181 protein-coding genes and 1 tRNA gene (2 of these 182 only partly in view) are annotated in these 230686 nt (G+C 65.8%); 119 read left to right on the top strand and 63 right to left on the bottom strand.

What is annotated here, in order from left to right:
* From CH249_RS22390 to aroB, 11 genes are all read left to right on the top strand, one after another.
* Positions 1-592, top strand: partial view of a transglutaminase family protein gene (locus CH249_RS22390; protein ID WP_045199773.1) — the 3' portion only. 308 nt of this gene lie to the left of the window's left edge; 592 of the gene's 900 nt are visible here — the last part of the coding sequence; its start codon lies beyond the left edge, outside the window; it ends in the stop codon at positions 590-592.
* 155 nt (positions 593-747) lie between these two features.
* On the top strand, positions 748-1917 hold the full coding sequence (locus tag CH249_RS22385; protein ID WP_094630038.1) for a kinase: 1170 nt from the start codon (positions 748-750) through the stop codon (positions 1915-1917).
* Between the two features lie 49 nt (positions 1918-1966).
* On the top strand, positions 1967-3376 hold the full coding sequence (locus CH249_RS22380; RefSeq protein WP_254924105.1) for a replication-associated recombination protein A: 1410 nt from the start codon (positions 1967-1969) through the stop codon (positions 3374-3376).
* 42 nt (positions 3377-3418) lie between these two features.
* Positions 3419-6088, top strand: coding sequence for an alanine--tRNA ligase (gene alaS / locus CH249_RS22375; RefSeq protein WP_094647956.1), 2670 nt, complete (start codon positions 3419-3421; stop codon positions 6086-6088).
* Positions 6089-6093: 5 nt separating this feature from the next.
* On the top strand, positions 6094-6624 hold the full coding sequence (ruvX, locus tag CH249_RS22370; RefSeq protein ID WP_373453523.1) for a Holliday junction resolvase RuvX: 531 nt from the start codon (positions 6094-6096) through the stop codon (positions 6622-6624).
* The gene (mltG, locus tag CH249_RS22365) at positions 6621-8033 is read left to right on the top strand and encodes an endolytic transglycosylase MltG (protein ID WP_094647954.1); all 1413 of its coding nucleotides are present in this window, start codon (positions 6621-6623) and stop codon (positions 8031-8033) included. The genes ruvX and mltG overlap by 4 nt, the downstream gene beginning before the upstream one ends.
* A complete protein-coding gene (locus tag CH249_RS22360; RefSeq protein ID WP_373453522.1) occupies positions 8008-8847 on the top strand; it encodes a shikimate dehydrogenase in 840 nt (279 codons plus the stop codon). Before mltG ends, CH249_RS22360 begins: the two co-directional genes overlap by 26 nt.
* 121 nt (positions 8848-8968) lie before the next feature.
* Positions 8969-9541 (top strand): A24 family peptidase, encoded by a 573-nt coding sequence (locus tag CH249_RS22355; RefSeq protein ID WP_045195316.1) that lies wholly within the window; start codon positions 8969-8971, stop codon positions 9539-9541.
* A gap of 12 nt (positions 9542-9553) precedes the next feature.
* Complete coding sequence (gene aroC, locus CH249_RS22350) at positions 9554-10741, top strand: chorismate synthase (RefSeq protein ID WP_032397981.1); 1188 nt, start codon at positions 9554-9556, stop codon at positions 10739-10741.
* Positions 10738-11289: a shikimate kinase gene (locus tag CH249_RS22345; protein WP_032397982.1), complete on the top strand. Its 552-nt coding sequence runs from the start codon at positions 10738-10740 to the stop codon at positions 11287-11289. The genes aroC and CH249_RS22345 overlap by 4 nt, the downstream gene beginning before the upstream one ends.
* A 14-nt stretch (positions 11290-11303) precedes the next feature.
* Positions 11304-12416: a 3-dehydroquinate synthase gene (aroB, locus tag CH249_RS22340; protein WP_032397983.1), complete on the top strand. Its 1113-nt coding sequence runs from the start codon at positions 11304-11306 to the stop codon at positions 12414-12416.
* A gap of 90 nt (positions 12417-12506) precedes the next feature.
* Here aroB and CH249_RS22335 read toward each other — a convergent pair whose 3' ends face one another.
* The gene (locus CH249_RS22335; RefSeq protein WP_094647952.1) at positions 12507-13181 is read right to left on the bottom strand and encodes a B-4DMT family transporter; all 675 of its coding nucleotides are present in this window, start codon (positions 13179-13181) and stop codon (positions 12507-12509) included.
* Positions 13182-13287: 106 nt separating this feature from the next.
* Here CH249_RS22335 and CH249_RS22330 point away from each other — a divergent pair, with 106 nt between their 5' ends.
* The 17 genes from CH249_RS22330 to CH249_RS22250 all read left to right on the top strand — a co-directional run bounded on the left by CH249_RS22330 (position 13288) and on the right by CH249_RS22250 (position 31660).
* Positions 13288-14391: a Xaa-Pro peptidase family protein gene (locus CH249_RS22330; RefSeq protein ID WP_094648021.1), complete on the top strand. Its 1104-nt coding sequence runs from the start codon at positions 13288-13290 to the stop codon at positions 14389-14391.
* A 77-nt stretch (positions 14392-14468) separates the two neighbouring features.
* A complete protein-coding gene (gene efp, locus CH249_RS22325; protein WP_027496978.1) occupies positions 14469-15032 on the top strand; it encodes an elongation factor P in 564 nt (187 codons plus the stop codon).
* Position 15033: 1 nt separating this feature from the next.
* Positions 15034-15588, top strand: a complete 555-nt coding sequence (nusB, locus tag CH249_RS22320) for a transcription antitermination factor NusB (RefSeq protein ID WP_045195309.1) — start codon at positions 15034-15036, stop codon at positions 15586-15588.
* A gap of 139 nt (positions 15589-15727) precedes the next feature.
* Complete coding sequence (gene pyrR, locus CH249_RS22315; RefSeq protein ID WP_032397985.1) at positions 15728-16315, top strand: bifunctional pyr operon transcriptional regulator/uracil phosphoribosyltransferase PyrR; 588 nt, start codon at positions 15728-15730, stop codon at positions 16313-16315.
* Positions 16312-17298, top strand: coding sequence for an aspartate carbamoyltransferase catalytic subunit (locus CH249_RS22310; RefSeq protein WP_094682803.1), 987 nt, complete (start codon positions 16312-16314; stop codon positions 17296-17298). Before pyrR ends, CH249_RS22310 begins: the two co-directional genes overlap by 4 nt.
* Positions 17295-18611, top strand: a complete 1317-nt coding sequence (locus tag CH249_RS22305; protein ID WP_094647950.1) for a dihydroorotase — start codon at positions 17295-17297, stop codon at positions 18609-18611. The genes CH249_RS22310 and CH249_RS22305 overlap by 4 nt, the downstream gene beginning before the upstream one ends.
* Before the next feature lie 4 nt (positions 18612-18615).
* The gene (locus CH249_RS22300; RefSeq protein WP_045195300.1) at positions 18616-19122 is read left to right on the top strand and encodes a hypothetical protein; all 507 of its coding nucleotides are present in this window, start codon (positions 18616-18618) and stop codon (positions 19120-19122) included.
* Entirely contained in the window at positions 19119-20249 is a 1131-nt protein-coding gene (carA, locus tag CH249_RS22295) for a glutamine-hydrolyzing carbamoyl-phosphate synthase small subunit (RefSeq protein WP_032397989.1), read from the top strand. Before CH249_RS22300 ends, carA begins: the two co-directional genes overlap by 4 nt.
* Positions 20249-23590, top strand: a complete 3342-nt coding sequence (gene carB / locus CH249_RS22290; protein WP_094647949.1) for a carbamoyl-phosphate synthase large subunit — start codon at positions 20249-20251, stop codon at positions 23588-23590. Before carA ends, carB begins: the two co-directional genes overlap by 1 nt.
* Entirely contained in the window at positions 23587-24417 is an 831-nt protein-coding gene (gene pyrF / locus CH249_RS22285; protein WP_179272739.1) for an orotidine-5'-phosphate decarboxylase, read from the top strand. Before carB ends, pyrF begins: the two co-directional genes overlap by 4 nt.
* A gap of 210 nt (positions 24418-24627) precedes the next feature.
* Positions 24628-24948 carry an integration host factor, actinobacterial type gene (mihF, locus tag CH249_RS22280; protein ID WP_045199768.1) on the top strand — a complete coding sequence of 107 codons (321 nt, stop codon included), beginning with the start codon at positions 24628-24630 and terminating at the stop codon, positions 24946-24948.
* Between the two features lie 5 nt (positions 24949-24953).
* A complete protein-coding gene (gmk, locus tag CH249_RS22275) occupies positions 24954-25565 on the top strand; it encodes a guanylate kinase (RefSeq protein ID WP_094630027.1) in 612 nt (203 codons plus the stop codon).
* 72 nt (positions 25566-25637) lie between these two features.
* Entirely contained in the window at positions 25638-25943 is a 306-nt protein-coding gene (rpoZ, locus tag CH249_RS22270) for a DNA-directed RNA polymerase subunit omega (RefSeq protein ID WP_032377808.1), read from the top strand.
* Positions 25944-25966: 23 nt separating this feature from the next.
* Complete coding sequence (gene coaBC / locus CH249_RS22265) at positions 25967-27217, top strand: bifunctional phosphopantothenoylcysteine decarboxylase/phosphopantothenate--cysteine ligase CoaBC (RefSeq protein ID WP_094638045.1); 1251 nt, start codon at positions 25967-25969, stop codon at positions 27215-27217.
* A gap of 182 nt (positions 27218-27399) precedes the next feature.
* A complete protein-coding gene (metK, locus tag CH249_RS22260; RefSeq protein WP_032397994.1) occupies positions 27400-28614 on the top strand; it encodes a methionine adenosyltransferase in 1215 nt (404 codons plus the stop codon).
* 147 nt (positions 28615-28761) lie between these two features.
* The gene (locus tag CH249_RS22255) at positions 28762-30729 is read left to right on the top strand and encodes a primosomal protein N' (protein WP_179273213.1); all 1968 of its coding nucleotides are present in this window, start codon (positions 28762-28764) and stop codon (positions 30727-30729) included.
* A 79-nt stretch (positions 30730-30808) separates the two neighbouring features.
* Positions 30809-31660, top strand: coding sequence for a cyclase family protein (locus CH249_RS22250; protein ID WP_094682802.1), 852 nt, complete (start codon positions 30809-30811; stop codon positions 31658-31660).
* Here CH249_RS22250 and CH249_RS28645 read toward each other — a convergent pair.
* A complete protein-coding gene (locus CH249_RS28645; protein ID WP_306436633.1) occupies positions 31576-33285 on the bottom strand; it encodes a GGDEF domain-containing protein in 1710 nt (569 codons plus the stop codon). The genes CH249_RS22250 and CH249_RS28645 overlap by 85 nt on opposite strands.
* Before the next feature lie 298 nt (positions 33286-33583).
* On the opposite strand from CH249_RS28645, the gene CH249_RS22240 reads away from it, so the two are divergent.
* The 3 genes from CH249_RS22240 to CH249_RS22230 all read left to right on the top strand — a co-directional run bounded on the left by CH249_RS22240 (position 33584) and on the right by CH249_RS22230 (position 36782).
* Positions 33584-34306 (top strand): PadR family transcriptional regulator, encoded by a 723-nt coding sequence (locus CH249_RS22240; RefSeq protein ID WP_256980573.1) that lies wholly within the window; start codon positions 33584-33586, stop codon positions 34304-34306.
* An 86-nt stretch (positions 34307-34392) separates the two neighbouring features.
* Positions 34393-35316 (top strand): methionyl-tRNA formyltransferase, encoded by a 924-nt coding sequence (gene fmt / locus CH249_RS22235; RefSeq protein WP_094682800.1) that lies wholly within the window; start codon positions 34393-34395, stop codon positions 35314-35316.
* Positions 35313-36782 carry an RsmB/NOP family class I SAM-dependent RNA methyltransferase gene (locus CH249_RS22230; RefSeq protein WP_179273201.1) on the top strand — a complete coding sequence of 490 codons (1470 nt, stop codon included), beginning with the start codon at positions 35313-35315 and terminating at the stop codon, positions 36780-36782. The genes fmt and CH249_RS22230 overlap by 4 nt, the downstream gene beginning before the upstream one ends.
* A gap of 33 nt (positions 36783-36815) precedes the next feature.
* Here the strand turns inward: CH249_RS22230 and CH249_RS22225 are convergent, their stop codons facing one another.
* A complete protein-coding gene (locus CH249_RS22225; RefSeq protein ID WP_094682798.1) occupies positions 36816-37205 on the bottom strand; it encodes an MmcQ/YjbR family DNA-binding protein in 390 nt (129 codons plus the stop codon).
* A 36-nt stretch (positions 37206-37241) separates the two neighbouring features.
* On the opposite strand from CH249_RS22225, the gene rpe reads away from it, so the two are divergent.
* From rpe to ppc, 15 genes are all read left to right on the top strand, one after another.
* Complete coding sequence (gene rpe / locus CH249_RS22220; RefSeq protein ID WP_032398000.1) at positions 37242-37916, top strand: ribulose-phosphate 3-epimerase; 675 nt, start codon at positions 37242-37244, stop codon at positions 37914-37916.
* A complete protein-coding gene (ribD, locus tag CH249_RS22215; protein WP_094682797.1) occupies positions 37916-38947 on the top strand; it encodes a bifunctional diaminohydroxyphosphoribosylaminopyrimidine deaminase/5-amino-6-(5-phosphoribosylamino)uracil reductase RibD in 1032 nt (343 codons plus the stop codon). Before rpe ends, ribD begins: the two co-directional genes overlap by 1 nt.
* The gene (locus CH249_RS22210) at positions 38948-39559 is read left to right on the top strand and encodes a riboflavin synthase (RefSeq protein ID WP_094630020.1); all 612 of its coding nucleotides are present in this window, start codon (positions 38948-38950) and stop codon (positions 39557-39559) included.
* An 86-nt stretch (positions 39560-39645) separates the two neighbouring features.
* On the top strand, positions 39646-40935 hold the full coding sequence (locus tag CH249_RS22205; RefSeq protein WP_052050500.1) for a bifunctional 3,4-dihydroxy-2-butanone-4-phosphate synthase/GTP cyclohydrolase II: 1290 nt from the start codon (positions 39646-39648) through the stop codon (positions 40933-40935).
* Entirely contained in the window at positions 40932-41429 is a 498-nt protein-coding gene (gene ribH, locus CH249_RS22200) for a 6,7-dimethyl-8-ribityllumazine synthase (protein WP_094647943.1), read from the top strand. The genes CH249_RS22205 and ribH overlap by 4 nt, the downstream gene beginning before the upstream one ends.
* A 29-nt stretch (positions 41430-41458) precedes the next feature.
* Positions 41459-41917 carry a PH domain-containing protein gene (locus tag CH249_RS22195; protein ID WP_094648018.1) on the top strand — a complete coding sequence of 153 codons (459 nt, stop codon included), beginning with the start codon at positions 41459-41461 and terminating at the stop codon, positions 41915-41917.
* 71 nt (positions 41918-41988) lie between these two features.
* Complete coding sequence (gene uvrC, locus CH249_RS22190) at positions 41989-44079, top strand: excinuclease ABC subunit UvrC (protein WP_094648017.1); 2091 nt, start codon at positions 41989-41991, stop codon at positions 44077-44079.
* Entirely contained in the window at positions 44079-45029 is a 951-nt protein-coding gene (gene rapZ, locus CH249_RS22185) for an RNase adapter RapZ (protein WP_371828397.1), read from the top strand. Before uvrC ends, rapZ begins: the two co-directional genes overlap by 1 nt.
* Positions 45026-46051, top strand: coding sequence for a uridine diphosphate-N-acetylglucosamine-binding protein YvcK (gene yvcK, locus CH249_RS22180; protein ID WP_032398004.1), 1026 nt, complete (start codon positions 45026-45028; stop codon positions 46049-46051). The genes rapZ and yvcK overlap by 4 nt, the downstream gene beginning before the upstream one ends.
* Positions 46042-47025, top strand: coding sequence for a DNA-binding protein WhiA (gene whiA / locus CH249_RS22175; RefSeq protein WP_032398005.1), 984 nt, complete (start codon positions 46042-46044; stop codon positions 47023-47025). The genes yvcK and whiA overlap by 10 nt, the downstream gene beginning before the upstream one ends.
* A gap of 120 nt (positions 47026-47145) precedes the next feature.
* On the top strand, positions 47146-48165 hold the full coding sequence (gene gap, locus CH249_RS22170) for a type I glyceraldehyde-3-phosphate dehydrogenase (protein ID WP_032398006.1): 1020 nt from the start codon (positions 47146-47148) through the stop codon (positions 48163-48165).
* A gap of 5 nt (positions 48166-48170) precedes the next feature.
* Positions 48171-49382 (top strand): phosphoglycerate kinase, encoded by a 1212-nt coding sequence (gene pgk, locus CH249_RS22165; protein ID WP_094630019.1) that lies wholly within the window; start codon positions 48171-48173, stop codon positions 49380-49382.
* 3 nt (positions 49383-49385) lie between these two features.
* Positions 49386-50171: a triose-phosphate isomerase gene (tpiA, locus tag CH249_RS22160; RefSeq protein ID WP_032398008.1), complete on the top strand. Its 786-nt coding sequence runs from the start codon at positions 49386-49388 to the stop codon at positions 50169-50171.
* A gap of 112 nt (positions 50172-50283) precedes the next feature.
* Positions 50284-50517 carry a preprotein translocase subunit SecG gene (gene secG / locus CH249_RS22155; protein WP_032398009.1) on the top strand — a complete coding sequence of 78 codons (234 nt, stop codon included), beginning with the start codon at positions 50284-50286 and terminating at the stop codon, positions 50515-50517.
* Between the two features lie 51 nt (positions 50518-50568).
* Entirely contained in the window at positions 50569-53400 is a 2832-nt protein-coding gene (ppc, locus tag CH249_RS22150; protein ID WP_094682796.1) for a phosphoenolpyruvate carboxylase, read from the top strand.
* A gap of 223 nt (positions 53401-53623) precedes the next feature.
* Here the strand turns inward: ppc and pgl are convergent, their stop codons facing one another.
* From pgl to tkt, 5 genes are read right to left on the bottom strand one after another with little or no spacing between them, the layout of a single operon-like run.
* On the bottom strand, positions 53624-54370 hold the full coding sequence (pgl, locus tag CH249_RS22145) for a 6-phosphogluconolactonase (RefSeq protein WP_032398011.1): 747 nt from the start codon (positions 54368-54370) through the stop codon (positions 53624-53626).
* The gene (gene opcA / locus CH249_RS22140) at positions 54363-55271 is read right to left on the bottom strand and encodes a glucose-6-phosphate dehydrogenase assembly protein OpcA (RefSeq protein WP_176459282.1); all 909 of its coding nucleotides are present in this window, start codon (positions 55269-55271) and stop codon (positions 54363-54365) included. Before opcA ends, pgl begins: the two co-directional genes overlap by 8 nt.
* The gene (zwf, locus tag CH249_RS22135) at positions 55268-56824 is read right to left on the bottom strand and encodes a glucose-6-phosphate dehydrogenase (protein ID WP_032398013.1); all 1557 of its coding nucleotides are present in this window, start codon (positions 56822-56824) and stop codon (positions 55268-55270) included. The genes opcA and zwf overlap by 4 nt, the downstream gene beginning before the upstream one ends.
* Before the next feature lie 6 nt (positions 56825-56830).
* On the bottom strand, positions 56831-57955 hold the full coding sequence (gene tal, locus CH249_RS22130) for a transaldolase (protein ID WP_094630016.1): 1125 nt from the start codon (positions 57953-57955) through the stop codon (positions 56831-56833).
* Between the two features lie 3 nt (positions 57956-57958).
* The gene (gene tkt / locus CH249_RS22125) at positions 57959-60058 is read right to left on the bottom strand and encodes a transketolase (RefSeq protein ID WP_094630015.1); all 2100 of its coding nucleotides are present in this window, start codon (positions 60056-60058) and stop codon (positions 57959-57961) included.
* A gap of 409 nt (positions 60059-60467) precedes the next feature.
* Here tkt and CH249_RS22120 point away from each other — a divergent pair, with 409 nt between their 5' ends.
* Positions 60468-61475: a heme o synthase gene (locus CH249_RS22120; protein ID WP_045199760.1), complete on the top strand. Its 1008-nt coding sequence runs from the start codon at positions 60468-60470 to the stop codon at positions 61473-61475.
* Positions 61476-61498: 23 nt separating this feature from the next.
* Here the strand turns inward: CH249_RS22120 and CH249_RS22115 are convergent, their stop codons facing one another.
* The gene (locus tag CH249_RS22115; protein ID WP_032398016.1) at positions 61499-62464 is read right to left on the bottom strand and encodes a quinone oxidoreductase; all 966 of its coding nucleotides are present in this window, start codon (positions 62462-62464) and stop codon (positions 61499-61501) included.
* A 135-nt stretch (positions 62465-62599) separates the two neighbouring features.
* Between CH249_RS22115 and CH249_RS22110 the strand changes: the two genes are divergently transcribed.
* Entirely contained in the window at positions 62600-62971 is a 372-nt protein-coding gene (locus tag CH249_RS22110; protein ID WP_045195275.1) for a hypothetical protein, read from the top strand.
* 139 nt (positions 62972-63110) lie between these two features.
* Here CH249_RS22110 and CH249_RS22105 read toward each other — a convergent pair whose 3' ends face one another.
* The 4 genes from CH249_RS22105 to mptB form a co-directional block, all read right to left on the bottom strand.
* A complete protein-coding gene (locus CH249_RS22105) occupies positions 63111-64097 on the bottom strand; it encodes a heme A synthase (RefSeq protein WP_094647938.1) in 987 nt (328 codons plus the stop codon).
* Between the two features lie 72 nt (positions 64098-64169).
* The gene (locus tag CH249_RS22100; protein WP_371828407.1) at positions 64170-64964 is read right to left on the bottom strand and encodes an ABC transporter permease; all 795 of its coding nucleotides are present in this window, start codon (positions 64962-64964) and stop codon (positions 64170-64172) included.
* Positions 64965-64966: 2 nt separating this feature from the next.
* Complete coding sequence (locus tag CH249_RS22095; protein ID WP_179272737.1) at positions 64967-65911, bottom strand: ABC transporter ATP-binding protein; 945 nt, start codon at positions 65909-65911, stop codon at positions 64967-64969.
* Positions 65908-67560: a polyprenol phosphomannose-dependent alpha 1,6 mannosyltransferase MptB gene (mptB, locus tag CH249_RS22090; RefSeq protein WP_094648016.1), complete on the bottom strand. Its 1653-nt coding sequence runs from the start codon at positions 67558-67560 to the stop codon at positions 65908-65910. Before mptB ends, CH249_RS22095 begins: the two co-directional genes overlap by 4 nt.
* Before the next feature lie 336 nt (positions 67561-67896).
* Here mptB and CH249_RS22085 point away from each other — a divergent pair, with 336 nt between their 5' ends.
* Genes CH249_RS22085 through CH249_RS22055 form a run of 7 tightly spaced genes read left to right on the top strand, consistent with a single transcriptional unit; the run spans position 67897 to position 74301 of the window.
* A complete protein-coding gene (locus CH249_RS22085; RefSeq protein ID WP_317810418.1) occupies positions 67897-68643 on the top strand; it encodes a metalloregulator ArsR/SmtB family transcription factor in 747 nt (248 codons plus the stop codon).
* Positions 68640-70085: a Fe-S cluster assembly protein SufB gene (sufB, locus tag CH249_RS22080; protein WP_032398021.1), complete on the top strand. Its 1446-nt coding sequence runs from the start codon at positions 68640-68642 to the stop codon at positions 70083-70085. Before CH249_RS22085 ends, sufB begins: the two co-directional genes overlap by 4 nt.
* Before the next feature lie 24 nt (positions 70086-70109).
* Positions 70110-71300, top strand: a complete 1191-nt coding sequence (gene sufD / locus CH249_RS22075) for a Fe-S cluster assembly protein SufD (protein WP_094630100.1) — start codon at positions 70110-70112, stop codon at positions 71298-71300.
* Between the two features lie 42 nt (positions 71301-71342).
* On the top strand, positions 71343-72119 hold the full coding sequence (sufC, locus tag CH249_RS22070; protein ID WP_032398023.1) for a Fe-S cluster assembly ATPase SufC: 777 nt from the start codon (positions 71343-71345) through the stop codon (positions 72117-72119).
* Positions 72120-72121: 2 nt separating this feature from the next.
* On the top strand, positions 72122-73414 hold the full coding sequence (locus tag CH249_RS22065; protein ID WP_094682795.1) for a cysteine desulfurase: 1293 nt from the start codon (positions 72122-72124) through the stop codon (positions 73412-73414).
* Positions 73415-73906 (top strand): Fe-S cluster assembly sulfur transfer protein SufU, encoded by a 492-nt coding sequence (gene sufU / locus CH249_RS22060; protein WP_094630012.1) that lies wholly within the window; start codon positions 73415-73417, stop codon positions 73904-73906. It abuts the gene before it with no gap.
* Between the two features lie 2 nt (positions 73907-73908).
* On the top strand, positions 73909-74301 hold the full coding sequence (locus CH249_RS22055; RefSeq protein WP_094682924.1) for a metal-sulfur cluster assembly factor: 393 nt from the start codon (positions 73909-73911) through the stop codon (positions 74299-74301).
* Between the two features lie 21 nt (positions 74302-74322).
* On the opposite strand, the gene CH249_RS22050 is transcribed toward CH249_RS22055, so the two are convergent.
* Genes CH249_RS22050 through CH249_RS22040 form a run of 3 tightly spaced genes read right to left on the bottom strand, consistent with a single transcriptional unit; the run spans position 74323 to position 77246 of the window.
* Positions 74323-75264, bottom strand: a complete 942-nt coding sequence (locus CH249_RS22050; protein WP_094630011.1) for a Ku protein — start codon at positions 75262-75264, stop codon at positions 74323-74325.
* Between the two features lie 51 nt (positions 75265-75315).
* On the bottom strand, positions 75316-76461 hold the full coding sequence (locus tag CH249_RS22045; RefSeq protein ID WP_094682794.1) for a lycopene cyclase family protein: 1146 nt from the start codon (positions 76459-76461) through the stop codon (positions 75316-75318).
* Positions 76458-77246, bottom strand: coding sequence for an SDR family oxidoreductase (locus tag CH249_RS22040; RefSeq protein WP_094682793.1), 789 nt, complete (start codon positions 77244-77246; stop codon positions 76458-76460). Before CH249_RS22040 ends, CH249_RS22045 begins: the two co-directional genes overlap by 4 nt.
* A 150-nt stretch (positions 77247-77396) precedes the next feature.
* On the opposite strand from CH249_RS22040, the gene CH249_RS22035 reads away from it, so the two are divergent.
* Positions 77397-79028 (top strand): ABC-F family ATP-binding cassette domain-containing protein, encoded by a 1632-nt coding sequence (locus tag CH249_RS22035; RefSeq protein WP_032398030.1) that lies wholly within the window; start codon positions 77397-77399, stop codon positions 79026-79028.
* 6 nt (positions 79029-79034) lie between these two features.
* Here CH249_RS22035 and CH249_RS22030 read toward each other — a convergent pair whose 3' ends face one another.
* Positions 79035-79601: a TetR/AcrR family transcriptional regulator gene (locus tag CH249_RS22030; RefSeq protein WP_032398031.1), complete on the bottom strand. Its 567-nt coding sequence runs from the start codon at positions 79599-79601 to the stop codon at positions 79035-79037.
* Positions 79602-79714: 113 nt separating this feature from the next.
* Positions 79715-82525 carry an aconitate hydratase gene (locus CH249_RS22025; protein WP_032398032.1) on the bottom strand — a complete coding sequence of 937 codons (2811 nt, stop codon included), beginning with the start codon at positions 82523-82525 and terminating at the stop codon, positions 79715-79717.
* Between the two features lie 348 nt (positions 82526-82873).
* Between CH249_RS22025 and CH249_RS22020 the strand changes: the two genes are divergently transcribed.
* The 8 genes from CH249_RS22020 to CH249_RS21985 all read left to right on the top strand — a co-directional run bounded on the left by CH249_RS22020 (position 82874) and on the right by CH249_RS21985 (position 91753).
* A complete protein-coding gene (locus CH249_RS22020; protein ID WP_032398033.1) occupies positions 82874-83416 on the top strand; it encodes a DUF6676 family protein in 543 nt (180 codons plus the stop codon).
* Positions 83417-83855: 439 nt separating this feature from the next.
* A complete protein-coding gene (locus CH249_RS22015; RefSeq protein WP_094699027.1) occupies positions 83856-85376 on the top strand; it encodes an NlpC/P60 family protein in 1521 nt (506 codons plus the stop codon).
* Positions 85377-85666: 290 nt separating this feature from the next.
* A complete protein-coding gene (locus CH249_RS22010; protein ID WP_094657285.1) occupies positions 85667-86914 on the top strand; it encodes a MoxR family ATPase in 1248 nt (415 codons plus the stop codon).
* Positions 86911-87900 carry a DUF58 domain-containing protein gene (locus tag CH249_RS22005; RefSeq protein ID WP_032398034.1) on the top strand — a complete coding sequence of 330 codons (990 nt, stop codon included), beginning with the start codon at positions 86911-86913 and terminating at the stop codon, positions 87898-87900. The genes CH249_RS22010 and CH249_RS22005 overlap by 4 nt, the downstream gene beginning before the upstream one ends.
* A complete protein-coding gene (locus CH249_RS22000; protein WP_094647933.1) occupies positions 87897-88889 on the top strand; it encodes a VWA domain-containing protein in 993 nt (330 codons plus the stop codon). Before CH249_RS22005 ends, CH249_RS22000 begins: the two co-directional genes overlap by 4 nt.
* A 66-nt stretch (positions 88890-88955) precedes the next feature.
* Positions 88956-89678, top strand: a complete 723-nt coding sequence (gene fabG1, locus CH249_RS21995) for a 3-oxoacyl-ACP reductase FabG1 (RefSeq protein WP_094630006.1) — start codon at positions 88956-88958, stop codon at positions 89676-89678.
* Positions 89679-89751: 73 nt separating this feature from the next.
* Positions 89752-90576, top strand: a complete 825-nt coding sequence (inhA, locus tag CH249_RS21990) for an NADH-dependent enoyl-ACP reductase InhA (RefSeq protein WP_032398037.1) — start codon at positions 89752-89754, stop codon at positions 90574-90576.
* Positions 90577-90676: 100 nt separating this feature from the next.
* Complete coding sequence (locus tag CH249_RS21985; protein WP_094648011.1) at positions 90677-91753, top strand: ferrochelatase; 1077 nt, start codon at positions 90677-90679, stop codon at positions 91751-91753.
* Positions 91754-91787: 34 nt separating this feature from the next.
* Here CH249_RS21985 and CH249_RS21980 read toward each other — a convergent pair whose 3' ends face one another.
* A complete protein-coding gene (locus tag CH249_RS21980) occupies positions 91788-92615 on the bottom strand; it encodes a hypothetical protein (RefSeq protein ID WP_179273200.1) in 828 nt (275 codons plus the stop codon).
* A 76-nt stretch (positions 92616-92691) separates the two neighbouring features.
* Between CH249_RS21980 and CH249_RS21975 the strand changes: the two genes are divergently transcribed.
* Genes CH249_RS21975 through CH249_RS21965 form a run of 3 tightly spaced genes read left to right on the top strand, consistent with a single transcriptional unit; the run spans position 92692 to position 95176 of the window.
* Entirely contained in the window at positions 92692-93501 is an 810-nt protein-coding gene (locus tag CH249_RS21975; RefSeq protein WP_094682923.1) for a DUF3097 domain-containing protein, read from the top strand.
* 54 nt (positions 93502-93555) lie between these two features.
* Positions 93556-93987 carry an NfeD family protein gene (locus CH249_RS21970; RefSeq protein ID WP_032398457.1) on the top strand — a complete coding sequence of 144 codons (432 nt, stop codon included), beginning with the start codon at positions 93556-93558 and terminating at the stop codon, positions 93985-93987.
* Between the two features lie 4 nt (positions 93988-93991).
* Complete coding sequence (locus CH249_RS21965) at positions 93992-95176, top strand: SPFH domain-containing protein (protein WP_032398040.1); 1185 nt, start codon at positions 93992-93994, stop codon at positions 95174-95176.
* Between the two features lie 13 nt (positions 95177-95189).
* Here CH249_RS21965 and CH249_RS21960 read toward each other — a convergent pair whose 3' ends face one another.
* The 3 genes from CH249_RS21960 to CH249_RS21950 are packed head-to-tail and all read right to left on the bottom strand — an operon-like array spanning position 95190 to position 97043.
* Positions 95190-95699 carry a hypothetical protein gene (locus CH249_RS21960; protein WP_094682791.1) on the bottom strand — a complete coding sequence of 170 codons (510 nt, stop codon included), beginning with the start codon at positions 95697-95699 and terminating at the stop codon, positions 95190-95192.
* Positions 95696-96295, bottom strand: coding sequence for a hypothetical protein (locus tag CH249_RS21955; protein ID WP_094682790.1), 600 nt, complete (start codon positions 96293-96295; stop codon positions 95696-95698). The genes CH249_RS21960 and CH249_RS21955 overlap by 4 nt, the downstream gene beginning before the upstream one ends.
* Before the next feature lie 31 nt (positions 96296-96326).
* Positions 96327-97043, bottom strand: coding sequence for a TVP38/TMEM64 family protein (locus CH249_RS21950; RefSeq protein WP_045195246.1), 717 nt, complete (start codon positions 97041-97043; stop codon positions 96327-96329).
* Between the two features lie 170 nt (positions 97044-97213).
* Between CH249_RS21950 and mutA the strand changes: the two genes are divergently transcribed.
* The 3 genes from mutA to meaB are packed head-to-tail and all read left to right on the top strand — an operon-like array spanning position 97214 to position 102407.
* Entirely contained in the window at positions 97214-99103 is a 1890-nt protein-coding gene (gene mutA, locus CH249_RS21945; RefSeq protein WP_094630003.1) for a methylmalonyl-CoA mutase small subunit, read from the top strand.
* The gene (scpA, locus tag CH249_RS21940; protein WP_094682789.1) at positions 99100-101370 is read left to right on the top strand and encodes a methylmalonyl-CoA mutase; all 2271 of its coding nucleotides are present in this window, start codon (positions 99100-99102) and stop codon (positions 101368-101370) included. Before mutA ends, scpA begins: the two co-directional genes overlap by 4 nt.
* Positions 101371-101372: 2 nt before the next feature.
* Complete coding sequence (gene meaB, locus CH249_RS21935) at positions 101373-102407, top strand: methylmalonyl Co-A mutase-associated GTPase MeaB (RefSeq protein WP_094630001.1); 1035 nt, start codon at positions 101373-101375, stop codon at positions 102405-102407.
* Here meaB and CH249_RS21930 read toward each other — a convergent pair.
* Together CH249_RS21930 and CH249_RS21925 are read right to left on the bottom strand one after the other, a co-directional pair.
* On the bottom strand, positions 102384-103448 hold the full coding sequence (locus CH249_RS21930; RefSeq protein ID WP_256988462.1) for a nucleoside hydrolase: 1065 nt from the start codon (positions 103446-103448) through the stop codon (positions 102384-102386). The two genes, meaB and CH249_RS21930, sit on opposite strands and share 24 nt — an antisense overlap.
* An 8-nt stretch (positions 103449-103456) precedes the next feature.
* Positions 103457-103927: an OsmC family protein gene (locus CH249_RS21925; RefSeq protein ID WP_256980545.1), complete on the bottom strand. Its 471-nt coding sequence runs from the start codon at positions 103925-103927 to the stop codon at positions 103457-103459.
* Positions 103928-104227: 300 nt separating this feature from the next.
* Between CH249_RS21925 and proP the strand changes: the two genes are divergently transcribed.
* Positions 104228-105637, top strand: a complete 1410-nt coding sequence (gene proP, locus CH249_RS21920; RefSeq protein WP_373453532.1) for a glycine betaine/L-proline transporter ProP — start codon at positions 104228-104230, stop codon at positions 105635-105637.
* Positions 105638-105655: 18 nt separating this feature from the next.
* Here the strand turns inward: proP and CH249_RS21915 are convergent, their stop codons facing one another.
* From CH249_RS21915 to CH249_RS21895, 5 genes are all read right to left on the bottom strand, one after another.
* Positions 105656-106921, bottom strand: a complete 1266-nt coding sequence (locus CH249_RS21915) for a CoA transferase (RefSeq protein ID WP_256988413.1) — start codon at positions 106919-106921, stop codon at positions 105656-105658.
* 40 nt (positions 106922-106961) lie between these two features.
* A complete protein-coding gene (locus CH249_RS21910; RefSeq protein ID WP_094682787.1) occupies positions 106962-108227 on the bottom strand; it encodes a trans-acting enoyl reductase family protein in 1266 nt (421 codons plus the stop codon).
* A gap of 44 nt (positions 108228-108271) precedes the next feature.
* Positions 108272-109768: a glutamate-cysteine ligase family protein gene (locus CH249_RS21905; protein ID WP_094682786.1), complete on the bottom strand. Its 1497-nt coding sequence runs from the start codon at positions 109766-109768 to the stop codon at positions 108272-108274.
* Between the two features lie 105 nt (positions 109769-109873).
* Positions 109874-111334 (bottom strand): SDR family NAD(P)-dependent oxidoreductase, encoded by a 1461-nt coding sequence (locus CH249_RS21900; protein ID WP_094629997.1) that lies wholly within the window; start codon positions 111332-111334, stop codon positions 109874-109876.
* A gap of 145 nt (positions 111335-111479) precedes the next feature.
* Positions 111480-111565: transfer RNA gene (locus tag CH249_RS21895), tRNA-Leu, on the bottom strand.
* A 204-nt stretch (positions 111566-111769) separates the two neighbouring features.
* Between CH249_RS21895 and CH249_RS21890 the strand changes: the two genes are divergently transcribed.
* Both CH249_RS21890 and CH249_RS21885 read left to right on the top strand, forming a co-directional pair.
* Positions 111770-113101, top strand: a complete 1332-nt coding sequence (locus CH249_RS21890; protein ID WP_094630096.1) for a M20/M25/M40 family metallo-hydrolase — start codon at positions 111770-111772, stop codon at positions 113099-113101.
* A gap of 16 nt (positions 113102-113117) precedes the next feature.
* A complete protein-coding gene (locus CH249_RS21885; protein WP_032398050.1) occupies positions 113118-113645 on the top strand; it encodes a YbhB/YbcL family Raf kinase inhibitor-like protein in 528 nt (175 codons plus the stop codon).
* Between the two features lie 44 nt (positions 113646-113689).
* Here the strand turns inward: CH249_RS21885 and CH249_RS21880 are convergent, their stop codons facing one another.
* From CH249_RS21880 to CH249_RS21870, 3 genes are all read right to left on the bottom strand, one after another.
* Entirely contained in the window at positions 113690-114760 is a 1071-nt protein-coding gene (locus tag CH249_RS21880) for a quinone-dependent dihydroorotate dehydrogenase (RefSeq protein WP_094648009.1), read from the bottom strand.
* 94 nt (positions 114761-114854) lie between these two features.
* The gene (locus CH249_RS21875) at positions 114855-115076 is read right to left on the bottom strand and encodes a DUF5703 family protein (protein WP_032377864.1); all 222 of its coding nucleotides are present in this window, start codon (positions 115074-115076) and stop codon (positions 114855-114857) included.
* Positions 115077-115202: 126 nt separating this feature from the next.
* Positions 115203-116228, bottom strand: coding sequence for a YncE family protein (locus CH249_RS21870; RefSeq protein WP_094682785.1), 1026 nt, complete (start codon positions 116226-116228; stop codon positions 115203-115205).
* 161 nt (positions 116229-116389) lie between these two features.
* On the opposite strand from CH249_RS21870, the gene CH249_RS21865 reads away from it, so the two are divergent.
* Positions 116390-116755 (top strand): hypothetical protein, encoded by a 366-nt coding sequence (locus tag CH249_RS21865; RefSeq protein WP_052050357.1) that lies wholly within the window; start codon positions 116390-116392, stop codon positions 116753-116755.
* On the opposite strand, the gene CH249_RS21860 is transcribed toward CH249_RS21865, so the two are convergent.
* The 4 genes from CH249_RS21860 to CH249_RS21845 are packed head-to-tail and all read right to left on the bottom strand — an operon-like array spanning position 116730 to position 120608.
* Positions 116730-117572, bottom strand: a complete 843-nt coding sequence (locus CH249_RS21860) for a heme ABC transporter ATP-binding protein (RefSeq protein ID WP_094647922.1) — start codon at positions 117570-117572, stop codon at positions 116730-116732. The genes CH249_RS21865 and CH249_RS21860 overlap by 26 nt on opposite strands.
* A complete protein-coding gene (locus tag CH249_RS21855) occupies positions 117569-118636 on the bottom strand; it encodes an iron ABC transporter permease (protein WP_094682784.1) in 1068 nt (355 codons plus the stop codon). The genes CH249_RS21860 and CH249_RS21855 overlap by 4 nt, the downstream gene beginning before the upstream one ends.
* A complete protein-coding gene (locus CH249_RS21850; protein ID WP_094682783.1) occupies positions 118633-119640 on the bottom strand; it encodes a hemin ABC transporter substrate-binding protein in 1008 nt (335 codons plus the stop codon). Before CH249_RS21850 ends, CH249_RS21855 begins: the two co-directional genes overlap by 4 nt.
* Positions 119641-119675: 35 nt before the next feature.
* Positions 119676-120608: an aldo/keto reductase gene (locus tag CH249_RS21845; protein WP_094682782.1), complete on the bottom strand. Its 933-nt coding sequence runs from the start codon at positions 120606-120608 to the stop codon at positions 119676-119678.
* Positions 120609-120819: 211 nt separating this feature from the next.
* On the opposite strand from CH249_RS21845, the gene CH249_RS21840 reads away from it, so the two are divergent.
* The 5 genes from CH249_RS21840 (at position 120820) to mshC (ending at position 125220) form a co-directional block, all read left to right on the top strand.
* On the top strand, positions 120820-121650 hold the full coding sequence (locus CH249_RS21840) for an undecaprenyl-diphosphate phosphatase (protein ID WP_371828408.1): 831 nt from the start codon (positions 120820-120822) through the stop codon (positions 121648-121650).
* A 61-nt stretch (positions 121651-121711) separates the two neighbouring features.
* Positions 121712-122419: a histidine phosphatase family protein gene (locus tag CH249_RS21835; protein WP_094682781.1), complete on the top strand. Its 708-nt coding sequence runs from the start codon at positions 121712-121714 to the stop codon at positions 122417-122419.
* A 135-nt stretch (positions 122420-122554) separates the two neighbouring features.
* Complete coding sequence (locus CH249_RS21830; RefSeq protein WP_032398057.1) at positions 122555-123145, top strand: DUF3090 domain-containing protein; 591 nt, start codon at positions 122555-122557, stop codon at positions 123143-123145.
* Positions 123146-123180: 35 nt separating this feature from the next.
* Complete coding sequence (locus CH249_RS21825; RefSeq protein ID WP_179272770.1) at positions 123181-123954, top strand: SCO1664 family protein; 774 nt, start codon at positions 123181-123183, stop codon at positions 123952-123954.
* 24 nt (positions 123955-123978) lie between these two features.
* Positions 123979-125220 (top strand): cysteine--1-D-myo-inosityl 2-amino-2-deoxy-alpha-D-glucopyranoside ligase, encoded by a 1242-nt coding sequence (gene mshC / locus CH249_RS21820; RefSeq protein WP_094682780.1) that lies wholly within the window; start codon positions 123979-123981, stop codon positions 125218-125220.
* A 12-nt stretch (positions 125221-125232) separates the two neighbouring features.
* Here the strand turns inward: mshC and CH249_RS21815 are convergent, their stop codons facing one another.
* From CH249_RS21815 to CH249_RS21780, 8 genes are all read right to left on the bottom strand, one after another.
* Positions 125233-126471, bottom strand: coding sequence for a DUF2399 domain-containing protein (locus CH249_RS21815; RefSeq protein WP_256988411.1), 1239 nt, complete (start codon positions 126469-126471; stop codon positions 125233-125235).
* Positions 126461-130645, bottom strand: coding sequence for a TIGR02680 family protein (locus CH249_RS21810; protein ID WP_094682779.1), 4185 nt, complete (start codon positions 130643-130645; stop codon positions 126461-126463). Before CH249_RS21810 ends, CH249_RS21815 begins: the two co-directional genes overlap by 11 nt.
* A gap of 4 nt (positions 130646-130649) precedes the next feature.
* A complete protein-coding gene (locus tag CH249_RS21805; RefSeq protein WP_256988410.1) occupies positions 130650-132101 on the bottom strand; it encodes a TIGR02678 family protein in 1452 nt (483 codons plus the stop codon).
* Complete coding sequence (locus CH249_RS21800; protein WP_373453531.1) at positions 132098-133585, bottom strand: TIGR02677 family protein; 1488 nt, start codon at positions 133583-133585, stop codon at positions 132098-132100. Before CH249_RS21800 ends, CH249_RS21805 begins: the two co-directional genes overlap by 4 nt.
* Positions 133586-133667: 82 nt before the next feature.
* Positions 133668-133967, bottom strand: a complete 300-nt coding sequence (locus CH249_RS21795; RefSeq protein ID WP_094647916.1) for a Rieske 2Fe-2S domain-containing protein — start codon at positions 133965-133967, stop codon at positions 133668-133670.
* Complete coding sequence (gene nirB / locus CH249_RS21790) at positions 133964-136453, bottom strand: nitrite reductase large subunit NirB (protein WP_094647915.1); 2490 nt, start codon at positions 136451-136453, stop codon at positions 133964-133966. The genes CH249_RS21795 and nirB overlap by 4 nt, the downstream gene beginning before the upstream one ends.
* The gene (locus CH249_RS21785) at positions 136453-136800 is read right to left on the bottom strand and encodes a molybdopterin oxidoreductase (protein ID WP_094629987.1); all 348 of its coding nucleotides are present in this window, start codon (positions 136798-136800) and stop codon (positions 136453-136455) included. The genes nirB and CH249_RS21785 overlap by 1 nt, the downstream gene beginning before the upstream one ends.
* A 100-nt stretch (positions 136801-136900) precedes the next feature.
* Positions 136901-137803 carry a PAC2 family protein gene (locus tag CH249_RS21780; RefSeq protein ID WP_032398465.1) on the bottom strand — a complete coding sequence of 301 codons (903 nt, stop codon included), beginning with the start codon at positions 137801-137803 and terminating at the stop codon, positions 136901-136903.
* Between the two features lie 173 nt (positions 137804-137976).
* Between CH249_RS21780 and metH the strand changes: the two genes are divergently transcribed.
* From metH to hisG, 4 genes are read left to right on the top strand one after another with little or no spacing between them, the layout of a single operon-like run.
* A complete protein-coding gene (metH, locus tag CH249_RS21775) occupies positions 137977-141546 on the top strand; it encodes a methionine synthase (RefSeq protein WP_032398067.1) in 3570 nt (1189 codons plus the stop codon).
* A complete protein-coding gene (locus CH249_RS21770) occupies positions 141539-142219 on the top strand; it encodes an HAD family phosphatase (protein ID WP_032398068.1) in 681 nt (226 codons plus the stop codon). The genes metH and CH249_RS21770 overlap by 8 nt, the downstream gene beginning before the upstream one ends.
* Before the next feature lie 50 nt (positions 142220-142269).
* Positions 142270-142533 (top strand): phosphoribosyl-ATP diphosphatase, encoded by a 264-nt coding sequence (locus CH249_RS21765; protein WP_032398466.1) that lies wholly within the window; start codon positions 142270-142272, stop codon positions 142531-142533.
* 46 nt (positions 142534-142579) lie between these two features.
* A complete protein-coding gene (gene hisG, locus CH249_RS21760) occupies positions 142580-143431 on the top strand; it encodes an ATP phosphoribosyltransferase (protein ID WP_094647914.1) in 852 nt (283 codons plus the stop codon).
* A 69-nt stretch (positions 143432-143500) separates the two neighbouring features.
* On the opposite strand, the gene CH249_RS21755 is transcribed toward hisG, so the two are convergent.
* A complete protein-coding gene (locus CH249_RS21755) occupies positions 143501-144313 on the bottom strand; it encodes a thioesterase family protein (protein ID WP_094629986.1) in 813 nt (270 codons plus the stop codon).
* Positions 144310-145149, bottom strand: coding sequence for a RecB family exonuclease (locus tag CH249_RS21750; protein ID WP_094648007.1), 840 nt, complete (start codon positions 145147-145149; stop codon positions 144310-144312). The genes CH249_RS21755 and CH249_RS21750 overlap by 4 nt, the downstream gene beginning before the upstream one ends.
* Positions 145150-145507: 358 nt before the next feature.
* Here CH249_RS21750 and CH249_RS21745 point away from each other — a divergent pair, with 358 nt between their 5' ends.
* A complete protein-coding gene (locus tag CH249_RS21745; protein WP_045199744.1) occupies positions 145508-146374 on the top strand; it encodes a tRNA (adenine-N1)-methyltransferase in 867 nt (288 codons plus the stop codon).
* A 34-nt stretch (positions 146375-146408) separates the two neighbouring features.
* Here the strand turns inward: CH249_RS21745 and CH249_RS21740 are convergent, their stop codons facing one another.
* On the bottom strand, positions 146409-146894 hold the full coding sequence (locus tag CH249_RS21740) for a hypothetical protein (protein ID WP_094648006.1): 486 nt from the start codon (positions 146892-146894) through the stop codon (positions 146409-146411).
* A 184-nt stretch (positions 146895-147078) separates the two neighbouring features.
* On the opposite strand from CH249_RS21740, the gene arc reads away from it, so the two are divergent.
* The 5 genes from arc (at position 147079) to prcA (ending at position 152521) form a co-directional block, all read left to right on the top strand.
* A complete protein-coding gene (gene arc / locus CH249_RS21735) occupies positions 147079-148842 on the top strand; it encodes a proteasome ATPase (RefSeq protein ID WP_045199741.1) in 1764 nt (587 codons plus the stop codon).
* A gap of 82 nt (positions 148843-148924) precedes the next feature.
* Complete coding sequence (gene dop, locus CH249_RS21730; RefSeq protein ID WP_032398070.1) at positions 148925-150424, top strand: depupylase/deamidase Dop; 1500 nt, start codon at positions 148925-148927, stop codon at positions 150422-150424.
* Positions 150425-150618: 194 nt separating this feature from the next.
* Positions 150619-150813 (top strand): ubiquitin-like protein Pup, encoded by a 195-nt coding sequence (locus tag CH249_RS21725; RefSeq protein ID WP_008716348.1) that lies wholly within the window; start codon positions 150619-150621, stop codon positions 150811-150813.
* Positions 150810-151751: a proteasome subunit beta gene (gene prcB / locus CH249_RS21720; protein ID WP_032398071.1), complete on the top strand. Its 942-nt coding sequence runs from the start codon at positions 150810-150812 to the stop codon at positions 151749-151751. Before CH249_RS21725 ends, prcB begins: the two co-directional genes overlap by 4 nt.
* A complete protein-coding gene (prcA, locus tag CH249_RS21715; RefSeq protein WP_032398072.1) occupies positions 151748-152521 on the top strand; it encodes a proteasome subunit alpha in 774 nt (257 codons plus the stop codon). The genes prcB and prcA overlap by 4 nt, the downstream gene beginning before the upstream one ends.
* Positions 152522-152554: 33 nt before the next feature.
* Here the strand turns inward: prcA and CH249_RS21710 are convergent, their stop codons facing one another.
* Positions 152555-154024 carry a bifunctional phosphatase PAP2/diacylglycerol kinase family protein gene (locus tag CH249_RS21710; protein ID WP_094682777.1) on the bottom strand — a complete coding sequence of 490 codons (1470 nt, stop codon included), beginning with the start codon at positions 154022-154024 and terminating at the stop codon, positions 152555-152557.
* A 98-nt stretch (positions 154025-154122) separates the two neighbouring features.
* On the opposite strand from CH249_RS21710, the gene pafA reads away from it, so the two are divergent.
* From pafA to CH249_RS21675, 7 genes are all read left to right on the top strand, one after another.
* Positions 154123-155481 (top strand): Pup--protein ligase, encoded by a 1359-nt coding sequence (pafA, locus tag CH249_RS21705; protein WP_176459280.1) that lies wholly within the window; start codon positions 154123-154125, stop codon positions 155479-155481.
* 61 nt (positions 155482-155542) lie between these two features.
* Positions 155543-156535 carry a YafY family protein gene (locus CH249_RS21700; protein ID WP_032398075.1) on the top strand — a complete coding sequence of 331 codons (993 nt, stop codon included), beginning with the start codon at positions 155543-155545 and terminating at the stop codon, positions 156533-156535.
* Positions 156532-157527 (top strand): YafY family protein, encoded by a 996-nt coding sequence (locus CH249_RS21695; protein WP_032398076.1) that lies wholly within the window; start codon positions 156532-156534, stop codon positions 157525-157527. Before CH249_RS21700 ends, CH249_RS21695 begins: the two co-directional genes overlap by 4 nt.
* An 86-nt stretch (positions 157528-157613) precedes the next feature.
* Positions 157614-157880: a Sec-independent protein translocase subunit TatA gene (gene tatA / locus CH249_RS21690; RefSeq protein ID WP_032398077.1), complete on the top strand. Its 267-nt coding sequence runs from the start codon at positions 157614-157616 to the stop codon at positions 157878-157880.
* Between the two features lie 110 nt (positions 157881-157990).
* The gene (gene tatC / locus CH249_RS21685) at positions 157991-158962 is read left to right on the top strand and encodes a twin-arginine translocase subunit TatC (protein ID WP_032398078.1); all 972 of its coding nucleotides are present in this window, start codon (positions 157991-157993) and stop codon (positions 158960-158962) included.
* Positions 158963-158989: 27 nt separating this feature from the next.
* Positions 158990-161764, top strand: coding sequence for an RNA helicase (locus CH249_RS21680; protein WP_045195196.1), 2775 nt, complete (start codon positions 158990-158992; stop codon positions 161762-161764).
* A 94-nt stretch (positions 161765-161858) separates the two neighbouring features.
* Positions 161859-162752 (top strand): DUF4333 domain-containing protein, encoded by an 894-nt coding sequence (locus tag CH249_RS21675; protein ID WP_094682776.1) that lies wholly within the window; start codon positions 161859-161861, stop codon positions 162750-162752.
* A 19-nt stretch (positions 162753-162771) separates the two neighbouring features.
* On the opposite strand, the gene CH249_RS21670 is transcribed toward CH249_RS21675, so the two are convergent.
* Complete coding sequence (locus CH249_RS21670; RefSeq protein ID WP_094630090.1) at positions 162772-163749, bottom strand: 5'-3' exonuclease; 978 nt, start codon at positions 163747-163749, stop codon at positions 162772-162774.
* Between the two features lie 27 nt (positions 163750-163776).
* On the opposite strand from CH249_RS21670, the gene CH249_RS21665 reads away from it, so the two are divergent.
* Positions 163777-164919 (top strand): Xaa-Pro peptidase family protein, encoded by a 1143-nt coding sequence (locus CH249_RS21665; protein WP_094647908.1) that lies wholly within the window; start codon positions 163777-163779, stop codon positions 164917-164919.
* Positions 164916-165494: a nucleotidyltransferase family protein gene (locus CH249_RS21660; protein ID WP_032398474.1), complete on the top strand. Its 579-nt coding sequence runs from the start codon at positions 164916-164918 to the stop codon at positions 165492-165494. Before CH249_RS21665 ends, CH249_RS21660 begins: the two co-directional genes overlap by 4 nt.
* Before the next feature lie 18 nt (positions 165495-165512).
* Here CH249_RS21660 and CH249_RS21655 read toward each other — a convergent pair whose 3' ends face one another.
* Positions 165513-165926, bottom strand: a complete 414-nt coding sequence (locus CH249_RS21655) for a TIGR03618 family F420-dependent PPOX class oxidoreductase (protein ID WP_045195190.1) — start codon at positions 165924-165926, stop codon at positions 165513-165515.
* A gap of 45 nt (positions 165927-165971) precedes the next feature.
* Here CH249_RS21655 and CH249_RS21650 point away from each other — a divergent pair, with 45 nt between their 5' ends.
* The 3 genes from CH249_RS21650 to CH249_RS21640 are packed head-to-tail and all read left to right on the top strand — an operon-like array spanning position 165972 to position 168720.
* Complete coding sequence (locus tag CH249_RS21650) at positions 165972-166730, top strand: SDR family NAD(P)-dependent oxidoreductase (protein ID WP_256981231.1); 759 nt, start codon at positions 165972-165974, stop codon at positions 166728-166730.
* Positions 166703-167977 carry a precorrin-6y C5,15-methyltransferase (decarboxylating) subunit CbiE gene (cbiE, locus tag CH249_RS21645; RefSeq protein WP_256981230.1) on the top strand — a complete coding sequence of 425 codons (1275 nt, stop codon included), beginning with the start codon at positions 166703-166705 and terminating at the stop codon, positions 167975-167977. Before CH249_RS21650 ends, cbiE begins: the two co-directional genes overlap by 28 nt.
* The gene (locus tag CH249_RS21640) at positions 167956-168720 is read left to right on the top strand and encodes a cobalt-precorrin-6A reductase (protein ID WP_094647906.1); all 765 of its coding nucleotides are present in this window, start codon (positions 167956-167958) and stop codon (positions 168718-168720) included. Before cbiE ends, CH249_RS21640 begins: the two co-directional genes overlap by 22 nt.
* Here CH249_RS21640 and cobJ read toward each other — a convergent pair.
* From cobJ to cobG, 3 genes are all read right to left on the bottom strand, one after another.
* Entirely contained in the window at positions 168703-170196 is a 1494-nt protein-coding gene (gene cobJ / locus CH249_RS21635) for a precorrin-3B C(17)-methyltransferase (protein WP_094682775.1), read from the bottom strand. The genes CH249_RS21640 and cobJ overlap by 18 nt on opposite strands.
* The gene (locus CH249_RS21630; RefSeq protein ID WP_094647904.1) at positions 170193-170819 is read right to left on the bottom strand and encodes a precorrin-8X methylmutase; all 627 of its coding nucleotides are present in this window, start codon (positions 170817-170819) and stop codon (positions 170193-170195) included. Before CH249_RS21630 ends, cobJ begins: the two co-directional genes overlap by 4 nt.
* A gap of 68 nt (positions 170820-170887) precedes the next feature.
* Positions 170888-172018 carry a precorrin-3B synthase gene (gene cobG / locus CH249_RS21625; protein WP_094648003.1) on the bottom strand — a complete coding sequence of 377 codons (1131 nt, stop codon included), beginning with the start codon at positions 172016-172018 and terminating at the stop codon, positions 170888-170890.
* 232 nt (positions 172019-172250) lie between these two features.
* Between cobG and cobN the strand changes: the two genes are divergently transcribed.
* From cobN to CH249_RS21610, 3 genes are all read left to right on the top strand, one after another.
* Positions 172251-175856, top strand: coding sequence for a cobaltochelatase subunit CobN (gene cobN, locus CH249_RS21620; protein ID WP_094647903.1), 3606 nt, complete (start codon positions 172251-172253; stop codon positions 175854-175856).
* A gap of 18 nt (positions 175857-175874) precedes the next feature.
* Positions 175875-176255: a PPOX class F420-dependent oxidoreductase gene (locus CH249_RS21615; RefSeq protein ID WP_094682774.1), complete on the top strand. Its 381-nt coding sequence runs from the start codon at positions 175875-175877 to the stop codon at positions 176253-176255.
* 83 nt (positions 176256-176338) lie between these two features.
* Entirely contained in the window at positions 176339-176764 is a 426-nt protein-coding gene (locus tag CH249_RS21610) for a VOC family protein (protein WP_094682920.1), read from the top strand.
* Between the two features lie 16 nt (positions 176765-176780).
* Here the strand turns inward: CH249_RS21610 and CH249_RS21605 are convergent, their stop codons facing one another.
* From CH249_RS21605 to CH249_RS21595, 3 genes are read right to left on the bottom strand one after another with little or no spacing between them, the layout of a single operon-like run.
* Positions 176781-178157 (bottom strand): metallopeptidase TldD-related protein, encoded by a 1377-nt coding sequence (locus CH249_RS21605; RefSeq protein ID WP_094682773.1) that lies wholly within the window; start codon positions 178155-178157, stop codon positions 176781-176783.
* A complete protein-coding gene (locus CH249_RS21600) occupies positions 178154-179710 on the bottom strand; it encodes a TldD/PmbA family protein (RefSeq protein ID WP_094682772.1) in 1557 nt (518 codons plus the stop codon). The genes CH249_RS21605 and CH249_RS21600 overlap by 4 nt, the downstream gene beginning before the upstream one ends.
* Complete coding sequence (locus tag CH249_RS21595) at positions 179692-180459, bottom strand: TSUP family transporter (RefSeq protein ID WP_032398089.1); 768 nt, start codon at positions 180457-180459, stop codon at positions 179692-179694. The genes CH249_RS21600 and CH249_RS21595 overlap by 19 nt, the downstream gene beginning before the upstream one ends.
* Positions 180460-180476: 17 nt before the next feature.
* On the opposite strand from CH249_RS21595, the gene CH249_RS21590 reads away from it, so the two are divergent.
* The 7 genes from CH249_RS21590 (at position 180477) to CH249_RS21555 (ending at position 214264) form a co-directional block, all read left to right on the top strand.
* Positions 180477-181640 carry a sensor histidine kinase gene (locus tag CH249_RS21590; RefSeq protein WP_094657171.1) on the top strand — a complete coding sequence of 388 codons (1164 nt, stop codon included), beginning with the start codon at positions 180477-180479 and terminating at the stop codon, positions 181638-181640.
* A 16-nt stretch (positions 181641-181656) separates the two neighbouring features.
* A complete protein-coding gene (locus tag CH249_RS21585; protein WP_045195171.1) occupies positions 181657-182313 on the top strand; it encodes a response regulator transcription factor in 657 nt (218 codons plus the stop codon).
* Between the two features lie 81 nt (positions 182314-182394).
* Positions 182395-182931 (top strand): FxsA family protein, encoded by a 537-nt coding sequence (locus tag CH249_RS21580; RefSeq protein WP_094629971.1) that lies wholly within the window; start codon positions 182395-182397, stop codon positions 182929-182931.
* Between the two features lie 17 nt (positions 182932-182948).
* Entirely contained in the window at positions 182949-184544 is a 1596-nt protein-coding gene (locus tag CH249_RS21575; RefSeq protein ID WP_256988407.1) for an amidohydrolase, read from the top strand.
* Positions 184534-186126 (top strand): apolipoprotein N-acyltransferase, encoded by a 1593-nt coding sequence (gene lnt / locus CH249_RS21570; RefSeq protein ID WP_094682771.1) that lies wholly within the window; start codon positions 184534-184536, stop codon positions 186124-186126. The genes CH249_RS21575 and lnt overlap by 11 nt, the downstream gene beginning before the upstream one ends.
* Positions 186127-186792: 666 nt before the next feature.
* Positions 186793-213567 carry a non-ribosomal peptide synthetase gene (locus tag CH249_RS21560; RefSeq protein ID WP_094682770.1) on the top strand — a complete coding sequence of 8925 codons (26775 nt, stop codon included), beginning with the start codon at positions 186793-186795 and terminating at the stop codon, positions 213565-213567.
* A 100-nt stretch (positions 213568-213667) separates the two neighbouring features.
* On the top strand, positions 213668-214264 hold the full coding sequence (locus tag CH249_RS21555) for a hypothetical protein (protein ID WP_032398095.1): 597 nt from the start codon (positions 213668-213670) through the stop codon (positions 214262-214264).
* A 53-nt stretch (positions 214265-214317) separates the two neighbouring features.
* Here the strand turns inward: CH249_RS21555 and pabB are convergent, their stop codons facing one another.
* The 3 genes from pabB to CH249_RS21540 all read right to left on the bottom strand — a co-directional run bounded on the left by pabB (position 214318) and on the right by CH249_RS21540 (position 217417).
* The gene (gene pabB / locus CH249_RS21550; RefSeq protein ID WP_094682769.1) at positions 214318-216390 is read right to left on the bottom strand and encodes an aminodeoxychorismate synthase component I; all 2073 of its coding nucleotides are present in this window, start codon (positions 216388-216390) and stop codon (positions 214318-214320) included.
* Between the two features lie 10 nt (positions 216391-216400).
* Positions 216401-216796, bottom strand: coding sequence for a chorismate mutase family protein (locus CH249_RS21545; protein WP_230597022.1), 396 nt, complete (start codon positions 216794-216796; stop codon positions 216401-216403).
* Positions 216797-217078: 282 nt separating this feature from the next.
* Complete coding sequence (locus CH249_RS21540; protein WP_027497120.1) at positions 217079-217417, bottom strand: RNA polymerase-binding protein RbpA; 339 nt, start codon at positions 217415-217417, stop codon at positions 217079-217081.
* A gap of 192 nt (positions 217418-217609) precedes the next feature.
* Between CH249_RS21540 and CH249_RS21535 the strand changes: the two genes are divergently transcribed.
* The 4 genes from CH249_RS21535 (at position 217610) to CH249_RS21520 (ending at position 220851) form a co-directional block, all read left to right on the top strand.
* Positions 217610-217942, top strand: a complete 333-nt coding sequence (locus CH249_RS21535) for a hypothetical protein (RefSeq protein WP_032398096.1) — start codon at positions 217610-217612, stop codon at positions 217940-217942.
* A 90-nt stretch (positions 217943-218032) separates the two neighbouring features.
* Positions 218033-218488, top strand: a complete 456-nt coding sequence (locus CH249_RS21530; RefSeq protein WP_032398482.1) for a tellurite resistance TerB family protein — start codon at positions 218033-218035, stop codon at positions 218486-218488.
* 195 nt (positions 218489-218683) lie between these two features.
* Complete coding sequence (locus CH249_RS21525) at positions 218684-220357, top strand: cation:proton antiporter family protein (RefSeq protein ID WP_094682768.1); 1674 nt, start codon at positions 218684-218686, stop codon at positions 220355-220357.
* Entirely contained in the window at positions 220354-220851 is a 498-nt protein-coding gene (locus CH249_RS21520; RefSeq protein WP_094682767.1) for a DUF6328 family protein, read from the top strand. The genes CH249_RS21525 and CH249_RS21520 overlap by 4 nt, the downstream gene beginning before the upstream one ends.
* Positions 220852-220887: 36 nt before the next feature.
* Here CH249_RS21520 and CH249_RS21515 read toward each other — a convergent pair whose 3' ends face one another.
* The 3 genes from CH249_RS21515 to CH249_RS28070 form a co-directional block, all read right to left on the bottom strand.
* Positions 220888-221970 (bottom strand): diguanylate cyclase, encoded by a 1083-nt coding sequence (locus tag CH249_RS21515; RefSeq protein WP_094682766.1) that lies wholly within the window; start codon positions 221968-221970, stop codon positions 220888-220890.
* 504 nt (positions 221971-222474) lie between these two features.
* Complete coding sequence (locus CH249_RS21510) at positions 222475-223626, bottom strand: GNAT family N-acetyltransferase (RefSeq protein WP_094682918.1); 1152 nt, start codon at positions 223624-223626, stop codon at positions 222475-222477.
* A gap of 42 nt (positions 223627-223668) precedes the next feature.
* The gene (locus CH249_RS28070) at positions 223669-223836 is read right to left on the bottom strand and encodes a hypothetical protein (protein ID WP_179273199.1); all 168 of its coding nucleotides are present in this window, start codon (positions 223834-223836) and stop codon (positions 223669-223671) included.
* Between the two features lie 285 nt (positions 223837-224121).
* Here CH249_RS28070 and CH249_RS21505 point away from each other — a divergent pair, with 285 nt between their 5' ends.
* Together CH249_RS21505 and helR are read left to right on the top strand one after the other, a co-directional pair.
* Positions 224122-226317: an EAL domain-containing protein gene (locus CH249_RS21505; protein ID WP_094682765.1), complete on the top strand. Its 2196-nt coding sequence runs from the start codon at positions 224122-224124 to the stop codon at positions 226315-226317.
* Between the two features lie 134 nt (positions 226318-226451).
* Positions 226452-228629, top strand: a complete 2178-nt coding sequence (gene helR / locus CH249_RS21500) for an RNA polymerase recycling motor ATPase HelR (protein ID WP_094682764.1) — start codon at positions 226452-226454, stop codon at positions 228627-228629.
* Here the strand turns inward: helR and CH249_RS21495 are convergent.
* Positions 228590-229489: a LysR family transcriptional regulator gene (locus CH249_RS21495; RefSeq protein ID WP_094682763.1), complete on the bottom strand. Its 900-nt coding sequence runs from the start codon at positions 229487-229489 to the stop codon at positions 228590-228592. The two genes, helR and CH249_RS21495, sit on opposite strands and share 40 nt — an antisense overlap.
* 72 nt (positions 229490-229561) lie before the next feature.
* Between CH249_RS21495 and dapA the strand changes: the two genes are divergently transcribed.
* Together dapA and CH249_RS21485 are read left to right on the top strand one after the other, a co-directional pair.
* Complete coding sequence (gene dapA, locus CH249_RS21490) at positions 229562-230506, top strand: 4-hydroxy-tetrahydrodipicolinate synthase (RefSeq protein ID WP_094682762.1); 945 nt, start codon at positions 229562-229564, stop codon at positions 230504-230506.
* 6 nt (positions 230507-230512) lie between these two features.
* Positions 230513-230686, top strand: partial view of an excinuclease ABC subunit UvrA gene (locus tag CH249_RS21485; RefSeq protein ID WP_094682761.1) — the start only. The gene runs 2211 nt beyond the window's last position; only the first 174 of its 2385 coding nucleotides appear in the window; its start codon is at positions 230513-230515; its stop codon lies off the right edge, out of view.

The raw sequence follows: 230686 nt of genomic DNA, 5'->3' as shown, positions 1-230686 counted from the left end.
GTCAGCTCGGATGGCGCTGTTCGGTGCGAACGTGCCTGCCGATCCGGCTCGCGCGTCGGCTGTGGAGTTCGCTCTGGATCTGCCGACCCCGGAGATCACCGACGAGGTACGCGCTTACGCCGCACCCAGCTTCTGGCCGGGTCGTCCTCTGGCGGACGTCGTGGTCGATCTGACGCATCGGATCTTCACCGATTTTCGCTATCTCTCGGGCTCGACGACGGTCTCGACCACCGTGGTCGACGTGCTCGCCGCGCGATCGGGAGTGTGTCAGGACTTCGCTCGTCTCGCGATCGCGTGCTTGCGGTCCCAGGGTCTCGCGGCGAGGTACGTGTCGGGTTATCTCGCCACCGAACCTCCGCCCGGCAAGGAGCGGATGATCGGTGTCGACGCGACCCATGCGTGGGCTGCGGTGTGGATGCCGAACGATCGTTGGCTGGCCTTCGATCCCACCAACGATCAATTGGTGGACGAGCGGTACGCGACCGTGGCGTGGGGACGCGACTACGCCGATGTACCTCCACTGCGCGGGGTGATCTACACCGAGGCGGAGGAGAGCACCATCGCCGTGTCGGTGGACGTTGCACCGCTGTAGCGAACCCGGCATAATCTGATGGCTCGGGGGTAACCGACCACCTGGTCGAATCTGGGGATGCAGAACGAAAAATGCCGCAAAACGGACAATCGTGTCTCATTCGTAGTCGTCGACACAGCACAGCAGAACGCACCGAACGGGTAGCTTGGACATCGATGACCGCAACACTGGCAGACCCTGTATCAGAGGTAGTAGCAGCAGCTCAGCGACTCCTCACCAAACGCACCGGAGCTCCGGTGACGTTGATCGACCCGGTGAACCTGGGGGGTAGCGGCCAAGCGATCGTGTTGCGAGTCCGAGTCTCCGAGAACCCGTTTCAACTTCCCCGCACCCTGGTGATCAAGCAGGTCCGCGACCTGCCCGCCGAATCCGGACAGCCCGCCGAGCTCGCCGACATCTCCAGCTCGAGTGCGTTCCTGCGCGAGGCGGCCTCGTACCAGTTCGCCAACGCCCTGGCCACGGACAGCAGGCCAGGACCCGAGCTGCACGCCTACGATCTCGATGCGCGGCTGCTGGTGCTCAGCGATCTCGGCGACGCCAGTCCCATCACCACTCTGCTGCGTAATTCCGACGAAGCCGCGGTGACCAATTCTCTGATGGCCATGGCCCAGGCCCTCGGCCGCATGCATGCCGCCACCGTCGGCCGCGAGGACGACTTCGCCGCTCTGTTGCGTCGGGTGGGGCAACCGGATTCCACCGACGGGATCTCCGCCCAGATACCGGGCGCGCTCGCCGACGTTCCAGGGATGCTGACCGATCTCCTGGGCGTCGGAGCCACCCCCGATGCGATTCTCGATCGCGTCTCTCGCAGCGGACGGCTGTTCGCGCACGGAGCCTTCCGTGCCTTCAGCCCGTCCGACCTGTGCCCCGACAACATCATCGTCAACGACGAAGGCGTGCGATTCCTCGATTACGAGTGGGGCGGATTCCGTGACGCCACCCTCGACATCACCTACGCGTTGGCGTCGTTCCCCGGTTGCCTGTGCAGCTTCGAGCTCTCGCACGATCGCGAGCAGGCGATGATCGACGCCTGGCGCGCGGAAGTGGTGGGCATCTGGCCTGCGTTGGCCGACGACACCGCCCTGGCGAGCAAGATCCTCGACGCGCGTCTGATCTGGGTGTGGCTGAGCACCTACTGGTTCCTGCCCGACGACCACACTCGCATCGCAGCCGCGCGGGCGCACCACCTGTCGGTTCCGCGGTCGCAGGCACTGATCTCGCGGTGGGCGGTGCTGGCGGACAGTGCGGCGCGCGTCGGCGAAACAGGCATCGCGGAGTACGCGACGTCGGTCGGAACCGCTCTGCGGACGAAGTGGGAGCGCTGAGAAAGACGTCGTTCGCGCTCGCGGCGGTCGGATCGGTAGCGTTCGACCGGTGAGCAGCGGTTTCGGAAGTGACATCTCGGGCGGGGACATCTCGGGGAGCGACGAGTTCGGCGAGGACGGACTCTTCGACAGTCCTGCGGCACCGGAGGCGACGATCGCCGAATCCCGTCCGACGTCCGCCTATGTCAGGCCCGACGCCCCGCTGGCGGTGCGAATGCGGCCGACGACCCTCGACGAGGTGGTGGGGCAGTCTCATCTGTTGGCTCCCGGCGCACCGCTGCGGCGGCTCGTCGAGGGCTCCGGTGCGTCCTCGGTGATGCTCTACGGTCCACCGGGAACCGGCAAGACGACGCTGGCGTCGCTGATCTCTGGGGCGACCGGACGCAAGTTCGAGGCGCTGTCGGCCCTGTCGGCCGGAGTCAAGGAAGTGCGTAACGTCATCGAATTGGCGCGACGCCGACTCCTCTCGGGTGAGCAGACCGTGCTGTTCATCGACGAGGTGCACCGGTTCTCCAAGACGCAGCAGGATGCACTGCTCGCCGCCGTCGAGAATCGGATCGTGCTGTTGGTGGCTGCGACCACCGAGAACCCGTCGTTCTCGGTGGTGTCTCCGCTGCTGTCCAGGTCGTTGGTGCTGCAGTTGCAACCGCTGGGATCCGAGGACATCGAGTTGTTGCTCACTCGTGCCGCCAACGATCCGCGCGGATTGGACGGCGCGGTGACCATCGCCGAGGACGCCATGGATCACCTGGTGCGTCTCGCGGCCGGCGACGCCCGCCGAGCGCTGACGGCTCTCGAGGCGGCAGCGGGTGCCGCGACCGACGGAACGCTGGACCTCGCGACGGTCGAAGCCAGTGTCGACAAGGCCGCCGTGCGATACGACCGCGACGGGGACCAGCATTACGACGTCATCAGTGCGTTCATCAAGTCGATCAGAGGGTCCGACGTCGACGCCGCCCTGCACTATCTGGCTCGGATGATCACGGCAGGCGAGGACGCGCGGTTCATCGCGCGGCGTCTGGTGGTGCACGCAAGCGAGGACATCGGGATGGCCGATCCCACCGCCTTGCAGACCGCGACGGCCGCTGCCAGCGCGGTGCAGATGATCGGGATGCCCGAGGCGCGGTTGGCTCTGGCGCAGGCCACGATCCACCTGGCGACCGCGCCCAAGTCCGGGGCGGTGATCGGCGCACTCGGTGCGGCGATGGCCGACGTGGCGGCGGGCAAGTCGGGATCGGTGCCGCCGCATCTACGCGACGGCCACTACAAGGGAGCGCAAGGATTGGGAAACGCCGTCGGATACCGGTACCCGCACAGCAGTCCCGGCGGCGTGCTGGGGCAGCAGTACCCACCGGACGAGCTGGTGGGCGTGAACTACTACGAGCCCACCGAACACGGTGCCGAGCGAGAAATCGCGACCAGAGTGGGGAAACTGCGACGCATCATCCGAGGCCGATAGGCCCTCGAGTCGGTACACGGCCTCGGACGCTAACCTGTATCAGTGCAGACCCATGAGATCCGCAGGCGTTTCCTCGACCATTTCGTGAAGGCGGGACACACCGAAGTACCCAGTGCGTCGTTGATCCTCGACGACCCGAATCTGCTGTTCGTCAATGCGGGCATGGTCCCCTTCGTCCCGTTCTTCCTCGGTCAGCAGACGCCGCCGTACAAGACGGCGACGAGCGTTCAGAAGTGCGTGCGCACCCTCGACATCGAGAACGTCGGTATCACCACCCGCCACAACACGTTCTTCCAGATGGCAGGCAACTTCTCGTTCGGCGACTACTTCAAGCGCGACGCCATTCGGCATGCCTGGTCGCTGTTGACCGACAGTGTCGAGGACGGCGGGTACGGGTTCGACCCCGAGCGGATCTGGGCCACTGCGTATCTCGACGACGACGAGGCCATCGAGCTCTGGAAGGAGATCGCAGGCCTGCCCGACGAACGAATTCAACGTCGCGGAATGGCCGACAACTACTGGTCCATGGGCATTCCCGGGCCCTGTGGCCCGTGCTCGGAGATCTACTACGACCGCGGACCCGAGTTCGGTGCCGAGGGTGGTCCCGAGGCCGACGAGGACCGGTACATCGAGATCTGGAACCTCGTGTTCATGCAGAACGAACGCGGCAAGGGGATCAGCAAGGACGATTTCGAAATTCTCGGTCCGCTGCCTAAGCAGAACATCGACACCGGCATGGGCGTCGAGCGCGTCGCATTCCTACTGCAGGGCGTGGACAACGTCTACGAGACCGACCTCGTCCGACCGGTCATCGCCAAGGCCGAGGAGCTCTCGGGACGCGCCTACGGTGCGAATCACGAGGACGACGTCCGCTTCCGCGTCATCGCCGATCACGCGCGCACCGCCGCGCTGCTCATCTCGGACGGCGTCAACCCCGGCAACGACGGCCGCGGCTACGTGCTGCGCCGGTTGCTGCGCCGCATCGTGCGATCGGCACGGCTGCTCGGAGCACCCGACGAGACGATGGCGCAGTTCATCACCGTCGTGCGCGACACGATGGCCGAGTCCTACCCGAACCTCGTCACCGACTTCGATCGAATTCTCACCGTCGCTGTGGGGGAGGAGACCGCGTTTCTCAAGACCCTCACCTCGGGTTCACGGCTGTTCGAGGGTGCCGCCGAGGCAGTCAAGGCGTCGGGTGCGAAGAAGATCGGCGGCGCAGAAGCGTTCGCACTGCACGACACCTACGGGTTCCCGATCGATCTGACGCTCGAAATGGCCGCCGAGGCGGGGTTGTCCGTCGACGAGGACGGATTCCGGTCGCTGATGTCCGAGCAGCGCAACCGGGCCAAGGACGACGCTCGCGCCCGTAAGCACGCACACGCCGACCTGACGGTCTACAAGGACTTCGTCGACGGTTCGCCGACCGAGTTCACCGGATTCGACGAACTCGGTTCCGACGCAACGGTGTTGGCCCTGATCTCCAACGGCGTCCGGGTTCCGACCGCGGTTGCGGGAGAGCGGATCGAGATCATTCTCGACCGCAGCCCTCTCTACGCCGAGTCCGGTGGCCAGATCGCCGACATCGGCACCATCACCGCGCCCGGGCTCTCGGTCAAGGTCGACGACGTGCAGAAGATCGCCAAGAAGCTCTGGACTCACAAGTCCGTGGTCGAGTCGGGGCAGATCACCGAGGGCGACACCGTCCACGTCGACGTCGATCACGCCTGGCGCAAGGGTGCGACGCAGGGCCACTCCGGTACCCACATGGTGCACGCGGCCCTGCGACAGGTCCTCGGTCCGAACGCGACGCAGGCGGGTTCGTTGAACAAGCCCGGCTACCTTCGATTCGATTTCTCGTGGCAGGGCGCGCTCTCGGAGGCGCAGCGCGACGACATCGAGAACGTCGCCAACGACGCGGTTGGCTCGGACTTCGCGGTCAACACCCTGGTCACCGACCTCGACAGCGCCAAGAAGATGGGCGCGATGGCCCTGTTCGGCGAGAACTACGGCGACGAAGTGCGGGTGGTCGAGATCGGTGGACCGTTCTCGATGGAACTGTGCGGTGGTACGCACGTGCAGCACTCGTCGCAGATCGGACCGGTCACCATTCTCGGTGAATCGTCCGTCGGCTCCGGAGTGCGCCGAGTCGAAGCATTCGTCGGCCTCGACTCCTACCGCTACCTCGCCAAGGAACGCGCGCTGCTGGCCGGCATCGCCTCCTCGCTGAAGGTTCCGTCCGAGGAGGTCCCGGCGCGCATCGAGACCTTGGTCGAGCGACTGCGGGTGGCGGAGAAGGAACTCGACGCCGTCAAGGCCGCCGCTGTGCTGGCCTCGGCAGGTGAGTTCGTCGGCAAGGCCGAGCGATTCGGTGACGTGCGAGCGGTGGTTGCCCGAGCACCGGAGGGTGTCGGCGGTAACGATCTGCGCACCCTGGTGACCGACATCCGAGGACGGCTGGGCACCGATCCGGCCGTGGTGGTGCTGTTCGGCACCGTCAGCGGCAAGGTCCCGTTCGTGGTCTCGGCCAACAAGGCAGCTCAGGATGCAGGCGTCGCGGCAGGCGATCTGGTGGCGGCCTTCGGTCCGAGCATCGGTGGCCGAGGCGGCGGCAAGCCCGAGTTGGCCCAGGGATCGGGATCGGACGTCGCCGGAATCGACGCCGGTATCGACGCCGCTCGGGCTCGACTGACCGAACTCACGACCCACTGACGATCGTGGTGACTCAGGGGCATGGCCCCGATCGGCCCGGTGCCGACGATCCCGGACGTGGCCGTCGTATCGGCATCGACGTCGGCAGCGTCCGCATCGGCATCGCCGCGAGCGATCCGGACGGTGTGCTGGCCACGCCGGTCGAGACCGTGCCGCGCTCGAAGATCAAGGGTCCCGACGCGCCGGATGTGGTGCGAGTGGCGGAGATCGTCGCCGAGTACGAGGCAGTCGAGATCGTGATCGGGCTTCCGCGGACGCTGCGCGGAGAACGCGGCAGCGCCGTCGAGGCAGCCGAGAGATTCGGCCGTTCCCTGTACCGGCGGTTGGGTGATGTTCCGATTCGGATGGCCGACGAGCGACTGACTACCGTGAGCGCATCGCGTGCGTTACGGGACAGTGGAGTGCGAGCCAAGAACCAACGATCGGTGATCGATCAGGCTGCGGCGGTGGCGATACTGCAGGGGTGGCTCGACGAGCGCCGCGCCGTATCGGATCGTGCAGCGACGAATTCAGGATCGACGGAGGTCGACGAGTGAACTACCAAGGGCCCGATCGGGACCGCCGAGACCCGCGCGCGGACGAGGCGCACACCGACCCGATCGGCTATTCGGTGGACGAGGGCAGCGAGTTCCACCGCAGCCTGCACGGCCATCCGCAGCGGCAGGAGCCGCACCCACGGGCCTCTCGTCACGGCGATCGCGAGCCCGATCGCGAGGCCGAGCGCCCAGCGGTGCCCCAGGAGGTCGGACGCAGCCGTGCTGCGAGCCGCAAGGACCGAGCCGCGTCCAGCCGCAAGCGTCGCGGCCGCATGGTGGCTGCGGTGCTCGGGCTCGTGTTGATCGTGGCAGTGGCAGGCGGAGGATATTTCGCGGTGAACAAGTTCGGCAATCGCACGACACCGAACGCGGACTTCGCCGCAGGCTCACCGGGGGACGGCGTGGTGATTCAGGTTCATCCGAACGACACCGCGCAACAGATCGGTACCCAGGCAGCGGACAAAGGTGTCGTGGCCAGCTCGGGGGCGTTCCTCGAAGCAGCGCTGTCGAACAACGCCATCACCTCGGTTCAACCCGGCTTCTATCTGCTCGCCAGCAACGTGCCTGCCTCGCAGGCCGTCTCCGAACTGGTCGACCCCGCGTCCCGAGTGGGCAACATGGTGATCTCCGAGGGCCGCCAGTTGCACGACGCCCGCGACGTGAACACCGGTGCGGTCAAGAAGGGCATCTACACCCTGATCTCCGAGGCCAGCTGCGTGGACCGAACCGGCAGTGGAACCCCGACCTGCGTGAGCTACGACGACCTCAACGCAGCCGGAGCTGTGGACGACCCGGCTGCCCTGGGCGTGCCCGACTGGGCCACCGATCGCGTCGAAGGAGTCCCGGACCGCGATCGGCAGCTCGAGGGCCTGATCGCCGCGGGTACCTGGGACTTCGATCCCAGCGCGGCTCCGACCGACATCCTCGAGCAGTTGGTGTCCGAGAGTGCCACCCGCTACGAGGACACCGGAATTCTCACCGCGGGCGCCAACTCCGGGCTGACTCCGTACGACACCCTCGTCGCTGCGTCGCTCGTCGAACGTGAGTCCCTGCCCCAGGACTTCAGCAAAGTGGCCCGGGTGATTCTCAATCGCCTCGCCGTACCGCAGAAGCTCGAGTTCGACTCGACGGTCAACTACTCGCTCGACACGACCGAGGTGGCCACCACCGACGCCGACCGCGCCCGAGTCACCCCGTGGAACACCTATGCCAGCGAAGGGCTACCGGCAACCCCGATCTCCTCGCCGAGTATCGGTGCGGTGCAGGCGGTCGAGATGCCCGCCGACGGTGACTGGTTGTACTTCGTGACCATCAACCAGGCGGGCGAAACCCTGTTCACCCGCAGCTACGAGGAACACCTGGCCAACATCACCAAGGTCGAGGGTGGATTCCTCGACAGCGGCCGCTGACGTGCGCGCCGCGGTGCTGGGAAGCCCCGTCGAACACTCGAAGTCGCCCGTGCTGCACTGCGCTGCGTACCGCGCGCTCGGCCTCACCGACTGGACCTACGAGCGCATCGACTGCACCGGTGAGCAGTTGCCCGGCCTGCTCGACGGTTTCGGCCCCGAATGGGTCGGCGTGTCGGTCACCATGCCGGGCAAGGTTGCTGCTCTGGAGTACGCGACCGAACGCACCGCGCGGGCAGTTCTGGCCGGCTCGGCGAACACCCTGGTGCGGACCGCGTCGGGCTGGCGCGCCGACTGCACGGACGTCGACGGAATCGTGGGTGCACTGCGCGACGCCGGAGTCGAGGACCTGTCCGGTGGCACCGTGACGGTGGTCGGTGCCGGGGGAACGTCGAGGCCGGCGATCGTGGCGCTGGCCGGGCTCGGAGCGGCTGCGGTCACCGTGGTCGCGCGGTCGGCCGAGCGCGCCCGGGACACACTGGACTGCGCCGTCGCCGCGGGAATGCGCGCGGAGTTCGTGAACATGACAGACCCTCGTCTCGCCACTGTCGCAGCGGCCTCGGCGGTACTGGTGAGCACCGTTCCGGCGGCCGGAGCGGCCGACATCGCGTCGGATCTCGCCCATGCGCCGCTGGTACTCGACGCCATCTACGATCCGTGGCCGACGCCCCTGGCAGCTGCCGTGGAGGCGGCCGGTGGAACCGTCATCAGCGGATTGTCGATGCTGCTCAATCAGGCCTACGGGCAGGTGGAGCAATTCACCGGCAAGCCGGCACCACGAGCGATCATGCGGGACGCGCTGGCCACCGTGCGGTGAGCTTCGTCCGCCGATAGTCCACGGGCCGCGAGTTGTCCACAGGCCGTGAGTTGTACACAGGGCAATCTGTCACCTGGGCTTTCGTCACAGCCGGCCGCCACCGCGATGCAACCCTTCGATCATGACGGGTCTGTGTGTCGCGGTCGTGGTCGGCGCCGCCGCGGGGATGACGATGCGCCGCTGCCTGGTCCGATGGAATCCTCGGCTCCTGCCGCTGCTGTCTGCGATCGGGACCGGATGGGTCTGGTGGCGGTTCGGCGGCTCCGAGTACGCGTTCTCGTTGTGCATAACGATGTGGTGGTTCGCCGCCCTCAGCGCCGTCGACCTGCAGCAGCGCCGGTTGCCGAACATCCTGACCGTCCCCGGAGCGATCGTGGTGACGATCGCGCTCGTCGTCACCGGCTCGGCGAGCGCAGTGCTCGGCGGCGCTCTGCTGTTCGCGATCTATCTGGTCGTTCACCTTCTCGCGCCCGCCGCGTTCGGCGCGGGGGACGTCAAACTCGCCTGGTCGGTCGGCTCGATCGCAGGCGTGGGCGGCGGAGAAGGATGGGCGATCGCCGCAGTGGCGGCACCGGTGGTAACTGCCGTGGTGGGGTCGGTCGTCGCGGCGTTCGGGCACGGGCGCGCGCGCATCGCGCACGGCCCGTCCATGTGCGCGGCCACCCTGCTGGCATCCGCGGCGTCCCTGGCGTGAAAAGATGTTCGAGTGCTGCGCTGGATAACTGCCGGAGAATCCCACGGACCCGCTCTCGTCGCCATCCTCGAAGGAATGGTCGCGGGAGTAGAGGTGACCTCGGACGACATTGCGTCTCAACTCGCGCGCCGTCGCCTCGGCTACGGCCGCGGTGCCCGCATGAAGTTCGAGGCCGACAAAGTGACCCTCACCGGCGGTGTCCGACACGGACGCACCATGGGCGGGCCGGTTGCGATCGAGGTCGGCAACACCGAGTGGCCCAAATGGGAGCAGGTGATGTCGGCCGACCCCGTCGACGACGCAGTGCTCGCGGATCTTGCGCGCAACTCTCCGTTGACCCGGCCGCGGCCCGGCCATGCCGACTTCTCCGGAATGCTCAAGTACGGATTCGACGACGCTCGTCCTGTGCTCGAACGCGCCAGCGCTCGTGAGACCGCCGCCCGGGTCGCCATCGGCACTGTCGCCCGTCTGTTCCTGAAGCAGGCGTTCGGCGTCGACGTCGTGTCCCATGTGATCTCAATCGGTGCGTCCGACCCCTATGTCGGACCGCCGCCCGCAGGTGCCGACCTCGACGCGATCGACGCCTCCCCGGTTCGCGCCTTCGACAAGGCCGCCGAGGAGTCGATGATCGCCGAGATCGAAGCCGCGAAGAAGGACGGCGACACCCTCGGCGGCGTCGTCGAGGTCGTCGTGCACGGCCTACCCGTCGGCCTCGGATCGTTCGTCTCCGGAGAACGCAAACTCGACGCCCGACTGGCCGCAGCACTGATGGGCATCCAGGCCATCAAGGGGGTCGAGATCGGGGACGGCTTCGAGACCGCACGTCGACGCGGAAGCGTCGCCCACGACGAAATCAAGCCCGGGCCCGACGGTGTCTTGCGCTCGACCAACCGCGCAGGCGGCATCGAGGGCGGTATGACCAACGGTGAGGCACTGCGAGTGCGGGCGGCGATGAAGCCCATCTCGACGGTTCCGCGTGCGCTGGCAACGGTCGACATGACGACCGGTGACGAGGCAGTGGCCATTCATCAGCGCTCGGACGTCTGCGCTGTTCCGGCTGCAGGCGTCGTCGCGGAGACCATGGTCGCCCTGGTGGTCGCGCAGGCAGCGTTGGAGAAGTTCGGTGGGGACTCGCTGGCGGAGACGACGAGCAACGTCGACCACTACGTGAAGGGCACCGCCGCCCGACCTCCACGATGACCCCGTACGCGGTCCTCGTCGGACCGCCGGGAGCAGGGAAGTCAACGATCGGTCGACGGCTGGCACAGGCGCTGGACCTGGACCTGTTCGACACCGACGTGGCCATCGAGCGAGACACCGGTCGCACGATCGCCGACATCTTCTCGCACGACGGCGAACCGGCGTTTCGGCAGATCGAGGAGCGGATAGTCGCCGGTGCTCTGGCCTCGCACGACGGGATCGTCTCCCTCGGCGGTGGTGCCGTGCTCTCGCCCGCGACCCGCGCCCTACTGTCCGGGCACACCGTGGTGTACCTGGAGATCAGTGTGGCCGAGGGGCTTCGGCGAACCGGTGCGAACACGGTTCGGCCGCTGCTCGCGGGCCCCGACCCGCGTGCGAAGTACCAGCAACTGATGCGTCATCGGCGACCTCTCTATCGCTCGGTGGCCACGGTGCGAGTGCGCACCGACAGTCGCAGCCCCGCTCGGGTCGTGGGCCAGTTGGTGGCGAAGCTGACGGCGATCGCCCCTGTTCCCGGGCGCGATGCGAACGAGAGAAACCCCCAGTAGATGAAGGTGATTCGATGACAGAGCCCGTGCGCGTCCAGGTCGAGACAGCCAACCCGTACCCGGTGATCATCGGCCGAGGTCTGTTGACGGACCTCGTCGACGAGCTCGCCGGAACGGCCACCGTGGCGATCTTCCACCAACCTCCGCTGGCCGAGACCGCGGAGGCTGTGCGAGCTGCGTTGGCGGACAAGGGAATCGACGCTCACCGCATCGAGATCCCGGATGCCGAGGACGGCAAGGATCTGGCAGTGGCGGGGTTCTGCTGGGAGGTTCTCGGTCGAATCGGTCTCACCCGCAGCGACGCCATCGTCAGTCTGGGCGGCGGCGCGGCAACGGACCTGGCCGGCTTCGTTGCAGCGACCTGGATGCGCGGAGTTCGTATCGTCCACGTCCCGACCACGCTGCTGGCCATGGTCGACGCGGCCGTGGGCGGCAAGACCGGCATCAATACCGATGCGGGCAAGAACCTCGTCGGCTCGTTCCACGAACCGGCCGCCGTGTTGATCGATCTGGCGACGCTCGAGACCGTCCCCAAGAACGAGATCGTCTCCGGCCTGGCCGAGGTGATCAAGACCGGGTTCATCGCGGACCCGAAGATCCTGGACATCATCGAGGCGGATCCTGCCGCAGCGCTGGATCCGACCGGCGACGTGCTGCCGGAGCTGATCAGGCGCTCCGTCGAGGTCAAGGCGAAGGTCGTGGCGGCGGATCTGCGCGAGTCGAACCTGCGCGAGATTCTTAACTACGGGCACACGCTCGCGCACGCGATCGAGCGGCGGGAGCAGTACCGCTGGCGTCACGGTGCCGCCGTGTCGGTCGGTCTGGTGTTCGCGGCCGAGCTCGGACGCCTGGCCGGACGCCTGGACGACGCGACCGCCGACCGCCACCGTTCGATTCTCGAATCGGTCGGCTTGCCGGTCACCTACGACGAGCACGCGTTCTCGGATCTGCTCAAGGGCATGCAGACGGACAAGAAGAACCGGGCCGGGCTGTTGCGGTTCGTGGTTCTGGACGGTCTCGCCAAGCCCGGACGGCTCGAGGGGCCGGACCCGGCACTGCTCGTCGCCGCATTCTCCGCGGTCGGTCGTGAGGCCCCGGCCGCAGGTGGGTCGGCCATTCTGTTGTGACCTCGTGAGAGGCGACTCGGGTACGGACGAAGAACGGGCGGTGATCGACGCGAAAGCGTCGATCACCGCCCGTCGGTCGATGTGGGGGAGTCAGGAACCGTCGGCGCTGCCGTGACGTCCACGCTTGTCCAGACGCGGCTTGCCGTCTGAGTCCACCGCCGAGAACACCTCGGTGTCGGCTTCGCCGTGCTCGGAGGCCCACTGAGTTTCGGACCGCTGAGTTTCGGACCGCTGAGGTTCGGACTGCGTTGCCTCGCCCTGTCTCGACCGATTCTCCTGACCGGCGTTGACCAGCTGGCGGTCGTGCGCGCGTTCGGCGTCCGACGTGGCCAGTTTCTTCTTGGCCTCGCGGTTGACGATCTGCCTTCCCGCGAACACCGCGATGCTCGCGGCGATGAAGATGGTGAGAATGGTGAACGCGGCTCCGGACGTCAACTCGAAGACCAGACCGTTCTGCCCCAGGCTGAAGTCGACGAAGAAGTCGACTATCCAGCTCAGGAGACCTCCGAGGAGCCCGCCGACCACTGCGGCTTTGATCCAGACCATGGTCAGGTCCTCGCCGTCGTCGGGGTCGGGGTGCCTGCGTCGGTCGCGGATTCCGTCGATGCCGGCCCACACGATGATGACGAGCAGCACGAGGGCGTAGGCCACCCAGCGCAGTGCCGATCCGCTCAGCGGCCACATCGACACTGCCGCCCCCAGCAGCAGTCGAACGACGACGTTGACCAATCCCATACTTATGCCACGCACTGCCCACCCAGTCATGCGGCACAGCATATCCGCACGTCGAACTTTGTGTGTCGGGGCCCACAAGTTCGATGACCCGGTCGAGTCGAACGGAGCGTGTGCCACGCCCGGTAATGTCGAAACCATGCCTGCCGATTTCGGTGCCCGTCGTGGTGCCCTACGAGAACTGTTGGCCGCCGACGGACTCGATTCGATGTTGATCACCGATCTCCTCAACGTCCGATACCTGACCGGATTCACCGGCTCGAATGCCGCGTTGCTGGTCTCGGCGGCCGATTCGGCCGGCGACGAGGATCGGACGGTGATCTGCACCGACGGTCGGTACGTCACTCAGGTGGCCGAACAGGTCCCGGATCTGCGCGCCGAGATCGACCGGGCGTCGGCGGTGCATCTGCTTCGATCGTCGGTCGCGGGCAACACCGGTCGCGTGGGCTTCGAGAGCCACGTGGTGACAGTGGATGCACACCGAGCGTGGTCGGAGCTCGACGGTGCCGTGGAGTTGGTGCGCGCACCGGGTGTCGTGGAGTCGTTGCGCATGGTCAAGGACGAGTTCGAGGTGGGATTGCTCAGGGACGCCTGCCGCGCCGCCGACGACGCGCTGGCCGACCTGATCGGTGGGGGCGGGATCCGTGCAGGCCGGACCGAGCGTGAGGTCGCCCGCGAGCTGGAGTCGTCGATGCTCGATCACGGTGCCGATGCTGTGTCGTTCGAGACCATCGTCGCTGCCGGAGCCAATTCGGCGGTCCCGCATCACCGGCCGACCGATGCGGTGCTGGCCGACGGAGACTTCGTCAAGCTCGACTTCGGTGCACTCGTCGGCGGCTACCACTCGGACATGACTCGCACCTTCGTCATCGGGACTCCCGCGCAGTGGCAGCGCGATCTGTACGAGCTGGTGCAGCGGTCGCAGACAGCCGGTCGCGACGCTCTGGCTCCAGGGGTGACCACCGCCTCGGTCGACGCTGCGTCGCGCTCGGTGATCGAGGATGCGGGGTACGGGGAGTACTTCCTGCACGGGCTCGGCCATGGCGTCGGCCTGGAAATCCACGAAGCGCCGGGAATCGCGAAGACGAGCACCGGTACACTGCTGGGCGGTGCAGCGGTCACCGTCGAGCCGGGTGTCTACTTCTCCGGTCGCGGCGGCGTTCGGATCGAGGACACACTCGTCGTTCGCGACGGGGGTCCGGAACTGCTCACCCTGACAAGCAAGGAACTCACGTCCGTCTAGCGCGCGGGCTGGAGCGAATCCAAGCACGTGACCGACGGCGCGTCACGCGCACAAACGATTGAGGAGACGCGAAGCAAGTGGCTTCCACCAGCGATTTCAAGAACGGACTGGTTCTCAACTTGGAGAACCAGCTGTGGTCGATCATCGAATTCCAGCACGTCAAGCCGGGTAAGGGGCCCGCATTCGTGCGGACCAAGCTCAAGAACGTGCTCTCGGGCAAGGTCGTCGACAAGACGTTCAACGCCGGTGTGAAGGTCGAGACCGCAACGGTCGACCGTCGCGACATGACGTACCTCTACCACGACGGTAGCGACTACGTGTTCATGGACGCCGACACCTACGACCAGCTCTCGATCGGTGAGGCAACCGTCGGTGACGGCGCACGCTTCCTGCTCGAGAACCTGCGCGTGCAGGTCGCCATGCACGAGGGCGTTCCGCTGTACGTCGAGCTTCCCGTCACCGTCGAGCTCGAGGTCAAGCACACCGACCCCGGCCTGCAGGGTGATCGCTCCACCGGTGGCACCAAGCCGGCAACCCTCGAGACCGGAGCCGAGATCTCGGTGCCGCTGTTCATCAACACCGGCGACAAGCTCAAGGTCGACTCGCGTGACGGAAACTACCTCGGGCGTGTGAACTCCTAACGTGTCATCGAAGAAGTCGACCTCCTCCGCCTCGCAGAACGGTGCCCCCGGTGCGAAGAAGCTGGGTGCGCGCCACAAGGCCCGCAAGCGCGCGGTGGACTTTCTGTTCGAGGCGGAGGCGCGCAACGTCGATCCGGTGAACCTCACCACCGAGCGAATCGAACTCGCACGCGGCGACGACACCATCGCTCCCGTCAGCGACTACACCTCGACCCTGGTCGAGGGCGTCGCCGAGAATCTCGATCGCCTCGACGGCGTGATCGCCGATCACCTCAAGGACTGGACGCTCACCCGTCTGCCCGCAGTGGACAGGGCCATCCTGCGCGTCGCGGTGTGGGAGTTGTTCCACGCCACCGATGTTCCACCGGTCGTGGCCGTCGACGAAGCCGTCGAGCTGGCCAAGCAGTTGTCCACTGACGATTCGCCCGGCTTCGTCAACGGCGTACTGGGTCAGATCGTCCTCGTCGCGCCGCAGGTACGCGCCGCGGCCGCGGCGGTCTCGAGCCGTACGCAAACCGACGCGTCCGGTGAGGCATCGGTCGACGCCGAGCAGTGATCGACCGGTCGACGCCCGTGTGACCGAACGCTCTGCGAGCCTGCTGGTCGTGGTTCGCAGAGCGTTGCTAGGCTCTACGCAGTTGTTGTCAGACATCCTTTAACGATCCGTCCAGAGAGGCGGAGAAGGAGGTCGTAGTTTGCCTGCGCCCGAAAGCTCGTCCGCGAACCCCGCCGTTCGCGAATTGCTGTCCTCGGCCGATGTGGGGCGCACCATCTCCCGCATGGCCCACCAGATAATCGAGAAGACGGCCCTCGACGCCGCTGACTCGCCGCGCGTGGTGCTCCTCGGCATTCCCACCCGCGGGACCACGTTGGCGGAACGTCTCGCCGAACGTATCGAGGCATTCTCCGGAGTACGCCCCCCGCTGGGTTCTCTCGACATCACCCTCTACCGCGACGATCTGCGAAACAAGCCGCACCGTCCGCTCGAGCGTACGTCGGTGCCCGCAGGCGGTGTCGACGACGCACTGGTGGTGCTTGTCGACGACGTGCTGTTCTCCGGCCGAACCGTGCGATCTGCGCTCGACGCCCTCCGTGACCTCGGTCGCCCCCGCGCCGTGCAGCTCGCAGTCCTGATCGACCGCGGCCACCGCGAGCTTCCGCTTCGGGCGGACTACGTCGGCAAGAACGTCCCCACAGCGCGCACCGAGGACGTGTCGGTGTTGCTCTCCGAACACGACGGCCGCGACGGGGTCAGCCTGTCCGAGGGAGGATCCGCTCGATGAAGCATCTGCTCTCGGTCGCCGACCTGACGGCCGAATCGGCCACCGAACTCCTCGACGAAGCCGAACGATTCGAGCAGGCGCTTCTCGGCCGCGAAGTCAAGAAGCTCCCGACATTGCGCGGACGCACCATCATGACGGTGTTCTTCGAGAACTCGACACGTACCCGCGTCTCGTTCGAGGTCGCAGGCAAGTGGATGAGCGCCGACGTCATCAACGTCAGCGCCAGCAGCTCGTCGGTGTCGAAGGGAGAGTCGCTCCGCGACACCGCGATGACGCTGCGCGCCGCCGGAGCCGATGCACTGATCGTCAGGCACCCGGCATCCGGAGCCGCACATCAGATCGCCCAATGGACCGCCGATCAGGGCACCGGCAGCACCACCGATGGTCGTTCCGCAGGCTCCACTCCTGGACGGGGCCCCGCGGTGATCAATGCAGGCGACGGCACGCACGAACACCCCACCCAGGCTCTGCTCGACGCCTTGACGGTGCGCCAACGACTCGGCGACATCGCCGGCCGTCGGATCGCGATCGTCGGCGACATCCTGCACAGCCGGGTGGCGCGCTCGAATGCGATCCTGCTGGCCACGCTCGGTGCCGAGGTGGTGCTGATCGCACCACCGACCCTGCTGCCCGTCGGAGTGACCGGCTGGCCGGTGCGGGTCTCGCACGACATCGACGCCGAACTGCCCGGACTGGATGCGGTGCTGATGCTCAGAGTGCAGGCCGAGCGAATGAACGGCGGATTCTTCCCCTCCGCTCGTGAGTACTCGATCACGTACGGGCTCTCGCAGCGCAGGCTCGACCTGCTGCCCGAGCATGCCGTCGTACTGCACCCCGGTCCGATGCTGCGCGGTATGGAGATCGCGTCCTCGGTGGCCGACTCTCCGAAAACTGCAGTCCTGCAACAGGTTACGAATGGAGTTCACGTGCGGATGGCGGTGCTGTTCCGATTGCTGGTCGGTTCGGACGGGGGTGCGTCGTGACCGCACCCGCGACCTCCGTTCTGCTCCGCGGCGTGCTGCTGTACGGCGAGGGCCCCGAGACCGACGTCCTGATCGCCGGTGAGGAGATCGCGGGGATCGGCTCGGACCTCGACGCCGACGGAGCCGAGGTCGTCGACGCCCGCGGCCAGATACTGCTGCCGGGATTCGTCGACATGCACACGCACCTGCGCGAGCCCGGCCGCGAGGACACCGAAACGATCGAATCCGGCTCGGCCGCAGCAGCTCTGGGCGGCTACACCGCGGTGTTCGCGATGGCGAACACCGACCCGGTCGCCGACTCGGTGGTGGTGACCGACCACGTATGGCGTCGGGGACAGGAAGTCGGTCTCGTCGACGTCCACCCCGTCGGAGCGATCACCGTCGGATTGAAGGGCAAGCAGCTCGCCGAGATGGCCACGATGGCCGCGGGAATCGGCCGGGTGAAGATGTTCTCCGACGACGGCCACTGCGTCGACGATCCACTGATCATGCGTCGGGCGCTGGAGTACTCGAGTTCCCTCGGTGTGCTCATCGCTCAGCACGCCGAGGAACCCCGGCTCACCGTCGGTGCCGTCGCACACGAGGGCCCGACGGCGGCGCGCCTCGGACTGGCCGGTTGGCCGCGTGCGGCCGAGGAATCGATCGTCGCTCGCGACGCCCTGCTGGCTCGTGACGCAGGTGCGCGGGTGCACATCTGTCACGCATCCACTGCAGGCACCGTCGATTTGATGAAATGGGCACGCGGACAGGGTATTTCGATCACCGCCGAGGTAACCCCGCATCACCTGCTGCTCGACGATTCGCGGCTCGAGACGTACGACGCGATCAACAAGGTGAACCCGCCACTACGTGAGAAGTCCGACGTCGACGCCCTGCGTAAGGGCTTGGCGGACGGCGTGATCGATTGTGTGGCAACCGATCACGCTCCGCATGCCGAGCAGGACAAGTGCTGCGAGTTCTCGATCGCTCGTCCCGGAATGCTCGGGCTCGAAACCGCACTGTCCATCGTCGTCGACACGATGGTGACCCCGGGACTGCTCGATTGGCGCGGCGTGGCGCGGGTGATGAGCGAGCGTCCCGCCCAGATCGTCGGATTGGCCGATCAGGGACGACCCATCGAGGTCGGCGAGATCGCCAACCTCACGCTGGTCGACCCGAAAGCGAGCTGGACGGTCTCCGGCAAGAAGCTGGCCAGCGTCGCACACAACACGCCGTTCGAGGACATGAGCTTCTCCTCGAAGGTGACCACGACGGTGCTGCGCGGGCGAATCACCGTCCGCGACGGAGCAGTGGCGAACAGAGCGGGAGAGTAGAGCCGTGGACAGAGTTCTCATCGTCATCGGATTCATCCTGTTCTGGGCACTGATGATCGCGCTGATCTTCTGGGGTTGGCGAGGACGGCAGAAGCGCCAGGAAGAGCGAATCGGTGACTTCCCGGCCGTGCCGGACGATCTGGGAGCAACCCTCGTCGAGCCGAGCACCGGCCTGTACGTCGGCAGCACCATCGCTCCGAGCTGGCAGGACCGCATCGCCGTCGGCGACATAGGCCACCGCGCCACCGGTGAACTGTCCCGACACGAGAAGGGCATCCTGCTCGACCGAGACGGTGAATCTCCCATCTGGATCCCGGCGGAATCGATCCGTGCGATCCGTACCGAACGCGGGTTGGCAGGCAAGGTCATGACCAAGGACGGGCTCCTGGTCATTCGCTGGGAGCTGCCGACGGGGACCGAGATAGACACCGGCTTCCGGGCCGACGACAAGCAGATCTACCCGGTGTGGACAGCGAGTTCCACCGGAGAAACCAAGGAGGAAACCGCGTGAGCAGCGCAGTTCTTGTTCTGGAGGACGGCCGGACATTCCGCGGCACCACATTCGGCGCACAGGGGCGCACCCTCGGCGAGGCCGTGTTCTGCACCGGAATGACCGGGTACCAGGAAACTCTCACCGACCCGAGCTATCACCGACAGATCGTCGTCGCGACCGCGCCGCAGATCGGTAACACCGGCTGGAATCAGGAAGACGGTGAAGCCGCAAGCGCGCAGGATCCCAACAAGATCTGGGTCGCCGGCTACGTCGTTCGAGATCCGGCACGCCGCACCTCGAGTTGGCGCTCCACCGGAACGCTGCAGGACCAGCTCGAGGCGCAGAACGTCGTCGGCATCGCCGGAATCGACACGCGCGCCCTGGTCCGGCACCTGCGCACCCGCGGGTCCATGCGTGCGGGAGTGTTCTCGGGCGACGCCCTCGGCACCTCCGACGAGATGCTCGCGCAGGTGGTCGGTCAGCCGTCGATGCTCGGTGCCGACCTCGCCGGTGAAGTGACCACCGGAGCCGGTTACACCATCGAGCCGACCGGGGATGCTCGATTCACCGTCGTCGCAGTCGATCTCGGTATCAAGACCAACACCCCGCGGATGTTCGCCGAGCGCGGTATCCGCGTGCACGTGGTGCCGTCGAACACCACCATCGAGCAGGTTCTGGAACTGAACCCCGACGGTGTCTTCCTGTCGAACGGACCAGGCGACCCGGCCACGGCCGACACCAGCGTTGCACTGACCAGGCAAGTGCTCGAGCGTGAGCTGCCGCTGTTCGGTATCTGCTTCGGAAACCAGATCTTCGGGCGCGCACTCGGCCGTGGCACCTACAAGATGAAGTTCGGCCACCGCGGGATGAACATCCCGGTCATCGAGCACACCACCGGCCGCATCGCGATCACCGCGCAGAACCACGGATTCGCACTCGAAGGCGAAGCGGGCGAGGAGTTCGACACCGACTTCGGCCGAGCCCGGATCAGTCACACCTGCGCCAACGACGGCACCGTCGAGGGCGTCGAGCTGATCGGCGGTAGCGCCTTCTCCGTGCAGTACCACCCCGAGGCCGCGGCCGGTCCACACGACGCCGCCTATCTCTTCGACCGTTTCACCAGCGTCCTTCAGGAGAAGAAGTAATGCCACGCCGCACAGACCTGAACCACGTCCTGGTCATCGGATCCGGCCCGATCGTCATCGGTCAGGCCTGCGAGTTCGACTACTCCGGCACCCAGGCCTGCCGAGTGCTGCGCGAGGAAGGACTGCGGGTCAGCCTCGTCAACTCCAACCCCGCGACGATCATGACCGACCCCGAGTTCGCCGACGCCACCTACGTCGAGCCGATCACGGCGGAGTTCATCGAGAAGATCTTCGCCCGCGAAGCCGAGCAGGGTCACCCCATTCAGGCAGTGCTCGCCACTCTGGGTGGACAGACGGCGCTCAATGCCGCTGTTGCGCTGCACGATCAGGGCATTCTCACCAAGTACGGCGTCGAGCTGATCGGTGCCGATTTCGACGCCATCCAGCGCGGCGAGGATCGGCAGAAGTTCAAGGACATCGTGGCCAAGGTCGGTGGCGAGTCCGCCAAGTCGGCCGTCTGCTACACGATGGACGAGGTCCGCGAGACCGTCGCCGAGCTCGGCTTCCCGGTGGTCGTACGTCCGTCGTTCACGATGGGCGGTCTCGGTTCGGGGTTGGCGTACAACGACGAGGACCTGACCCGGATCGCCGGCGGCGGACTTGCGGCCTCGCCCACGGCGAACGTCCTCATCGAGGAGTCCATCCTCGGCTGGAAGGAATACGAGCTCGAGCTGATGCGCGACGGCCGCGACAACGTGGTCATCGTGTGTTCCATCGAGAACGTGGACCCCGTCGGCGTGCACACCGGCGACTCGGTGACCGTCGCCCCGGCCATGACGCTGACCGACCGCGAATACCAGAAGATGCGCGACCTCTCCATCGACATCCTGCGCGAGGTGGGCGTCGACACCGGCGGCTGCAACATCCAGTTCGCGATGGACCCAGCGGACGGTCGCCTCGTAGTCATCGAGATGAACCCGCGTGTGTCACGCTCGTCGGCGCTGGCGTCCAAGGCAACCGGTTACCCGATCGCGAAGATGGCGGCCAAGCTGGCCATCGGCTACACCCTCGACGAGATCGTCAACGACATCACCCGCGAGACCCCGGCCTGCTTCGAGCCGACCCTGGATTACGTGGTCGTCAAGGCTCCGCGGTTCGCGTTCGAGAAGTTTCCCGGTGCCGACGGCACGCTGACCACGACGATGAAGTCCGTCGGCGAGGCGATGTCGATCGGCCGCAACTTCACCGAGGCCTTCGGCAAGGTGATGCGCTCGCTCGAAACCAAGCGCGCAGGCTACTGGACCGGCCCCGAGGTCGAGGCAGAGAGCCTGGAGGCGTTGCTCGAGGACCTGTCCGTTCCTCAGGACGGTCGGATGTACGGGATCGAGAAGGCCTTCGCGATGGGTGCCACCCTCGAGCAGCTGTTCGAGGCGACCAAGATCGACCCGTGGTTCCTCGACCAGTTTCAACAGATCCACGAACTCGGCGTTCAGGTTCGCGAGGCGGCCGAATTCGACGAGGCGCTGCTGCGCCAGGCGAAGTATCACGGTCTGTCCGACCGCCAGATCGCGGCTCTGCGCCCCGAACTCGACGGTGAGGACGGTGTGCGGGCGCTCCGTACCGAGCTCGGTGTGCATCCGGTCTACAAGACGGTCGACACCTGCGCCGCCGAGTTCGAGGCCAAGACGCCCTACCACTACGGCACCTACGAGCTCGACCCCGAAGCCGAATCCGAGGTCGCCCCGCAGCCGGACCGCCCCAAGGTGCTCATCCTCGGCTCGGGTCCCAACCGCATCGGCCAGGGCATCGAATTCGACTACAGCTGTGTGCACGCGGCGCAGACCCTGTCCGAGGCCGGTTACGAGACGGTGATGGTCAACTGCAACCCCGAAACCGTCTCCACTGACTACGACACCGCGGACCGCCTGTACTTCGAGCCACTGACCTTCGAGGACGTCCTCGAGGTGTACCGGGCCGAGGCGGCGTCGGGCACGGTGCGGGGCGTCATCGTCCAGCTCGGCGGGCAGACCCCGCTCGGGCTCGCCAAGCGGCTGAAGGCCGCAGGCGTCCCGATCGTCGGCACGTCGCCCGAGGCCATCGATCTGGCCGAGGATCGTGGCGAATTCGGCAAGGTGCTCGATGCAGCCGGACTGCCGGCAGCGAAGTACGGCACCGCGACGACGTTCGACGGAGCCCGTGAGATCGCCGCAGGAATCGGGTACCCGGTCCTGGTGCGTCCGTCCTACGTTCTCGGCGGACGCGGCATGGAGATCGTGTACGACGAGGCCTCGCTCGCGACGTACATCTCCAACGCGACGGAGATCTCGGACGACCGGCCGGTGCTGGTCGATCGGTTCCTCGAAGACGCGGTCGAAATCGACGTCGACGCACTGTGCGACGGCACCGAGGTCTACATCGGCGGCATCATGGAGCACATCGAGGAGGCCGGTATCCACTCCGGCGACTCGGCGTGCGCGTTGCCGCCGATCACACTCGGCAAGACCGACATCGAGAACGTCCGGCGGTCCACCGAGGCTCTCGCGAAGGGCATCGGCGTGCGCGGCCTGCTCAACGTGCAGTACGCACTCAAGGACGACATCCTGTACGTTCTCGAGGCCAATCCGCGTGCGAGCCGCACGGTTCCGTTCGTCTCCAAGGCGACGGCGGTTCAGCTCGCGAAGGCCTGCGCCCGAGTGATGCTGGGGGAGACCATCGCCGAGCTGCGGACCGCAGGCATCCTGCCCGAGACCGGAGACGGTGGCACCGTCCCGGCCGGTGCCCCGATCGCGGTGAAGGAAGCGGTGTTGCCGTTCAACCGGTTCCGTCGTGCGGACGGAACCGGAGTGGACACTCTGCTCAGCCCGGAGATGAAGTCCACCGGTGAGGTGATGGGAATCGACTTCGATTTCGGTACCGCGTTCGCCAAGAGTCAGACCGCCGCCTACGGCTCGTTGCCTGCGGGCGGCGCGGTGTTCGTGTCGGTGGCCAACAAGGACAAGCGATCACTGATCTTCCCGGTGAAGCGACTCGCGGATCTGGGCTTCACGATTCTGGCGACCGAAGGCACTGCAGATGTGTTGCGGCGCAACGGAATCAAATGCGAGCAGGTGTACAAGCAGTCCGGCGAGGACGTGCCGGAGGGGGAGCGGACCATCGTCGACCGCATACTCGCAGGTGACATCGCCATGGTGATCAACACCCCGTACGGCAACTCCGGCCCCCGCGTCGACGGGTACGAGATCCGTAGCGCCGCCGTGGCGCAGAACATTCCGTGCATCACCACGGTGCAGGGCGCGTCGGCAGCGGTGCAGGGCATCGAAGCCGGGATCGCCGGCGGAATCGGTGTTCGCTCGCTGCAGGATCTGCATGCGGGCCTGAAGCAGGGGCTGGGAGTGGAGTGAGCCATCATCGCAGTTGGTCGGATCGGTTGCGCGCCGCGGTCGCGGCGCGTGGTCGACTGTGTGTCGGTATCGATCCGCATCCGGCTCTGCTCGAGGCATGGGACCTGCCACGCTCGGCGGACGGTCTCGAGGTGTTCGCCGAGCTGTGTGTCGAAGCGTTCGTCGGTGAGGTGGCGATCGTCAAGCCTCAGGTGGCGTTCTTCGAGGCCTACGGATCGGCCGGGTACGCGGTGCTCGAACGCACTGTCAGTGTGCTCAGGGACGCGGGCACCCTGGTGATCGCCGATGCGAAGCGCGGCGACATCGGCACCACGATGGATGCGTACGCGCAGGCCTGGCTCGAACCCGATTCGCCGTTGTCCTCCGATGCCGTCACGGTCTCGCCGTACCTGGGCTTCGATTCGCTGGGGGAGACCGTCGATCGAGCGGTGCGACACCGGCGCGGGCTGTTCGTGCTTGCCCGCACCTCGAATGCGGAGGGCTCGGCCCTGCAGCAGGCCGCGACGTCGAACGGTGGGTCGGTGGCTCAGTCGATCGTCGATGCCGCAGCCGCGCGCAATCGCGTCGATGCCGACACGGTGGGGATAGTCGTCGGTGCCACTCGTGATCACGGTCTCGACCTGTCGAACTACACCGGTCCGATTCTCGCGCCTGGTCTGGGAGCGCAGGGAGCAACGGTTGCCGATCTCGCGGAGATCTTCCGCTATTCGCGTGAGCTGTTGCTGCCCAACTCCTCTCGCGGTGTCCTGGCCGCTGGCCCGTCGGTGACGGCCTTGCGCGACGCGGCGACACGATTGCGCGACGAGATCGAAGCCGGTCTCGCATAGTCGATGCTGCGGCGCATCGGCGCTCGGGGGCGAGTTAGCGGTTCACGCGGGTCGTCGGTACGGTCGCTAACGCTGCCGACGAACAGTGCTGATCGCCAGTGCGCAGCGCTGATGACCGCGATCGGTGGCAGTGGAAGACCGATGGTCGACGTGCCGACAGCGATCGTGTGCGTCGTATCGCCCAGAAACGAGAAGACGGAGGAACCGACAGTGGCCCTTCCCCAGTTGACCCCCGAGCAGCGCGCTGCTGCCCTCGAGAAGGCTGCGATCGCCCGGAAAGCGCGCGCCGAACTCAAGGAGCGCCTCAAGCGCGGCGGCACCGACCTCAAGCAGGTGCTCGAGGACGCCGAGACGGACGAGATCCTCGGAAAGATGAAGGTCTCCGCGCTGCTCGAGGCCCTGCCGAAGGTGGGCAAGGTCAAGGCTGCGGAGTTGATGACGGAATTGGAGATCGCGCCAACCCGTCGACTGCGCGGTCTCGGTGATCGGCAGCGCAAGGCGCTGTTGACGAAGTTCGATTTCGAGGCCTGACGACGGTGAGTGACACTGCGGCGACATCGGTCCCGGAGATCGAGCGCGGCCGGTTGGTGGTGCTGTCCGGCCCCTCCGGCGTCGGCAAGTCCAGTGTCGTTCGGCTCGTGCGTGCGGCGCTGCCCGAGCTGGTCTTCAGCGTGTCGGTCACGACGCGATCGCCGCGGCCGGGCGAGGTGGACGGGCAGGATTACCACTTCGTCTCCGCCGGCGAGTTCGATCGAATGATCGCCGACGACGAGCTGCTCGAGTGGGCGAGCATTCACGGTGGTCTGCAGCGGTCGGGAACTCCGGCCGCACCCGTCGAGGCCGCGCTGGAGGCGGGCAGCCCGGTGCTGCTCGAGCTCGATCTGGCCGGTGCCCGTGCCGTGCGGGTGTCCAAGCCCGAGGCCTTGTTGGTGTTCATGGCACCACCGACGTGGGACGACCTGGTCGCCCGTCTGGTCGGGCGCGCGACCGAGGAGAGCGCTGCCACCGAGAGGAGGTTGGAGACCGCACGGGTGGAATTAGCCGCACAGGACGAGTTCGACACCGTGGTTGTCAATACCGATGTCGACCATTCGTGCGAACAGTTGGTATCCTTGTTGGTCGGTAGGTCGTCGGTCGGCAACAGCTGACCAGTTTCACGGCGCACGAGGCCCCGACCAGCTAGTTCGTAGCACCAACGATGCAATTTCAGGAGATCATCAGTGAGCAGCATTTCAGCGGCCGTTTCCGACTTCGACGGACGCAGCGCTCTGCCGGCCTACGACACGCCGCTCGGCATCACCAATCCACCCATCGACGAGCTGCTCGCACGCACCTCGTCCAAGTACGCCCTCGTGATCTACGCAGCCAAGCGTGCACGTCAGATCAACGACTACTACAACCAGCTCGGTGACGGCATCCTCGAGTATGTCGGACCTCTCGTCGAGCCGGGTCTGCAGGAGAAGCCGCTGTCGATCGCTCTCCGCGAAATCCACGCGGATCTGCTCGAGCACACCGAAGGCGAATAAGAACCTCACAGAGGACATCTGACTTGCGCGTTGTCGTCGGAGTCGGCGGAGGTATCGCCGCCTACAAGAGTTGTTCGCTCATTCGCAGCTTCACCGAGAGCGGGCACGAGGTACGGGTGATCCCGACCGCGTCCGCTCTGGAGTTCGTCGGGCGTGCGACGTTCGAGGCGCTGTCCGGCCAACCGGTGCACACCGGAGTCTTCGCGGACGTGCCGGAGGTCCCGCACGTGCGCCTGGGTCAGGAGGCGGACCTCGTCGTCGTGGCCCCCGCCACCGCAGATCTGATGGCGCGCATCGCCGGGGGACGCGCCGACGATCTTCTGACGGCCACCCTGCTCACCGCGCGGTGCCCGGTGGTTCTGGCTCCCGCGATGCACACGGAGATGTGGGAGCACCCGGCCACGGTCGCCAACGTCGCGACGCTTCGTTCGCGCGGTACACACGTGATCGAACCTGCGTCGGGTCGTCTGACCGGACGTGACACCGGGTCGGGTCGGCTGCCGGAGCCGGACGAGATCTTCGCACTGTCGATGCTCGTGACCGAGCGAGCGGATGCGCTTCCTCGTGACCTCGAAGGACGGCATGTTCTGGTGTCTGCCGGCGGCACTCGTGAGCCTCTCGATCCGGTCCGTTTTCTGGGCAATCGAAGCTCGGGCAAGCAGGGATATGCACTGGCCCGCGTGGCAGCGCAACGCGGAGCCCAGGTGACGTTGGTCGCCGGGTACACCAGCGACCTCGACGATCCGGCCGCGGTCGACGTGGTGCACGTCAAGACGGCCTCGGACATGCAGGATGCGGTTCGTAAACTCGCCGTCGGTGTCGATGCAGTGGTGATGGCGGCCGCGGTCGCGGACTTCCGCCCGGAGTCCATCGCGGGCAGCAAGATCAAGAAGGGGGCGAACGAGCCGTCGTCGATCCCGTTGGTCCGCAACGACGACATACTCGCAGGCCTCGTCTCGGCTCGCCGCGACGGTGAGCTCGAATCGTCCACTGTCATCGTCGGATTCGCGGCGGAGACCGGTGACGCGGACGGAGACGTACTGACGTACGCGCGGGCCAAGCTCGAACGCAAGGGCTGCGACCTGCTCGTGGTCAACGCTGTCGGTGACGGTAAGGCCTTCGAGGTCGACCACAACGATGGATGGTTGCTCGGTTCCGACGGTTCCGAGGATGCGCTCGGCGAGGGCTCCAAAGCGCTTCTCGCGAGCCGCGTACTGGATTCTGTGGCGCAGATGCTCGACGCACGTAGTCCCCGAACGAGGTCGACACAGTGACGACGGTGAGGGTGCACGAGCGATGTCGCACCGGCTACCGTGCTGAGCACCACGTGTGAGGCCGTAGAGGTTTGCCTGGCTCCGGCAGGGGCGATAACACCGAGGGAACGTCAAATTTTCATGGAGTGCCCGACCGGCGCGCGGCGTCGGGTCGGACAGGAACATGCGTCGAGAGGAAGTCCGTGAGCAAGTCCGGTAGTCGGCTTTTCACCAGCGAGTCCGTCACAGAGGGTCATCCCGACAAGATCTGTGACGCCATCAGCGATTCGATTCTCGATGCTCTGTTGACGGAGGATCCGCGTGCTCGGGTGGCCGTGGAGACCCTCGTCACCACCGGCCAGGTCCACGTTGCGGGTGAGGTCAATACCACCGCGTACGCCGACATCCCCAAGATCGTGCGCGAGAAGGTGCTCGAGATCGGGTACGACTCGTCGGCCAAGGGATTCGACGGAAATTCGTGCGGTGTGAACGTCGCGATCGGCGCGCAGTCTCCCGAGATCGCGCAGGGCGTCGATCATTCGCACGAGGCCCGAGTCGAAGGATTGTCCGACGACGAGATCGACCGTCAGGGCGCGGGGGATCAGGGGTTGATGTTCGGCTACGCCAACACCGACACTCCCGAATTGATGCCGTTGCCGATCGCGTTGGCGCACCGTCTTTCCCGGCGGCTGACCGAGGTCCGCAAGAGTGGGGTTCTACCCTACCTGCGTCCGGACGGCAAGACACAGGTGACGATCGAATATGACGGTGACAACGCCGTTCGCCTCGACACCGTGGTGATCTCGACTCAGCACGCGGCCGACATCGATCTCGACAACCTGCTCACCCCCGATATCAGGGAGAAGGTACTGGGGTCGGTACTCGCCGAGTTGGACGTGCCGACGCTGGACACGTCCGATGTGCGTCTGTTGGTCAATCCCACCGGAAAGTTCGTGCTCGGTGGTCCGATGGGTGACGCCGGGCTGACCGGTCGCAAGATCATCGTCGACACCTACGGCGGCATGGCACGGCACGGCGGCGGCGCATTCTCCGGCAAGGACCCGTCCAAGGTCGACCGCAGCGCTGCATACGCGATGCGTTGGGTCGCGAAGAACGCTGTCGCGGCTGGGCTCGCCGATCGCATCGAGGTCCAGGTGGCGTACGCCATCGGCAAGGCCGCGCCGGTCGGATTGTTCGTCGAGACGTTCGGCACCGAGAAGACCGATCCCGCGCGCATTCAGGCGGCGATCAGCGAGGTGTTCGACTTGCGCCCCGGTGCCATCATTCGCGATCTGGATCTGCTGCGACCGATCTACGCGCCCACTGCGGCGTACGGACACTTCGGCCGCACCGACATCGATCTCCCGTGGGAGTCCACCGATCGCGCAGGCAAGCTCCGCGAGGCTGCCGGACTCTGAGTTCGGCGTCGACCGTTCTGCACGTACCCTGCTCGCACCGGCTCGGTGCTCCGTCATCGAGTGTGGGGTGAGAATCGAGGAGGAGGTGCGGTGGCGGGCGTAGCGCGGGTGGCGGCGTCGGATCTCCCGATCGCGCGCATTCTCCCGATGTTGCCGCTGCCGCATCTCGACCGAGAGTTCGACTACCTCGTACCCGAGGAGATGAGCAGCGATGCTCGGCCCGGTGTGCGAGTTCGGATTCGGTTCGCGGGCCGACTGGTCGACGGTTTCGTGCTGGCCAGACTGGCCGAGACCGAGCACTCCGGCAAGCTCGGCTGGCTCGATCGGGTGGTGTCGGCAGAGCAAGTTCTGACTCCCGAGATCGCGGAACTGGCCGAGGCGGTGGCCGATCGGTACGCCGGGACCAGAGCGGACGTACTGCGTCTGGCGATCCCGGCTCGCCACGCCCGAGTCGAGGCGGAACCGACACCCGTCGTCGAGCCCCCGGTCGAGCCTGCCGTCGACAGGTCGGCATGGTCGGCCTACACCCACGGGTCGAACTTCCTCGACGCGTTGGCATCGGGACGCGTACCCCGCGCGGTGTGGCAGGCATTGCCCGGTGAGCGGTGGCCGGTGCGGCTGGCGGAGGCCGCTGCCGTGACCGTCGCCGCCGGTCGATCCGCCGTGGTGGTGGTACCCGATCAGCGTGATCTCGATCGACTGGAAACGGCCTGCACGGCTCTGCTCGGAGCCGACCGGGTGGTGGCGTTGTCGGCCGGACTGGGTCCGGCGAAGCGGTATCGGCAATGGTTGCGCGGTCTGCGATCGGGCCCGGTCGTTGTGGTGGGGACGCGCAGCGCCGTGTTCGCTCCGGTGTCCACTCTGGGCATGATCGCCGTCTGGGACGACGGTGACGACAGCTTCGCCGAGCCCCGTTCGCCGTATCCGCACGCCAGAGAAGTCGCGTTGCTCCGAGCGCACGTATCCGGGGCGGCGGTGGTGATCGGCGGACATTCGCGGACGGCGGAGGCGGAAGCTCTCGTCGATTCCGGTTGGGCACACGATCTGGTGGCTCCTCGTGAGCTGGTCCGTGAGCGTCAACCCCATGTGGTGGCCTTGGCGGACTCGGACCATGCGCTCGCGCGGGACCCGGCAGCCCGTGTCGCCCGGCTTCCCGCCATCGCGTTCGAGGCGGCGCGAGCCGCACTGAAAGCCGATTCGCCTGTGCTGGTTCAGGTTCCTCGCGGCGGATACGTGCCGTCACTGGCGTGTGCGAAGTGTCGGCACCCGGCTCGGTGTCGCCGGTGCAACGGGCCGTTGGCCCTGCCGTCGGCCCCTGGAAGCGACGGAGCCGGCAGTCCGACCTGCTCGTGGTGTGGAATCGCCGACACCGCGCATCGCTGCACCGTATGCGGATCACGCAACCTACGGGCGGTCGTGATCGGAGCGGGCCGCACCGCCGAGGAACTCGGACGGGCATTTCCCGGCGTACCGATACACAACTCGGGAGGCGCCGCCGTGCTCGACTCCGTCCGACCCGGTGCCGGTCTGGTCGTGTCGACCGTCGGTGCCGAGCCGACGGTCGACGGTGGGTACGGCGCAGCTCTTCTGCTGGACGGCTGGGCCCTGCTCGGCCGGGCAGACCTGCGCGCGGCAGAGGAGACACTGCGTCGGTGGATGACGGCCGCCGCGTTGGTCCGGCCCGGCTCTGCGGGAGGTCGCGTTGTCGTCGTCGCCGAGTCCGAGATACCGACGGTGCAGGCGCTGGTTCGCTGGGATCCTCTGTGGCACGCCAGAAGTCAGTTGGACGAACGAGTGGAGGTACGGTTCCCGCCCGCCGTACACGTCGCGGCGATCGACGGAACCACCGATGCGATCACGGCGCTGGTGGAGGGTGCAGATCTGCCCGAGGCAGTGGAGATACTCGGACCGGTCGATCTGCCGGACGGCCAACGCGCACCCGCGGGCGGCGGTGAGGACGTGCTTCCCGGTGATGTGCAGCGGCTGTTGCTACGCGTGCCGCGCAGCACCGGGGCGGCCTTGGCGCGGGCGCTGGCCGCCGCTCAGGCATCTCGTAGCGCCAAGAAGCTCGGCGGCGGAGTGCGGGTTCAGATAGACCCGATTCGAATCGGCTGACACTGCCGTCCGGGGCAGCCGTGGCCTAAGGTTGCGTCGGGGCGGCGCACGGGGCGCCGATGAGAGGTGGGTCGGGGACATGAAGAGAAGGCAGCTCTTTCGCCGTGCGACAACAGGTTTGGCAGTGGTGATCGGAGCCCGGCTCGTGGCACCTGCCTCCGCCGACGCCCTGCCCGGTACCGGCTCGGCGCAGCCGCCGACACCGGCCGTTCCGTTGGATCGACTGCTACGGATCGTGTCTCTGTCGCACGTCAACGATCCGGCGCTCACCCCGATTTTTCCCGGCGATCCCGAATTCTCGCTCGAGACGGCGTTCACCGTCGCGGACGACGGTTTCTACCTCCAGTACGTCAAGGAAGGCGAGCACACCGGCACGCACTGGGGAGCGCCCGCACACTTCCAGGAAGGTGGGCTGACCGCCGACCAGCTCGATCCGGAGGATCTGTTTCTGCCCGCGGTGAAGATCGACATTCGTGATCGGGCGGCAGCCGACGCCGACTACGCCGTGACCGTGGCCGACCTGCAGAACTGGGAAGCAGTCAACGGAGCCATTCCGCACGGCGCGGCCGTAATTCTGTGGACCGGATGGGCGTCACGCTGGGGTACCGACGCCTACGCGAACGCGGACGCGGACGGCGTGACGCACCAACCCGGCTTCTCGGCGGAGGCGGCGCAGTGGTTGATCGACACGGGCAGGCTCGCCGACAGAGGTGCCCTCGGAACCGACACCTTCGGACCCGACTTGGGCAACGACGAAACCTATCCGGTATCGGTCAAGCTCTACGACCGGCGTCGGATCAGTCTCGAGAACCTGACCAATCTGGAGTCGATACCGACCACGGGTGCCTACGTTCTGGTCGGCGGACCGATCAACCGGGCCGGATCCGGTTCGCCTGCAACCATTTTCGGATTGATTCCCAAGCTTGCCTGATCGGAACCGCTCGGGACCATGCTGAGTGTTCCTGCGGTGTCGTAGGCGTAGACGCCGGCCTTGCCCGAGCGCTTGGCCTTGTACATCGCGCGATCGGCGAGGCGCATCAGCTCGTCCTCGTCGACGTCGGAGGTGTCGGTGCCGGCCACGGTCGTCGTCCCGTCGGCGGTGCGGTCGGGACGACCGATCTGCACCACACCCACGCACGCGCCGACCGACACCGAATGGCCGTCGATCTCGTGCGCGGTCCGCATGGCCTCGGCGATGCGGACCGCCGTGGTTCGGCCGGTTCGCAGATCCGCGTTCACCAGGGCGGTGAACTCGTCGCCGCCGAAGCGCGCAACCACTCCGTCGACCACGCATCGGTCGAGGCGGCGGGCGAGTTCGACGAGTAGTCGATCGCCGCCGCCGTGGCCGAATCTGTCGTTGACGCTCTTGAAGTCGTCGAGGTCGATCAGCAGCAGGACGGCGCGGCCCCGGCCCGCCCTGGCGTCGTTCACCGCCGCTCGAAGGTGTTCGTCGAACGACGACCGGTTGAGCAGCCCGGTGAGTCCGTCGTGGTGCGCGCGATACGTCAGCTCGGCCTGTGCCAGAGACAGGCTCCGAAGCAGATTGTCGTTCTGAACCAGGGTGATCACCTGGCGCACGAGCGAGAGCAGCACCACCGCCACCCCGAGTACCACCACCGTCGAATCCAGGTCCCCGGTCTGCACGCGCAGTATCGCCAGCACGATCCCTATCGCGCCCATCAGCCCGTACGGCAACAACAATTGTGTTCTCTCACCGGTGACGGTCTCGGTGTGCACCCGCGCAGCTGTCGCCGATCCGTGCAGTGACGAGCCGTGTATCGGCGGACCAGGCGGATCGTCCTCGACGGTCCTCGGGGCGGCGGCCGCGAGAGCGATGAGTGCAGTGCCTGCGATGAATCCGCCGTCGGTCAGAACCGGCATGAAGTCCGCACCGGTGGCGACGAGGTACGCGTAGATGCTGTCGGACATCGCCATCATGAGGATTCCGGCACCGAGCAGGGTGAGTTGTGTTCGGTAACGCGACGCGATCTTCGGGATCACGGCGAGCAGCACGATCATGGCCACGAGAACGAGGTCGGTGATGGGATACATGATCGCCACGAGGAACGCGATGGACTCCGATTCCGACGAGTGCACGACCGCCCCGAGGACGGTGGCCCAGGACAGAACGAAGAGGGACCCGACGACCACGGCCCCGTCGAGCAACGACATCACCCAGACAAGGCGTGTACCTGCGGCCGCCCGCCGGGGCGACGGGCCGACGAAGGCGAGCAGCGCGGGCACGGCGAAGATCGGGAAGAGAAAGAATCCGACGTCGGCGACCGATGTGTTCGGCAGTGGCATGTCGAGAGCGGATCGATAGAAAGCCCACACGGCCATGCCTGCGCTCCAACACGCCATTCCCGCGGCCATCAGAACGCGCCACTGCCGTTCGGAGCCCGTCCGTCTCGACGCCGTTCGCCAGCAGACGACCGTTGCGGTGATGCCACCTGCGAGCTGTGCGACGTCGTCGATCAGTACCGAGATTCTCTGGCCGAGAACGTTGGAGCCGGCGAGCAGAACGATGGCCAGGACGCAGCCGAGAACGACGGTCACGCGTCGCCTCGTCGATCCGGCCACACGGCCCCCCTCGTTCGTGAGCGATCGCTGTCGAGCCGGCCGCTGTACTCGGTTCGTTGGACGTGAGCTCGCACCGACCGCGCCATTCTAACGAGCGGGAGCGATGCGCGACGTGTTCCTCGGATCCGGAGAACGTGGAGGTTGCCTCTGGGTATTGTCAAAGTTCTATTGACGATATATCGTCGACTTGTCAATCGATACAATGGAGAACGACATGAATCACGCATTCGAGGGATTCGCTCACGAATTCGGACGCCGCGCAGTACGTCGCCAGATGCGAGGCGCGCCCTTTCAGATGTGGGTCGCGCAGAGCGACGATCGAGGCCCGTCGGACGATCACGGTCCGCGAGAACGAGGCCGTGGAAGGAGAGCTCATGGTGAACGGAACAGGCACGGTGAGGGTGGCCCTTTCGGACGGGGACGGGAAGGCATGCGCCCCGGCTTCGGTCCCGGCGGTTTCGGGCCGAACGGGGACTTCGGTCGAGGCCGGGGTCGGGGAGGACGCGGACGACGCGGGGACGTGCGCGCTGCGATCCTGCTACTGCTAGAGGAACGTCCGATGCACGGATACGAACTGATCCAGCAGATCGCCGCGAAGAGCAACGGAACCTGGAAGCCGAGTCCGGGTTCCATCTATCCGGCCCTGTCCCAACTCGAAGACGAGGGCTTGGTCCTGATCGACAAGGTGGCCGGCCGCAAGACGGCTGCGCTGACCGACGAGGGGCGAACGCACGTCGACGCTCATCGCGGCGATCTGGGCAGCCCATGGGACGACGTGGCAGAGTCCGTCGGTGTCGACGCTCGCGATCTTCGGGCCCTGATCGGCCAGTTGATGGGCGCAGCCGGTCAGGTCGCCGGAGTCGGCACACCGGCGCAGGTGGAGCAGGCCGCCGAGATCCTCACCGAAGCACGCAGGTCGCTGTATCGGATCCTCGCCGACGACGGTCCGACCGATCGAGATCCCGACGACACGGTCGACGCCCCCGACGCGACGTGATCGGCACCTGCGGAATCGTCCGCGGCGCTCGCGACTCCCTAGGATGAACACCCGAGATCCTTTCGTCCATCCAGGGAGTTGCTCGAGTGCGCGTCGTCTTTGCCGGTACACCGGAGCCCGCAGTCCCGTCGCTGCAGCGACTGTTGGAGTCCGAACGCCACGAGGTGATCGCGGTGGTGACCCGGCCCGACGCCGCAGCCGGTAGGGGCCGCAAGACGATGCGCTCACCGGTCGGCCTGCTGGCCGACGAGCACGGAATCCCCGTGTTCGCACCCGCGAAGCCCTCGGATCCGGATTTCGTCGCACAGCTCACCGAACTCGCGCCCGACGTGTGTCCGGTCGTCGCATACGGGGCACTGCTGCCGCAGCCGGTGCTCGACATCCCTCGCTTCGGCTGGATCAATCTGCACTTCTCGCTGCTGCCCGCGTGGCGAGGTGCCGCGCCGGTACAGGCCGCCATCGCCGCGGGCGACGAGATCACCGGCGCCTCCACCTTCCTGCTCGACGCAGGAATGGATACCGGCCCGGTACTCGGCGTCGTCACCGAGCGGGTGCGCGCAACCGATACGACGGGGGACCTGCTCACCCGACTGGCGGCGAGCGGAGCAGACCTACTGGCTGCCACCCTCGACGCGATCGAGGACGGGACGGCATCCGCGCATCCACAGCCCGAGGACGGGATCTCCTACGCGAGCAAGGTGAGCGTCGACGCCGCGCGCATCGACTGGACTCGGTCTGCGGCATTCGTCGACCGTCACATCAGATCGGTCACCCCCGCACCGGGCGCGTGGACCACGATCGGTGAACTCCGCGTCAAGATCGCTCCGACAACGCCCTCGGAGGACACGTTGGACCCGGGCGAGATATCGGTGCGAAAGTCCGGCGTACACATCGGAACAGGCACGACGGCAGTGGTTCTCGGCGATGTTCAGCCGCAGGGCAAGAAGCTCATGAAGGCACTCGACTGGGCGCGCGGCGCTCGGCTGGACGATACGGCGGTAGCACGATGACAGAACCCGACAGGCCCCGAAAGCGCGAGTCCAGTCCAGCTCGCAAGCACGTCAAGAAGTCGCCCGGAGCCCGCGGGCCGAAGGGAAACCGGCCCCCGCAAGGCGCGGGACCGCGTGCCGTCGACGCGATCGACCCGGCCCGCCGGGCTGCCCGGGACGTCCTCAAGGCGGTACGCGAGCGGGATGCCTACGCCAATCTGGTGCTTCCGGGCCTGCTGCGAGAGCGCAAACTGGACTCGCGCGACGCGGCACTGGCCACCGAACTCGCCTACGGCGCGTCCCGCGCGCGTGGTGTGCTCGACGCGGTGATCGCCCATGCAGCCGGTCGGCCTGCCGCCGAGATCGACGGGCCGCTGCTCGACATTCTGCGACTCGGCTCCTACCAACTGCTCCGGACCCGAGTGGCACCGCACGCGGCCGTCGCCACGTCGGTGGACCTGGCTCGGGCCGAATTCGGCACCGGCAAAGCAGGTTTCGTCAACGCGGTACTGCGCCGCGTGTCCGAGCGGACGGCTGCCCAGTGGGTCGACGAGCTCGCGCCCGCTGCGGCAACCGATCCCGTCGGCCACCTCGCGTTCGAGTACGCCCATCCCAAGTGGATCGCGCAGGCCTTCGCCGATGCACTCGGTGCCGACGCCGGTGAACTCGCCGCAGTGCTCGAGGCCGACGACGCACGTCCCTCGGTCCACCTGGTGGCTCGGCCCGGTGAGATCTCCGCCGAGGAACTGGCGCTGATCACCGGGGGAGAAGAGGGACCCTATTCGCCGTACGCAGTGCACCTCGACGGCGGAGATCCCGGCAAGCTCGACGCCGTCCGGGACGGACTGGCCGGGGTGCAGGACGAAGGAAGTCAACTCGTCGGCCGAGCGCTCACCTTGGCGCCGCTCGTCGGCGAGGACGGTGGCCGGTGGCTGGACCTGTGCGCCGGACCGGGCGGTAAAGCTGCCCTCCTCGGTGCCATCGCCGAGATCGACGGTGCCACGGTCGACGCCGTCGAACCGACGCCGCATCGAGCCGATCTGGTGTCCAAGACGACGAAGGACCTTCCGGTGACGGTACACACCGTCGACGGCAGGCAGTCCGGACTCGACGGCGGCTACGATCGCGTGCTCGTGGACGCGCCCTGCACCGGGCTCGGTGCCCTGCGCCGCAGGCCCGAGGCCCGGTGGCGTCGGCAGCCCTCCGATGTGGCGGCACTGGTGACATTGCAGAAGGAACTGCTGGCCGCGGCAATCGAGCTGGTCCGCCCGGGCGGAGTGGTGCTGTATTCGACGTGTTCGCCGCACCTGTCCGAAACCACCGCCGTCGTCGCCGACGCGGTCCGCCGCTACGGCGTCGAACAGCTCGACACCCGCGAGCTGGTCCCAGGAGTGCCGCAACTCGGCGACGGTACATCGGTGCAATTGTGGCCGCATCGACACGGCACGGACGCAATGTTCATGGCGGCGCTGCGTAAGCCGATGTGACCGGTGAGCCGTCGTGACCGGGAAGCGGTGTGATCAGTTGCCGGCCAGGAACGTCTCGGCCACGTCTGTCGGGGCGTAAACCAGCCACCCGTCGATGATCAGTTCGCGCAGTTCGTCGTCCTCGGTGTTGTCGAGGTCGACCAGAACGGCAGCGAACCCGTCGAAATGCGAGATGGTGAAACATGCCCGCGGGTGTGCGGCGAGAATCGCGTCCTTCTCGTTGAGATCGGCGGTGCGGACGGCGAGAATCGGTCCGCCGGGCGGGATCTCGCTGCCGAACCGCTTCAAATCGGCTTTGCTGAACGGGCGGACCCACGCGAACACGTTCTTGCCCACCGACCACGCCGGACGGCCGTACCGGACACTCTCGGTGACCTCGGGCAACTCGGCGATCACCGCTGTCACGGAATCCATGGTGGTCATGGGCGAACGATACCGGCTGGGCTAGGCTCGTCAATCGTGGTTTCCCCGATGATCGCCCCCTCCATTCTGTCCGCCGATTTCGCCCGGCTCGCCGCCGAAGCCGAGGCGGTGTCCGGAGCCGACTGGTTGCACGTCGACGTCATGGACGCGCACTTCGTACCCAACCTCACCCTGGGGCTGCCGGTCGTGGAGAGCTTGCTGAAGGCGACGAACATTCCGCTCGACTGCCACCTGATGATCGAGGACCCGGCCCGCTGGGCACCGCCGTACGCCGAGGCGGGTGCGTACAACGTCACCTTCCACGCCGAAGCGACCGACGACCCGTCCGCGGTTGCGCGCGACATCCGGGCGGCGGGAGCCAAAGCCGGACTGTCCGTCAAGCCGGGAACACCCATCGAGCCGTACCTCGAGATCCTGCGCGACTTCGACACGCTGCTGGTGATGAGCGTCGAGCCGGGCTTCGGTGGGCAGTCGTTCATGCCGGAGGTACTCGCGAAGGCGAAAGCCGTTCGAGCACTTGTCGATTCCGGGGATCTGCGACTGGTCGTGGAAATCGACGGTGGCATCAACTCCGACACGATCGAGCAGGCCGCGGAGGCCGGAATCGACTGCTTCGTCGCCGGATCGGCCGTCTACAACACCGCCGACCCCGCAGCCGCAGTGCGCGACCTACGCGACCGAGCCGCCCGCGCATCACACCACCTGTCGTAATGAACGGCCAGGGCGCAGCACTGTCCGTCGCGGACGCCATGGCCCTCGCCGTCGAGGCATCCGGGTCCGCCCGAGGCATCAGCAGTCCCAATCCCGCGGTCGGTGCGGTGATTCTCGATGCCGGTGGCGTCGTCGTCGGCATCGGTTCGACGCGTCCGCCCGGCGGTCCGCACGCAGAGATCGTCGCGCTGGCCGAGGCCGGTGACCGAGCGCGCGGCGGCACCGCGGTGGTGACCCTCGAACCCTGCAACCACACCGGCCGCACCGGACCGTGTTCACAGGCCCTGATCGACGCGGGCATCGCCGCGGTCGTGCACGCCGTCGCCGATCCGAATCCGCTCGCATCGGGCGGCGCGGCGGCCCTGCGCGCGGCGGGCATTCGCGTCGAACAGGGGATCGGTGAGACGGCGGTGCGGCAGGGGCCGCTGCGCGCCTGGTTGCACAAGCAACGCACCGGTCGGCCGCACGTCACCTGGAAATACGCCGCCACTCTCGACGGACGCAGCGCCGCGGCGGACGGCACGAGCCAGTGGATCACCGGACCGAAGGCCCGGGCGCACGTCCATGCCGAGCGGGCCAAGCTCGACGCCATCGTCGTCGGAACCGGCACCGTGCTGGCCGACGACCCGCGACTGACCGCACGACGTCCGGACGGGACCCTCGCGCCGCACCAACCCGTGCGCGTCGTCGTCGGATCGCGGCCGATACCGTCGACCGCAGCGATACGTGGGACGGACGCCCCCACGGTGTTCCTCGACACACACGACCCCGCGGCCGTGATCGACGCCCTCAGCGAGCACACCGACATCCAGATCGAAGGCGGCCCGACGTTGGCCGGGGCATTCCTCGCTGCGGGCCTGGTGGACCGCGTCGTGGCGTACGTCGCACCGGCGGTGTTGGGCAGCGGGCCCACAGCGGTGGAGAATGCGGGCATCGGAACAATTGCCGACGCAATTCGGTTCCGCACGGAGACAGTCACCATGATCGGCAACGACATTCTGATCGGCGTCGTGCCCGAAGGAGCGAAGTAGATGTTCACCGGAATTGTCGAAGAGCTCGGCGAGATCGTCGCCAAGGACGAACTGCCCGACGCCGCCCGGTTCACCGTTCGCGGCCCGGTGGTGACCTCGGATGCAGGCCACGGCGACTCCATCGCGGTGAACGGGGTGTGCCTGACCGTCGTCGAGGTGCTGCCCGACGGCGGATTCACCGCCGACGTGATGCAGGAAACGCTGAACCGCTCGAGCCTCGGTGCCCTCGAGGTGGGCAGCCGCGTCAACCTCGAACGTGCGGCCGCGCTCGGCAGCCGTCTCGGCGGCCACCTCGTACAGGGTCACGTGGACGGCACCGGAACGATCATCGGCCGATCGCCGTCCGAGAACTGGACCGTCGTGCGCATCGCACTGCCCACCTCGGTCGCGCGCTACGTCGTGGAGAAGGGCTCGATCACCGTCGACGGCGTCTCGCTCACCGTCTCCGGACTCGGCGTCGACGACGGAGCGCACTGGTTCGAGATCTCCCTGATCCCCACCACCCTCGACCTGACCACTCTCGGCACCGCCGAGGTCGGATCACCGGTCAACCTCGAAGTCGACGTCATCGCCAAGTACGTGGAGCGGCTGCAGACGATCGACGCACAGTAAGTACTGTTGACATGCACGCAATCGATGGTGCATCGGAGAATTTCCAGGGCGCTGAGCCAGGCCCGAGACGTATGGAGCACACCGTGGTGACCAGGTTCGACAGTATCGAGCGCGCAGTTGCGGACATCGCTGCGGGCAAAGCAGTGGTGGTCGTCGACGACGAGGACCGCGAGAACGAAGGCGACCTCATCTTCGCCGCCGAGAAGGCCACCCCGGAACTGGTCGCCTTCATGGTCCGCTACACCTCCGGTTATCTCTGCGTTCCACTCTCCGGTGAGGACTGCGACCGACTCGGCCTGCCGCCGATGTTCGCCACCAATCAGGACAAGCACGGAACCGCGTACACCGTCACCGTCGACGCCCGCGAGGGCATCGGCACCGGAATCTCGGCGTCCGACCGGGCGGCCACGATGCGACTGCTCGCCGACCCCGACACCGGGGCCAACGACTTCACCCGTCCGGGCCACGTCGTACCGCTGCGCGCCAAGGACGGCGGAGTGCTGCGTCGCCCCGGCCACACCGAAGCTGCCGTCGACCTCGCCCGCATGGCAGACCTGCGGCCTGCAGGCGTCATCTGCGAAATCGTCAGTCAGAAGGACGAGGGCGCGATGGCCCAGACCGACGAACTGCGCGTCTTCGCCGACGAGCACGACCTCGCCCTCATCTCCATCGCCGACCTCATCGCCTGGCGTCGCAAGCACGAGAAGCACGTCGTCCGCGTCGCCGACGCCCGGATCCCCACCGGTCACGGCACCTTCCGCGCCGTCGGCTATCAGAGCATCTACGACGAGGTCGAGCACGTCGCGCTCGTCCGCGGCGACATCGCGGGCCCCGACGGAGACGGCAACGACGTGCTCGTCCGAGTGCACTCCGAATGCCTCACCGGCGACGTGTTCGGATCACTGCGCTGCGACTGCGGACCACAGTTGGACGCGGCCCTGGAAATGGTCGCCGCCGAGGAACGCGGCATCGTGTTGTACATGCGCGGACACGAAGGTCGCGGAATCGGTCTACTGCACAAGCTCCAGGCCTACCAGCTCCAGGACGCAGGCTCCGACACCGTCGACGCCAACCTGCAACTGGGCCTCCCGGCCGACTCCCGCGACTACGGAATCGGTGCTCAGATCCTCGTCGACCTCGGTGTCTCGTCGATGCGGCTGCTGACCAACAACCCCGCCAAGCGAGTGGGACTCGATGGTTACGGTCTGCACGTCACCGAACGAGTGCCGATGCCGTTGCGCGCCAACGCCGAGAACCTCACCTACCTGCGCACCAAACGCGACCGGATGGGCCACGACCTCACCGGGTTGGACGAGTACGAGAACGGTCGTTCCGCAGGCTCCACTCCCGCATCCGAGAACGGGGCCACCTCATGAGCGGCGAAGGCGAACCCACCCTGCAGCTCGCAGGCGCCACTGATCTCAAACTGGCGATCGTCGCCGGTCAGTGGCACCAGAAGATCTCTCAGGCTTTGCTCGACGGTGCACTTCGCAAAGCCGAGTCGGCCGGGATCGAGGACGTCACGGTCATCCGTGTGGCCGGAGCCATCGAACTGCCCGTCGTCGCGCAGGCGTTGGCCCGCAACCACGACGCCGTCGTCGCACTCGGCGTCGTCATCCGCGGTGGCACACCGCATTTCGAGTACGTGTGCGACGCCGTCACGGCCGGTCTGACGCGCGTCTCGCTCGACGAGGGCACTCCGGTCACCAACGGTGTGCTCACCACCAACGACGAGCAGCAGGCGCTCGATCGCGCAGGGTTGCCCGGTTCGTTCGAGGACAAGGGCGCGCAGGCCACGGCAGCCGCGATCGACACAGCGCTTACTCTCAAACACCTACGCCAACCCTGGACGAATCAGGAGTTCACGTGACCGGCAGCGCACCGTCCACCGAGTGGGACATGGTGGTGAAGTCGCGCAAGTCGGCTCGTTACGCCATCGCGACGGCGGTGTTGCTCGTGGTGGCGCATTCGACCGTCGCCATCCTGCTGAGGGTCTCGCCGACCGGGGTGTACTTCAGAACCGCGGACCAACTGGCGATGGCAGGTATCGGACTTCTTCTGGGAGGCCTGGCGCTCGTGCTGACGCGCCCGCGCATTCGCGTCGGGCCTGCAGGTGTCGCGGTGCGGAACCTGTTGTCGGAGCGTCTGATCGAATGGGATCTGGTGCGTGGTCTGTCCTTCCCCGAAGGAGCGATGTGGGCCAGGATCGACATTCCCGACGACGAGTTCATCAACGTGATGGCCATCCAGTCCAACGATCGTGACCATGCGGTCGCGGCCGTACGAAAGTTCCGCACTCTCGAACGCACGTACGCGCCCGCCGCCTCCGTTCCGGACATCCCGGTCGATCGGGACTGACGTCCTACCTCCGCACCGCGGCTGAGCTGCGGATGCGGAGAACGTCGGACCCGACGGCTAACGTGGATGCCGTGTCCGACCCCGCTACCTACCGCCCGGCCACCGGAACCATCCCGGTGGAGCCGGGGGTGTACAAATTTCGCGATCCGCACGGCCGCGTCGTCTACGTGGGAAAGGCCAAGAGCCTCCGCAGTCGACTCAATTCCTACTTCGCAGACATAGCCTCGCTGCATCCGCGTACTCGCCAGATGGTCACCACCGCGGCATCGGTGGAGTGGACCGTGGTGACCACCGAAGTCGAGGCCCTCCAGCTCGAGTACAACTGGATCAAGGAATTCGATCCACGGTTCAACGTCCGCTACCGCGACGACAAGAGCTATCCGATGCTCGCGGTGACGATGAACGAGGAGTTTCCTCGGTTGTTCGTCTACCGCGGACCCCGGCGCAAGGGTGTCCGCTATTTCGGCCCCTACGCGCACGCGTGGGCCATTCGCGAGACGCTGGATCTGTTGCTGCGAGTATTTCCCGCGCGCACGTGCTCGACCGGAGTGTTCAAGCGCCACAATCAGATCGGCCGGCCCTGCCTGCTGGGCTACATCGACAAGTGCTCGGCACCGTGCGTCGGACGGGTCAGCGCCGAGGAGCATCGGGCGACCGTCGAGGATTTCTGTGACTTCTTGGCCGGAAAGACGGACAAGCTCGTTCGTCAGCTCGAGAAGAAGATGCAGGCTGCATCCGAGGACCTGGATTTCGAGACCGCCGCACGTCTGAGAGACGACGTCGGTGCGCTGCGTCGGGCATTGGAGAAGCAGGCGGTGGTGCTCGGCGACGGCACCGACGCCGATCTCGTCGCCTTCGCCACCGACGCCCTCGAAGCTGCCGTTCAGGTCTTCCACGTCCGAGGCGGCCGCGTGCGCGGGCAGCGCGGCTGGGTGGTGGAGAAGGCAGGAGAGGTGATCGAACGCCAGGACGAGGCCGATCTGCCCGCTCTGGTCGAGCAGTTCCTGACGCAGTTCTACGGCGAGCAGGCCGCCCTGTCCGCACAGGCACCGGGCGGTGACGACGGTGGTTCCAACGCCGTCCCGAGGGAGGTGCTGGTTCCGGTCCTGCCGGACAACGCCGACGAGGTTCAGGCCTGGCTCAGTGAACTTCGGGGCTCGAACGTGACTCTGCGTGTTCCCCAGCGCGGCGACAAGAAGGCGTTGGCCGAGACCGTCGAACGCAACGCCAAGGAAGCCCTGCAGCAGCACAAGCTCAAGCGCGCGGGCGACTTCACATCGAGATCGGCTGCGCTGCAGGGTATTCAGGAGGCACTCGATCTGGACTCGGCACCGCTGCGCATCGAGTGCATCGATATCTCCCACGTGCAGGGAACCGATGTGGTGGCCTCGCTCGTCGTCTTCGAGGACGGATTGCCCCGCAAGAGCGACTACCGCCACTACGCGATCAAGGAAGCGGCAGGCGACGGGCACTCCGACGACGTGGCGAGCATCGCCGAGGTGACCCGTCGCCGGTTCCTACGGCACTCCGCGGACGGTTCGGCCGAGGGGACCGGAGGCGATCTCGCCCCCGAAGCGGCGTTGGATCCACAGACCGGCAGACCGCGCAAATTCGCGTATCCACCCAATCTGTTCGTCGTCGACGGCGGTGCCCCTCAGGTGGCCGCTGCCGCGGCCGTGCTGGACGAGCTCGGCGTGACCGACGTGGCCGTGGTCGGTCTGGCGAAGCGGCTGGAGGAGGTATGGGTTCCGGGGGAGGAGGATCCGGTGATCCTTCCGCGTACGAGCGAGTCGCTCTACCTGCTCCAACGGGTCCGCGACGAAGCGCACCGGTTCGCGATCACGTTCCATCGCAGCAAGCGATCGCGACGCATGACGGCCTCGGCTCTGGATTCGGTTCGCGGACTCGGCGAGTCGCGTCGAACGGCGCTGGTGGCACACTTCGGTTCCGTCGCCAACCTCAAACGCGCGACGGTCGCGGAGATCGTCGAGGTGCCCGGGATCGGAGAGACCACAGCCAAGTCGGTGCTGGCCGCACTGTGTTCCGACACGGACGACGCCGATGTAGGCGATGATGGCAGCGCAACTGCAACGACATCGGGCGAGAACACGGCGGAACATGCGATCGCACCGCGCGTGGAATCGGCGGGACAGGCTTCGTAGTGAGCGAACACCAGACACAGAGACACCCACCGTCCGAAGACCATCTCGAACAGCCCTCCGCGGGGGAGTCGCGGCACGACGAGATCGAAGTGGCGTTGGTCACCGGGGTTTCCGGAGCAGGATTGCGCACGGCGGCCAAGATTCTCGAGGATCTCGGCTGGTACGTCGCCGACAACCTACCGCCGGAGCTCATCTCCAAGATGGTCGATCTCGGCCGCGAGTCCAAGCCCAGAATCGAGCGACTGGCGCTGGTGATGGACGTTCGAAGTCGCCTGTTCACCGGCGATCTGGGCTGGGTGGTCAAAGAACTCGATTCCAAGGGCGTGCGCAACAGAGTGCTCTTCCTCGACGCGTCCGACGCCGTGTTGATCCGTCGATTCGAGTCCAACCGGCGCAGCCATCCTCTGCAGAACGACGGTCAGGACGGAACCTTGACCGAGGGCATCACCGCCGAACGGTTGCGACTCGCCCAGGTCAAGGCGGCCGCGGATCTGACCGTGGACACCACATCCCTGTCGGTGCATCAACTGCGGCGCAAGATCGAGACGGTGTTCGGCGAGTCCGACACCACCGGCGTCGGGGTCACCGTGCAGTCGTTCGGCTTCAAGTACGGCCTGCCGATGGACGCCGACCTGGTCTGCGACGTGCGCTTTCTGCCCAATCCCCATTGGGTTCCGGAGCTGCGCGAACACACCGGCCAGGACGCGGACGTTCGGGATTACGTGCTGGGGCAGGACGGGGCACGCGACTACCTGCAGACGTACACGCATCTGCTGAATCTGACGATCGAGGGATACGTGCGGGAAGGCAAGAGATACATGACGGTGGCCGTGGGCTGCACCGGAGGGAAGCATCGAAGTGTTGCGATGACCGAGGCACTGGCCGCGATTCTCGCCGATCAGGGTGATGTGTCGGTGCGGGTGCTGCATCGGGATCTGGGTCGCGAATGAGCGAGGTCGACACCGAAGTACCGGTATCGGGCCCCAGGATCGTCGCACTCGGAGGCGGTCACGGCCTGTACGCAACGCTGTCGGCGGCCCGGTTGCTCGGTCACGACGTCACCGCCATCGTCACGGTCGCCGACGACGGGGGATCCTCGGGACGTCTGCGGGCCGAGCTCGGCGTCATTCCGCCCGGGGATCTGCGCATGGCGCTGGCCGCGCTGGCACGCTCGGACGAGCGAACACAGCTGTGGACCGACGTCCTCCAGCACCGCTTCGGTGGCACGGGCGCGCTGGCCGGGCACTCGGTGGGCAACCTCATCCTCGCCGGCCTCACCGAGGTACTGGGCGACCCGATCGCCGCACTGGACGAGATGGTGCGGATGCTCGGAATCGACGGACGAGTGCTTCCGATGTCGCCGATCGCACTCGACATCGAGGCCGACGTCTCCGGTCTCGAGGACGATCCGCGCGTGAGCCGCGTCATTCGCGGACAGGTGGCGGTGGCGACGACTCCCGGCAAGGTTCGCCGCGTTCGGCTGCTTCCACCCGAACCGCCGGCGTCCGCGGATGCACTCGCTGCGATCGAGAAGGCTGACCTCGTGGTGCTCGGACCGGGATCGTGGTTCTCCAGCGTGATCCCGCACGTACTGGTGCCGGATCAGCTCACCGCGCTGGCTCGTACGAGCGCGCCGAAGGTACTGGTGCTGAACCTGGCCCCCGAACTCGGTGAGACCACCGGATTCTCCGCCGAGCGCCATGTCCACGTACTCTCCCAACACGCACCGGATTTGGGAATCGACTACGTGTTGGTCGATTCCGCCTCGGTCCCGGAAGGCAGCAACCGCGAGCACGTGGCGCGGGCTGCGGCCCGGCTCGGTGCCGAGGTCGTCTACGTCGACGTTGCCGAAAACGGCACCCACGCACATCATTACGGCAAGCTTGCCGCGGCTCTCGGCTCCATCGTGTCGCCCACCGGCGGCACCGCACCGACTGCCGCACGCAGAGAGGGGATCACTTCGTGGCCATGACAGCGGAGGTCAAGGACGAGCTGAGCAGGCTGACCGTCAGCCAGGTCAGTTGCCGCAAGGCCGAGGTGTCCGCACTGCTGCGATTCGCCGGTGGACTGCACATCGTGGCGGGCCGGGTGGTGGTCGAAGCCGAGGTGGACCTCGGGTCCATTGCGAGACGGCTGCGGCGGGAGATCTTCGAGCTGTACGGCTACTCCTCCGACGTGCACATGCTCGGCGCAGGCGGGCTACGCAAGACCTCGCGGTACGTGGTCCGAGTGGCCAAGGACGGCGAAGCGCTGGCCCGCCAGACCGGCCTGCTGGATCTGCGGGGACGCCCGGTTCGCGGCCTCCCCGCACAGGTCGTCGGCGGCACGGTGGGGGATTCCGAGGCAGCATGGCGGGGCGCATTCCTGGCGCACGGCTCCCTCACCGAACCGGGTAGGTCCTCGGCCCTGGAGATCAGCTGCCCCGGACCGGAGGCGGCGCTCGCGCTCGTCGGAGCCGCCCGCCGCCTCGGAGTGGCCGCGAAGGCTCGTGAGGTCCGCGGCACCGATCGAGTGGTCGTCCGCGACGGCGAGGCCATCGGAGCCCTGCTCACCCGCATGGGAGCACAGGACACCCGGTTGATCTGGGAAGAACGACGCATGCGACGCGAGGTCAGAGCCACTGCGAACCGGCTCGCCAACTTCGACGACGCCAACCTGCGCCGCTCGGCCAGGGCCGCCGTCGCCGCCGCAGCGAGAGTCGAGCGCGCCCTGCACATCCTCGGCGACGACGTGCCGGACCATCTGGCCGCAGCCGGATCGCTCCGAGTCCAGCATCGGCAGGCGTCACTCGAGGAACTGGGCCAGTTGGCCGACCCTCCGATGACCAAGGACGCCGTGGCCGGCCGAATTCGACGCCTGCTGTCCATGGCCGATCGCAAGGCCAAGGAAACCGGAATTCCCGACACCGAGTCCGCGGTCACCGCCGAGCTGCTCGACGAGGCGTGATCGGCCCGATCACGTGATGCGCGCGCTCTGCCTGCGCGCACACTAGGGTGGGAACCGCGTGTGGCACCCCGCACGCAGGCACAATCAGACATCTGTTTTCACAACTTTTAGGAGCGAACAGTGACGATCCGGGTAGGCGTCAACGGCTTCGGCCGCATCGGGCGTAACTTCTTCAGGGCTGTCGACGCGCAGAAGGCGCTCGGTACCACCGACATCGAAATCGTTGCTGTCAACGACCTGACCGACAACGCATCGCTCGCACACCTGCTCAAGTACGACTCGATCCTGGGCCGTTTGCCGCACGATGTCTCGCTCGAGGGCGAAGACACCATCGTCGTCGGTGGCCAGAAGATCAAGGCACTGTCGCTGCGCGAGGGCCCGTCCGCACTTCCGTGGGGTGACCTGGGTGTCGACGTCGTCGTCGAGTCCACCGGCATCTTCACCGACGCTGCGAAGGCCCAGGGTCACATCGACGCCGGTGCGAAGAAGGTCATCATCTCCGCGCCCGCCAAGGGCGAGGACATCACCATCGTGATGGGCGTCAACGACGACAAGTACGACGGCAGCCAGAACATCATCTCCAACGCGTCGTGCACCACCAACTGCCTCGGCCCCATCGCCAAGGTTCTCGACGACGAGTTCGGCATCGTCTCGGGATTGATGACCACGATCCACGCGTACACACAGGATCAGAACCTGCAGGACGGCCCGCACAGCGATCTGCGTCGCGCTCGCGCTGCGGCTCTGAACGTCGTGCCGACCGGCACCGGCGCAGCCAAGGCCATCGGCCTGGTGCTCCCGCAGCTGCTGGGCAAGCTCGACGGCTACGCGCTCCGGGTTCCGATCCCCACCGGCTCGGTCACCGACCTCACCGCGCTGCTGAAGAAGTCGGCCTCCGCCGACGACATCAACGCTGCGATGAAGGCTGCTGCCGAGGGACCGTTGAAGGGCATCCTGAAGTACAACACCGATCCCATCGTGTCCTCGGACATCGTCACCGACCCGCACTCGTCGATCTTCGACGCGCCGCTGACGAAGGTCATCGACGACCAGGTCAAGATCGTCTCCTGGTACGACAACGAGTGGGGCTACTCCAACCGCCTCGCCGACCTCATCGGTCTCGTCGGCAAGTCCCTCTGACACCGATGGCTGTCAAGACACTGCAGGATCTGCTCGATGCCGGTGTCGAAGGCCGTGGCGTCCTCGTGCGATCGGACTTCAATGTCCCGCTCGAGGACGGCACGATCACCGATCCCGGCCGTATCCAGGCGTCGATCCCGACTCTAGAGGCTCTGGTCGAGGCCGGTGCCAAGGTCATCGTCACCGCGCATCTCGGTCGTCCCGACGGTAAGCCCGACGCGAAGTACAGCCTGGCTCCGGTCGCCGCGAAACTCGGCGAGCTGCTCGGACGCCATGTTCAGCTCGCGGGCGACGTCGTGGGTCAGGACGCCGAGGCTCGCGCCGAGGGTCTGACGGACGGCGACGTGCTGCTGCTCGAGAACATTCGCTTCGATCCGCGCGAGACCAGCAAGGACGAGTCCGAGCGAGCTGCCCTGGCTCGCGAGCTGGTGGCTCTGGCCGGCGACGACGCGGCGTTCGTTTCCGACGGATTCGGCGTCGTGCACCGCAAGCAGGCGTCGGTCTACGACGTGGCGCAGCTGCTGCCCCATTACGCGGGCACCCTCGTCGCTGCCGAGGTCGAGGTGCTGGCCAAGCTCACCGAGGACGCTGCGCGTCCGTACGCGGTTGTGCTCGGCGGCTCCAAGGTCTCGGACAAGCTCGGCGTCATCGAGGCGTTGGCCCCCAAGGTCGACACCCTCGTGATCGGCGGCGGCATGGCGTTCACCTTCCTTGCCGCACAGGGATATTCGGTCGGCAACTCGTTGCTGCAGGAGGATCAGATCGGGGTCTGCAAGGACCTGCTCGAGCGCTTCGGCGACGTGATCCACCTGCCCGTCGACATCGTCGTCGGAGACAAGTTCGCGGCGGACGCCGAGGCGAAGACCGTCAAGGCGTCCGAAATTCCGGACGGCTGGATGGGCCTGGACATCGGACCCGACTCGGTCAGTCGTTTCGCTGTCGTGCTCTCGAATGCGAAGACCGTCTTCTGGAACGGACCGGCAGGAGTGTTCGAGTTCGACAAGTTCTCGGCCGGCACCAAGGGCATCGCGGAAGCGATCATCAAAGCCACCGAGAAGGGCGCGTTCAGCGTCGTCGGTGGCGGCGACTCCGCGGCTGCGGTGCGCACCCTCGGACTGCCCGACGACGGCTTCTCGCACATCTCCACCGGCGGCGGTGCATCCCTCGAATACCTCGAAGGCAAGCAGCTCCCCGGCCTATCCGTCCTGGAGGCGTAACGCATGGCACGTAAGCCGCTCATCGCGGGCAACTGGAAGATGAACCTCAACCACCTCGAGGCCATCTCGCTGGTGCAGAAGATCGCATTCTCGTTGCCCGAGAAGTATTTCGACAAGGTCGACGTCACGGTGATCCCGCCGTTCACCGACATCCGGAGCGTCCAGACTCTGGTCGAGGGCGACAAGCTCCTGCTCACCTACGGTGCGCAGGACGTCTCGTCCGAGGACAAGGGTGCGTTCACCGGCGAGATCAGCGGATCGATGCTGGCCAAGCTGGGGTGCACCTTCGTCGTCGTCGGTCACTCCGAACGACGCACGTTGCACAACGAGGACGACGCCGTCGTTCTCGCCAAGACGAAGGCGGCGCTGAAGAACGGACTGACTCCGATCGTGTGCATCGGCGAGGGTCTGAACATCCGCGAGGCGGGCGAGCACGTGGCCTACAACGTCGCGCAGCTCCGCGGGTCACTCGACGGACTGTCGGCCGAGGACATCTCGAAGGTCGTCATCGCCTACGAGCCGGTGTGGGCGATCGGAACCGGCCGGGTCGCGTCCGCGTCGGACGCTCAGGAAGTGTGCGGTGCCATCCGCGAGGAGTTGAAGTCGCTCTCCTCGGGCGAGGTCGCCGCGGGTGTGCGCGTGCTCTACGGCGGATCGGTCAACGCCAAGAACGTCGGCGAGATCGTCGGTCAGCCCGATGTCGACGGCGCACTGGTCGGTGGCGCTTCGCTCAAGGCCGACGAGTTCGCCACGTTGTCGGCCATCGCTGCAGGAGGACCCCTGCCCTGATCGGCAACGCTACGACGAACGGTTTTCGGGCACCTCGCTTCGGCGGGGTGTCCGAAGCCGTTCACGGGGCCAGGTAGGCTGCTGAAGGCATCGAATCGAGTTTGAGGTGGACATGGATCTGTTTCTGGATATTCTGCTGGTCATCACCAGCCTGGCACTGATCTTGCTGATCCTGCTGCATCGCGGCAAGGGCGGCGGATTGTCCAGCCTGTTCGGTGGCGGAGTGCAGTCCAGCCTCTCCGGTTCGACCGTCGTCGAGAAGAATCTCGATCGCCTCACGGTCTTCACCGGCATCATCTGGCTCATCGCCATCCTCGGTATCGGTCTGGAGATCAAGTACACCTGATCGAATTCGGCTCCGAGTGCGAGTTGGTGACGGAGCGACGATACTGGGTGGATGAGCGAATCCTCCTACGAGTCAGTCGGTTCCCCAGCCTTCGTCCCACCGACAGCTCAGGGTCGAGAGTTGACAGAGCCTCTCCGTGAGGACATCCGCTATCTCGGCGGTATCTTGGGCGAGATCATTCGCGAGCACGAGGGCGAGGACGTCTTCGACCTGATCGAGGCAGCGCGCGTCGAATCCTTCGCGGTACGCAGATCCGAGATCGAGCGTGACGATTCGGTCGGACGTTACACCGATGTGGAAGTGGCACAGGCAGTTCCACTGATTCGCGCGTTCAGTCACTTCTCGCTGCTGGCCAATCTCGCCGAGGACCTGCACCGCGAACGTCGCCGCGCGATTCACCTCGACCGCCAGGATCCGCCGCAGGACAGCAGCCTCGACGCCACCTGGCTCAAGATCGATGCCGCGGCACCGTCGCGCGAGCAGGTGGCAGCCGCTCTCACCGATGCGTTGGTCGCCCCGGTGATCACAGCGCACCCCACCGAGACACGTCGACGGACCATCTTCGACGTGCAATCGAAGATCACCGAGCTGATGCGTCGCCGCGATGTCGCCGTTGCGGCGGTCGAGGGCAAGGCCGCCCGCGCGGCCAAGGAACTGGCCGCCATCGACGTGCAGATCCGCAGGCAGGTACTGACCCTGTGGGAGACAGCTCTGATTCGGTTGTCGCGGTTGCGAATTCAGGACGAGATCGAGGTCGGCCTCCGTTACTTCGAGTCGTCTCTGTTCGACGTCATGCCTGCCCTCAATGCGGATGTGCGTGCCGCGCTGCGCGCACGGTGGCCCGAGGACGATCTTCTGCCGCGCCCCATCCTTCGCCCCGGTTCCTGGATCGGCGGCGACCGCGACGGCAATCCGAACGTCACCGCCGACGTGGTGCACACTGCGACACATCAGGCGGGTTACGTAGCGTTCGAGCACTACCTGGACGAGCTGGTCGCGCTGGAGAAGGAACTGTCGATGTCCGCGCGCCTGGTGGATGTCACCGAGGAGCTCGCGGCTCTGGCCGGCGCATCGGCCGAACCGGACGACCGCCGATCGGACGAACCGTATCGGGTCGCGGTGGTCGGCATCCGGGCTCGGCTCACCGCCACCGCCGAGGCGGTGCTCGACGCCGTACCGGTCTCCGGCATCGACCTCGGAGCGCAGAAGTACGACGGCCCGCAGGACATCCTCGACGACCTCGACGTCATCGACCGGGCACTTCGTGCGGACGGTGACGCGTTGATCGCCGACGATCGACTGCTCCGGCTTCGACAGTCGGTCGAGACGTTCGGATTCCATCTGCAGGCGTTGGACATGCGGCAGAACTCGGAGACCCACGAAGAGGTGGTCGCCGAGCTGCTGGCCTGGGCCGTTGTTCACCCCGACTACGTGTCCCTCGGCGAGGACGAGCGGGTGTCGGTGCTGTCGCGGGAACTCGCGACCAGGCGGCCGCTCGTCGGCCCCAACGCGCAGCTCAGTGAGCTCGCGACGAAGGAACTGGGCATCGTCAGGGCGGCCAAGGAGGCCATCGACCACTTGGGCCCCGACACCATCCAGAACTACATCATCAGCATGTGCCAGTCGGTCAGCGACATGCTCGAAGCGGCGTTGCTGCTCAAGGAGGCAGGCATCTTCGACCCCGGCACCGACGGTTCGGCACCGACCTCGACCGTCGGTGTCGTTCCGCTGTTCGAGACCATCGAGGACCTCCAGCAGGGCGCGGCGACTCTGCTGGCCACGCTCGACGTTCCGATCTACCGCGCGCTGGTCGCCGGTCGCGGCATGAACCAGGAAGTCATGCTCGGGTACTCCGACTCGAACAAGGACGGTGGATACCTCGCGGCCAACTGGGCGCTGTATCGCGCCGAGTTGGATCTACTCGAGGCATCGCGCAAGACGGGGATCCGGTTGCGGCTCTTCCACGGTCGCGGTGGCACGGTCGGCCGCGGCGGCGGTCCGAGCTACGACGCGATCCTGGCGCAGCCGCCCGGTGTGGTGCAGGGATCCCTGCGTCTGACCGAGCAGGGCGAGATCATCGCAGCGAAGTACGCGGAGCCGTCCTTGGCGCGACGAAACCTCGAGTCCCTGGTTGCCGGAACTCTCGAATCGACTCTGCTCGACGTCGAGGGCCTCGGTGACGGTGCCGAAGCCGCGTACGACATTCTGGACGATCTGGCCGCCAAGGCACGCGCAGCGTACGGCCGTCTGGTGCACGAGGAGCCAGGTTTCGTCGAGTACTTCCGAACGTCGACTCCCGTTGCCGAGGTAGGGGAGCTGAACATCGGCTCCCGTCCGGCATCGCGGAAGCCGACCAACTCGGTGTACGACCTGCGTGCCATTCCCTGGGTGATGTCGTGGAGTCAGTGCCGCGTGATGTTGCCCGGGTGGTACGGAACGGGATCGGCGTTCGAGGAGTGGGTCGGCGACGACGATTCCAGGCTCGAGGTGCTGACCGACCTCTACCGGAAGTGGCCGTTCTTCCAGACGGTTCTGTCCAACCTCGCGCAGGTCATGGCCAAGTCCGATCTGGGCATCGCGGCTCGCTACGCCGAGTTGGTTCCCGACGCCGATCTCCGGGCTCGTATCTTCGGCATGATCGAGGCCGAGCACGCCACGACGGTGCGGATGTACCTGAAGATCACCGGTCACAGTCGACTGCTCGAAGACAATCCGTCTCTCGAACGCTCCGTGCACAACCGATTCCCGTACCTCGAGCCGCTCAATCAGATGCAGGTCGAGATGCTCCGGCGCTACCGAAACGGGGACGACGACGAACGCGTCAAGCGAGGAATCCTGCTGACGATGAACGGTCTCGCGACGGCACTGCGCAACAGCGGCTGACCCGCACGAGGGGCGCGGAACCGGTCGGCGGTGAGAAGCGTCCAACGAGGTATGAGGCAGTGCAGCAACGACACCGATGCCTGGCGCGACGGATCCGCCTACCGTGCGAACGGTAGGCGGATCGATCGCTCGACATCAGGACGTGTTCGGTGCGCCGGCGACTACGACGATGCGTGGCCGGGACGTGACCCCGACGCAGTCGAACCGGACTAACTCCGGGCTCTCACACCGTGTCCAGCTTGGACGCTGCGCCGGTATCGAGGAACCAGACCGTCGATTCGGTGCCCAGTGCTCCGGCCGACGGGACGTCGTCGGGATCGGCCCCGCCCACCGCAGCAGCGACGGCATCGGCCTTGTTCGCTCCCGAGACGAGCAACCACACGTGCTGCGCGCGGCGGACCGCAGGCAGCGTCAGTGTGATGCGCACCGGTGGGGGCTTGGGGGAGTCCTCGACCGCCACGACGAAGCGATGCTGTTCGCGCACCGCATCGGTGTGGGGGAAAAGTGAATTGATGTGGCCTTCGCCGCCCATGCCGAGCAGATGGACGTCGAACCGAGGCGTCGGCTCGCCTTCGGATCCGGAATGCAGGATCTGTGCGTACGTTGCCGCGGCAACTTCGGGGTCGCTTCCGTGTGGTCCGTCGGATGCGGCCATCCGGAACACCCGATCCGGATGGACATCGACGTGATCGAGCAGCGCCTCCGAGGCCTGAACTTCGTTGCGCTCGGGATCGCCCGAGGGCAGGAAGCGTTCGTCACCGAAGTAGACGTCCACTCTGCCCCAGTCGATCGAGCCGGAGTCCGAGCGCAGCGCCTCCAGCAATGCGATTCCTGTGCCACCGCCGGTCAGCACCACCGACGCAGATCCTCGCTCGGCCTGCGCGGCGGTGATCACGTCGACGAAGCGCGATCGCGCTGCGTCGACAAGGGCTTGCGCGTCCAGGTACTGGAGTACCGATGTCTTACTCATAGCTCACTTTCGACAGTCCGTTCAAGGCGAGTTCGTAGATCTCGTCCGTGTCGAGTCTGCGCAGTTCCTCGGCGAGGCACTCGCGCGTGTTGCGCCGCGCCAGTGCGACTTCGGCGTCGGGCTGACCGGTACGCCGCAGGGTTGCGGTCTTACCGGTCTGCGGTCGCGTCAGCGAGATGCTGCTGTTCTCCCGGATCAGCTCGACTTTCAGCTCACCCGCACGGCGGTGGACCGGCACGTCCAGCTTCGCGGCCAGCCAACCGGCAAGGATGTCGAGTGCGGGCTCCTCGGCCAGTCCCGACACCGTGGCCGAGACGACAGCCTCGTACGGAGCCTGGTCGAGCGCGGTGGCCAACAGGCCACGCCAGTACGTGATGCGACTCCAGGAGAGATCGGTGTCGCCCTCGGTGTAGCTGCTGAGCCGTCCCTTGATCGTCGCGGTGGTGTCGGGGGAGTTCGTGGCATCGGTGATGCGTCGAATCGCCAAGCGCCCCAACGGATCCTTCGCCGGAACGGTCGGTGCCTCGTCCGGCCACCAGGCCACGATCGGGGTATCGGGCAGCAGGAACGGGATGACGACACTGTGTTCGTGGTCGGCGAGTTCGCCGTTCAGGCGCAACACGACGACCTCCGATGCACCGGCGTCGCCGCCCACCCGGATCTGCGCGTCGAGGCTCGACTCGGCCGACCGATCTCCGTGGATGAGCACGATGACGCGGCACGGATGCTCACGGCTCGCCTCGTTCGCCGCGTCGATCGCTCGTTCGGCCTTGGCCGGATCACGGCTGGCCACGATCAGAGTCAGCACTCGGCCGATGGTCACCGCACCGCCTGCTTCGCGCACCTCCACCAACTTCTTGCCGACCTCGGCCGTCGTCGTGGCGGGGATGTCGACAATCACGGTCTTCTCCATTCGCGTCCGGTGCGGTGCATCATCTCGTCACCCGAGGAGGGCCCCCAGGTACCGGCTTCGTACGGTTCCGCGGTGCCGCCGGAGGCCCAGAACTCCAAGATCGGATCGAGGATCTTCCACGACAGTTCCACCTCGGCATTGACCGGGAACAACGACGGCTCGCCGAGCAGCACGTCGAGGATGAGTCGTTCGTAGGCCTCGGGGGAGGATTCGGTGAACGCCTGGCCGTAGCTGAAGTCCATGCTGACGTCGCGCACCTGCATGCTCGAACCCGGCACCTTGGAGCCGAACCGCATCGTCACGCCCTCGTCGGGCTGGACTCGGATCACCAACGCATTCTGACCGAGTTCCTCGGTCATGGTGGCGTCGAACGGCAGGTGCGGGGCGCGTTTGAACACCATCGCGATCTCGGTGACTCGGCGCCCGAGTGCCTTGCCGGTACGGAGATAGAAGGGCACCCCACCCCATCGCCGCGTATCCACCTCGAGGGTGATGGCGGCGTAGGTTTCGGTGTTCGACTCGGAGTCGAACCCTTCTTCCTCCTTGAGCCCCTTCACTTTCTGGCTGCCCTGCCACCCCGCGGTGTACTGACCGCGCGCCGATGTTCGATCGAGTGGCTCGGCGAGTTTGGTCGCCGAGAGCACCTTGATCTTCTCCGACTGCAGCTCCTTGGGGTTGAAGCTGACCGGCTCCTCCATCGCGGTGATGGCGAGGAGCTGCAGAAGGTGGTTCTGGATGACGTCGCGGGCGGCACCGATTCCGTCGTAATACCCTGCGCGACCACCCAATCCGATGTCCTCGGCCATCGTGATCTGAACGTGGTCGACGTAGTGCGCATTCCAGATCGGATCGAACAACTGGTTCGCGAAGCGCAGTGCGAGGATGTTCTGCACCGTCTCCTTGCCCAGGTAGTGATCGATGCGAAACACGGTGTCCTCGGGGAACACTCGGTTGACGACGGCATTGAGCTCTTTCGCGCTCTGCAGGTCGTGGCCGAACGGCTTCTCGATCACCACACGTCGCCAGTTGCCGTCCTCGCCCTGCGCCAGACCGGACCGAGACAGCTGCTCGAGAACGACGGGAAAGGCGCTGGGCGGAATGGACAGGTAGAAGGCGTGATTGCCGCCGGTACCGCGGGTCTCGTCGAGTTCGGTCAGTGTCCGCGACAGCTCGTCGAACGCCGCGTCGTCGTCGAACGTGCCCTGGACGAACCGGAATCCCTCGGCGAGGGTGTTCCAGACCTCCTCGCTGAACGGGGTGCGCGCGTGATCGCGCACGGAATCGTGCACGATCTTCGCGAAGTCCTGGTTCTGCCATTCCCGACGGGCGAAGCCGACCAAGGCGAAACCGGGGGGTAGAAGCCCCCGGTTCGCCAGGTCGTACACCGCAGGCATGAGCTTCTTACGCGCGAGATCGCCGGTCACTCCGAAGATGACCATGCTGCACGGGCCCGCTATGCGGGGGAGCCGCTTGTCCCGCGCGTCGCGGAGTGGGTTGACCCAGTCCGCGGAGTGGAGAGGTTCGGTTTCTGCGGTGGGCACAGTCGGTCAGCTCTTCTGACCTGCTTGGCGAAGCTGCTCGCCGGTGGCTTCGAGCAACTCGTTCCAGGCCGCCTCGAACTTCTGGACGCCTTCGTTCTCCAACGTCAGGAAGACGTCGGTGATGTCGATCCCGAGTGCCGAGATGCGGTCGAAGATCTCCTGCGATTCCGGTCCCTTGCCCGATACGGTGTCGCCGACGATCTCGCCGTGATCGGCAACCGCGTCCATGGTCTTCTCCGGCATCGTGTTCACCGTGTTCGGTGAGACGAGCTCGGTGACGTACATGGTGTCGGGGTAGGCGTCGGACTTCACGCCGGTCGACGCCCACAACGGACGCTGCGGGCGTGCGCCACTGCCGACGAGCTCGCGGAACCGAGGGGCCACCTCGAAGATCTGCTGGTACGCCACGTACGCCAGACGAGCGTTGGCCAGAGCGGCCTTGCCCTTGAGTGCCTCGGCATCAGGGGTACCGATTGCATCGAGACGGGAATCGATCTCGCTGTCGACGCGGGAGACGAAGAACGACGCGACCGAGTGGATCTTGTCGAGGTCGTGGCCGGCCGCACGCGCCTTCTCCAGACCGTCGAGGTAGGCGTTCATCACCAGCTCGTAGCGTTCGACGGAGAAGATGAGCGTGACGTTGACGCTGATGCCCTCGCCGATCACCTTGGCGATAGCGGGAATCCCCTCCTCGGTCGCCGGGATCTTGATCAGCAGATTCGGACGGTCGACGATCTTCCACAGTTCGACGGCCTGCTCGTACGTCTTGTCGGCGTCGTGTGCCACGCGCGGATCGACCTCGATGGACACGCGGCCGTCGACGCCTGCACTTGCCTCGTATTGAGGCATCAGGATGTCGCAGGCCTCGCGAACGTCGTCCGTGGTGACCGTGCGGATGGTGGTCTCGACGTCGGCACCTTCACCGGCGAGCTTGTTCACCTGCTCGTCGTACGCCTCGCCCTTGCTCAGGGCCGCCTGGAAGATCGACGGGTTGGTGGTCACTCCGACGACACTTTTCGTGTCGATGAGGTCCTGGAGGTTGCCCGAGCGGATGCGATCACGGGAGAGGTCGTCCAGCCATACCGAGATTCCGGCGGCGGAGAGTTCTGCAAGATTCTTGTTCTGGGTCATGAATTATCCCTTCACATTGGTGATGGAGCGCTGTGCGGCTGCCGTGACGGCCTCGGCCGTGAAGCCGAACTCGCGGAAAAGTGTTGCAGCGTCGGCAGATTCGCCGTAGTGCTCGAGCGAGATGATCTCGCCGAAGCCGCCGACGATCTTCCACCACGGCATCGCGATGCCGGCTTCGATCGACACCCGGGCCTTGACGGTGGGCGGGATCACCTGGTCGCGGTAGTTCTGATCCTGGCTCTCGAACCACTCGACGCACGGCATCGAGACGACGCGGGCGGCGATGCCCTGCGCCTCGAGCTGCTTCTGTGCCTCCACGGCGTACTGCAGCTCGGAACCGGTACCGATCAGCACGACGTCGGGGGTCGCCTTGGACGACTCGACGAGGATGTATCCGCCCTTGGAGACGCCCTCGTAGCTGGTGCCCTCGAGAATCGGGATGCCCTGACGCGTGAGCGCAAGGCCGACGGGTCCGCTGCTGCTGGACCTGGCCAACACTGCCTGCCATGCGAACGCGGTTTCGTTGGCGTCGCCGGGGCGTACCACCGAGAGGTTGGGGATGGCCCGCAGCGCGGCGAGATGCTCGACCGGCTGGTGCGTCGGGCCGTCCTCACCGAGGCCGATGGAATCGTGGGTCCACACGTAGATGGGGTCGATGTCCATGAGTGACGCGAGCCGGACCGCAGGCCGCATGTAATCGCTGAACTGCATGAACGTGCCGCCGTACGCACGCGTCGGGCCGTGCATCACGATGCCCGACAGAATCGCGCCCATCGCATGCTCACGGATACCGAAGTGCAGGGTGCGGCCGTACGGCTCGGCGTCCCAGTCGTCGGTGGAGATGGACGTGGGGCCGAAGGACTTCGCACCCTTGATCGTCGTGTTGTTGCTGCCTGCGAGGTCGGCCGAGCCGCCCCACAGTTCCGGCAGAACCGGTCCGACGGCATTGAGGACCTCACCCGAGGCGGCACGCGTGGCGACGGCCTTGCTACCGGGCTCCCAGGTGGGTAGAACGTCGGTCCAGTTCTCGGGCAACGTGCCCTGGGTGAGGCGATCGAGCAGCTTCTTGCGCTCGGGCTCGCGGGCGGCCCAGGCGTCGAACTGGACGGTCCACTCGGCGTGGGCCTTGCGGCCGCGCTCCTGCAGCTTGCGGGTGTGGCCGATGACCTCGTCGGTGACCTCGAACGTCTTGGCCGGGTCGAAATCGAGGGCCTGCTTGACCTTCGCGATCTCCTCGTCGCCCAGTGCGGCACCGTGGACTGCGCCGGTGTTCATCATGGTGGGGGCCGGGAAGCCGATGATGGTACGCAGCACGATGATCGACGGCTTGTCGGTGACGGCCTTGGCAGCCTCGACGGCTTCTTCGATCGCGGTGACGTTCTCGCCGCCTTCGACCACCTGTACGTGCCAGCCGTAGGCCTCGTAGCGCGCGGCCGTGTTCTCGGAGAGAGCGATGTCGGTGGAGTGCTCGATGGAGATCTTGTTGTCGTCGTAGAACAGGATCAGGTTGCCGAGCTGCTGAGTACCGGCCAACGACGACGCCTCGGACGTCACGCCTTCTTCGATGTCTCCGTCGGAGGCGATCACGTAGATGTAGTGATCGAACGGGCTCTCACCGAGTGCGGGCTCGGGATCGAACAGACCGCGCTCGCGCCGCGCCGCCATGGCCATGCCCACGGCGGAGGCGAGTCCCTGACCGAGCGGGCCGGTGGTGATCTCGACACCGTCGGTGTGGCGGAACTCGGGGTGTCCGGGAGTCTTCGACTTGTAGGTGCGCAGTGCCTCGATGTCGGCGAGCTCGAGACCGAAGCCGCCCAAGTACAGCTGCAGGTAGAGAGTCAGGCTCGAGTGCCCGCACGAGAGCACGAACCGGTCGCGGCCGATCCAGTGCGTGTCGGTGGGGTCGTGACGCATGGTGCGCTGAAAGAGGGTGTAGGCGAGGGGAGCCAGGCTCATCGCGGTTCCGGGGTGGCCGTTGCCGACCTTCTGCACTGCGTCCGCTGCCAGAACACGAACGGTGTCGACCGCTCGGGTGTCCAGGTCCGTCCAGTCGCTCGGGTGGTGCGCCGTGGTGAGGACGTCAATATCGTCTGTGATCGACACGAGCAGAAATCTCCTGACATTCGTTCGAGTTGTGGCTCCGGGGAATCGTCGCCCGGCGGCGACTGCAATGCGCCTGGGTGGAGCACGCATGTGGTCGGTGCCGAAGGACGTCCTCCACCAGCCTAGTTCTGTCCGACCCTACTGTCGTGCCTTCCCCCGGGCGATTGCGCGCGGGTTACTCGTAGGCGACGTATTCCTCACTTTGGGTGCCCTGCGAATTGGAGGTGCAAACCCCGCCGTCTACCATCGGTCGTAGTAGGCGCACGGTCGTCGGCTCCCGCGGTTGTGGTCGCGGAGTTGCGCGTGCGCGCAGGCGCCGAAGTGTCGCCGTCGAGAGACAACCCGCGTGCCGGTGGCGCGTGAGCAAGTGGCCGAGCGCCAGAGAACGACAGTCGTGCGAGGAGACGCAGTGCGAATTGGGCAGCAGCCGGGCGGACACGGTTTCGCCGGCGGCCCCGGATTCGGAGCAGACGAGACAGGTGAGCCGACGCAGGCCGCGCCGGCAACGTCCGCCCCACGTAGAGCATTCGCACTCTTTCTTGCGTATGTCGCGCTCACGAAGCCCCGGGTCATCGAACTCCTCCTCGTCACGACCATTCCGGCGATGTTGCTGGCCGACCGGGGAAACGTCGATCCGTGGCTGATCCTCACCACCCTCTTCGGCGGAATGCTGGCCGCGGCCAGTGCCAACACGCTGAACATGGTGGTCGACGCAGACATCGACAAGGTGATGAAGCGCACCGAGAAGCGCCCGCTCGCCCGCGGTGCCATGCCCGTCTCGCACGCGCTGATCTTCGGGCTCGTACTCGGTGTGTTCTCGTTCTTCTGGCTGTGGGCCACCACGAATCTGCTCAGCGGTGTTCTCGCCGTCGTCACCATCTGCTTCTACATTTTCGTCTACACGCTGGTGCTCAAGCGGCGCACCTCGCAGAACGTGGTGTGGGGTGGCGCGGCCGGTTGCATGCCGGTGATGATCGGCTGGTCCGCTGTGACCGGCACGATCGGGTGGCAGGCTCTGGTGATGTTCCTGGTCATCTTCCTGTGGACGCCGCCGCACACCTGGGCGCTCATGCTCCGCTACAAGGAGGACTACCAGGCGGCCAACGTACCGATGCTGCCTGCGGTCGCGTCGGAGACGAAGGTCACCAAGCACATCGTGCTGTATGCGTGGGCCACCGTTGCCGCGACACTTGCGTTGGCACCGGGCTCGGGCATCGTCTACGCGGCCGTCGCCGTGGCGTCGGGAGTGTGGTTTCTCGTCGTCGCACACCGCCTGTACGCAGGCGTGCGAGCGGGAACTCCGGTCAAGCCACTGAAGCTGTTCATCCTCTCCAACGAATACCTGGCACTGGTGTTCTGCGGCTTGGCCGTCGACTCGGTCCTCGGCTGGCAGACGCTCGCCCAGCTTCTCTCCTGAGCGAGCGTCACCCGACGGATCGGTCAGGGAACGAGCACGATCGATCCCGTCGTTCGGCGTGACTCCAGATCGATGTGGGCCTGCGCGGCGTCCTCCAGCGCGTATCGAGCGCCGACCTCGACCGTGAGCGCGCCACGCGATATCGCCCCGAACACATCTCCGGCCCGCCACTCGAGCTCGGCCCGGTCCCGTATGTGGTGGGCGAGTGTCGGCCTGGTGAGGAACAGCGATCCTGCGCCGTTCAACCTCTGCGGGTCCAGGGGCGGGACCGGACCGCTCGCCGCTCCGAACAGGGCCAACGTCCCTCTGATCCGTAACGACGCCAGACTTGCCTCGAACGTGTCGGCACCGACGCCGTCGTACACCGCATGGACACCCTCGCCGTCGGTGATCTCGCGCACGCGAGCAGCGATGTCCTCTTCGTAGCGCAACACGTGGGCGGCACCGGCCTGCGCGGACCGCTCGGCCTTCGCATCCGTGGAGACCGTGGTGATGACGTTCACTCCCTTCGCCACCGCCATCTGCGTCAGCAACAGTCCGACGCCACCTGCGCCGGCGTGCACGAGGACGGTGTCACCCTGCTGGGCCGGGTAGGTGGATTCGATCAGGTAGTGCGCCGTCATACCCTGCAGCAGCGCCGAGGCGGCCTGATCGGCAGGAACGCCCTCGGGAACCGCGATGGCCGACGAGGCGTCGACCAGTACGTATTCCGCGTAGCTGCCCGGCGCTGCGGCCCAGGCGACGCGCTGTCCCGGTGCGAAGTCGGTGACGTCCGTTCCGACCTGTTCGATCACCCCGGATCCCTCGTCGCCGGGAACGTACGGCAGCGCGCGTGGATACAGACCGCGTCGAAAGTACGTGTCGATGTAGTTGATGCCGACGGCCTCGATCCGGACCAGTAGTTGAGCCGGTCCCGGCGTCGGTATCGGAATGTCGACGACGTTCATGACCTCGGGTCCGCCGGTGTTGTCTATTCGAATGGCACGCATGAGACCGTTCTACACGGGCGCGTCACACTCGGGTACACGGATCCGGGTAACACACGCACGCGGCCGAAGTTACCGATCAGTAACGACTCGACGGGTGGATGCTGGCGACGCGGACGGCCTCGGTATCGTGTCGGCATGGCTACCGAAATCGACAGCGCGGGCATCGAGAAGAACGAGTCGAACGAGGTTCCGAAGGGAACACTCGCGGCCGTGAAGAGCTTTCTCGCCGACCACGGCAACTCCGCCAACGTGGTGATCCAGCCGATCGGTCGAGCAGGAACTCGGCTCACCATGGTCGGTGCCGACGGCGTACTGGGCGACCAGGTGGTGGCGACGACCGCCATCGCCCGCGCGATCGTCGACGGTCTCGACCAGTTGACCGAGGCCGAATGGGACCGCGAGCTGGTCAGTTCGGTCAATCCGGCCCCCGGACACTACGAGAAGATGGCCGGGTGGGTGGCCGGTCAGAAGAAGTTCCCGAAGGCGCGCAACCAGGCGATCGTCTGAGCGGAGAAAACTGCGGAAATTCCTTCGATCCGGCGGGAACCATCTCGGTACCCGATGCGTCGAAGTCAGTGGAGGGGCAGTCGGCCATCTGAGGGGGAGGCCCGCTGCCCCTCCACCCTGTTCGAAGCTCGACCGATCGTCACGAGCGAACTGCGACGTCCTCGGTGGTCTCGACCGTCTCGGTCGCCACCGGGCCGCGAGTGCGGCAGGCCGCCCAGACTGCAGCGGTGGCGGCGGTACATCCGCCCGCACCGGCCACGTGGAAGGCGACGAGCACGGCCGGAACCCCGGTGAAGTACTGCACCAGTCCGATAAGAGACTGCGCCAGCACCAGGCCGATCAGGACGTTGAGTCGGAACGTGACCGCCTTCGGCGCACGAACCGCATACAGCGCGAATGCCAATCCGACGAGCAGGGCCAGGTAGCCGACCAGGAACTGAGAGTGTGCGTGCACCAGCGTCACGATCTCGATACCGAGACGCGGTACCGGTTCCTCGATGCTCTTGTCGCCCGCGTGCGGGCCGGCTCCGGTCACCATGGTGCCCGCGATCAGCACGCCCGTCAGAGCGATCCCGGACAGCCCCGTCAGCGCTCGCAGAGCACCCGGCACCGTCGGCGTGGACTCGGCCGGCGCATCGCTCTCGCCGACCTTGGCGTACAGCAACGTGGCCAGCCACACCATGGCCATCGAGACGACGAGGTGAACGGCTACCGTCCACCACAGCAGTCCGGTCAGCACCGTGAATCCGCCGATCACGGCCTGTACGACGGTACCGAGCGGCATCAGCCACGCGAAGAACAGCACTTCCCGACGCCGCCGTGCCCTGGTGACGGCGATGACGACCGCGGCGGCCGCGAGAACGACCACGAACGTGAGCAGACGGTTGCCGAACTCCACGGCCTGGTGCAGAACGGGGACCTCGGACACCCCGACGGGAGTGAAGCTACCGGGAAAGCACTGCGGCCACGTGGGGCACCCGAGTCCGGAACCGGTGACACGAACGACGGCGCCGGTGACAGCGATGCCACCCTGCGTCAGGATCGCAATGAATGCCAGCACCCGCTGCACTCGAAGCGAGGGCACGGGCAGGATATCGACGACGCGCAAGAACGCTCTGTACAGCACCCCTCGATGGTAAACGCCGATCAACTACACAGCGTCGTTGGGTGGCGAGCGTCGTTGGGTGGCGAGCCCCGCTCAGGTGAACTTGAACGTGCGTACCGCGAGGGTGCCGCACACCGCAGCCCACACCAGCAGTACGACCACACCGAAGATGTCGAAGGACGAGGACACACCTCTGCTCAGTGCCTCACCGAGCGCGCCGGACGGCACGATGCGTGCGACGTTCTGCAGTCCCTGGGGGATCTGGTCGTCCACGAACACCGCGCTGCCGATGCCGAGCATCACGAACCAGGCGATGTTCGCCAGCGCCAACACGATCTCGGCGCGCAGGGTGCCGCCGAGCAGCAGTCCCATCGACGCGAAGGTGACGGTTCCCAGAGCGATGATGACGGCCCCGAGCAACAGACCCGTCGCGCTCGGGCGCCATCCGAGAGCGACGCCGATCGAGCCGAGCAGAATCGATTGCAGAATCACCACGATCACCACGGCGGCGGATTTGCCGCCGATGATGCCCCACCGCGGAAGGGGTGTCGCCCCGAGTCTCTTGAGCGCGCCGTAGCGGCGATCGAAGCCGACAGCGATCGCCTGGCCGGTGAACGCCGTCGACATGATGGCCACCATCATCACGGCCGGGACGACGCGGGCCACTCGGTCGGCACCGAGTTCGCCGAAGGGCAGCAGGGTCAATCCGATCAGCAGGGTGATCGGGATGAACATCGTCAGCAGCAACTGTTCACCGTTGCGCAGCAACAACTTCAGTTCGAGGCGGGTCTGTGCGAGCAGCATCCGCGCAGCCGAGGCGGGCTGCGGGCGAGGCGCGAACAGGCCTGTCTCGAATCGGTTGTCGGCGAGCCGGGCTTCTCTGCGCACGGTCACTTCCTCAATTCTCTGCCGGTCAGTTCGAGGAACACGTCCTCGAGGCGGCGCTGGTCGACCTGCAATTCGGTGGCCAACACGTCCTGCTGTGCGCACCAGGACGTGACGATCACCAGAATCTGCGGCTCGATCACACCGGAGACCACATAGGAGCCTGGCGCCGGTTCCGACGGTACGTAACCCGGGGGGAGTGCCGCGTCGAGCATGGACAGTTCGAGTCCCGGGGGTGCGGTGAAGCGCAGTTGGCCCTCGGCACCCTGCTTGGTCAGCTCGGAGGGTGTGCCCGAGGCGACGACGCGGCCGTTGTCGATGATCGTCAGCCGATCCGCGAGCTGCTCGGCCTCGTCCATCAGATGTGTCGTGAGCAGTACGCCGACACCGTCGCGGCGCAGGGCGTCGATCAATTCCCACACCAGCAGCCGGGCCTGGGCGTCGAGCCCGGCGGTCGGTTCGTCGAGGAACACCAGTTCGGGCCGCCCGACGATGGCGCAGGCCAGAGCCAGCCGCTGCTGTTGCCCACCGGAGAGCCGCCGGTACGGGGTGCGGACGGCAGAGGTCAGGCCGAGGCAGTCGAGCAGCCACGCCGGGTCGAGGGGGTCGGCCGAGTACGAGGCGACGAGTTGGAGCATCTCGCCTGCCTTGGAACCGGGGTACGCACCTCCGCCCTGGAGCATGACGCCGATGCGTGGCCTCAGCTGCGCCGACTGCGCCACGGGGTCCAGTCCGAGGACCCGGACCGAGCCGCTGTCCGGCACGACGAACCCCTCGCACATCTCGACGGTGGTGGTCTTTCCTGCTCCGTTGGGGCCCAGCAGCGCGAGAACCTCGCCGGGGCCGATGTTCAGGCTCAGTCCGTCGACGGCACTGACACCGTCGTACGACTTGCGTACGTCGGTCAGCTGTACGACAGGTTGCGCCGCGTCGGACGTCCCGGAGATCACGAGGACTCAGCGTATTCGTCGTCGCTGCGGTCGCGTTCCGGTGGTCCGGTGCGGATGGGCCACGGCATCCGGTTTCGCGTGAGCAGATAGAGCACCGCGATCGTCAGGATGGTCACGACGGCGGCCTGCACGATCTGGAACGGTTGGTACTCACTGCCGTTCGGCATGAGGATCACGCTCACCAACGACGAGAAGGCGATGGCCGGACGCCGGAACGAGGGAGTCGTGGCCCACGCGGCCAGCGGAATCACCGCCCACAGCAGGTACCAGGGTTGCACCACCGGGAACAACAGGACGACGGCACCGAGCGCGACGCCGAGTGCGCCGACCGGATGCAGGCGGCCGCGCAGAACGGCGATCAGCATGCGGACGACGATGATTCCTGCGACGACGGCAGCGATCGGGCGAGTGAGACCCAACACAGCGGTGGTGTGGTCGCCGAGACCCAGCAGCACACCGACGAATCCGGTACCGAGACCGAGGATCGTGGGAATCGACATCCAGCTGCGCACCACCCCCGCGGTCCCCAGAGTGTTGATCCAGCCGAAGCCCAGCCCGCTACCCAGGCTCACGGCGACCTGGACCACGACGGCGATCGAGCCGAGCAACAGTGCCGCGTACATCACGGATCTGAGGGTCCCGCCCCATCGCCTCGACAGTGCCATCCCCACGAAGCCGAGCGCGATGAGCGAGGGAATCTTGATCGCAGACGACAGCGCGATCAGGCCTGCTCCGCCGACGAGGAATGCGATATCGGTGCTGCGCAAAGGACCCGCGCGCTCGATCGCGCGAAGGGCCAGTTCGGTACCGGCCAGCATGAGCCCGATCATCAGGGCCTCGTTGTGGATACCGGCGACCAGGTGGAACAGCAGCAGCGGGTTCGCGGCACCGAGCCACAGTGCCGTGACCGACGCGACCCCACAGCGTCGGGCGAGACGTGGCAGCGACCAAACGATCAGCGCTACGCCCACCAGCGCAAGCAGACGATGGAGGAAAATGCCTGCGACGATGTTCTCACCGGTCAAGTACGTGATTCCACGCCCCATCCACAGGAACAGCGGACCGTAGGGTGCCGGGGTCTCCCGCCAGATGTTGGGAACCGTTCGGGTCAGCACGTTGTCGGCCCCGAGTGCATCGACCGGACCGACCTCGTACGGGTCGAGTCCGCGTGCGGTGATCTCGCTCTGGGCGAGGTACGAGTAGACATCGCGCGAGAACATCGGCGGTGCCACACTCAACGGCAGGATCCACAGCAGCAGTGTGCGGTCCATCTGGGAACGAGTGAGCCGACGTGGGGTGGTTCCCGACCGTGTGCGTCCCAACGCGAATCTTCCCAACAGCAACCACGCGAGCACCACGATGACGGTTCCGGTCATCGTGACGGTCAGTGCGGTGGTCGCCATTCGGGACGGCAAGCTCAGCAGTCGGACACCCGCGATCGGGTTCTGCAGCACCGGCTGCGCGCCCGCGCCGAGGGCACCGATCGCCATCAGCAGCGCACCCGCGGCACCGAAACGACGGATGTTCCTGAGTTGGTTCGTCTCCGAGGGGTTCAGCCCCGGTGCCTCCTGCTCGTCTCCGTGCAGGGTGGCGACCGCCCCGCCGGGAGGCGTCGGTTCCAGGCCGATGACTCGACGGGCGGGGACCACGACGAACCGCTGGACGAGCGCGCCCGGGGTGGACTTCGATGTGCCGGATGCCGAGGAGAACTCGGAACCGCTCGCGGAAGGTGAGCTCTCGGAACTGGGCTCACTGTCGGTCGATGGCACAGTGGGAGCGTAGCTGTGCACTCGCGCACGGCCTGCACCGTGCTCCATCCGCAGGCACGGCATCGGCCACGTCGTCGGACGAGCGCCCTGCATAGGGCACCCTTGCTGGACCGGGTCCCGCAATTCCGTCACACTGGTGTTGTGAAAACAACCGAGAGCTCGCTCGTGCGTCCGGGAAGTGTCGAGTCTTCGGCGTCCGGCGCAGGCGTTTCGTCGGTGCGACCCACGTCGGCCCCCGAGGGGCAGACGCGGAGCGCTGTGGTCACTCTGCTGCTGGAAGAGGGCCCCATCACCGCCTCCGACATCGGTACTCGGCTGGGGTTGAGCGCTGCGGGTGTCCGACGTCACCTGGACGCACTCATCGACGCGGGCGAGGCCCGCATCACCACCCCCGCAGGTGCTCGGCAACGTGGCCGGGGCCGACCGGCCAAGCATTTCCAGCTCACCGCAGCCGGGCGCAACCGTCTCGGCCACACCTACGACGATCTTGCCGGTGCCGCCATGCGGCAGCTGCGCAAGATCGGGGGAGACGCGGCAATCGAGACATTCGCTCGGCAACGCGTCAACACCATCGTGGCCGACGTGGAGCCTGCGACGGGATCCGATGCGCATGCCGTGGAGGACGCCGCCGACCGAATCGCCGACGCGTTCAGCGCGGCCGGATTCTCGGCCACCACCCGTCAGGTGGGCAACGGTGTGCAGATCTGCCAGCACCACTGCCCGGTGTCGCACGTCGCCTCCGAGTTTCCGGAGCTGTGCGAGGCCGAGCAGACCGCGTTCGCCGAGATCCTCGGCACGCACGTGCAGCGTTTGGCGACCATCGCCAACGGTAATTGCGCGTGTACGACGCACGTACCGCTGTCACCGACGCGGTACTCGAACACCGATAGTTCCGACAAGAAGACTCCCGACGCGCAGCCCCGTGTCGGAGAACGCCCACGCCTCCGGAAGGAGCCCGCATGACCGTCACACCAGACCAGGTGACACCCACCGCGCCGCTGACCCAGGACGAGACCATCGCCTCGCTCGGCACCTACGGATACGGCTGGGCCGACTCGGACGTAGCAGGTGAAAGCGCCAAGCGCGGTCTCTCCGAGGCCGTCGTCCGCGACATCTCGCAGAAGAAGAGCGAGCCCGAGTGGATGCTCGAGGCGCGCCTCAAGGCGCTCAAGACGTTCGAGCGCAAGCCGATGCCGAACTGGGGTTCCGACCTCGACGGCATCGATTTCGACAACATCAAGTACTTCGTGCGGTCCAGCGAGAAGCAGGCTGCAACGTGGGAAGACCTGCCCGAGGACATCAAGAACACGTACGACAAGCTCGGCATCCCCGAGGCGGAGAAGCAGCGCCTCGTCTCCGGTGTCGCCGCCCAGTACGAGTCCGAGGTCGTCTACCACTCGATCCGTGAGGACCTCGAGGCTCAGGGAGTGTTGTTCCTCGACACCGACACCGCCCTCAAGGAGCAGCCGGAGCTGTTCCGCGAGTACTTCGGAACCGTCATCCCCGCAGGCGACAACAAGTTCTCCGCACTGAACACCGCGGTGTGGTCCGGTGGATCGTTCATCTACATCCCGCCGGGCGTCCACGTGGACATCCCGCTGCAGGCCTACTTCCGGATCAACACCGAGAACATGGGTCAGTTCGAGCGCACGCTGATCATCGTCGACGAGGGTGCCTACGTGCACTACGTCGAAGGTTGCACCGCGCCGATCTACAAGTCGGACTCGCTGCACTCCGCCGTGGTGGAGATCATCGTCAAGAAGGGTGGTCGTTGCCGCTACACGACCATCCAGAACTGGTCGAACAACGTCTACAACCTCGTCACCAAGCGCGCCAAGGCCGAGGCAGGCGCAACGATGGAGTGGGTCGACGGCAACATCGGCTCCAAGGTCACCATGAAGTACCCGGCCGTCTGGATGACCGGTGAGTACGCCAAGGGCGAGGTTCTCTCGGTCGCGTTCGCAGGCCCGGACCAGCACCAGGACACCGGCTCGAAGATGTTGCACCTGGCACCGCACACGTCGTCGAACATCGTCAGCAAGTCCGTCGCTCGCGGCGGCGGCCGGACGTCGTACCGCGGTCTGATCCAGATCAACAAGGGTGCGCACGGTTCGCGTTCGACGGTCAAGTGCGACGCGTTGCTCGTCGACACGATCAGTCGTTCCGACACCTACCCGTACGTCGACATCCGCGAGGACGACGTCTCGATGGGCCACGAGGCCACCGTCTCGAAGGTCAGCGACGATCAGTTGTTCTACCTGATGAGCCGCGGCATGACCGAGGACGAGGCGATGGCGATGGTCGTGCGCGGCTTCGTCGAGCCGATCGCTCGCGAACTGCCGATGGAATACGCGCTCGAGCTCAACCGGCTCATCGAGCTGCAGATGGAAGGGTCGGTCGGATAAGTGAACAACCCCCTCACCGGAGTGATGGGTGCCGTGGCATCCGAAAACCCCGAGTCGGCCAAGGAAGACAAGTCGAAGCTCGTCGTGAACAAGGGCGCTCAGTTCACGTCCTACGACGTGAATGCGTTCGAGATCCCGTCGGGTCGTGACGAGCTGTGGCGTTTCACGCCGCTGCGTCGGCTGCGCGGCCTGCACGACGGTTCCGCCGTCGCCGACGGGGCCGCTCAGGTCACCGTCGGCGCCCCGGAATCGGTGACCGTGGAGACCGTCGGGCGCGAGGACGAGCGACTGGGCAAGGCCGGCGTTCCTGCCGATCGTATTGCCGCTCAGGCATTCTCGGCGTTCACCGAGGCCACGATCGTCTCCGTGCCGAACGAAGTCGAGGTGGCCGATCCGATCGAGATCACCGTCGACGGTCCCGGTGTCGACCACGTCGCCTACGGTCACCTCCAGATCCGACTCGGCACGTTCGCTCGCGCCACCGTCGTGATCGACCAGCGAGGTAGTGGCACGTACGCCGAGAACATCGAGTTCGTTCTCGGTGACAGCTCGCAGTTGCACGTCGTGCTGATCCAGGACTGGCAGTCCGACGCCGTGCACGTGGCGGCACACCATGCACTCCTGGGACGCGACGCCGTGCTGCGGCACTACAACGTCAGTCTCGGCGGCGACCTGGTGCGCATCAGCCCGACCGTGCGCTACAGCGCGCCCGGTGGTGACGCCGACATGCTGGGTCTGTACTTCGCCGACGCGGGCCAGCACCTCGAGCAGCGTCTGCTCGTCGACCACTCGGCTCCGCACTGCAAGTCCAACGTCATGTACAAGGGCGCATTGCAGGGCGAAGTGGGCCCGGGCAAGCACGACGCGCACACCGTCTGGATCGGCGACGTTCTCATCCGCGCCGAGGCCGAGGGAACCGAGACCTACGAGCTCAACCGGAACCTGGTTCTCACCGACGGCGCGCGCGCCGATTCGGTACCGAACCTCGAGATCGAGACCGGGGAGATCGTCGGAGCAGGCCACGCCAGTGCCACCGGCCGTTTCGACGACGAGCAGCTGTTCTACCTGCGCGCTCGTGGCATCTCCGAGGAGGTCGCTCGCCGACTCGTCGTCCGCGGCTTCTTCCACGAGGTCATCGACAAGATTCCGGTCCCCGCCGTGCGCGAGCGCCTGGACGCTGCCATCGAGACCGAACTCGCCGTCGTCGGCGCGTAGGTCACACCCGAACCTTTCTCGACTGCACAAAGGAACTTTTTGATGTCCACACTCGAAATCCGCGATCTGCACGTCAGCGTCGCCAACTCCGACGCCACTGCGGAGCCCATCAACATCCTCAAGGGTGTCGACCTCACCGTGAAGTCGGGTGAGACGCACGCGATCATGGGTCCCAACGGTTCCGGCAAGTCGACCCTGTCCTACGCCATCGCCGGCCACCCGAAGTACACGGTGACCTCGGGCACCATCACCCTCGACGGTGAAGACGTGCTCGAGATGAGCGTCGACGAGCGTGCGCGCGCCGGCCTCTTCCTGGCGATGCAGTACCCGGTCGAGGTGCCGGGCGTGTCGATGTCGAACTTCCTCCGCACCGCCGCCACCGCCGTGCGCGGTGAGGCTCCGAAGCTGCGGCACTGGGTCAAGGAAGCCAAGACCGCGATGAGCGAGCTCGAGATCGAGGCGAACTTCCTCGAGCGCAACGTCAACGAGGGATTTTCCGGCGGCGAGAAGAAGCGTCACGAAATTCTTCAGCTGGGACTGCTCAAGCCCAAGATCGCCATCCTCGACGAGACCGACTCCGGCCTCGACGTCGACGCTCTGCGCGTGGTGTCCGAGGGTGTCAACAAGTACAAGGAGCGCGAAGACGGTGGAGTGCTGCTGATCACGCACTACACCCGCATTCTGCGCTACATCAAGCCCGACTTCGTCCACGTCTTCGTCAACGGTGAAATCGTGAAGTCCGGCGGTGCAGAGCTGGCCGACGAGCTCGAGGCCAACGGATACGCCGGCTACACGCAGGCCGCGACCACCGGAGCATGAGTATGGCTGCACCCGCAGCTGCGGCGGTGGCGGCATCGTTCGATGTCGCCACGGTTCGCCGCGACTTCCCCATCCTCTCGCGTACCGTGCGAGACGGTAAGCCGTTGGTGTATCTGGACTCCGGTGCCACCTCTCAGCGGCCCGTGCAGGTACTCGACGCCGAGCGTGAATTTCTGACCACGTGCAACGCCGCCGTACACCGCGGGGCGCATCAGTTGGCCGAAGAGGCCACCGATGCCTACGAGGGTGCGCGCGCCGTCATCGCGTCGTTCGTCGGTGCCGACGTCGACGAGATCGTGTTCACCAAGAACGCGACCGAGTCGCTCAACCTCGTGACGTACGTGCTTGCCGATCAGCGATTCGATCGCCACCTCGGTCCCGGCGACGAGATCGTCGTCACCGAACTCGAACACCACGCCAACCTCGTTCCGTGGCAGGAACTGGCAGCTCGAACCGGTGCCACGCTGCGCTGGTACGGCGTCACCGACGACGGCCGAATCGACCTCGACTCGCTCGAATTGTCCTCTGCCGTAAAGGTTCTCGCGTTCACGCATCAGTCCAACGTGACCGGCGCGGTCGCTCCGGTCGAGGAATTGGTGCGTCGGGCCAGGGCGGTGGGCGCACTCGTCGTCCTCGACGCATGCCAGTCGGTGCCGCACATGAAGGTCGATTTCCACGCGCTCGACGTCGACTACGCCGCGTTCTCCGGTCACAAGATGCTCGGTCCATCGGGGGTCGGCGTGTTGTACGCCAAGGCTGCACTCCTCGAAGCGATGCCTCCGTTCATCACCGGCGGTTCGATGATCGAGACCGTCACCATGGAGAAGACGACGTTCGCCGCGCCGCCGCAACGGTTCGAGGCCGGCGTTCCGATGACCTCGCAGGTCGTCGGACTCGGCGCAGCTGTGCACTACCTGGAGAACATCGGCATCGATGTCATCGCCGCGCACGAAAAGGCCTTGGTCGCAGCAACTCTCGCCGAGTTCGCGAAGATCGACGGTGTTCGCGTGATCGGACCGACGGAGAACGTCGACCGCGGTTCGGCGGTGTCGTTCGTGGTCGACGGCATTCATGCCCACGACCTCGGACAGATCCTGGACGACGAGGGGGTCGCCATCCGCGTCGGACATCACTGCGCGTGGCCCCTGCATCGTAGGTTCGGTGTGGCTGCGACAGCGCGCGCCTCGTTCGCGCTCTACAACACGGTCGAGGAAGTGCAGGTTCTGGCACAGGCGATTCGCCGCGCACAGTCGTTCTTCGGCACCACCGACAACGGCGGGGGAGGTCAGCGGTAGATGCGCATGGAACAGATGTACCAGGAAGTGATCCTCGATCACTACAAGCACCCGCACGGCCGTGGACTGCGCGAGCCCTTCGGTGCCGAGGTACACCACGTCAACCCCACCTGCGGCGACGAGGTGACACTGCGCGTGCAGATCGAGAACGGCACCGTCGCCGACGTCTCGTACGACGGCCAGGGCTGCTCGATCAGCCAGGCGGCGACATCGGTGCTCACCGACCAGGTTGTCGGCCTGAGCGTCGCCGATGCGTTGAAGACGGTCGACGCGTTCAGCGACATGGTCGGCAGCAGAGGTACCGTCGAAGGCGACGAGGACGTCATCGGTGACGGAATCGCGTTCGTCGGTGTGGCCAAATACCCGGCCCGTGTCAAGTGCGCCCTGCTGGGATGGATGGCTTTCAAGGACGCGGTTGTTCAGGTAGTGGACGCAGATTCGACAGTCACGACGGGCGAGACCGCCCAGTCGGCATTTTCCGGAGGACAGTGATCATGACGGATACAACAGATACGACCCAGTCAGCGGCGGAGACATCGGAGACCACTCCGGTGGCTCTGACCGCCGACGAGATCAAGGTGCTCGAGGACCTCGAAGAAGCGATGCGCGACGTCGTCGACCCCGAACTCGGGATCAACGTCGTCGACCTGGGACTGGTGTACGACATCAAGATCGACGCCGACGACATCGTCACGGTCGACATGACGCTGACGTCGGCGGCATGCCCGTTGACCGATGTCATCGAGGATCAGGCTCGCGGCGCGCTCGTGCGCAGCGGTCTGGCCGCCGACCTCAAGATCAACTGGGTCTGGATGCCGCCGTGGGGTCCGGACAAGATCACCGACGACGGTCGCGAGCAGCTCAGGGCCCTCGGCTTCACCGTCTGACGTACGGCCGAGTCGGCCCCCTCACGCACCCTTGGCTTCGTCGGCTTTGGAGTCGGCGGTCTTGGCGGGGGTCGACTTCTTCGCTGCCGTCTTCTTGGCGGCCGCCTTCTTCGCCGGGGCTTTCTTCGCGGGTGTCTTCTTCGCCGAAGCGGATGTGGAGGACCCCGACTTCGTGTTCTTGCCTGCCGCCTCGACGCTGCGTTGCAAAGCCGCCACGAGATCGACGACCTCGGCATCCTCTCCGTCGTCGTCCTTCTCCGTCTCGGTGTGGATGACCTTCTCACCGCCGTTGGCGAGCGTCTCGTCGATCAGCTTGCGCAGTTCGATCTGGTAGTCGTCGGTGTACTCGGTGGGATCGAATTCCGAGGACATGCTTTCGACCAGGGACGTCGCCATCTTCACTTCCTGCGGGCGCGCGGACGGCGCGTCTTCGAGCGAAGGAAACTCTGCGGCCCTGACTTCGTCCGGCCACAGCAGTGTCTGGATCACAAGTACGTCGTCGCGCACGCGTAGTGCGGCCAGGCGGGTCTTCTGTCGCAGAGTGAAATGCACAAGCGCGGTGCGTTCGGTTTCCTCCAGCGTCTCCCGAAGCAGCACGTAGGCCTTGGGTGACGCGGAGTCCGGCTCGAGGAAGTAACTCTTGTCGTAGAGGATCGGATCGATCTGCTCGGTCGGCACGAATTCGAGAACCGGAATTTCGTGCTTCTCCGCCGCAGGCAGCTTGTCGAAGTCGTCGTCGGTGAGAATGACGCGTTCCCCGTCGGGGGAGTCGTACGCCTTGTCGATATCGGCGAACTGCACCGACTTGCCGCATTCCTGACAGATGCGGTCGTACTTGATGCGCCCGCCGTCCTTCGCGTGCACTTGATGAAACCGAATGTCGTGCTGCTCGGTGGCCGAGTAGACCTTCACCGGAACATTGACCAGTCCGAAGGCGATCGAGCCCTTCCAAATGCTGCGCATCTGTCCATGATCGCCGACCGGGCGCCCGCGTGTCGACCGTTGGCGGGAAACTCAGCCGCGGCCCGGAGTGCGCACTATCGTGCGCGCGATCGCGAGCCTGGCCGATCCCGGGAGCGTCGGAAACATCTTCAGCATCGCGGTCATCGTTCCGAGGGCGTCGTCGTACCCGGACAGGTACGAGCGCTGCAGTTCGACCGGGAGCGAGAAGAAGCTGGAGAAGAACTGGGGGACCATCTCGGGTTCGAGAGCCAGTGCCGTGCGCAGCCCGAGGTTGCGAAGCTTCTGAACCGTCCAGACGTGCACCGGGCGCATCGGGCGCGAACGTCCACCGTCTCGGAATCTCTCGACGAGGTGATCCGCCGTCGCCAGCGACGCCGCAACGCTGTACCCCGTGGCGGGATGCATCAGATTGGAGCGGGAACCGAAGAGCACCGGTCCGCCTCGCCCGGTGTGCAGCCGCGACCGAGGCGGCGGTTCGACCGAGAACCGCACTCGCTCGACGTCCTCGTCGCCGGTCGGTTCCAGGTTCCGACGGGTGAGCCGGTGGTGCAGCCGCGATCGAAGCAGTGCGAGGTCCAGCGGTGGCCGGCCGACCAGACACGTCTCCTCGAGCAGGATCCGATCCTCGTCGAGCGCCACGGCGTAGAGAAAACTCGGGGCCTCACCGGGCCGAGCTCCGTTGTCGGTGCGCCAGTCCATGAACCAGGCGTCGGATCCTTCGAGGATCGGCTCGGCGCGGTCCCGGTCGACGACGATGCCGTACGCCGTCTGTTGTGCGAGGTCCCGCGAATCGAGCGTGCCGCGGGCGTCTACGACGTGACGAGCGTCGACGATGGTGCCGTCGGCGGTCGTCACCCGGGAACCGGTGACGTCGACGGCTGTCCCCGCCAGCACTCGGACGCGGTCGAGGGACAGGGTCGCTTGCAGGCCAGGTGTGTCCAGCACGCAGTACGTCCGGTCGATGATCCGATGACGGTCGGTCCATACCGCCGGCTTCTGCGCAGTCGAGGCGACGGCGGTCGGAGGCAACCACGACGGCAACTCGTCGGCCCAGGCGGAATACGTCGGTGTCCAGGTGCGCGACGGGTGTGGATCGAGTGCAAGCACATCGAGTCCGGCCTCGGCGCACCGATGGGCGACGGCCCGCCCCGCGGGACCGAGTCCGACCACCGCGACGTCGGCCGAGAAATCGTTCACATTCCGCCGGTGGCGAGCAAACCACCGTCCACGCGCACGGTCTCGCCCGTGATCCAGGAGGACGCGTCCGACACCAGGAAGGCCACCAGGGCCGCTACGTCCTCAGGATTGCCGAGACGCTTCATCGGATAGCCGGCCGCTGCCGCGTCTTCGCCGTTGGCGACGAGAGCCTCGGCGAATTTCGTCTTCACCACGCCCGGAGCCACCGCATTGACGCGAATCTTCGGACCGAGCTGCCAGGCGAGCTCCTCGGTGAGGCGGATCAGAGCCGCTTTGGATGCGCCGTACGCGGCGATCACGCCGGTGGAGCGGATGCCGGCCACGCTGGCGACGTTGACGATCGCGCCGCCGTGCTCGCCCATCCAGGCATGGAACGCCTGCTGGACGAATCCGAGGGTACCCACGACGTTCGTGTCGAAGATCTTGCTCACGCCCGCCAGGTCGGCGTCGATGAGTGAGCCGTAGACGGGGTTGATGCCGGTGTTGTTGACCAGGATGTCCAGTGAACCGAAGGTCTCCACGGTGCTCGCGACCGCGTTGCGTCGGTGCTCCGGGTCGCCCGCATTACCGTCGATCGCGAGCACGGAATCGCCGAGTTCCGCTGCCGCCGCAACGAGAGGTTCGCGCTTGCGAGCGGTGATGGCGACGTTCGCGCCGCGGGCGAGCAGTTCCGCGGCGATGGCCCTGCCGATGCCTCGGCTGCCGCCGGTGACGAGTGCGGTGCGCCCGGCGAGATCGGGGGTCGGCGCGCTGGAAGAGCTGACTGTTTCGGAGGCGTCGGTCATCGATCAGACGTTACCGGTGTCACCGTCGTTCCTGGGTGAGGGCACGTGAATGCTGAGCTAAAATGGGGGTTTGCTGTGCTGTTCGGCGGCATGGTTCGCCCGTCGGTCGACGGGCGACGATCTTGTTCGGCAATCGCTAGGAGCTCACGCGTGATCACCGCCACCGACCTGGAAGTTCGTGCCGGTGTGCGGACCCTTCTGTCCACCGAGGGGCCCGCGCTCCGGGTACAGGCGGGCGACCGCATCGGGTTGGTCGGTCGCAATGGTGCAGGAAAGACCACCACGTTGCGCATCCTGGCGGGCGAAGGCGAGCCCTACGCGGGCGAGGTCGTGCGCACCGGCGAACTCGGTTACCTGCCGCAGGATCCCAAAGAAGGCGACCTCGACGTGCTGGCCAAGGATCGCGTGCTCTCGGCCCGTGGGCTGGACACCCTCCTGCACAAGATGGAGAAGCAGCAAGCGCTGATGGCCGAGGTCGCCGACGAGGCGCTGCTCGACAAAGCCGTCCGTAAATACGGCGAACTCGAAGAGCGTTTCGCCTCCCTCGGCGGTTACGAAGCCGAGAGCGAAGCGGCCCGCATCTGCAACAGCCTCGGCCTGGCCGACCGCATCCTCGGCCAACCGCTACGGACCCTGTCCGGTGGACAGCGTCGACGCGTCGAGCTGGCTCGCATTCTGTTCGCCGCGTCCGACGGCAGTGGTGGACGATCGAACACCACCTTGCTGCTCGACGAGCCGACCAACCACCTCGACGCCGATTCCATCACCTGGCTGCGCGGATTCCTCCAGAACCACGAGGGCGGACTCATCGTGATCAGCCACGACGTCGAACTGCTCGGAGACGTGGTGAACAGGGTGTGGTTCCTCGACGCCGTCCGCGGCGAAGCCGACATCTACAACATGAACTGGAAGAAGTACCTCGACGCCCGCGCCACGGACGAGCAGCGTCGCCGTCGTGAGCGCGCCAACGCGGAGAAGAAAGCCGGGGCACTGCGCGTGCAGGCCGCCAAGATGGGGGCCAAGGCGACGAAAGCCGTTGCAGCACAGAACATGGCGAAGCGCGCCGACAAGCTGCTCGCCAACCTCGATGCCGAACGGGTGTCCGACAAGGTGGCGCACATTCGTTTCCCCGAGCCGGCACCGTGCGGCAAGACGCCGCTGATGGCGAAGAACCTGACCAAGATGTACGGATCGCTGGAGATCTTCGCCGGCGTCGACCTCGCCATCGACCGGGGCAGCCGTGTCGTAGTGCTCGGGCTCAACGGTGCAGGCAAGACGACGCTGCTGCGGATCCTCGCCGGAACCGAGAAGGCGGATACCGGTGAGATCGAACCCGGCCACGGCATGCGCGTCGGATACTTCGCGCAGGAACACGACACTCTCGACGACCACGCGTCGGTCTGGGAGAACATCCGGCACGCGGCACCCGACACCGGCGAACAGGAACTGCGGTCGCTGCTCGGAGCCTTCATGTTCACCGGGCCCCAGCTCGACCAGCCGGCAGGAACACTGTCCGGTGGCGAGAAGACCCGTTTGGCTCTCGCCGGGTTGGTGTCCTCCGCGGCGAACGTTCTCCTGCTCGACGAACCGACCAACAACCTCGACCCGATCTCCCGTGAGCAGGTGCTCGACGCGCTCCGCAGCTACAAGGGCGCGGTCGTATTGGTGACCCACGATCCCGGTGCCGCCGAAGCGCTGTCACCCGAACGAGTGATTCTGCTTCCCGACGGCACCGAGGACCACTGGTCGCAGGAATACCTGGAACTGATCCAGCTCGCGTAACGGTGCTCAGTCCTGCCTGCGGACCGACTCCTCGACCAGGTCCAGGATCGCGGCGAGGTTCGAGCCGCCGTGGCCGGACGCAATGCGAGCCACCAGGCCGTCGAGCACGAGATCGAGGTAGTCGGCGAGGACGTCGTTGGGTACGTCGTCGCGCAGTCGTCCTGCGGTCTTCTGACGCTCGAGTCGTCCGAGTGTGGCGTCGGTCAGCTCGGCCGACCTCTCGGCCCAGCTGGACCGGAAGTCCGCGTCCGTGCGCAATCGTCGGGTGATCTCGAGCCGCGTGCCGAGCCATTCGAATTGTTCGGGTTGCGCCAGCATGTCTCGCATCACCTGCACCAGACCCTGGGTGGCCGCGACCTCGGCCATGCGTCGGGCATCTTCCTGAGCCAGCGCGAGGAAGAGCCCGTCCTTGTCCTTGAAGTGGTGGAATATGGCTCCGCGCGACAGGCCGGTGGCTTCTTCGAGACGCCGTACTGTCGCGCCCTCGTAACCGAACTCGCCGAAGCACTTACGCGCGCCGTCGAGAATCTCGCTTCGACGGGCGGCCAGGTGGTCTTCGCTGACCTTGGGCACGTGTGGGTTTCCTACTTTCGATGAGGGCCTCGACCGAGACGGCGATGGGCCCGGAAACACGTTGTCGGTTCCGGGCCCATCGCCGTTCGAGGCGTACGTCAGACGACGCGCACTCAGCCTCTGATCATGTTGCGCAGCACGTACTGCAGGATGCCGCCGTTGCGGTAGTAGTCCGCTTCACCCGGGGTGTCGATGCGAACCACTGCCTCGAATTCGACCTTCGAGCCGTCTTCCTTGGTGGCGATGACGGTCATCGTCTTCGGGGTGGTGCCCTCGTTCAGCTTCGCGACTCCGACGATGTCGAAGGTCTCGGTGCCGTCCAGTTTGAGCGACGACGCGCTCTCACCGGCCGGGAACTGCAGGGGAACGACGCCCATGCCGATGAGGTTGGAGCGGTGGATGCGCTCGAACGACTCGGTGATGACGGCCTTGACGCCCAGGAGCGAGGTGCCCTTGGCGGCCCAGTCACGTGAGGAGCCGCTGCCGTACTCCTTGCCGCCCAGCACGACCAGCGGGATGCCGGCCTTCTGGTAGTTCTGCGACGCGTCGTAGATGAAGGACTGCGGTCCGCCGTCCTGCGTGAAGTCGCGGGTGTAGCCACCCGAGACGTCGTCGAGGAGCTGGTTCTTCAGGCGGATGTTCGCGAACGTTCCGCGAATCATGACCTCGTGGTTTCCGCGGCGCGAACCGAGCGAGTTGTAGTCCTTGCGCTCGACGCCGTGCGAATCCAGGTACTGCGCGGCAGGTGTACCCGCCTTGATGGGACCGGCCGGGCTGATGTGGTCGGTGGTGACCGAATCGCCGAGCAGCGCCAGCACGCGTGCACCCTTGATGTCCTCGACGGGAGCCGGGTCCATCGTCATGCCGTCGAAGTACGGAGGCTTGCGCACGTACGTCGACTTGGGATCCCACTCGAACGTGTCGCCCTCGGGGGTCGACAGGTTCTGCCAGCGGCTGTCGCCGGCGAAGATGGTCTCGTAGGACTTGCTGAACATGTCCCGGCTGATCGAGGACTGGATGGTCTCCTCGATCTCCTGCGAGGACGGCCAGATGTCCTTGAGGAACACCGGATTGCCCTCGTGATCCTCGCCGAGAGCGTCGGTCTCGAAGTCGAAGTCCATCGTGCCCGCCAGGCCGTAGGCGATGACCAGCGGCGGCGAAGCCAGGTAGTTCATCTTCACGTCGGGGGAGATGCGGCCTTCGAAGTTGCGGTTGCCCGACAGGACTGCGGTGACCGAGAGGTCGTTGTCGTTGATCGCCTTCGAGATCGGCTCGAGCAGCGGACCGGTGTTACCGATGCACGTGGTGCAGCCGTAACCACCGAGGTAGTAGCCGAGCTTCTCGAGGTACGGCCACAGGCCGGCCTTCTCGTAGTAGTCGGTGACGACCTGCGAACCGGGTGCCATGTTGGTCTTGACCCACGGCTTGGTGGACAACCCCTTCTCGACGGCATTGCGGGCGAGCAGTGCTGCGCCGAGCATGACCGACGGGTTCGAGGTGTTGGTGCACGAGGTGATGCCTGCGACGACGACGGCACCGTGGTCGAGGACGAATTCGCCGGCCTCGTCGGTGGTGACCCGAATCGGCTTGCTCGGGCGGCCCTCGGAACCGTATGCGGCAGAACGTACGTCGACGGAGTCCTCTTCGGCGAAGCTCAGCGAAGCGGAATCACTGGCCGGGAACGACTCGTCGAGTGCCTCGTCGAGCTTGCTGTCACCCTCGTGCGCCGGGTGGTTCTCCTCGACGTAGTTGTGGATGTCCTTGCGGAAGGCAACCTTGGACTCGGACAACAGGATTCGGTCCTGCGGGCGCTTCGGTCCTGCGATGGACGGAACGACCGTGTTGAGGTCGAGTTCGATGTACTCGGAGTACACGGCCTCGTTCTTCGGGTCGTGCCACATGCCCTGTTCCTTGGCGTACGCCTCGACGAGCGCGAGCTGCTCGTCGCTGCGGCCGGTGAGGCGCAGGTAGTTGATGGTTTCCTCGTCGATCGGGAAGATCGCTGCGGTGGAACCGAACTCGGGGCTCATGTTGCCCAGGGTGGCGCGGTTCGCGAGCGGAACCTCGGCCACGCCCTCGCCGTAGAACTCGACGAACTTGCCGACGACGCCGTGCTTACGCAGCATCTCGGTCGCGGTCAGGACCACGTCGGTCGCGGTGACGCCGGGCTGGATCTCACCGGAGAGCTTGAAACCGACGACGCGGGGGATCAGCATCGAGACGGGCTGGCCGAGCATGGCCGCCTCGGCTTCGATACCGCCGACGCCCCAGCCCAACACACCGAGGCCGTTGACCATCGTGGTGTGCGAGTCGGTGCCGACGCAGGTGTCGGGGTAGGCCTGGCCCTTGCGGGTCATGATCGTCGGTGCGAGGTATTCGATGTTGACCTGGTGCACGATGCCCATGCCCGGAGGGACGACCTTGAAGTCGTCGAACGCGCCCTGTCCCCAACGCAGGAACTGGTAGCGCTCACCGTTGCGCTCGTACTCGAGGTCGACGTTGCGCTCGAGAGCATCGGCGCGGCCGAAGACGTCGAGGATGACCGAGTGGTCGATGACCATGTCGGCGGGGGAGAGGGGGTTGACCTTGTTCGGGTCGCCGCCCAGGGTGGTGACGGCTTCACGCATCGTGGCGAGGTCGACGATGCAGGGAACGCCGGTGAAGTCCTGCATGATGACGCGTGCAGGGGTGAACTGGATCTCGAAGCTCGGTTCCGCGGACGGATCCCACGAGGCGATCGAACGAATGTGGTCGGCGGTGATGTTTGCACCGTCCTCGGTGCGAAGGAGGTTCTCCGCGAGGACCTTCAGTGCGTAGGGCAACTTCTCGGCACCGGGCAAGGCCGACAGTCGGAAGATCTCGTACGAGTTCTCTCCGACTTCGAGGGTGCCCTTTGCACCGAATGAATCTTTACTTGCGGTCACTTCAGCTCCACTCGTCTATGAGGCACACCGCCGACGGGGCTGTGTCGACGGTTGAAGCGAGGCGCCGACTGCGGGCCTCGGCCTCGAATCTCGGTAGCGAGAGTTCGGGGCGGACGCACGGTCGGTGTCTCGATGGAAGTCTAACAGTACGCTTGTCCTGTGAAAACCTGCGGTCGGGTCCTCGGTGGGTCTGGAGGCACCGAACCACACGACGATCCTCACGCAGTGCTCCCGGCTGCGCAATGAAGGGCGACCTCAGTAGTGAAGCCGGACCTGCGGGGCAACCAGGTTCGCACGTGGCGGTGACGTAGGGTTCGAGCCGACTGGTTCCTACCGACTGGACGAGAGATGCCTGAGCCGATTCACGCCGTTTCCCCACTTGCCACCGATATACCGGCAGGTCTGGACGTCGACAGCATCGTCGCCACGGTCCGCGAGTCCGGCGTCAGTGCCCCCGCCGACGAGGAAGCCGGTTTGTCCGCGGCCGTCGCGCGCGCCGAGGACCACGGCATCGATCTGAGCATCGTCATCGTGCCGACCGAACCTCGCCACGACTCGCAACTTCGAGACCTCGCAACCGCTGTCGGAGCACGCGAGGGCGGGACTGTTCTCGTGCTCAGCCCAGGGCAGGTGGGTACGTTCAGCGACTCGATCAGCCGGGTGACCCTCGAAGCAGGCCAGGACCGTACGTACACCGGGAACCACGTCGTGGCGGCCGACAACTTCGTCGACACCCTCGTCGAGGATCAGACGCCGTGGGGTCTGCTCACGGGCGGCCTGGTCGTCGTGGTCGCCGCGGTCGCGGCTCTGACCGCTGTCGTGAAGGTCCGCAGATATCGCTCGCGTTCGGAGTCGAACGACCGCGCGCACAGCGAGTCCGTCGCCGACTGAACACGCGCGTCGGAGTGTCGTTCGACCGACCGACGCTCGCCCCGTTCGACCCCGTCCCGATGGTGACCGTCGGGTCGTCCGAAAAAGTCGGAAAAATTGTTTTCGGTAAACCCCGAGTTCACGGCGTTGTGCCTGGTGAAATTACCAATGTGTCATTTGTGACTGGAGTTTCTTTAGGGTGCGAAGTGTCGTACGGTGCCATTGGCACTGCTGGGGAAGGAGTGTCGCAGAAGGCGGTTGTCATCCGTGGGGAACTCGGGAGGCCACTGCTTCGGGTGTGACTGACGTGGTTCGCACCTGTCGTATCGCTGCGTGTTTCTTTCCTGCCCGGCGAGAGCGCTCACCGTCACCTGCGATCGGGGTGGAGGACGGAGAGCTTCCCGACGGCACGACGGTTCGACGCGAACCCGAGTGAATGCCGGACCCGAGGGAGACATTTGTGAGCCGACGTCAAGTCCGCGGAACTCACCGCCGTGCACTCGTCCGTACCCGATTCGTGCTGGTAGGCGCAGGCCTCGTTCTCGCGTTGACGGCGACCCTTCCCGGGGTTGCCGCCGCGGTACCACCGCCACCGCCCAACCCCTCGGACACCGACATCGCCGCCGCGGGCAGCGCCGTCGATTCGAGCCTCGGCCGAGTCGGCCAACTGATCGACGCGATCGCCTCGGCCAACCAGCAGCTCGCCCAACTCGACGACGAGGTCGCGTCGAAGCGCGAAGGCGTCAACAAGGCCCTGGTCGATCTGCAGAATGCGCGCGACGCGGCCGACGTGGCCGCCGCGGTCGTCGGTGCCGCACAGCAGGCTCTCGCCGACGCAGGCACCCAGATCCAGGCGGCCCAGGCCAAGTTCGACGAGTTCGCCAAATCGAGCTACACCCAGGGCTCGGGCGTCGCCTCGATGGCGTCGTTCCTGGGATCCAGCGGACCGGACGACGTCCTGGACCGCGCCCAGGTCCTGAAGATTCTCTCCAACAGTCAGAACGCAGTACTCGACGGCCTACAGCGAGCCCGTACCGAGCAGGCGAACCGCGACTCGGCAGCGCGTGAGTCCAAGCAGCAAGCCGACGCCGCTGCCTCGGAAGCAGAGGCGAAGAAGGCGGAGGCCGAGCAGGCGATCGCCGATGCGCAGGCCGCGCTGCAGGCAGAGGCCGACCGGAAGGCCACGATCGAATCGGAGCGCGACTCGGCGCAGACCGAACTCGATGCCGCCCGCAGCAACGTCGCCGGTCTGCAAGACCAGCGAGCCGCATACGGCGACTGGGAGGCGCAGAAGGCGGCCGAGGACGCGGCCATTGCCGCCGCCACGGCCGCAGCGAAGGAAGCTGCTGTGCAGGCAGCTGCCCGAGTGTCGGCCAACCTGGCGGCGCAGCAACGCGCGGCCGCCATCGCCGAGGGCCAGCGTTCGCACGTGGACGTGGACGACGATTCGAGCGCGTCGACCGACTCGGACAGCTCGACCACGACCACGCCCACCACCCCCACCAAGCCCAAGACGCCCACCAAACCGAAGACCTCCACGACCCCGTCCGTCACCGGCAGCGCAGCTGTCGAGTTGGCGATCGACCGCGGAATGAGCCAGCTCGGTGTGCCGTACTCATGGGGCGGCGGCGACGAGAACGGACCGACCAAGGGCATCAGGGACGGCGGAGTCGCCGACAGCTACGGCGACTACAACAAGGTCGGCTTCGATTGCTCGGGGCTGATGATCTACGCCTTCGCAGGACTGGGTATCTCGCTACCGCACTACACCGGCTACCAATACACCGCCGGCAAGCAGGTGCCGTCCTCGGAGATGAAGCGCGGCGACATGATCTTCTACGGACCCAACGCGAGCCAACACGTCGCGCTCTACCTCGGCGACGGCAAGATGCTCGAAGCCCCGCAATCGGGTTCGGTGGTGAAGGTGTCCGACGTTCGCTACAGCGGAATGACGCCGTACGCCGTGCGCATGGTGTCCTGACCGCGATCCGCAGGCTCCACTCCGGCTACTCGAGTCGTTCCGCAGGCTCCACTCCGGCTTCTCGAGTCGTTCCGCAGGCTCCACTCCGGCTTCCCGTCGGGGGTGCCTTTCGGCGCACACACCGATCACCTGGAATAGTTGATTGCGGCGGTACGAAACGAGCCCGACGACGATCGACTGAAAGCGGTGAATTCTTGGTGACATCACGTGACGGCCGGATTTCGAACGACGAGGGGTCGACGCGAGTCGAGTCTGCGACTCCGAATCCACCGAGTGCGGAGCCGAAGCGGGTGGACAGTCCGGCCCTGGCCGAGGACGTCCAACTTCTCGAGAAGGCCGTGTACGAGGTCAAGCGCGTGATCGTCGGTCAGGACCGACTGGTGGAGCGCATTCTGGTGGGGTTGCTCGCACGCGGACACGTGTTGCTCGAGGGCGTCCCCGGTGTCGCCAAGACCCTCGCCGTCGAGACCTTCGCACGGGTGGTGGGTGGTTCGTTCTCACGAGTTCAGTTCACTCCCGACCTGGTGCCCACCGACCTCGTCGGCACCCGGATCTACCGTCAGGGCCGTGAGGAGTTCGACACCGAACTGGGACCCGTCGTGGCCAACTTCGTGCTGGCCGACGAGATCAACCGTGCACCGGCCAAGGTTCAGTCCGCACTGCTCGAGGTCATGGCGGAGCGGCACGTGACCATCGGCGGCAAGACGTTCCCGATGCCCGACCCGTTCCTGGTGATGGCCACGCAGAACCCCATCGAGAACGAGGGTGTGTACCCCCTTCCCGAAGCTCAGCGAGACAGGTTCCTGTTCAAGATCGTCGTCGACTACCCGACGGTCGAAGAGGAACGCGAGATCGTCTACCGCATGGGCATCAAGGCCCCCGAGCCCAAGCAGATCCTCGACCCGGCCGAGTTGGTTCGGCTGCAGAATCTGGCCAGCTCGGTGTTCGTGCACCACGCGCTCGTCGACTACGTGGTGCGGGTCATCGCCGCTACCCGAACGCCCGAGCAGTTCGGGATGGACGACGTGGCGAGCTGGATCGCCTACGGTGCATCGCCACGTGCGACACTCGGCATCATCGCGGCCTCCCGCGCACTGGCTCTGCTCCGTGGTCGCGACTACGTCGTTCCTCAGGACGTTCTCGAAGTCATTCCCGACGTGCTCCGGCACCGTCTCGTGCTCTCCTACGACGCTCTGGCCGACGAGGTGACCCCCGAGACGGTCATCTCCCGGGTGCTGCAGACCGTCGGTCTACCGCAGGTGTCGCCGCAGGCGGTACCGGTGCCGCAGAGCAACGGAGGGGGTCCGGCCGGGCAGCACTTCGACGGACGTCAGCCGCAGGGGCCCTACCCGCCGCAGGGGCAGTACCCGGCACCCGGTCAGTTTCCCGGCCAGGGCCAACCGCCTGCGCCCCAGCAGCCGGGTCCCCAGCAGCCAGGGCCCCAGAGCCATCCGCAAGCCGGGCAGTACGGCCAGCCCGCACCGTCTCTGCAGAAGCCGTCCGGTGACGGATCATCGATCGGTACGCCGGGGCAGTGAGCGGACCCGACACCGCCTCCGCGGGCCGAGCCGTCGTTTCCCGGCCACCGTCGTTCCGCTCGGGTGAGCTGCGTGATCCGAAGCTGGCCGCAGCGCTGCGGACCCTGGAACTGACCGTGCGTCGACGGCTGGACGGGGTGTTGCACGGTGACCATCTCGGATTGATACCCGGTCCGGGGTCCGAGCCGGGCGATGCCAGGGAGTACCAGCCGGGTGACGACGTTCGCCAGATGGACTGGTCGGTCACCGCGCGTACGACGCATCCGCACGTGCGGCAGTCCGTCGCCGACCGCGAGCTGGAGACCTGGCTCGTGGTCGATCTGTCGGCCAGCCTGGACTTCGGCACCACAGGGTGCGAGAAGCGCGACCTCGCGGTCGCGGCCTCGGCTGCCATCACGCATCTGTCCGGCGGTGGCGGAAATCGAATCGGCGCGGTGGTGGCAACAGGTTCGGACACCAACCGCATTCCGGCACGGGGCGGCCGCGTGCACACGCAGTCGATGCTTCGCGCCATTGCCACCACTCCTGCTGCAGCCGACGGTGTGCGCGGCGACCTGCGCGCGGCCATCGAAGCGTTGCGACGCCCCGAACGACGCCGTGGGATGGCAGTGGTGATCAGCGACTTTCTCGGGCCGATCGACTGGGAGCGCTCGCTCCGTGCCATCTCCGCGCGTCACGACGTCTTGGCCGTCGAGGTACTCGACCCACGTGATCTCGAACTGCCCGACGTCGGTGACGTCGTTCTCCACGATCCGGAATCCGGTCGTACTCGCGAATTCAGTACGACACCGCGGTTGCGGGCAGATTTTGCGCGCGCAGCCGCGGCACACCGCGACGACGTGGAGAAGGCGCTGCGGCGGTGCGGCGCACCTCGATTGACGCTCCGTACCGACGGTGACTGGATCGCCGACGTCGTACGGTTCGTGACCGCACGCAGGCACACCATCGGGGCCGGGTTCACCAACACCGCGCGGGCGCCGCGATGAGCCTGACCGATTTCGCCTCGCCGTGGTGGCTGGGCTTTCTCGTCGTCGTCGTCGCACTGACGGTCGGATACGTCTGGGTCCAGCGGCGCAAGCAGAAGCACGTACTGCGGTTCTCCAACATGGAACTGCTCGAGTCCGTCGCACCCGATCGGCCCAATCGGCTGCGGCACCTGCCGACGGCTCTCGTTCTGGTCGGCCTGATGTTCCTCACCGTCGCGTTGGCCGGCCCCACCGCCGATCAACGCGTGCCCCGGAACCGGGCAACGGTCATGCTGGTGATCGACGTGTCACTGTCCATGGAGGCCACGGACGTCGAGCCGACTCGGTTGGCCGCCGCGCAGGAAGCAGCGAAATCCTTCGCCGACGGTCTGACACCCGGCATCAATCTCGGACTGGTCGCGTTCGCCGGTACGGCCTCGGTTCTGGTCTCGCCAACGGCCAACCGCGAGGCCACCAAGTCCGCCATCGACAAGTTGCAGCTCAGCGAGCGAACGGCCACAGGCGAGGCGATCTTCACCTCGCTCCAGTCCATCGACACTCTCGGTGCCATCCTCGGCGGCGGCGACGCGGCACCGCCTGCGCGCATCGTGCTGCTCTCGGACGGTAAGCAGACCGTCCCGCAGAACCTCGACGACCCACGCGGCGGGTACACCGCGGCGCGTGCCGCCAAGGACAAGAACGTGCCCATTTCCACGATCTCGTTCGGCACCAGCTACGGCTCGGTCGAGATCGAGGACGAGAACGGCGTCGAACGCGTCCCCGTACCGGTCGACGATCCGTCGTTGCGAGAGATCGCGAACCTGTCCGGCGGCAGCTTCTTCTCCGCGTCGTCGCTCGAGGGTCTCCGAGACGTCTACGACACCCTCGAAGAACAGATCGGGTTCGAGATCACCCGCGGCGACGCGTCGCGTCCGTGGCTGATACTCGGTGTTCTCTGCATATCGGTCGGCCTCGGTTCGGCGTTGGTGATGCGGCAACGTCTGCCGTGATCTTTGTTCTTACTCACCAGTAAGTTTCGCTTTGTCATTCCAGGACGAACAGATAGGTTGCTAGGCATGTCCACACCTGACTTCATCGCGCGATCGGTACTCGTCACCGGAGGTAACCGAGGTATCGGTCTCGCCATTGCCCAGCGGCTCCTAGCCGACGGACACAAGGTGGCCGTCACCCACCGCGGCTCCGGCGCCCCCGACGGGCTGTTGGGAGTCGTCTGCGACGTCACCGACTCCGCCTCGGTGGACGCGGCCTTCAAGGAGGTCGAGGAGAAGCAGGGTCCGGTCGAGGTGCTCGTGGCCAACGCCGGAATCACCGACGACACGTTGCTGATGCGCATGACCGAGGAGCAGTTCCAGCGCGTGATCGACGCGAACCTGACCGGGGCCTTTCGGGTCGCCAAGCGCGCCAACCGTGCCATGCTGCGCGCGCGTTGGGGCCGGATGATCTTCCTGAGTTCGGTCGTGGCCATGGCCGGCGGACCGGGGCAGATCAACTATGCCGCCTCGAAAGCCGGTGTCATCGGCATGGCGAGGTCGATCACTCGTGAGCTCGGATCACGCTCGATCACCGCGAACGTGGTGTCCCCGGGATTCATCGAAACCGACATGACCGCAGAACTCTCCGACGAATTACGCGGCAAGGCCAAGGAATTCATCCCGCTTCAGCGTCTGGGGCAGCCCGAGGACGTCGCGGCGGTCGTGAGCTTCCTGGCCGGCCCCGACTCCTCCTACGTGTCCGGTGCCGTCATCCCCGTCGACGGCGGCATGGGCATGGGTCACTGAGAGCCGTTCTTGCACAGTATTTTTCAGTTCGACGTCATCGATTTCATCTTCGAAAGCTAAGGAACACAGCACTATGGGCGGATTGCTCGAAGGCAAGACCATTCTCGTCACCGGCATCATCACCGATGCCTCGATCGCGTTCCACGCCGCGGCCATGGCGCAGGAGCAGGGTGCCAAGGTGATCATCACCGGGTTCGATCGGCTCCGGCTCATCGACCGCATCGCACAGCGTCTACCCAAGGAGGTGCCGCCGGCGATCGAGCTCGACGCCACCAACGAGGAGCACCTGGCGGCGTTGGCCGACCGCGTTCGCGAGGTCGCGCCCGAAGGTATCGACGGGGTTCTGCACTCGATCGCATTCGCGCCCCGCACCCTGATGGGCCCCGACGCCAAGCCGTTCCTCGACGGCCCCGGCCCCGACGCCGCGAAGGCATTCGAGATCTCGGCGTGGAGCTACGCATCGCTTGCGCGTGCAGTTCTGCCGGTCATGAACGAGGGTGGCTCCATCGTCGGAATGGACTTCGATCCTCGTACGTCGATGCCGTACTACAACTGGATGGGCGTGGCCAAGGCTGCTCTCGAATCGGTCAACCGCTACGTGGCCCGGGAAGTGGGCGCCGCCAAGCGCATTCGCTCCAACCTCGTCGCTGCCGGCCCCATCAAGACCCTCGCCGCCAAGGCCATCGCGGGTACGGCCACGGACGACGCGGCAAAGATGAACCAGCTCAACGTCTACTGGGACGGTGCTGCCCCGATCGGTTGGGATGTCAACGACCCCACCGTCGTCGCCAAGTCCATTGTCGCGTTGCTCTCGGATTGGCTGCCCGGCACCACTGGATCCATCGTGTACGTCGACGGCGGAGCCAGCCACAACACGTACCTGCCCGAGAACATGTGATGCCGCGGTGGGCGCACCCGCACGTGCGCCCGCCGAGAGGTTTGGTTCGCCGATCGGACCCCCGCAGGGGCCGGTCGGCGACGGGGGCACAATGGAAAACATGACCACCCCTGGAGACTTCGACGCATTGTTGGTGCTCTCGTTCGGCGGGCCGGAACAGCCCGCCGACGTACGCCCGTTCCTGGAGAACGTCACTCGCGGTCGTGGAGTGCCGCCCGAGCGGCTCGACGCCGTCGTCGAGCACTACATGCACTTCGGCGGAGTCTCGCCGATCAACCGACTCAACAGAGACATCATCGAGGCGCTCCGCAGCGAATTCGATTCCGCCGGAGTCGATCTGCCGATCTATTTCGGAAACCGCAACTGGCATCCGATGATCGAGGACACCGTCGCGACCATGAAGTCGGACGGAATCAGGAACGCGCTCGTTTTCCCGACCTCCGCGTGGGGCGGATACTCCGGATGCAGGCAGTACCACGAGGACATCGCCCGGGCCCGCGCCGCCGTCGGTGACGATGCACCGCATCTGCTCAAGATCCGGCAGTACTACGACCACCCGCTGATGGTCGACGCGTTCGGCGACGCCGTCGCATCGGCGCGAGCCTCACTGCCCGAGCAGCACCGCGCCGGTGCACGTCTGGTGTTCACCGCACACTCCATCCCCTCGGCCGCCGACGCCAATGCGGGCCCGCCCCAGGACGGCGGTCACCTCTACAGCCGTCAGGTGGCCGAGGCATCGAGGCTCGTCGCAGCCGCGTCGGGCGTCGACGATTACGACCTGGTGTGGCAATCCCGCTCCGGCCCTCCGCAGGTGCCGTGGCTCGACCCCGACATCTGTGATCACCTCGAAGCGCTGTCGGAGAAGTCCGTCGACGCCGTCATCGTGTGTCCGATCGGATTCGTGTCCGACCACCTCGAGGTCGTGTGGGATCTGGACACCGAAGCGGAGGAGAAGGCCCGTGAACTGGGAATGGCCTTCGCCCGTGCAGGTACTCCCGGATCCGATGCGCGTTTTCCGCAGATGATTCGCGAGCTCGTGGACGAATACCGAGTCGGTGGACGGTGCCGCGGCCTCGGCAGTGTGCCCGGCTACGGTTCGACGCTGGACGGCAGTCGCTGCGCCGTCGGTTGTTGTGAGCAGCCCACCCGGCCCTCCAGGCCCGCAGCCACGTCGTGAACGCGTCCGCCCGGCACCTGCGTCCAACGGGGTGTCAGGCGGAGTGCATCGCCGCTTCGATGCTCGTCGCGACCGCAATGGTGCGCGCGGTGCGCACCGCAGCCCACAGCGGTCGAACGAGTTCTTCACGTGCCGCGGCTGCCGACGCGGTCGGTGCCTCCGACGGAGCAGATCCCGCCGCGACCGTCAGAATGGCGGCGACCCGATCTGCCGATTCGAGGACGCGGAACGCTCTGTCGGACATCTCTGCCGGGTAGCGATGCCGTGCCGCGTCGGCGATCAGTGCGGCGATACGGGTGCGCGGATCGGTGTCGAGGGTGCGGGTGGGTAGCGACTGCATCTGCGCGAGCGCGTCCGCTGCGCCGCGCACGGCCTCACGCATTTCGTACTCGGCCTCACCCAACCCCTGATCTCGATGACCGTGCTCGGGGACGACGATCGAGTACACGGTCCAGCGCAACACATCCGGTCCCTCCACGACGGGCACCACACCGATGCCGGCGTTGCCCGAGGTCCCGACGATCACGGCCTGCCCCGCGTTCAGGGCGGCACGCGAGAAATCCGTGTTCGCGGGCAGTCCAGTCACGGCGCCGGGGGCAGGCAGAACGAGTTTCACTCGATCGTCGCCGGCCTCGGGAGTCGACGCTGTTGCAGCCGCCCTGATCGCGTGCAGCAGGCCCGCGATTCCATCGGCGTAGCCGGGATGCTCGAGCCCGAAATTCACTGCCGCGTCCGCATCGCCTGCACCCACCAGATGCATCGGTGCCCACTCGTACATGGCGTCGATGACGTCGTCGGGCGAGCTGGCACCGGCCAGCCAGGAACCGGCCCACAGGGCGAGACTTGCGCTTGAGGAACACACGACTCACGAGCATAGGTCGGCGTGGCGAACCGTGCTCGGGACGCCGGTGTCGCTAGCGTTGGTCGCCGTGAACGACATGTACGGCGGAGACATTCTCAGAGGGCACAGTCGCATGCGCAAGGTTCCGGCACCGGAGGTGTCGGCCGAGCGCGGATTGGTCGTCGAAGATGCAGGCACCGGGTACTGCGGTGCCGTGGTCGGCTTCGAGCGCACCTACGACGGAGATTTCGTCCGGCTCGAGGACGGTGCCCGCACGACGCGGCTGTTCGCCCTGCGCGAGGGGGCGTTCCTGATCGACGGACGTCGGGTCACCCTGGTTCGGCCCAAGCCTGCGGCGGCTGCGGCGGCACCGACGCGCTCCGCATCCGGTTCGACCAAGGTCGAGGGCCTGCGCGCGCGCACCGCCCGCGCCAGTCGCATCTGGGTCGAGGGCGTGCACGACGCGGCCCTGGTGGAAAGTGTGTGGGGACACGATCTTCGGGTGGAGGGCGTGGTCGTCGAGCATCTGGAAGGTCTGGACAATCTGGGGGAGCGGTTGGCGGAATTCGGTCCCGGACCGGGCCGCCGTGTGGGAGTTCTGGTGGACCACTTGGTGACCGGTTCCAAGGAGTCGAAGTTGACGAGGTCGCTGGGCGAACACGTTCTGGTCACCGGTCATCCGTTCATCGACGTCTGGGAGGCGGTCAAGCCCGCTGCTGTCGGCATCGACGCTTGGCCGAAGATCCCGCGGGGTGAGGATTGGAAAACCGGAATCTGTCGAGAGTTGGGGTGGGGCAGTCCGCGGGAGGGGTGGCGTCGGGTGTATTCGTCGGTGTCGAGCTTCCGTGATCTCGAAGCACCGTTGATCGGAGCCGTCGAGCAATTGGTCGACTTCGTCACCGAGTAGGGCTGTGTCCAGCAACGCACCGGCAATTGTCCGATTCGTGCTTGGATGGAGGCTGTGGCAGCGATCATTTGGCTCATAGCGGCAGTGGTTCTCGCCGGTGCCGAGGCACTGACGGGCGACTTCTTTCTTCTCATGATCGCCGGCGGCGCGCTCGGCACCGCAGGCGTATCGGCTCTGACCGACTTCCCGGTGTGGGCCGATGCGATCGTCTTCGGCGTCCTGTCGCTGGCATTGGTGCTCGGTCTGAGACCGATACTGTTGCGTCGCTTCGCGACTCCGCCCGAAACCCCGATGGGGATGGCTGCGCTCACCGGCAAGAGTGCGATCGTTCTCGAGCAGGTCACTGCCCACGAAGGCCAGATCAAGCTCGGTGGGGAGGTGTGGACCGCTCGTCCACTCGACGAGACCGAGGTCTATGCCCCGGGTACCACCGTGACCGTGATGGAAATAGACGGCGCAACCGCCGTCGTATGGAAGGGACCGTAGCCACGTGGAAGCACTCATCGCACTGGCTGTCATCGTCGCATTCGTCGCGGTGTTGATGGCCAAGTCCATCTCGATCGTCCCGCAGGCCGAGGCCGCCGTGATCGAGCGGCTCGGCCGCTACACGCGCACCGTGTCCGGTCAGCTCACGTTTCTCGTGCCGTTCGTCGACCGCATCCGTGCCAAGGTCGACCTGCGTGAGCGAGTCGTGTCGTTTCCGCCGCAGCCGGTGATCACCAAGGACAACCTGACCGTGTCCATCGACACCGTCGTCTACTTCCAGGTCACCAACCCGCAATCGGCCGTGTACGAGATCAACAACTACATCGTCGGTGTCGAGCAGTTGACCACCACCACTCTGCGCAACGTCGTCGGTGGAATGACGCTGGAGGAAACTCTCACCTCGCGTGATTCGATCAACGGGCAGCTGCGGGTCGTACTGGACGAGGCCACCGGCCGTTGGGGCCTGCGCGTGGCCCGAGTCGAGCTCAAGAGCATCGACCCGCCGCCCTCGATCCAGGAGTCGATGGAGAAGCAGATGAAGGCCGATCGCGAGAAGCGAGCGACCATCCTCACCGCCGAAGGCCATCGCGAATCGGCGATCAAGACGGCCGAGGGAGACAAGCAGAGCCGGATTCTCGCGGCCGAGGGCGGCAAGCAGGCAGCCATCCTCACCGCCGAGGGCGAGCGCCAGTCCCGCATCCTGCGGGCGCAGGGTGACCGCGCCGCGAAGTACCTCGAAGCTCAGGGTCAGGCCAAGGCGATCGAGAAGGTGTTCGGCGCCATCAAGGCAGGCAAGCCGACGCCCGAGTTGCTCGCGTACCAGTACATGCAGACGCTGCCGCAGATGGCTCAGGGCGATGCGAACAAGGTCTGGATGATCCCGAGCGATTTCGGTGACGCTCTCAAGGGGTTCGCCAAGACACTCGGTGCGCCCGGCGAAGACGGTGTGTTCCGGTACGAGCCCAACGAGTCGGCCGGCAACGAGCCCAAGCCGGAGGACGATTCGGACGAGGTTGCCGAATGGTTCGAGACCAAGACCGATCCGGCGGTCGCCGAGGCGGTCAAGGCTGCAGAAGCGGTGGCGCGCAAGCCGGTCGACACGTCGCTGGCGTCCGCGCCCGAGCTGTCGAAGGGGTTCGACGTCGGTGCCCTGGCGGCGTCCCCGGAGGCGGAGCCGGAACAGCGTTGAGGGACGGCCCCGATCAGCTGATCAGGGCCGTGCCGACCCCGGCAGCGGCCAGAGCCCACAGGACGCTGGCGAAGGTGCCGATGATGAACTGTTCGGAGGCATGGGATTCGCGCAGTTCTGGATAGCGCGCGAGTCCCTTGACTGCCAGCACGATCGCGATGCCCTCCGGCCATCCGGCGAGAATCGACACGGCGACGGCCACGCGTTCGAGGACGCCTATGGTCAGTCCACCACGCAGCGGCTCGACCGGATCGTCTCCGGTCGAGTCGCTGCGTCGTCGTGCGATGCGAAACACGGTGGGTACCGCCGCCGTTCCACCCAGGGCTGCTGCGACGACGCTCAGGACGACTCCGACGGCATGGCCGAGACCGTAGGCCGGTCCGGCCACCCTGGCCAGGACTGCCGCTGCCACGAGAAGACTCGACGCGGCGACGGTGGGCAGCCATCGGCGAATCCCGGTGCCGGTGGGGACGATGGCGGCAATTGCGGTCAGTGCCAGTAGCACCAGGGTGGCAACGATCATGGCCTGTGGTTTCCCGTCGTGTTCGCGGTGTCGAGCAGTCGAGTCGCCAGGGTGCGACCTGCGTTCTCGACGTGCCAGCCGGCTACCGAGAGTCGTTGCGACATGGCTTGTTTGCTGATCTTCAACAGTTCGGCCGCCTCGGTTTGCGAGAACCCGCGGGCCATGAGTTCCACCGCTTCTCGCCCCTGGTCCGATCGTCTGATCACGAGCAGCGCAACCAGGGTCGATGCCGTCTCCGCGTCCTCGGCGGCAGCGTCGTCGGGACCGCTGACGGCGAGCGCAGCCGGGGCGTTCTTGGCTCGGGTCACGGCGTCTCTGGCTGCTTCGAATGCCGGTCCGCGTCCGGCGCGTGTCGTCTCGGGTAGCGGGAGTTCGACGGATCCGATGCCGATGCCGACGCTCCAGTGCGGGGTGGCGACCAGTTCGAGAGCGATCGAGACGACGGTAGCGGCGTCCTCGCAGACGGCTTGCACTTCGTCTCCTGCGGTGCGCTCGAAGGGCCGGATCAGTTCGTGGTCGCGATAGCGTTCGAGCAGTTCGGGCACGCGATCGATATCGCGTCTACTGCGGCGTTGGTCCACGGTCAGCACGAACATCGGACAAGGCTAGATCGTTGATGTGGTCCAGTCAAGCTTCAAGGCTTGATTCGTCGGAATCAAGGTTCCCGGCCTGTCGACCGCCCGCAGGCGCCGGCACGGATCGCGAACCTCGCGAGAGCCGCCAATCCACCACCAGCCCACTCAGACCGATCGCGATACAGACCGCAGACAACACCAGCAGCGCCGGATGTGTCTCGCCTCCGATCGCTCCGCCGATCACGACGATTCCGAGCGTGCCCGGCAGCATCCCGACGGCCGTCGCCAGGGCGAACGGGACGAGCCGAACCGCCGACACCCCACACGCGTAGTTCACCAACGAGAACGGCACCGGCGCAATCAGGCGCAGGGAGCCGACGGCCAGCCATCCTCGTCGACGCAGACTCTCGTCCACCGAATCGAGAGCCGAGTGCGACATCCGCGCTGCCACGGCGTCGCGACCGATGGCACGGACCAACAGCAGCGCCAGCATCGCACTGACGGTCGACGCGCCGATGGTGACCGCCAGACCGGTCAGGGGCCCGAACAACACTCCTGCACTGAGCGTGAACAGCGTTCTCGGGACAGGCGCCACGGTCACGATCGCGTGCACACCGAAGAACACGAGCGGGAATGCCGGACCGACGGACGCACCCCAATCACGAATCTGTTCGACACTCGGATGGGGCGCGAACACCGCTACCAGAGCGAAGACGGCAATCACCGCCAGCAGCGCGATCAGTCGAACGTCACGCAGGTGCCGGGTCACGAGAGGCCAGCGTACCGGCGTGAGACGACACCTCGTCGCCTCCCGAGTCCGAGAGCCGCGCTGCACGATCGAACGTGAGGTGATCCTCACGATAATGTGCAACTCGGTGGGGTTAGCATCACTTCACGTCGGGCGAAGGACTACCCGGCCGAACCGAGGGAGCAGCACACGTGTCCATCGCGTCGCACGAAGATGCCGCACGCAGCGCTCATGCGGCCTGGCAGAAGGCAGTGGCAGGTGTCCTGGCCAAATCGCGTCGGGTCGAGGTGTCCGATCTGCCGGCCGATGCCGAACACCTACTCGATTCCACGACGTACGACGGGATCACCGTGTCCCCGTTGTACACCGCCTTCGACGAACGACCGGAAGGTCCGCTGCCCGGGCAGTTCCCCTACCTGCGGGGACGCGACCCCCACCGCGACGTCAACGCGGGCTGGAAGGTGTGCACCCGCCACGGCTCGGTCCGGGGCGACGGTGCCGACGACGCGGCGACTGCGAACACCCAGATTCTCGATTCGCTCTCCAACGGCACCAGCGCCCTGTGGTTGACGGTCGGCAACGGTGGCGTCGACCCGACCGCTCTGCCGGAGGTTCTGCGTGGGGTGTTTCTCGAGCTCGCACCGCTGACGATCGATGCGCGCGGGGACGTGTCCGCAGCGGCAGCGGCGGTGTTCGAGGTGCTCGACTCCGCCGATATCGACGAGCGCGCCGCAGTCGACATCCGGCTGGGCGTGTCCACTCTCACAGCCGGGTTGAGCGGAACCGAGTCGATCGAGATGACCGAGGCGCTCGAGCTGGCTCGCAAGTCGATCGGTCGTGCCGAGACGATTCGTGCGATCACGGTCGACGGCACCGTGTTCCACAATCTCGGTGGCAGCGACGCACAGGAGCTCGGTGCGGCGATCGCCGCAGGACTCGAGTACCTCCGGTCCATGACCGATGCCGGTATCGGCATCGCCGATGCCCTGCGACAGATCGAGTTCCGGTTCTCGGCCACCGACGACCAGTTCCAGACCATCGCCAAGTTCCGGGCCGCTCGCACGCTGTGGGCGCGCATCGCGCAGGTGTGCGGAGCCCCCGACGCCGGCGACGCTCCTCAGCATGCGGTGACCTCGGAAGCGATGATGTCGCAGCGGGATCCGTGGGTGAACATGCTGCGGACCACGCTGGCGTCGTTCGGAGCGGGAGTGGGCGGTGCCGATTCGGTGACCGTGCTCCCGTTCGATGCGGCACTCGCCGGGGGCGCAGCCGGGGTGTCGAAGACGTTCGCGGCCCGTATCGCCCGAAACACCCAGCTGCTGCTGCTCGAAGAAGCGCATCTCGGACGGGTCCTGGATCCCGGTGCCGGGTCCTGGTACATCGAGGAGCTGACGGCAGCGGTCGCGGCGAAGGCCTGGGAGTTCTTCCAGACCATCGAAACGTCCGGCGGTTTCCGCGCCGCCGTCGACGACGGTTCGCTGATGACTGCGATCGAGAAGACCCGCGCCGAACGCGATTCCGACATCGCTCACCGAGTCACCCCGCTGACGGGCGTCAACGAATTTCCCAACCTGGCCGAGGCTCCGCTCGATCCCCAACGAACCGCGCCGCAGGGCTCGACAACGGTGTATCGGTACGGCCGGGCATTCGAGTCGCTGCGAGACCGGTCGGATGCCTATCTGGCCGAGCACGATTCGCGCCCGACGGTGCTCCTGGTGCCGCTGGGCAGCGTCGCCGAACACAATGTCCGAACGACGTTCGCGTCGAACCTGCTGGCGTCGGGCGGAATCGAGGCCGTCGATCCCGGCCCCCTGACCGTCGACGGAATCGCCGGATCGGTAGAGACGTCCGGAGCTCGGATAGCGGTGGTGTGCGGAACCGACAAGCGGTACGCCGACGAGGCCGCCACTGCCGTGGATGCATTGCGGGCCGCAGGCGTCACCCAGGTGCTGCTTGCCGGCCCCGAGAAGATCTTCACCGGCACCGAGGGCACCTCGCGTCCCGACGGATTTCTGACCGCGAAGATCGACGCCGTGGCAGTGCTGACCGAACTTCTCGACACCCTGGGAGCCTCGAAGTGACGACCGACGAGAACCGAATCTCGCACACCATCGGCAGTTTCGCCGACGTGCCACTGGTCGACCCCGACGAGCCGACGCCGACGCCGCCGTCGGCCCAGGACGTCGACGCCCATGTTCGGCAGGGCGCGAAGGCCAACTTCTACACGCCCGAGCAGGTGGTGTGGTCCACCCCCGAGGGCATCGACGTCAAGCCGGTGTTCACCGAGGCAGACCGCGCAGCCGCCGAGGCCGAGGGCTACCCGCTGCACAGCTACCCGGGTGCTCCGCCGTTTCTCCGCGGGCCGTACCCGACGATGTACGTCAACCAGCCGTGGACCATCCGCCAGTACGCAGGTTTCTCCACGGCGGCCGAGTCCAACGCGTTCTATCGCCGTAACCTGGCGGCCGGCCAGAAGGGTCTGTCGGTCGCGTTCGACCTGGCCACCCACCGCGGCTACGACTCCGATCACCCCCGAGTGCAAGGTGACGTCGGAATGGCAGGCGTCGCCATCGATTCCATCTACGACATGCGGCAACTGTTCGACGGCATCGACCTCGGCAGCGTCTCGGTCTCGATGACCATGAACGGCGCGGTGCTGCCGATCCTGGCGCTGTACGTCGCGGCCGCCGAGGAGCAGGGCGTCGGCCCGGAGAAACTCGCCGGCACCATCCAGAACGACATTCTCAAAGAGTTCATGGTGCGCAACACCTACATCTATCCGCCGAAACCGTCGATGCGCATCATCTCGGACATCTTCGCGTACACCAGCGAGAAGATGCCCAAGTACAACTCGATCTCCATCTCCGGGTACCACATCCAAGAAGCCGGAGCCACAGCCGATCTCGAACTCGCCTACACCCTCGCGGACGGTGTCGAGTACATCCGGGCCGGTCTGGATGCAGGCATGGACATCGATACCTTCGCACCGCGACTGTCGTTCTTCTGGGCCATCGGAATGAACTTCTTCATGGAGGTCGCCAAGCTGCGTGCCGGGCGTCTGCTGTGGGCCGAGCTCGTGCAGCAGTTCGAGCCCAAGAGCGCCAAATCCCGTTCGCTGCGCACTCATTCGCAGACGTCGGGCTGGTCCTTGACGGCACAGGACGTGTTCAACAACGTTGCCCGCACCTGTGTGGAGGCGATGGCGGCCACCCAGGGGCACACCCAGTCGCTGCACACCAACGCCCTCGACGAGGCACTCGCGCTGCCGACGGACTTCTCGGCGCGCATCGCCCGCAACACCCAGCTGCTCATCGCGCAGGAATCCAACACCGTGCGCCCGATCGATCCGTGGGGCGGCTCGCATTACGTCGAATGGCTCACCCACCAGCTCGCGAATCGGGCTCGAGCACACATCGCCGAGGTCGAGCAAGCAGGCGGCATGGCTCAGGCCATCGGCGAGGGCATCCCCAAGTTGCGCATCGAGGAGGCTGCGGCCCGCACCCAGGCGCGGATCGACTCCGGCCGTCAACCCCTGGTGGGCGTCAACAAGTACGTGCCCGACGAGCCCGACACCATCGAGGTGCTCAAGGTCGAGAACTCCAAGGTTCGGCGCGAGCAGATAGAGAAGCTCGAGCGGCTGCGGGCCGAACGGGACACCGCCGAGGTCGAGGCAGCCCTGGCGAACCTGACCAGAGCGGCGGCCTCGGACCAGCCGGGGATGGAGAACAACCTGCTGGCTCTCGCCATCGACGCGGCACGCAAGATGGCCACCGTCGGCGAGATCTCCGATGCACTGGAGAAGGTCTATGGGCGCCATCAGGCCGAAATCCGGACAATCAGTGGTGTGTACCGCGACGAGGCAGGCAAATCCGAGAACATCACGCGCGCCACCGCGCTGGTCGAGCAGTTCGCCGAGGACGAGGGCCGTCGGCCTCGCGTTCTGGTGTGCAAGATGGGGCAGGACGGGCACGATCGAGGTCAGAAGGTCATTGCCACGGCGTTCGCGGACATCGGCTTCGACGTCGACGTCGGCCCGCTGTTCCAGACCCCCGAGGAGGTGGCCCGGCAGGCCGCCGACAACGACGTTCACGTCGTCGGGGTGTCGTCGCTGGCCGCAGGCCATCTGACGCTGGTGCCCGCCTTGCGACAGGCCTTGGCCGAAGTCGGCCGTGAGGACATCATGATCGTCGTCGGTGGCGTCATCCCGCCCGGCGATTTCGACGAGCTCTACGCGGCGGGCGCTGCGGCGATCTTCCCTCCGGGCACCGTCATCGCCGACGCGGCGATCGGGCTGGTGGAGAAGCTCTCCGTTGCGCTGGGGCACGCACCACGCGAGGCCAACGCCTGAGTATGGGTTCTCCGAACGACAAGACGGGTTCTCCGACCGGTGCACCGTCGCCGAGAGGCCGAACCATCGACATCGACGCGGTGGCCGATTCGGTCCGTGCGAACGAGCGTTCCGGGCTGGCGCGTGCCATCACGCTGGTCGAGTCCACTCGCTCGGATCATCGTGATCTGGCTCAGCAGTTGCTTCTTCGGGTTCTGCCCGATGCGGGTGGTTCCCATCGCGTCGGTATCACCGGCGTGCCGGGGGTCGGCAAGTCGACCTTCATCGACGCGCTGGGGATGCGCTTGATCGAGAAGGGGCACCGGGTCGCAGTGCTCGCCGTCGATCCGTCGTCGACGCGGACCGGTGGTTCGATCCTGGGTGACAAGACCCGGATGTCGCGTCTCGCGGTGCAGGAGAACGCATACATTCGGCCGTCTCCGACCTCGGGGACCCTGGGTGGTGTCGCACGTGCGACGAGGGAGACGATCGTGCTCCTCGAAGCGGCAGGCTTCGACGTCATTCTGGTGGAGACGGTGGGCGTCGGGCAGTCCGAGGTGACGGTCGCGAACATGGTCGACTGCTTCACGTTCCTGACGCTCGCGCGTACCGGAGATCAGTTGCAGGGCATCAAGAAGGGCGTTCTCGAACTCGCCGATCTGGTTGCCGTCAACAAGGCCGACGGCAAGCACGCGACCGACGCGAAGAACGCGGCGCGGGAATTGGCGGGCGCGCTGCGGCTGATCTATCCGCACGATGCGATCTGGAAGCCCCCGGTGTTGACCATGAGCGCCATCGAGGGCACCGGACTCGACGAGTACTGGGACACCGTGCTGCGCCATCAGCAAGTGCTCAGTGACGCAGGCGAATTCGCGGAGAAGCGTCGCAAGCAGCAGGTCGATTGGACGTGGACGATGGTCAACGACCAACTGCTGCGCCGGCTGGCGCAGAACCCATCCGTCAAGGCCATCCGCGGCGACGTCGAAGCCCGGGTACGCGACGGTTCTCTGACGGCCGCTCTGGCCGCCCAGGAGCTACTCGACGCGTTCGACTCCTGAATCTGCCCCGGCGGCCGGGAGCGCGGGATAGAGCCGGTCTGCAAGAGCTCCGACGCGTTCGATGAGTCGATCGAAGAATGCCTCGGGATCGGTGTGTGTTGCGATCGCCGCATTGGGGGCCTTGCCCCACATACCGCGCCAGTCCGCGACCGTCGTTCCGCGCGTGAGGGTTCCGACGAGTTCGACGTCGACGGTCGCATGACGGTAGGTGGCGATATCGGCATCCAGTGCGACGGCCGCCGCGAAGGGGTCGTGCATGTGCGCCAAGAATCCCTGATCGTGATCGCGATGGAATTCCATGTAGAACCGCACCGCATCGGAGAAGTGCCGCACGATCGGGTTCGACGCCGTCGATCGAACACCCGGTGCGTCGTCGGGCGAGATCACCTCGGGCGGAAGGCTCCGCGCTCGCGCTGCCAGCCGTCGGATGTGATCGGGGGTCATTTCGATGGTCTCGGTGATGTCGAGCGCGCAGACGATGGGATGTCGTTCCGGCGGTAGTCCGGAGAAGGCTGCGAACACTTCCGCTGCGGCCTCGGGGTCGACGGCGATGTTCCATTCGGTGGTCGGTGTCGTGTTGCCCTGGTGCTGAAATGCGCCGCCCATCAACACCAGTCGCTTCAGGAGTCGAGGTAGCTCGGGGTCCCGACGGATCGCCAGCGCGAGATTGGTCAGCGGACCGGTGACCAGTCCGGTGATCTCACCCGGTCGCGAACGAACCAGCTCCACCCACATCGTGGTGGCGTCCCGGTCGGACAACGATCGCGTGGACACCGGAAGCTCCGCGTACCCGATGCCTTGCGGGCCGTGGGTGTCCTCGGTGGTCATCAGCGGCGCCACGAGGGGTACCTGTGCGCCGAGCGAGACCTCGACATCACCCGCGCGGCACAGGTCGAGCCAGGCGAGATTGTTCGCGGCAACCTGGTTCACCGGCACATTGCCCGCGGTGGATGCGATACCGAGGATCTCGGCATCCTCGCTGGCCAGCAGGTACAGCAAGGCGAGAGAATCGTCGATTCCGGTGTCGACGTCGACGATCATGGGCACGGTCACGATGCGACCTCCGTCGTCGGGGTGTGCCGCACCGGAAAGTTGACCGATCGCGCGATGAAGCACTTCGACGACGCGGACGCGTGCAGTTTCTCGGCGCGCGGCACCATCGACGGGTCGACGACGGTCACGACCGGAGCCAAAGTGACCTCGACGAACTGACCCGAACCATCGGATTGCTCGGTCATCACTCCGGTGGGGGAGTCGGTGTATTCGGTGACCACCACTCCGGATGCGGCCGCGAGTCCGAGGTACCAGAGCATGTGGCAACTGGACAGCGAGGCGACGAGCATCTCCTCGGGATTCCAGCGTTCGGGATTGCCGCGGAAGCTCGGATCGGAGCTCGCGTGCAGGTCGGGTTTCCCGGGTGCCGACACGATGTGATCGCGGTCGTAGGCTTCGGCACCGGTGGTCCCAGCACCGCGGTTGCCCGTCCAGTTCAGCGTGAGTCCGTAATCGTGGTTCGGCACTGGTCCATCGTGCCAGTACCCGCCCGTTCGGTGACAATCCGCCGCGGAAACCGTTGTCCGCATTGACCGTAATGCCTCGATTGCCAAAGCGGTGTGGCACATTCGTCGTTGCGCGCGTTCACCTGGGCATTCGCCCGAGTGTGTGCGTCGATCTGCACAGCGGTCGTTTGAAAACGAATCGTTTGCCTGGCTAACGTTGAACGAATGACATCAGTGCCCAGTCTCGAACCCGGCCGAGAGCAGGCCACATGGGGACGCCGCCACGTCCAGCATCTTCGCCGCGTTGCGTTCTCGAAACGGATGCGCACGAAGCCGGCGCTCTCGGAGGAGGGCATCACTGTGGTCGATCAGCCGATGCTCAAGCGCGCCGTCTCGGCAGCTGCTCTCGGCAACACGATGGAGTGGTTCGACTTCGGTGTGTACGGCTATCTGGCGGCAACGTTGGGCAAGGTGTTCTATCCCGATGCCACGCCTGCGGTGCAACTCATCTCGACGTTCGCCACGTTCGCGGCAGCGTTCGTCGTTCGTCCGCTCGGCGGCCTGTTCTTCGGGCCGCTCGGTGACCGGATCGGTCGGCAGAAGGTATTGGCCGCCACCATGATCATGATGGCGATCGGCACTCTGGCTGTCGGCCTCATCCCCAGTTACGCGACCATCGGCATCTGGGCACCGATTCTGCTGCTCGTCGCCCGCTTGGTCCAAGGCTTCTCCACCGGTGGTGAATACGGCGGTGCAACGACGTTCATCGCAGAATATTCACCCGACAAGCGGCGCGGGTTCCTCGGAAGTTGGCTCGACTTCGGCACCTTCGTCGGTTACGCGATGGGCTCGGGCCTGGTGACGATCCTCAACGCGGTGTTGGGCGACGCCACCATGATCGAATGGGGTTGGCGCATACCGTTCTTCGTCGCGGGTCCGATGGGGCTGATCGGGCTGTACCTGCGGCTCAAGCTGGAAGATACGCCCGCGTTCCGCAAGCAACTCGACGAACACGACAACAAGGTCAAGGCGCAGGAGAGCGGCCGGAGGTCGATCGGGAAGATCTTCACCGATCATTGGCGGGCGCTGTTGATCTGCATGGGAATCGTGTTGTTGTACAACGTGACCAACTACATGGTGACGTCATATCTACCCACGTACTTCACCGAGGTCGTCGGTCGAAGTCAGCTCAGTGCGGACTTGCTCGTCCTGTCGGCGATGGTCGTCGTGGTGAGCGTCATCGTGGGTGTCGGCAGGCTCACCGACCGAATCGGCCGCAAACCGGTGTTCGTCTTCGGTGCCGTCGGGCAGATCGTTCTCGCCGTGCCCTGCTTCTTGCTGCTGCGCAGTAGCGGGTGGTTGGGTCCGCTGATCGCGTGCTTGCTCCTCGGCCTCGTTCTGGCCTGTTTCGCGGCGCCGAGCGCATCGACGCTACCGGCCCTGTTTCCCACCCGGATTCGTTACGCGGCGCTGTCGATCGGCTTCAACCTGTCCGTGTCGATCTTCGGGGGTACGACGCCGTTGGTGACCTCGGCGTTGGTCAGCTCGACCGGTAGCCCGATGATCCCTGCGTACTACCTCGTCGTGAGCGGTCTCGTCGGCCTCGTCGCCGTCGGATTCCTGCGCGAGTCCGCCACCCAACCTCTGGAAGGCTCACCGCCTCAGGTCGACTCGACCGAGGAAGCCAAGGAGCTCTATTCCGAGGCAGCGGCGACCGCCGGACGCCACTGATCCGGCCTCGGCTCGCCTTCACCCCCAGGTTGCCTCATCGGTGCCCCACGGGCGTGCGGGAAACGGGTAGTCGGCATGATCGTCGAAAACCGGCCGTGCTGTCGTGACACGCCCGTGGGTCACGACACAGTCGGGCGGCGGCGTCGCCCGAGGGCCGTGATGCGGATCCCGCCCTGGTAGTTGCAGTAGCCATGCGGCCGTCCGGGCCAACGACACCTCGACGGAGGCGGTCGAACCCGTTCCGTTCGCGCGATCGGCCAGCTCGCCGACGATCCCTGCGGCCAGTAGATACCCGCTGGCGTGGTCCAGCGCCTGGGCCGGCAGGTGCCCGGGTTCTCCACCACTGCCTTCGAGTACCGAGATGCCGGTGGCAGCCTGGACGAGACTGTCGAAGCCCCGCCGATCCGACCATGGTCCGTGGGTACTCCACGCACTGCCCCGTCCATGCAGGACGTCCGCTCGGTGTTCTAGTCCGAACCGTGCGAGAGCGCCCGGGCGGTACCCGGTGACCAAGACATCGGCGGACTCGAGCAGTCGGTTCATCACTGCACGCCCTTCACGCGTGTTCAGGTCCACCGTCGCCGAACGCTTCCCCTGACCGTTTTCCATGTGCTGCCAGCTGATCTCGGGGCGGTGGGGCGGATCCACGCGGAGCACCTCGGCACCGAACAGGGCGAGCGCGCGGGTGGCCACCGGTCCGGCGATGACGCGGGTCAGGTCCAACACCCGGACCCCGGCCAGCGGAGCAGCGGTAGTCCCTCGGAATCGGGGAACTCGACATGTGTCGGAGCCCGTGTCGTTCGAGCGTGCAATCACCGGACCGGACTCGGCTGCACCACCTGCGGGCTCGGCGGGCCACTGGTCTTCGGTGCGGACCCGCACTGCGAGAGCGCCGTTCTGTGCGCACGACCATTCGAGCTCCACAGCGGTGATCCCCGCCACCCGCTCCGCGAATTCTTCTGTGCCGCAATCTTCGTCGAGACCGACCGTCTCGAGCAGCGCAGTCCGGTGGTGCGGATAGTTCGCGTGAGTTCTCACCCAGCCGTCGGACACGCGGAAGAAGCCGGACAGATCTGCGAACGGCTGCACCGGTGCACCGTCGAGGCGCACCATCGAGTCCCCCATGAACGATGCTGCTATCCGCTCCGCCGATGCCGTCGGGACCGCGCCGGTCGAAGACGGTTCGAGAACACCCCTCAGCCTGCCGACTGCGGTACCCAGGGCACCGACCGATTCGGCAGCGATGGTCGCCACCGGCAGTGTCGCCGCGAGCCAAGCACTCACGGGTGCGGGCACCGCGCCGAGGGGACTGCCGTTCCCGACATCAACTGCGCTTGGCCCAGATCTCCATACCGGCAGCATTGAGACGGTCCACGAGGACGTCGCCGATCGCAGTGGCCGGAGTGAGGACTCCGCTGGCCTTCGGCAGGGCGTCACCGCCGTGCACGAGTGCGAGTGCCGACTCGGCCAGCATGACTGCGGTGGCCTTGTAGCCGGGATCTCCCGAGGCCTTGACCCGGGCCCGGTAGCGAGCCCCCGATGTGGTGAGGGTGTACAGGTCGACCGTGAAATGTCCCTTCTCGCGGGCTTTTTCACTGGGGCCGGTGCCCGGCTTGGGCAGAATGCGATCGAGCACCTTGCTCGGAAGCACAGTCATCGCGGACACGCCGACGAAAAGCCCAGCCGACAGAGCACCGGCGAGGACGGGGCTGGCGAACGACGAGCCGACACTCATCACCTCGCTGTAGCGGAACTGCTTTCCGTAGGCCCAGTCGCGAAGTGCGTTGGTCCGCCGGACGACTCGCGTGTTGTACGAGGCCATCACGAACGGTGCTTTCCAACCGCGCAGGCTCGGGTCGATCTTCTTGCCGTCGATCAGTACGGTGTCGAGTTGGCGACCGAGTTGCGGCTCGAGGCCGCGATCGGGACTGAGCGAGTACGGCCGCGCGGCGATGCGTCGGGCCCGCTTGTCCTTCTTCATCGCCTCGATCTGCCCTCGCAGCGAGTCGATGGTGCCACCGCTGACCCCACCGGACATCGACGTGACCACCAGGGTCGTGTCGGTCAGCTCCCCGGCGTTGTCCGCGGTGACGGCCTCGTACAGGGCGTGTACGCCGATGTCGGACGGGATGGAATCGAAGCCGCACGAGTGGACGATGCGGGCCCCGGTGCGCTGAGCGATCTCGTGATTGGTGTCGATGCTCTCGCGAGCGAACAGCACCTCGCCGGTGAGGTCGACGTAATCCGTCCCGGCCTCGGCGCACGCCGTCGCCAATTCCAGGCCGTACTTGGCGTAGGGGCCGACCGTGGTGATGACGACTCGGGTCGATCGGGCCATGGCCTCGAGCGATGCGACGTCGGTGGCGTCGGCCTCGAGAACGGACCACTGCTGAGCCCTGGAGCCCAGTTCCTTCCTGGCGGCCTCCACCCGCGCCGTCGAGCGCCCGGCGAGGGCGATCCGGGTGTCGGCCGGTGCATGCTCGGCGAGGTACTTCGCCGTCAGTTTCCCGACGAAGCCGGTGACGCCGTAGACGACGATGTCGTGAGTGCGATCGGGGCCGACGGTCGAGTCGGATGCTGGCGAGTTCATACCAGCGACACTAACGCGGGTCACCCCTGCGAGTCGACGCGCCGTCAGTTCGTCCAGGTGTGCACGGGTTCTCCGGCGTTCATGAGGGTGACGTAATCGCCGAGCATTCCGGCGAGGGCGCGATCGCGCTTCTCACCGGCGCGTTCACGGGCGACGACGGCGTTGCGCTGCCACACCGAGCCGGACTGCTTGGCCAGGCACCGCGCTTCGATCACCCCGAGATAGCGGTCGCGGACCGGCGCGTCGACGCCGTACGCGGCCAGTCCGGCGTCGGCCAGTGGCAGCAGCCGGCGCAACACCAGTTCCTGCGGACTCACCCAGCCCACCTCGGGCCAGTAGAGCATCGAATCGAACCCGCCGCGGGCGGCGGAGTGCACGTTCTCCTCGGCCGCGTCGAACGACATCTGGGACCACAGCGGGCGGTCTGCATCGGCCAGTGCGCGGACGGTTCCGTAGTAGAACGCCGCGTCGGCGAGGGTGTCCACCACCGACGGTCCGGCCGGGAGGACTCGATTCTCGAGCCGAATGTGGTGGCCGTCGCCGGACCGGTCGTAGATCGGTCGGTTCCACCGGTAGACGGTTCCGTTGTGCATGCGCAGTTCGGACAGTGACGGTGTCTTGCCCTCGGCCAGCGCAGCTTTGGGGTCCTCCTCGCTGCAGACGGGAAGCAACGCAGGGAAGTAGCGCGAATTCTCCTCGAACAGATCGAAGATCGAGGTGATCCACCGTTCGCCGAACCACACCCGTGGTCGGACTCCCTGATTCTTGAGCTCCTGCGGCCTGGTGTCGGTGGCCTGCTCGAACAACGGGATACGAGTCTCGTGCCACAGCGCGCGACCGGCGAAGAACGGCGAGTTGGCGGCGAGCGCCACCTGGACGCCCGAAAGAGCTTGCGCTGCATTCCAATACGATGCGAACTCGTCCGGAGCCACCTGCAGGTGGAGCTGAACCGACGTGCAGGCTGCCTCGGGCAGGATCGTGTCGGTCACGATGTCGAGGTCCTCGGCGGCAGCGGCACCGGGCAGCCGCACTCCACCGATCTTCAGTTCGATGTCTTCACCGCGCGCGGCGAAGATCTGTTGATTGAGCAGGTCGTAGCGCGGATTCGCCGAGAGCCACCGGTGCTCGAAGTGTTCCTCGTCCAGAGTCGGGAGCATGCCGATCATGGCCAGACGGCTACCGGAGGTGCGGGCGCGTTCATCCGCCGCATTCAGCGATCTGCGCAGGTCCGTCTCCAACTCGGCGATCGACGCACCGCGCAGTGGCCGAGGGTCGACGTTGATCTCGACGTTGAACTGTCCGAGCTCGGTTTGATAGTCGGGGTCGGCGATGGCGTCGAGCACGGCGGCGTTGGCCATCGACGGCTCCATGTCGTCGTCGACGAGATTGAGCTCGATCTCCATGCCGATCTGCGGTTCACCGACGTGGAAGGTCTCGTCGGCCAACATGACCGCCAGGGCATCGAGACAGTCCTGGACCTTCTGGCGGAACTCGTGCCGATCCTGCCTGGTGAACTTACGGCGCTCGACGTCCTCGCCCATGGTGACCGCCTATCGGTGCGTGAAGATGGGCCGTTCGCTCACGCGCAACGACTTCGAGTTACGAGTATCGCAGTACGCGTTCGCCGAGGGGGACGCACGCGAAAATCACCAGGGTGAGGGCTGATAATCCTTGAGGAACGAGCCGTACAGATCGTTTCCGAGCTCTCCCTGCACGATCGGGTCGTACACCCGCGCGGCCCCGTCCACCAGGTCGAGTGGAGCATGGAAACCCTCGTCGGCGAGCCGCATCTTGGTGGGGTGCGGCCGTTCGTCGGTGATCCAGCCGGTGTCGACGGCGGTCATCAAGATTCTGCTGTCGAGCATCTCCTTCGCGCTGGTGCGCGTCAGCATGTTCAACGCGGCCTTGGCCATGTTGGTGTGGGGATGGCCCGGCCCCTTGTATGCGCGGCCGAACTGGCCCTCCATGGCAGAGACGTTGACGACGTACTTTCGTCGAGCGTCGGAGGCCTCCATCGCGGTGCGGAGCCGCGAGACCAGGATGAAGGGTGCGACGGAATTGCAGAGCTGCACCTCGAGCAGTTCCACCGGGTCGACCTGCTCGACGGTGTGGATCCAGCTGTTGGTCTCGGCGAGATCGGGTACCAGACCCCCGGCGTCGATGGCGAGCCCGCTCTCGATCCTCTCGGCCGTGACCGAGCCGGCGACCATGGCGAGGGAGGCCACGTCGTCCGCGCTCAGGGCAGCAGTCGATCGGCCGCCGATCGCCGTGGCGGGTAACGAACTCGCCAGTGACGCGGGGTGCGCATCGCTGGTCTTGCCGAACGTGATGCGCTGCGGTCCTGCCCCCTCGGTCAGGGCGGCGGGCAATGGTTCGGCTTCCGCATCGGCCAGTGCACTGTAGGAGCCGGGGGAGCGTTTGACGGTCTGTGCGGCGTTGTTGATCAGGATGTCCAGAGGCCCCTCGGCGGCGACGGAGTCGGCAAGTGCCACCACCTGAGCCGGATCGCGAAGATCGATACCGACGACGCGCAGACGGTGCAGCCACTGATCGCTGTCGTCCATCGCTGCGAAGCGACGTACGGCATCGTTGGGGAAGCGAGTGGTGATCGTGGTGTGAGCACCGTCGCGGAGCAGTCGAAGAGCGATGTACATGCCGATCTTCGCTCGCCCGCCGGTCAGCAACGCCCGACGTCCGGACAGGTCGGTTCGAGCGTTGCGCTTGCCGCGATTGAGCGTCGCGCACTCCGGGCACAGCTGGTGATAGAACGAGTCGACGTGGGTGTAGCGCTGCTTGCAGATGTAGCAGGGGCGGGCCTTGATCAGCGTGCCCGCGATGTCTCCCTCGGCGCGGGAGGTGAGGGAGAGGCCTGCTGTCTCGTCGTCGATCCGGTCCGGGGATCCTGTTGCGGTGGCGGCGACGACGGCGCGGTCGGCCGCGTTGACAGCGTTGCGTGCCGCGACGCGTCGAGCACGCTTGAGGTCCTTGAACATGGCACCGGAGGCGCGCTGGACAGCGATCGAATCGGGATGGTTCTTGTCCAGCTCGGCCGCCTGCTTCAGCACGCGCAGGCACGTCTCGAGATCGGTCGGGTCGATCGCGTTCATCGTCGGTCTCCTAGCATCGGCCCCTTCGAGCCGAAGGGAGCGAGTGCAGAACGAAAAAGACCCCGATTCCGAAGAATCAGGGTCCGTTTCGTCTGTCTCAACTCAGATCTGTAAAAATTTCTGTCTGGCTACATCTTTCAGACGGTGTCCGAGGGGGGACTTGAACCCCCACGTCCGTTAATAGGACACTAGCACCTCAAGCTAGCGCGTCTGCCATTCCGCCACTCGGACAAGTGCGACCGCTGCCGCATATTCTTTTGTTGCTTTCACAGCCGGCCGCTGTGTGCTGCGTAAGATTATCCGACGGGTTCCCGATAACCCAAATCCCCACGTCAGTTCGTCCTCGAGGCCGTTTCTCATGGTGCCCGGAGCGGATTCTGGTGGTAGGAACGACGTGTGCCCAACGATGTGAGCAATCCCGGAAACCCAACCGATATCGACGCCACCGTTGCCCTCGACGAGGTCGTGGATCTCGTCAGTTCCCTCATCCGGTTCGACACCTCGAACACGGGGGAGCTCGACACCACGGTCGGCGAGAAGGAATGTGCCGAGTGGGTGGCGAGCAAACTCGAGGAAGTGGGCTACGAGACGGAGTACGTCGAGTCCGGGGCCCCCGGTCGAGGAAACGTGTTCGCCTGGCTGCGCGGATCGGACTCCTCTCGCGGCGCGCTGCTGCTCCACGGACACCTGGACGTCGTGCCGGCCGAGCCCGCCGACTGGAGCGTGCATCCGTTCTCCGGGGCCGTCGAGGACGGGTACGTGTGGGGCCGGGGCGCGGTGGACATGAAGGACATGGTCGGCATGGCCCTGGCGCTGGCCCGACAGTTCAAGTCCAACGGAACCGTCCCACCGCGCGACATCCTGTTCGCGTTCCTGGCGGACGAGGAGGCAGGTGGCAAGTACGGATCGCACTGGTTGGTCGACAACCGACCGGACCTGTTCGAGGGCGTCACCGAGGCAGTCGGCGAGGTCGGCGGTTTCTCCCTGACCGTCCCCCGCCCGGACGGCACCGAGAAGCGGCTCTACATGGTCGAGACGGCGGAGAAGAGCCTGGCGTGGATGCGGCTGACGGCGAAGGCGCGAGCCGGGCACGGATCGTTTCTGCACGACGACAACGCCGTGACGTACCTGGCCGAAGCAGTGGCGAAACTGGGCAATCACACGTTCCCGCTGGTGCTCACCGAGTCGGTCTCGCAGTTTCTGCAGGCGGTCTCGGAGGAATCCGGGCTCGATTTCGATCCGACGTCACCGGACATCGACGGCACCCTGCTCAAGCTCGGCAGCATCGCCCGCATCGTCGGAGCGACCCTGCGCGACACAGCGAACCCGACGATGCTCTCGGCCGGCTACAAGGCCAACGTGATTCCGCAGACGGCGACGGCAGTGGTGGACTGCCGAGTGCTGCCGGGGCGGCAGGCGGCCTTCGAGAAGGAGGTCGACGAGTTGATCGGCCCGAACGTCGAACGCGAGTGGATCACGAAACTGGAACCGTACGAGACCACTTTCGACGGTGATCTCGTCGATGCGATGAACGACGCAGTGTTGGCACACGATCCGAACGGTCGAACCGTTCCCTACATGCTCTCCGGTGGAACCGACGCAAAAGCATTCGCGCGCATCGGTATTCGCTGTTTCGGCTTCGCTCCACTGAAGTTGCCGCCGGAACTGGATTTCGCGGCGTTGTTTCACGGCATCGACGAACGAGTACCCGTGGAATCGTTGGAGTTCGGTACACAGGTACTCGAACACTTCTTGCTGCACAGCTGATACGAAAGGAACCATCGTGGCGTACAACCCATACGACTCGCTTCCGGACCTACCGTCCTTCGAGTTGACGTCCGAGGACGTCGAGGACGGCAAGACACTGGCCGCTCAGCAGGTCAGTGGAATCATGGGAGCCGGTGGGCACGACAACTCCCCGCAGCTGTCCTGGTCCGGATTCCCCGAGGGCACCAAGAGCTTCGCTGTCACCGTCTACGATCCCGACGCGCCGACGGCATCCGGCTTCTGGCACTGGGCAGTGGCGAACATCCCCGTCGAGACGACATCGCTGGTGTCCGGCGCGGGCGACGACGGCGGGACCGGGGTGCCCAGCACCGCGGTGACGCTCAAGAACGATGCGGGCCTGTTCCGCTACATCGGTGCTGCACCGCCGGCAGGCCACGGCCCGCACCGCTACTTCATCGTGGTTCACGCGGTGGACGTGGAACGGCTCGAAGTGGACGAGACGGCCACCCCGGCCTACCTCGGTTTCAATCTGTTCTCGCACGCCATCGGTCGTGCGGTCCTCACCGGCATCTACGAGGCCTGAGCTCGGTCGTCGGGTGCCGGACTTATGTTCCGGCACCCGGCGGTTCAGGGCTTGTTCGCCGAGCCCACCGCATCGGCGATCGTGGCGAACCCGTGTTGCTCGAGCCGAGCGGCCAGTCCGCGGTGAATATTCTCGATCCACAGCGGGCCGCCGTAGACGAACCCGGTGTAGCCCTGCACCAGTGACGCGCCCGCGGTGATGCGTTCCCATGCCTGCGCCTCGGTCTCGATTCCGCCGACGGAGATCAGCGCCAGATGCGTACCCACTCGGCGGTACAGGCGTCGCAGTACCTCGAGCGAGCGGTCGGCCAACGGAGCACCGGACAGGCCGCCGGCTCCCATTCCGGCAACCAGTTCTGCGTCGGTGCGCAGACCGGCGCGGGAGATCGTCGTGTTGGTGGCCACGATCCCGTCGAGACCGAGTTCGACGGCCAGATCGGCCACGGCGTCGATGTCCTCGTCGGACAGGTCGGGGGCGATCTTGACCAGTACCGGGACCGTCACCACCGACTGCACCGCCACCAGGATCGGTCGCAGCGATTCCACGGCCTGCAGGTCACGCAGTCCAGGGGTGTTGGGGGAGCTGACGTTGACGACGACGAAGTCCGCCAACGGGCCCAGAAGTTGGGCGCTGGCCGTGTAGTCCGCGGCGGCACCGTCCGGCTCGACGATCTTGGTCTTGCCGATGTTGGCGCCGATCGGGATACCGGTGCGCCTGGCACGGACGCGCTGGGCCGCGTGCTCGGCACCGTGGTTGTTGAAGCCCATCCGGTTGACGATGGCCCGGTCGAGAGGCAACCGGAACAGTCTCGGAGTCGGATTGCCCGGCTGGCTCTGCGCGGTCACGGTGCCGATCTCGGCGAAACCGAATCCGATCGGCCCCCACGCATCGATTCCGTCGGCATTCTTGTCGAAACCGGCCGCGAGACCGAGCGGAGCCGGGAAGTCGACGCCGAACACCGTCGAGCGCAGTCGGGGATCGTCGACCACGAACATCTTCTCGGCCAGAAAGCGGAGCGGAGGCACCGCGGCGACAGCGCGAAGCACACCGAACGCCAGATGGTGAATCCTCTCCGGTGGCACGAGGAACATCAGGCGCAACAGGACGCGGTACAGGCGGTCTCCCACGGTCTTCTCTCCGGTCGATCTGGCAGGGTAGAACTCGTGCTGTGATTCAGCGATCGTGCGGTCGAACAGTACTGCGAGGCGCTCAGATTCCGGGCTCGGGGATGTGATGCGCGGTCTTCTTGCGTTTGAGCAGCACACGCCTGCTGCCGTCGGTGTAGAGGCGAACCCGCGACAGTTCCCAGCCGCCGAACTCCGCCTGAATCGCCAGACGCATCGAGGCCGTCACACGGGTCACGTCCGGTGGCAACCGCAACGGCACGTACTCCCAGTCGTCGGACGGCGACACTTCCCATCCGACGGGCATCTTCGCGCGGCCAGGTGCCGAACTCTCGTGTGCGTTCACATGCCTCCTCCGTCCTTATCGGTCGTTCCTGCAGGCTCCACTCCTGCCCTATCGGTCGTTCCTGCAGGCTCCACTCCTGCTTCGAGCTCAGCGACCCGCAGCGGGGATACGCTGCAGCCCGTCACCGGTTGCCGATCCCACGTACAAGTCGCCCGTGTCGGCGTCGACGGCAACCGAATTCGGCTGCCGCACAGTGGCCAACCTCGTGACCTCGACCGGAATTCCGGTGTCGAGTGTGTACCCGACCACCTCGTTGGACGCGGGAAGCGTCACCCATGCGACACCGGACTGCTCATCGTAGGCGATCGCCCACGGCTGCGACCCGACCGGAAACCGTTGCCGCATCAGCAGGTCGTGCGAGGTGAAGACGAGCAACTCGGTACCGGTCGAATCGGTGACCAGAAGGCGGCCGAACTCGTCGCTCGTCATCTCCGCGGCACCTTCGCCTGCGCGCAAGGCCACTCCGAGGGTGCCGTCGTCCAGATTCAGGTCGGTCACCGACGTCTGGCGACGATCGAGGACCGAGACACCGTTCGGTGTACTGGCCAGAGCATCGGCTGAGGTCACGCTGCCGCCGGAGATCGTGGTGGTGACCTGACCGTTCGGATCGAGCACGCGCACCGTGCCGGTGTCGTCGCCGACGGCCGTCGTGCCGTCGGGCAGGTCTGCTGCGGACAGCGCGTCGGCGTCGACCGTCAGGTCGGTGCGCTGTCCGTCCGCGACGGCGATCCTCGCGACGGCGCCGTCCATCGGGACGAGCACTGTCGAGTCCCGTCCGGCGACGAGTTCTGCTGCCGTCGAGCCCAGGTCGACCACGCGGGTCTCGGCTGCGGCTCCGTCGCGGACGAGGGTCACCGTCGTCGATGCGTCGGTCAGCGCCACCAGGGTTCGCGTGACGGGGTCGAAACTGAGGGCGTCCACGGGCGCGAACGCGCCGACGGTACCGGCGGGGGTCACGGTCGGTTCGGGGGACTCCGCCGGCGGTAGGGGCTCGACGGAGATGTCGTCGGCGTTCTCGTCGTCGCTGGAGCACCCGCCGACCGACAGGACTGTGACGACGGCGAGCGCGGACGCGACTGCCGCCCGAATCGAACGGGTCGACGGTGTTCGCATGAGGCCGAACCTACTTCCTCGAGAAGATGCTGCCGGTGGAGGCGCTGCCACATCTGTACCAGCGTGCGGCGATCTCGGCGAAATCCACCACGGCGGATCTGGTTGCCGCTCGGTCTCGGCGGAGGACGCGGTAGCGTGATCGTCCGAGGTCAGTGCACGACATGGGAGTGGACGTGGGAACCGAGGAAACACACTTCGTCGTCGAGGAAGTGAACGCGGGAACGCATCCGAACGGCTTCGGGCGCACCGACGACGGCCGGGCGTTCGCGTTTCGGGTGCACAGGAGCACCCTGTACGTGGAGATATACCGCGCCGATGTGCAATCCCCGGTACCGGACCGGTCCGAGGTCGAAGCGGTGGCCGAGCATTCGGTCACCGAAGTCGATCTGACGGACGAGCGCAGCATCGTCGGAGTGGTGCGTGATGCGGTCGCCCACGCGCAGCAGCTGTCCGATGCGTCACAGCGCGACACCACGGCAGTGCGGTCCTTCTTCAACCGGGTCAATTCCGTGTTGGAGGGTTTCTGACACGGTGGGGAACCACCAGCTGTTCGCCGGTGTCGGGATGATCGAACACGTCGACGGGGTGTCGATACACCCGGGCCAGCGTTGCGGCGGTGAGCACCTCCCGCGGCGGACCGGTTGCGATCAGTTCACCCGAGTCCAGGATCGCGACGCGATCGGCGTAGGCCGCCGCGAGGCCCAGATCGTGCAGCACGACGACCACGGCGCGGCCTGCGGCGGCGAGTGAACGCACCACGGCCATCACCGACTCCTGATGTCCCAGGTCGAGTGCTGCGGTGGGCTCGTCCAGCATGATCGTCGCCGTGTCCTGGGCGATGACGCGGGCCAGTGCGACCCGGGCCTGCTCGCCGCCGGAGAGCGATGCGAACGGTCGATGCGAGAAGGCCGTCACGTCGCACGCAGTCATGGCCGCTTCGATGCGGTCGTCGTCGTGGCGTGCCGCCGAGGTACCGGCCCAGGGGGCTCGGCCCATCCGGACGATCTGGCCGGCCGTGAACGCGAATCCGACGCTGTGCTGCTGAGGCAGCACAGCGCGTCGCCTCGCCACGTCCACCGAGCGGATGCGGGACAGCGGTTCGTCGCCCAGCAGCACCGATCCGGCGCTGGGCTCGGTGTCTCCCGCCAGGACCGACAGCAGCGTCGATTTGCCTGCGCCGTTGGGTCCCACCAGCGCCAGTATCTCGCCGGCCACCACGTCGAGGTGGACCCCGGACAACACCGTCGCGTCCCCACGTCGTGCGGAGACTCCGCGGGCGACCAGGGCGTTCGAACCCGGTTCAGGGATGACCGGGATGTCGCGGCGTGCTGTGCGTCCCATCATGCCCAACCGCCCTGGCGAGCCCGGGTACGGCGAAGCAGCCAGAAGAAGAACGGGGCACCCGCCAGCGACGTCACCATGCCGAGTGGCAGGTCGACGTTCGCGACGAGAGTCCGCGTCACGAGGTCTGCAGCAAGAAGCACGACCGCCCCGGCGAGGGCGCTGGCCGGAATGAGGAGTCGATGCGCGGGGCCGAGCACCATCCGTATGGCATGCGGAACCACCAGACCCACGAACAGGATGATTCCGGTGAAAGCCACCCCGGACGCAACGAGCAGGGCGACGACGACGATCGCGAACTGTCTGAGTCGTTCGACGTTCACGCCCAGATGGCGTGCCACGTTCTCACCGAGCGCAAGCAGGTCGAGTCGGCGGGCGATCGCCAGGGAGGCTCCGATTCCGAGCAGCGCGAGCGGGCCGACCACCGCCACCGACTGCCAGGTTGCGCCCGCGAGCGACCCCAGTTGCCAGAACACGATCCGATCGCGGGCGGCGGGACTGGCGACGAAGGTGAAGAACGCGATGACACCGCCGGCGAAGGCGTTGACTGCAACGCCGGTGAGGATGAGCGTCACCACTTCGGTGCGGCCTGCGTTGCGAGCGAGAAAGTACACGGCGATCGTGGTGACGAGCCCGCCGACGAAGGCGGCGAACGCCACGCTCCACACTCCCGCGAAGCTGCCGCCGAGCACGATGACCGAGCTGGCCCCGACAGCAGCGCCCGAGGAGACCCCGACCACACCCGGCTCGGCCAGTGGATTGGCGAACACCCCCTGGAGCAGCGCACCCGCGCAGCCCAGACACGCGCCGACGAGAATTGCCAGCGTCAGCCGTGGGAATCGGACCTGCCTCAGCGTCACCTCGCCGCTGGGATGTGCAGGCATCGGGCCGATCTCGAGTCCCACCCGATGCGCGAGGCTGCCCAACACTTCCAGCGGAGTCGTCGGCACCTGCCCCACAACGGCCGAGATCAACGCCAGGCCGACCAGCGCCACAACCAGGGCTCCGAAGGTGGCAAGAACCCGTCCTCGGCCCGTGGCTCGTTCGGCGGGTGTGCGGTCGGTCATGACGCCGGGTCGTACACGGCCTTCGACAGTGCGACCAACACCTTTCCGGTGTTCGGGCCGAAACTGAGGATGGTCCCGTCGTCCATGTCCACCACCCGGCGTTCTCGGCCTGCGGGGGTCTGGGCAATTCCGGGGATCTGCTCCAGACCCTCGATTCCACCGATCGATTCCAGGCCCTTGGTCATCATCAGAATCACGTCGGGTGCTGCGGCGATCAGGGCTTCGCTGGTGATCGGCACGAATTGCTCGGTCAGACCCGATTCGACACCGGCGTCCCTGGCTCCGAGAGCCTCGATCAGTGCATCCGCTCCCGAGCCGGGCCCGGCGAGCATCGTGATCGCAGGCCCGCGCATGTACAGAAACGCGATCTTCGGCGGTTCGGTGGACTCGGGTGGCGCGTTCGCCGCTGCCGAAATCTCGGCGTTCGTTCGTTCGGCGAGGGCAGCCCCGGCGTCGGGCACACCGAGGGCGGCCGCCACGGCCTCGATCTGGGTGGCGACGCCTGCCAGAGTGCGGGTGGGATCGAAGTACACGACGGGAATGCCGGCGGCTCGGATCTGATCCTGCACGGCGCGTGGACCGATGCTGGTATCGGTCAGGACGACGGTCGGCGACAGCGCCAGAATCCCCTCGGCACTCAGAGAATGGCCGGTCGGGGTGACATCGGGCACGTTCTCGGCCGCGGGAAATGCGGCAGAGGTATCACGCCCGACGAGGTTGTCACCGAGTCCGAGCGCGAAGACGGTCTCGGCCAGCGTGCCGTACTGGTCGGCGGCGACGATGCGGCTGTTGTCGGTGACCGTGACGGCGACGCCGTCGAATCCGGTCACGCTGACGGGCAGTGCCTCGGCCGGATCGTCGGCGATCGGTTCCGGATTCGGATCGTCGACGACGGCGGTGCGGGGGCCGATCGAGTCCGCGGGTCCTGCGGCGGGGGTGTTCGCCGAGCAGCCGACCAGGAGTCCGGCGACGAGGAGCACGGCGGCGAGACGGTTGACGGTCACCACCGAAGGTTAGCCTGTCCGATGTTCGCAGGCGATCAGGCGCTGACGTCGTCCAAGGCCGACGCGATCGCGGGCGGCAGCTCGAGTTCCTCGGCCATCAATGCGCCCATCAACTGAGCCAGATCGCGAGCCCCCACGATCGCGCTGCTCACACCCGGCCTGTCCCGAGCCCACGCGAGCGCGACGACCAGGGGAGAGGTCGCCAGCCCGTCGGCGGCGGTGACGGCGGCGTCGACGATGCTGACGGCAGAGTCGGTCAGGTACGTCAGCACGGACTCTGCGTGCACCTCGTCGGCACCGCGTGAGTCCGCCGGTATTCCGCTGCGGTACTTGCCTGTCAGCACGCCGCCCGCGAGGGGAATCGCGGCGAGGACACCGATGCCGTGGTGGTCTGCGGCGGGGATCAATTCGTCCTCGATCCCGCGGGCCAGCAGCGAGTACTCCGCCTGTGTGGCCACGATCCGTCCGGTGCCTGCTGCTCCTGCCGCCGTCGCCAGTTGCCACCCGAGGTAGCCACGGGCTCCGGTGTAGCGGACCCGTCCACTGGTGACGGCGTAGTCGAGTGTGGCGGCGACCTCGTCGACCGGAGTCATCGGGTCCCAGGTGGCCACCTGCCACAGATCGAGGTAGTCGGTTCCGAGTTCGCGCAGCGTGGCGTCGAGTTGGCCGAGCAGTCCGCGCCGCGAGCAGTCCACGTGATAGCGGCCGTAGCGCGAACTGAGACCCGCTGCGCTGCTGATCACCAATTCGTGCCGCGGTACCACGTCGTCGAGCAACTCGGCCAGCACTCGTTGCGCGCGTCCGTCCCCGTATGCTGGAGACGTGTCGACGAGCGTGCCACCGGCCTCGGCGAACGCCGACAACTGCGCCGCGGCGTCGCCACCGTCGGTTCCGCTACCCCATCCGAGGGTGCCGAGGCCGAGTCTGGAGACTCGAAGTCCGCTGGTGCCGACCGATCTCTGCTTCATATGTGCCGAATGTCCTTTTACGTGTAATCGTCGGTGTCGAACTGCACTGCCGCCAGTGCACAGTAGTGCGCCGCGCCGCCCGGTGCGTACGTGCCGCGCCGGGTACGGTCGTGCCCGTGAATCGCGAACTCAGGGGGCGGGCCGGCGGCCGCGCATCGACAGTGATCAGTCCATCGACACCGATCTCGGAGGGTGACGCCGCATGATCGACATGACGTGGCTGCAGGCGATCGTCCTCGGTGCGGTGCAGGGCCTGACCGAATTCCTGCCGATCTCCTCGTCCGGGCACCTGCGCATCGTGTCCAGTGTGTTCTGGAACGAGGACGCAGGTGCCTCCTTCACCGCGGTGACCCAGCTGGGCACCGAAGCCGCTGTGCTGCTGTTCTTCTGGCGAGACATCGTCAGGATCGTGAAAGCGTGGTTCGTCGGTCTGACGAAGAAGGACGAACGCGGGCTCGACTACCGCATGGGGTGGTACGTGATCATCGCCACCATTCCCATCGGCGTTCTCGGACTGCTGTTCAAGGACCAGATCCGAACCGGTGCCCGAAACCTGTACCTCATCGCGTTCATGTTGATCGCGTTCGCCGTCGTCATCGCAGTCGCCGAGAAGGTCGGCCGGAAGGAACGCCCGATCGAGAAGTTGACCACCCGGGACGGCATCGTCATGGGTCTGGCGCAGTGTCTCGCTCTGATCCCGGGTGTGTCCCGTTCCGGGGCGACGACCAGCGCCGGCCTGTTTCTCGGACTCGAACGCGAGGCAGCGGTGCGATTCTCGTTCCTGCTCGCCATTCCGGCGGTCACGGCCTCCGGTCTCTTCTCGCTGCCCGACGCCTTCGAGCCGGTGGGCTCGGGACTGGCCGCGTCGGGTCCGCAGCTGCTGGTGGCCACGATCATCGCCTTCGCCCTCGGCTACGCCTCGATCGCCTGGCTGCTCAAGTTCGTCGCGAACCACTCGCTGTACTGGTTCGTCGGGTACCGCATCGTGCTGGGTGTCGTGGTGCTCGGTCTGTTGGCCGGCGGGGTCGTGTCCGCCACCTAGTCGTTCGGCACAGTGGCCTCCGGAGCGGAGTCGGACGACCCCGGTCGTTAGGCTCGGTGCAATGACAGTCATCTTGCTTCGGCACGGCCGCTCGACGTCGAACACCGCAGGCACGCTCGCGGGTCGGAGCGCGGGAGTCGAGCTCGACGATCGTGGTCGTGAACAGGCGCAGGCGGTCGCCGACCGTCTCGGCGACCTGCCGGTCGCGGAGATCGTTCGTTCGCCGCTGCTGCGGTGCGAGCAGACCGTCGAGCCGTTGGCTGCCAGGCTCGGGCTCACGCCGCTGGTCGAGGACCGGTTGGTCGAGGTCGACTACGGGCAGTGGACCGGTCGAACGATCAAGGAATTGCTGGCCGAGCCGCTGTGGAAGGTGGTGCAGCAGCATCCGTCGGCCGCGGTGTTTCCCGAGGGTGAAGGACTGGCCGCGGTGCAGCAACGGGCCGTGCAGGCCGTGCGCGAACACGACGCCCGGCTGGCCGCCCATCACGGCCGTGACGTGTTGTGGGTGGCGTGCTCGCACGGGGACGTCATCAAGTCGGTGCTGTCGGACGCGATGGGTGCCCACCTCGATTCGTTCCAGCGCATCGTCGCCGATCCGGCATCGATCAGTGTCGTTCGCTACACCTCGACGCGACCCTTCGTGCTGCGGACCAACGACACCGGGTCCGACCTGAGCGTGTTCGTACCCAAGGCCGAGGAGCCCAGCACGCCGGAAGCGGGCAACGCGGACTCTTCGGACGCCGTCGTCGGTGGTGGGGCAGGCACCTAGAGCTCCGATTCGGCGCTGACACCCCGATCGGTGGCAGGCTGGAGGGCAAGCAATACCGTCCACGGTCGATCCGTGGCCGATAATGAAAGTTCCGCGAATCGCTTCGCGGAGCTGTTCGAGTCGTTAGGAGGTGCAATGCCGCGCGCCATACACGTTTTTCGCACCCCTGATCGTTTCGTTGCCGGGACCGTTGGTGAACCGGGCGACCGAACGTTCTTCCTGCAAGCGGTGCACGACGCCCGCGTGGTGTCGGTTGCGCTGGAGAAGCAGCAGGTCCAGGTACTGGCCGACCGGATGGGGCTTCTCCTCGAAGAGGTGCACCGTCGTTTCGGGGCAGAGGTACCGGCCGAGGAGGCCGATACGGTCGACACGAGTCCGCTGCTGACTCCGATCGACACCGAGTTCCGTGTCGGCACGATGGGGCTCGGCTGGGACGCCGATGCCAACGCCGTCGTGGTGGAGCTGTTGGCCGTCAGCGAGGTCGAGGTGGACGAATCGGTCGTTCTCGACGACACCGACGAGGGCCCCGATGCCGTTCGGGTGTTCCTCACCCCGGTACAGGCCCGTGAATTCGCGGTGCGGTCCGAACGCGTCATCGCGGCGGGCCGTGCTCCGTGCCCGCTGTGCGGACAGCCGTTGGCTCCCGAGGGACACGTCTGCATCAGAACCAACGGTTACCGACGCGGCGCGACGTTCGGTCCGGTGACCGAGGTCGACGAGTCTTGACCGTCGAACTGCCGCCGTTCGAAGGCCGCGAAACCATGGAGACCGGCGACCTGACCGTCGTCGGTCGGGTGGTGTCGGCCAGCAACGCCACGCTGGTGTGCGAGGCGGGCGAGGGCGAGAAGGCCGTCCGGTGCGTGTACAAACCGGTTCGCGGGGAAGTCCCGCTGTGGGATTTTCCGGACGGCACTCTTGCGGGCCGGGAAGTGGCGTCGTACGAAATCTCCGAGGCCCTCGGTTGGGGCGTCATCCCGCCGACGGTGCTGCGCGACGGCCCGTTCGGTCCCGGCATGGTGCAGAAGTGGATCGACACGCCCGACGATCACGCCGAGGGACGCGTCGACCTGGTCGATATCTGCCGTCCCGATCTCGTACCTGCGGGCTGGATTCCGGTACTGCAGGCGTACGACGGCGAGGGCGAGGAGATCGCGCTCATCCACGCCGACGATCCACGGCTGCAGCGAATGGCGGTGCTCGACGTGATCCTCAACAACGCCGATCGCAAGGGCGGGCACGCGCTCGAAGGTCTCGACGGCTACGTGTACGGGGTCGATCACGGCATCTGCCTGCACGCCGAGAACAAGTTGCGCACGGTGCTGTGGGGCTGGGCGGGCCAGGCGGTGGACGATGCGTTGATGACCGACGTGGTGCGGTTCGTCGAGACGTTCGACACGGTCACCGCTCCTCGATTGGTCGACAAGATCACCCTGACCGAAACGGTCGCGGTTCTCGACCGGGCGCAGGAGTTGATCGCCCGCCCGATCATGCCGGAACCTCGCTCGAGCAGACCCATACCCTGGCCCGCCTTCTGATCGGGCTCGGATAGGCTCGACCGCATGCATTCTTGGTCGAGCCCGGAGATCCCGACAATTCCCGGACAGGGTCCAGCTCTTCGATTGTTCGACACCGCCGACCGCCAGGTCCGTCCCGTCACCCCCGGTTCGACGGCTCGGATGTACGTCTGTGGAATAACCCCGTACGACGCCACCCACCTCGGGCACGCGGCGACGTACCTGACGTTCGACCTGATCAACCGGCTGTGGCGGGATGCGGGCACGGACGTGCACTACGTGCAGAACGTCACCGATGTCGACGATCCACTGTTCGAGCGCGCCGACCGCGACGGCGAGGACTGGCGCGATCTGGGAGCTCGTGAGATCGAACTCTTCCGCGCCGACATGGAAGCGCTCCGGGTGCTCCCTCCGCGCGACTACATCGGTGCCGTCGAGTCCGTCGACGAGGTCGTCGAACTGGTGGAGAAGCTGGTCGCGTCCGGTGCGGCGTATGTCGTCGACGACGCCGAATACCCGGATGTGTACTTCCGTGCCGATGCCACCGAGCAGTTCGGCTACGAGTCCGGTTACGACCGAGCCACGATGGACACGTTCTTCGCAGAACGCGGGGGCGACCCCGATCGGATCGGTAAGCGGGATCCACTCGATGCGCTGCTCTGGCGCGCAGTACGGCCGGGTGAGCCGTCGTGGCCGTCGCCGTGGGGTCCGGGGCGGCCCGGGTGGCACATCGAATGCGCAGCCATCGCGCTCAACCGCATCGGTACCGGCTTCGACATTCAGGGCGGCGGAAGCGATCTGATCTTTCCGCACCACGAGTTCTCGGCCGCGCACGCCGAGGCGGCGACCGGTGATCCGCGCTTCGCCCGGCACTACGTGCACACCGGGATGATCGGGCTCGACGGCGAGAAGATGTCCAAGAGCCGCGGCAATCTGGTGTTCGTCTCCAAGCTCCGCGCCGAGAACGTCGACCCCGCAGCTGTTCGACTCGGTCTGCTCGCCGGGCACTACCGCCAGGATCGACCGTGGTCCGATGAGGTTCTCGAACGCGCTCACACTCGGCTCGCACTGTGGCGTCGGGCCGCGGCGCTCGACAGCGCTGCATCGGCCGACGACGTGATCAACCGGTTGCGGCAGCACCTGGCCGACGATCTGGACACCCCCAAGGCTCTCGATGCGCTCGACGCGTGGGCGAGTTTCGCAGTCGAACGCGGCGGATCGGATGCGGGCGCGCCCGGTGCCTTCGCCGATGCGGTCGATGCTCTGCTCGGGGTTGCGCTGCGCTGATCTCGTCCCGAACTAGGTCGCAGATCCCAGCCGCAGATCCGTCAGCAGATCCGGGATCAGTCGATCCTCCGTGACTGCTCGGCCCGAGTCGCGGAGGGCGGTAGCGAGTTCCGGATCCCACGGACTGTCCGTTCGATGGCCCTTCAGCGGTTCGGAATTGCGTGCATCGAGTGCGCGTCGGTAGGAATCGACGTCCATCCGCCACGGCACCGCGTCGTATCGGGAGATGGCTCGGGTCACCATCTGCACTCCGGCCCAGTCGAAGTCGGCTCGCCACCGAATCGTGGTGCCGGGCGCTCGGGAGGCCAGCAGCCGGTGCACCGCTGCGGAGGGTTGACCGTCGGTGCAGATCAGGCTCGCGCAGTTCGAGCCGAGGGTGCGGGCTGCGGCGGCGAGCACGGCGACGTTCTCGCAGACGAACACTGTGGACGAGCTGTTGGTGAGCGGGCCGCGCGAGAGCATGTCCACGGTGACGGGGAAGGGGATGCCCTCGTCCGCTGCGTCGTTCAGCCAACGAGCCACCGTGTGGGCCTCGTCGACGCGGTAGCCGAGCACCAGCACCCGGCTGGACACCGAGTCGACCGACACGCCCGCGGTCTCCCACAATGCCCTGATGCCCACCGGATCGACGGGCCGAGGCACGTTCTCGCGCAACGACAGAGCGTCGAGGACGAGCTTCGGGGCACCGCCGCCCGAGAGCGCCTTCGTATCACCGCAGGCCAGTTCCGCGAGTTCGGTCAGCGACATCCCGTCGACCGGGAGCAGCGCCAGGACCTGTGTCGCCACCGCGAGCGCATCGACGGCGACGCGGCCCCCGAGAGTGCCGTCCTGATTGAGCAAGGAGGCGATCCAGTAGTCGACCCACTCCCGATCGGTCCCGCCACTGAGCACCTCCCTGGCCCGATCGAGTGCCTCGGCACGTACCCGAGCCTTGTCGGCTGCGATCTGCTTCTTGTCCTGCAACGGAGCCTGCTGAGAGAGGGTGTCGATCAGTCCGAGGCCACCGTTGAGCGGATGGCTCAGCCACGCGTCGAACCGCTCGAGGTCGAGTCTGGCGCTGCGCGCACGGGAATGCAGACTGGAATTGGACCGAGAGATCGCGCTGCACAGACGCCACAGTTCCGGGGCCTCGCTCAGGTCGACGGTGATGTTGCCACCGACGCGAAGCCAGTTGGACTCCAACTTCTTTCGTGCCGCATCGAGCAGTGCAGCCAGTTCGGCGCTGCCTCGCCATTCGCTGTTACCGGTCAAACTCCAGCCCACCTTCGGTTCGGGTCGGCACACGGCGTGTCAGCGGTGACCCGAGTGCGGCCGCGAGGTCGGTGCCGTCGTGCTCGGCGAACAGTTCGCCGTTCTCCCACACCAGAAGAGCTGCGCTGACGGTGTTCTCGGCTGCCGAATGCGCCAGATCGTAGTGCGCGCAACCGGGCACGTCACCGTAGGTGATCCACAGGTCGTATCCGGTCATGAACAGATCGAGATCGAATTGCACACTCAGGCCGAGCAATTCGCTGCGGCCGTTGTCGTCGACTCCGGCGAATGCCTCGTCCAGCGCCAAGAGCCGAGGTGAATGTGGATCGGCGGACGAGAGCATCACGTGCGCAGCGGCGAACAGGGGCAGATGCAGCGACACCGACTGCTCACCGCCCGAGAGCGCACTGTGGCGTGCGACGGTGAGACGATCCTCGTTGCCGTCGCCGCTGATGAGGGTGAAGGCGAACACGCGCCAGCGGCGATAGTCCAGTGTCGTGGAGAGGATCTCGGGGTAGGACCGTTCCGGATGCGCCGCGCGAGCGATCCTGATCTCCGACGCGAAGTGCGCGCGCATCGCGGCCAGATCGTCCTGGTTCAACGCCGAGGCGTCGCGGTCGAGCAGTTTGGACACCGCCCTGGCACCGTCGTCGAGGTTGTCCGCGAGCACCCAGTGCACACCGATCGTGTTGCCCGAGGACATGCGGCGCTGCTTCATCTCGGCGGACATCTGCGCGATCAGCTCGCGTGCGTCGACGGTGCGCTCGTGAATCTGCTGCGCCAGGCCGGTCAGCAACGCGTCTTCGAGAATTCGGCGCTCCTGCTCGGTCAGCAACAACTCCTGATCGGCTCTCGCCGCACCTATTCGGTCGGCGAAATCTCCGACCGACGAGTAGCCCTGCTCGTCCTGAACACGGACGACGGTCAAACCGTCCGGCGCATCCCACTGCAGTCGATAGTCCTGACCCGACGCAGCGAGTTGCGAGTCGAACTCCTGCAGCGCACTCGTCAGGGCTGTCCGGGTCGACTTTCGGCTCGAGTCAGTGACCTTCACCGACGCCGTCGCCGCATCGAGCGCCGAATGCAGAGCGCGCACGACGGGCGGAAGTACCGGAACCTCGTCGTCGGGACCCTCGGCCTGCTGCACCCGATACAGAATCTGCTCCACGCTCAACCACGCCGAGTCGCTCGCCGGCCAGGTGTACGCCTCGTGGACGCCGAGAATGCCGAGAAGGTCCTTGCGAGCGTAGGGCGCGAGCCGCACGGCGTCACCCAGGGTTTCGGTGACGGCACCGCGCAGGCTTTCCAGTGCTGTGTTGCAGGCCCCCTCGGCCTTGCCGATCGCTTCACCTGCTTCCTTGTCCGCTTTGCGTGCGGCCCGCTGCTCGGCGCGGCACTTCTCGATGCGTTCGCGTGCGTTCTCGAGATCGGTGTCGATCTGTTCGGCGGTGGCACCGAGCTTCTCGCTGAGGAGCTCGAGGCGTTGCACCTGCTGTCGGTAGTTCTCGTCGGCGATCGCGGCTTCCTCGGCGAGCTCCTCGGCCAGGCCACTCGCTTCTTCCAGTCGGTTGGTTGCTTCGCGGGCGCGTTCTGCTTCGCGCGTGTGATCGCCGCGCTTGCGGATCACCACCGAGCCCTGGTGCTCGAAATGCCTGATCGCCGCGGCGAGGGCATCGATGTCTCGACCGATGTGTGGGGTGCGGTGAGCCACGGCGACGGTACGCAGCTGCTTCTCCTTCGCGGACAGGTCTGCGATCGCCTGGTCGAACTCTCGGTCCGCTGCAGCCGAACTCTGCGTCGACGTGCGCAGCGCCCCTGCGGCGGCGGTGACGGCGCGTTGCGCTTTCACGATGGCCGAGACACGAGGCAGTTGCTTGGCCGCCGCGGCCAGTGCCTGTACCGATTCGCGGGCAGTTCGCTCGTCGGCCGCCGCGGCCTCCAGTGCGGCTGTCGCGGCATCGATCGCGGCACCGAGTTCGGTGATCCGTTGCTCTCGGCGCCGTGCACGGGCCGTCGCGCCGATGTACTCGGCATCGGTCTTGATGTGTTGGCCCTGCTGCACCCCCTGCCGGTACCGACCGTCGACGCTCATCGAGACGACACCACCCGAGTCGGCACCTTGATCCTGCTGCAGTGCAACCGAATTCAGGACGTCCAGGATCCGCGATTCGGATACGGCGGTGCCGGGCTCGGATTCGAGGACGGACGCCAGCGTGGTCCCGGTCGGCCTCGAGGCCTCCGGCAGCGGCGACAGATACTGCTCCGAGCTCGAGTCGACGGGGAAGTCCGCGACCGGGTGGATCCAGCCGTCGAGCAGATTCGCAGCCTGCAGTGCGGATTCGATCCCTGCCGCATCGGCGGGGGAGACCGAGTCGGCAAACCGAACCAGCTGCCACAGAGGCGCACCGGAGAGTTCGGCGCGAGAGTCGGTTCGTGCCGCGAACGGCGGCGGCGCGTCGTCGTGTTCGGCCCGCACCAGAGACAGTTCGTCACGCAGCGAGTTCAGCTCGGCCGTGCGGGTCGAAACGTCCACGTGCGCCTGGGCCTGGCGGGCACGAAGTGCGTCGACCGCGTCTGCGGTCTGGTCGGCCAGCACCGATTCCAGGCTCGGGGCATCGTCGTCGCCGATGCCCGCCAACGCGGCATCGAGGGCCTCGAACGCTGCGGAGGTGATACCCGCCGAGGAGTACAGCGCCGAATTGTTCGACCACCAGGCCCGCAGACCCGACGCGAACTGCGCCTTCTCCAGGTCGACGGTCGCCTCGGCCTCGGTGACCGCAGCCGACGCCGCCTCGAGCATCTCGCGAGCCTTCGATGCGGCCTTCTCCGCACGGGCGCGCTCGGTCGACGCCTTCTCGACGGTTCCCAGCGCCTCGCGAACCGCCCGCACGTCGCCGTCGCGTTCCTCGGCATGGCCGCGCAGAGCAGTGCCGATCTGATCGCTGCGGGCTGTTCCGGGCAGTGGTGTCCAGGCGATGCCCGCGTCCTCGGCGGCGGTCTGCAGTTCCTCTTCGGCACGGGTAACCGCGGCGACGGAGTCCCGGAGTGCGGCATCGGCACGCGCCGCCTCGGTGGTGCGCTGTTCCAGTTCGGCGTGCGCCTTGCGGGCGCGGTCGGCCTGCTGGGCGGTCGAGATCTCCAGCTTCGCGGCGGATTCGGCCAGGTCGTCCAGTTGCTGCTTGCCCTCGTATGCGCTCGAGCGCTGCAGAGTCTCGCGGTCCGCAACGGCCTGATCCAGTGCGCGTTCGGCCTCGTCGAATCGGGTTTCCGCAGCCGCCCGTTCCAGCAGGCGCCGGTCCTTCAGGGCGGCAGCGGCGAAGTGTGCGGTGGTCGCGTGAGTCACCGCCTCCAGCCGGCGAGAGACCTGCTCGACATCCGATCGAGTCTGCACCCGAAGGTATTTGGAGTACACCGAAACGAAGTTCCTGGCGGCGTGATCGGCCTGCGCCAATCCTTCGAGCGCCCGGCCTACCTCCTCCATGTCGCTGAAGGAGCGAGCAGCCTCGAGTACCAGCTGCTCGTCCAACGGACGCAGTCCGTCGGTCAACGCCTGCGAGAGTCCCTTGGGATCGAGGTTCTTCGCCAATTGCGGGCGGCGAAGCGTCAGAATGAGATTGATCAGCTGGTCGTATCGCTGCGCGCCCAACCCGAACATACGGGCATCGATCGCGGCGCGATAGTCCACCGGGCGATCGGTCAAGGCGTCGGTGCCCAGCTGCTCACCGAGCTGCTTCTTCGTCAACGGTCGGTCGTCGGAACCCAACAACGAGAAGTCCACGCCCACTCGGCCGTCGGCCACGAAGTACCAGCGGGTCACCTTGTCGTTGTGGCGGCTCGCCCGCATTCCGAGTCCGACCGTCACCGATTCGGGATCCTGACGAGATCCGCGGCCGAACTCCATCCACACGTAAGAATGCGCGCTTTCCTGCCCCCGGTAGAGCAGGTTGGACTTCATCGTCCGCTCTTCTCCCGCAAAGGGATTGAGCCGGCGTGGTTCGATGCGGCCGTCCAGGACGAAGGGAAACAGCACTTCGAGTGCCTTGGTCTTGCCGGATCCGTTGGGGCCGCGCAGTACCAGTCGACCGTCGGCGAACGAGAACTCCTGATCGCGGTAGTCCCACAGGTTGACGATCCCTGCTCGTGTCGGCCGAAAGCGTGTCGAGTGTGCGGTCATCTACTCAGGCCTCTACTTCGGACGATTCGTTACTGATGGACTGTGCGGTTCTGGGTGCTTTTGCGGTGCTGGTGGTTCGTTCGGTGCCGAACAGTGAGTCCTGTGGAGTTCGATCACGCACGCTGACCATCACGTCGCGGTAGCGCGCGATCACCGGCAGTACCAGTACGCCGCCGGAAACGCTGCGTATCAGTCGAAGTCGGTGCAGCAGCGCGATCGCCCGCACTCGCAGTCCATCCCGATCGGTCTGCCACTGAGCTGCGAAGGTGCGGCCGAAGCGTTCGACGAGATCGTCGACGACCGTTGTCAGCCAACTGTCCTCGATCAACGGATACAGCTTCTTCTCGTCCGCATCTTCCAATGCCGTTGCATCGGAACCGAACCCGAATTCGGCGAGATCGCCGAAGATCCCGCCGTCGGGTATGGCGCCGTCCAGCCGCTCGATCAGGGCGTCGCCGTCGGGAAGGGGATGGGTTGCCAGCGCAGGTGCATCGGGATCGATCACTCGGTCCGAGATCTCGCCCGCAATCAGCAGTGCGACCTGGGCAATGGTTCCGGTGCTGGGGAACCGGTGGTCCGACAGTCGTCCCGAGGTGTCGATGAGGGCGACTCCCTCGGCGCGACGCTCGGCAACGAGGCCGGTCAGCAACTCGACGTCCGCAACGGTGCGCGAGGCGGCCAGGGCGGTTCGGCCGTTCCGGTCGAGATCGTCGTGATAGACGACCGGTTGCTCGACCAACGCTCGGCGGACCGCGCGCAGCGTTTCCTTCGGATCTGCCTCACGCCCGGAGTCGGCCTGTCCCGGGTCCGAGTCCTCGGGATCGATCGGGGAGTCCGAGCCGGCCAGCAGACCGCGAATCGATCGGAGGTGCTGCACGGCGCGCGGCGGCCGGAACATGGCGACGACGACGGGACGGTCGATGTCGTAGAGGGCCTCGCCTGCGGACGGGTTGTTCGCCCAGCCGGTCGCATCACCGTCGGCCAACGCGATGGCTCCGCGTGTAGCGAGCCACCCGATCGCGTCGACGAACGCGTCTCGGTCGCTTGCTCGGTCGGTCGTCAGCTCTACTCCGTCTACTTGACTTGCTTCCGCCGCAACATGATCGGCCAGCTCGGAGAGGGTGATCTGGTTGCCCGCCCGGCCGAGGGCCGCCAGTGCCAATGCCAGATACGCGTATCTGCGGCGATCGAAGATTCGGTCGGTGGACGTTCGCGCGGGCTGGCTGTCGTCGAGCCGATCGATCACCGGGTACAGACGTGCCGTGGTCTCGGTGACCTCGAGGCGATATCCGAACAGTTCGAGCAGGTCCTCGCGCAGTTCGGTCGCCCATCGACGCAGCAGAGGCAGCGCAATCCTATCGGGATACGTCGTGGTCACCAGGTGGTTCGACAGCGCGACTCGGGCGGCCCGCTGGTAGGAATCCAGTGCGAGGGTGGAGATCTCACGAGCTCTCATCGGCGTGCCACCTCGCTGACCTCGAGCGCGAGGCGGTCCAGATGCAATCGGCCTCTGCTGGTCCGCACGATCGTCGAACGGTCGCTGTCGCTGAGCGTCAAGCGCACGCCGCTGTCCGATCCGGACGAGTCGGAGGTGCGACCGCTCACGCGCACCCGCGCGGTCAACGCAGCGTTGAGCAGGCTCAACAGCACCTCGGTTTCCTGCTCGTTCAGAATTCGGTCGTGGATTCCGGTCGACGCAAGCGACTGCGCTGCGGCACTTCGTGATCGCTGCGATTCGAGCTGCTGTTCCCTGAGCCGTCTGATGCCGCCGTCGTTGCGCTGTACCCGACCCGGAACGCCGGGGGTGGGGGTGCGTCCGGTCTCGGCCAGGGTGCGCGAAATCTCGACCGGCGGTGCCTCCCACCACGATCGGGACGTGGAGATGATGTCGGCGTCGGGATGCACCATCGACAGGTGTCTGGGTCTGCCGAGACCGAACACGGCATGGAACAGGGCGTGCGCGCTGTCCTCGGTAGGCGTGGCAGCGAACCAGCCGGCCAGATGCCGCAGTTGGCTTTCCCTGCTCACACCACCCCTGCGGGTTTCGGTGACGCGGCGCAGCAGCGACAGCACGGCGGCAATCGCGCTCATCGTGCCCTCGCGGAGTCGCTCGGACTCGCTGAGTTCGGACTCGGCCGAGACGAACCAGTGCGACAGGCCCGCCCAGCGATCGGTCCAGTCGGCGCGGCGTTCGGTGACGGTGAGGAAGACTCGTTCGTCGCTGATCGCGGCTCGCTCGACCAGTTCCTCGATCCCGGTGCTCTCGACAAGTGCGATCGCCTCGGCGAGCTTCGGTGCGTAGCGGGTCAGATCGGAGCTGAATTCACGCATGTGCGTCAGCAGGGCGTCCTTGTGGACCAGAAACGACTCCGGCGTGATCTCGGTGGTGCGCACGAGGTCACCGAGCACCAGATAGAAGTGGGCGGCGCGGGTCGCCATCTCCGACAGCGTCGAATCGAGTCGGCTGAGCTTGCGGTAGATGCGATCGCCGTCGGCCTGACGGTTCGCCTCGGCCAGCTCGTGCATGTCGGCCAGCAGCTCGGGCAGCACCAGCCGCGACAGCGCGGCGTCGTCCAAGCGGGCTCCGAGCACGTCCTCGACCGCGCGGTAGGCCTTGTAGCCGGCTTGGCCGAACTGGTAGACGAAGTGACGGTTGCGGTACTCGGCGAGTGTCGCGGCGCGGGTGCCGTCGTAGCTGCGTTCGAGCAGACCCCAGGCGTGGAGCTGATCGAGCAGGGGTGCGATGTCGAGGGTGGTCAGTGCGTCGTGCCGACCCGGGCTGCGTGCGATGAGGTCGGCCACGTCTCCTGAGTGCAGCAGGACGACGTAGTTGGCTCGTGCGGTGTCGAATGCCCGGAGAACGGCCAGGTACTCGGATCGCTTCTCGGCAACGGCGAAGGAGAACAGACCGAGACGGTCTTCCTCCACGAACGCGTTCACGACTCCCTGCCGCGCGTCCTCGCCTGATTCGCTCACTGGAACAGGGTAGGGGGTAGGAGTGCCAGTCGTTCAACCGTGCCGGTCAGAGTTCGACGGTCACTTTTCCGTCCACCACTGCGGCGGGGTAGGTGCGCACGGAGCGGATGCCGCTGGGGCAGGTGCCGTCGTCGAGCGAGAACGTGTACTGATGCAGTGGGCACACGACGATGGATCCGTCGATCTGACCGTCTGCCAGTGGCCCACCCTTGTGCGGGCACACGGCATCCATCGCCCGCACCGAGCCGTCGCTGAGCAGGAACACGGCAACCTGCTTGCCGTCCACCACGTAGGCGCGTCCCTCGCCGGGTGTCATGTCCTCCACGGCCCCGACCGGCACACTCATCGGACCGGTACCTGTGGGAGCGGAAGCAGGGGCAGCGACGGGGTGAACTGGGCCGGTGACTTCGGTGCCGCGCGGTCCTGCCAGGGGTCGACGTACCCGTCCACCGATGCCTGCACCCGCTCGTCGAGTCCGGCGACGATGCCGTCCCGGTCGTCGATCAGCACGGCCTGCAGTTCTTCCAGGCCGACACGGGGAACCCATGCGTACGTTCGCTCGAGCCACTGAGCGTTCTCGCGGTAGTGCTGGATGAACCTGCCTGCCACGGTGAGAACCTCCTCGGCCCCTGTCACGGTGGCCAGTAGATCACCCTTGCGGATGTGTGCGCCTGCCGCGCCACCGACGTAGATCTCCCATTTGTCCTCGCCGACCGAGACGACGCCGAAGTCCTTGCACAGTGCCTCCGAGCAGTTGCGCGGGCAGCCCGCGACCGCAAGCTTCAACTTCGCGGGGGTCTCCAGGCCCTGGAACCGCTCTTCGAGGGCGATGCCCAGGGCTGTCGAGTCGCCGAGGCCGAAGCGACAGAAGTCGCTGCCGACGCAGGTTTTCACCGTGCGCATGCTCTTGCCGTAGGCGAAGCCGGAGGGCATGTCCAGATCGCCCCACACCTTCGGTAGATCCTCCTTCTTGATGCCGAGAAGGTCGATCCGCTGTCCGCCGGTGACTTTGACCAGCGGAACGTGGTACTTGTCCGCGACGTCGGCGATCCTGCGCAACTGATCCGGGGTGGTGACGCCACCCTTCATCTGCGGCACCACCGAGAACGTGCCGTCGCGCTGGATGTTGGCGTGGACGCGGTCGTTGATGAACAGTGCGCCGCGCTCGTCGACCCAGTCCGGGCCCCACACCGTCCGCAGCAACGATGCCAACGGCATCTTGGCGGCGGCGTCCTCCGTTCCCTCGGTCGCCAGCGCCGCGAACACCGCGGATACCGCCCGAAGATCCTGCGCCCGAACGGCGTCGATCAGCTCGGGCTTCGTCATGGGGATGCAGGGCACGTACCAGTCGGCGGTGGGATCGGCCTCGACCGCACCGCCCGCAGCGCACGCGATGATGTCCTGGACCAGACCCTTGCAGGATCCGCACCCTTTGCCCGCACGGGTCTTCGCGGTCACGTCGCTCAGGTTCTTCGCGCCCGCGTGCACGCAGGCCACGATGGCACCCTTGGTGACACCGTTGCAGTTGCACACCTGCACGTCGTCGGCCAGTTCGGCGGCTCCCGTTGCCGCGGAGGGAGTTCCCATGTCGAAGAGCATGCTGATGCGCTCGTCGGGCAACGGCACTTTCTCGTCGAACGCCTGCGTCAGGAAGTTGGCCTTGGAGATGTCGCCGAGCAGGGTGGCACCGACCAGCTTGTTGTTCCGGACGATCACCGATTTGTAGGTGCCACTGCGCGGCTCGTAGAACTGGACGAACTCGTCGTCGTCGCGTTCGGGCGCGGTGATCCCCATCGAGGCGACGTCCACGCCGGCCACCTTGAGCTTGGTGGTCAGCCGCGAACCGTGATACGCCGCAGTGGGATCGGCTCCGGTGAGCACGTCGGCCAACACGACGGCCTGCTCCCACAGCGGCGCGACGAGACCGTAGACCTCGCCGCGATGCTGACAGCATTCACCCACGGCATAGATGGAACCCTCGTCTTCGCAACGCAATTGGTCGTCGACGACGATTCCTCGTTCGATCACCAGACCTCCGGCGCGAGCGAAATCGACACTGGGACGAATGCCCGCGGTGACCACGACCATGTCCGCGTCGAGTGAGGTGCCGTCGTTGAACCCGACGCCCGTGACGACGCCGTCCTCGGATCGCAACACCGACGTGGTCCGCTTGGAGGTGTGCACGCCCACGCCGAGGGACTCGATCTTGTTGCGCAGCACCCGTCCGCCACGCTCGTCGAGCTGTTGGTTCATCAGGTGACCGGGGGAGTGCACCACGTTCACCTCCAGACCCTGCGTGCGCAAGCCGTAAGCGGCTTCGAGTCCGAGGAGTCCGCCGCCGATGACGACCGCCGAGACGTCGTCACGCGACTGCGCCATCTGCAGCATGCCGTTGGTGTCGGCGATGGTGCGGAAGCCGAACACGCCGCGCGCCAGCCTGCCGTCGGACTCGCGCAGGCCGTCCATGTTCGGGAAGAACGTGTTGCTGCCGGTGGCGATGATCAGCACGTCGTAGTCGACGGACCGCCCGCTCTCGCAGACGACGGTCTTGGAGAACCGGTCGAGCGTGACCGCGCGGTCCCCGGCGTGCAACGTGACGCCGTTCTCGCTGTACCAGCTCATCGGGTTGAGGATCAGATCCTCGTCGTCGACGGTGGCCTCGCCGGACAGCACGTGCGAGAGCATGATTCGGTTGTAGTTGCCGTACGGCTCGTCGCCGATCATGGTGATCTCGAACAGCGAACTGCCGTCGCGTTTGATGATTTCTTCGACGGCCCTGGCGCCGGCCATCCCGTTACCGACCACCAACAGTCGCTGCTTGCCTGCGGTCATCAGATCAGCACCAGACCGAAATCGACGACGACCTCTCCGCTGGTTCCGGCAGGGGCGGCAATCACCAGTTCGAGCACCGTGTCCGGATCCACGTCCTCGACCACGCGCAGCGGAATGTTCACTCCGCTCTTGGCACCCATCGGGAACATGCGCATCGGGCTGCCGTCGCGCAGCAGGGTCACGACCACCAGCTCGTCGCTCGAGTTTCCGCCGCGAAAGTACAGGGGCTGAGCAGTCGCACCCTCGGGGACGACGAAGCTCAGGCTGGGATCGATCAGCTCGGGCTTGTCCAGACCGTTCCCGGTGAAGGAGAAGATGCCGTGCAGGAATCGCGGTGTGCTGGCCATACCCACGAGGTTGCGGGGTCGGGGTGACGTCACCGCTGCGGTGACGTTACGTCGGGATCAGAAAGACCTCACCGGCTCCCGGTCCCTCGTGTGCGGTCGGTCAGAGTCCGAAGTTGCCCGGACCGCGTCGCCTCAGGTATTTCTCGAACTCGGCCGCGATGGCGTCGCCGTCGATCTTGGCGATCGCATCGGACATGTCCACCTCGGCGTCGCCGCGCTCCTCGAGGCTGCGGACGTATTCGCTGATCTCCTCGTCTTCCTTCGTCATCTCGGTCACCGCCTCTTCCCATTCCTCGGCCTGGGTCGGCAGTTCGCCGAGAGGTACCTCGATGTCGAGCACGTCCTCGACCCGCTGCAGCAGCGCCACGGTCGCCTTGGGGTTGGGCGGCTGAGAGACGTAGTGGGGAACAGCAGCCCAGAAGGAGACCGCGGGCACCCCGGCCTTGACGCACTCGTCCTGCAGTACGCCGGTGATTCCGGTCGGTCCCTCGTAGCGGGTCTGTTCGAGGTTGAACTGTTCGGCCGACTCGGTGCTGTAGGCGGTGCCGGTCACCGGAACGGGCCTGGTGTGTGGGGTGTCGGCCAGCAGGGCTCCCAGGATCACCACGGTCTCGACGCCGAGCTGTTCGACGAATTCGAGCAGGTCGTCGCAGAAGCTGCGCCAGCGCATGTTCGGCTCGATTCCGCGCAGCAGCACCACATCGCGTGAGCTGCCGGGAGGCGAACACACCGACAGCCGCGTCGACGGCCACTCGATCTCGCGAGTGACGCCGTCCACCTGGCGGACGGTCGGGCGGTTGACCTGGTAGTCGTAGTAGTCCTCGGAGTCCAGCTCGGCCAACGGGCTGGCGTCCCAGATCAGCTCCAGATGTTCGATCGCACCGCTGGCCGCATCGCCTGCGTCGTTCCACCCCTCGAATGCAGCCACCAGGATCGGGGAGCGCAACTCGGGAATGTCGTCGTCGAGATCATCGAGATCGTCGGGATCTGTGGCGTTGGCCACAGCGTCGTGGACGGCCTCGATCAATGCAGCATCGAGAGGCACATCCGATCCGGCACCTGAAATGTCCGTATTTTCGGTACCGTCGTCGATCGGGGACTGGCCATCGAGGTTTCGGGGACTCACCACGACAGCCTACGACCCGACGTAACTTCGGTGCCCACTACTCTGTAGTGATGCCCGCTGAACACAAGCCCAGTCTGCTCGATGCGATTTCACGTCGCGTTGTCATCGGCGACGGCGCGATGGGCACGATGCTCCAGGATGCCGAGCTGACTCTCGACGACTTCATCGGTCTCGAAGGCTGCAACGAAATCCTCAACGACACCCGGCCGGATGTCCTGCGGGAGATCCACCGCGAGTACTTCGCGGCAGGCGCGGACGCCGTCGAGACCAACACCTTCGGGTGCAACCTGCCGAACCTCGCCGACTACGACATCGAGGACCGCATCCGTGAACTCGCGGAGAAGGGCACCCGTCTCGCGCGCGAGACCGCCGACGAGATGGGCCCCGGCCGCGATGGAATGGGCCGCTACGTGCTGGGCTCGATGGGCCCGGGCACCAAGCTCCCCACCCTCGGACACGCTCCCTTCGCCCGACTGCGCGACGCGTACACCGAGGCCGCCCTCGGCATGATCGACGGCGGTGCCGATGCCATCCTGGTCGAGACCTGCCAGGATCTACTGCAGGTCAAGGCTGCGATCATCGGCAGTCAGCATGCGATGGACCGCCTCGGCGTCCGCATCCCGATCATCACCCACGTCACCGTCGAGACGACGGGCGCGATGCTCGTCGGCAGCGAGATCGGTGCCGCACTGACCGCACTCGAACCCCTCGGTATCGACATGATCGGGCTCAACTGTGCGACCGGTCCGGCCGAGATGAGCGAGCATCTGCGGCATCTGTCCAAGCATTCACGACTTCCGGTGTCGGTCATGCCCAACGCCGGCCTGCCGACGCTGGGCGCGAAGGGTGCCGAGTACCCCCTGACCGCCCCCGAACTGGCCGAGGCTCTGAGCGGTTTCGTCAACGAGTACGGGTTGGCTCTGGTCGGCGGTTGCTGTGGCACCACGCCCGAACACATCCGCCAGGTTGCCGACATGGTCCACGGGGCAACGAAACTGGAACGTCGGCCTGCACCCGAGCCGGGCGTGTCCTCGCTGTACACCGCCGTTCCGTTCGAACAGGATGCGAGCATCCTGATGATCGGTGAGCGCACCAACTCCAACGGGTCCAAGGCATTTCGCGACGCGATGCTCGCCGAGGACTACGAGAAGTGCCTCGACATCGCCAAGGATCAGACGCGCGACGGTGCCCACATGCTCGATCTCAACGTCGACTACGTCGGTCGCGACGGTGCCGCAGACATGGCCGCGTTGGCCAGCCGCCTGGCGACCGCGTCGACCCTGCCGATCATGCTCGACTCCACCGAACCTGCCGTCCTGGAAGCAGGGTTGGAGCACCTCGGTGGCCGCAGCGCGGTCAACTCGGTCAACTACGAGGACGGCGACGGGCCCGACTCGCGGTTCCAGAAGATCATGCGTCTGGTCAAGGAGCACGGCGCCGCTGTCGTCGCTCTGACCATCGACGAAGAGGGACAGGCACGTACGGCCGAGTGGAAGGTGCGAGTCGCGGACCGGTTGATCACCGACATCACCGAGAACTGGGGCCTGCGCCACGAGGACATCATCGTCGACACCCTCACCTTCCCGATCTCGACGGGCCAGGAAGAGGTGCGACGCGACGGCATCGAGACCATCGAGGCGATCCGGCAGCTCAAGGAGAAGTACCCGAAGGTGCACACCACCCTCGGGCTGTCGAACATCTCGTTCGGCCTCAATCCCGCTGCACGCCAGGTGCTCAACTCGGTGTTCCTGCACGAATGCACGCAGGCCGGTCTCGATACCGCCATCGTGCACGCGTCGAAGATCTTGCCGATGAACAAGATTCCCGACGAGCAGCGCGAGACGGCACTCGATCTGGTGTACGACCGCCGCAGCGAGGGCTACGACCCGCTGCAGAAGCTCATGCAGCTCTTCGAGGGCGTCTCCGCGGCCTCCGCTCGCGAATCCCGCGCCGAGGAACTCGGCCGACTGCCGCTGTTCGAGCGACTCGAACGGCGCATCGTCGACGGTGAACGCAACGGCCTCGACGCCGATCTCGACACCGCGATGACCGAGAAGCCGCCGCTCGAGATCATCAACGAGACGTTGCTCTCGGGGATGAAGACCGTGGGCGAGCTGTTCGGCTCCGGGCAGATGCAGCTGCCGTTCGTGCTCGCCTCGGCCGAGGTGATGAAAGCTGCTGTGGCGTACCTCGAGCCGCACATGGAGGCGACCGACGACGACGGCAAGGGCCGCATCGTGCTCGGTACCGTCAAGGGCGACGTGCACGACATCGGCAAGAACCTCGTCGACATCATCTTGAGCAACAACGGCTACGAGGTGGTCAATCTCGGTATCAAGCAACCGATTTCGACCATTCTGGAAGCCGCGATCGACAAGCGCGCCGACGTGATCGGCATGTCCGGGCTGCTGGTGAAGTCGACGGTGGTCATGAAGGACAACCTGATCGAACTCAACTCGCGCGGTGTCGCCGAGCAATTCCCGGTGCTCCTCGGCGGAGCCGCGCTGACGCGGTCCTATGTCGAGAACGATCTGCAGGACGTCTACGAAGGCGACGTGCACTATGCGCGAGACGCGTTCGAAGGTCTTCGGTTGATGGACACCATCATGACAACCAAGCGTGGCGGCGGTCCGGCTCCGGACAGCCCCGAGGCACTCGCCGCGAAGGCCAAGGCGGCCGAGCGCAAGGAACGTCACGAGCGCTCCAAGCGAATCGCGGAGAAGCGCAAGGCCGCCGAGGCACCGGTGGTCGTGCCCGAGCGATCCGATGTCGCTGCCGATATCGACATCCCGGTGCCACCCTTCTGGGGCACGCGCATCGTCAAGGGCGTGTCGCTGTCGGAGTACTCGGGGCTGCTCGACGAGCGGGCTCTGTTCCTGGGGCAGTGGGGTCTGCGCGGTGCACGTAAGGGCGAAGGCGCCACATACGAGGATCTGGTGGAATCGGAAGGCAAACCGCGCCTGCGTTATTGGTTGGATCGCCTGAGCACCGACGGCATCCTCGCGCATGCGGCGTTGGTGTACGGATACTTCCCGGCGGTGTCGGAGGGCGACGACGTCGTCGTGCTCACCGAACCCGAACCCGACGCGCCCGAACGCTTCCGATTCACGTTCCCGCGTCAGCACCGCGACCGGTTCCTGTGCATCGCGGACTTCGTTCGATCGCGTTCGGCTGCGCGGGAATCGGGCCAGGTCGATGTTCTGCCGATGAACCTGGTGACGATGGGTCAGCCCATCGCGGACTTCGCCAACGAGCTGTTCGCTGCCGATTCGTACCGCGACTACCTCGAGGTCCACGGAATCGGAGTTCAGCTCACCGAGGCCTTGGCCGAGTACTGGCATCGCCGGGTACGCGAGGAACTGAAGCTGTCCGACGGCAATTCCGTTGCCTCGGAGGATCCCACCGAGGCCGAAGGCTTCTTCAAACTCGAATATCGGGGTGCGCGTTACTCGTTCGGCTACGGAGCCTGCCCGGATCTCGAGGACCGCATCAAGCTCGCCGCGCTTCTCGAACCCGAGCGGATCGGCGTGAAGCTCTCCGAGGAACTGCAGCTGCACCCCGAACAGTCGACCGATGCATTCGTGCTTCATCACCCGGAGGCCAAGTACTTCAATGTCTAGTCCAACTCACCTGCACGGTGTCCTGTGGGACATGGACGGCACACTGCTCGACTCGGAGAAGATCTGGGACGTCGCTATCGGTGAGTACTCCCGCTCCCTGGGAACCGAACTCAGCGCGGAAGTACGCGAGAGCACCCTCGGTAACTCGATGCGGGACGCGCTGAGCAAGGTGCTGGCCAACGCCTCGGTGGAGGTCACCGACGATCATCTGGCCGAGGGGCGCGAATGGCTGACCGCCCGCGTCGGAGACCTGTTCGCCGAGGGGATTCCGTGGCGACCAGGTGCCAAGGACGCCCTTGCGCTCGTGCGCGAGATGGGCCTGTCCACTGGGCTGGTCACCAACACCGAACGCGGTCTGGTCGAGCGGGCACTGGACACCCTGGGCCGCGAGTACTTCGACATCACCGTCACCGGCGACGAGGTCGAGGCAGGCAAACCGCACCCGGCACCGTACCTGCGCGGTGCTGCGTTGCTCGGACTCGAGGCCGCGTCGTGCCTTGCGGTCGAGGATTCGCCCACCGGATCGCTCTCTGCCCACACGGCGGGGTGTCCGGTGTTGGTGGTTCCCTCCGAGATCGCAGTGCAGGCGGCACCCGGATACACGATTCGCGACGGTCTCGTCGGACTCACTGCCGAGGACGTTCGCCGGGCCTGGTCGGGCCGAACGCCCTAATCTCGACCGTATTCGTGTACCCGAGTGACGACGTGAAAGAATATCCAGTCGTGAAGACTTTCGATTCGCTGTTCGCCGAGCTCACCGATCGCTCGAAGACCCGTCCCGAGGGTTCGGGCACCGTCGCAGCGTTGGACGCTGGAGTTCATTTCCAGGGCAAGAAGGTCCTCGAAGAAGCAGGTGAAGTGTGGATCGCTGCCGAGCACGAGAGCGACGAGGCGCTCGCCGAGGAGATTTCGCAGCTTCTCTACTGGGTCCAGGTGATGATGGTGGGCAGAGGCCTCGAACTCGAGGACGTCTACAAACATCTGTGAGTTCGATCCGCTTGTCGCTCACGAACTCGTCGAACAAGGACACTCCATGCTGCGCGTAGCCGTACCCAACAAGGGCGCTCTCTCCGAGTCCGCCGCCGAAATTCTCAGTGAAGCCGGCTACCGACGCCGAAGCGACTCGAAGGACCTGACGGTTCTCGATCCGGCGAACGGCGTCGAGTTCTTCTTTCTCCGCCCCAAGGACATCGCGATCTACGTCGGATCCGGGCAATTGGATCTGGGTATCACCGGACGCGACCTGGCGCTCGATTCCGGTGCCGCGGTCGAGGAACGGCTGGCACTCGGGTTCGGCCGATCGACCTTCCGCTACGCCGCACCCGCGGGCAAGCAGTGGGTACCCGAGGACCTGGGCGGACTGCGCATCGCCACGTCCTATCCCAACCTGGTGCGTAAGGATCTGGCCGCCAGAGGACTCGAGGCTACGGTCATCCGCCTCGACGGTGCGGTCGAGATCTCCATCCAGCTCGGTGTGGCCGACGCGATCGCCGACGTGGTGGAGTCGGGACGTTCGTTGCGTCAGAACAATCTCGTGGCCTTCGGCGAATCTCTCTGCGATTCGGAGGGTGTGTTGATCGAACGAGCAGGCGCTCCGGGCACCGACTCCGCACGCAAGCAACTCATCGCCCGTGTCCAGGGCGTCGTCTTCGCGCAGCAGTACCTGATGCTCGATTACGACTGCCCCAAGGCGATCCTCGACGAGGCCGTGAAGATCACCCCGGGAATCGAATCGCCGACCCTCGCCCCGATGGTCGACGACAACTGGGTTGCCGTGCGCGCCATGGTTTCTCGCAAGGTCCACAACAACGTCATGGATCAGCTCGCCGAGCTGGGTGCCAAGGCGATCCTCGCGTCCGACATCAGGTCCTGTCGAGCATTCTGAGTCCGGGTAGCCGACGGGTCGTGTCGCGCGTTGCGTGCGCGCCGCGGGTGCCCCGATCGTTGTCGCTCGTCAGGTGCGACGCCGAACCAATACCGTCTGCGCGATGCGCCCGACCGGTCCCAGTTCGTCACTGAGCGTGCCTGCACACATGGCGATACCGTCGGGACCGGTGGAGGTCTCCGCCGAGACTCCTACCCATTCACCCTGCGGCACTCGGAACACGTGCACGGTCAGGTCGGTGTTCAAGAACGTCCATTCGTCGATCGGCAGTTTCGCACCGATGCCGTTGGCGATATCCGCAATCGAGAAGAGTCGTTCCAGGGGTGTCATCGATTCACCCTGCACGAGAACGGGTGTGGGCCTGGCCCAGATCTCACCCGGTCCGTCGGCTCCGAGTCCGGTGAGGATCTTGAACTCGACGGCGTCGAGATAACCCGACGACCAGGTGCCACCGAAGGTGTAGTCGACACCGTCGCTCACCGGTCGCATCACCGGATCGCCCGAGTGAGCCACGTCGTCCGTCGGCGTGGTGCGCATACGCCATGCGCTGCCCCGGGCGACAGCGCGCGCAGTTCCCGAGGCACCGGCCGCCCAGAGTTCCGCCACGACGAGCTCGATGTTGGTACCGGGACGCTCCGTCCATGCTCGGATCTCGATGTCGCCGACCGGAACCGGTCCGAGGATGTCCACGGCCACCCGACTGATCCGGGTGTCCTCGCGCGCGTCGACGCGCTCGAGTGCACGGACCAACAGGGCGGACGGCGGTGCCCCGTGCTGCATCGTCGGTGCCCACAGGCTGACGGTGTGCTCGGTGGCGGTGACCCTCTCGTGGCCTTCACTGCCGACACCGGCGGGGACGAAGAAGGCGTTCGGAATCGTCACTGCTCGGACACCGTAGAAGCCTGGGCCGTCTGCGGCCAACCCGGATACGGCGGGGGAGTGCCGCCGAACTCGGGGCACAGGGCCTGGTGGTCGCACCACTTGCACAGTGCGCCCTTCTTGGCGCGGAAGTCGCCGGTCTCGCCTGCGGCCAGAATCGCTTTCCAGATGGCAGACAGCATGCGCTCGAACCTGCGCAGCTCGTCTTCGTCCGGAGCGTAGGTCAGTTCCTGCTTGTCGGCCAGATACATCAATTTCAGTTGCGCCGGAACGACGCCGCGCATGCGCATGATCATCAGGGCGTAGAACTTCATCTGGAACAGCGCCTTGGACTCGGTGAACTCCCGCGGAGCCCGGCCCGTCTTGTAGTCGACGACGCGGATCATGCCGTTGGGTGCGACGTCGATTCGATCGATGAATCCCCGAAGCGGCGTGCCGTCGTCCAGATCGATCTCCACCCGTTGCTCGCAGGACTCGGGCTCGAAGTGAGTCGGGTCCTCGAGTTCGTAGTATCCGGCGACCAGAGCCCGAGCGCGATCGAGAAAAGCCGTCCGCTCGTCGGCAGGAACCAACGACTCGATGGCGGGCGACTGGGCAACCACTCGCTCCCACGCCGGATCCACCAGGTCGCGCGCAGTCGTCGGCACTCGGTCCTGCGCAGGCAACGCGTAGAGAGCCTCCAGTGCGGCATGCACCACAGTTCCCTTGACCTGAGCTTCGGTGGAGACCTCCGGAATGCGGTCGACCGCGCGAAAGCGGTAGAGGAGAGGACACTGCTTGAAATCGCCTGCGCGGGAGGGCGACAACGCCGGCGTGCTGCGGGGGCTCGGCACCGCCAGCGGCGGTCGCGCGCTGTCGCCGAGGTCGAGTAGAGGCAAGTCGATGGGCGTCGACACGGAAATACTCACGACTGCGAGACTATGCCGTTGGTCCGACATCTTCGGTCAAGGCCGTAGTCTGGCACGTCGAGTCGTCCCAGGTGTCGGACCAACAGGTCGGGCGTCGAACAGAGCAACGAAAGCAGGTTCCGCTGTGCCGTCCGGTGATGCTGTGTCCTTCGGTGATTCCGCGTCCGCGGCGAGCGACGGTTCCAAGGTCGACGCGATCGTCGACGTTCCGGCTCCAGGTGCAGACGAGGTGGTCACCGCGACCGTCGACGAGATCGAACTCGACGACGCTACGACGATCGACGACGGGATGCCCGTCGAGCCGGTACCGACCGGACCCGCCCGCAGCGGTCCGTTCCGCGTCGGAGACCGAGTCCAGCTCACCGACGGCAAGGGCCGTCACTACACGGTGGTGCTCGAGGCGGGCAAGGAATTCCACACGCACCGGGGCGGGATCACGCACGACAAACTGCTCGGGGCCGACGAGGGCAGCGTCGTCACGTCCGTCAACGGCACCCCCTACCTCGCGCTTCGGCCGCTGTTGACCGACTACGTGCTGTCGATGCCGCGTGGCGCGCAGGTGATCTACCCCAAGGATGCAGCCCAGATCGTCCACGAGGGCGATATGTTCCCCGGGGCGCGAGTGCTTGAGGCCGGTGCCGGATCGGGCGCTCTGACGTGCTCGCTGCTGCGTGCGGTGGGTACGGAAGGAACGGTCATCTCCTACGAGATCCGCCAGGACCATGCCGACTACGCGATCAAGAACGTCGAGACGTTCTTCGGCGAGCGGCCGTCCAACTGGCACCTGACGGTGGCCGACGTGGATCGGTTCGGTGTCGATCGACCGGGGGAGCAGGTGGATCGGGTGGTTCTCGACATGCTGGCCCCCTGGGACGCACTGCCCGCCGTATCGAAAGCTCTCGTTCCGGGCGGAGTGCTGTTGGTCTACGTCGCGACGGTGACGCAGCTGTCCAAGGTCGTCGAAGCCCTACGCGCACAGGAATGCTGGACCGAACCCCGTTCGTGGGAGTCGATGGTGCGCGGGTGGCACGTCGTGGGACTGGCGGTTCGGCCCGAGCATCGGATGCAGGGGCACACCGCATTCCTCGTGAGTGTTCGACGCCTCGCCGAGGGCACTGTCACGCCGAAGCCGCAGCGTCGATCCGGCAAGGGATGACGATCGGCGTCGGCGAGGATTCCGACCTCTCGGTCTAGGCGCAGGGAGCCTGCCCCATAGCGAGAATCCGGCAGGTGCTGGCATCGGAGAGCTTCCAGTCGCCATCGATCAGCACCCAGGTCTGAGGGGACGGAGCTGCCGTTCCCCGAGGGGTGGCGATCGCGACGTCGGCGGTCGACGTCTCGCCCTCGACCGTCGGTTCGGCAACCTCGAACGTGATCGCGCCGTAGTTCGCCAGGGCCGCGGTCATCGTTTCGAGGTTGGTCAGGCGTGCCTGCCCGTTCTCGACCGACGCCGCCTTCGTCGCCGCGTCGACGTTCGGGGCCACCAATTGCAGCAGAGATACTTCGAGATCACCGGATGTCGGCGGCGCGACGGCGGGCGCATCGGCTGCCGGAACGCTGCTCTCCGCGGCCGACGTCGAATTGTGATCGGTCTGATCGGATTCATCGGCCGAGCTGCACCCGGCTACCGACATCACCGCCGTCGCGAGCGCGACAGCTACCGAGAAATTACGCATCTTCACTGGTGAAGCCCCTGATTCCATGGTCGGTCTGCCATTTGGTCAGGTGAGGCTAACATGAATTCGACCGACGCTCGGTGCGGTCGAGACGCAGTGCTCACACGACCCGATCGTGGTGTCGGTCCGCACATTCGGGCCGGTGCCGGTAGCGTTGAAAGATCGTCACTGGGAGGAGTCGCTCATGAGCTCAACAGACAATCCGGATGTGGCCGCGGCCAGAGCCGAACTGGACGCCGTGCGAGCCGAAGCTGCTTCGCTGCGCCGTCAACTGGGGGAGTCCCCCGAGCAGGTACGCGAACTCGAAGGTCGCGTCGATTCACTGTCTCTGCGCAACGCAAAACTGATGGACACCCTCAAAGAGGCGAGACAGCAGCTCATCGCGCTCCGGGAGGAGGTGGATCGCCTCGGCCAACCACCGAGCGGCTACGGCGTTCTGCTGAGCGTGTTCGAGGACGGAACGGTCGACGTGTTCACCTCGGGACGCAAGATGAGGCTGACGTGTTCACCGAACATCGAGGCCGATTCACTCGCACCGGGACAGACGGTGCGACTGAACGAAGCGTTGACCATCGTCGAGGCCTGCACCTTCGACCAGGTCGGCGAGATCAGCACTCTGCGTGAGCTTCTGGGCGATGGATCGAGGGCACTCGTCGTCGGTCACGCCGACGAGGAACGAGTCGTGTGGCTGGCCAAGCCGTTGATCGACATGGTCAACGACGAAGGTCCGATCGACCCGGACGAACCGTCCCGCAAACTTCGCCCCGGCGACTCCCTGCTCGTCGACACCAAGGCCGGCTACGCCTTCGAACGTGTCCCCAAGGCCGAGGTGGAGGACCTGGTCCTCGAAGAGGTGCCGGACGTCGGATACGAGGACATCGGTGGTCTCGGGCGACAGATCGAGCAGATTCGCGACGCCGTCGAACTTCCGTTCCTGCACAAGGATCTGTTCCGCGAGTACTCCCTGCGTCCGCCCAAGGGTGTGCTGCTCTACGGCCCTCCCGGTTGTGGAAAGACGTTGATCGCCAAGGCCGTTGCCAATTCGTTGGCCAAGAAGATCGCCGAGGCCCGCGGGCAGGACGCCAAGGAAGCGAAGTCGTTCTTCCTCAACATCAAGGGCCCCGAACTGCTCAACAAGTTCGTCGGCGAGACCGAGCGGCACATCCGCATGATCTTCCAGCGCGCACGGGAGAAGGCGTCCGAGGGCACCCCGGTCATCGTGTTCTTCGACGAGATGGACTCGATCTTCCGAACCCGCGGTTCGGGCGTCTCGTCCGACGTCGAGACGACGGTCGTTCCGCAGCTGCTCGCCGAGATCGACGGCGTCGAGGGGCTGGAGAACGTCATCGTGATCGGTGCCTCCAACCGTGAGGACATGATCGACCCCGCGATCCTGCGGCCCGGTCGCCTGGACGTCAAGATCAAGATCGAGCGGCCCGACGCCGAATCGGCACAGGACATCTTCTCCAAGTACCTGACCGATTCGCTGCCGGTCAACGCCGACGACGTCGCGGAGTTCGCTGGAGACCGCGCAGCCTGCATCCGAGGGATGATCGACCGCGTCGTCGAGCGCATGTACGCCGAAAGCGACGACAACCGCTTCCTCGAGGTGACGTATGCCAACGGCGACAAGGAGGTTCTGTACTTCAAGGACTTCAACTCCGGGGCCATGATCCAGAACATCGTGGACCGCGCGAAGAAGTACGCCATCAAGTCGGTACTCGAAACCGGAAACAGCGGTCTGCGGATTCAGCATCTCTTCGACTCCATCGTCGACGAGTTCGCCGAGAACGAAGACCTGCCGAACACCACGAACCCGGACGACTGGGCTCGAATCTCCGGCAAGAAGGGCGAGCGGATCGTCTACATTCGCACGCTGGTCACCGGCAAGAACGCCAGCGCGAGCCGGGCGATCGACACCGAGGCCAACACCGGCCAGTACCTGTAGCTTCGTCGAACACCACTTTCGGGGCGCGTCCGCACAGGGCGCGCCCCGAAAGCGCTCTTCGGTCGACGTCTAGGCTCGACACATGCAGCGCATCATCGGTATCGAGGTCGAGTACGGCATTTCTTCGCCCACCGAACCCACCGCCAACCCGATCCTGACGTCGACCCAGGCAGTGCTCGCCTACGCGGCGGCCGCCGGAGTTCCCCGGGCCAAGCGCACGCGCTGGGACTACGAGGTCGAATCGCCTCTGCGTGACGCTCGCGGCTTCGACCTCGGACGCTTCAGTGGCCCCGCACCGGTGATCGACGCCGACGAGATCGGCGCAGCCAACATGATTCTCACCAACGGTGCTCGCCTGTACGTCGATCACGCCCACCCCGAGTACTCGGCTCCGGAGGTACGTGACCCGCTGGACGCAGTCATCTGGGACAAGGCAGGCGAGCGGGTGATGGAAGCCGCAGCCCGCCATGCGTCGAGCGTCCCGGGAGCGCCGCGCCTGCAGCTGTACAAGAACAACGTCGACGGTAAGGGCGCGTCGTACGGCACTCACGAGAACTACCTGATGTCGCGCGAGACGCCGTTCTCGGCGGTCATCGCGGGTCTGTCGCCGTTCTTCGCTTCGAGGCAGGTCATCACCGGGTCCGGACGCGTCGGAATCGGCCAGTCCGGCGACGAAGCAGGCTTCCAGCTCTCGCAGCGGGCGGATTACATCGAGGTGGAGGTGGGCCTCGAGACCACCCTCAAACGCGGCATCATCAACACGCGCGACGAACCGCACGCGGACGCGGACAAGTATCGCCGCCTGCACTGCATCATCGGCGACGCCAATCTCGCCGAGATGTCGACCTACCTCAAGGTCGGCACCACAGCGCTCGTGCTCGACATCATCGAAGCCGGCGTCGACCTGTCCGATCTGCAGCTGGCCAGGCCGGTGACCGCAGTCCATCAGATCAGCCACGATCCGACGCTGCGCAAGGCCGTCGCTCTCGCCGACGGCCGCGAACTGACCGGGCTTGCGCTGCAGCGGATCTACCACCAGCGCGTTGCCAAGTTCGTCGCTGCCGAGGGCAGTGACGATGCGCGCGCACTCGACGTGCTCGACAAGTGGGCCATGGTCCTCGACCTTCTCGAGCGGGATCCGATGGAGTGCGCCCATCTGCTGGACTGGCCCGCGAAACTGCGCCTCCTGGAGGGATTCCGCCAGCGCGAGGGGCTCGGGTGGTCGGCTCCGCGACTGCATCTGGTCGACCTGCAGTACTCCGATGTTCGGCTGGACAAAGGCCTGTACAACCGGCTGGTCGCTCGTGGGTCGATGGATCGACTGGTCACCGAACAGCAGGTGCTCGATGCCGTCGGCACGCCGCCGGAGGACACGAGGGCGTACTTCCGCGGCGAGTGCCTGCGCAAGTTCGGGGCAGACATCGCTGCGGCGAGCTGGGACTCGGTCATCTTCGATCTCGGCGGTGACTCCCTCGTTCGCATCCCGACTCTCGAGCCGCTCCGGGGCACCAAATCGCACGTCGGTGCACTGCTGGAGTCGGTCGACAGCGCCGCAGAGCTCGTCGATCAGCTCACCAACTGACGCACCCCGGGACCGACGCCGACCAAAGGCGGTGTCTTGTCGACCGGCGGAGTCGGTCAGTCGGTAGGGTAAAGGTCCGTGCACTTTCGGCGGAACGTTCGGTTGCACTTGCACATCCACGACGGTGCACCTCGGATCGACCGGTGAGAGTGCAGTAGATCTGTTTTCTCGATACACGGAGGAGGTCGGCGACTATGGCACAGGAGCAGACACGGCGCTCTGGCGGCGGCGACGACGATGAGGTTCCCGGCGACACCGGAGCCGGTGGTCAGGAACGACGCGAGAAGCTGGCCGAGGAGACCGACGACCTTCTCGACGAGATCGACGACGTGCTCGAGGAAAACGCCGAGGACTTCGTCCGCGCCTACGTTCAGAAGGGCGGCCAGTGACGGTGGATCGTTCGGACCCACGGTCGGCAGGCGACGGAACGGCGATCCCATTCGGGACGAGCAGCTCGTCGTTCTCCGATTATCTTCGTCGGCACGCCCCTCATCTGTTGCCCGAGAGCGGTATCGCGGCGGATCTGGCGACCAACACTGCGAACGGCGGCTCGGACAAGTCCGGGATCGCTCCACACGGAACGACGATCGTTGCACTGACCTACGCAGGCGGTGTTCTGATCGCGGGTGACCGGCGAGCCACGCAGGGCAATCTGATCGCCAACCGCGACATGCAGAAGGTCTACGTCACCGACGACTACTCCGCCGCGGGTATCGCCGGAACCGCGGGCATCGCGATCGAGCTGGTTCGGCTCTTCGCCGTCGAACTCGAGCACTACGAGAAGATCGAAGGCGTGCCGCTCACGTTCAACGGCAAGGCGAACAAGCTGTCGTCGATGGTGCGAAGCAACCTCGGTGCCGCGATGCAAGGGCTCGCCGCCGTCCCGTTGCTGGTCGGATTCGACATCGACATCTCGGACCCGGATCGAGCCGGACGCATCGTCTCCTACGACGTGGTCGGCGGGCGATACGAGGAGCGTTCGGGTTACCACGCCGTGGGATCGGGATCGTTGTTCGCCAAGTCCGCGCTCAAGAAGCTCTATCGCCCCGGAATGACCGAGGAGGAGGCGATTCGTGCAGCGGTGGAGTCGCTGTACGACGCCGCCGACGACGACTCGGCCACAGGCGGTCCTGACGTCACCCGCGGGATCTACCCGACGGCAGTTGCCATCACCAGTGTTGGGGCGGACGACGTTGCACACGAGAGGATTTCGGCTGCAGCTCGGTCGGTTCTCGCGGAGCGGACGGAGAGTGCAGCGCATTCCGGTGGTGCCGAGCACCACACTCGGGCTGGCCAGCAAGTGAGCGAAGGGGGTAGCGCACCATGACGATGCCGTACTACGCATCTGCCGAACAGATCATGCGCGATCGTTCGGAGTTGGCGCGCAAGGGAATCGGCCGCGGCCGCAGCGTCATCGTGCTGACGTATGCGGACGGGGTCCTCTTCGTCGCCGAGAACCGTTCGACCGCGTTGCACAAGGTGAGCGAACTCTACGACCGGATCGGCTTCGCGGCCGTGGGCAAGTACAACGAGTTCGAGAACCTGCGCAAGGCCGGTATCCAGCACGCCGATATCAAGGGCTACACCTACGATCGGCGCGACGTGACCGGCCGTTCGCTTGCCAAGACGTACGCGCAAGCACTCGGCACGATCTTCACCGAGCAGCTCAAGCCGTACGAGGTCGAGATCTGTGTCGCGGAGGTGTCGCACCAGGACGAGCCGATCGCCACGCAGCTCTACCGCATCACCTACGACGGATCCATCGTCGACGAGCAGGATTTCGTCGTCATGGGCGGGACGACCGAGCCGATCGTGGCCGCACTGAAGGACACCTATCGCGCCGGGCTGGACCTGGCAGACGCGGTACGTGTGGCCGTCGACGCACTCACGGCAGGCCCGACTGCGCCGCCCGCGGCGGGCGGCGAGCCGGAGAAGAAGGTTCTCGAGGTGTCGGCGCTCGAGGTCGCGGTGCTGGACCAGGCGCGGCCGCGACGAGCGTTCAGACGCATTGCCGGGGCTGCGCTGGAGGACATGTTGCCGGCGCCGACTGCAGCGGTCGAGACGGCACCCGACACCGAAGGTGCACCGCCGTCCTGACCGATGGTCCCGACACTCGTTCGGCCTCGCGCGCTATCGCTTTCGGTAGAGCGCGAGGCCGTTCTTGTCACTGGTGAACTCGAACCTTCGTCCGTCGCCCACCACTTCGCCGTCGGCCGCGAGGGCAACGGGGGCACCCTCCACCTCGACGGTCAACTCCTTCACCGCTCGACGGACGTAGGCGGGCGAGGACCCGAGGGTGCCGGTCAACGTTGCCCACAGCAGTCTGGTTCTGGACGCTTTCGGCTCGGACGGAAGAAACCGGACATCGAGGGTGCCGGTGTGAATACTGCTGCGAGACATGGGTACTTGGTCGGCCGGTACATAATTGCCGTTGCCGACGAAGAGCATCCAGACCGACTGCTCGGTGCCGTCGAGTCCGATGTTCAGTGGTTCCGCAGCCGCCAGGACCCGCGTCATCGCGATGGCGGCCGCGGGCCATTTGCCGATTCGGCGTTGCAACTTCTGACGTAGCCGAACCGAGTCGGGGTAGCCACCGAACGTTGCGGTGTTGACGAACGACACACTGCGGCCGTCGACGGACACCTCGGCGATGTCGACCAGTTCGGCGGTGCCCGCTTCCACGGCGGCAGCGGTGTCCTGCACGACGGTCAATCCGGTGTCGCGCGCGAAATGATTGAGAGTGCCACCCGGAAATGCTGCGAGCGGTAATCCGTTGCGCACCGCGGATGCGGCGACGCTGACCACGGTTCCGTCACCACCGCAGACACCGAGGGCACGTGGGGACGTGCTCCGAATGCGCTGCTCCAGTTGCTCGTTGAAGTCCTGATCGGGATTCGGCACGAACAGATCGGCATCGGGAAGTGCTCGACGGATCGCATCGGGCACCGCGTCCGAATCGGTGCCCGACCCCGGATTGACGAGTACCAGTAGCCCCCGGCCGCCCGGCAGTGGCTCGACCTGGACCGGGGAGCCGAGATCGGCAGGCTTTTCCGATCGCACGGCCCACCATCGACGAGTGGACAACGCGATGGCCGAGCCGAGAGCGGCGCCGGCGATGACGTCCGTCGGCCAGTGCACGCCCACGTGGACCCTCGAGTAACACACCGCGGCCGCAACGGGTGCCAGCAGCAAGCCTGCGACGGGGGATTCGATCGCCACCGCTGTGACGAACGCAGCCGCGGACGCCGAGTGGCCGGAGGGAAACGACGACGACACCGGCGGAGCCAGAACCTGACGCAGGACGGGAACGGACTCGGAATCGGGACGAGTCCGCGGGAACAGCGGTTTGAGCAGCCCGTTCGCCACGGAGCTCGCACCGGCCAGCGCCACCAGCCCCCGGACGCCGCCGCGTCGGGCCGGGCCACCTGCGGCCACGAGAAGCGCAGCCGCCCCGAGCCACAGACGACCGTGATCGGCGGCGTTGCTCAGGGCACGCAGTCCACCGTCCGCTCTGCTCTGCCGCAGGGCGGCGCTTCGTGCCACCAGGGACAGATCCCACGCGTGGACGGCCGTCGAGATCGGGGTGCGCGTGGATGTCATGACGCCCAGCCTAGGCACGTGCGACGGCATCCTCACGGACGGACGACATCGGGGCGCTCCGACACATCGATCCGCGGGTTGCGTTGTAGTGTCGAAGTGTGCAGCGACGAATTATGGGCATCGAGACAGAGTTCGGTGTCACATGTACTTTCCACGGACATCGACGGCTGAGTCCGGACGAAGTGGCTCGCTATCTGTTCCGCCGAGTCGTTTCGTGGGGTCGCAGCTCAAATGTGTTTCTTCGCAACGGAGCCCGCCTGTACCTCGACGTGGGCTCGCATCCCGAGTACGCCACCGCCGAGTGCGACAGTCTGTTGCAGCTGGTGACCCACGACCGCGCAGGCGAGCGGGTACTGGAAGACCTGCTGATCGACGCCGAGCAGCGCCTGGCCGAAGAGGGTATCGGCGGCGATATCTATCTGTTCAAGAACAACACCGACTCGGCGGGTAACTCCTACGGCTGCCACGAGAACTTCCTCGTCCAACGCGCCGGCGAGTTCTCCCGAATCTCGGACGTTCTGCTGCCGTTCCTGGTCACGCGTCAGTTGATCTGTGGCGCTGGCAAGGTGCTCCAGACGCCCAAGGCTGCGACGTTCTGCCTGTCGCAGCGCGCCGAGCACATCTGGGAAGGCGTCTCCTCGGCCACCACTCGTTCGCGGCCGATCATCAACACGCGCGACGAGCCGCACGCCGACGCCGAGAAGTACCGCCGACTGCACGTCATCGTGGGCGACTCGAACATGGCCGAGACCTCGACGATGCTCAAGGTCGGTACGGCAGCCCTCGTTCTCGAGATGATCGAGGCGGGCGTGTCCTTCCGAGATTTCGCGCTGGACAATCCGATTCGCGCAATCCGCGAGGTCAGTCACGATCTCACCGGACGTCGCCCCGTTCGACTCGCCGGGGGACGACAGGCCAGCGCCCTCGATATCCAGCGCGAGTACTACTCGCGAGCCGTCGAGCATCTCAAGACGCGCGAGCCGAACACTCAGGTGGAGCAGGTCGTCGACCTGTGGGGACGAACGCTCGACGCCATCGAGACACAGGATTTCGCGAAGGTGGACACCGAGATCGACTGGGTCATCAAACGCAAACTGTTCCAGCGTTACCAGGACCGTTACTCGATGGAGCTGTCCGATCCCAAGATCGCTCAGCTGGACCTGGCCTACCACGACATCAAGCGCGGCCGCGGAGTGTTCGATCTGCTGCAGCGCAAGGGTCTGGCCAAGCGAGTCACCGAGGACGAGCAGATCGACGAGGCCGTCGATCTGCCGCCGCAGACCACCAGGGCCAAGCTGCGCGGAGAATTCATCACGGCCGCTCAGGAAGCGGGTCGCGACTTCACCGTCGACTGGGTACACCTGAAGTTGAACGACCAGGCTCAGCGAACCGTGCTCTGCAAAGACCCGTTCCGATCGGTCGACGAGCGAGTGGAACGGTTGATCGCGTCGATGTAGTGCCGGACGCAGTCGGGTCGTTACCGCTGCGTCCACCGGTGAGCAACTAGGCTCGACTGTCGTGGCCACCACCAAAGTCGAACGCCTGATGAATCTGGTCATCTGTCTGCTGTCGACACGTCAGTTCCTGACCGCGGAGTGGATCCGCGAGAGCGTTGCCGGATACGACGACTCCACCAGCCACGAAGCGTTCAGCAGAATGTTCGAGCGAGACAAGAACGAACTGCGTGACCTCGGTGTCCCGTTGGAAACCGGTACCGCCACCAGGTTCGGCGGCGTCGAGGGCTATCGCATCAACCGCGATGCCTACGAACTTCCCGACATCGACCTCACCAGCGAGGAATCGGCCGCCGTCGCAGTAGCGGTCAAACTGTGGGAATCGCCGGAGCTCACCTCGGCGGCACAGAGTGCGTTGCTCAAACTCCGCGCCGCCGGAATTCAGGTCGACCAGAACGAGTCCGCCGCAGCGGTGACCGCGGTTCCCGCCCGTACCCGAGGCTCCGAACCCGCCCTGGGTGCCCTGCTGGCCGCGATCGACGACGGAAAGTCGGTACGGTTCCAACACCGCCCGTCGTTGACCGAGCCGTTCACCACCCGAACCGTCGAGCCGTGGGGCGTCGTGACGTTTCGCGGCCGCTGGTATCTGGTGGGGCACGACGTGGACCGCGACGACACCCGCACGTTTCGCCTGTCCCGAATCGGCGACGAGGTCAAGTCGTTCGGCACCCCGCAGAGCGTCCGCAAGCCCGACGGTGTCGATCTGCAGGAGATCGTCCGCCGAGTGGCGGGCACGTCCTCGGTATCGGGCACGGCCCGAGTGTGGCTGCAGGACGGAAGGGCGCTGGAATTGCGCAGAATGGGAACGGTGGTGGGCGTGCAGAGTCTCGGCACCCGAAGCGGCACGGTCGTCGAGGTGCCCGTGCGGTCCTGGGATTGGGTCTCGCGGTTGATCGCCGGTCACGGCGCGGATGCGGTGGTTCTCGAACCCGCGGAATTGCGCGCCGACGTGATCTCGACCCTGCAGACAGCGGCCGACGTGGAGAACCAGCGATGAGCGCGCGACTGTCGGTTCGGCTGGCCAGGTTGCTCAACATGGTGCCGTTCTTCATGGCCAATCCCGGCTTGAGTGCCGAGGAGGCCGCGCGTGAGCTGGGGGTGTCGACGGCGACTTTGATGGCCGATCTCAATCAACTCTGGATGTGTGGTCTGCCCGGTTACGGTCCGGGTGATCTCATCGATCTGTCGTTCTCCGAGGAGAGCATCGACGTCACGTTCTCGGCCGGAATCGATCGACCGCTGCGCCTGACGTCGACCGAGGCGACGGCCCTGTTGGTTGCGCTTCGATCCCTGACGTCCATGCCCGGAATGGTCGACCCGTCCGCCGCTCAGCGCGCTATCGCGAAGATCGAGACCGCAGCGGGCTCGGCTGCGGCCAACGTGCCGCTCTCGTCGGATCACGACAGCGCAGGTGCCGAGGAGGGACCGGTCTCGAGTACCGTTCGTTCTGCGCTGCGTCACCGGCATGCCCTTCAGCTGACCTACTACTCCGCATCGCGGGATGTCGTCACCGAACGGACCGTGGACCCGATCAGGACGGTCGTCGTCGACGACAACAGTTACGTCCAGGCGTGGTGCCGAAGCGCCGAGGGAGTGCGGCTGTTCCGATTCGACCGCATCGACTCGGCAACCGAACTCGACGAACCCGCCGCGCCTCCGGAATCGGTGCAGGACGAGGACGCCTTCGAGATCTTCAACGACGATCCCTCGCTTTCGCAGGCCCGGCTGAAGGTGTCGCCGGCCTTCACCTGGATTCTGGACTACTACCCGATGACGCAGGTCGCCGCGGATGCCGACGGTTCCATCGTGGTCACGATGAGGTTCGCGACGCTGCAGTGGATGACTCGATTGACCTTGGGCTTCGGCGGCGGCGTCACGGTACTGGCACCTGAATCCTTGGTGAACTCCGTCCGCGATCGTGCCCGCTCGGCCCTGGATGCGTATGCCGAGCTCGATGCCACCAGCGCGGACGGCACCGTCCCCACGTGAACACGGGGCAAACCGACACCCGCTGCTGCCGGAGGCGATGCCCGCGGTCGGGTACGCTCGATTCATCTGATCTGTAGGAGGTTCGCATGGGATTCACCAGTCCTTGGCACTGGGCCATCGTTGCGGTGGTCGTCATCATTCTGTTCGGTTCCAAGAAGCTGCCCGAGGCTGCTCGCGGACTCGGCCGGTCGTTGCGCATCTTCAAGAGCGAGGTGAAGGAGATGCAGAACGACGGCAAGTCCGACGCCGACACCGCGACGGCGCAGCAGCCGACCGCTCCCGCTCAGCTGCCTTCGCCTGCGCCTGTCGTGCAGCCGAACACCGAGACCCAGCACGACGCGAAGTCTGCCTGAGCGCACGGCCGCTCAGCACACCTTCGGTGCCAGGTGGCACCGAAGGTTCACTGCTGTCGGTGACGGCTCCGCGCCGTCGTCCGACCGAAGAAGGCTGACCGTAGAACACCATGCGCATTCCGTTCGATCCGCGGCGTAGCAAGCGCCGAGTCAATCCCGACGGCACGATGTCGTTGGTCGATCACCTGTACGAGCTGCGAACCCGGCTCCTGTGGTCGTTGGTCGCCGTCGCGCTGACGACTGCTTTCGGGTTCTTCTGGTACTCGCACACCATCTTCGGCGTCGAGAGCCTCGGCGACCTCCTACGAGGTCCTTACTGCACGCTCGATCCGAGCCTCCGCGCGAATCTGAGCAACGACGACCAGTGTCGTCTGCTCGCGACCGGGCCGTTCGATCAGTTCCTGTTGCGATTCAAGGTCGCGTTCACCGCCGGTGTCGTCCTGGCCTGTCCCATCTGGCTGTATCAGATCTGGGCGTTCATCACCCCGGGTCTGTACGCGAACGAACGTCGATACGCGGTCTCGTTCGTGACCGGAGCCGCGGCGCTGTTCGTCACCGGAGCCGTCCTGGCCTACTTCGTGGTGGCCAAGGGCCTGCACTTCCTGCTCTCGATCGGTGACAACGTCCAGATCACCGCGCTCAGCGGTGACCAGTACTTCGGATTCCTGATCAACCTCCTCATCATCTTCGGCGTCAGCTTCGAGATTCCGTTGCTGGTCGTCGCCCTGAATTTCGTCGGCGTACTCACCTACGAGCGACTCAAGGCGTGGCGTCGAGGTCTCATCTTCGGGCTGTTCGTCTTCGCGGCCATCGCGACTCCGGGGCAGGACCCTTTCTCGATGCTGGCCTTGGCCTTGGCGTTGACGGTGCTCTTCGAGATGGCAGTGCAGATTGCGCGGATTCACGACAAGCGTAAGTTGCGCAAGAGAAGAGACGAATGGGGTGATGTGTCAGATGACGAAGCAACGCGCATCGACGGCGCAAGTTCGATCGAGTCACCGGATGCCGTCGCTCCGACACCGCCGTCCAGCGGCTTCGGTACCGCGACCCGAGTGCAGGCACAGTACGACGACACGATCTGACCGCGGCCGAACCGTCGGGTCGATCGCATGACCGAGCCGATCGTCGATACGGGGACGAGCCCCCGACCCACCCAGCTGCAACGCTTTTCGTCCGAACTCGGTTTCCCGCTCGATCGGTTCCAGGTGGACGCGTGTACGGCACTCGAGAACGGTCACGGCGTTCTGGTCTGCGCCCCCACCGGTGCAGGCAAGACCGTCATCGGCGAATTCGCGGTGCACCTGGCGCTCGCCGCCGGGCGCAAGTGCTTCTACACCACCCCGATCAAGGCGCTCAGCAACCAGAAGTTCGCCGAGCTGACCGCGCGGTACGGGCGTGACACGGTCGGGCTGCTGACCGGAGACTCGTCGATCAACCCCGATGCCCCCATCGTCATCATGACGACCGAAGTGCTGCGCAACATGCTCTACGCATCCTCGGACGCATTGCGAGGTCTCTCGCACGTCGTCATGGACGAGGTGCACTACCTCGCCGACCGTTTCCGAGGCGCGGTGTGGGAAGAGGTCATCCTGCACCTGTCCGACGACGTTCGACTGGTCAGCCTCTCGGCCACGGTGAGCAACGCCGAGGAGTTCGGTGCCTGGATGAGCACGGTCCGCGGAGACACCTCGGTCGTGGTCGACGAGAACCGCCCAGTACCCCTGTCGCAGCACATCATGGTGGGTCGCCGATTGTTCGATCTGTTCGACACGCGAGCCCAGTCGGCGGACGGCAGTCAGAAGATCGTCGTCGATCGGGAACTCGTACGACACGTCAAACAACGTCAGTCCCTCGACTCGATGGACCGCTGGCATGCACCACACAGCAGAGGCCGAGGCGGTCGGGCAGGCGGCGGAGGTCGCGGTGGCGGTCACGGCAGCGGAGCGAACAACCGCCCACTGGCCCGACCCGATGTGATCGCCAAACTCGACGAAGAAGGTCTGCTCCCGGCGATCACATTCATCTTCAGCCGCGCAGGCTGTGACGGCGCGCTGACCCAGTGCATGCGTTCGCGGCTGGTGCTGACCACGCCCGAGCAGGCCGAGGAGATTCGGTACATCGTCGAGAAGCACACCTCGGAGCTGCCACGCGAGGACCTGGAGGTCCTGGGCTTCTGGGAGTGGCGCGACGCGCTCGAGCGTGGATTCGCCGCTCACCACGCCGGGATGTTGCCGGTCTTTCGGCATACCGTCGAGGAGTTGTTCGTCAAGGGCCTGGTCCGGGCGGTCTTCGCCACCGAGACGTTGGCTCTCGGGATCAACATGCCTGCTCGAACCGTCGTGCTCGAGAAGCTGGTCAAGTTCAACGGTGAGACACACGCCGAGTTGACGCCGGGGGAGTACACCCAGCTGACCGGCCGGGCCGGACGGCGCGGTATCGATGTCGAGGGGCATGCCGTCGTGCTGTGGCAGCCCGGTACGGAGCCGACCGAGGTCGCCGGTCTGGCGTCGACCCGCACTTTCCCGCTGCGCAGTTCGTTCGCGCCGGCATACAACATGTCGATCAACCTGATCGAACAGTTCGGTGCGGCCGATTCGCGTCTGTTGCTCGAACGGTCCTTCGCCCAGTTCCAGGCCGACCGGTCCGTCGTCGGGATGGTGCGCGGCATCGAGAAGAACATGCAGACGTTGGAGGCGCTCGGGGCACGCCTCGGCGGCCCCGACGGCGAGTATTTCGAGTATGCGCGGCTGCGTGAGCGGCTCAAGGATCGTGAGAAGACCCTCGAACGCCAGAACAGGTCCGATCGACGGGACAAGGCAGTCGATTCACTCCGTGCCTTGCGGCGCGGCGACGTGATCTCGGTGCCGACCGGTCGCCGCAGCGGTCTCGCGGTGGTCCTGGAGGCGGATGACGACCGGGCCGATCCGCGGCCGCTCGTACTGACCGAGGACAAATGGGCCGGGCGGCTTTCGGCCGCGGACTTCCCCTCGCCTGCAACGTCTTTGGGCACCATGCGCCTTCCGCGCTTCGTCGATCATCGCACCGCCAAGACCCGGCGCGATCTCGCGGCCGCCCTGGTCACACGCGGAATCTCGCAGCCGTCGGACCGAGTCCGCCGCAAATCGACCGCAGCGGACGACAAGGAACTGGCCACGCTTCGGAGAGCCATTCGATCGCATCCGGTGCACGCGCGCCCCGATCGCGACGAGCTCGGCCGCACCGGTGAGCGCTACAACCGGCTGGCTCGGGAGACCGAAACGATGCGCCAGAAGGTATCGGCGACGACGAACTCCCTCGCCCGAACGTTCGACCGTATCCTGGCGTTGCTCGCCGACCGCGGGTACGTGACGGCAGGCAAGGATCCGAAGGTCACCGACGATGGCGCACGGCTGAGTCGGATCTATTCGGAGTCCGACCTCCTGGTCGCCGAATGCCTGCGCGGCGGCCTGTGGCAAGGCCTTTCTCCGGCAGAGTTGGCGGCGGTGGTCTCGGCGGTGGTCTACGAGTCCAGGTCGGAGGGCGATATCACTCCGCACGGTCCGACGGGTCCGATTCGACACGCGCTGACCGAGACGGTGCGGGTGTGGCACGAGTTGAGGTCCGACGAAGTTCGGCACAAGCTTCCGCCGACGAGAGAGCCCGACATGGGATTCGTGAAGGCGATCTACAAGTGGGCGTCGAACCATTCGTTGGTCGATGCTCTCGTCACCGCGGGCGACAACGGCAAAGCACTGTCGGGCGGAGACTTCGTGCGCTGGTGTCGGCAGGTGATCGACCTATTGGATCAGGTTCGGCTCGCGGCCCCGGAGCCGGAACTCTCGCGCACTGCGGCGCGGGCGATCGCGGCTCTGCGCCGCGGTGTGGTCGCCGTCGATGCCGCATGACAGGAGCGAATCGGACTGCCGGGTCGGTACAGCGGAGAGTCGTACGGGCGGGATACTGTACCCCCGACGAATCCGAATTTTCAGTGGAGGCGAGATGAGCGGCCCATACGGTCCGACCGATCCGGACAACAGCTGGTCGCGCAAGCCCGATCAGCAGGACGGTGCCGCGAACGACACGCCGGAGACGCAACCCGGCGGCCCCTCGGCCGATCAACCGACGCCGTCGGCGTGGGGTCAGTACGGACAGCCGCCGGCCACGCCGTACGGGCAGAGCCCGCAGCAGCCCGGCGGCCAGTACCCACAGGGCCAGTACCCACAGGGGCAGTATCCCCAGGGCCAGTACCCATCTGCCGGCTACCCGCAGGGTCAATACCCCCAGGCCCCGAACGCGCAGGGTGGCTACCCCCAGGGCACGAATCCGCAGGGCGGCTACCCCCAGGGCCAGAACCCCACCGGTCAGTATCCGGCCGGTCAGCAGTACGGCGCGCCCTATCCCGGTGCCGGCGTGCCTGCTTCGGGCGATGCGGCCTACCAGAACCCCTACGCACCACAGCAATTCGGTGGTGGGCAGTACGGACAAGGGCAGTACGGACAGCCGCCGCAGCAGCCCTGGAATCCCAACCAGCCGTATCCGAATCAGCAATACCCGAATCAGCAGGGGCCAGGGCGGGCCGGATCACAGTCCAAGAAGCCTCTGATCATCGCGGGTGCCGTCGTCGCCGTGGTCGCAGTGATCGCTGTGGTGTTGTTCTTCGCCTTCGGCCGCACGACCACCCTCGATACCGCGGCGGCCGAGGAGGGCATTCGCACGGTCGTCACCGAGTCCTACGGGGCGTCCGACGTCTCCGGTGTGTCCTGCCCCCAGAACATCGAGGTCAAGGCAAAGACCAGTGTCGATTGCACCCTGACGGTCGACGGTGCGTTCAAGACGGTGACGTTGACCTTCCTCGACGACGACGCCAACTACGAGGTCTCCCTACCCAAGTAGTCCCGCGTCGGTCGGCCGTTCAGGCTGTCGAGGCCGTGGCCGCCATGGCAGCGACGAGGCGGGCCACGGCGTTCTCGATACCGAGGGTTTCGGCGAGTGTGTTCAGCGCGTCGAGATCGGCGGGCTCGGCCGGAATCTCGTCGGATTTCGACAGGACGACATCGGCGTCGGTGACAACTCGGACGACGGGAAGTGCGGCGTCCAGGTACTCACTCGCATTGGCCAGCTTCGCCCGGATGCCCTTGGCCATGTCCGATGCCGGGTCGAGGGCCGCAGCGCGCAACGCAGCGACGGATTCGTAGTTCAGCATCAACGTCGATGCCGTCTTCTCACCGATCCCTTTGACACCGGGCAGGCCGTCCGAGGCATCGCCGCGCAGCAGGGCGAGTTCCGCGTACGCCGCACCCGCTCGATGAAGCGGAACACCGTAGCGCTCGGAAACCAGTGCGGGATCGAACAATTCGGCCTTGGCCAAACCGCGTCCCACGTACAGAACGCGCACCTCGTTCGGTTCGTCCGCGGCGACCTGAAGTAGATCCCTGTCCCCGCTGACCACGACCACCGGGTCCTGACGCTCGCGTGCTGCCAGGGTTCCCAGCACGTCGTCGGCTTCGAGACCGTCTGCGCCTGCGGTCGCGATCCCTAATGCGGCGAGCACATCCATGATCATGTTCACCTGTGGTGTCAGTGTCTCCGGAACTTCCTCGCTCTCGGCGACCTCCGGGGCAGCGTCGGCAACACGATGCGCCTTGTAGGACGGCACGAGGTCGACGCGGAACTGTGGGCGCCAGTCGAGATCGAGGCACACAGCGAGTCGGCTGGGTTCGGTGCGCGCAATCAACGCCGAGATCATGTCGAGGAAGCCGCGAACGGCATTGACGGGTCGCCCGTCGGGGGCCGTAATCGACTCGGGCAGTGCGTAGTAGGCCCTGAACCACAGGCTCGCACCGTCGAGGAGCAGCAACGGAGACTTTCCGGGGGCGGTCATGGGGCTCATCTTGCCGTACGGCATTAGCCTGAAGGTATGAGTGTCGATTCTTCGGTCAGTTCCTCACGTTTCTCCAGCGATGTCTACGCGTCCAGACTCGCCCGCGCGGCTCGCCTGACGTCGGAAGCAGGCTTGGATGCCCTGTTGATCACCCCGGGTCCCGATCTGCAGTACCTGATCGGATCGAAGGCCAGCTCGTTCGAGCGTCTCATCGCTCTGGTCGTTCCGGCAGACGGCAGCACCCCGACGGTCGTGGTTCCGCGGCTCGAGCTCGCCGCACTGGGTGATTCCGCGGCGCAGGAGCTGTCTCTGACGCTCGTCGACTGGGTCGACGGTGTGGATCCGTACGCACTGGTGGCAGCGGCAGTTCCCGGCGGAACGAGAACAGCCGTCGCCGACGCCATGCCTGCCCTGCATTTCGTGCCGTTGGCGGGTGTCTTCGGCACGGTCCCGGTGCTGGCCACCGACGTGCTTCGCGAACTTCGAATGGTCAAGGATGCGGCTGAGATCGACGCGTTGCGCCGCGCCGGGTACGCCATCGACCGCGTGCACGCCCGGATGGGCGAGTGGCTTCGAGTAGGCCGCACGGAAGCGGAGATCGCCTCGGACATCGCGGCCGCGATCGTCGAAGAAGGCCACACAGCACCGGAATTCATCATCGTCGGGTCCGGGCCTCACGGTGCCGACCCGCACCACGAGGTCTCCGATCGAGTCGTCGAGGCAGGCGACATCGTGGTGATCGACATCGGGGGACCCGTTGCACCGGGATACAACTCCGACTCGACCCGCACCTACAGTCTCGGCGAGCCCTCGGCAGAGATCGCCGAGCAGTACGCGGTACTCGAGCGGGCCCAGCAGGCAGCTGTCGATGCGGTGGTGCCCGGCGTCACGGCGCAGTCCATCGATACGGCAGCCCGCGACGTGCTGGTCGACGCCGGTCTGGGCGAGGCGTTCCTGCACCGGACCGGGCACGGGATCGGCCTGTCGGTGCACGAGGAGCCGTACATCGTTGCCGGCAACGACATCACGCTGACCGAAGGAATGGCGTTCAGCATCGAGCCGGGAATCTACTTCCGCGGACAGTGGGGTGCGCGCATCGAGGACATCGTCGTCGTCACCGCGGACGGGTGCGAGTCGGTCAACCTGCGGCCGCACGGCCTGGCCGTCCTGCCGGCGTGACGAATCGAGGCGAGCCCGAGTTCGTCTCGATCGTTCGATCCAATCCTGCTGTCGCCGAGATACTTCGACGTGCACCAGAACTGAAGCTTCCCGGGTGGTACCTGACGGCGGGTGGCCTGTTCCAGACGGTCTGGAACCACCTGGCCGGTAGGGACCTTCGTGCGGGTATCCGGGACTACGACTTCTTCTACTTCGACGACTCCGATCTGTCCTACGAATCGGAGAACGAGGTGATCGAGCGCGCGGCATCGGTGTTCGCCGACCTCGGTGTGGACGTCGAAGTACGCAACGAGGCGCGGGTACACCTGTGGTACGAGCAGCATTTCGGCACTGCGATCGCACCGTACCGAAGCACCGAGGATGCGATCGATCACTTCGTCTCCACGACGTGCTGCTTCGGCATCACCACCGACCAGGGCGGTACGGACGTCGTGTACGCACCGCACGGATTCGAGGATCTCTTCGCGGGAATCGTGCGGCCGAACCCGCGGTTGCCGATGCGGCACGTGTACGAGGCCAAGGCTGCCCGGTGGACGACCGAATGGCCGAACCTGACCGTGCTTCCCTGGCGGTGAAAGCAGACGGGACGGCCGCTACCGGTCGAGCAGCGAACGGCTACCCAGTACCCGCTGGACCTGTATCTCGATGACGACTCGGGTGGGGTTCTCCCTGGGTACGCGGTAGCGCTGCGCATAGCGGTTCTCCGCATCGACGACCGATTCACGATCGTTTCGGACCGACGCGGGGCCCTCCAACGTCAGCCAGCGGGCGCCGTCGATCTGGGTGACGGCGGCGTAGGCGCCACGGCCGGCGTTGATCGCCTTCTGCGATACGTCGTTGGTGATGACCCGAGCGCAGCGGGATTCGGCATCGTAGGTGAACCCGACGGCGACCACGTGCGGGGTTCCGTCGGGTCGCAGTGTCGTCAGAGTGGCCAGATGCCGCTCGGCAAGGAACTCGAATGCGTCGTCGGCGAGGGCAGTCGCGTCTGCGGGAATGGCGGCCATGCCCCGACTGTAGTGAATGCGATTTCATCGGCAAGACTGGTCGGCGTGAGCAGACGAGCAGAACCCGCGGCCGGAACGCTGTTGCTGTTGGGTGGGCGCAGCGAGATCGGACTGGAGGTCGCTACCCGACTCGCCTCCGGCCGAACCGTCGTACTGGCAGCTCGGCGCAGCAGCGACCTCGATGCCCAGCAACGACGAGTGCAGCAGGCAGGCGCGGACGCCGTTCACACCGTCGAGTTCGACGCGAACGCGATGGACACCCACGCCGAGCTCGTGAGCCGGATTGCCGAGCGATACGGTCCGATCGGGATCGTGGTGTTGGCGTTCGGCATCCTCGGGGATCAAGCGCGCGCCGAGAACGACGCTCAGCACGCTCTCGAGGTCATCACCACCGACTTCCTGGCTCAGGTTTCGGTGCTGACGCATGCGGCGAAGTTGCTCCGAGCGCAGGGGAGCGGCGACCTGGTCGTGTTCTCGTCGGTGGCGGGAGTTCGAGTGCGGCGCGCCAACTACGTGTACGGGTCGGCAAAGGCCGGTCTCGACGGGTTCGCCGGTGGACTGAGCGATTCCCTGCACGGTAGCGGGGTGCATCTCCTACTCGTTCGTCCGGGATTCGTCATCGGTTCCATGACCGAGGGGATGACACCCGCGCCCATGTCCAGTACACCGGATCAGGTCGCCGACGGCGTGGTCACCGCGCTGGGCAAGCGTCGGGCCACCGTGTGGATCCCCGGCACTCTGCGACCGGTGTTCTTCGGCATGCGTCTACTGCCGCAATGGCTCTGGCGCAGGATGCCGCGCTGATGGTGGCACCGGTGCCCAACCCGATCGTGGTCGTCGGAATCGGTGCGGATGGCTGGGACGGACTGTCTGTCGGTTCCCGCACGGCGATCGAGCACGCCGATGTGGTGTTCGGCTCGGCCCGCCAGATCGCGGAGGTGCGAGAGCACTGCACCGAGACCAGGACGTGGCCCAGTCCGTTGGTGCCGAATCTACGGCCGATGCTCGACGCCTGCGCAGGTGCTCGCGTCTGCGTGCTGGCCAGCGGGGATCCGATGTTCCATGGCATCGGGGTCACGCTGGTGCGGGAGTTCGGTGCCGATCGCGTACGGGTCCACCCGGCACCGTCCTCGGTGTCACTGGCATGCGCGCGACTGGGCTGGGCACTACAGGACACCTCGACGGTGTCCCTGGTGAACACCCCGGCCGAGACGGTGTTACCCGAGTTGGCCGACGGTCGCCGGATACTGGTGTTGAGCCGGGGCAGCAGTACGCCGGGCGAGATCGCGGCTGTGCTGTGCGCCAACGGCTTCGGATCGAGTGAACTGACCGTCCTCGAGCAGCTCGGCGGACCGGCCGAGCGGGTCGTCGGCGGAATCGCCCGAGAGTCGACGTTCGAGGGCGTCGATCCACTCAATGTCGTTGCACTGCTGTGTGTCCGAGATCCCGACGCGCCCCGCCACACCCGCAATCCCGGCCTCGCCGACTCTGCGTACACCGGAGACGGCCAGATGACCAAGCGGGAGGTTCGAGCACTCACTCTCAGCGCGTTGGCACCGGCACCCGGAGAGTTGCTGTGGGACATCGGAGGCGGCTCGGGAACCATTGCCATCGAATGGATGCGGACCGACCGATCCTGTCGCGCAGTGACGTTCGAGAGCTCGCAGGCACGCCGTGAGCAGATCGAGACCAATGCAATGCGCCTGGGAGTTCCGGGGCTCGTGGTGCACGGCGATGCCCCGGGGAGCTTCGCTGCGGTCTCCGACTCGGATTCGGTGCCGGATGCGGTGTTCATCGGTGGCGGGTTGACCGGGGCCGACATGCTCGAGACGTGCTGGAACGCGGTGCGCGCCGGCGGACGACTGGTCGCCAATTCGGTGACCGCAGAATCGGATTCGTTGTTGCTGACCGCGGCGGCGAAGTACGGCGGAGAGCTCCGCAGGTTCCAGATCTATCGCGGTGAACCGTTGGGCGCGTTCACGACGTGGAGACCGCAGCTGCCGGTCACGCAATGGTGTGCGACAAAACAATGGACTGCGACCGAACGGTGAGAGTCCTGATTCTCGGTGGTACGACGGAGTCGCGGGCACTCGCGGTCGCTCTGGGCGCGGTGCAGGGGATCGAGACGATCACCTCGTTGGCCGGACGGGTTGCCGAGCCGATTCTGCCCGTCGGACGGACGCGAATCGGTGGCTTCGGTGGTCCGGACGCCCTTGCAGTGTGGCTGCGAGACAACGCAATCGACGTGGTGGTGGACGCGACACATCCGTTCGCCTCCACCATCGGTGCACACGCCGAGCAGGCCACGCGGGAAGCGTTGGTCGCGCTGCTGGTTCTGACTCGGCCACCGTGGACCGCGGGAGAGGGTGATCGATGGACCTCGGTAGCCTCACTGCCCGGCGCGGCGTCGGCGATCACCCCCGGAAGCAGGGTGTTCCTCACGACCGGCAGGCAGGGTGTTCATCATTTCGCGAGTGTCGATCACTCGTGGTTTCTGGTCCGAGCGATCGACCCTCCGACCGGCCCGGTCCCGCCGCACATGACACTGCACCTGAGCCGTGGGCCGTTCGACGTCGACCACGAGGCGATGATGCTCGCGGACAACCGAATCGACCTGTTGATCACCAAGAACAGCGGCGGCGACATGACGCGGGCCAAGCTCGATGCTGCCCGAGCGGCATCGATTCCGGTGATCGTGGTCGACCGTCCTGCGCGCACCGGTTCGGCGCCGACGGTGTTCGACATCGCGGCCGCCGTGGACTGGCTGACGAATCGATTACGCTCCACCCTCTGACGGGTACCGGCGGGAGGTGAACACTTTCGGTCCGCTTCCCGTCTCGACCACCGTCGTCATCGACGATCCGATGATGAGCAGGCATCGCATGTCGATCGACTCCGGGTCGAGTTCGCCGAGAGTGACGGTGCGAACGGATTCCTGCGCGCTGCCAACTGCGCGTCCGATGACCACGGGGGTCTGCGACGAACGGTGTTCGAGCAGAATGTCTTTCATCGCCGCAACCTGCCACGTTCGTGATTTCGAGGCCGGGTTGTAGATTGCGATCGCCATGTCGGCTCCGGCTACCGCCGAGAGCCGTGCTGCGACGACGTCCCAGGGTTTGAGGCGGTCGGAGAGGGAGACGACGGCGTAGTCGTGGCCGAGCGGTGCGCCCACTCGACTGGCGACGGCGTTGGCGGCCGTCATTCCGGGCACCACCCGTACCGGTACCGAGTTCCACTGCTGCTCGGCTGCCACTTCGATCACGGCGGTGGCCATCGCGAACACCCCCGGATCGCCGGAGGAGACCACGGCCACTCGGCGACCCTGTTTGGCGAGATCGAGTGCGAAGGCGGCGCGTTCGGATTCGACCTTGTTGTCACTGGCGTGTCGAACCTGTCCGGGTCTCGGAGGTACCCGATCGATGTAGGTGACGTAGCCCACGAGATCGGTGGCGGCGGCCAGTTCGGCGCGCACCTCGTCGGTCGTCCATGCGTCGTCGCCTGGACCGAGGCCGACGACGACCACTTCTCCGGTGCCGGTGCGCGTTTCGGCTCGGTTGGACGGGCTCGGCACGACGATCATCGAGAAGTAGGGCACGTTGTCGGCGTCTGCGGCGTCGAGTACTCGCTGCTGGGGCGTGCTGGCGCGTTCGACGTAGCGCGCCTCACCCAACCGGCCGGAACGCTCCAGTGCCTTGAGCACCGTGGGGTAGGTCCGGCCCAGCTTCATGATCACGGCCGCGTCGGTGCCGCGCAGTCGGCGCGTGAGTTCGTCCGCGGGCAGCGTGCCGGGAAGCACGGTGAACACTTCGTCTCGCTCCACGAGCGGAGTTGCCAGCGCGGCCGAGGCCGCACTGACCGACGTCACGCCGGGCACGACCTCGACCTCGAAGCGGTCGGCCAATCGCTTGTGCATGTGCATGTAGGAGCTGTAGAACAGCGGATCGCCCTCGGCGAGAAGCACTACGGAGCGTCCCGCATCGAGATGGGCCGCCAGCCGTGCGGCAGCGGATTCGTAGAACTCGTCGATCGCACCCTGATATCCACCGGGATGCGCCGTGGTCTCGGTGGTCACCGGATAGACCAGATGTTCCTCGAGCTGCCCGTCCCGCATGTACCCGGCCGCCAGTCCGCGGGAGATGCTGCGACCGTGCTGCGCACTGTGGAAAGCGACCACATCGGCCTCGGCGATCACACGAGCGGCCTTGACCGTCAACAACTCCGGATCGCCGGGACCGACGCCGACACCCCACAGTTTTCCAGTAGTGGTCATTCCTGCTCGCTCGCGATGGCATTGACGGCCGCGACGGTGATCGGACTGCCACCCCGTCTGCCTCGAACGACCAGATACTCGACGCCGAGGTCCGCGGCGATCAGGTCCTCCTTCGACTCGGCCGCCCCGATGAATCCGACCGGGCCGCCGACGATGGCCGCCGGCTTCGGCGCTCCGGCCGCGAGCATCTCCATCAGGTGGAAGAGCGCAGTCGGTGCATTGCCGATCGCGACGACGGCACCGTCGAGCTTGTCGCCCCACAACTCCAGCGCCGCAGCGGTTCTCGTGGTGCCCATCCGCTTCGCCAGCTCCGGCACCCGCGAATCGGACAAGGTGCACAGCACCTCGTTGTCGGACGGAAGACGACGACGGGTGATACCGGCGGCAACCATGTTGGCGTCGCACAGAATCGGCGCGCCCGAGTTCAGTGCCGCGCGAGCGGAGGCCACGACCGCGGGGGTGTAGCCGATGGTCTCGGTCAGATCGATCTCTCCGACCGCGTGAATCATGCGCACGACGACCTGTGCCACGTCCGGTGCGAACCGAGACAGATCTGCTTCGGCTCGGATCGTCGCGAACGATTGCCGATAGATCTCCGCGCCGTCGCGGACGTAGTCGTGCATGCGTTTCACGATAGGGGAGAGGGACCCCTCAGCAGAAAACCGGTCGCACCTGGGGTGAAGGCACCCACTCAGGACACGCGGTAGCCGATTCCCGTCGCGATGACGTCGGTCACCTCGCCCTTGGGCCGTCCACAACGCCGTTCGCACCCGGACCAGTGTTGCCGCTCGTCGCGCGGCGTCATCCGGGCATCGACTGCCGCAGAGAGGTCGGCTCGCACGTCGGCCAACGACTTCTCGCACCCCGGCGATCCGGTGCACGCACTCACCCGAATCCACGGAGATGCTGCGTCGAAGATCAGTCCCATCGGGGCGAGCACGCGGACGACCTGTTCGGCCGGTTCCTCGTCCAGGTCGCACACGATCAGCGATCGCCACGGCGTCATGATCAACGGACGGTCGATGGCGGCGAGGAACTCGGCGAGCCGCGCCCCGAGAACACCGTTGGCCAAGCCTGCGGCCAGCACCACCAGACCGTCGTCCTGGTCGAGCCATCCGATCGGTGGCACCTCCACGGGTGCGGGCAACGTCAGGGCGTGGCCGGCCGAGAGCCCGAGACGGTCGATGATCTGCGCCGGGCCGTCATCCAGTTCGGCCACCCGCCACTGGGACTGCCGCAGTTCCACGAAGGCACCGGCGCAGTCCAGCAGCGTCGAGACGACCTTGTCGCGGTCCACGCGAACGCCGCTGTCCCGGCCCGCCAGCAGCACGGCGAACGAACCGTCGGGCTGGGCGTAGGCACCGAAGTCCGGTTCCAGTCCGCACAGGTCGCCGCGGCCGTCGTCGAGCGCGAAGAGCGTTCGCCCCGGCAGTTCGGCCAGGTCGGCTCGTGCGCACAGGCCTTCGTCCAGCGCGCCGATCAGCGCGCGCACGTCGGTGAGGCCGCCCACCCGGCCCGACAGTGGAGAGGCGAGTATGTTGCGGACCCTCTCGTGCGTCGAGGACGGAAGCAATCCTGCGTCGGCCAGCCTGCTCGCGAAGCCGTCCGGATCCGACACCGCGCGCACCTGGATGTTGCCCCGCGAGGTCAGTTCCAATGTGCCGTCACCCAGCTCCGCAGCGGCCTGCGCCAGCACCTGCATCTGGCCCGGCGACACGACTCCGCCCGGCAGCCGAACTCGTGCCAGCGGCCCGTCCGCGGCCAGATGGGTCGTCAGCGCTCCGGGGCAGCCGTCGGGCACCGACCTCTCTGGCGAACTCATGGTCACCAGGCTACAAGCGCAGCGGGTGGCCCGATTCCATGCTCGCCCCGGTAGCATTCGATGTCCACGGCTCAGGCCGAGAGGAAACCGGCGAGAATCCGGTACGGTCGCGCCACTGTGACGCCCCATCCAGTCCCTCGGGACGGGGCAGGAGTCAGACCCTCTCGCCGACGAGTCGAAGACCGACACACCGATTTCCAGGGGCGCGAAACCCCCGAGGAGGGCGTTACCCGTGTTCTTGCTGCTGTCCACATCGGACACCGATCTGCTCAGTGCCCGTGCCAGTGGAGCCGACTTCACCTGGGGAAACCCTTCTCGCCTTCTCGCCGAGGACATACCGGCGATGGCTGCGACGGCAGAGCTGATCATCGTGCGCATCCTGGGGTCTCGTCGATCCTGGGAGTCGGGCATCGACGCCGTCCTCGCCACCGGACTGCCCGTCGTCGTACTCGGCGGCGAGCAGGCACCCGACGCCGACCTGATGGAGATCTCGACGGTCCCCGCGAACGTCGCCGCGCAGGCGCACAACTATCTGGCCGAAGGTGGGTCCGACAACCTGCGTCAGCTGTACAACTTTCTCTCCGACACCGTGTTGCTGACCGGGCACGGTTTCGACGCCCCACGACACCTCCCGACGTGGGGTCACCTCGAGCGACACTCCGCCGCGAGCTCCGACGGTCCGACGGTGGCCATCCTCTACTACCGCGCCCAACATCTGGCCGGTAACACCACGTACATCGACGCTCTCGCCACCGCGGTCGAGAACGCCGGTGCCACCGCGCTCCCGATCTACTGCGCGTCGCTGCGCACCGCGGAAGCCGACCTGCTCGACACGCTGAAGTCGGCGGATGCCCTGATCGTCACCGTTCTCGCCGCGGGAGGCACCAAACCGGCCGGAGCGTCGGCAGGCGGGGACGACGAGGCCTGGGACGTCGCCGAACTCGCTGCCCTCGACGTCCCGATCCTCCAGGGACTGTGTCTGACGAGTTCTCGCGCGACGTGGTCCGAGAACGACGACGGACTCTCCCCTCTGGACGTGGCCACTCAGGTCGCCGTCCCGGAGTTCGACGGCCGGCTCATCACGGTTCCGTTCTCGTTCAAGGAGATCGACGACGACGGGTTGACCACGTACGTTCCGGACCACGAGCGTGCTGCTCGGGTGGCGGGCATCGCGGTGCGGCACGCCCGGCTGCGGCATATTCCCGCTGCCGACCGCCGCATCGCGCTGATGTTCTCGGCCTATCCCACCAAACATGCGCGGATCGGCAACGCCGTCGGTCTCGACACTCCGGCGAGCGCGATCGCGCTGATGTCGGACATGCGCGCCGCCGGCTACGACCTCGGACCGCTCGACGGCCCGGATTCGGTGCCCGGTCTGGCTGCTCGCGACGGTGACGCACTCATTCACGCGTTGATCGCCCGCGGCGGCCAGGATCCCAACTGGCTCACCGACGCCCAGCTCGAGGGCAATCCCATTCGCATCTCGGCCGCGCAGTACGGCCGGTGGTTCGAGCAGCTTCCCGCAGATCTGCGCGACGGCGTGATCGAGCACTGGGGCCCCGCGCCGGGCGATCTCTACGTCGATCGGTCTGCCGATCCGAACGGTGAAATCGTCATCGCAGCAATGCAATTCGGCAACGTGGTGATCATGGTGCAGCCACCTCGGGGATTCGGCGAGAAGCCGGTTGCGATCTATCACGACCCGGACCTGCCGCCGAGCCATCACTATCTGGCGGCCTACCGGTGGATCTCGGCCACCGAGGCCGACGGCGGCTTCGGTGCGGACGCCATGGTCCACCTGGGCAAGCACGGCAACCTGGAATGGCTGCCGGGCAAGACACTCGGTATGTCCGCCTCCTGCGGAACCGATGCGGCGTTGGGCGACCTGCCGTTGATCTACCCGTTCCTCGTCAACGATCCGGGGGAGGGCACGCAGGCCAAGCGTCGAGCGCACGCCACTCTCGTCGATCACCTGATTCCGCCGATGGCGCGTGCGGAGAGCTACGGTGACATCTCCCGGCTCGAGCAATTGCTCGACGAGCACGCGAACATCTCGGCACTCGATCCGGCCAAGCTGCCTGCCATCCGCCAGCAGATCTGGACGCTGATGACCGCGGCGCAGATGCACAAGGACCTCGGACTGGAGGAGCGCCCCGACGAGGAAGTGTTCGACGACATGCTGTTGCACGTCGACGGCTGGCTGTGCGAGATCAAGGATGTGCAGATCCGCGACGGCCTGCACATTCTCGGCCAGGAACCCGTCGGCGATGCCGAGGTCGAGTTGGTTCTGGCCATGCTGCGTGCTCGGCAGATGTGGGGCGGGGAGCAGACGGTTCCAGGTCTGCGCGAGGCGCTGGGTCTGAGCGAGGACGGAGACGAGGATCGCACCCGCGTCGACAGTATCGAGGCCGTCGCCCACGGATTGGTCGCGGCGATGCAGGCAACTCAGTGGGATCCCGCAGCGGCCGCGCGAGTGGCGGGCGAGCACGGCGGCGTGGTTGCACAGATTCTCGAGTTCGCCGCAGCCGAGGTCGTTCCGAGACTGCGCGGGACCTCACGCGAGATCGCCCAGGTACTGCACGCGCTCGACGGCGGTTTCATCGCGGCAGGGCCCAGCGGTTCACCGCTGCGCGGGCTGATCAACGTTCTGCCCACCGGCCGCAACTTCTACTCCGTCGATCCGAAGGCCGTGCCGTCGAAGTTGGCGTGGGAGACCGGTCAGGCGATGGCGGAGTCACTGCTCGCTCGCTACCGCCAGGACCACGGCGAGTGGCCGAAATCGGTCGGGCTGTCGGTGTGGGGCACGTCGGCCATGCGGACCTCCGGCGACGACATCGCCGAAGTCTTCGCACTGTTGGGCGTGTCACCGGTGTGGGACGAGGCGTCGCGCCGAGTCACTCGGCTCGAGGTGATCGATCTCGTCGAGCTCGGCCGACCCCGCATCGACGTGACGGTCCGCATCAGCGGGTTCTTCCGTGACGCATTTCCCCATGTGCTCGCATTGCTCGACGATGCGGTTCGGATGGTCGCCGCGTTGGACGAGCCGGCCGATCAGAACTACGTTCGAGCGCATGCGCAGGCCGATCTCGCCGAGCACAGTGACGAAAGGCGTTCCACCACACGCATTTTCGGATCGAAGCCGGGGACGTACGGTGCCGGGTTGCTGCAGCTGATCGACAGCAAGACCTGGCGCAGCGACGACGACCTGGCGCAGGTCTACACCACCTGGGGCGGCTTCGCGTACGGCCGTGGTCTCGACGGCGTTCCCGCCTCGGACGACATGCGCACCGCCTACAAGCGCATTGCCGTTGCCGCCAAGAACACCGATACGCGTGAGCACGACATCGCCGATTCCGACGACTACTTCCAGTACCACGGAGGCATGGTCGCAACCGTGCGTGCGTTGACCGGGAAGTCGCCCGAGGCGTACATCGGTGACAGCACGCGGCCGGAATCGGTTCGCACGCGCACGCTCTCGGAAGAGACCGCGAGAGTGTTCCGCGCCCGGGTGGTGAACCCGCGGTGGCTCGAGGCGATGCGCAGGCACGGGTACAAGGGCGCGTTCGAGATGGCGGCGACCGTGGACTATCTGTTCGGCTACGACGCGACGACCGACGTGGTGCAGGACTGGATGTACGAGAAGCTGGCCGAGACGTACGTGCTCGACGAGCAGAACCAGAAGTTCATGCAACAGTCCAATCCGTGGGCGCTGCACGGTATCGCGGAGCGGCTGCTCGAAGCGGCCGAACGGAAGATGTGGGCCGAGCCGGACAAGCAGGTTCTCGACGGGTTGCGCAAGGTGTATCTGGAAACCGAGGGCGAGCTCGAGGGCGAATAGCGACGTATTCTGAGCAGTATGGCTGCCACCTTCGAAGACATTGCCAAAGGCAAATACGTACTGCTGACGACGTTCAAGAAAGACGGCACAGGGGTTCCGACTCCGCTGTGGGGTGCCCTCGACGGGAATCGGCTGCTGGTCTGGACGGTGGCCGATTCGTGGAAGGTGAAACGGATTCGCCGCAACCCCGCAGTCACGCTGGCACCGTGCGACATGCGCGGTAACCCTCAGGGCGACGCGGTCGACGCACGGGCCGAGATTCTCGACGCGGCCGAGACGGAGAAGGCTCGCTCGGCGATCGCGTCGAAGTACGGACTCATCGGATGGCTCACGGTCAAGGGAAGTGTGCTGCGACGGGGCAAGAGCGGTTCCGTCGGATTGGCGATCACCGCCACCTGAGTTGCGAGCGGTGCCATCGTTCGCATGCGCGGTTCCGAATGCTTCGTGAGGCAGCTTCCCCTGCTGCCGGAATGGAGCACCACGTGCCAATCGCAGTGACCGATTACAACCATGTTCGCCTCACCGTCAGCGACATCGAACGGTCCCGGTCGTTCTACGACTCGGTGTTCGGCTTCGACGTCGCGTACGCCTGGGACCCCGACGCGGACGAAGAGACCAAGAAGGCGCTGTGGTTCCTCTTCGGCGGCGTCATCTACAAATTCGGTGGTGGCCTGCTCGGTCTGCGCCCGGTCGCACCGAGCGACGACACATTCGCCGAGGACCGTTGCGGACTCGATCACCTCAGTTTCACCGTCGACACCCGCGCCGCCCTCAAGGACGCCGTGAAGACACTCGACGAGTTGGGTATCGCGCACGAGGGCATCAAGGACGCCGGGCCCGGACTGTCCATCGTGGAGTTCCGCGACCCCGACAACATCGCACTCGAGCTCTCCGGCCCCGACAAGTAGGTCGCGCTACCGAGCCCTACTGCGCGGCGCTCACCGACGACATGTGAAAGTCGGGGATGCGTAGCGGCGGCATCGCCGTGCGAGTGAACCAGTCCTTCCACTCGCGCGGCAGTGTCGCCTTCGTTGCGCCTGCCTCGGTGACGCGTCGCAACAGATCGAGCGGGCTCTCGTTGAAGCGAAAGTTGTTCACTGCGCCGGTGATCCGACCGTCCTCGATGGCGTAGACCCCGTCTCTGGTCAGCCCGGTGAGCAGCAGCGAGGTGGGATCGACCTCTCGGATGTACCAGAGAGTGGTCAGCAGCAGGCCCCGCTCGGTTGCGGCAACCATCTCGGCCAGCCGAGTATCGGTGCCGCCGGTCATGACGAGATTGTTGCCCGGCACCGCGACGGGTGCGCCGAACTTCTGCGCGGCGGCACGCGGGTAGGACAGGGCCGCGACCGAACCGTCGCGCACCCAGTCGACCCGCTCGATGTCCATGCCGTTGTCGAACACCGATACCGCATCACTCGACGAGCCGGCGATCACGAACGGCGCGTACTCGAGTCCGGATGCGCGTGGGTCGGAGTACAGCGTCAGCGGCAGGTCGGTGAGTTTCTCACCGACTCTCGTTCCCCCGGCCCGCGAGAGAGCGGTGCGGCCTTCCTGCGCTCCGCGGCCTTCCATGGTCCACATCAGGTAGATCATCAGATCGGCCACCGCCGACGGGGGCAGCAGAGTCTCGTACCGACCGGCGGGCAGTTCGACGGTGTTTCGGGCCCAGCCGAGTCGGGTGGACAGTTCCGCCAACATGGTTCGGACCGAGACGTCCCGGAAGTCGGTTGTTCCTGTGCCCACCCAGGCGCTCGCCCCGGATCGCTTGCCGTTGATCTCCACCGATCCGGTGGGTTGGGTGAACGTACGGCGCACACCGGTCGAGGTTCCGAGCCAGACGTTGTCGACGGTGTGCTGCGAGAATCCGTACAGCGTGTCCTCGCCGTCGAATCCGACGTTCAATTCCGTTGCCAGCGAACCGAACACGTCGATCGACGTGTGCGTCGCACTGCGGTCCCAGTTCTCCGATCCGGAGGCGGACCCGACCGAATCCGAAGGCAGCAGCGGCATCGCGTCTTCCGCGGTCTCTGCCGATCGTGCTGCCGATTCGCTCGCCCGCACCACCGCCTCGATGTCGTCCGGGTCGACACTCGTCGACGACACGGTACCGACTCGAGTGCCGTCCGCCCCGCGCACGATCGAGATGACCTCCCAACGACGCGAGGTGGCGATTCCGTTGGTGGTCATGGAGTTTCCGGCCCACCGCAACGTTGCGTCACTGGAGTCGGTGACGATCACGATGGTGTCGTCGACACTCGCGTGGGCGAGTGCACGTTCGATCACGAGCTGCGGAGCGATCATCGGCCTGCCTCCGATCGGGTGTTGAGGACGTTGACGCCGCGGAACAACGCGACGGGGCAGCCGTGGCTGACGGCGGCAACCTGCCCGGGTTGGGCCTTGCCACAGTTGAATGCGCCGCCGAGTCGCCACGTGGACTGTCCACCGAGCAGTTCCATCGAACCCCAGAATTCGGTGGTGGTCGCCTGGTACGCCACATCACGCACCTGGCCGTCGAGCACGCCGTTGCGGATTCGGTAGAAGCGTTGGCCGGTGAACTGGAAGTTGTACCGTTGCATGTCGATCGACCATGATTTGTCGCCGACGACGTAGATGCCGTCCTGCACCTCACCGATGACGTCGGCTGTGGATCGATCGGTGTCGGGGTCGGCCTGCAGCGACACGTTCGCCATACGCTGGATCGGCACGTGATGCGCAGAATCGGCGTACGAGCACCCGTTGGACCGCTCGAGACCGAGTTTCGGGGCGAACACTCGGTCGAGTTGGTAGCCGACCAACGTCCCGCCGCGCACCAGATCCCATTTCTGCGATGCCACTCCGTCGTCGTCCCAGCCGATGCTGGCCAGACCGTTGACCTCGGTTCGGTCCGCGGTGACGTGCATGATGGGCGATCCGTAGCGCAACGTACCCAGCTGGTCCGGAGTCGCGAACGAGGTGCCGGCGTAAGCGGCCTCGTAGCCGATGGCCCGATCGTATTCCGTTGCGTGCCCGATCGATTCGTGAATGGTGAGCCACAGGTTGGTCGGATCGATGACGAGATCCGTCGGTCCTGCCACGACCGACGGTGCCTTCACCTTCTCGGCCAACCATTCGGGTATTTGCGCAAGCTCGTCGGCCCAGTCCCAGGTGCCGTTCTCACCCAGGTACTCCCAGCCTCGTCCGACCGGTGGCGCGAGGGTACGCATGGTCTCGAACGCACCGGCGGATCGATCCACGGTGGTGGCCTCGAACTGAGGATGGAGTCGCACCCGCTGCTGAATGATGCTGCTGCCGGCCAGATCCGCGTAGAACGACTGCTCCTTGACCTGCAGAACCGAGGCGGTGACGTGGTCGACGCCATCCGACGCGGCCAGCCGGGACGAATACTCCGCGAGCAGTGACACCTTCTCGGCGGTGGGTACCTCGAAGGGGTCGATGTCGTACTCCGACACCCACGTTGCGTTCGAGTACACCGGCTCGGCAGCGAGTTCCACGCGTTCACGATTGAGTGCGCGCAGCGCTGTGGCCACCTCGACTGCGCTCCGGGCCGTGGCTGCGGCAGCGTCGGTGCCGAGTTCGGCGTGCGATGCGAAACCCCAGGTCCCGTCGACCACGACCCGCACGGCGAGACCGATCTCCCCGGCGTCGACGGCGGATTGAACGGAGCCGTCGCGCAGCGAGATCGACTGAGTCGTCGAGCGCTGCACGCGAACATCGGCGTGCGTTGCCCCGGCGGTCCGTGCCGTGCTCAGGGCGGCGTCCGCGAGGGCCTGCAGGGGCAGAGCCAGGAAGTCGGCGTCGACCGACCGATCCGATTGTCTCGTCACGCCTGAAGACGCTAGCCGAATTGTTGCCATCCGAGTCGGACGACCATCCCCACCACCACGACGAGCAGGACGATTCTCACGAATCCGGCACCGCGGGCGACCGCTGTACGCGACCCGAGGACGGCACCGAACACGTTGCACACCGCCATGACCGCTCCGAGTTGCCAGTAGACGCTGCCGGTGACCGCGAAGAAGGCGAGGGCACCGACGTTGGACCCGACGTTGATCACCTTGGCCATCGCGGCGCTGCGCACGAACTCGGTACCGAGCAGCGTGGCGAAGGCGATGATGAGGAACGTTCCGGTGCCGGGCCCGAGAATGCCGTCGTAGAAGCCGATTCCGGCGGCTGCGCAGCCGATGACGATCAGAACCTTGCGATGGGTCGGCGGCGACGGTGCCGCCGTTCGGCCGATGGTCGGACGGCAGGTGACCAGTACGGCCACACCGACGAGAACGACCATGATGATCGGGATGAACAGCTCGCGATCGATCAACGACACCGCAGCAGCGCCTGCGGCCGAGGCCACGGCGGCAAGGACGGCGGCCGGAATCAGCACCGGCCAGTTCAGCGGGACCTTCCGCGAAAAGGTGACGACGGCAGCGACGGTACCGAACACGGCAGTTGCCTTGTTCGTCGCCAGCGCCGCCTGCTGCGTCAGCTGAGGGGCCACGAGAAGGATGGCGGGCAGCAGGATGAGACCACCTCCGCCCACCACGGCGTCGACCCAACCGGCGGCCGTGGCAGCGACCATCAGCAATCCCCAGTCGGCAGCAGTCATACGGCAAACTCAATCACATGCGTCGATTCAGTCTGTGGCTCCGTGGGCAGCCGTTCGTGGCCGACGCCCTGCTGGCGGCCGGGCTGTTCGTCCTCGACATTCTGGTGTTCGTCAGCTCGGTCGACGGTCTCAACGCACCGTTGTTCCTGGTGTTCTCGGTCGTGCTGACGATTCCCGTTGCATGGCGGCGCCGTCTGCCGCGCTCGATCGCAGCGCTCACTCTCGTCACCGCGCTCGCCTCCGACACAGCAGGCAGCCTGGCGGGCGATGCGTACAACGGTCACCCGGCCGCTCTGGCCCTGCCGATCATGCTCTACACCCTGGTTGCGTACGTCGGTCGAATCCAGGCCGGCATCTATGCCGTCGCGCTCGCTGCGTACACCGCCGCGAGCCTGTACCTGTTCGACCAACCGGTCTTCACGACGCTGTTGTTCAGCGCGCTGATGTACGCGCTGTCGTGGGTTGCGGCGGAATTTCTCGGTGCCCGCAGGGCATACGACGAAGCGACGCAGGCCCGTCTCGTCGTGGCCGAGTACGACAGGGACAGACGCGCCGAAGAAGCGGTGATCTCCGAGCGCACGCGCATCGCACGCGAGCTGCACGACGTCATTGCCCACAGCGTCAGTGTCATGGTGGTCCAGGCCGACGGTGCCTCGTATGCGATCAGACGCAACCCCGAGCGTGCAGAGCAGGCCGTTGCCAACATCTCCGCCACGGGCCGGTCGGCGCTCGCGGAGTTGCGTCGAACGGTCGCGTTGCTGCGGACGTCGCCCGACTCGGACGACATGCCCCAGTACGGGACAGCGGGACTGGCGCGTGTCGTCGAGATGATGGGTCGGGCCGGGTTGAACGTCGAACTCGAACAGACCGGAAATCTGGACGACATCAGCCCGGCGATCAGCCTCGGAGTTCATCGGTTGGTCCAAGAATCGCTGACCAACGTTCTCCGGCACGCCGGCCATGCGCCGCGCGCCGTCGTCAAGGTCGTTCGCGAGGAGGAGGCGGTCACCGTCGAGATTTCCGACAACGGCACCGGCTCGGGCGCACCGACGTCCGCGGACGGCGGTGGGCACGGACTGCTCGGAATGCGTGAGCGAGTAGCGGTGCTTCGAGGAACCCTGCATGCGGGTCGGACGCCACACGGCACTTGGCTCGTGCGGGCGACACTGCCGATCGAGTGAGGGCTAGGTTGGGTCGGTGTCGATCACCGTTGTCGTCGTGGACGACCAGGAACTCATGCGCATGGGATTGAACATGGTGCTCGAGGCGCAGGACGACATCGAGGTGGTGGGGGAGGCGGCCGACGGGGCAAGTGCCGTCGAAGCCGTAGCGAGACTGGCACCGGCGGTGGTGCTGATGGACGTCCGGATGCCCGGTGTCGACGGCGTGACCGCTACCCGCACCATCACCGAATCCGGTTCGGACGCCAAGGTTCTGGTGATGACGACCTTCGATCTCGACGAACACGTCCTCGGTGCACTCAGGGCGGGGGCCAGTGGATTCCTTCTCAAGGACACTCCACCGGAGGACCTGGTCTCCGCGATTCGCAGCGTGGCCGCAGGCGACGCCGTCGTCTCACCGAAGGTGACCAAGCGCTTGCTCTCGAGGTTCGTCGCACAGACTCCGTCGACCACCGACGCCTCCGTTCTCGACGCTCTCACCGGCCGTGAGCGCGAGGTGCTGGTGCACCTGGCGACCGGCTTGTCCAATGCGGAGATCGCGACCGCACTGCATCTGTCCGAGGCGACGATCAAGACCCACATCGGCCGAATTCTGACGAAATTGGGTGTCCGTGATCGAGTTCAGGCGGTCGTGCTGGCGTACGAAACCGGACTCGTGCGGCCGGGTTCCTGAGAATCTCCCGGCAAACCGGTCACACCGGGAGCGATTTCGATGCCCCGCGCGTTGTACCGATGAAGCGAAGAAAGGACCGTCATGCTCGCTCTGTTCGTACTCTATGTCGTGGTCGAGGTCGCAGCGCTGGTCGCCGTGGGAAGCGCACTCGGTGTGCTCTGGACAGTGGTGTTGCTGATCGGCGGATCGCTGGTCGGGTCACTGCTGGTGCGATCGCAGGGCAGACGCGTGTTGGACGGTCTGCAGAGGGCATCGAGAGGCGAACGATCGGCCGGCGGAGCCGTGGCCGATGGAGCTCTCTTCGCCGCAGGGTCGGTCGCGATGTTCGTGCCGGGTCTGGTGACCACGGTGATCGGATTGCTCTTGATGATCCCGCCGACCAGGTGGCTGCTACGCCCAGCGGTGATGTGGGCCGCCGCACGCTGGTTGCCGCAGGTTGCGACCGCGACCCGGCGCATGCGCCCCACCGTCATCGACGGTGAGATCCTCGACGATGACGTCGACAGGAGTACTCGCGCGCCGAATGCATCCGGTTCTGCGCTGATCCTCGAGGGACAGGTGATCGAGGCGGACCGGTTCGATCCCGCCGGTGGGGATTTCCGGAAGCCACACCGGTAGGGGCAGACTGGTCGTTCGTGACCACCGAATTGTTCTGCGGCGGACGGATCTACAGTCCGATGGCTTCCGACGCCACCGCCATGGCCGTGACCGATGGAATCGTCAGTTGGATCGGTGAGGATCGCACCGGGCGAGCGCTGCACCCAGGGGTCCGCATCACCGATCTGGCCGGGTCCTTCGTGGCACCGGCGTTCGTGGACACTCACGTGCACGTCACCGACCTGGGGCTGTCGTTGGTCGGACTCGATCTGTCCGGCTGTATCTCGCTCGAACACTGTCTGCGGGTGCTCGCCGACCACGCATCGTCGTCGTCGGACGCTCTCGTCTGGGGACACGGGTGGGACGAAACCGAGTGGCCCGAACGTCGCGCACCAGCGACAGCCGACCTCGATGCGGCGGCGCCCGGGCGCCCGGTGTATCTCGCTCGCATCGATGCGCATTCGGCCGCCGTCTCGACGCCGTTGCGCGTTGCCGCCGCCGGTATCGAATCGACCAGCGGCTTCGCGGGGCAGTCTCCGCTCACCGCTGCCGCTCATCACCTCGCCCGGCTGACCGCGCGGTCGATGATGACGGCCGATACCCGGGATCGGGCTCGAACGGCTGCGCTCGACAGTGCTGCGGCGCAGGGAATCGTCGCTGTCCACGAATGTGCCGGTCCGATCGTGTCGGGGATCGACGACTTCCGTGAACTGATGTCCACCCGACACGGAGTGGAGGTGCGCGGATACTGGGGCGAGCTGGTCGAGACGGCCGAGCAGGCCCGACAGCTTCTCGAGAGCACCGGTGCCCACGGGTTGGCCGGCGACATCTTCGTCGACGGCTCGCTGGGGTCGCGGACCGCATGGTTGTCGTCGCCGTACGCCGACGATGCCGGATCGGGCGTGTCGTACGAGAACGTCGATGCGATCGCCGCACACATCTCGGCGTGCACGACGGCAGGAGTGCAGGCTGGTTTCCACGTCATCGGTGACGCGGCGATCTCGGCTGCCGTCACTGCATTCGAGCAGGTGGTGGCCGAACTCGGAACTCCTGCCGTCGCCGCGTGCGGGCACCGGCTCGAACATCTGGCCATGGTCGCACCCGAACAGGCCGACAGATTGGCGTCGTGGGGCGTGATCGCCAGCATGCAACCGATGTTCGACGCACTGTGGGGCGGCACGGAAGGGTTGTACTCGGCACGGCTCGGCGCAGACCGGGCGTCGGCGCTGCATCCGTTCGCGCGCTTGGCGTCGGCGGGGGTGTCGCTCGCGTTCGGGTCGGATGCGCCGGTCACCCGACTCGACCCGTGGGCGACGGTCAGGGCGGCAGTCGATCACCGCACGCCGGGCAGTGCCATCTCGCCCCGGGCAGCATTCTCGGCCTCCACCCGCGGAGCATGGCGCGCGGGCGGAGTCCGAGACGGATTGGCAGGGACATTGGTGCCGGGGGCTCCCGCGTCCTTTGCGGTGTGGGAGGTCGACGAGCTCGTCGTCCGAGCACCCAAGGACAGCGTGCAACGGTGGTCGACGGACCCACGCGCGGGGGTATCTCCCTTGCCCGGTCTCGACCCGTCGTCCACGGCTCCACGGTGCTCGATGACCGTGCATCGCGGACAGGTCATCCATGAGAACTGAGTCCGCTTCGGGTGTCGAGACGGTGGTGTCATCGGCGGAGCGGCTGCGTCGGGCCGCACTGTCCACTGCGCTCTCCGTTGCCGGTGGTGCGCTGATATTCGCGAGCTTTCCGCCGCGAACCCTGTGGTTCCTGGCACCGCTGGGTATCGCGCTGCTGGCCCTCGTTCTGACCGGCTTCGGCGGCCGTGGCTCGGTATCGCTGAAAGCGGGATTCGGCTACGGCTGTGCCGCCGGCCTGGGATTCTTCGTTCCGCTGCTTCCATGGATCGGTGTGTACGTGGGACCGATGCCCTGGCTGGCGCTCGCCCTCGCCGAATCGGTCTTCGTCGGCCTGTTCGGAGTGCTCGGGGTGTTGGCGGCACGGAGTGCATGGTGGCCGTTGTCCATGGCATTGGCCTGGAGCCTGACCGAATGGCTCAGATCGAGTGTTCCCTTCGGTGGCTTTCCGTGGGGTCGACTGGCATTCGGACAACCCGAGGGCTGGCTGCTTCCCTTGGCGAGCGTCGGGGGCGCACCGTTGCTCGGTTTCGGGGTGGCGCTGACCGGAACCGGAGCGGCTGCTCTGCTGTTCGCGGTCGGTCGACGAGGAGGAGTGCGTTCGTACCTCGGACCGGTCGCCGCAGCGACGGTGGCGTCCATCGTGGCGCTGATGCTGCTACCGACGCTGCACAGCAACGCTGCACCGGAGGGCGACGAACGGACGGTGACGATCGCGGCGGTCCAGGGAAGCGTTCCGCGGCTGGGTCTGGATTTCAACGCACAGCGGCGAGCGGTGCTGGACAATCACGTGCGGGAGACGATGACGTTGGCCGCTGACGTCGAGGCCGGCAGGCAGCCTGCTCCGGATCTCGTCGTATGGCCCGAGAATGCGTCCGATATCGATCCGTTGAGAAATGCCGACGCTGCGACTCTCATCACAGAGGCGTCGGTGGCCGTGGGGGCTCCGATTCTCGTCGGCACGGTACTGGTCAATGCCGATGGCACGAACACCAATTCGGTGATTGCGTGGAACGGTACCGATGGGCCCGGTGAGCGGCACGACAAGAAGATAATTCAACCGTTCGGCGAATACTTGCCATTCCGAAGTTTCTTCCGCTTGTTCTCGGAATATGCCGACCGAGCGGGTTATTTCGTCCCCGGCGACGGAAATGGAGTGGTACGCGCCGGGGGAATAGCGGCCGGAATAGCGACGTGCTACGAAGTCGCATTCGATCGCGCCCTCGAGGAATCGGTCCGATCGGGCGCAGAGTTCATCGCCATACCCACCAACAACGCGACCTTCGGTGACACCGAAATGACCTACCAACAACTCGCGATGTCCAGAGTGCGCGCCGTCGAGCACGGGAGAACAGTTGTGGTGGCGGCGACGAGCGGCGTCAGCGCGATCGTGTCGCCCGACGGACACGTTCTGCAGCAGACGCCGCTGTTCACCCCTGACGTGCTGGTGTCCAGTGTCGTACTGCGACAATCCCTCACCGTCGCGACACGAATCGGCGTCGGATCGGAACTGGTGCTGTGTCTGGCAGCCGTCGGAGCACTCGGCGCAACGCTTCTGTCCGGGCGCCGCCGTTCCGCCTCGTGAAACAATCGCCGAGTCGGTGAACAGTGGGTTTTTCGCGTCGCCGAGTCGGATACGAGTAGGGCAAAGGCGTTCGACCCGGCACGCGGAGTCATTCGATCGACCGAATAGCATCTGTTCGAGTAGCACTCGCGGTCACTTCTGTAACAGGCTGGAGACGGCGATCGATGGTTCTTATGATTACCGTCCAAAAGAACCTTGCCGATGTTGTATCTTTGTAAGCCGCTGGGATGCTCGACGCGGGATTTCCGGGCTCGACTTTCAGTGGATGACCGACAGTCTCGCGTTGGTATGTGAGCGCTGCACCGACGCCGACAGTGTCGAGCGTGTCGTACGCCTGGCGGGGAGGGGAGTTCGTGTCGTACAGGACAATGGATTCGAGAGTCACCACACACTCATTCGTAGAACTCGCGGTTTGTTCCATCCGGTAGAACCGGGTTCTCTCCCTGTTTCAATCCGATCGGTGATGCGCGACGAATTGATACAGAGCCATATCACCACCGAACGTGTGTGAAACGACACGAACGCAGACCAGAACGGAAGCCAGAATTGCTCAATCGCGCGCACAGGCCGCCGCGGCTCGACACTCCCAACCGACCCGAGGGCTCCGAGTCGATCGACTCGACGTCGGCCTTCGTCGTCGTGACCGTGCCGCCGAAGGGCATCTGAATGCGCGCCGCAATCACCGGTGGGTCTCAGACGCCTCCGACCGGCCCCGGCTTCGAGAACGGGTTCCCGCTGTCGTCCGCTCAGCGTGGCATGTGGTTCGCTCAACAGCTGGCTCCTGACGTCCCGGTCTGTATCGCGCAATACGTCGACCTCCGCGGCGATCTTGACATCGCCGTTCTCCAGGACGCCTCGGCTCTCGCAGCACACGAATTTCAATCCGCCTACCTGAGACTGGCCGAGGTGGACGGCGAACCGGTCCAGATGGTCGATCACTCCATCGATCAGTCCGTGCACTACCTGGATCTGCGCGGCGAAGACGATCCCATGACCTCTGCGCTGGCCTGGATCGACGAGAACTACGTCCAACCTGTCGACATGGAACACGATCCACTCGTCGAGAGCTGGATCATTCAGGTCGAGGACGATCGCAACCTCTGGTACAGCAAGATTCATCACGTCGCACTCGACGGTTACGGTGCGATGACGCTCGTCAATCGAACCGCAGCCCTGTACACCGCGGCCGTCGAACACGTCGAGCCTGCCCCCAACAAGGCGGCCGAGCTTCGGCGGCTCTACGAGCTCGATCAGGAATACCGGACGTCGTCTCGCTTCGAGACGGACAAGGAGTACTGGGCCGCTCGCGCCGCGGACATCCACGACGGAGCCACCCTGTCCAATACTGCCGGGCGCACGATCGCCGCCAGTAAATTGCGCAGCGTCGCTCTCCCCGACGATGTCGTCACCGAGCTCGAAGCGTCCGACGCGACCAAGGGCGGAACCGCGGCCGCGGTGTTCATCGCCGCCTTCGGCTGCTACCTCTCGCGGATGACCGGGCGAGAGGACGTCTCGGTCAACATCCCGGTGTCCGCGCGCACCACCGCGCTGCTTCGCCGATCCGGTGGGATGCTCGTCAACGTCGCACCCATTCCGATCCATGTGCCCCAGGACGCGACCGTCGGCGAGCTGGTTCAGCAGGTCCAGCTCGAATTGATGGGGGCCCTGCGGCACCAGCGTTTCAGCATCGAGGACATCCGGCGTGAGCTGGCGGCTTCGGGCAGCGACAAGCAACTGTCCGGCCCGATGGTCAACATGATGCTGTTCCATCAGCAGATCGAACTCGGCTCGATCGTCGGCGAATTCAACATCGTGACCTCGGGTCCTGTCGAGGACCTTCTGGTCAACGTCTATCAGAGCGGTTCTCCGGCAAGGACGTTCGTCGATTTCAGGGCCAACCCCAACCGGTACGACGACGACGATCTCACCGCACACCATTCGAGTTTCGTCGACATGGTGCAATCCTTCATCGCGGCCGGACCCGATGTCGCCGTTGTCGACGTACATCCGGACAGCGCACGCGAAGGCCAACGTCGACGTCGCGCCGCAGCCCAGCTCGCCTACTGGACCGACCGGCTCGCCGATGCCCCCGATCTCCTCGATCTTCCGACCGACCGTTCGCGCCCCTCGCGCATCGGTCATGTTCGCGCATCCCACGAGGTGACCATCGGATCCGAATCGTGGTCCGCAGTGGCTCGGTTGGCCGCCGAACGTTCCACGACTCCGTTCGTAGTGCTCGAATCCGTTCTCGCCGTGTTGCTTTCGCGACTGGCCAACACCGACGACGTGTCGATCGCCGTGCCTGCGAGTGACGGCAACACCGTGGTGCTGCGGTCCCGACCCGACGTTCGGCACTCGTTCGCCGATTTCGTCGATGCGTCCGGAACCGACTTCGATGCTGCGATGGCGCACGGGGAGACGTCGTTCGAGGACGTCGTCACGGCCCTCGGTCTGCCGAGCTCGGAGTCGTACAGCCCCCTTGCTCAGGTTGCGCTCCGGTTCGGTCCGTCCGCGCTGCCGCGTGACGGGGTTGGCATGGACCTGGTAGTCACCGTCGACGAGTCCGACGATGTCGCGGTCGTTTTCGACTACGCCACAGAACTGTTCGAAGCCGCGAGCATGGCTCAGCTCGCCCGCCGCCTCGTACGCGTGCTCGACGCTGTGATCGGCGAGCCGGATCTGAGGATCGGCGATGTGGACCTGCTGTCCACCGCCGAACGCGCTCGCCTGGCTCCGGTTCGTGGGCCGCGGTCTGTGGCGGGTGTGGTGTTGCCGGAGTTGTTGGCTGGTGCTGTGGGTGTTGCTGGTGTCGGTGGTGTTGCGGTGGTGTCGGGGTCGCGGTCTGTTTCGTATGGTGAGTTGGATGCGGCGTCGTCGCGGTTGGCGCGGATGTTGATGTCGTGTGGGGTGGGTCCGGGGTCGTTCGTGGCGTTGGCGTTGTCGCGGTCGGTGGAGTCCGTGGTGGCGGTGTGGGCGGTGGCGAAGGCCGGTGGTGCGTTCTTGCCGGTGGATCCGAAGTATCCGGTGGATCGGATCGAGCACATGTTGGTCGATTCGGGTGCTGTGGTGGGTGTGACGTTGGGTGCCGATGTGGGTGTGTTGTCGGGTGTGGGTGGGGTGTCGTGGGTGGTGCTCGATGATGCCGATGTGGTGGCGGATCTGGCGTTTCGGTCGTCTGCTCCGGTGTTGGATGCCGAGCGTTCGGGTGTGTTGCGGCTCGATGATGCGGCGTATCTGATCTATACGTCGGGTTCGACGGGTGTGCCCAAGGGTGTGGTGGTCACTCATCGTGGTGTGGGGAACTTGGCTGCCGAGGAGCGGGTTCGGTTCGGTGTGGGTCCGTCGTCGCGGGTGTTGGCGTTTGCGTCGCCGAGTTTCGATGCCTCGATTCTCGAGTTCGTGTTGGCGTTCTCGGGTGGGGCGACGATGGTGATTGCTCCGCCGTTGGTGTTCGGTGGGGTGGAGTTGGCGTCGTTGTTGGCGCAGGAGCGGGTCTCTCATGCGTTCGTCACGCCTGCGGCGTTGGCGTCGGTGGATCCGGTGGGGTTGGAGTCGGTCGAGGTGGTGGTGACCGGTGGTGATGTGTGTGCGCCGGAGTTGGTGGCGCGGTGGGCGCCGGGTCGGCGGATGTTCAATGCGTACGGTCCGACGGAGGCGACGATTTTCTCGTCGATCTCGTCGGCGTTGGTGGTGGGGGAGTCGGTCGATATCGGTTCGCCGACGATCGGTTTCGCGGAGGTGGTGTTGGATTCGCGGTTGAATCCGGTGCCGGTGGGTGTGGTGGGTGAGTTGTATCTGGCGGGTCCGGCGTTGGCTCGTGGGTATCACGCGCGGTTGGGTTTGACGGCGGAGCGGTTCGTGGCCAATCCGTTCGGTGGTGCGGGTTCGCGGATGTATCGCACCGGTGATGTGGTGCGGTGGAATGCTTCGGGTGCGTTGGAGTATGTGGGGCGTAGCGATTTCCAGGTGAAGGTGCGTGGTTTCCGGATCGAGTTGGGTGAGATCGATTCGGTGTTGGCTGCGGTGCCGGGTGTCGATTTCGTGGTCACCATCGGTCGTGAGAGTGCTGCTGGGGCAACGGTGTTGGTGTCGTATGTGTTGCCGGTGGCCGGTGCCGGGGTCGAGGCGGATGCGTTGCGCGAGCATGCCGGTTCGGTGTTGCCTGCGCATATGGTGCCCTCGGCGTTCGTGATGCTCGAGTCCATTCCTCTCACTCCCGCAGGCAAACTGGACCGAAACGCACTCCCCGAACCCGAACTCGGTTCGCAGGGTGCATTCGAGGCCGCGGAAACGGAGTACGAGGCCGCAGTGGCGACCGTGTTCCGCGACGTTCTCGAGGTCGACCGGGTCGGCGTGACCGACAGCTTCTTCGATCTCGGCGGAAACTCCCTCGTGGCAACGCGTCTGATCGCTCGGGTCAATTCGGCTCTCGGAACCGATCTCAAGGTGCTGGACCTCTTCGAGGCGCCGACCGTGAGGACCCTGTCCGAACGCGCCGAGGCCAAGGGCGCATCGCTGCATCGCCGTCCGGCGCTCGTCGCCGTGGACCGGCCCGATTCGATCCCACTGTCTCTCGCACAGCAGCGGATGTGGTTCATCAACCAGTTCGATGTGTCCTCGCCCGCGTACAACATCCCGCTCACCGTGCGACTGACCGGTCGACTGGACGTCGATGCGATGGCTGCGGCCGTCGGCGACGTTCTGTCCCGGCACGAGTCGCTGCGCACCGTGTTCCCGACCGTGGGCGATCTGCCGAACCAGGTCATCACACCGGTCGAGGACGTCACCGGATCGACGCTGCCCCTCGATGTGGTCGACGTCGACGCCGGCTCGGTCGATGCGCTCGTCCGTGCTGCCGCGACAACAGGATTCGACGTCACGGTCGATCTTCCCTTCCGTGCGGTGCTGTACAGGACCGGTTCGGAAGATTTCGTACTCTCCATCGTCGTCCACCACATTGCGGCGGACGGTGCGTCGATGGCACCGCTGGCCCGAGACGTGATGGTCGCCTACGGTGCCCGATCCGCCGGTTCGGCTCCGGTGTGGGAGCCACTCGCCGTCCAGTACGCGGATTTCGCGTTGTGGCAGCACGCCGTTCTCGGCGACGAGAGCGATTCCACCTCGGTGGCGTCGCGGCAGATCGAATTCTGGCAGTCGGCTCTGGCGGATCTGCCGGACGTATTGCCGATGCCGCTCGATCGTCCGCGTCCCATCCGGCAGTCGATGCGCGGCAGCGTCACCCCGTTCACGATTCCGGCCGACGTCGCCGCACGATTGAGTTCGGTTGCTGCCGAACATGACTCGACCCTGTTCATGGTTGTTCATTCGGCGCTTGCACTCCTGCTCGCGCGGCTGAGCGGAACTCAGGACATCGCTGTCGGTACGCCGATCGCCGGTCGAGGCGACGCGGCCCTGGACGACCTGGTCGGCATGTTCGTCGGTACCCTCGTTCTGCGAACACAGGTCGAGCCGCAAGCAACCTTCACCGATCTGCTCGCCGACACTCGTCGCTCCGACCTCGCCGCCTTCGACAACACCGACATCCCGTTCGAGCGTCTGGTCGACGTACTCGATCCGGTGCGGTCGACCGACCACTCGCCGCTGTTCCAGGTTCTGCTCGAGTTCCAGAACAATGCAGCCGTCACGTTGGAGCTGCCCGATCTCACCGTTCGGTTCGAGGAGATCGGCACCGACACGGCAAAATTCGATCTACAGCTGCGTGTGGATCAGGAGCCTGTCGACCCGTCCGGTGCACTGTCGGCGTCGTTCACCTACGCCACGGATCTGTTCGATCCCGAAACCATCGACCGGTTCGTCGATCGCTTCCTGCGGATCGTGTCGACCATCGGAACGTCGACGGACGTACGCACCGCAGACATCGACATTCTGTCCGCCGCGGAGCGGGAACTCGTCCTGTTCGAGTGGAACGACACCGCACGTCTGATCGAACCTCCGGTCCACCAGCAGATTCCGGCCGGCGGCGCCGACATGACGCTCAGCAGTCTGTTCGACCGACAGGTACAGCGCAGTCCGTACTCGACAGCGCTCGTGTTCGAGGACGAACACATCACCTATCTCGAACTGGACGAACGCGCGAATCAGCTCGCGCGTCATCTCATCTCGCTCGGCGTGACCCCCGAATCCCATGTCGGCCTGGCGATTCGCCGGTCGATCGATCTGCTCGTCGGCATGTACGCGATCATCAAGGCCGGTGGTGCCTATGTACCGATCGACCCGGACCATCCCGTCGAGCGGTCGTCCTACGTCCTCTCCAGCGCCCAGCCCGTGTGCATCCTCACCACCAGTCGCGACTGGATCAACATCCCGGTCGCAACTCCGGTCCTGGCCGTCGATCTGCTCGACGTCTCCGATCGCGACCACTCCACGGTCACCGACTCGGACCGACTGGGAAGACTGCACGGCTCGAACACCGCATACGTCATCTACACCTCCGGCTCGACCGGTCGGCCCAAGGGTGTCGCAGTCACGCACTCGGCCATCGTGAACCGGTTGCTGTGGATGCAGCACGAATATCACCTCGAGCCTGCGGACACCGTTCTGCAGAAGACTCCGGCGACGTTCGACGTCTCGGTGTGGGAGTTCTTCTGGCCCCTACAGGTCGGTGCCAAGCTCGTCGTGGCCGAACCCGACGGACACCGCGATCCCGTGTATCTGTCCCGCATCATCGCGCAGGAGCACATCACCACGGCGCACTTCGTGCCGTCGATGCTCGCGGTGTTCGCAGCAGGTGCACGGGCTGCGGAATGTGTCTCGCTCCGACTGGTCTTCTGCAGCGGCGAGGCGCTTCCACCTGCCACCGCGGCTCAGTTCGCGCAGTTCTCACTCGCGGAACTGCACAACCTCTACGGTCCGACCGAGGCGGCAGTCGACGTCAGCTACTACCACGTGACCGGGCGCGAGTCCGTCTCGATTCCCATCGGCGCACCGGTGTGGAACACGCGTTTGTACGTGCTCGACGCGTCGTTGCGACCGGCTCCGATCGGTGCTCCCGGCGAGCTGTATCTCGCCGGTGTACAACTCGCTCGCGGGTACGTCGGCCGAGGCGACCTGACAGCGGATCGCTTCGTCGCGGATCCGTTCGGCGAGCCGGGCGAGAGGCTCTATCGCACAGGTGATCTGGTGCGCTGGCGCGCCGACGGCGAGCTCGAGTACATCGGCCGCACGGACTTTCAGGTCAAGCTGCGAGGGCTCCGGATCGAACTGCCCGAGATCGAAGCGGTTCTCCTTCGATCCGAATCGGTCGCACAGGCGATCGCACTGGTGCACAAGGACCCGAACACCGGTGAGACCCTCGTGGCCTACGTGGTCGGTGCGCCCGGCCACGCCGTCGATCCTGCGCATCTGACCGCAGAGGCCGCGCGCCGTCTCCCGGGGTACATGGTGCCCTCACACGTGGTGGTACTCGACTCGCTGCCGGTCAACGCCAGCGGCAAGCTCGACCGGAAGGCATTGCCTGCGCCCGAATTCACTGTCGCTGCATCGGAATTCTTCGGGCCCGAGAACCCGGTCGAGGAGATCGTCGCCGGAGTCTTCGGCGATCTGCTCGGTATGGCCCAGGTCAGTGTCACGTCGAGCTTCTTCGAAATCGGCGGCAACTCGCTGATCGCGATGCGGTTGGTCGCGCGAATCAATGCGGCACTCGGAACCGATATCGGTATCAGGGATCTGTTCGACGCCCCCACCGTGCGAGCGCTGTCGGCAGGCATCGAACTCGGTGAGCACGACGCTGCAGCCGCCCCTCGGCTGGTCCCGCAGGAGCGACCGGATGCAGTGCCCCTGTCGCTGGCCCAGCAGCGGATGTGGTTCATCAATCAGTACGACACCGAATCGGCTGCCTACAACGTCGCGTTCGCCATGCGCCTGAGCGGCGCGCTCGATGTCGATGCGATGCACTCGGCCATCGCCGACGTGCTCGGTCGACACGAGTCGCTGCGCACGATGTTCCCGCTGACCGACGACGCTCCGGTGCAGTCGATCCTCGACGTGGAATCTGCACTGCCGGATCTGACTCCGATCCTCGCGAACGACGAGCGCCACGTCATGGAGTTGATCGCCGACGTCGCAGGCTCGGGCTTCGACGTCGTGGCCGATGTTCCGCTGCGAGTTCGACTGGTTCGGGTCAGCGAGAACGAGCATGTGCTCGTGATGGTGGTGCACCACATCTCCTCCGACGGGTTCTCGAGCGCCCCGCTGGCCCGCGACCTGATGGTGTCCTACAGTGCCCGCGCCGCGGGGCATGCACCCAGCCAGGAACCGTTGCCGGTGCAGTATGCCGATTACGCACTGTGGCAGCGCCGGTTCCTCGGCGCGGAGTCCGATCCCGAGTCGTTGATGGCCAAGCAGCTCGCCTACTGGGTCGAGACACTGTCCGGCAGCCCCGAGGTTCTGACGCTGCCGACCGACCGACCGCGTCCCGCGGTGGCTTCCCTGCGCGGCGACAGCGTGACGTTCGAGATCGACGCCTCGGTTCATGCCCGCCTCGCTACTGTTGCCGCCGAACACAATTCGAGCTCGTTCATGATCGTGCACGCGGCTCTTGCCGTACTGCTGGCCCGACTCTCGGGTACCGAGGACATCTCGGTCGGAACGCCGATCTCGGGCCGAGGAGACGCCGCACTCGACGAACTCGTCGGCATGTTCGTCAACACCCTCGTTCTGCGCACTCAGGTTCCCGGCTCGATGCGGTTCGAGGACCTGCTCTCGGACGTTCGCTCCGTGGACCTGGCCGCGTTCACGCATTCGGATGTCCCGTTCGAACGGGTGGTGGACGCGGTCGATCCCGCGAGGTCGACTGCCCATGCGCCGTTGTTCCAGGTGATGCTCGAGTTCCAGCAGACCGACCGACCGACCGTGACGTTGCCCGGACTGTCGATCGAGAGCATCGAGCTACCCAACGACATTTCCAACTTCGATCTGCAGTTGACGATCTCGGAGGAATTCGACGCGTCCGGCGCACCGGTCGGCATCGAAGCCGGATTCCGTTACGCCACAGAACTGTTCGACGCGGATACCGTCCGAGTTCTCGCCGATCGCCTGGTACGAATCCTCGACGCCGTGACCGCCGTGCCGTCCATCCGAGTCGGTGACATCGAGATCTTGTCTGCCAACGAGTACGACTCGCTGGCTCCGGTTCGGGGGCCGCGGTCTGTGGCGGGTGTGGTGTTGCCGGAGTTGTTGGCTGGTGCTGTGGGTGTTGCTGGTGTCGGTGGTGTTGCGGTGGTGTCGGGGTCGCGGTCTGTTTCGTATGGTGAGTTGGATGCGGCGTCGTCGCGGTTGGCGCGGATGTTGATGTCGTGTGGGGTGGGTCCGGGGTCGTTCGTGGCGTTGGCGTTGTCGCGGTCGGTGGAGTCCGTGGTGGCGGTGTGGGCGGTGGCGAAGGCCGGTGGTGCGTTCTTGCCGGTGGATCCGAAGTATCCGGTGGATCGGATCGAGCACATGTTGGTCGATTCGGGTGCTGTGGTGGGTGTGACGTTGGGTGCCGATGTGGGTGTGTTGTCGGGTGTGGGTGGGGTGTCGTGGGTGGTGCTCGATGATGCCGATGTGGTGGCGGATCTGGCGTTTCGGTCGTCTGCTCCGGTGTTGGATGCCGAGCGTTCGGGTGTGTTGCGGCTCGATGATGCGGCGTATCTGATCTATACGTCGGGTTCGACGGGTGTGCCCAAGGGTGTGGTGGTCACTCATCGTGGTGTGGGGAACTTGGCTGCCGAGGAGCGGGTTCGGTTCGGTGTGGGTCCGTCGTCGCGGGTGTTGGCGTTTGCGTCGCCGAGTTTCGATGCCTCGATTCTCGAGTTCGTGTTGGCGTTCTCGGGTGGGGCGACGATGGTGATTGCTCCGCCGTTGGTGTTCGGTGGGGTGGAGTTGGCGTCGTTGTTGGCGCAGGAGCGGGTCTCTCATGCGTTCGTCACGCCTGCGGCGTTGGCGTCGGTGGATCCGGTGGGGTTGGAGTCGGTCGAGGTGGTGGTGACCGGTGGTGATGTGTGTGCGCCGGAGTTGGTGGCGCGGTGGGCGCCGGGTCGGCGGATGTTCAATGCGTACGGTCCGACGGAGGCGACGATTTTCTCGTCGATCTCGTCGGCGTTGGTGGTGGGGGAGTCGGTCGATATCGGTTCGCCGACGATCGGTTTCGCGGAGGTGGTGTTGGATTCGCGGTTGAATCCGGTGCCGGTGGGTGTGGTGGGTGAGTTGTATCTGGCGGGTCCGGCGTTGGCTCGTGGGTATCACGCGCGGTTGGGTTTGACGGCGGAGCGGTTCGTGGCCAATCCGTTCGGTGGTGCGGGTTCGCGGATGTATCGCACCGGTGATGTGGTGCGGTGGAATGCTTCGGGTGCGTTGGAGTATGTGGGGCGTAGCGATTTCCAGGTGAAGGTGCGTGGTTTCCGGATCGAGTTGGGTGAGATCGATTCGGTGTTGGCTGCGGTGCCGGGTGTCGATTTCGTGGTCACCATCGGTCGTGAGAGTGCTGCTGGGGCAACGGTGTTGGTGTCGTATGTGTTGCCGGTGGCCGGTGCCGGGGTCGAGGCGGATGCGTTGCGCGAGCATGCCGGTTCGGTGTTGCCTGCGCATATGGTGCCCTCGGCGTTCGTGATGCTCGAGTCCATTCCTCTCACTCCCGCAGGCAAACTGGACCGAAACGCACTCCCTGAACCGGACTGGTCCGCTCAGGTCACGGCCGGTCGCGATGCGGACAACGCGGTCGAGAAGACGTTGGCCGGATTGTTCGCCGAGGTTCTTCGACTGGACCGCGTCGGCGTCGACGATTCGTTCTTCGCTCTCGGCGGCGACAGCATCATGTCGATTCAGCTGGTCTCGCGTGCCAAGGCAGCCGGATTGTCCCTGTCGCCACGAGATGTGTTCGAGCACAAGACCGTTGCGGCACTGGCCGAGGTGGTCGCGTCCGGAGACGGCACTGCACCTCTCGTACTGGAGGAATTGCCAGGTGGCGGTGTCGGTGACGTACCGCTGACTCCGATCGTCGCCTGGATGCTCGATCGGACGGCTGTCCTCGACAAGCACACGCAGACGGCGGTTCTCACCCTCCCGGTCGATATCGAGCTGGATGTGCTCGAGGCAACCGTGCAAACGGTCCTCGATCACCACGACATGCTCCGCGGCGTTCTGCACCGGGGTGAGCACCCCACGATGGAGGTGCTTCCCGCCGGATCGATCGCGGCGAACTCGGTCGTGCACCGCGTGGCGTCGACGACCGTTCGGGGAGAAGGGTTCTCGAAGCAGGCAACGGCCGAGGCAGAAGCAGCAGTCGGCCGGTTGGCACCCGATTCCGGTGTGATGATCCAGATGGTGTGGTTCGACGCCGGCCCCGAGGGGAGCCGTCTGCTCGTCGTCGCCCACCACTTGGTCATCGACGGCGTGTCCTGGCGAATCCTGGTTCCGGACCTCGCGTCGGCATGGGCCCAGATCATCGGCGGGAACACTCCTGAGCTGGCTCCGGTCGGCACTTCCATGCGTCGGTGGTCGCACGGGTTGCGTGAGGTCACCGCCACCCGCGGTGACGAGCTGGCGATCTGGCGCGACGTTCTGGCACAACCGGATCCGCTCATCGGATCACGCGCGCTCGATCGCGAGATCGACGTGTACAGGACGGTGGACAAGATCGAGATGACGTTGTCCACCGACGTCACCGAGGGGCTACTGACAGCACTGCCCGATGCGTTCCACGGCAGCGTCAACGACGGTCTGCTCGCCGCACTCGCGCTCGCCACGGCGGTGTGGCGACGTGGTCGGGGAGTGACCGTGGACGACGCTCTCATCTCGCTGGAGGGTCACGGCCGCGAGGACCACGTGGTACCCGGTGCCGATCTGGGCCGGACCATCGGTTGGTTCACCACGATCTACCCGCTCAGGCTCACCCTCGCCGGTCTGGACCTGGACGACGCACTCGCCGGCGGTGCCGACGCAGCACGACTGATCAAAACGGTCAAGGAGCAGTTGCTGGCGGTCCCCGATCACGGCATCGGTTACGGCATGCTCCGCTACCTGGACGAGGACGGCGCCGCTGCTCTGCGCGACTTCCCGGCTCCCCAGGTCAGTTTCAACTATCTCGGGCGCTACAGCACCGACGTTCCGGACGAGCTGCGTGGACACGGCTGGCTGCCGGTCGACGACTCCGGTGTCGGCGATTCGCAGGACGCCGATCTACCGGTAGCAGCAGTGCTCGACATCAATGCCGTCACCACCGCGACGCCGACCGGCCCGCGCCTCGAGGCGACGTTCGCTTTCCCCACCGGGGTGCTCGCCGCCGCCGAGGTCACCGAACTGGCGGAGTTGTGGCGTCAGGCCCTCACCGCGCTGACACAGCTCGCCCAGCGACCGGGGGCCGGTGGCTTCACGCCGTCCGACCTCGATCTGGTGCGGCTCGATCAGAGTTCCATCGACCACCTCGAACGGGTCTATCCCACGCTGGACGACATCTGGTCCATGACGCCCCTGCAGGCCGGATTGCTGTTCCACGCCGAGCTGTCGGATCAGTCCGTCGACGCCTACATCGTCCAACTCGTGTTGGAGCTGCGCGGAAGCGTCGACGAGGCACGGTTCCGACGTGCTGCCCGAGCGCTCCTGCGTAGACACGCGAACCTGCGGACTGCCTTCGTTCACAACGACGACGGCGAGTCCATACAGATCGTTCACCACGACGTGGACGCTCCCTGGTCGTCGATCGACCTGACCGGACTGGACGCCGACGATCGAGCCGTCGAGCTCGATCGCATCGAACACGACGATCGCGCCACCAGATTCAACATGGCGCAGGCACCTCTGTTGCGCTTCATGCTGATCACGGTGGCGCCCGGCGAGTGGCGTCTGGTGATGACCAACCACCACATCCTGCTCGACGGTTGGTCCACACCGTTGCTGCTCAAGGACCTGCTGACGCTCTACGTGGTCGACGGCGACGAAACCGTGCTCCCGCGGGTTCCCGCCTATCGCGACTACCTGTCATGGCTGGCGAAGCGTGACCGTTCGTCGGCACTGGCCGCGTGGACCGACGCGCTCGCAGGCTTGTCCGAGCCGACCCTGTTGACGCCGGTCGAGAGCCGACGCCAGGAGTCGACGTTGGCAGGTCGGTCGCTGGTCTCGCTCGATGTGGAGCAGACGGACCGGCTGCGCAGCGTCGCTCGTGTACGTGGCGTGACGATGAACTCCATGGTGCAGGCGTCGTGGGCCCTCGTGCTCGGCACTCTGACCGGACGCTCCGACGTCGTGTTCGGTGCCACCGTGTCCGGACGCCCGCCGGAGGTCTCCGACATCGAGGCCATGGTCGGTCTGTTCATCAACACTCTGCCGGTGCGGATCGTGCTCGATCCGTCGGAGACACTCGGCGAGTACCTCGAGCGGGTGCAGGCCGAACAGGCCGCTCTGCTCGATCACCACTACCTCGGCCTCACCGACATCCAGCGTGCGGTGGGACCGGCCGTCGCCTTCGACACCCTGACGGTGTTCGAGTCCTACCCGATGGACCGCGCGGGATTGTCGGCCGAGACCGACCTCGCCGGAATGCAGGTGCACGACGTGCACGACGGCAGCGACACAGCGCAGTATCCGCTGACCTTGGTCGCCATGGTCGACGACCGGCTGCACATCGAAGCGAAGTACTTGCCGGAGTTGTTCGAGCACAGCGTCGTCGAGGCGACGGTCGACAGGATCGTGCGGGTCCTCGACGCCATTGCCACCGACACCGGTCGACTCGTGGGGTCCCTGTCGTTGCTGTCCGACGACGAACTGGTCCGGTTGGCACCGGTCCAGGGGCCGGCTGCCGAAGCAGTTCGACTGCTCCCGGACATCCTCACCGCCGCTGCTGCGGGCAACCTGCACGGCACCGCTCTGTGGAATGACGGGCGCACGGTCGACTACGCCGGGCTCGACGCGCAGTCCTCGGCTCTCGCCCGAACGCTGATCGCTCGCGGTGCCGGTCCGGAGACCGTTGTCGCACTGGCTCTGCCACGTTCCATCGAATCGGTACTCGGAATCTGGGCGATCGCGAAGACCGGCGCGGCATTCCTGCCGATCGATCCGAACTACCCGCGCGATCGCGTCGAGCACATGCTCGTCGACTCGAACGCCTCGCTCGGCCTGACCGTGTCCGCGCACACATCAGCCGTCGAGGGTCTGGGATCCGCCCGGTGGACCGTTCTCGATCACGACGACACGAGCGCCGACATCGCCGGTCACTCGACCGCGCCGGTTCTCGACGGCGACCGAATCCGCCCGATTCACATCGATCAGGTCGCGTACCTGATCTACACCTCCGGCTCGACCGGTGTGCCCAAGGGCGTCACCGTCACTCACCGGGGGTTGGCGAACCTGGCGGAGGAGGAGCGCACTCGTTTCGAGGTGACCCCGGACGCTCGGGTTCTGGCGTTCGCGTCTCCGAGCTTCGATGCCTCGATTCTCGAACTGCTGATGGTGCTCTCCGGTGCCGCGACGATGGTCATCGCGCCGACGTCGGTCTACGGTGGAGCCGAGTTGGCTCAGCTGCTCGCTGCGCAGCAGGTGACGCATGCGTTCGTCACCCCAGCCGCGCTTGCATCGGTGGATCCGGACGGCCTGACGGAGCTGCGAGTCGTCGCGACCGGTGGCGACGTCTGTCCTCCGGAACTCGTCGCCCGCTGGGCACCGGGCCGCCGGATGTTCAACGCGTACGGTCCGACCGAAGCGACCATCTTCTCGTCCGTCAGCGATCAGCTGCATATCGATTCGACGATCGAGATCGGTTCGCCGACAATCGGGTTCAGCGAGGTCGTCCTCGACTCGCGACTGCACCCGGTACCCGTCGGTGTTGCGGGTGAGCTCTATCTCGCCGGTCCGGCGCTCGCCCGGGGTTATCACTGCCGATTCGGCCTGACGGCCGAGCGTTTCGTGGCGAATCCCTTCGGCGAGCCGGGTGCGCGGATGTACCGCACCGGCGATGTCGTCCGGTGGACCGAGTCGGGAACGCTCGAATACGTCGGGCGCAGCGACTTCCAGGTCAAGGTGCGCGGTTTCCGCATCGAACTGGGCGAGATCGACGCCGTCCTGACCGATGATCCTTCCGTCGAGTTCGCGACCACCGTCGGTGTCGACGGTCCGGCCGGTAACACCATTCTCGTCGCCTACGTCCTTCCGCGGTCCGGCGAGCAGATCGATGCGGCGTCTCTGCGCAGTCATGTGTCGAATTCGCTACCGACCCACATGATCCCGACGGCCTTCGTCGCCCTGGAATCGATTCCGCTGACACCGGCCGGCAAGCTGGACCGCAACGCCCTGCCCGCACCCGATCTTCATCTCGGGGACGATTCGCGTGCACCGCGCAACGACACCGAGCAGGTCATTGCCGACATCTTCGGCGAGGTACTGGGGATCGACGGCGGTGTCGGAATCGATTCGAGCTTCTTCGACCTCGGTGGGGACTCGCTCAGCGCCACCAGACTCACCGCTCGGGTCAATGCCGCCCTGGACACCACGATCAGCGTGCGTGCACTGTTCGAGGCTCCCACTGTCGAGTCGCTTGCGGTGCGCGTACACAGCGATCCGACCGGCACCGAGCGCCGTCCCGCACTCGTGGCCAAGCCGCGACCTGATTCGATTCCGTTGTCGCTCGCGCAGCAACGGATGTGGTTCATCAACCAATTCGACGTCGACTCTGCGGCCTACAACATCCCGCTTGCGGTCCGGCTGACGGGTCGACTCGACATCGACGCGATGAGTGCGGCGGTCGGGGACGTTCTCGAACGGCACGAGTCGCTGCGCACGGTGTTCCCGAGCCACGGTGAGCGCCCCGAGCAGAAGATCCTCGATGCGCAGACGGTGAGAACCGATCTCGCCGTCGTCGATCTGGCCGCCGACGAGATCGTGTCGGCCATCTCTGCCTCTGCCGCAACAGGTTTCGATGTCACGACCGATCTACCGTTCCGCGCGGTGCTGTATCGGGTTGCAGCGGACGAATTCGTGCTGTCGATCGTTGTGCACCACATCGCCGCCGACGGTGCCTCCATGGCACCCTTGGCGCGAGATGTCATGGTCGCCTACGGTTCTCGCGTAGCGACCGGCGCTCCGATGTGGGCACCACTCGACGTTCAGTACGCGGACTTCGCGATCTGGCAACGCACCGTCCTCGGCGACGAGGCCGATCCCGCGTCCCTCGCCGCGCAGCAGTTGGATTTCTGGAAGACCGCTCTCGCGGATCTTCCCGACGTACTGCCGTTGCCGCTCGATCACCCGCGGCCCACTCGGCAGTCCATGCGCGGCAACAGTGTTCGGTTCGAGATCGACCGAGCAACCCATTCGGCACTGGTCGAGTCGGCGCGCACCAACGAGGCGACCGTCTTCATGGCCGTGCACGCGGCATGGTCGATTCTGATGGCACGCATCAGCGGCACCGAGGACATCGCCGTCGGAACGCCGATCGCCGGTCGAGGCGAGGCCGCGCTCGACGATCTGATCGGCATGTTCGTCGGCACGCTGGTTCTGCGTACCCAGGTGACACCGGGGCTCTCGTTCAACGATCTGCTCCGTGCCACCCGCACAGCAGATCTGGCGGCGTTCGACAACACCGATGTTCCGTTCGAGCGACTGGTCGACGTTCTCGATCCCGCGCGTTCGACGGACCGTTCGCCGCTGTTCCAGGTGCTGGTCGAATTCCAGAACAACACCTCGGCCGCGCTCGAACTACCGGAGCTCACGGTCGAGGCCGTCGACATCGACGCGCACGTCGCGAAGTTCGATCTGCAGCTGACCGTCGCCGAGCAGTACGACGAGTCCGGTGCGCCGGCCGGGATGACCGCCGCGATCACCTACGCGGTCGATCTGTTCGAGGAATCGTCCGTCCAGGAGTTCTCGGCACGATTCGGTGCTGTGCTCGCCTCGGTGACAACCGATCCCGAGCGCGCAGTCGGCGACATCGACCTCTTGCTCCCGGGTGAGCTCGATGCCATGACGGGTGAGTGGAACCACGCAGGTCTCGCGGCATCCGACGCGACATTGGCCGATCGATTCGCCACCGCAGCAGCGCGATACCCCGACTCGCGTGCGGTCGTCTTCGGCGATCACACGCTGACTTACGCCGAGTTGGACGACCGGTCGAGCCGACTCGCGCGGCTTCTGGTCCAGCGCGGTGTGACATCGGAATCGCTCGTGGCGGTCGCGATGCCGCGCAACGAGCAGCTGATCGTCGCTCTGCTCGCGGTGATCAAGTCCGGTGCAGGCTACCTTCCGATCGACGTGTCCTACCCAGCGGATCGGCTCGCGTTCATGCTCGAGGACGCCTCGCCCGTCTGTGTGATCTCCACGGTTGCCGACAGTGCGGCAGTGCCCGCCTCGGATCTCGATGTCCTCGAGATCGATTCGCCCGAGCTGATCGCCGAACTGGACGTCATGTCGGGTGCCCCGCTGACCGATGCGGACCGCTCGGGTGGCACCAGCGCGGATTCGATCGCGTACGTCATCTACACCTCGGGCAGTACCGGTCGCCCCAAGGGCGTGCAGATCGCGCACCGCAACGTGGCGACGCTGTTCGCGAACACAGCCGATCTCTTCGATTTCGACGATCGCGACGTCTGGACGATGTTCCACTCGTATGCGTTCGACTTCTCGGTATGGGAGCTGTGGGGACCGCTGCTGCACGGCGGAACACTCGTCGTCGTCGACTACTACACCGCGCGCTCCCCGGAGCTGTTCCGCGAGTTGCTGGTACGCGAGAAGGTCACGGTTCTCAACCAGACACCGACGGCGTTCTACCAGTTCGCGGAAGCGGATCGAGTTGCGACCGGAAACCTCGCCGGAACCGCGGACTCCGATCTGTCGCTGCGGTACGTGATCTTCGGCGGAGAAGCACTCGATCTCGGTCAGTTGGCTCGCTGGTACGCCCGGCACGACGAATCCGCTCCGACTCTGGTCAACATGTACGGCATTACCGAGACGACCGTCCACGTGAGTCACCTGGCCCTGACAGAACAGTTCGCCGCCTCGGCCTCGGCCAGCGTCATCGGTCAGGCGATTCCCGCGCTGCACGTCGCGGTTCTCGACACCCGTCTCAATCCGGTGCCGCCGGGTGTCACCGGTGAAATGTACGTCTCGGGGGCACAGCTCTCTCGCGGTTACCTCGGCCGGGCCGGGCTGTCGGCCACCCGTTTCGTCGCCGATCCGTCCGGAGACCCCGGTGCCCGGATGTACCGCACCGGCGACACCGCGCGATGGAATCGCGACGGTGCACTGGAATACCTGGGCCGCAGTGACATGCAGGTGCAGTTGCACGGCTTCCGCATCGAGCTCGGCGAGATCGAGAGTGCTCTGCTGGCGTACGACGGTGTCGCGGCCTCCGTGGTCTCGGTCCGTGACGACGGATCCGGTGATCGCCTGATCGGATATGTCGTCGCCGAGGCGGGTCGAACCCTCGACCACTCCGCCGTTCTGGATTTCGTCGGGCACTCGCTGACGTCCTACATGGTTCCGGCTGCGCTGATAGTGCTGGACGAGCTGCCGCTCACTGCCAACGGAAAGCTCGATCGCCGTGCACTGCCGGCTCCGGACTTCTCGGCCAACGTGACCGAAAGCCGTTTGCCTGCAACCGAAGTCGAGTCGATCCTTGCCGGATTGTTCGCCGACGTGCTCGGCCTCGACACCGTCGGCGTCGACGACTCGTTCTTCGCGCTCGGCGGCGACAGCATCATGTCCATCCAGCTGGTCTCACGTGCCAAGGCGGCCGGTCTGGTCCTGGCTCCGCGCGACATCTTCGAGCGCAAGACCGTTGCGGCGCTGGCCGAGGTCGTCGTTCTCGGGGGCGACGCCGTCGTGCTGGAAGAGCTCGACGGTGGGGGAGTCGGCTCGCTGCCTCTGACACCCGTCGTTCGCTGGATGCTGGACCGCAGCACCGACTTCGGCCGCTACACCCAGACCGCCCTGCTTCAGCTTCCGGTCGGCATCGAGACCGAGACGCTCGAGCGCACCGTCCAGGCGGTGCTCGATCGTCACGACATGCTCCGGTCGAGGCTGTACCAGGATGCCGACGGCATCTGGCACGAGGAGGTATCTCCGATCGGCACCGTGTCCGCCGCGTCGGTCATCCATGCGGTCTCGGTCGATTCCGTGGACGGTGCCGCATTCTCTTCCCGCGCCGCAACGGAACTCGACGCCGCAGCAGATCGACTGATCCCAGCCGACGGCGTCATGGTTCAGATGGTGTGGTTCCAGGGCCCGAACGGGTCCGGCCGACTGCTCGTCGTCGCGCATCACCTCGTGATCGACGGCGTGTCCTGGCGCATCCTCGTGCCGGATCTCGCAACGGCATGGAGTCAGATCATCGCCGGCGACGCGCCTGCGCTGGCACCGATCGGCACATCGATGCGGCGGTGGTCCACCGGTTTGGCCGAGGTCACGGCGAGCCGCGCCGACGAGATCGGGCTGTGGCAGCGCATTCTGAGCGGTGCCGATCCGACGATCGGTTCGCGACCACTCGACAAGCGCATCGACGTCGACGCCACCGTGCAGCGCATCCGCACATCACTTCCCGTCGAGGTGACCGAGCGCTTGCTGACCACGGTGCCGAACGTCTTCCGTGGCAGCGTCAACGACGGCCTCCTGGCCGGCTTGGCGTTGGCACTGACCGCGTGGCGTCGTGAACGGGGAGCCGCTGTCAGCAGCGCCCTGATCACGCTCGAAGGCCACGGCCGTGAAGACGCCGTGGTTCCCGGAGCCGATCTCGGCAGAACCGTCGGCTGGTTCACCACGATCTTCCCCGTGCGACTCGACCTCGGTTCGGTGGACGTCGCCGACGCGTTGTCGGGTGGCGACTCCGCCGGTGCGCTGATCAAGGCGGTCAAGGAACAGCTGCTCGAGATCCCGGATCACGGAATCGGCTACGGCATGTTGCGGTACCTCGATTCGGCTGGAACCGAGGCGCTTTCCGGTTTCGCCGCGCCTCAGGTCAGTTTCAACTACCTCGGACGATTCTCGACCGGCTCCACCGAAGGCATGGCCGACGTTGGTTGGATTCCCGTCGCCGATGCCGAGCTCGGCGACGCGCAGAATCCGGACATGCCCGTGCCGGCTGCGCTGGACATCAACGCCGTCACCACCTCGACGCCCGACGGTCCGCAGCTCGACGCCACCTTCGCGTTCCCGGCGGGCATCCTCGATTCCGACGAGGTCGATCGGTTGATCGAACTGTGGACGCAGGCGCTGACCGCGATCACCGAGCACGCCTCGGTGCAGGGTGCGGGAGGCTTGACCCCGTCCGACCTCGAGCTGGTGGACATCGATCAGCGCTCCATCGAGGTGCTCGAGCAGCAGTTCCCCGACCTCGACGACGTGTGGTCGCTGTCGCCGCTGCAGGCCGGCTTGCTGTTCCACGCGCGCCTCGCCGGCGAGGTCGGCAGTGACACTGCGGGCGTCGACGCCTACATGGTGCAGCTCGGCCTCGAGCTGCGTGGCGTCGTCGATGCCGAGCGGATGCACTCCGCCGTGAACAAGCTCGTCTCTCGCCATCCGAACTTACGAGCAGCGTTCGTGCACAACAGCGCCGGCGAATCCCTGCAGATCGTGCAGAATTCGGTGACGGTTCCCTGGGCCGAGGTCGATCTACGCGGTGAGGCCGACGTCGACTCCGCGCTCGAGGCCGTGCTCGCCGCCGATCGCGGTGTGCGGTTCGAGATGGACTCGGCACCGCTGCTTCGATTCACGCTGATTACCCTCGCCGACGATCACTGGCGACTGTTGCTGACCAACCACCACATCCTGCTCGACGGTTGGTCGACGCCTCTGGTCGTCAAGGAACTGATCACGCTCTACGTCACCGAGTCCGACGATTCGATGCTGCCGCGTGTGCCCGCATACCGGGACTACCTCGCGTGGATGCGGCAACGCGACGTCGCCATCTCCACGGCGCAGTGGGTCAGTGCGATGGCGGGTGTCGAGGAGCCGACACTGCTGGTCACCGGTGATCGGGGCCGACAGTTGTCCACCGTCTCGAGCGAGACGGAAAGGTCGTTGTCGATCGAGACCACAGCGGCACTGCGCGATTTCGCAGCGCGCCGCGGTTCGACTCTGAACACCCTCGTTCAGACCGCGTGGGGCATCGTGCTCGCCACTCTGACCGGACGCGAAGACGTCGTCTTCGGTGCCACGGTGTCGGGTCGGCCGCCCGAGGTCCCTGGCATCGAAGGCATGATCGGGCTGTTCATCAACACACTGCCCGTTCGGGTCACGCTCGATCGGGCCGAGACTCTGGGTGCTCTGGTCGATCGCGTGCAGGCCGAACAGGCAGCACTGCTCGACCACCACTACCTCGGTCTGACCGACATCCAGCGCGCAGCCGGTGCCGGCGTCGCATTCGACACGCTCACCGTGTTCGAGTCGTACCCGGTCGATCGCGCCGGAGCTTCTGCGGCAACGGATTTCGCCGGCATGCAGGTGACCGACATCCTCGGAACCGATGCCGCGCACTACCCGCTCACCCTGGTGTCGTCGGTGGACGAGCGCTTGAACCTCAAGGCCAAGTACCTGCCCGAACTGTTCGAGATCGAGGACGTGCACGCGATCGTCGATCGAGTCGAGCGGGTACTCGATGCGGTACTGGCCGACGAGCAGCAGCCGCTGGCTCGGCTCAGTCTGCTCGCCGATGCCGAACTCGGTTCGCTGGCACCGGTATTCGGACTCGAAGGCCGATCGACTCGGTTGCTGCCGGAGATCTTCTCCGACGCAGCTGCCGTCGACCCGGATGCCGTCGCGGTGCGCAGCGTCGACGGCGAGCTGACGTACCGCGAGCTGGATCGACAGTCGAACCGTCTCGCCCGCATCCTGCTCGGTCACGGTGTTCGTACCGAGACGTTCGTGGCGCTCGGAATCGCACGATCCATCGAGTCCGTGCTGACCGTCTGGGCCGTCGCCAAGTCCGGTGCCGCGTTCGTGCCGGTCGATCCGAACTACCCGGCCGATCGCATCGAGCACATGCTGGCCGACTCCGGAGCGTCTTTCGGTGTCACCACCCGCAGTCACCTCGACGATCTGCCGTCGACCGTGCCGTGGATCGTTCTGGACGACCTCGCCACCGATGGCCCGAACGCGGTGAGCGACGAGCCCATCGCCGACGACGAACGCCACGGTCGCGTCACCCTCTCGAGTGCCGCGTACACCATCTACACGTCGGGTTCGACGGGTGTTCCGAAGGGGGTCGTGGTCACCCACTCCGGCCTCGACAACTTCGCTACCGAGCAACGCGAGCGCTATCGAGTCACGAAGGACTCACGCACACTCCATGTTTCGTCGCCCAGCTTCGATGCGTCCGTGCTCGAGTACCTGCTCGCGTTCGGCGTCGGAGCCACGATGGTGATCGTTCCGCCCACCGTGTACGGCGGAGCCGAGCTGGCATCGTTGCTGTCCGAGGAATCGGTCACTCACGGCTTCATCACCCCGTCCGCCCTCGCCTCTGTCGATCCTTCGGGGCTCGACACGTTCGCCGACGTGGTCGTCGGCGGCGAGGCGGTCCCGGCCGAGTTGGTCACCAAGTGGGCTCCGGGCCGCAACCTGTTCAACGGGTACGGACCGACCGAGGCCACGATCATGTCCAACATCAGTGCACCGATGGTGGCAGGCGAGCCGGTCTCGATCGGCGGACCGGTACGGGGTGTGTACGAGGTGGTTCTGGACTCGCGACTGCAGCCGGTTCCCATCGGGGTTGTGGGTGAGCTGTATCTCGCGGGCGTCGGATTGGCCCGCGGCTACCACGATCGGATGGGGTTGACGGCCGAACGATTCGTCGCCGATCCGTTCGGCGCTCCCGGTGCGCGCATGTACCGCACCGGAGACGTGGTGCGCTGGTCGCCGGATCTGACCATCGAGTACGTCGGTCGCAGCGACTCCCAGGTCAAGGTCCGTGGCTTCCGCATCGAACTCGGTGAGATCGACGCAGCGCTCTCTGCTCATCCGGCGGTCGACTTCGCGGCGACATTCGGAACTCCCGGGCCGACCGGTGCCACCGTTCTCGTGGCCTACGTTCGCCTGACAGGGGACGACCCGGCCGAGACGGTCGATACCTTCGACACGGCCGTTCTGCGCGATCATCTCGCCGCCGCGCTGCCGTCGCACATGGTTCCGAGCGCCATCGTCGTGCTTGAGTCGATTCCGCTCACACCGGTGGGCAAGCTCGACCGCGCAGCACTTCCGGTACCGGAGTTCGGCACGGCCACGTCGTACCGCGAGCCGAGCACGCCTGCCGAGCTGACGGTCGCGGCGGTCTTCGCCGAGATCCTCGAGGTGGGTCGAGTCGGTGCGGACGACGGCTTCTTCGAGCTCGGTGGCGACTCTCTCAGCGCAACGCGAGTGATCGCTCGCGTCAATGCCGAATTCGGTACATCGATCGGGGTCCGCACGATCTTCGAGACCCCGACGGTGTCGGGTCTGGCGAGCGCAGTCGGCTCGGCCGACCCACGTACGCAGCGGCCGGCCCTCGTTGCGGCGACGCGTCCGGAGCACATTCCGCTCTCGCTCGCTCAGCAGCGGATGTGGTTCATCAACCAGTTCGACACCTCGTCGGCGGCGTACAACGTGCCGTTGGTCGTCAAACTGACCGGACGGCTCGACACCGCTGCGCTGGCCGACGCGGTGGTCGATGTTCTGGGGCGCCACGAGTCCCTGCGCACGACCTTCCCCGACGGCCCCGAGTTCCCGGTGCAGCTCGTGCACCCGGCTGCGGAGGTCGCGCCCGCGGTCGAATCCGAACGGATCGATGCCGCTGTTCTCACCGATCGCGTGGCTCTGTTGGCCGGTCGAGGATTCGACGTGACCACCGAGATCCCGGTGCACGTCGAGCTGTTCGAGGTGCTCGACGCCGACAACGACGCGTCGGAGGATCCCGTCTTCGTACTCGCCATGGTGGTGCACCACATCGCCGCCGACGGCGCGTCGATGGCACCTCTCGCTCGCGACGTCGTGCTCGCCTACTCGGCGCGCAGTGCCGGTCACGCACCGAGCTGGCAGCCGCTGCCCGTCCAGTACGCCGACTACACGATCTGGCAGCGTTCGCTGCTGGGTGACGAGCGGGACGCGTCGAGTGTGGCTGCGGCACAGCTCGAGCACTGGTCCACCGCGCTTGCGGGTCTTCCCGATCTGTTGCCGTTGCCGACGGACCGACCGAGGCCGACCACTCAGGACTTCCGCGGCGGCCGAGTCCGGTTCACCGTCGATGCCGACATCCATCGCGCCCTCGTCGCCATCACGCGCGAACAGAACGTCAGCATGTTCATGGTTCTGCACGCCGCGTTCGCGGTCGTTCTGGCACGCCTGAGCGGCACCGACGACATCGCGATCACCACCCCTGTGGCCGGGCGCGGTGACGCGGCGCTCGACGACCTCGTGGGCATGTTCGTCAACACGCTCGTGCTGCGCAGCCGAGTGGACGAGTCCGCGACGTTCGACGATCTGCTGAACCAGGTCAAGACACACGACCTCGACGCATTCGATCACACCGAAATGCCCTTCGAGAGAATCGTCGAGGTTCTCAATCCCACGCGTTCGACGGCTTACGCTCCGCTGTCACAGGTCGCGCTGTCGTTCCAGAACAACGAGAAGGCCTCGCTGGAGCTGCCGAACCTACGCGTCGAAGGCTTCGACTTCGACGTTCCGGTGGCCAAGCAGGATCTGCAATTGCTGCTGTCCGAGACCTTCGACGACCAGGGGCGTCCGTCCGGCTTCGAGGCTGCATTCGACTACGCCACATCGCTGTTCGACGCGTCCAGCGTCGAGGCCATCGCGGCGCGACTGATCCGAGTTCTCGCTGCCGTCGGACGCGACCGACACACGGTGGTCGGAGACATCGAGCTTCTGGGTGGCGACGAGCAGCGCGCGTTGGTGCCTGCACGAGGAAACGCCGACGCGGCAGTTCGGACGTGGCCGGAGTTGCTCGCGGCGGCGGTCGCGCTCGATCCGTACGCAGTGGCCGTGACCTACCGAGGCATCAGCCTGTCCTACGCCGATCTCGACAGCTGGTCCAACCGGATCGCTCGGATGCTGATCGACTACGGGGTCGGTCCCGAAACGTTCGTCGCGTTGGCGCTGCCTCGATCGATCGAGTCGGTGCTGTCGGTGTGGGCTGTGGCGAAGACCGGTGCCGCGTTCCTGCCTGTCGATCCGAACTACCCGGCGGACCGAATTGCGCACATGCTCGAAGATTCCCATGCCGCAATGGGTCTGACCGACATCGACAACAGGGCTTCGCTGCCCGACACGGTCCCGTGGCTGGTTCTGGACGATCCGGAGACCTCCGCGGAACTCTCTCGCTACCCGGCGGACGCGGTGACCGATGCCGATCGCACGGCCACCCTGCACATCGACCACCCGGCCTACCTGATCTACACCTCGGGCTCGACCGGTCGGCCGAAGGGCGTTGCGGTACGGCACCGTGGCCTGGCCAACCTCCAGGCCGAGGTGATCGAGCGATTCCGCCCCACTCGGGATTCGCGTGTTTCGCACATCGCGTCGCCGAGTTTCGACGCATCGATCTACGAGCTGACGATGGCGTTCGGCGTCGGTGCCACCGTCGTCATCGTGCCGCCGGGAGTCTTCGGCGGCGGCGACTTGGCCGACCTGCTCGAATCCGAACACGTCACGCATGCGTTCCTGACGCCGGCGGCGCTGTCGTCGATCGACGAGACACGTCTGGGCACCGTTCGGGTCCTCGCGGTCGGCGGCGAGGCCTGCACTCCCGAGTTGGTGGCGAAATGGGCACCGGGCCGAACGATGTTCAACGGCTACGGTCCGACCGAAACCACCATTCAGGCAAGTGTCGGTGGACCTTTGGTGCCCGGTGGCACAGTGGATGTCGGCAAGCCGGGAACCGGATTCCGGTTCCTGGTGCTCGACGCACGACTCCGACCGGTCCCGGCCGGAGTGTCGGGCGAGCTCTACATCGCCGGTCCAGGCACCGCCCGCGGATACCTCGGTCGTTTCGGACTGACATCCGAGCGTTTCGTCGCCGATCCCTTCGGCACTCCGGGCGATCGGATGTATCGAACGGGCGACGTCGTGCGCTGGGGCAGTGCCGGGGCCGTCGAGTTCGTCGGGCGCAGTGACTTCCAGGTCAAGGTGCGCGGTTTCCGTATCGAACTCGGTGAGATCGACTCCGCTCTCACCGAGCACGAACAGGTCGGATTCGCCGCCACGATCGGTCACACGGCTGCGTCCGGTGACACCGTCCTCGTGTCCTACGTTCTCGCGGCCGACGGCGAATCGGTCGACACCGAGGCACTTCGCGATCGCGTGGCCAAAGTGCTCCCGCGGCACATGGTTCCGTCGGCGATCATCGAGCTCGACGACATTCCGCTCACTCCGGTGGGCAAGCTCGATCGACGGGCGCTGCCGGTTCCCGAGCTGACCGTGTCGACAACTCCGTACCGGGCACCGGGCACCGATGTCGAAGCCGCGATCGCCGACGCGTTCGCTCAGGTTCTCGGGGTCGAACGGGTCGGCATGGACGACAACTTCTTCGAGTTGGGCGGAACGTCGCTGGTGGCCACGAAGATCGTGCCTGCCATCGAGAACGCCATCGGGGTTCGGGTGCCGCTGCAGGCACTGTTCGTCGATCCGACGCCGGCAGGGTTGGCCGCGCGGGTCGCCGCGGATGCCGACGCGGGGGGCGCCGACCTCGATTCTGTGTTCGGAGTCGTGATTCCGCTGCGCGGCAGCGGGTCCAAGGCCCCGTTGTTCTGTGTCCACCCGGGAATCGGATTGTCATGGGGATACGCCGGTCTCGTCTCACACCTGAGCGACGACCGTCCCGTGTACGGCCTGCAGCTGCCGAGCATCGTGGAAGGGTCGAGCTTCGGATCCATTCGCGATCTCGCCCACCGGTACGCCGACGAGATCCGCGCCGTCCAGCCGGTCGGTCCGTACCACCTTCTGGGGTGGTCGCTCGGCGGCTCACTGGCTCATGCGATAGCGGTGGAACTGCGCAGCACCGGCAGCGACGTCGCCACCCTTGCTCTCCTCGACAGCTACGTGGACGGACACGACGGCGAACAGGCCGAGGGAGCGTTGAGCGTCGAGAATCTGCTCGCCGGATTGGGGCTCGACCTGTCGGCTCAGGCGTCGACAGAGCCACTGACCTACGAACGGGGGGTCGAACTGCTCGACGAGTCGTTGGGTCAGACGACCGGCGTCTCCGCCGATCACCTCCGTCGTATCAATGCGGGATTCGAGAACTCGACTCGAATGATGGCCGAGTTCATCCCGGACGTCTTCGACGGAGATGTTTTGTTCTTCTCGGCAACGAAGGGCGCGAGCGATGGAATTGTTCGATCCCCGCAGGAATGGCGGCCGTATGTCACAGGAGATATCGTCATCCACGATGTCGACGTTTTCCACAACGAGATGACCAATGCGGACGCTGCCAACGTGATCGGGCCTGTCGTCGATTCTCATCTCGGAAATACACCCGAATAACGATTGGTGTGTTCTTCACGTCGAAGAGCACATCTGCGAATACCATCGGCATTCGGCACGAATGCCGCCGAAGGCGAATAACCAACACCAGGGGACATAAGTGAAACTGATCAGAACAGCAACGGTAGCGGTGGCGTTGACCGCTGCGGTGGCCACCGGAGCGGGCCATGCTGTGGCAGACCCGTCGTCGGACACGGTGAACTACGAGACGTCGGTCAACCCCGACGGAACGGTCACCACCATCCTCGATGCCGGACTGTTCCGGGTCGACGCCACGAGCGAGACCGTGTCCGTCATCGACCAGGCCGGTGCCACGCTTGCATCTGTCCCGCTGGAGTACACCGTCAACGGCACCGTCTACTCGATCGCACCGCTGATCGGTGCCGAGGGTCGCGAACTGACGTTGACTCCGCAGACGGTTCCCGTCGCCGATGTCGCCGGTCCGCGGACCAAGCAGCAGGCGTTCGACAACATGGTCAACCAGCTCGCGATCGGCTGGAACAACGGTGGTGGTGTCGGCACGGCGATCGGCGCAGGCCTCGGTTTCGCCATCGGCTGTGTGTCGATCTTCCCGAACTTCATCTCCGGGTGCATCATCGGAACCGTCATCGGTACGGTCGCGGGCGCAGTCATCGGTACCAGCAACGGAAACCCGCAGGCTCAGCCTGCAGTGTTCGAGTACTTCACCACTCCGTAGGCACGTCGACCCCGAGTCGGGGAGTGTCGAACAGCGGGTAGGGCGTCAATGCCCTACCCGCTGTTTTCGGTTCTTCCGGTCAGCGCGCGGCGCATCGACACAGCCTTGACCATGGTCTCCTCGAACTCCTCGTCGGGATCGGAGAGAGCGACGATCGCGCCGCCGACGCCGTACGTCACTTCGTGTTCGGTGGCCACGATCGTGCGGATGACGATCGAGAAATCCGCGGTGCCGGTGATCGAGAAGTAACCGATAGCACCCGAGTACACCCCCCGCGGTCCGTCTTCGAGTTTGTCGATGATCGCCATCGTGCGGATCTTCGGAGCTCCAGTCATCGATCCACCCGGAAACGCAGCGCGGATACAGTCCGCGGCCGACGCGTCGTCGCGCAGGCGCCCACGAACCGTCGAGACCAATTGGTGTACGGGAGCATAGGTTTCGACATCGAACAGCTTCGGCACGTGCACCGACCCCGGCACGCAGACCTGGGCGAGGTCGTTGCGCACCAGGTCCACGATCATCAGGTTTTCGGCCTTGTCCTTCTCGTTCGCGACGAGATCGGCCTTCAGTGCGTTGTCTTCCTGCGAGGTGGCTCCGCGAGGACGAGTTCCCTTGATCGGCTTCGACTCGACTATGCGGTCGGCGTCGATGCGCAGGAAGCGTTCCGGAGACGCACTCAACACCGACAGCTCGGGGAACTTCAGCAGGGCGCTGTACGGAGTGGGGTTGATTTCGCGCATGTACGAGTAGGTGGCGGTCGCGTCGATGGAACCGGCCACGGTCGCCGTGTTGGTCAAACAGACCTCGTACGTCTCACCGGAACGGATCTCGGCAAGGCACTGGGAAATCAGATCGAGGTAGTGGGCACGGTCGTGGCGTAGGCGGGGTTCGAGCGACCGATCGGCTCCGAGCAGGGGAGTGCCGGAGGCGGGCACACCCGGACGCTTGTCGGGGGCGACCTTTCGGGACAGACCATGCAGGGTATCGGTGACCGAGTCGAACCACGTCGCCAACACAGGATCCCCGGGGGTGGTGGCCAACCCCATCAGATAGAGGGTGCCTGCCTCGTGGTCGAACACCAACGCGCGGTCTGCGAAGACCATCGACGCGTCGGGAGTCGCAGAGGTGTGCACCAGTTGCCCACCGGTGTCGGCCTTGAGTTCGTAGCCCAGGTACCCCACGTAACCGAGACCGAAAGCGAACGGTAGGTCGTGCCGAGGGGGAGTGGCCCGCTCTCGTAAACGGTCGTCGATGTAGTCGAAGAACGTCGAGTGAATGCGCTCGGTCGTACCGTCTGGACCTTGCACGGTCACCGTGGTCTCGGCTACCGAATAGGTCACGTACTCCGCGTGGGGACCCGAGCAGTCGCCCATGACGGTGAATCTGCAGTCGGGTTCGAGAGCCGCGCTGCCGTCCAGCCAGAAACTCTTCGAGCCGTCCGCGAACAGAGCTTCGAAGACCTGCTCGGAGTCGAATGCTCCTTCCAGCGAACGTGTTTCGATGGTGAACATCGAATCCTGAGTACGCGCAGCACTCGATGCGCTCGATCGAGCCAACGTCAGATCGCGGAAATTGGCGAGTAGTTCGCGGCCGTATTCGGTGCTGATCGACTCGGGATGGAACTGAACTCCCCACATGGGCTTGCTGCGGTGACGAACAGCCATGACCAGTCCGTCGGGCGTCCACGCGACTTCCTCGAAGTCGGCAGGGGTGCGGGTCACGACGAGCGAGTGATATCGCACCACGGAGTACGGCGACGGAATCCCCTCGAACAGATCCACACCCGTATGGGTGATGTCGGTGATCCTGCCGTGCATCGGCGCGGGCGCGAGATCCACACTGCCACCGAACAGATGACACAGACCCTGATGCCCGAGGCACACGCCGAGTATCGGTAGACCCGACTCGAGTATCACGCGGGCACTGATCCCGAAGTCCTGCTCCACATCCGGACGCCCGGGACCGGGCGAGATCACGACGTTGTCGTAGGCGTCGAAATTCAGCGACGTCCACTCGACGTCGTTCTTGACCACAGTGGGCGGTCGACCGTTCACCTCGGTCAGAAGGCTGTACAGGTTGTAGGTGAACGAATCGTAATTGTCCACCAGGAGCGTATGGATCGTCATCGGAGTGCTTCTACCGTTCACTGTCGAGGCCGGGCCCGGGCGTCGGAGAATCGATGATCGAATCCTCGACGCGACATGCCTCTGCAATCATCGATCGATACAGATCTTCGAGAAAATCGGGAGACAGTCCATTGGCCGACGCGAATTCTCGTGCTCGTTCGGTCACCAGTCCGACGCGGCCTGGTTGCATCATCGGAATGTCATGTTCACGTTTTACGTGTGCAACTCGTACACACACATCGATGCGGTCTCGAATTGCAGCGCGCAGAACCTCGTCGATTCCGTCCAACTCGCGCCTCAACTCCGCAAGCTTCTGCTCGCCGACTGCGCGATGACCTTCCGATTTCGCATCGGAGGCCGCCGTACGCAAGGCGTCGGTCGAGCGCTGATCAGAATCCTGGCTCACGTGTTGATGCCCCCTGGTTTATTCGACTCCGGTGCCTGCTGTTTATCGATATTGTCCGATAACTGTTACGGCAACCGTTCACGAATCGTCCACTTGTGTGACAACCGATACTCGATGATGTCACCTCGGACTCTGACACCGCCAGTCGATCGTATTGGAATCCTCGTTCGGTGGACAATTAATGCGACAAAGCACATCGAAACATTCAGCAGGTTCGAATAGCACAAAAAAAACTGCACCGCCGGATTGTTTCCAATCAGGCGGTGCAGTGAGCGGCGACGGTCATGCGCCGCGGCGCTTCACCTTCAGCAGGTCCAAGCGTTCCTTGAGGAGTTCTTCGAGCTCGTCGACCGAGCGACGCTCGAGCAACATGTCCCAGTGGGTGCGGGGAGGCTTGACCTTCTTGGCCTCCGGCGCGGTGCCTTCGATCAGCGACCCTTCCAGGCCGTTGCGGCATGCCCAGGTTCCGGGAATCTCGGCATCGTCGGCGAACGGTACGTCGAACTCTTCGCCGTTGTCGCACCGGTAGCGCGCAACGCGGCGGGGTGCCAGGTCGTGATCACGGTCGGTCTCGTAACTGACCGCTCCCAGCCGACTACCTCGAAGTACACGATCTGCCATGGTGAAGTCCTCTCCATCGATAGTAGGTACGTGCGCCGAAGCCATTCGTCGACTTCGAACTACACCGTCTACCCACTGATCTACAACGTCGCCGCACGTCGGTTCGTTCCCGAGCCGATGGGTCCAGGCGCGGTCCGATCGGCGCAGCTTATCGGGCGATCTTACCTCGCGGCCGCAGTAGGCTGAACGACCATGTCCGTCAGAACCCGCCGCGACCAGACATGCACCTGGTGCGGACGCCCGGTCGCCGATTCCGGAACCGGCCGGAAGCGGCGGTACTGCCGTCAATCGTGCCGTCAACGCGCCTACGAGCAACGCAGCGCGACCAAAGGGACGTCGATTCCCGACGACGCTGTCGTGTTGACCGCCGAGGAGGTATCGGCGGCGGCCGACAGAGCGTTCGAAGTTCGGTGTGCTGCCGAGGACGTCAGCACTGCGGTGACGGAGGGTGCCGACGCCGCCGAATTGCACCGACTGTGCGTCGAACTGTTGGCCAAGGCGCACGATGCAGAACGGCTGCGCTGAGCTGGAGTTCCTCTCCAGTTCACCGACTACGTGGACAATGGTCGAAGCCCGCGCGACTGTGCGGGCGAGTACCACCTAGTGAGGAGCTCCATGGCGTTCTGGGATCAACTCAAGTCCAAGGCACAGGAATTGAACGGCCAGCTGCAGACGAAGACCAGCCAGTTCAAAAACAAGGAATTCGCCAACGGCAGCATGGCCATGTGCGCCCTGATCGCGGCGGCCGACGGCACCATCGATCCTGCCGAGCGCCAGAAGACGGCCTCTCTCATCGCCGGTAACGAGGCACTGCGAGTGTTCGAGCCCGACGAACTTCGGCAGAAATTCGACTGGTACTGCGACAAGCTGCAAGGAGATTTCGATTTCGGGAAGGTCGAGGCAACAGCCACGATCGGCAAACTGAAATCGAAGCCCGACCAAGCACGAGCCGTCATCCAGATCGGCATCATCATCGGCGGCGCAGACGGCCATTTCGACGATCACGAGAAGGCCGCAGTGCGCAACGCGTGCTTCGCGGTCGGAATCGATCCGGCCGAGTTCGAGCTCTGAAAGTTCCCAGCCGAAGCGTCACGTAGGAACGGCGGTCGACGAAGCGATCCGCTTCGTCGACCGCCGTTCCCGTCGAGCCTCGTGCGCTGTGAAATTGCGGTCTTGCCGGGATACTGAGGACACTCCGACGGCATGTGCCGATGTCGAACGATCCGTTGGAGATCCGGTTGCAGCCCACCAGCAAAGGGACCGTGCATGACAGTTGCCGCGATCTACCTCGTCATCGCCTTCGGTTTGGGTGGACTTGCCATGGTGGTACGGCTGCCTCCACTGGTCGGATTTCTGGCTGCCGGTTTCGTCATCAATGCACTCGACGTCGGTGAGGTGCCCCAGCTCGAGCTGCTCGCTGATCTGGGTGTGACGCTGCTGTTGTTCGCCATCGGTCTCAAGCTCGACGTTCGTATTCTGCTGCGCCGGGAAGTGTGGCTGACCACCTCGGTGCATCTGGTGATCAGCGTCGTGGTCGGTACCACCGTTCTGTGGCTGGCTGCCGTGGCGGGGTTGGCCATGCTGTCCGGGCAGAGCCTGACGACGATCGCATTGCTCGCCTTCGCCATGTCGTTCTCGAGCACCGTCTTCGTGGTCAAGGTTCTCGAGGAGCGAGGGGAGTCACACGCCCTCTACGGACGGGTGGCGATCGGTGTCCTGGTGATGCAGGACATCGTCGCCGTGGTGTTCCTGACCGTCACCAGCGGCACGCTGCCCAGTCCCTGGGCGCTGATGCTGGTGCTGCTGTGGCCCGTCACTCGCATCCTCCGACGAGTATGGAGCGGACTGGGTCACGGTGAGATGCAATCCCTCTTCGGCATCGTGATGGCGCTGGTGCCCGGTTACGCGCTGTTCTCCGCACTGGGTCTCAAAGGAGACCTGGGTGCACTGATCATCGGTGTGCTGCTGGCGTCGCATCCGGCATCGTCCGAGCTGTCTCGATCGTTGTTCCACATCAAGGAACTGCTGCTGGTCGGCTTTTTCGTCTCGATCGGTCTGTCCGGTCTACCCGACCTGCCCAGTCTCGGCGTCGCACTGCTCATGGTGTTTCTGTTGCCGCTCAAGTCCGTGCTGTATCTCGCGCTGTTCGCCCTGATGAAGTTGCGATATCGAACAGCTCTCCTTGCCGGGTTGAGCCTGATGAACTATTCGGAATTCGGATTGATCGTCGTCTCGGTCGGAGTGACGACCGGCCTGCTGGCACCGGCATGGCTGGTCGAGATGTCGATAGCCGTGGCCCTGAGCTTCGTGGCGTCGGCGCTGGTCAACGGACGAGGGCACCTGATGGTCGAGAAGATTGCAACTCGTTTGCCCGAGCAGGACGAGAACAGTCTGCATCCGGAGGAACGTTCCGGTGACGCCGGCGATGCCGAGGTCGTCGTGATCGGAATGGGGCGTGTCGGGTTCGCGGCGTATCAGCGGCTGACGAACCACTACCGCCTCGGTGTGGTGGGTGTCGACTACGACGGGCCACGCATTCGCCGACTCGCCGACCAGGGCCTGCGAGTGATCGAAGGCGACGCGACCGACCTGGACTTCTGGAACCAACTACGCCACTCCGAGTCGGTTCGAATCGCGGTGCTGGCGATGCCGCGTCACGGCGCCAACGTCACTGCCCTCGCCTGTCTGCGCGAATCCGGGTTCAGTGGCACGGTCGCTGCTGTCGCGCGCTACGACGACGAAGTGCAGTGGGCCAGGGATCACGGTGTCGACATCGCCTTCAACGTCTACGCGGGAGCGGGCTTGGAGCTGGCGGACCAGGTTGGCCATGCGTCCCCGGTCCAGGGCAACGACGCTCTCGCCGACGATCGTGGTACACCCGCCGTCGACGGCGTCACCCGACCGGTGACCGAACCGGCAACACACAAGGAGAGCCCGTGACCGATCGGTCGATACCTCCCAATGCCGAGTGGAATGCACGAGCCAGGGGAGAGACGCCGACTCAGCAGCTCGACAGGAACTGGCTCGGGTTACTTCAGGAACTGCGCGTCGAACAGACCGGGGTTCAGCTGTTGACCGGATTTCTCCTGACCCTGCCGTTCCAACAACGGTTCGACGACGTGTCCGCATTCGGCCGAGCGGTGTATCTGATCACCGTCAGTGCGTCGATCGTTGCAACCATCCTGCTGATTGCGCCGGTGGGAATGCACCGAATTCTGTTCCGTCACAAAGAAATCGATGTACTCGTACGGGTCGGCAACCGACTCGCGATCGCAGGCCTGTTCATGCTCGGCATCGCACTGGTGGGAGTAGTGGCTCTCACGTTCGACTTCGTGGTCGGTCCGCTCGTCGGCATCGTAGCGGCACTGGTCGCTCTGACCCTTCTCCTCACGTTGTGGGTGGCACTCCCACGGTGGTATCTGAAAACTCGATGACGTTGCGGTGACGACAAATTCGCTCGGTGTCTGCTCTCACGCCGGCCAGCGACTGCGTTTCGCTCGATACATCTCCGAGTCCGCGATGCGGAGTACGTCGTGTGCGGACTGCCGCACATCACTGTCCGCGTCGACGGGTACCACTGCCGACCCGACACTGACGGTGAGTCCGGACAACATCCGGGCCCGTCCGAGGCGCTCCACGAGCTCTGCAGTTCGGTCGGCGAGGTCGGCAGGTCGCCCGACGGCGATGCACGCGAACTCGTCACCGCCCAGTCGTGCGACGATCCAGCGGTTGGCCGCCAGCGCTCGCATGTGCTGGGCCACATCGACGAGAACCGCGTCGCCGGTGTGATGTCCGTAGCTGTCGTTGACACCCTTCATCCCGTCGACATCGGCGGCGACGGCGCATATCACCTTCGGTTCCACATCCGGCGTCGTCATCGCGGTAGCAGCTACTGCAGCGAACAGCCCGCGACGGTTGTGCAGGCCGGTCAGCGGGTCCACCAGCGACTCCCGCGCCCGAGATCTGAGCTCGCTCACGTACACCATCAGAATGAGCGGAGACGCGAACATCAACAGCATGGTCGAACTGTGTGCGGCAACGACCCAGCCGCTGGCGACGTCCGCGTGCACGGTGAGTACGGCCACCACCGCAAGGACGCCGGTGGCGAAAACGATGTGCACGAGACAGGGGAGTAGCGGCACCGCCACCACAGCCAGAGTGGTGATGACGGCGAAAAGTACCGTGCCGCCGATCGCAGTCATTGTCGTGTCCTTCAACAACAGACCGGCGGCGATCGATACATCCGAATACACGATGAATGCAGTCAGCAGACGCGGTCCCGGCCATCGACCGAAGAACCAACGCAACGCGACCGGAAACGCGATCAGGCTGATTGCTACCACCGCATGTACTCGCCAACCGCTGTATTCCTCGGACGGTGCGCTCAGTAAACCGATGAGACCGATCGACAACGTCCCCGAGCCGACGAGTAATCGAATGACGCGAGTTCGAGTCGCGTCCAGATCCAACAGCCCCGCCACCGAACCGTCCGCGCGCTGTTGCGACGACACACGTCGACCCGAGGCCGAGATGAACGGACGAACGGCGAACATCGGGTGACCTTCGGCTGGTATCTGCACCGAGCAATTTCACGGACAGTAGCAGAAACGTGCGCTTCGACCACTGAATCGACCGATACCGATCGAAATGACCGTTTTCGACATGATCACCGTCGCACCGAGAAGATTGCAGCTCCCGCCGCATCACCGCAAAACGTCACTGTGACGTTTCGTTGTAGTGAAACGGGGCCGACCCAGGAGCGGCCCGAGAGGTGGCCTGGATCAGGTGAGATACGCGCACGTCATCCAATCACAGCGAAGAGCCGAGCCGGCCAACGGCGGATGGCCGGCTCGACGCTCGAAAACTGCGCGCACGCCGGTGGAAGAGTCGACGCTGACACACCCGTACATTTCGACTCACACGAACCGGACCGCCGTGCCGACCGGCCAGTCAGCTTCCGAGCTGGGCCATCTTTTTGCCGATAATCAACATTATGTCAAGTAGTCGCAACCGGACCGCGTGCAGGCGCTGCCCCGTGACTGTTCATAGGGATCCGTCTAGACGGATCGAAGAAAACACCGCGCAGCCTCGAGTCGATGGGCGTCGTAGTCATCCCATTTCGCCGCAGGGACATCCCGGTGCCCGACTTCGACGAAATTGCGTTTGACGAAGAACTCCGCGGCTTCACTGCTGACGGTGACCGCAAAAAGGTTTTCGATGCCCCTCGTGCGGCAGACCTCCAACAGTCCGTCCATCAGCAGGCCACCCGCTCCCAGTCCGGAGAACTCGGCGACTGTGATCAGACCCGACACTTCAGCGAATCCCGTTCCTGCGTAACGGTCTATCTCCAGCCCGACGATACCGGCGAGGTGCCCGGTACGCAGTACCCGCGCGCCGAGTCCTCCGACCGCCATCCTGGCAATCTCTATCCGACTGCGCTGCTTGAGAACTCCTTCTCGCACTCCCTGTGCGACCAACGCCTCGATTGCAGGGAAATCGTCGACCTGCAAGGACGCCAAGTGAAGGTAGCGCCCCTGGGTGAGGACGGTCCCCCGGCCGTCGAATGTGAACAGCTCGAACTCGAGATCCTCGCCGCGGCAGAGGTTTACGCTGTATGCACCGCCGGCAAGTGCCGCCTCGGCCGCAGACGGAAAGTCGTCGAGACCACGTTCGGCCAGATGAGCGACCAGTCGCTCGCGGTGCAGGTCGATGTCGGCGAAGCTGCGAGGAGGATCGCCCCAACCTCCTCCCGGGTCGGTCAGAACCATCTTCGAAGCCCGCACGCTCGCAGACACGGTGCCTGCGGTGCGCGCGACCGCGGTTGCCTCCGCCCCGATCACGACGCATTCCGAGTCTGCGATAGCGAGCCACAGACGGGCGACGGACTCGTCGTTCCAGACAGTCCCACTCGCCATGGCCACACCACCGACTGCAGCGGCTACTTCCGGAACGTGGTCGGCTGGCACGACGAAAATGAATCGCGTATCACCAGGACCGAACTCCCCGACCGTTCGTTTCACTGCCTCGAGCGCAGCGACACTCAACACGGGAAGGGCAATCACGATCGTGACCCCGCGGAATTCCTCGATGAAGAAGTCACGCTCCGAAACAGGCACCCCGCTGGACGTCAGTTCGATCGCCGCCTCGCGCGGGACCGCAGGACGCGGCCGCAGTTTTCGTGGATTCGCGCGCAGATCGTAGTTCGTCATGATGGGTCCCAGTTTGGACTGCAGTCTCGCCCCCTGCAACGCTCACGAATTCTCGGGCGTCATGACACTCGACAGCGCCAAGCGCACCGTCAGTTCGACGTCGCCGTCCACCCAGGTGATCGACACCGTGAGCCCGCTCGGCCACCGACCGTGTGGGGCGACTGCGAGATCGTTGTCACGATCAGCTGCGTTCCTCTCCGGGGACGTCATCGATTCTTCGGTCGCGTTCGTGTCGAGTACAGGACGGTGGTGTGGTGACCGTTCCGCCGTCCGACAGACTCGAGCGGGTCGAGGTCACGATGGTGGGCGACGTGGCGATCTTCGTCGATGAACGTCCCCTCGACGCCCATGGTGGACAGACCGACGAGCGGCGACGAGCGAATCCGTCCGCCCCGCCCACACAGGTCTACGCCGTGTTCGTACCCTTGGAACGTGAACCACGAATAACATGGGTGCGATGCGCTCGTATCCCGAGCGAAACGGATCGGAGGGCCGATGTTCGATCTCCCGGACGATCCGGTGAGTCTTCGATCCTTCCTGGAACGTTCTCCGGACTTCGTTGCGCTGTCCGACTTCACGGGGAGAATTCTGTACATCAATCCCGCAGGATCAACCCTGATCGGACTCGATGACGTGGCCGATATCGGCCAACTCTCGGCCTTGGAACTGCTCACCTCCGACGGAGTCGACCTCACCGACGACATCGCCGCCGGGCTGCTCTCCGAAGGCAAATGGGAGGGGTACTGCGAGCTGCGCCATCACGTGACCGGGACCGGCATGCCGGTGGTGGTGTCGTCCTATGTGATCCCTCGTGACGACGGCGGCGCCGACGTGGTGGCATCCACCATTCGGCACCGACATACGGTGGAGCAGCGCAATGCCAGGATCGCGGCCGACGCAGTGGTCGCCGGTCGTCATGCTCAGGAGCAGAAGGCTCTGGCCGATCTGAGCCGATTCGCCGTCATCGCCGAGCTACCCAGTTTGCTCACCGCAGCAACCGCCACCGCAGCCACCCTGATCGGCGTGGGAAACTCCGCCATCGCCCACCTCGAGCACCCGACCGACCCGTACTTGACCATGGACGCGGCCAGCGGTGTACTCGGTATGCGTCAGGACATTCCCTCCGGAGACGGTTCGTTGGTGGGACTCGCCCTGACCCTCTCGGAGCCTGTCGTGTGCAACGATTGTCACACCGAGAATCGATTCCGGACCGACACGATGATCTCGCTCGGCCTGCGCAGCGGCGTCGGAGTTCCCATCTTCACCGCGGCCGGAAAAGCGTGGGGAGTTCTCTCCATTCACAGCGTCGAGGCCCGTCTCTACCGCGACGAAGAGGTGTCGTTCCTCAGTTCGGTGGCCGGCATCGTATCCGCGGCGATACGACGCATCGACCTCGAACTTCAACTGCGACGACGCAGTACGCACGATGCCCTGACCGGTCTACCCAACCGCACCCTCGCATACGAGGTCATCGATTCGGCACTGAACCGCGCGAGACAACAGTCCGGCACCGTGGCTCTTCTGCTGCTCGACATCGACGACTTCAAGATCATCAACGACAGCTTGGGACACGACGCCGGAGACAGGGCGCTGGTCAAGTTCGTCGAACGGCTCGCCTCGGCGATCCGAGACGCCGACACCATCGCGCGCCTGGGCGGCGACGAATTCCTGATCGTCTGCGAGGGTGTGGACAGCGTGGCTCATGCGGAGGAATTGGCGCGACACATCACGAGTTCCATCGCGGTTCCCTTCTCGGCCGAGGACGTGCCCATCCCCTTGAGCGCCAGCATCGGTATCGCTGTGTCCGAACCGAATTCGACTCGGCACGAGCTGATCCACCGCGCCGACTTGGCCATGTACCGCGCGAAGGACAGTGGGACCGGCGGGCATGCCGTTTTCGATCCCACCGATCTCTACGACGCGGATCGCATCAGGTCACTGTCGATAGATCTGCGAGCGGCGCTGCGCGCCGACGAGCTCACTCTCGCGTACCAACCATTGGTGGACATCGCGTCGCGGAACATCGTCGCGGTGGAGGCACTCGCCCGCTGGAATCACCATGAGCTCGGCCCCATCGAACCGAGCGAGTTCGTCGGCGTCGCCGAAAGAACAGGTCTTGCAACACCATTGGGCGCATGGGCGCTGCGTACCGCATGCGCGGCCGCGGCGCGGTGGCGGACGTTCTCCGACATCGTGGTTCGCGTCAACGTCAGCGCGCTGCAACTCCGCGATCCCGACTTTCCCGCCGAGGTCGCTTCCATACTCGCAGAGACAGGACTGCCTGCCTTCGCTCTCGGACTCGAAGTGACCGAAACCGTGTGGGTCGCGGACACCGAACGCGTCGCCGACAACGTCGCTGCCCTGCACGCGATGGGTGTGGCTCTGCTGCTGGACGACATGGGTAAAGGCCACAGCTCCATGTCGTATCTCGACCGCTACCCCATGTTCGAGTGCTTCAAGATCGACAAGTCGTACATAGCTCGGCTGCCCGCTCCCAGGGCTCGCGCGATCGTCTCGGCCATCGTGGCACTGGCACGCGCATTCGACGTCACCGTCGTCGGCGAGGGCGTCGAGACCGAGGAGCAACTGGAGGCACTGGCCGCTACCGGCTGCGACTTCGCGCAGGGATACCTCTTGGGCCGGCCGGTCGGTGCCGGTGCCATCGCCGATCTGCTTCTCGGTGCCGGATGAATCGCGGAGGAATCGGAAAGCGACGATCACGTCTTTCCACTTTCAACATATAGCGCACCCCGGGGCTTGCGGCAAGACCCCGTGCAGGGCTCAGAATGGCTCGCTGCAACCGAGAACCATTCGATCGGAGTCCTGTGAAGCATGTGCACCCAAGCATTTTCGCCCTACCCGACAGCCTCGCACGCAAACGTGATCCAGCGCTGATCGGCCACGACGAGCGACACTTCTCCGCGATCCGCTCGAGCATCGAGAAGTCTCGATCCGATACCGCGGCGCAGCTCGCGGCCGCGCAGAAGTCGTCGGGCCGAATGGGCCGAGAGGTGATGGAGCGGGACTTCGAGATTCATAGGTTGGGCGGACGTCTCCGTTCACTTCGTCGGTACGGGGTGGATCTGTGCCTGGGTCGAGTCGTGGCCTCCGATACGGACGAGCCGGTGTACATCGGACGACTCGGATTGTTGGGGACATCGGGTGAACAACTCCTCGTCGACTGGCGCTCCCCCGCGGCCGAACCCTTCTTCGGTGCCACTCACGCCAATCCCATGGGGCTGCGGAGTCGTCGACGATATCGGTGGACGAACGCCACCATCACCGACTATTGGGACGAGGTGTTCGACCTGACCGGACCGATCACCGACGCTGCCCTCGACGATCAGTCTGCCTTCATCGCCAGTCTGGGTACGGCACGTTCACCGCGGATGCGTGACGTGCTGGGCACCGTTCGAGCAGATCAGGACGCCATCGTTCGAGCGGACGCCCGGGGCGCGCTGGTCGTCGACGGTGGCCCGGGAACCGGGAAGACCGTGGTGGCACTGCATCGCACCGCGTATCTGCTGTACACGCAGTCGCGTCTGGGACACAGCCGCGGCGGCGTGCTGTTCGTCGGCCCACACGAGCCGTACCTCGCCTACGTCTCCGACGTCCTTCCGAGTCTGGGTGAGGACGGTGTGCGGACCTGCACGCTCCGGGATCTCGTCGCCGAAGGCACGGACGTGGTCGAAGAGCCGAATCCTGCTGTGGCGCAACTGAAGGCATCCGCCGACATGAGCGTGGCGATAGAGGCGGCCGTCGCGTTCTACGAGCAACCGCCGACTCGGAACATGATCGTGGAGACGGAGTGGGCCGACCTGAGGCTGACGCCGGACGACTGGGCCGAGGCGTTCGAGGCACCCGATCCCGGCACTGCGCACAACGAGGCTCGCGAACAGGTCTGGGACCTGCTACTGACGATTCTGGCCGACCGCTACGACGGTGACGAGGACCCAACCGAGATACGGAAGTCGTTGCAGAACAACGAGCCTCTGCGCACGGAGCTCGAACGATCCTGGACGATCATCGACGCTGCCGACCTCGTCGCAGATCTGTGGAGCGTTCCGGCGTATCTCCGTAGGTGCGCACCCTGGCTCGGCCCCGAGGAGATTCGTTCACTCCAGCGACCCGATCCGACGCGCTGGACGGTGTCCGATCTGCCGCTGCTCGACGCCGCACGAATGCGGCTCGGAGATCCCGAGCATTCACGCCGCACTCGACGTCGCGAGTTGGCCGCGGCTGCGGAGCGTGCGCGAATGGACCGCGTGGTCGACGAACTCATGGCCGCGGACGACGACGAGATGATGGCTGCACAGTTGCGGCAGGACGGAATTCGCGATGCACTCGTCGATTCGGCGGGCTTCGAGGAGATCCCGACGGATCCCTCGGCGGGGCCGTTCGCACACATCGTCGTCGACGAGGCGCAGGAGTTGACCGACGCGCAGTGGCAGATGGTCCTGCGACGATGCCCGTCGGGCAGCATCACCATCGTCGGAGACCGGGCGCAAGCGCGGCAGGGGTTCGCCGAGTCCTGGGTCGAACGGCTCGGACGGGTCGGACTCGACCGGGTGAGGATCGCCACTCTCGGTGTCAATTACCGCACCCCGCGGGAAGTCATGGCCGCGGCCGAGCCGGTGATTCGCGCGGCGCTGCCGGACGCCAATGTTCCGGTCTCCATCCGCAGCACCGGTGTGCCCGTCGAATACGCAGACACGGCAGATCTGGCATCGATTCTCGACCGATGGCTGGACTCGAATCCCTCCGGAATCGCGTGCGTCATAGGCAATCCTGCATTTCCGGAGTCGGAGCGAATCCGATCCCTGACTCCGCAGTTGTCGAAGGGACTCGAATTCGATCTGGTCGTTCTGATCGACCCGGATTCCTTCGGGACAGGAGTCGAGGGTGCCGTCGACACGTACGTGGCGATGACACGCGCGACCGGACGGCTGGTGCTGCTGACCACTCAGCGCGAGGCCGAATCGAGGACGTCCAGCACGGCATGAATGGCCGGGCTGGCGTCGGCGCTGCGCCGCCACGCAGCCTGCACCTCACGAGCGGGAGCGTGCTCGAGCGGCACCGCGACGAGACCGGCTCCGAGCAGCGGACGCGCGAGGCGGGGTACCAGAGCGAGAACATCGTCGGCTTCGACCAGCGCGAGTTGCGTGGAGAAGTCGTCGACGAGATGGCGAACGTCGACCTCGGCGGACGTCTCGGCGAACAGCCGACGAAACCACTGGTGACATACCGTCCCGGCCGGGCTCGTCACCCACGGGTACCGAGCGAGGTCGGCATGGGTCAACGCGGTCTTCCGTCGAGCGAGGGGGTGAGTTCGCTTCATGATCACGTCGCCGAAGTCCGTGTGAATCGGTTGCCGAACGACCGAGGGAGGAGCGGGCGCCCATACCCCGTCTGCGTCGTGCACCAACGCCAGGTCTGCGGTACCGGAATACACGCTGTGCAGTGCACGATCCGGATCCTCCTCGCTGATGTGCACGGTCAGATCCGGATACCGTCGATTCAGCTCGACGAGCGCGGGCGCCAGCAAGCCGCGCACCGCGGTCGAGAATCCGACCAGCCGAACTACCCCACGTGGTACGCCCTCGTCTGCGGATCGAGCCGCCTCGACGCACCGTTCGAGAGCGTCGAACACCTCCCCCGCGGACTCGACCACCGCCCGACCTGCGGGGGTGAGCACGACTCCCCGACCGGCCTGCGCCAGCACCGGGGTACCGATCTGCCGTTCGAGTCGTTTGATCTGCTGGGAGATCGCCGAAGAGGTGTAGCCGAGCTCGTCGGCCGCCCGCGCAAGAGTGCCCAGGGCTGCGACGGCCCGCAGGGCGTGCAGAGCACTGACATCGATCATGAAGCAAAAATACGCAGTATTACGGAAAATGCATCGCTGGACCTCATCTATTGGGCGGTTCACACTCGGACCATGATCACCACTGCGTCGCCGGCCTCGACGAGCTTCGGCACGAACGTCGTCGCCATGGCGACCCCCATGCACCCCGATGGATCGCTCGACCGAGGGGGCGTCGATGCCCTTCTCGCGCATCTGTCAACAACACGGTGTGATGGCGTCGTCGTCGCCGGAACGACCGGTGAAGCACCTACCCTGACGCGCCACGAGATCTCGCAGCTGATCGCTCGGGCTCACAGCCACTCGGATCACGCTCTTCGAGTGATCGCGGGAGTAGGCACCAACGACACCTCGACGGGGATCGAGATGGCTCGGTCCGCAGCGGCAGCCGGTGCCGACGCACTGTTGATCACCGCTCCGTACTACTCGCGCCCCACCCAGACCGGCATCGCAGAGCACATCGTCGCCATCGCCGAGGCAGGTGGGCTGCCCGTCATGGTCTACGACGTCCCGGCGCGCACAGGTGTGGCCATCGAGGCGTCGACGCTCGAGGCACTCTCTCGTCACCCTCTCATCGGTGCCGTCAAGGACGCGAAGGGTGACCTGTACGAGGCCATGACCGTCATGTCCTCGACGAACCTCGCCTACTACTGCGGAATCGACGAACTCGCGCTCCCCTACCTAGCCTCCGGTGCAACAGGACTGGTCAGCGTCACCGGCAATGTGGTGGCAGACCGCTACGCCGAGCTGATCGATGCGGTCCGCGCGGGCGACCTGCTCCGGGCGAACGCAGTACAGCGATCACTCCTGCCGTTGACCGACGCCGTCATGCGCACGACGCAGGGAGCCGTCATGGCCAAGGCCGCACTCGCCAGGATCGGCGTCATCTCCGACGCGACCGTGCGACGACCACTTTTGGAGTCCTCCGCGGCCGATCTGAGACGACTCGACGCTGCCCTCTCGGCCACCGGAATCGATCAGGAATCGAGAAGCAGGCACGTTCCGGTACGACTAGCCTGACTGCTCATGGCGACGAAGAAGGTCACGCAGGGCTCGGCACCGCATGCTGCCGACAGTCACGATTTGATTCGTGTGCAGGGGGCGCGGCAGAACAATCTTCAGGACATCGATGTCGAATTACCCAAGCGCCGACTGACCGTGTTCACCGGCGTCTCCGGCTCTGGCAAGAGCTCGCTGGTC

Source organism: Rhodococcus sp. 05-2255-3B1 (assembly GCF_002258545.1).
Classification (GTDB): domain Bacteria; phylum Actinomycetota; class Actinomycetes; order Mycobacteriales; family Mycobacteriaceae; genus Rhodococcoides.
Note: the sequence above shows the minus strand (reverse complement) of the source record. Positions and strands in the feature narration are given on the sequence as shown.

Bases quoted from the DNA above. Each gene is read 5' to 3' on its own strand.
- CH249_RS22385 (WP_094630038.1), top strand. From the start codon at position 748: ATGACCGCAACACTGGCAGACCCTGTATCAGAGGTAGTAGCAGCAGCT.
- CH249_RS22355 (WP_045195316.1), top strand. From the start codon at position 8,969: ATGACGGGTCTGTGTGTCGCGGTCGTGGTCGGCGCCGCCGCGGGGATG.
- CH249_RS22345 (WP_032397982.1), top strand. From the start codon at position 10,738: ATGACCCCGTACGCGGTCCTCGTCGGACCGCCGGGAGCAGGGAAGTCA.
- aroB (WP_032397983.1), top strand. From the start codon at position 11,304: ATGACAGAGCCCGTGCGCGTCCAGGTCGAGACAGCCAACCCGTACCCG.
- CH249_RS22335 (WP_094647952.1), bottom strand. From the start codon at position 13,181: ATGACTGGGTGGGCAGTGCGTGGCATAAGTATGGGATTGGTCAACGTC.
- CH249_RS22330 (WP_094648021.1), top strand. From the start codon at position 13,288: ATGCCTGCCGATTTCGGTGCCCGTCGTGGTGCCCTACGAGAACTGTTG.
- CH249_RS22310 (WP_094682803.1), top strand. From the start codon at position 16,312: ATGAAGCATCTGCTCTCGGTCGCCGACCTGACGGCCGAATCGGCCACC.
- carB (WP_094647949.1), top strand. From the start codon at position 20,249: ATGCCACGCCGCACAGACCTGAACCACGTCCTGGTCATCGGATCCGGC.
- CH249_RS22255 (WP_179273213.1), top strand. From the start codon at position 28,762: ATGTTGCCGCTGCCGCATCTCGACCGAGAGTTCGACTACCTCGTACCC.
- CH249_RS22250 (WP_094682802.1), top strand. From the start codon at position 30,809: ATGAAGAGAAGGCAGCTCTTTCGCCGTGCGACAACAGGTTTGGCAGTG.
- CH249_RS22240 (WP_256980573.1), top strand. From the start codon at position 33,584: ATGCGAGGCGCGCCCTTTCAGATGTGGGTCGCGCAGAGCGACGATCGA.
- CH249_RS22230 (WP_179273201.1), top strand. From the start codon at position 35,313: ATGACAGAACCCGACAGGCCCCGAAAGCGCGAGTCCAGTCCAGCTCGC.
- CH249_RS22225 (WP_094682798.1), bottom strand. From the start codon at position 37,205: ATGACCACCATGGATTCCGTGACAGCGGTGATCGCCGAGTTGCCCGAG.
- ribD (WP_094682797.1), top strand. From the start codon at position 37,916: ATGAACGGCCAGGGCGCAGCACTGTCCGTCGCGGACGCCATGGCCCTC.
- CH249_RS22210 (WP_094630020.1), top strand. From the start codon at position 38,948: ATGTTCACCGGAATTGTCGAAGAGCTCGGCGAGATCGTCGCCAAGGAC.
- ribH (WP_094647943.1), top strand. From the start codon at position 40,932: ATGAGCGGCGAAGGCGAACCCACCCTGCAGCTCGCAGGCGCCACTGAT.
- CH249_RS22195 (WP_094648018.1), top strand. From the start codon at position 41,459: ATGGTGGTGAAGTCGCGCAAGTCGGCTCGTTACGCCATCGCGACGGCG.
- yvcK (WP_032398004.1), top strand. From the start codon at position 45,026: ATGAGCGAGGTCGACACCGAAGTACCGGTATCGGGCCCCAGGATCGTC.
- pgk (WP_094630019.1), top strand. From the start codon at position 48,171: ATGGCTGTCAAGACACTGCAGGATCTGCTCGATGCCGGTGTCGAAGGC.
- tpiA (WP_032398008.1), top strand. From the start codon at position 49,386: ATGGCACGTAAGCCGCTCATCGCGGGCAACTGGAAGATGAACCTCAAC.
- secG (WP_032398009.1), top strand. From the start codon at position 50,284: ATGGATCTGTTTCTGGATATTCTGCTGGTCATCACCAGCCTGGCACTG.
- ppc (WP_094682796.1), top strand. From the start codon at position 50,569: ATGAGCGAATCCTCCTACGAGTCAGTCGGTTCCCCAGCCTTCGTCCCA.
- pgl (WP_032398011.1), bottom strand. From the start codon at position 54,370: ATGAGTAAGACATCGGTACTCCAGTACCTGGACGCGCAAGCCCTTGTC.
- tal (WP_094630016.1), bottom strand. From the start codon at position 57,955: ATGACCCAGAACAAGAATCTTGCAGAACTCTCCGCCGCCGGAATCTCG.
- CH249_RS22115 (WP_032398016.1), bottom strand. From the start codon at position 62,464: ATGCGTGCCATTCGAATAGACAACACCGGCGGACCCGAGGTCATGAAC.
- CH249_RS22110 (WP_045195275.1), top strand. From the start codon at position 62,600: ATGGCTACCGAAATCGACAGCGCGGGCATCGAGAAGAACGAGTCGAAC.
- sufB (WP_032398021.1), top strand. From the start codon at position 68,640: ATGACCGTCACACCAGACCAGGTGACACCCACCGCGCCGCTGACCCAG.
- sufD (WP_094630100.1), top strand. From the start codon at position 70,110: ATGGGTGCCGTGGCATCCGAAAACCCCGAGTCGGCCAAGGAAGACAAG.
- sufC (WP_032398023.1), top strand. From the start codon at position 71,343: ATGTCCACACTCGAAATCCGCGATCTGCACGTCAGCGTCGCCAACTCC.
- CH249_RS22065 (WP_094682795.1), top strand. From the start codon at position 72,122: ATGGCTGCACCCGCAGCTGCGGCGGTGGCGGCATCGTTCGATGTCGCC.
- sufU (WP_094630012.1), top strand. From the start codon at position 73,415: ATGCGCATGGAACAGATGTACCAGGAAGTGATCCTCGATCACTACAAG.
- CH249_RS22055 (WP_094682924.1), top strand. From the start codon at position 73,909: ATGACGGATACAACAGATACGACCCAGTCAGCGGCGGAGACATCGGAG.
- CH249_RS22050 (WP_094630011.1), bottom strand. From the start codon at position 75,264: ATGCGCAGCATTTGGAAGGGCTCGATCGCCTTCGGACTGGTCAATGTT.
- CH249_RS22040 (WP_094682793.1), bottom strand. From the start codon at position 77,246: ATGACCGACGCCTCCGAAACAGTCAGCTCTTCCAGCGCGCCGACCCCC.
- CH249_RS22020 (WP_032398033.1), top strand. From the start codon at position 82,874: ATGCCTGAGCCGATTCACGCCGTTTCCCCACTTGCCACCGATATACCG.
- CH249_RS22000 (WP_094647933.1), top strand. From the start codon at position 87,897: ATGAGCCTGACCGATTTCGCCTCGCCGTGGTGGCTGGGCTTTCTCGTC.
- fabG1 (WP_094630006.1), top strand. From the start codon at position 88,956: ATGTCCACACCTGACTTCATCGCGCGATCGGTACTCGTCACCGGAGGT.
- inhA (WP_032398037.1), top strand. From the start codon at position 89,752: ATGGGCGGATTGCTCGAAGGCAAGACCATTCTCGTCACCGGCATCATC.
- CH249_RS21985 (WP_094648011.1), top strand. From the start codon at position 90,677: ATGACCACCCCTGGAGACTTCGACGCATTGTTGGTGCTCTCGTTCGGC.
- CH249_RS21975 (WP_094682923.1), top strand. From the start codon at position 92,692: ATGTACGGCGGAGACATTCTCAGAGGGCACAGTCGCATGCGCAAGGTT.
- CH249_RS21960 (WP_094682791.1), bottom strand. From the start codon at position 95,699: ATGATCGTTGCCACCCTGGTGCTACTGGCACTGACCGCAATTGCCGCC.
- CH249_RS21955 (WP_094682790.1), bottom strand. From the start codon at position 96,295: ATGTTCGTGCTGACCGTGGACCAACGCCGCAGTAGACGCGATATCGAT.
- meaB (WP_094630001.1), top strand. From the start codon at position 101,373: ATGGGTTCTCCGAACGACAAGACGGGTTCTCCGACCGGTGCACCGTCG.
- CH249_RS21930 (WP_256988462.1), bottom strand. From the start codon at position 103,448: ATGATCGTCGACGTCGACACCGGAATCGACGATTCTCTCGCCTTGCTG.
- proP (WP_373453532.1), top strand. From the start codon at position 104,228: ATGCGCACGAAGCCGGCGCTCTCGGAGGAGGGCATCACTGTGGTCGAT.
- CH249_RS21910 (WP_094682787.1), bottom strand. From the start codon at position 108,227: ATGAACTCGCCAGCATCCGACTCGACCGTCGGCCCCGATCGCACTCAC.
- CH249_RS21905 (WP_094682786.1), bottom strand. From the start codon at position 109,768: ATGGGCGAGGACGTCGAGCGCCGTAAGTTCACCAGGCAGGATCGGCAC.
- CH249_RS21900 (WP_094629997.1), bottom strand. From the start codon at position 111,334: ATGAACGCGATCGACCCGACCGATCTCGAGACGTGCCTGCGCGTGCTG.
- CH249_RS21875 (WP_032377864.1), bottom strand. From the start codon at position 115,076: ATGCCCGTCGGATGGGAAGTGTCGCCGTCCGACGACTGGGAGTACGTG.
- CH249_RS21870 (WP_094682785.1), bottom strand. From the start codon at position 116,228: ATGCGAACACCGTCGACCCGTTCGATTCGGGCGGCAGTCGCGTCCGCG.
- CH249_RS21865 (WP_052050357.1), top strand. From the start codon at position 116,390: ATGGGAGTGGACGTGGGAACCGAGGAAACACACTTCGTCGTCGAGGAA.
- CH249_RS21860 (WP_094647922.1), bottom strand. From the start codon at position 117,572: ATGATGGGACGCACAGCACGCCGCGACATCCCGGTCATCCCTGAACCG.
- CH249_RS21855 (WP_094682784.1), bottom strand. From the start codon at position 118,636: ATGACCGACCGCACACCCGCCGAACGAGCCACGGGCCGAGGACGGGTT.
- CH249_RS21845 (WP_094682782.1), bottom strand. From the start codon at position 120,608: ATGAAGCAGAGATCGGTCGGCACCAGCGGACTTCGAGTCTCCAGACTC.
- CH249_RS21840 (WP_371828408.1), top strand. From the start codon at position 120,820: ATGACGTGGCTGCAGGCGATCGTCCTCGGTGCGGTGCAGGGCCTGACC.
- CH249_RS21835 (WP_094682781.1), top strand. From the start codon at position 121,712: ATGACAGTCATCTTGCTTCGGCACGGCCGCTCGACGTCGAACACCGCA.
- CH249_RS21830 (WP_032398057.1), top strand. From the start codon at position 122,555: ATGCCGCGCGCCATACACGTTTTTCGCACCCCTGATCGTTTCGTTGCC.
- CH249_RS21825 (WP_179272770.1), top strand. From the start codon at position 123,181: ATGGAGACCGGCGACCTGACCGTCGTCGGTCGGGTGGTGTCGGCCAGC.
- mshC (WP_094682780.1), top strand. From the start codon at position 123,979: ATGCATTCTTGGTCGAGCCCGGAGATCCCGACAATTCCCGGACAGGGT.
- CH249_RS21810 (WP_094682779.1), bottom strand. From the start codon at position 130,645: ATGACCGCACACTCGACACGCTTTCGGCCGACACGAGCAGGGATCGTC.
- CH249_RS21805 (WP_256988410.1), bottom strand. From the start codon at position 132,101: ATGAGAGCTCGTGAGATCTCCACCCTCGCACTGGATTCCTACCAGCGG.
- CH249_RS21795 (WP_094647916.1), bottom strand. From the start codon at position 133,967: ATGAGTGTGCCGGTCGGGGCCGTGGAGGACATGACACCCGGCGAGGGA.
- nirB (WP_094647915.1), bottom strand. From the start codon at position 136,453: ATGACCGCAGGCAAGCAGCGACTGTTGGTGGTCGGTAACGGGATGGCC.
- CH249_RS21785 (WP_094629987.1), bottom strand. From the start codon at position 136,800: ATGGCCAGCACACCGCGATTCCTGCACGGCATCTTCTCCTTCACCGGG.
- metH (WP_032398067.1), top strand. From the start codon at position 137,977: ATGCCCGCTGAACACAAGCCCAGTCTGCTCGATGCGATTTCACGTCGC.
- CH249_RS21770 (WP_032398068.1), top strand. From the start codon at position 141,539: ATGTCTAGTCCAACTCACCTGCACGGTGTCCTGTGGGACATGGACGGC.
- hisG (WP_094647914.1), top strand. From the start codon at position 142,580: ATGCTGCGCGTAGCCGTACCCAACAAGGGCGCTCTCTCCGAGTCCGCC.
- CH249_RS21745 (WP_045199744.1), top strand. From the start codon at position 145,508: ATGCCCGTCGAGCCGGTACCGACCGGACCCGCCCGCAGCGGTCCGTTC.
- CH249_RS21740 (WP_094648006.1), bottom strand. From the start codon at position 146,894: ATGCGTAATTTCTCGGTAGCTGTCGCGCTCGCGACGGCGGTGATGTCG.
- arc (WP_045199741.1), top strand. From the start codon at position 147,079: ATGAGCTCAACAGACAATCCGGATGTGGCCGCGGCCAGAGCCGAACTG.
- dop (WP_032398070.1), top strand. From the start codon at position 148,925: ATGCAGCGCATCATCGGTATCGAGGTCGAGTACGGCATTTCTTCGCCC.
- CH249_RS21725 (WP_008716348.1), top strand. From the start codon at position 150,619: ATGGCACAGGAGCAGACACGGCGCTCTGGCGGCGGCGACGACGATGAG.
- prcA (WP_032398072.1), top strand. From the start codon at position 151,748: ATGACGATGCCGTACTACGCATCTGCCGAACAGATCATGCGCGATCGT.
- CH249_RS21710 (WP_094682777.1), bottom strand. From the start codon at position 154,024: ATGACATCCACGCGCACCCCGATCTCGACGGCCGTCCACGCGTGGGAT.
- CH249_RS21695 (WP_032398076.1), top strand. From the start codon at position 156,532: ATGAGCGCGCGACTGTCGGTTCGGCTGGCCAGGTTGCTCAACATGGTG.
- tatA (WP_032398077.1), top strand. From the start codon at position 157,614: ATGGGATTCACCAGTCCTTGGCACTGGGCCATCGTTGCGGTGGTCGTC.
- tatC (WP_032398078.1), top strand. From the start codon at position 157,991: ATGCGCATTCCGTTCGATCCGCGGCGTAGCAAGCGCCGAGTCAATCCC.
- CH249_RS21680 (WP_045195196.1), top strand. From the start codon at position 158,990: ATGACCGAGCCGATCGTCGATACGGGGACGAGCCCCCGACCCACCCAG.
- CH249_RS21675 (WP_094682776.1), top strand. From the start codon at position 161,859: ATGAGCGGCCCATACGGTCCGACCGATCCGGACAACAGCTGGTCGCGC.
- CH249_RS21670 (WP_094630090.1), bottom strand. From the start codon at position 163,749: ATGAGCCCCATGACCGCCCCCGGAAAGTCTCCGTTGCTGCTCCTCGAC.
- CH249_RS21665 (WP_094647908.1), top strand. From the start codon at position 163,777: ATGAGTGTCGATTCTTCGGTCAGTTCCTCACGTTTCTCCAGCGATGTC.
- CH249_RS21655 (WP_045195190.1), bottom strand. From the start codon at position 165,926: ATGGCCGCCATTCCCGCAGACGCGACTGCCCTCGCCGACGACGCATTC.
- cbiE (WP_256981230.1), top strand. From the start codon at position 166,703: ATGGCTCTGGCGCAGGATGCCGCGCTGATGGTGGCACCGGTGCCCAAC.
- CH249_RS21640 (WP_094647906.1), top strand. From the start codon at position 167,956: ATGGACTGCGACCGAACGGTGAGAGTCCTGATTCTCGGTGGTACGACG.
- cobJ (WP_094682775.1), bottom strand. From the start codon at position 170,196: ATGACCACTACTGGAAAACTGTGGGGTGTCGGCGTCGGTCCCGGCGAT.
- CH249_RS21630 (WP_094647904.1), bottom strand. From the start codon at position 170,819: ATGCACGACTACGTCCGCGACGGCGCGGAGATCTATCGGCAATCGTTC.
- cobG (WP_094648003.1), bottom strand. From the start codon at position 172,018: ATGAGTTCGCCAGAGAGGTCGGTGCCCGACGGCTGCCCCGGAGCGCTG.
- CH249_RS21615 (WP_094682774.1), top strand. From the start codon at position 175,875: ATGGCTGCCACCTTCGAAGACATTGCCAAAGGCAAATACGTACTGCTG.
- CH249_RS21605 (WP_094682773.1), bottom strand. From the start codon at position 178,157: ATGATCGCTCCGCAGCTCGTGATCGAACGTGCACTCGCCCACGCGAGT.
- CH249_RS21600 (WP_094682772.1), bottom strand. From the start codon at position 179,710: ATGGCAACAATTCGGCTAGCGTCTTCAGGCGTGACGAGACAATCGGAT.
- CH249_RS21595 (WP_032398089.1), bottom strand. From the start codon at position 180,459: ATGACTGCTGCCGACTGGGGATTGCTGATGGTCGCTGCCACGGCCGCC.
- CH249_RS21590 (WP_094657171.1), top strand. From the start codon at position 180,477: ATGCGTCGATTCAGTCTGTGGCTCCGTGGGCAGCCGTTCGTGGCCGAC.
- CH249_RS21580 (WP_094629971.1), top strand. From the start codon at position 182,395: ATGCTCGCTCTGTTCGTACTCTATGTCGTGGTCGAGGTCGCAGCGCTG.
- lnt (WP_094682771.1), top strand. From the start codon at position 184,534: ATGAGAACTGAGTCCGCTTCGGGTGTCGAGACGGTGGTGTCATCGGCG.
- CH249_RS21560 (WP_094682770.1), top strand. From the start codon at position 186,793: ATGCGCGCCGCAATCACCGGTGGGTCTCAGACGCCTCCGACCGGCCCC.
- pabB (WP_094682769.1), bottom strand. From the start codon at position 216,390: ATGACGATCCATACGCTCCTGGTGGACAATTACGATTCGTTCACCTAC.
- CH249_RS21540 (WP_027497120.1), bottom strand. From the start codon at position 217,417: ATGGCAGATCGTGTACTTCGAGGTAGTCGGCTGGGAGCGGTCAGTTAC.
- CH249_RS21535 (WP_032398096.1), top strand. From the start codon at position 217,610: ATGTCCGTCAGAACCCGCCGCGACCAGACATGCACCTGGTGCGGACGC.
- CH249_RS21530 (WP_032398482.1), top strand. From the start codon at position 218,033: ATGGCGTTCTGGGATCAACTCAAGTCCAAGGCACAGGAATTGAACGGC.
- CH249_RS21525 (WP_094682768.1), top strand. From the start codon at position 218,684: ATGACAGTTGCCGCGATCTACCTCGTCATCGCCTTCGGTTTGGGTGGA.
- CH249_RS21515 (WP_094682766.1), bottom strand. From the start codon at position 221,970: ATGTTCGCCGTTCGTCCGTTCATCTCGGCCTCGGGTCGACGTGTGTCG.
- CH249_RS21510 (WP_094682918.1), bottom strand. From the start codon at position 223,626: ATGACGAACTACGATCTGCGCGCGAATCCACGAAAACTGCGGCCGCGT.
- CH249_RS28070 (WP_179273199.1), bottom strand. From the start codon at position 223,836: ATGACGTCCCCGGAGAGGAACGCAGCTGATCGTGACAACGATCTCGCA.
- CH249_RS21505 (WP_094682765.1), top strand. From the start codon at position 224,122: ATGTTCGATCTCCCGGACGATCCGGTGAGTCTTCGATCCTTCCTGGAA.
- CH249_RS21495 (WP_094682763.1), bottom strand. From the start codon at position 229,489: ATGATCGATGTCAGTGCTCTGCACGCCCTGCGGGCCGTCGCAGCCCTG.
- dapA (WP_094682762.1), top strand. From the start codon at position 229,562: ATGATCACCACTGCGTCGCCGGCCTCGACGAGCTTCGGCACGAACGTC.